This is a genomic window from Stenotrophomonas sp. YJH_SMC_123 (assembly GCF_059368215.1).
Genome location: NZ_JCAFRM010000002.1, coordinates 114,487 through 343,547, shown reverse-complemented (window position 1 = coordinate 343,547; position 229,061 = coordinate 114,487). Strand labels below are relative to the sequence as shown.

The window sequence follows — 229,061 nt, the reverse complement described above, 5'->3', positions numbered from 1 at the left end:
AGACCTGATCGTCCGCAAGCTGCGCTTCCTCGACGGCGCGCTGGACAGGCTGGACGGCACGGACCAGGACGGCCGACGCGCCGAGTTCGACGCCCGATTCGCGCTGCAGAGCGCCGAGATTCGTCGCCTGTTTCTGGTGCTGGAAGAAGCCTTCCGCATCTCCAGCGCCAACTGACCCCGCAAGGACGCACCCGCCCGCCCGGCGGCGGCTCCGAGAGCCGGGCACCTATTCAACCTACCAGCAGAGCAGCCATGAGCAACCTCGTTCTCTCGCAAACCAAGAGCCTCGCCACGTCCCTGAACATGGGCGCCGCCGACGCGCAGGAGCTTGTCGCCGTACTGAAGGCCACCGCCTTCCGGGGCCAGGTATCCGATGCGCAGATGACCGCGCTGCTGGTGGTGGCGAACCAGTACGGCCTGAATCCCTGGACGAAGGAGATCTACGCCTTCCCCGACAAGAACAACGGCATCGTGCCGGTGGTAGGCGTCGACGGCTGGTCGCGGATCATCAACTCGCACGCTCAGTTCGACGGGATGGACTTCGAACAGGACGAGCAGAGCTGCACCTGTTCGATCTACCGCAAGGACCGAAGCCGGCCGGTGCGTGTGACCGAGTACATGGCCGAATGCCGCCGCTCGAATGCTGGCCCGTGGCAGTCTCACCCGCGCCGCATGCTGCGCCACAAGGCGATGATCCAGTGCGCCCGCTTGGCGTTCGGCTTCGTTGGGATCTACGAGCAGGACGAGGCCGAGCGCATCATCGAGGGCGAGGTGGTCCGCGCCGAGCGAGCTCCGGCCAGCAGTACCCGCCAGCTGCCGGCCGAGCCGGAAGATTCGCCCGAGCGCCAGGCGCTGTATGCCAGCCTTCAGGAGATTGCGAGTGCCGGTCTGGACGCCTATGCGGAGGCGTGGGGCAAGCTGACGCCCGAACAGCGCAAGATGATCGGCCAGTCCGGCCATGAAACCCTGAAGTCGGAGGCGGAGCGCGCAGAGGCTGAGGAGGTCGAGCCATGAGCCTAGCAAGACCGATCGCCGCTTTACTGGACAAGGCCAATGCCCTCTTCTCCTACAACCCTGAAACAGGGTTCATCGTCCGTCGAGTTACTTGCGGAGGCCGGTGCGCTGGAACGGTGGTTGGCACTCGCAGAGATGACGGATACCTGGAAGCGAGAGTGGCCGGCCGCGCAGTGCTTGCGCATCGACTTGCATGGCTACTAATCACGCAAGAAGAACCGCCTGCGGAAATAGACCACATCAACGGGCGCAAAGACGACAACAGGTTCAAAAACCTACGCGCAGCAAGCAGGGCGGAGAACAACCAAAACCGCGTTGTTCCACACGCCAATAACCGGACTGGCCGGCTCGGGGTCTACCGCAATAGGTCGGGGCGATTCGTCGCCCGGATTCGAGTTGATGGGAGGCTCCAACACATCGGCGTCTACGCCACACCAGATGAGGCGTCTGACGCCTACCTAAGAACAAAGCGACAGCTTCACAGGGGGAACACCCTTTGATTATCTACAAGCACCCGCAGGGGAGTACTGAGTGGCTGCAGAGTCGTTGCGGCGTGGTTACGGCCAGCATGTTCAAGGTTGCCCGTGAGCGGCTGAAGACTGGACCCAACAAGGGCGATTTCACCGAGGCAGCGAAGGACTACGCCTTCCGAATCGCCTTCGAGCGCATCAGTGGAGAGCTGATGGATGAGGGCTACCAGACTTGGCAAATGGAGCGTGGACACGAACTTGAGCCGGCAGCCAGATACACCCACGAGATGGAAACTGGCTGCCTGGTCGAGCAGGTCGGATTCATTACCGACGACGCTGGCGAGTTTGGCGCGTCAGCTGATGGGTTCATTGGATCCGATACCGGACTGGAAATTAAGTGTCTCGTTTCTGCCAAGGGAATCCGCAAGCTGTGGTTTGCCGATGATCTGAGCGAGTTCATGGACCAGGTTCAGGGCGGTATGTGGATCACCGGGCGCTCGCAATGGCACTTCGCGCTCTATTGCCCGGCGCTTTCCGCTGTCGGGAAAGAGCTGTTTCTGCGCGTAGTGGCCCGCGATGAAGCCTACATCGAAGCGATGGAGAAGGATCTCCGGGAGTTTGTGGCCCTCGTCGCGCGCTATGAATCTGAGCTACGCGCTGGCGACCACCAGGAGGCCGCCTGATGGACGTGACGATCTACCCCAGCCACGCCAAATGCCTGCGCCGTGCCGGCCTCGCCCGCGCCCAGCTGTTCGCGCAGGTGATCGAGGGCAAGCGCTACACCACCAGGCAGGTGGCCGAGATTCTGGACGTCTCGCGCAGCACGGCCTACGACCGGATCAAGCGCGGCCCCTACCCGCTCACCTGGGCCAACCTAATGAAGGCTCGCCTGCCATGAAGACCTGCACGAAGTGCGCTGCCCGGCTGCCGCTGCGGTTCTTCCCCCTGATCAACGGCAAGCACACCGCCGCGTGTGCGCCCTGCCGGAACACCGAGCGCCGCCTGCACGACCCGCTGCGCCCCTGCGCCGCGATCCGCTGCAAGTCGAACTGAACCACCTCACCCAAAGCTGGCAGCGCCGCACTCGTTGGCCGCTGCTGGCAAATCAGGAGACCCATTCGTGACCAGCATCCACGTACAGCCGACCTTCGACCTGGCCACGCAGGCCGAGAAGGACCGCCAGCGGGCCGAGATCGCCGACGACGTGGCGCAGTTCCTGCGCTCGGGCGGCAAGGTCCAGATCCTCGGCAACAGCCCGATCGATCGATCCACCATCAGCCGCCGCCAGGTGGTCGAGGGTGGCCACGACAGCCGCACGAAGAAGGGGGCATCCGCATGACCACCGACAACAAGCCCCTGGCGGACGTGCAGCCCGGTGGGAGGGTGAGGCTGGGGGATCAGGCCGAGCGGGCGCGGTTTGAGGAATTCCTGAGCCGGAATCCGCTCACAGCGCTGCGCGCTGGTACTGCATGGGAAGTATGGCAAGCCGCCGTCTCCGCCCAGCCCTCCCCGGGTGGTCAAGCGGCGCACTGCCCTGTGAAGCACTGCGGCATGACTTACGCCCGTGTTCCTTCTGATGGTCGGTGCCATGCGTGTGGCGCACCGGTTCAGCCCTCCCCGGGTGGTCAGGGTCCCGATACGTTCCGGGAATACTATCTAGCCCGCGTTGAATTTGATGAGGCTGATTTGGCTCAGTCGCATGCGTGGTCGGATAGCGCAAGGGGCTTCATCAACCCGGAAAATGTGCTGGATGTAGCTCGACGCCCGGAAGTCGAAGCAGAAAATGCTCGTCTTGCCAAAGCATCGCGTGAGGCCACGGCTCGTTTTGAAGCCGCCGAAGCAAGGCTGAATTCGGCAGAATCTGCCGCCGCCCTCGCCGCCCGCCAGCCGGTGGGGGAGCAGGGGCACCTTCGTCAGGCTATCGCTACAGTCTGTGAAGGTTGGACGCTGCCAACGGACGCCAGAAAGATTCTGGAAAAAGCCATGTGGGAACACGTACCGCCCGCGCAGGCCGTGGACCTGGGGCAGTTCCGGGAGTTGGCCGAGTTCGCGCTGAGTAACGCCAAGCTCCACAACTGCTGGGAGAAGCGTGAAGCGCTGGCGCGTGACCTGCTGGCCCTGATCGACAGCCAGGCGGTGGGCAATGGCCCGTCGGGGGTGCCGGCGTGATCGGTGCATGCGAAGTCCTGAGCCACGAGCCGTCGATTCCCACGCGCTCGCGGGAGCACCACCCGGCCGAGCACGCCTACCGGGACCAGTGGCACCTCCTGGTGCGCGCCCAGTGCGAAGACCACTGGGATCTGGACGATGAGGAGCAGCTCGCCGGCCCGTTGGGGCATATCTTGCACAACATGCCGGTGCTGCTGACCGATCGCTATTCGCGGATCGCGGCTACCTTCGTCACCTGGCTGGGCACCAACGTGGGCGGGTCCATCATCTGGCACCTGCGGGCGAAGGGCCCTACGGCCAACGACCCACTCTTCGACAGCAGCGTGCTCAGGAAGTGGCACGAGCAGAATCACCGCCATTCGTTCTGCAACCGCGGATTCCGGTCATCTGACTACCTGACCAGCGCGGACTGGGAAAAGCCGACGGTGTGTCGGGATGCGCTGGAAATCGAGGTGTTCGATCACTTGGCCAACTGGCTCGGCTCTGCCGACGGTCGGCGGTTCGTCGCGGCTGCTGAGGCGCGAGCAGTGGCGTACCGCAAGGAGCTGTCGATCGATGAAGTTCTGACGATCCAGGCTGGCGGGCGGGAGGCGGCAGCAAATGGCTGACCAGCTGCTTACCGCTGCAATGGTCCACGTGCTCGCCCTGGCCGGGTTTGCGGCAGGCATCGCCACCCTGTGGGCGATCAGCCGCGTATGTCGCGCCGCGCGCGCAGGGCTGCGCTGGTGCTGGCGGAGGTGCGCACATGGGTGACCAACTCTTCCCCCGCGAACCGCGCCGCATGAAGCAGCCGGCCAAGGACGTGCTGCGCGAGCAGCTGGTGGTCGCGGCGAACCGAATCATCGAGCAGGCGGAGGAAATCCAGCGCCTGCGCGAGGCAGCAACCCAGGCCACCGAGCAGCTGCGCGCTGCGCTGGCCACGAACTGAAGGAGACCAGCATGCAACTGATGACCCCCGAGCGGTGGCTGGACCGCTACTTCGAGGAAGGCAGCCGCCCATCCATGCAGGTACTGCAGCGGCTGATGCGCGAGGGCAAGCTGCCGGGCCGCAAGGTCGGAGGCACCTGGTTCATCGACGAACACGAATGGCTCGCCGGCGGCGATGATCTTGTCGCGCGAGTATTGGGTGAGGCAGCCTGACGATGGCACCGAGGCAACGAAGCAAGAGCCGCCAGGGATGGCCGGCCAACCTGTACCCCAACCGGGACGGGTTCAAGTATCGGCACCCGGTCACGAAGAAGGAAACGTGGATGGGCACCGACCAGGCGCGCGCGTTCGCCGCGGCCAAGAAGCTCAACACGCTGCTGGTGCCGACGAATGACCTGGTCGCACGCGTGGTCGGCGGTGGCCACACAGTGAATGACGCTGTCGACGTGTTCGAGCGTGACGACATGCCGCACCGGAAATGGGGCGCCAAGAACATCGAGAACGCCCGTTCCCTCATCAACCGCATCCGCAAGCATATCGGCGATCGGAACCTGGACAGTTTCAGCGTGAAGGACTGCGCCACGTTCATTCGTGAAGTCACCGAAAGCGACCGGTCCCGGCAGCTGTTCCGGTCCATGCTGACGTGGGTCTTTGCCTGTGCAGTCGAAGAAGGCTGGATCGACCGCAACCCTGCGGAGGTCGTGCGCAAGTTCCAAGCGACTCGCCAGCGTGCGCGGCTGACCGTGGACGTTTACAAGAAGATCCACGCCAAGGCGCCGCCCTGGCTGCAGCTGGCCATGGATATCAGCCTGATGACACTGTTGCGCCGCGAGGACGTAGTGAATCTGAAGTTCACCGACTATCACGACGGCCACCTATGGGTGGTCCCCGGCAAAACCAAAACCACTACCGGCGTCCGCATGAAGATCGTGGTCAACGAGGAGCTGGCCGCTCTGCTGGCAAAGGCTCGCGACGACGTGGCCTCGCCCTACTTCGTGCACCGGCTGCCGTTGAAGGCCCGGCCGAGCAACAAGCGTGCGAAGGCGCGAGTACACCATACGCAGCTCCTGCCTGAGCAGTTGAGCCGCGAGTTCCAGGACGTCCGCGAGTCAATCGGCTTGGTCGGCAAGCATCAGGTTTCATTCCACGAGATTCGCAGCCTTGGCGGCGCTCTACTGCACAACCAACAAGGTTGGTCGGAAGAACAAGTGCAGCACCTTCTCACACACAGTTCGCCGGCGATGACCGAGGTGTATCTGGAAGGCCACGAAAGGCCGTGGACCGAGATCAACACCGGCATCCTCGCCATTCGGTAGGGTGGCGATAGGGTGGTAATAGGGTGTACTACGAAAAAGGGCCTGCACCGCATGGTGCAAGCCCTTGATCTATCACTGCTTTTGGTCGGGACGGCCGGATTCGAACCGACGACCCTCTGCCCCCCAGGCAGATGCGCTACCAGGCTGCGCTACGCCCCGACTGATGCTGCGATGTGCCCGCCACTGCGGCGGGCCGTGAAGTATAGCGGATTACGATGGAAATGGGATCAGCGGCGCAGCAACTGCAGCACTTCTTCCAGCTCCATGCGCACCTGCTTGATGATCTGGTTGCTCAGCGCCGATTCCTCGCGGGCATCGGGGCCGTCCAGACGCAGGCGTGCACCACCGATCGTGTAGCCCTGTTCGTACAGCAGGCTGCGGATCTGCCGCACCATCAGCACGTCGTGGCGCTGGTAGTAGCGGCGGTTGCCTCGGCGCTTGGCCGGCTCAAGGCTGGGAAACTCGGTTTCCCAGTAGCGCAGGACATGCGGCTTGACGTCGCACAACTCACTGACTTCACCAATGGTGAAGTAGCGCTTGGCCGGGATCGGCGGTAGTTCGCGGTTACTGCCCGGATCCAGCATAAGCTTCCACCCTCTCCTTGAGCTTCTGGCCCGGACGGAAGGTGACCACCGTACGGGCGGAAATCGGAATTTCCTCGCCGGTCTTGGGGTTGCGACCCGGGCGCTGGTTCTTGCGCCGCAGATCGAAATTGCCGAAGCCCGACAGCTTCACCTGACGTCCCTGTTCCAATGCTTCACGCAGCACATCGAAAAACGCGTCGACGAATTCCTTGGCTTCCCGCTTGTTCAGACCGACTTCGTCGAACAGCTTTTCCGCCATCTCCGCCTTGGTCAATGCCATTGCCTGCTACCCCCGAGTGCTGCCCGCTCAGCCGCGGATCCGGGCGTGGTGTTCACGCTCGATGGCAGTGACCGCCTCGGCCACCACCGCATCCACGTCGCGGTCCGTCAGAGTGCGCGACTTGTCCTGCAAAATCAAGCCCATAGCGAGACTCTTGAATCCCGGCTCGACGCCCTGGCCGACGTAACGGTCGAACAGGTTCAGGTCGCGCAGCAGCGGGCCGGCGGCCTGGCGGACGGTGGCCGCCAGATCGGCCCAGGCCACCTGTTCAGGCACCAGGAATGCCAGGTCGCGACGCACCGCCGGGAAGCGCGACAGTTCGCCGGCGCGCGGCAGTCGGCGGGCGGTCAGCGGCTCCAGGTCCAGCTCGAAGGCGTAGACGTCGGCTTCGATATCCATCGCCCGGGTCAGGCGCGGGTGGATCTGGCCGATCCAGCCGATCGCCACGCCATCGCGGAACACCTCGGCCGAACGCGCCGGGTGGCCGTAGGCGCGGACGGACGGGCGGAACTCCAGTTGCGCGCCACTGGCGGCCGCCAGCGATTCCAGGTCGCCCTTCAGGTCATGGAAGTCGACCTTGCGGGTCGGCAGGCCCCACTGCACCGCCTGCGCCTCACCGCAGACCGCAGCGGCCACGCGCGGGGTTTCCAGCGGTGCCGGCTGGCCGTCTCCGGCCTGTTGGGCGAACACGCGGCCGAGCTCGAACAGGCGCACGCGGCCCAACTGGCGGGCGGCGTTGCGGCCCAACGTGGCGACCAGGCCCGGCAGCAGCGACGGGCGCATCACCGCCAGTTCGGCCGACAGCGGGTTGGCCAGCGGCACCAGGCCGTCGCGCAGCTGCCACTGGGTCAGCAGCGCGTCGTCGACGAAGGCGAAATTGACGGTTTCCTGCTGGTCACGGGCGATCAGCTGGCGGCGCACGCTCAGCGCGTCCAGCTGGGTCTCGCTCGGCATCGCCACGCGCGAGGCACCGCCCGGCAGCGTGGTCGGGATCTGCTCGTAACCGTGGATGCGGGCCAGCTCTTCGATCAGGTCTTCCTCGATGGCGATGTCGAAGCGGCGGCTCGGCGCGACCACCTGCCAGCCGTCGGCGGCGGCGACCACGTCCATGCCCAGCGCGCGCAGGATGCGCTCGACTTCCGCATCGTCGATGGTGATGCCGAGCACGCGGGTGATGCGGGCGCGGCGCAGCACGATGGTCGCTGGCTGCGGCAGATCGGCTTCACGCACGGCCTCGGTGACCGGTGCCGGGGTACCGCCGGCCAGGTCCAGCACCAGGCGGGTGGCGTACTCGATCGCGGTGCGCGGCAGCGCCGGATCGACGCCGCGCTCGAAGCGATGGCCGGCATCGGTGTGCAGGCCAAGCTTGCGGCCACGACCCATGATCGCGGCCGGCGCGAAGTGCGCGGCTTCCAGGAACACGGCGGTGGTCGCGTCGGTGACGCGGGTGTCGAAGCCGCCCATCAGGCCGGCCAGGCCGACCGCGCGGTCAGCATCGGTGACCACCAGGAAGCTGTCGTCCAGCGCAGCATCGCGGCCGTCCAGCAGCTTCAGCGTCTCGCCCGCGCGCGAACGGCGCACGGCGATGCTGCCCTGCAGGGTGCCCAGGTCGTAGGCGTGCATCGGCTGGCCCAGCTCCAGCATCACATACTGGGTGATGTCGACCAGCAGCGAGACTGGACGCACGCCACTGCGGCGCAGGCGCTCGGCCATCCACAACGGGGTCTTGGCGGCAGCATTGACGCCTTCGATGACACGGCCCAGGTAACGCGGCGCTTCGGCGCCGGCGTCGAGCTGGATGCCCAGCTCACGGCTGCCGACTGCCGGAATGGCGTCGGCAGCGAAGTCCAGCACTTCACTGCGGGTGGCGGCGGCGACGTCGTAGGCGATGCCGCGCAGGCTGAAGCAGTCGGCGCGGTTCGGGGTCAGCTTGATCTCGATGCTGGCATCCGGCAGGCCCAGGTACTCGACCAGGGTCTGGCCGACCGGTGCGTCGTCGGGCAGTTCCAGCAGGCCGGAAGCATCGTTGTCCAGGCCCAGTTCCTTGGCCGAGCACAGCATGCCGTTGGACTCGACGCCACGCAGCTTGGCCGGCTTGATTTTCAGCTCGCCGATCTGCGCACCGACCATCGCCAGCGGCGCGACCAGGCCCGGGCGCGCGTTCGGGGCGCCGCACACGATCTGCAGCAGTTCGCCCTGCCCGGCATCAACCCTGCACACCTGCAGGCGATCTGCTTCCGGATGGCGCACCGCATCGACGATGCGTGCCACGACCACGTGGTCGAGGCCTTCGCCCAGCGCGGTCACGTCTTCCACTTCCAGGCCGATGGCGGTCAGCACTGCACTCAGTTCATCGCGCGAAGCGCCGGTCGGGACGTGGCTGCGCAGCCAGTTTTCGGAGAATTTCATGGTGTCATCCTGGTGGGCCCGGCGCATGCGCCTGGGCCTGCGAATTTGGGAGCAGCCGAGCATGGCTCGGCCCTACACGGTTGCGGCTTACGCGAACTGTTTCAGGAACCGCACGTCGTTCTCGAAGAACGCACGCAGGTCGTTGACGCCGTAGCGCAGCATTGCAAAGCGCTCCACGCCCATGCCGAAGGCGAAGCCGGTGTAGCGCTCCGGATCGATGCCGACGTTGCGCAGCACGTTCGGATGGACCATGCCGCAGCCCAGCACTTCCAGCCAGCGGGTGCTGCCATCGGGCTGCTGCCAGGCGATGTCCACTTCCGCGCCCGGCTCAACGAACGGGAAATAGCTGGGGCGGAAGCGCATTTCGAAATCGCGCTCGAAGAAGGCGCGCACGAACTCGGCCAGCGTGCCCTTCAGGTCGGCGAAGGTCGAATGCTCGTCCACCAGCAGGCCTTCCACCTGATGGAACATCGGCGAATGGGTCTGGTCGCTGTCGCTGCGGTACACCTTGCCGGCGGCGATCATGCGCAGCGGCGGTGCGTGGTCACCCATGTAGCGCACCTGCACGCCGGAGGTGTGCGTGCGCAGCAGGCGGCCGTCGCCGAAGTAGAAGGTGTCGTGCATGGCGCGCGCCGGATGGTGCGGCGAGAAGTTCAGCGCCTCGAAGTTGTGCCAGTCGTCCTCGATCTCCGGCCCTTCCGACAGCTCGTAGCCCAGCCGGCCGAAGATGCCGGTGATGCGCTCCAGGGTGCGGGTGATCGGATGCAGGCCGGCGCGGTCGCCGTTGCGACCCGGCAGGGTGATGTCGATGGCTTCGGCGGCCAGGCGTGCATCCAGTGCCGCGTCCTCCAGCAGCGCCTTGCGCTCGCCGAGCGCGCGGGTCAGCGCGTCGCGGGCCTGGTTGATCGCTTCACCGGCGGCCTTGCGCTCGTCGGCCGGCAGGGCGCCGAGCTGCTTGAGCTGCGAGGTGATGCTGCCACTCTTGCCAAGCAGGGCCACGCGCAGCTGTTCCAGCACGTCGGGGCTCTGTGCGGCGGCCACATCGGCCAGCGCCTGGGTGGTGAGGGATTGGATGTCGCTCATGGGGGGCCGGAACTCCAGTCGATCTGCCATCGCGATGCGCGAAGGGCCGACCCCTGTCGCCACCGCCGTCCCCGCGCTGCCGCCATGGCCTCGCCGGGACCCAAAAAAGAATGGGGAAGGACTTGCGCCCTTCCCCATGCATTGCCTTGACCTGACACCGTTCCGGATGAACGGTTACGGCATCGGGAAGGACTTATGCCGCCAGCGCGCCCTTGGCCTTTTCGGCCAGCGCAGCAAAACCGGCTGCGTCGTGCACGGCGATGTCAGCCAGGACCTTGCGGTCCAGGGTGATGCCGGCCTTCAGCAGACCGTTCATGAAGCGGCTGTAGCTCAGGCCGTTGATGCGGGCAGCCGCATTGATACGGGTGATCCACAGCGAACGGAAGTTGCGCTTCTTCTGCTTACGGCCGATGTAGGCGTACTGCTGTGCCTTGATGACCGCCTGCTTGGCGACGCGGAAGACCTTGCGGCGGGCGTTGTAATAGCCCTTGGCGAGATCCAGAATCTTCTTGTGGCGGCGACGCGCCTGTACGCCACGCTTAACTCGTGCCATTTTTCAGTTCCTCAGAGGTAAGGGAGCATGCGGTCCAGACGGCCTGCGTCTTCTGCACGGACATGGCCCGTCTGACGCAGATTACGCTTACGCTTGGTCGCTTTCTTCGTGAGGATGTGGCTACGGTTGGCGTGGCCGCACTTGTACTTGCCCGAGGCGGTCTTGCGGAAACGCTTGGCCGCTGCCCGGTTGGTCTTGATCTTGGGCATTGCAATGTCCTTGATGGGATTTGACCCTGGTTTCTGACTGATCTGGCGGCGGCCTGGGCCGCTCTTTCCGTCCTGCCATGATCGGCGTACGACCCGTCCTGGGTGGGTCGAGCCGGGCATGATACAGGCAAAACCGCCCTGCCACCAGCCCCAGCACCTCTTGCGCCGGCATTTCACCGGCATCCTGCAAAAGCAAAGGGACGCCAGTGGCGTCCCCTTATCCTGAACCATTCAGCCAGGCGCCCCGGAAGGCGGCCCGTCAGGCCTCAGGTCTTCTTCTTCGGCGCGATCATCATGACCATCTGACGCCCTTCCAGGCGCGGACGGGATTCAATGACGATGTCCTCGCCCAGATCGGTCTCGATCCGGTTGGCCATTTCGCGACCCAGTTCCTGGTGGCTCATTTCACGGCCACGGAAACGGATGTTGACCTTGATCTTGTCGCCTTCTTCAAGGAACCCGCGCATCTTGCGCAGCTTGATCTGGTAGTCGCCCTCGTCCGTGACCGGACGGAACTTCACTTCCTTGATCTCGACCTGCTTGGTCTTCTTCTTGGCCTCGCTGGCCTTCTTCTGCGCTTCGAACTTGAACTTGCCGAAGTCCATGATCTTGCAGACCGGCGGATCGGCCTGCGGCTGGATTTCGACCAGGTCCAGGCCTTCATCTTCGGCCATGGACAGCGCTTCGTCGCGCGACAACACGCCGATCATTTCTCCGTCACTGCCGATCACGCGGACGCGCGGCACACGGATTTCCTGATTCTTGCGGTTCTGTTTGTTGTCAGGGGTGCTGATATTACGTTCTCCCAAGGGTATCGAACCGGTCCGGGTGCCTGTGCCCCCGGACCGGACCTTTGCTTACGCGCCCTCGGCCTGGAGCCGCTCGATGAAGGCCTGCAGGCTCATGCTGCCCAGGTCTTCGCCAGAACGCGTACGCACCGCCACAGCCCCATTTTCCTTCTCGCGGTCACCAATGACCAGCAGGTAGGGCACGCGCTGCAACGTATGCTCGCGGATTTTATAGCCGATCTTCTCGTTACGCAAATCCGAGCTGACGCGGAAGCCTTGCTCCGCAAGGGTTTTGGTCACGCCCGAGACGTAGTCGGCCTGGGCGTCGGTGATGTTGGCCACCACCACCTGGGTCGGCGCCAGCCAGGCCGGGAACTGGCCGGCGTGGTGCTCGATCAGGATGCCCAGGAAGCGCTCCATCGAGCCGACGATGGCGCGGTGCAGCATGACCGGATGCTTCTTCTGGCTGTTCTCGTCCACGTACTCGGCGCCCAGGCGACCCGGCATCATGAAGTCGACCTGCATGGTGCCCAGCTGCCAGGTACGGCCGATGGCATCCTTCAGGTGGTACTCGATCTTCGGGCCGTAGAAGGCGCCCTCGCCCGGCAGCTCCTGCCATTCCACGCCACAGGCGGACAGCGCCGAACGCAGTGCGCCCTCGGCCTTGTCCCAGGTGGCGTCGTCGCCCAGGCGCGATTCCGGACGCAGCGCGATCTTGATCTGGATCTCGTCGAAGCCGAAGTGCTGGTAGACCGCCAGCGCCTGCTGGTGGAACGCGGTCACTTCCGATTCGATCTGGCTCTCGGTGCAGAACACGTGGCCGTCGTCCTGGGTGAAACCACGCACGCGCAGGATGCCGTGCAGCGCGCCGGACGGCTCGTTGCGGTGGCAGGAACCGAACTCACCGTAGCGGATCGGCAGGTCGCGGTAGCTGTGCAGGCCCTGGTTGAACACCTGGATGTGGCCCGGGCAGTTCATCGGCTTGACCGCGTAGGTGCGCTTCTCCGACTCGGTGAAGAACATGTTGTCCTGGTAGTTGTCCCAGTGGCCGGACTTCTTCCACAGGCTCACGTCCAGGATCTGCGGGCAGCGCACTTCGCCGTAGCCGCTGCTGCGGTAGACCTTGCGCATGTACTGCTCGACCACCTGCCACAACGCCCAGCCCTTCGGGTGCCAGAACACCAGGCCCGGCGCCTCTTCCTGCAGGTGGAACAGGTCCTGCTGCTTGCCGATGCGGCGGTGGTCGCGCATCTCGGCTTCCTCGATGCGCTTGATGTACGCCTCGAGCTGCTTCTTGTCGGCCCAGGCGGTGCCGTAGATGCGCTGCAGCTGTTCGTTCTGCGCATCGCCGCGCCAGTAGGCGCCGGAGATGCGGGTCAGCTTGAAGGCCTTCAGGAAGCGCGTGTTCGGCACGTGCGGGCCGCGGCACATGTCCACGTATTCCTGGTGGTAGTACATGCCCATCGCCTGGATGTCGTCGGACATGTCCTCGATCAGGCGCAGCTTGTAGTCCTCGCCACGGGCCTTGAAGATCTCGATCACTTCGGCGCGCGGCGTCATCTTCTTGATGACGTCGTAATCCTGGGCGATCAGCTCACCCATGCGCTTCTCGATCGCGGCCATGTCGTCCGGGGTGAACGGGCGCTCGGAATAGATGTCGTAATAGAAGCCCTCGGCGATCACCGGGCCGATCACCATCTTCACGTCCGGGTACAGCTGCTTGACGGCGTGGCCGACCAGATGGGCGCAGGAGTGGCGGATGATCTCCACGCCCTCCTCGTCCTTGGCGGTGATGATGCGCAGGCTGGCATCGTGGTCGATGACGTCACTGGCATCGACCAGCACGCCATCGACCGAACCGGCGATGGTGGCCTTGGCCAGGCCGGCACCGATCGACTGGGCGACGTCCATGACGCTGACGGGGTTTTCGAACTCGCGGCGGCTGCCGTCGGGAAGGGTAATGTTGATCATCGCATTGGCTTCGTGCGGGGCCCGCTGGGCGGGCTGGAAAGCGTTCCCGGGCCATTGCCCGGGCAATAAAAAAGCGCCGCGAGGGCGCCTGGAACACAGGGCCTTCGGGGGCAGGTCAACAGTGGGCGGTGGTAGTGCTCATGTCGCACGCTCGGCCGGCGCTGGGCGCGGGCCACCTTGTTCCAGTCAGGGTTCTGCGACGATCTTAAACCAGCACACCGGAAAGCCCAAGGCCTACCGTACGGTCCGCTGAATGGTCCTCGCTGGCGGCGTGAAAACGCAATGATTACCATGTCCGCGCAGCCCGCCCCGTGCCAGCCTGCCCGCTTCCCCCCAGGACCTCGTGATGCGCCACCCGCTCCGACCGGCTCCCGCCGGCCCCGCCCGTGCCCCGCGTTCGCTGGCCCGCTGCCATGGCGGCCGCCCGCAATGATCACCGTCGGCCTTTCCACGCTGGGCTTCTGCAGCCTGGGCATGCTGGCAGCGATGTTCTCGGCACTGGCCTTCTATGCCGCCTCGCCGCACTGCCGCTGGCCCCGCCTGCGCCGCGCCGGCCGCCTCGGCCGCCAGATCGGCCTGGTCGCCGCGGCTGCCGCATTGTGGCTGTGGATGGCCGAACTCGGCTTTGCCGCTGGCCTGGTGGCGATGCTGTGCACCTGGATGCTGGCCGCGATGCTGCTGCCGGCACTGGCCGCCTGGCATCGCCCGGGCACGGAGTCGCCCTGATGTGGCCGCGCGCCTTCGCCGGCATCGTGGCCGGCTCCTTGCTGGCCGCGGCCGCGACCGGGCTGGTGACGTGGTTGCCGCCGGGCCCCTGGCAGAACGCGCTGGTGCCCAGCCTGATCACGTTCATCCCGCTGTGGATGCTGGCTGCCCTGTGGGCGTTCAGCTTCCGCAGCGCGCTGCGCGCCTGGGTGACACTGGCCGGCAGCGCTGCGGCCGGCTTCGCCGTGCTGACGCTGCTGCGCCTGACCGGCGCGGTGCAATGAGACTCCGCCCATGAAGTTCAGCTCGCAGACCCTGCGTACGTTCACCACCCTGCACACCTGGGTCGGCCTGGTTGCCGGCTTCGGCCTGTTCGTGGCCTTCTACGCGGGTGCGCTGACCCTGTTCCACCACGACCTGCCGCTGTGGCAGACGCCCGGTGCAGCCACCGCGTTGCCGGCGGGCCTGGACGATGCGCAGTACCTGCTGGAAGACGTGCTGGCGGCACACCCGGAAGCCCGCCGCCACGTCGGCATGACGTTCCCCGGCGCCGAACATCCGCAACCCCTGGCCTACTGGCAGGCCGACGACGGCAGCTGGCGCTATGCCTGGCCGGGCCAGATCGCCGGCAGCCCGACGCCGCCACAGACCGGGCTGGCCGAACTGGTCAACGAACTGCATTACAGCCTCGGACTGCCGGTGGCCGGCATCTACGTGATGGGCATCGTCAGCCTGCTGTATGGCATGGCGCTGCTGAGCGGCCTGGTGATCCACCTGCCGAAGCTGTTCGGCGACCTGTTCGCGCTGCGTCCGGGCCGCAACCTGAAACAACTGTGGCAGGACGCGCACAACGTGATCGGCGTGCTCAGCCTGCCCTTCCACCTGATGTTCGCGGTCACTGGCGCCCTGCTCTGCCTGGTGTTCGTGCAGATGGCCCTGCTCAATCCACTGATCTACGACGGCAAGGCCCTGCAGGCGGTACCGACTGCAATGGACACCGCGCCGGTGCGCGACGCCAGTGGCATCTCGGCACCGCCGGGCAGCCTGCGCCTGCTGCATGCGCGCGCGCTTGAAGTAGCCCGCGCACAGGGCGTGGCCAACTTCGAGCCGGCCTACCTGAAGCTGGCCAACGCCGGCGATGCCAGCGCCACGATCGAGATCACGGGCGAATCCACCGGCACACTCGGGCCGCTCGGTTCGGTGGCCCTGGACGTGGCCACCGGCAACGTCCTGGCCTCCCAGCTGCCGGGCCAGCGCGATGCCAACCACGCCACGCTCAGCGCCGCCTATGCCCTGCACTTCGGCGAGTTCGGCAACGGCGTGGTGGTCTGGCTGTACTTCCTGCTCGGCCTCGGCGGTGCGTTCCTGTTCTACTCCGGCAACCTGTTGTGGATCGAGTCGCGGCGCAAGCGTCGCCAGCCGCAACAGCCGCGTGCCGGGGTGAACATGGCACGGGCCACGGTTGGCGTGTGCATCGGCCTGTGCGTGGCGATCTCGGTCGCTTTCATCACCGCGCTGGTGCTGGAGCGGTTGGCACCGTCGGCGGTCGACCATGGCATCCGCTGGGCCTGCTTCGGCAGCTGGGCAGCCTGTGCGCTGTGGGCTGCACTGCGCCGCCCCGCGCAGGCGGCGCGCGAGCTGCTGTGGGCCGCAGCGCTCAGCACTGCACTGGTGCCGGTCCTGCACGGCGCACTCAATGGTGACTGGCTGTGGCGCGCCGCCGCGCGTGGCCATTGGCCGCTGTTCTGGGTCGATGCCATCGCGCTGGCCATGGCCTTCGGCTTCGCTCGCCTGGCCGTCGCCAGCCAGCGCCGCGCCCGCAACGGCGACCCCAACAGCGTCTGGGCCAACTAAGCCTTCACCGGGCATGGCCCGGCGCTACCGCTGCGGGTGTTCTTCGCCCGGGTAACGACTCACTTCGATCAGGTTGCCATCCGGGTCGCGGAAGTACACCGATTCGATCGGTCCCAGCGCACCGGTACGTGTGGCCGGCCCCTCCTCCACCGCGATGGCCTGCGCCTGCAGGTGCGCCAGCACATCGACCATTGCCGTATGCGTGACCAGGCACAGATCGGCACTGCCCGGCGTGGGTCGCAGCGCATGCGGCTGCAGTGGCGCGCTGGCCGGATGCAGGTTGATCTTCTGCTGGCCGAACTGCAGCGCGGTACGGCCAGCGCCGAAGCGCACGACCTGCATGCCGAGCACGCGCTGGTAGAAGTCACAGCTGCGTTCGATGTCGGCGACGGTGAGGACCAGGTGGTCCAGGCGTTCGAGATGGATCATGCCCAAAGCGTAGCGCCGCCGGCGTCGTCGCAACGTGCGGTGTCGGGTCGATGGCGTTGCCGCCTGGCGCCGGGCATGGCCCGGCGCCACCAGTGACTCAATCGCCGATGCGCACCTTCTGCCACGGGCCGAGCATCGCGTTGAGCAGGCTGGCCTGCTCGTCGTCGCCGGTCAGCTCCCACATGAACACCCCGGCCAGGCCCTGCTCACGGGCGAACCGGGCACGCAGGTCGATCGAGCGCGGGTCTTCATAGCTGATGAAGATCTTCTGCACGGCGTTGTACAGCCACGGGCTCTGCGCCTGCGGCTGCCAGTGCTTCACCCAACCCGGCTGGTCGAGATAGCGCGCCTTGATCACCCGCCAGTCGCCGGCGTCGGCCGGTGCGCTGTAGGGCTGATACAGGCCATCCGGCGCATCGCCGGTGACCTTGAAGCCGCGCCCATAGAACGGCACGCCCAGCACCAGCTTGTCGGCCGGCACACCGTGCTCGCGGTAGTACTGCACCGCGCCGGCCACGTTGTTCCAGCGCCGCAGCTCCGGCGCCAGCGGATCGGCCGGCACTTCATGCAGGGGCGCATTGAAGGTCGACACCGATGAGAAGCCGGTGCCCATGTCATAGCTCATCAGGTTGATGAAATCGAACACCTTGGCCAGCGCCGGCAGGTCGTAGCTCGCCGCCGGATCATAGGGGCCATCGGTCTGCAGGCGACCGGCGGCCAGCGCGGCGCTCAGCAGCATCGGCTGCCCCACCTTGCGCCCGTGCGCGTCGAGTGCCACGCGGAACGCCTGCGCGAGCCTGGTCAGGTTGGCGCGATCCTGCGGGCGATGCGCCAGCTCCTTCGGCCCGCCACTGACCGGGAACTCCCAGTCGATATCCACGCCATCGAAGCTGCCGGCATGGTGATCGAAGAACAGTGCCATGCATGAGTCCACCAGGCGCTTGCGGCTGGCCTCGGTCAACGCTGCATCGGAGAACCCACCCGCACCCCAGCCACCGATCGAAATCAGCGTGCGCAGGTGCGGATGCGCCTTCTTGAGCTCGGCCAGCGCGGCGAAGTTCTTCGGCGCTTCCGCGCCGACCGCGCAGCGGCCGTCCTCGATGGTGGAGAACGCATAGAACAGATGGGTCAGGCGCTCGGCGGGAATGCTCGACACCGGATAGCGCTCGGCCGAGCCGCCGGGGTAGTAGGCACCGAAGATCGGCGGCGGCGCCGGCGCGGCGCGCGCAGCGATGGGCACGGCACCGGCAATCAGCACGGCAAGGACGGCCACGGTCTGGCGGAACATGGGATCTCCCGGTTCGAAGGCGCCGCCACGTTAGCAAACCGATGTGGCTGTGGGACGGTTGTCGCGGCATGTCGTCCCGTGGACAGGCGTGATCCGCGCAACCGTGACAGAACGATGGCCACGTGGCGGCGCTCACGCACTGCAGCAGGACATGCAGCGACCTGGATGAGCGGCACTGCATGACATCAAGGCAAAGAAAAAGCGGGCCGAAGCCCGCTCTTTCATTTGCGGAAGCGTGAGGACCAACGGTCCTCACCCACCGCACAATCAGCAGTACCGATTATTCGGCGCTGACGGCGTCGCCTTCTTCCACGGCCTTCATCGACAGGCGGATACGGCCCTGCTTGTCGACTTCCAGCACCTTGACCTTGACCACATCGCCTTCCTTCAGCACGTCGCCGACCTTCTCGACGCGATCGCTGGAGATCTGCGACACGTGGACCAGACCGTCCTTGCCCGGCAGGATCGTGACGAACGCACCGAAGTCCATGATCTTGGCGACCTTGCCTTCGTAGATGCGGCCCGGCTCGACGTCCGAGGTGATCTGCTCGATGCGGGCCTTGGCGGCCTGGGCAGCGATGGCATTGACCGAAGCGATGACGATGGTGCCGTCATCCTGGATGTCGATCTGGGTGCCGGTTTCCTTGGTGATGGCCTGGATGGTCGAGCCACCCTTGCCGATCACTTCGCGGATCTTGTCCGGGTGGATCTTGATGGTCAGCAGGCGCGGCGCGTAGTCGGACAGCTCTTCACGCGGAGCGGTCAGGCCGTGGGCCATTTCGCCCAGGATGTGCAGACGACCAGCCTTGGCCTGCTGCAGAGCCTGCTTCATGATCTCTTCGGTGATGCCTTCGATCTTGATGTCCATCTGCAGGGCGGAAATGCCCTCAGCGGTACCGGCCACCTTGAAGTCCATGTCGCCCAGGTGATCTTCGTCACCCAGGATGTCGGACAGGACGACGAAGCGCTCGCCTTCCTTGACCAGGCCCATGGCGATACCGGCCACCGGCGCCTTCACCGGCACGCCGGCGTCCATCAGGGCCAGCGACGAGCCGCAGACCGATGCCATCGACGAGGAACCGTTCGACTCGGTGATTTCCGAGACGACGCGGATGGTGTACGGGAAGGACTCCAGCGACGGCATGACAGCCAGCACGCCGCGCTTGGCCAGGCGACCGTGGCCGATTTCGCGGCGCTTCGGGCCCATCATGCGGCCGCACTCACCCACCGAGAACGGAGGGAAGTTGTAGTGGAACAGGAAGTTTTCCTTGTACTCACCGGCAACGGCGTCAATGACCTGGCCGTCACGGGCGGTGCCCAGGGTGATGGTCACGATGGCCTGGGTTTCGCCACGGGTGAACAGCGAGGAACCGTGGGTACGCGGCAGCACGCCGGTCTTCACGGTGATCGGGCGGACGGTGTCCAGCGCACGGCCGTCGATACGGACCTTGGTGTCCAGCACCGAGTCACGCATGGTGCGGTATTCCAGTTCGCCGAATTCCTTCGACAGCTCGGCCGGGTTCCAGCCTTCAGCGGCCACGCGACCAGCCAGGGCTTCGAACACGTCCTTCTTGATCGCCGAGATGGCGTCGCGGCGCTGCAGCTTGTCACGCACCTGGAAGGCTTCGCCCAGGCGCGGGCCGATGGCTTCCTTCAGGGCGGAGATCAGCGCTTCGTTCTTGGCCGGGGCTTCCCAGGTCGACGGCTTGGTGCCGGCTTCGACGGTCAGCTCGTTGATCGCGTTGATGACCTTCTGCATTTCGCGGTGACCGAAGGTCACGGCGCCCAGCATCACTTCTTCGGACAGCAGCGCGGCTTCGGATTCAACCATCAGCACAGCGTTGGAGGTACCGGCGACGACCAGCTCCAGCTGCGAGTCAGCCAGTTCGCTGACGGTCGGGTTCAGGATGTACTCGCCGTTCTTGTAACCGACCTTGGCCGCGCCGATCGGACCCATGAACGGGGTGCCAGCCAGGGCCAGGGCAGCCGAAGCACCGATCAGGGCCGGGATGTCACCGTCCACGTCCGGGTTCAGCGACATCACCGTGGCGATGATCTGCACTTCGTTCTTGTAGTCTTCCGGGAACAGCGGGCGGATCGGACGGTCGATCAGACGCGAGATCAGGGTTTCCTTCTCGGTCGCACGGCCTTCGCGCTTGAAGAAACCACCCGGGATACGGCCGCCGGCGTAGAACTTTTCCTGATAATCGACGGTCAGCGGGAAGAAGTCCTGGCCTTCGCGCGCGCTCTTGGCGGCGACGGCGGTGACCAGCAGTACGGTGTCGTCCATCTTGACGATGACGGCGCCGCTGGCCTGACGGGCGACTTCGCCGGTCTCAAGCGTGACGGTGTGCTTGCCGTACTGGAAGGTTTTGGTGATTTTTGCCACGGAGGGTGTCCTTGGGGATGCTGTCTGCGAATTTGGACCGTCGGCGACCCTTGCCGCCAGCGGGTGGCCGGATCGTTCCGGCCTGAATCGGGGATTGCGGTACTACAAAACAAAACCGCGGCGCATCGCTGCGCCGCGGGGGATTCGTTGCTTAGCGACGCAGGCCAAGCTTCTCGATCAGGGCCTTGTAGCGCTCGACGTCCTTCTTCTTCAGGTAGTCGAGCAGGCTGCGACGGCGGTTGACCATCTGCAGCAGGCCGCGGCGGCTGTGGTGGTCCTTCTTGTGGGTCTTGAAGTGGCCGGTCAGCAGTTCGATGCGGGCGGTCAGCAGTGCAACCTGGACTTCCGGGGAGCCGGTGTCAGCCGCGCTGCGCTTGTTGTCTTCAATGACCTTCTGGGTGTCGATCGACATTTCTTTTTTCTCTGTGATGCGTGGCCGGCAGGAACGCGCTTCGCGCACCGCCAGGCTCGCCGTGGACTACGAGGATGAAACCTGCGCGAGGCAGGTTGCCGGAAAACGGCCGCGAAATTGTAACGGCCGGGGGCGTCCGGGACAAGGACCGGGGCTGAACCGGCAGGCCCCGGTCAGAGGTTGAAACGGCGCTGCGGGGCCAGCAGGCCACTCTCGTCGACCTGGCCCAGGCCCTGGACAGCATCGTCCGGACCGAACACGGCCACCAGGCCGCGCGGCCAGGACAGGTCGCGCTGGCGCTGGCCCACGCAGAACCGGTGGGCCTGGTCGGCGTCCAGGTCGACCCTCGGGTATTCAGCCAGGCCGGCCGCCAGCGGCAGCAGCAACGCGTCCATGCCAGCCTCGTCACCGGCCTCGACCATCGCCCGCAGCTGGTCCAGGGTGACCATGGCAGGCTCGCGGAACGGCTCGACCCAGAGCCGGCGCAGCGCGCTGATGTGAGCGCCACAGCCCAGGCGTTCGCCGAGGTCGCGGGCCAGGCTGCGGATATAGGTGCCGGAACCACAGGTCACGCGCAGCCGCAGCCGTTCCGGCTGCTGCTCCAGCACCTCGATGGCGTGTACCTGCACCTCGCGCTCGGGCGCTTCGATGACGTCACCGCGGCGGGCCTTCACATACAGCGGTTCACCGCCCTGCTTCAGCGCCGAATAGATCGGGGCACGCTGGCGGATGGTGCCGGTCAGCGGCGCCAGCGCAGCCTGCAGCGCCTCGGCACTGATCGCCGGCACCGGGCGCTGCAGCAGCACCTGGCCTTCGGCGTCGTCGGTATCGGTGGTCTGGCCGAGCACGATCTCGGCGTCGTAGGCCTTGGCCGAACCCAGCAGCAGGCCAGCGATCTTGGTCGCCTCGCCGAAACACAGCGGCAGCAGGCCGGTGGCCAGCGGGTCGAGGCTGCCGGTATGCCCCCCCTTCTCGGCGCGGAACAGGCGGCGCGCCACCTGCAGGGCGGCGTTGGAGCTCATGCCGGTCGACTTGTCGAGCAGCAGGATGCCATCCAGGCGACGGAACTGAATTCGGGTCATGACAGGAAAGTGTTGAGACGGGCCATGCTCGGCTGCCGCAGCGCGGCCTGCATCAGACATCGCGCAGCCGGAATGCAGCAACGCCGGGCATGCCCGGCGTCGCGCGGTTATTCTTCGTCGCTCTCGCGACGCTTCTCGGCGGCCAGCGTATCGGGCAGGTCGCGCAGGATGTTGTCGATGTGCTCACCACGGTCGACCGAGTCGTCGTAGTGGAAATGCAGCTCCGGCACGTGGCGCAGCTTCATCGCGCGGGCCAGGTCCATGCGCAGGCGGTAGCCCAGTTCCTTCAGGCCGGCCACGGCTTCAGCCGAACGTTCCGGCATCAGCGCGGTGACGAACACCTTGGCATGGGCCATGTCGCGGGTGATTTCCACGTCGGACACGCTCACCGAGGGCAACCCGTGCTCGCGCACGGCGTTGTGCACCAGGGTGCCGAGTTCACGGCGCAGCTGGGCGGAGACACGGTCGGTTCGATGGAAAGTCTTGGGCACGAGGAACTCTTGGTTCAGTTGTCGCCCGACCAACGGTCGGGCACTACCTTTGATTCGATTGTCGCCCGACCAACGGTCGGGCGCTACGGGTACATGGTGGGGCCCGACCGTTGGCCGGGCCACCTTGCAGCATTACAGGGTGCGCGGCACTTCGATACGTTCGAAGCACTCGATCTGGTCACCCGGCTTGACGTCGTTGTAGGCCTTCACCGCGATACCGCATTCGGTACCGTTGCGGACTTCCTCGACGTTCTCCTTGAAGCGACGCAGCGATTCCAGCTCGCCCTCGAAGATCACCACGCTGTCGCGCAGGACGCGGATCGGCTTGTTGCGCTTGACCACACCCTCGATGACCATGCAGCCGGCGACGGCACCCAGCTTCGAGCTGCGGAAGACGTCGCGGACCTCGGCGATACCGATGATCTCTTCGCGGATCTCCACGCCCAGCAGACCGGAGGCCACCTGCTTCACCTGGTCGATCACGTCATAGATGATCGAGAAGTAACGCAGGTCGACACCATTGGATTCGATGATGCGACGGGCCGAAGCGTCCGCACGCACGTTGAAGCCGATGACGGTGGCCTTCGAAGCGGCGGCCGAGTTGGCGTCCGACTCGGTGATGCCACCCACGCCGGAGTGGATCACGTTGATGCGGATGTCTTCGTTGGACAGCGCGACCAGTGCCTGGCTCAGCGCCTGCACCGAACCCTGCACGTCGGCCTTGATGACCAGGTTGAGGACCTGCTGGCCCTCGCCCTTGCCCAGGGTCGCCATGATGTCTTCCATGCGGCTGCCAGCGGTGGCCACCAGGCGCGATTCACGGCGCTTGGTCTCGCGCTGCAGGGCAACGTCCTTGGCCAGGCGCTCGTCCTCGACGACCACGAAGTCGTCACCAGCTTCCGGCACGCCGGACAGGCCCAGGACCTGCACCGGGATGGACGGGCCGGCGAACTCCGGCTGCTTGCCGGTTTCGTCGAACAGCGCACGCACGCGGCCGTACTGGATGCCGCACACCAGGTAGTCGCCCTTCTTCAGGCGGCCCTGCTGCACCAGCACCGTCGCGACCGGGCCGCGGCCCTTGTCCAGCGACGATTCGATCACCACGCCCGAGGCGCGGCCTTCATCGACCGCCTTCAGTTCCAGCAGTTCGGCCTGGATCGAGATGGCGTCCAGCAGGTCGTCGATGCCTAGGCCGGTCTTGGCCGAGATCTCCACCATCTGGGTGTCACCACCGAAGTCTTCGGCCACGACCTGCTCGGACAGCAGTTCGTTCTTGACCCGCATCGGATCCGCGTCGGACTTGTCGATCTTGTTGATCGCCACGATCAGCGGCACACCCGCCGAACGGGCGTGCTGGATCGCTTCCTTGGTCTGCGGCATGACGCCGTCATCGGCGGCCACGACCAGCACCACGATGTCGGTCAGCTTGGCGCCGCGCGCACGCATCGAGGTGAAGGCGGCGTGGCCCGGGGTGTCCAGGAAGCTGATCACGCCCTTCGGCGTATCGACGTGGTAAGCGCCGATGTGCTGGGTGATGCCACCCGCTTCGCCGGTGGCGACCTTGGTGCGGCGGATGTAATCCAGCAGCGAGGTCTTGCCGTGGTCGACGTGGCCCATGATGGTGACCACCGGCGGACGCTGGGTGGCTTCGCCCTGGTTTTCACCGGTCGAGGCCAGCAGTGCGTCTTCGGCGTCGTTGTCGTTGGCGCGGATCGCCTTGTGGCCGAGTTCTTCGGTCACCAGCGCGGCGGTGTCGTGGTCGATGGACTGGGTGATGGTCGCCATCACGCCCATCTTGAACAGCGCCTTGACCACCTCGCCGCCCTTCAGCGCCAGCTTCTGCGCCAGGTCGGCCACGGTGATGGTGTCGCCGATCGCCACTTCACGCACCACCGGTGCAGTCGGACGCTCGAAGGCGTGCGGGCCGGCATTGTTGCCACCGCGCGACATGTCGCGACGGCCACCGGCCTGGTTGCGCCCGCCCGGACGACCCCGGGTGTTGCTGTTGTTGCTGTTGCCACGACGCGCACGGTCGGCGGCCGACAGGTGCATCTGGCCAGCGAAACGGTCACCCGGGCCACGCTCGTTGCGCGGCGCGCTGCGGTTGTTGCGGTCGTCGTTGCGCGGCGGCGGCGGTGCACCACGCGGCGCAGCCGGGGCTGCGGCCGGGGTGCGCGGCGGGCGCGGCGCGGTTTCGTCGATCGGAGCACGCTTGGGCTTGCTGGCAGCCAGCGTCTCGGCCGCCTTGGCGGCAGCCGCAGCTTCCTCGGCAGCCTTCTTCTCGGCCTCGGCGCGTTCCTTGGCGGCGGCCTCTTCCTCACGGGCACGGACGATGGCTTCGTCGCGCAGACGATCCTTCTCGGCCAGGGCCTGCTGTTCGGCAAGGTTGCGGGCACGCGACTCTTCCAGCTTGCGCAGGATGTCGGCGCGCTCTTCGTCCGGGGTCATGGCGCGAGCACCATCCTTGACGTAGGTACGCTTCTGGCGCACCTCGACATTCACGGTCGTCTTGCTGCGACCGGAATTGACCGTCACTTCCTGCTGCTTCCGGCGGTTGAGCGTGATCTTCTTCGCAGACTGATCGGTCTCTTCCGGGGCCTGCTCGGGCTTGCCGTGCGAACGACGAAGGAAGCCCAGGAGCTTCACCTTCTCGGAGCTGGTCACGACCTGGTCGGGACCGCTGAACTTCATGCCGGCACCGGCCAGCTGTTCCAGCAGTTTTTCGACCGGCGTGTTGACCAGTTCGGCAAGCTTGCGGATGGTGGTTTGCTGCGACATTCGGATCCTATGATCTTGTGGGCGCCCCCCCGCATGTGGAGGTGGCGCGGATTCTACGCCCTGAGCGGCTCAGGGCCCTGTTCATTGCCGGCTCATTCGCCGCGTTCCAGTCGGGCGATCTCCTCGGCACGGGCGGCCAGGATCAGCGCAGCGGCGCGCGCCTGATCCAGTCCTTCGATGCCGAAGTCCATGACCTCGTCGGCGGCCAGGTCGGACAGATCCTCGCTGGTACGCACGCCGTGGCCGGCCAGCGCGTATGCGGTGGCTTCGTCCATGCCCTTCAGGGACAGCAGGTCCTGCGCCGGCTGGCCGTCTTCAAGGCCTTCCTCGACTGCCAGGGCCTCATTGAGCAGCGCATCGCGGGCACGAGCGCGCAGCTCTTCGACGATGTCCTCGTCGAAACCTTCCACGGCCAGCAGTTCGCCGACCGGAACATATGCGATTTCCTCGACGGTGCCGAAGCCTTCGCTGACCAGGATGCCGGCGATTTCCTCGTCCACTTCCAGCTTGTCCATGAACAGCTGGCGGGCCGCAGCCTGCTCGGCTTCCGACTTGGCGGTGACCTGGTCCTGGGTCATCACGTTGAGCTGCCAGCCGGTCAGGCGGCTGGCCAGGCGCACGTTCTGGCCGCCCTTGCCGATCGCCTGGGCCAGGCGGTCTTCGGCAACGGCCAGGTCCATGGAGTGCTTGTCTTCATCGACGATGATCGACTGCACTTCGGCCGGCGCCATCGCGTTGATGACGAAGTTGGCCGGGTTGTCGTTCCACAGCACGATGTCCACGCGCTCGCCATTGAGCTCGTTGGACACGGCCTGCACGCGCGAACCGCGCATGCCGATGCAGGCGCCGATCGGATCGGTGCGCTGGTCGTGGGCCAGCACGGCGATCTTGGCGCGGTCGCCCGGGTCACGTGCACAGGCCTTGATTTCCACCAGGCCCTGGCCGACTTCCGGCACTTCCAGCTTGAACAGCTCGATCATGAATTCCGGGGCGGCACGGCTGATGAACAGCTGCGGGCCACGCGGCTCCGAGCGCACTTCGGCCAGGTAGCCGCGCACGCGGTCACCGGCGCGCAGCACGTCGCGCGGGATGCCCTTGTCCTTCGGGATGAAGCCTTCGGCGTTGCCACCGAGGTCGACATAGATGTTGCCGCGCTCGGCGCGCTTGACCACGCCGGTGATCAGCTCACCCACGCGATCCTTCCACGCATCCACGACCTGCTGGCGCTCGGCTTCGCGCACGCGCTGGACGATGACCTGCTTGGCGGCCTGGGCAGCGATGCGGCCGAAATCCGGGTTCTCGATCTGCTCTTCGATGTAGTCGCCGACCTCGACGCCTTCGGCTTCATCGACGGCATCCATCAGGCGGATCTGGCGGTCCGGCGATTCCATGACCACGTCATCGGCCACCACTTCCCAGCGGCGGAAGGTTTCGTAGCTGCCGTCCTTGTGGTCGATGACCACGCGGGTCAGCACTTCCTCGTCGGGATAGCGCTTCTTCGCTGCCGAGGCCAGGGCGGCCTCGATGGCATCGAAGATCACTTCACGCGGCACGCCCTTCTCGTTGGCGACTGCGTCGACTACCAGCAACAGTTCCTTGCTCATTGGCTCACTCCGCGCGCGGCTTCTTTGCCGCCGGCTCGTTGGAAGAAGAATTCGTGTTCGGCTTCGGACGCTTCGGCGCCGGACCGGTCGGCTTGCTCGGGGCCAGCCCCAGCGCCACCCAGTCGGGCATGATCCGTGCCTTGTCGATGTTGTCGGCCGACACGACCACTTCGGCCTTGTCGACGATGAAAGTGATGGTCCCCGCCGCCTCGTCGGTCGCCTCGATACGACCCTGCAGGCGACGACGGTTGTCCTGCGGCAGCTTCAGCGTGACCTTGGCCGATTCGCCGAGGTGACGGCCGAACTGCTCCAGGCTGAACAGCGGACGGTCGACGCCCGGCGAGGACACTTCCAGCGTGTAATTGCCGCTGATCGGGTCCTCGACGTCCAGCTGCGCCGACACTTCGCGGCTGACCCGCTCGCAGTCGTCGACATTGATGATGCGCTCGGGCTGTTCAGCCAGCGGCACGTCGATGTAAAGGCGCAGGGTCGCACCGCCGGGGGCCGGCAGATACTCAACGCCCAGCAGCTCCAGGCCCAGCGACACAACGGTCGGGGCGAGCAGATTCGCGATGTCGGTTGCCTTGTCGCTCACAGCCTGCCTTGATCTCTATGGTTGGGTGCCGGCCTTGGCCGGCGTGGAAACGTGACGCCCCGGAAACGACAAAGGGCCCGTTGGGCCCCTTTTCCGGAAAGACTCCGGTGACTGGATTCCGGTTGCAACCTGCATTGCCTGCCGGTTGCGGCCCTCCTTCCGGGTCCGGACTCCCGCTGGGAGGCCGCCTTCAGGGGTACTGCTAGGCCGCTGATGATAGCGACTGCACCGCGCTGGTGCAAGGTGCGGACCCGGGTCAGATCCCTTTTCCCGTGGATAAGGGATCTGACCCCGATCACGCAGAAACAACGCAGACCCCAAAGAAAAACGCCCCCGAAGCAGGACTTCGAAGGCGATCTCTTTACTTGGTAGCGGGGGCAGGATTTGAACCTGCGACCTTCGGGTTATGAGCCCGACGAGCTGCCAGACTGCTCCACCCCGCATCAGAAGCGGAATCATGAGGCATTGCTGCGACAAATGCAAGCTTTCCCTCATTCATCGAACCGGTTGGCGCCGATCCGACGTTGGTAGCGGGGGCAGGATTTGAACCTGCGACCTTCGGGTTATGAGCCCGACGAGCTGCCAGACTGCTCCACCCCGCACCGGAAGTGTTTGAACTGCTGCCCTGCTCTTTCGAGGAGGGCTACCGCAACGATGTTCTGGCTGAACCGCTGCAGTGACAACTCAGGCTGCGCATATTACACGAATCGCGCAGCTTTGTGTCAACTTTTATGCAAGATGCGCAAATGCCTGCTGGCACCAGACCATGATCGGGTTCCAGGCCAGGCCCAGCGCGAGCAGCGCCAGGGCATTCACGCCCAGCACCACGCCCAGCACGCGGTCGTTGCTGCGCGGCATGGCCTCGCCCACCGGCTCATCGAAGTACATGACCTTGATGACGCGCAGGTAGTAGAAGCAGCCGACCACGGCGCACAGCACGCCGAGGATGGCCAGCCACAGCAGGCCGCCGTTGACGGCCGCGCCCAGCACCGCCAGCTTGGTCCAGAAGCCCAGGAACGGCGGGATGCCGGCCAGCGACGCCATGATGCACAGCACCAGGCCGGCCATCCACGGATTGCGGGCGTTCAGGCCCTTGAAGTCCTCGATGTTCTCGGCTTCAAAGCCGGCACGCGACAGCGCGATGATCGCGCCGAAGGCGGCGGTGGACATGATCGCGTAGGCCAGTGCGTAGAACAGCGCGGCGGCGTAGCCCTGCGAACCGCCACCGGCGATGCCCATCAGCAGGAAGCCGATGTGCGAGACGGTGGAGAACGCCAGCATGCGCTTGAGGTTGCTCTGCGCGATGGCCATCAGGTTGCCGATGACCAGCGATACCGCGGCCAGGCCGGCGATCAGCAGCTGCAGTTCGGTCGACAGCGGACCCACGCCCATTTCCAGCAGGCGGTAGGCCATGCCGAACGCGGCCAGCTTCGGCGCCGAGCTGATGAACAGTGCGATCGGTGCCGGGGCACCCTGGTACACGTCCGGCAGCCACATGTGGAACGGCGCGGCACCCAGCTTGAAGGCGACGCCGGCGATCATGAACACCGCACCGGTGATCAGCAGCACGCGCTCTTCCGAGTGCGGGATGGCCTCGCGGATCACATCCAGGTGCAGGCTGCCGGTGGCGCCGTAGATCAGCGACATGCCGTAGAGCAGCAGGCCCGAGGCCAGCGAACCCAGCACGATGTACTTCATCGCCGCTTCCGACGCCAGGCCGCTTTCGCGGTTGCTGGCGACCAGGGCGTAGGAGCACAGCGCCAGCAGTTCCAGGCCCAGGTAGACCATCAGCAGGCTGCCGGCCGAGACCAGGATCATCATGCCGGCGGTGCCGAACAGGATCAGCACCGGGATCTCGCCCTGGAACAGGTCGCGATCACGCAGGTAGCGCCAGCCGTAGACCAGGGTCAGGCCGCTGAGCAGCACGATTCCGGTCTTCATCACGTCCGCGGCGGTATCGCGCACGAACATGCCATGGAAGACCTCCCCCTGCCCGCCCACGCCGGTGGCCAGCATGAACAGCACCACGGCCAGCGCAGCGAGCGAGAACAGGTGGGTGACGATCTTGTTCCGGTTGCTGACGAACAGGTCGAGGATCATCAGGGCGAAGGCGCTGCCGATCAGCACCAGCTCGGGAGCGAGCGGTGGCAGGTCAGCGGCGGTCAATGGCAGCAGCGGCGAGGTGGTCATCATCAAATCCTGGAATTACAGCAGCTTGCTGGATGCGATCTGCATCGCCAGCTTCGCGATCGAGGGCTCCATCAGGTCGGTCAGCGGCTTGGGGTAGATGCCCAGGGCCAGCACGCCGATGGCGAACACGCCCAGCACCAGCCATTCGCGGCCGTTGATGTCCTTCAGTTCGGCAACATGGCTGTTGGCCACTTCACCGAAGAAGATGCGCTTGTACAGCCACAGGGTGTAGGCGGCGCCGATGATCAGGGTGGTGGCCGCGCCCAGGGCGATCCACGGATTACGCTGGAAGGCCGAGAGGATGACCATGAACTCGCCAACGAAACCGCTGGTACCCGGCAGGCCCGCGTTGGCCATGAAGAACAGCATCGCGAAGGTGGCGAACCACGGCATCACGTTGACCACGCCGCCGTAATCGGCGATGCGGCGGCTGTGCATGCGGTCGTACAGCACGCCGACGCAGGAGAACATCGCGCCGGACACGAAGCCGTGCGAGATCATCTGCACCATGGCGCCCTGCAGGCCCAGGCGCGCGGCGTCGGCGTTGCCGGCTTCGCGCACCAGCCACAGGGCGATGAAGGTGCCCAGGGTGACAAAGCCCATGTGCGCGATCGACGAATAGGCGATCAGCTTCTTCATGTCGTCCTGCACCAGGGCGACCAGGCCGACGTAGATCACCGCGATCAGCGACAGTGCGATCACCAGCCAGGCCCACTCCTGCGACGCGTCCGGGACGATCGGCAGGTTGAAGCGCAGGAAGCCGTAGCCACCGATCTTCAGGGCGATCGCGGCCAGGATCACCGAACCGGCGGTCGGCGCTTCCACGTGGGCGTCCGGCAGCCAGGTGTGGACCGGGAACATCGGCACCTTGACCGCGAAGGCGATCAGGAAGGCGAAGAAGATCCAGGTCTGCTCCTTGGCCGACAGCGGCAGCGCGTACAGGTCGGCCAGCTGGAAGCTGCCGCCCTTCATGTACAGGTAGATCAGCGCCACCAGCATCAGCACCGAGCCGAGGAAGGTGTACAGGAAGAACTTCAGCGCGGCGTAGATGCGGCGCGGACCGCCCCAGACACCGATGATCAGGAACATCGGGATCAGCATCGCTTCGAAGAACACGTAGAACAGCATCGCGTCCGTCGCGGCGAAGATGCCGACGGTGACACCTTCCAGGATCAGGAAGGCCGCCACGTACTGGTTCACGCGCTTGTCGATGGCGCTCCAGGCGCCGATCAGGGCAAGCACGCTGACCAGGGTGGTCAGCAGGATCAGCGCCACGGCAATGCCGTCCACGCCCAGGTTGTAGCCGATCTTGTACGCCGGGATCCAGGCATGGGTCTCGACGAACTGCAGACCATCGACGCCTGCGTTGTAGCCGCTCAGCAGCGAGAGGCTCGCCACGAAGGTCAGCACCGCTACGCCCAGCGACGCCCAGCGGGCGGTCTGCGCATCACGGATCGCAAGGATCAGGGCACCACCGATGATCGGCAGCCAGATGAGGACACTGAGTAGAGGCCAGTTCGACACGTCTTCTTATTCCGTACAGGTCATCAACGCAGGTAATGCATCAGCACGCCCAGCAGGGCAATCAGGCCGATGATCATCGCGAAGGCGTAGTGATAGAGGAAACCGGATTGGGTACGACGCAGCACGCCGGCTGCGACGTCCACAACACGTGCCGAGAGATTGACCACGCCGTCGACGATGTTGCTGTCGATCCAGCGCGAGACCTTGCCCAGCTTGACGCTGCCACCGGCAAAGCCATCGATCCACAGCTTGTCGAAGCCGTACTTGTTTTCAAGCACCGACACCAGCGGAGCAAAGGTCTTGCGGGCCTTGCCCGGCAGGTCCGGCTTCCACAGGTAGAACAGTGCGGCCAGCAGGAAGCCCGCAACGGTCAGCATGAACGCCGGAGCCATCATGCCATGCAGCGCGAAGGCGACCGGGCCATGGAACTCCTCACCCAGGAAGCCGATGGTGTTCTTGGCCGGATCGTAGAAGTCGACGATGCCGGTGAAGAACGTGTGCGACTGGCCCTTGATGGCATCGTGCGCGTGGTTGCCGGCCCAGTCGGTGCCGTACAGCATCGGGCCGATGCTGAAGAAACCGATGGCGATCGACGGGATGGCCAGCAGGATCAGCGGCAGGGTCACCACCCACGGGGTTTCGTGCGGCTCGTGCGGACCGTGGCCATGGCCGTGGTCGTCGTGGCCATCACCATGGTGTGCATCGCAGTGGTGGGCGTCGGCGGCGTGGTGATCGTCATGGCCGTGGCCGTGATCGTCATGCGCGTCGCGGAAACGCTCCTTGCCGTGGAAGGTCAGGAACAGCAGGCGGAAGCTGTAGAAGCTGGTGACGATCACGCCACCCAGCACCGCCCAGTAGCCATAGGTGGCCACCCAGCTGTTGGACAGGTGCGCGTGCAGCTCGGCCGCCTCGATGATGGTGTCCTTCGAGTAGAAGCCGGAGAAGAACGGCGTGCCGACCAGCGCCAGGGTACCGATCCACATGGTGATGAAGGTGATCGGCATGTACTTGCGCAGGCCGCCCATCTTGCGCATGTCCTGCTCGTGGTGCATCGCGATGATGACCGAGCCGGCGCCCAGGAACAGCAGGGCCTTGAAGAAGGCGTGGGTCATCAGGTGGAACACGGCAGCCGAATAGGCCGACACGCCCAGCGCAACCGTCATGTAGCCCAGCTGCGACAGGGTCGAGTACGCGACCACGCGCTTGATGTCGTTCTGCACGATGCCGATCAGGCCGGTGAAGAACGCGGTGGTGGCACCGATGAACAGCACGAAGTTCAGCGCGGTCTGCGACAGCTCGAACAGCGGCGACATGCGGGTGACCATGAAGATACCGGCGGTCACCATCGTCGCGGCGTGGATCAGTGCCGAGATCGGGGTCGGGCCTTCCATCGAGTCCGGCAGCCACACGTGCAGCGGGACCTGGGCCGACTTGCCCATGGCACCGATGAACAGGCAGATGCAGATGACGGTGGCGATCGACCAGATAACCGGCTCGTTCAGCAGCTGCATGCCCAGCAGCGTGCCGTCCCAGATCTGCAGCTGGGCGCGCGGGTCGGCCAGCATGCCGGCCTGCGAGAACACCTGCGAGTAGTCCAGGGTGCCGAACACCCACAGCACGCCGGCGATGCCCAGCAGGAAGCCGAAGTCACCGACGCGGTTGACCAGGAACGCCTTCATGTTGGCGAAGATCGCGGTCGGGCGCTTGAACCAGAAGCCGATCAGCAGGTACGACACCAGGCCCACCGCTTCCCAGCCGAAGAACAGCTGCAGGAAGTTGTTGCTCATCACCAGGGTGAGCATCGAGAAGGTGAACAGCGAGATGTAGCTGAAGAACCGCTGGTAGCCCGGATCGTCCTGCATGTAGCCGATCGTGTAGATGTGGACCAGCAGCGACACGAAGGTCACCACCACCATCATCATCGCGGTCAGCTTGTCGACCATGAAACCGACGTGGGCCGAGTACTGGCCGACTTCGAAGAACGTGTAGATGTTCTGGTTGAACGGCTGCGCCCCGCCCCACAGCAGCTGGTAGAGCGTGTACATCGACAGGCCGCAGGCCACCGCGACGCCGAGGATGGTGATGGTCTGCGCGCCAAAGCGCTTGACCTGGCGACCGAACAGGCCGGCGATGATGCTGCCGAACAGCGGTGCGAGCACCACTGCGATCAACAGACTCTTGGAGAGAGTGATTTCCATCTGTGGATCAGCCCTTCAACGAATCGACTTCGCCGACATTGATCGTGCGGCGTGTACGGAACAGGGTCACCAGGATCGCCAGGCCGATGGCGGCTTCCGCGGCGGCGACGGTCAGGATGAAGAACACGAACAGCTGGCCGGACGGATCGCCCAGCTGACGCGAGAAGCCGACGAAATTGATGTTCACCGACAGCAGCATCAGCTCGATCGACATCAGCAGGACGATGACGTTCTTCCGGTTGAGGAAGATACCGGCCAGGCTGATGGCGAACAGCACCGCGCCCAGCGCGAGGATATGGCCAAGGGTGATCACGGCTGGGTCTCCTCGCCGGCGACCGGCTTGCTGTTGCTGTGCACGACCGGTGCTTCGGCACCCATCTTGACCATGCGCAGGCGCTGGCCGGCCTTGACCATGGTCTGCTGGCCCGGGTTCTGGCTCTTCACGCCGGTACGGCGACGCAGGGTCAGCATCACGGCGGCAACCACGGCCACGGTCAGGATGACGGCGGCGAACTCGAACGGCAGCAGGTACTCGGTGAACAGCGTGCGTGCCAGCCAGGTGATGTTGGAGCTGTCGGCGGCGACCGCAGCGGCGTTGTCGGCCGGGAACGGCGTGACCGAACGCGCCTTGACCCCGATCAGGATCAGCATCTGCGCCAGCATCGCGACCGCGACAATCAGGCCGACCGGCAGGTAGCGCACCCAGCCCTCACGCAGCTTGGTGGGGTCGATGTCCAGCATCATCACCACGAACAGGAACAGCACCATCACCGCACCGACGTAGACCAGCACCAGCGCCACACCGAGGAACTCGGCGCCCACCAGCAGCCACACGCAGGCGATGGAGAAGAAGGTCAGCACCAGGCAGAGCACGGCGTGAACCGGGTTGCGCACGCTGATCACCGCACCGGCCGAAACCGTTGCCGCGATGGCGAACACCCAGAAAGCGATATTTACCCAATCCATCTCTCGACCTCAGCGGTAAGCGGCATCGGCGGCGCGACGCTCGGCGATCTCGTTTTCGAGACGGTCGCCCAGGGCCAGCAGCTGCGGCTTGGTAACGATGTTTTCGCCACGATTCTCGAAGTGGTACTCGAGGATGTGGGTTTCGACGATCGAGTCCACCGGGCAGCTTTCCTCACAGAAGCCACAGAAGATGCACTTGAACAGGTCGATGTCATAACGCGTCGTGCGGCGGGTGCCGTCCTCGCGCTTGGCCGAGTCGATGGTGATGGCCAGCGCCGGGCACACCGCTTCGCACAGCTTGCAGGCGATGCAGCGCTCTTCGCCGTTGGGATAACGGCGCAGCGCATGCAGGCCACGGAAGCGCGGCGACTGCGGGAACTTCTCCATCGGGTACATCATCGTGTACTTCGGCTTGAAGCTGTACTTCAGCGTCAGCCAGAGGCCCGCCAGCAGTTCGAGCAGCAGCAGGCTCTTGAAGTAATGGGTAATCCTGTTCATCACTTTAGACGCCCTTTTGAATCACGCCGAAGAACACCATGACGGCGGTAACCGCGATCCACAGAATGGCCAGCGGGATGAAGACCTTCCAGCCCAGGCGCATGATCTGGTCGTAGCGGAAGCGCGGGAAGCTGGCACGGAACCAGATGTAGGCACTGGCGAAGAAGAACACCTTGACGAACAGCCACGGCGCGCCCCCCTTCCAGATCCAGTCGACCAGCGGCGAGACATCGCCGAAGTTGACCCAGCCCTGGACCGGGCTCAGCCAGCCGCCGAGGAAGAAGATCGAGATCAGGAAGCTGATCAGGATCATGTTCGCGTATTCGGCCAGGAAGAACAGGGCGAAGGCACCGCCGGAGTATTCGACCATGTGGCCGGCGACGATTTCCGATTCGCCTTCCACCACGTCGAACGGCGCGCGGTTGGTTTCAGCCACGCCCGAGACCCAGTAGATGACGAACAGCGGGAACAGCGGCAGCAGGAACCAGTCGAAGAAGCCGGAACTGCCGGCCTGCGCCATCACGATGTTGCTCAGGTTCAGGCTGCCCGAGGCGATCATCACGCCGACCAGGGCGAAGCCCATGGCGATTTCGTAGCTGATCATCTGCGCCGAGGCGCGCATCGCACCCAGGAACGCATACTTCGAGTTGGACGCCCAACCGGCCAGGATGATGCCGTAGATGCCCAGCGAGGTCATCGCCAGCAGGTACAGCAGGCCGGCATTGGCGTTGGACAGCACGATCTGCGAATCGAAGGGCACCACCGACCAGGCCGCGAAGGCCGGGGCAAGGGTGATCAGCGGGGCCAGCAGGTAGATCGCCTTGTTGGCGCTGCTCGGCTGGACCACTTCCTTGAACAGCAGCTTGAAGACGTCGGCGAAGGCCTGGAAGATGCCCATGCCCACGTACATCGGGCCGTGGCGGACATGCATCCAACCGATCAGCTTGCGTTCCCAGACCACGTAGAAGGCCACCGAGATGATCACCGGAACGGCGATCACCAGGATCTTCAGGATGATCCAGATCAGCGCGCCGATGTCACCGAGGCCCAGCAGCCACTGGTGCAGCGGGTCGACCGCGTTCAACAGCAATTCGTTCATGCAGCCACCACCGATACGCGAGCGGCACCCAGCGGCGCGGTCGCGCCGTGGCCCGATTCAATCCAGACCGAACCCGCAGCGACGCGGGCGTCGACCACCACCGGCAGGGTGGCCTTGCCGGCATCGGTGCCGACCTTGGCCATCTGCCCTTCCTGCAGCTGCAGGCGAGCGGCATCTTCAGCGTTCAGCACGATGCGCGGGGCGTTGTTGAGCGGATGCGACTGCAGCGCCGGGGCGCGACGGACCACCGCATCGGTGCGGTAGATCGCGGCGGTCGAAGCCACTTCCAGGCCTTCGCCGGCAACCACCGGCTGCGCCGAAGCTGCAACGGTGACCGGTACCGGGGCCAGGCTGGCGCGCAGGCCGGCCAGGTCGGTGAAGTCGAAACCGGCCACGGCCAGCTCGCCGCCCAGGGCGCGCAGCACGCGCCAGCCTTCACGGGCCTCGCCCGGCAGCTTGCCGCCGGCACGGGCCGACTGCTCGCGACCATCGAGGTTGGTCAGGGTGGCGTCGATTTCCGGCAGCGCACCGATCGGCAGGATCACGTCGGCGACGTCGCGGGTCGAGGCACAGGCGAACTGGCTGAAAGCCACCACCTGGGCACCGGCCAGCGCCTTGCGCGCGGCAGGGGCATCGGCGAAGTCCAGGCCCGGCTCAAGGCCGTACACCACATAGGCCTGGCGCGGCTGCGCCAGCATCGCGGCGACGTCCTTGCCAGCCGGCAGCACACCGGCGCGGGTCAGGCCAACGGCGTTGGCGCCCTGCGGGATGCGGCACAGCTTGGCACCGGTGGCGGCGGCGAACTCACGCGCAGCAGCGCGGATCGCGGCAGCCTGCGGGTGGTTTTCGGCGATGCCACCGACGATCAGCACGGTGTTGTTGCCGCCCTGCACTGCCGAACGCAGCTCGGCGTTGGCCAGCGCGTCGACGAACTTCGACGGTGCGACGATCTGCTTGCCGGCGATGCTGAAGGCGAAGTCGAAGTCCACCGGGTTGACGACATGGATCTTCGCGCCCTTGGTGGTCTGCGCCTTGCGCAGGCGGGCGTGCAGCAGCGGCAGTTCGTGGCGGATGTTGCTGCCCAGAACGACGATGCGGTCAGCGCCTTCGATTTCGGCCAGCGGCAGGCCGAACACTTCGGCGGTTGCGGCGTCGGAGAAATCGCGGTTGTTGATGCGGTGGTCGATGTTGCCCGTGCCCAGGCCCTTGGCCAGGCGGGCCAGCAACGCGCCTTCCTCGTTGGAGGTGGACGGGTGCACCAGCACGCCCAGGTTGTCGCCCTGGTTGGCCTTGAGGATCTCGGCGGCCGCGGCCAGGCCTTCGGCCCAGCTCACTTCCTTCCACTCGCCATTGACCTTGCGCAGCGGCTTGACCGCACGGTCTTCGCTGTACAGGCCCTGGTGCGAGTAGCGGTCACGGTCGGACAGCCAGCACTCGTTCACGGCTTCGTTGTCGCGCGGCACGGTGCGCAGCACTTCACCGCGACGCACGTGCAGGAACAGGTTCGAACCCATCGCGTCGTGGTAGCCCAGCGATTCGCGCGCGGTCAGTTCCCACGGACGGGCGCGGAACTGGAACACCTTGTTGGTCAGCGCGCCGACCGGGCAGACGTCGACGACGTTGCCGGACAGCTCGGTGGTCAGCGGCTTGCCGTCGAAGGTGCCGATCTGCAGGTTCTCACCGCGGTACATGCCACCCAGTTCGTAGGTACCGGCAACGTCGGCGGTAAAGCGGACGCAGCGGGTGCACTGGATGCAGCGGGTCATCTCGGTGGCGACCAGCGGGCCCATGTCCTCGTCCGGCACCACGCGCTTGCGCTCGTTGAAGCGGCTGACCGAACGGCCATAGCCCAACGACACGTCCTGCAGCTCGCACTCGCCGCCCTGATCGCAGATCGGGCAGTCCAGCGGGTGGTTGATGAGCAGGAACTCCATCACCGAGCGCTGGAACTTCAGTGCCTTCTCGCTGCGGGTGGCGACCTTCATGCCGTCCATCACCGGGGTGGCGCAGGCCGGCGCCGGCTTCGGCGACTTCTCCACGTCCACCAGGCACATGCGGCAGTTGGCGGCGATCGGCAGCTTCTCGTGGTAGCAGAAGCGCGGAATCGGAATACCGGCCTTGTCGGCCGCCTGGATGATCATCGAACCCTTGGGCACGACCAGCGACTTGCCATCGATCTCGATGGTCACGTGATCCGGTGGCACGTTCGGGTTTACGGGTTGCGCGCTCATGCGGCGGCTGCCTCCACCTTCTTGCCGTCAACCATCGAATGACCGTTGACGATGTAGTACTCGAATTCGTCCCAGAACTGGCGCAGGAAGCCCTGGATGGGCCATGCAGCCGCTTCACCGAACGCACAGATGGTGTGGCCTTCGATCTGCCCCGCCACCGCCTTCAGCTGGTGCAGGTCTTCCATCGTGGCCTTGCCGGCGACGATGCGCTCCAGCACGCGGTGCATCCAGCCGGTACCTTCACGGCACGGGGTGCACTGGCCGCAGGATTCCTTGTGGAAGAACTGGCTGATGCGGCAGGCGAACTTGACGCAGCAGACGCTGTCGTCGAGCACCACGATCGCGCCCGAACCCAGGCCGGAGCCCAGTGCACGGATGGTGTCGTAGTCCATCGGCAGGTCCTCCAGCTCGGCCGCGGTCAGCACCGGCATCGACACGCCGCCCGGGATCGCGCCCTTCAGCGTGCGGCCCGGTCGCAGGCCACCTGCCATTTCCAGCAGGTCGTGGAATTTGGTGCCGAGCGGCACTTCGAAGTTGCCGCCGTTCTGCACGCAGCCGGACACCGAGAAGCACTTCGGACCGCCGTTGGCGGTCAGGCTCAGGCCCTTGAACCACTCCGGACCGTTGCGGATGATCGCCGGCACCGAACCGTAGGTTTCGGTGTTGTTGATCGTCGACGGCTTGCCATACAGGCCGAAATTGGCCGGGAACGGCGGCTTGTAGCGCGGCTGGCCCTTCTTGCCTTCCAGCGATTCCATCAGCGCGGTTTCTTCGCCGCAGATGTAGGCGCCGGCGCCCAGCGCACCGTAGATGTCGATGTCCACGCCGCTGCCGAGGATGTTCTTGCCCAGCCAGCCGTTCGCATAGGCGTCGGCCAGGGCCTGCTCGAAGTGCTCGAACGGCTCGTGGTGGAACTCACCGCGCAGGTAGTTGTAACCCACGGTCGAACCGGTGGCGTAGCAGGCGATCGCCATGCCTTCCACCACCGAATGCGGGTTGTAGCGCAGGATGTCGCGGTCCTTGCAGGTGCCCGGCTCGGATTCGTCCGAGTTGCAGAGGATGTACTTCTGCATGTTGCCCTTGGGCATGAAGGACCACTTCAGGCCGGTCGGGAAGCCTGCGCCACCGCGGCCGCGCAGGCCCGAGGCCTTGACCATCTCGATGACCTGCTCCGGCGGGATCTTCTCTTCGAGGATCTTGCGCAGGGCGGCGTAGCCACCGGTCTTCAGGTAGCTTTCGTACGACCACGGGGTGTCGTAATGCAGGGTGGTGTAGACCACCTGGTGCGGCAGCGGCGCGGGGCCGACCGGACCCTTGGATTCGTGGTGATGTGCCATGCCCTTACTCCAGCCCGTCCAGCAGCTCGTCGACCTTTTCCAGGGTCAGACGCTCATGGTAGTGACCGTTGATGACCATCATCGGCGCGCCGCCACAACCTGCCAGGCACTCTTCCTCGCGCTTGAGGTAGACGCGGCCGTCCGGGGTCGATTCACCGTGCTTGATGCCCAGCTTCTTCTCGCAATGGCGGACGATGTCCTCGGCGCCATTGAGCCAGCAGCTGATGTTGGTGCAGATGGCCACGTTGTTGCGGCCCACCTTCTCGGTCTCGAACATCGAGTAGAAGCTGGCGACCTCGTAGGCCCACACCGGCGGCAGGTCGAGGTACTTGGCGACGGCGGCGATCAGCTCGTCGGTCAGCCAGCCCTGGTTCTGCTCCTGGGCCGCATGCAGGCCCTGCAGCACGGCAGAGCGCTTGCGGTCCGGCGGGAACTTGGACAGCCAGTGATCGATGTGAGCGCGGGTCTTGTCGCTCAGCACCACCATCGGGTCGACGTCGCGCGCCGCCTCGAAATTACCTGTCGCCTTCATCGGCCGACCTCAGCGAAATGCATAACGTGAAATTCCAGAAACTGCGGCGCCGGCTTGCGCCGGCTGCCTGCAGCGGGCGTTGGCGTGGCGGACGGCATTACCGGTCAACCTCGCCGAACACCAGGTCATAGGTACCGATCATCGCCACCACGTCGGCCAGCATGTGGCCGCGCACGATCGAATCGATCGAGGACAGGTGGGCGAAGCCCGGTGCGCGCAGGTGCACGCGGAAGGGCTTGTTGGCGCCATCGGAGACCAGGTAGCAGCCGAATTCGCCCTTGGGCGCTTCCACGGCCGCATAGGTTTCACCCGCCGGTACGCAATAGCCTTCGCTGAACAGCTTGAAGTGGTGGATCAGCGCTTCCATGTCGTCCTTCATGTCCTCGCGCTTGGGCGGAGCGACCTTGAAGTTCTTGACCATGACCGGGCCGGGGTTGGCCTTCAGCCACGCCACGCACTGCTTGATGATGCGGTTGGATTCGCGCATTTCGGCGACGCGGACCAGGTAGCGGTCGTAGCAGTCGCCTTCCTTGCCCAGCGGGATGTCGAAATCGACAGCATCGTACTTGGCGTACGGGCGCTTCTTGCGCAGGTCCCAGGCCACGCCCGAGCCACGCAGCATCACGCCGGTCATGCCCCACTGGTGCGCCAGTTCCGGAGTGACCACGCCGATGCCGACGGTACGCTGCTTCCAGATGCGGTTGTCGGTCAGCAGGGTTTCGTATTCGTCGACGCGCTTGGGGAACTCGACGGTGAAGTTCTCCAGGAAGTCCAGCAGCGAGCCTTCGCGCGAAGCATTGAGCTGCTTCAGCGCCTTGCCTTTGTGCCAGCGCGATTCCTTGTACTTCGGCATGTGGTCCGGCAGGTCGCGGTAGACACCGCCCGGGCGGTAGTACGCCGCGTGCATGCGCGCGCCGGAGACCGCTTCATAGCAGTCCATCAGCTCTTCGCGCTCACGGAAGGCATACAGCATCACGGCCATCGCACCCAAGTCGAGCGCGTTGGAGCCCAGCCACATCAGGTGGTTGAGGATGCGGGTGATCTCGTCGTACATGGTGCGGATGTACTGCGCACGCTCCGGCGCCTCGATGCCCATCAGGGTCTCGATCGCGCGCACGTAGGCGTGCTCGTTGCACATCATCGACACGTAGTCGAGGCGATCCATGTAGCCGATCGACTGGTTGAACGGCTTGGACTCGGCCAGCTTCTCGGTGCCACGGTGCAGCAGACCCACGTGCGGGTCGGCACGCATGATGGTTTCGCCGTCCATTTCCAGGATCAGGCGCAGCACACCGTGAGCGGCCGGATGCTGCGGGCCGAAGTTCATGGTGTAGTTGCGGATTTCCTGCCGGCTTTCGGCGGCGTTGCTGGCGAACGCTTCGCCGGCCTGGTGTACGTGGCTCACTTCACTGCCTCCTGCGCGCGCTCACCGGCTGCGGTCTGCAGACGGGCGTCGTCACGGATCACGCGCGGCACGCCGACACGCGGCTCCACCGAGGTGACCGGTTCGTAGATCACGCGCTTCTTTTCTTCGTCGTAGCGGACTTCGACATTGCCGATCAGCGGGAAGTCCTTGCGGAACGGATGGCCGACGAAACCGTAGTCGGTCAGGATCCGGCGCAGGTCCGGGTGGCCTTCGAAGATCACGCCGTACAGGTCGAACGCTTCGCGCTCGAACCAGTTCAGGCCCGGCCACACGCTGGTCAGCGAGGACACCACCGGCAGCGCTTCGTCAGGGGCGAAGCAGCGCAGGTGCATCATCAGGTTGTGCTGGTACGAGCGCAGCTGGGCGACCACGGCGAAACGCTGGATCGGCATGTGCTGCGGGCGGGCACCGTCGGCACCGTTTTCCTCGGTGGGGAACTCGCCCCACGCGAAGCGGCCCTGGGCCTTGCCTTCGACGCCACGGCTGAAGCCCTGCGAGGACACGTCGGCGGTGTCCCATTCGTCGGAGCCATAACCGAGGTAGTCGACGCCGCACAGATCCACGGCCTGCTCGAAACCAAACTCGTCACGCAGCGCCAGGGCGGTGGCGTGCCACTCGGCGGCAGGCACTTCCAGCGTCACTTCGCCGCGGGGTTCGACCACGATGACCTTCGCACCAGCGAAACGTGCGGAGAGTCGGTCGATGAAGGATGCTTGCTCTGCCATGGGGGCTTGGCGCGCTCTTGTCAGGTGAAGGGGTCAGCGGGCGATGGTCTGTGTACGCCAGATCTTCTTCTGCAGCTGCAGGATCCCGTACACCAGCGCCTCGGCGGTCGGCGGGCAGCCCGGGACGTAGACGTCCACCGGCACCACGCGATCACAGCCGCGCACGACAGAATAGGAGTAGTGGTAATAGCCACCGCCGTTGGCGCAGCTACCCATCGAGATGACCCACTTCGGGTCCGGCATCTGGTCGTAGACCTTGCGCAGCGCCGGGGCCATCTTGTTGACCAGGGTACCGGCCACGATCATCACGTCGGACTGACGCGGCGACGGGCGGAACACCACGCCGTAACGGTCAAGGTCCAGGCGCGCGGCGCCGGCGTGCATCATCTCGACCGCGCAGCAGGCCAGGCCGAAGGTCATCGGCCACATCGAGCCGGTGCGCGCCCAGTTCAGCAGTGCGTCGACGCTGGTGGTGACGAAGCCCTTTTCCAGCAGCGGGTTGTCGCCTTCCGGCCGCAGGATGTCATCAACCCGGCCTTCCGGCGACGGGTTGTTCATGAGGCCATCGAGAGTCTGAATCACTCCCATTCCAGCGCTCCCTTCTTCCAGACGTAAATGAAACCGAGGAACAGCATGCCGACGAACAGGCCCATGGTGATGAGCGAACGGGCGCCCAGCTCCATGAAGACCTGGGTCCACGGCACGATGAAGATGATTTCCAGGTCGAAGACGATGAACTGGATCGCGATCAGGTAGTAGCGCACGTCGAACTTCATGCGCGCGTCTTCGAAGGCCTCGAAGCCGCACTCGTACGGCGACAGCTTTTCCAGATCGGGGCGGCGGGGACCGAGGAATCGACCAACCAGCATCAGCGTAATGCCGATACCGGTGGCAACGATCAGAAACAGCAGAGAAGGCAAATATTCGGCCAGCACAGCGATTCTCTCTTGCCTCTGCCGCCGCGCCTGCAGGCGCTTTGGCATGGGGGAGTGGACGGGAACCTGCCTGGCGCCTTGCGCGCCAGACGAACCCGCTTTACTTACAAATGGTGCCCAAGAGGGGACTCGAACCCCTACGACTTGCGTCGCTACCACCTCAAGGTAGTGCGTCTACCAATTCCGCCACCTGGGCAAACGATCACATCAGACTATCTTCCCGATGCGCCGCGTATTGTAACCGGCTTCAGTGTTTCTGGGAGCCTTCCGAAGGCTTTTCTTCACCAGAAACCGAAGATTCCGCCTGAGCCGGCACATTCGCCGCCGGAACCGGGGCGGCCGGGACCGGATCGGCCTTCGGAACGGGCGGCAGTTCGCCCGCCGGAGCCGCCGGCGCGCTGGCCGCCGGGGCGGACATCAGGCCCAGGTCCTGGTCGGCCGCCGGACGGGTGCCGTGACCGGCATACCAGGCCATGAAGAGACTGATGCCGAAGAACACGACGGCCAGCCACTTGGTCGACTTGGACAGGAAGTTCGAGGCGCCACGCGCACCGAACACCGTACCCGAGGCGCCGGCGCCAAAGCCCGAACCCGCCGCCGCACCCGAGCCACGCTGCATCAGGATCAGCGCGATCATGGCCACAGCGACCAGCACGTAGACGACATTGAGGATCAACATCAGCATTGGAAACCGCCCTCGGACAATACTTCTAGGATTAGTTCGCGGCCGCCGCCCGTGCGATGGCCAGGAAGTCCGCGGCCACCAGGGAGGCGCCGCCGACCAGCCCACCATCGACATCCGGCTGCGCGAACAGTTCCCCGGCATTGTCGGGCTTCACGCTACCGCCGTAAACAATGGGCAGTGAATCAGCAATTCTAGCATCGAAGCGCGCAACTTCGCCACGGATGAACGCGTGCACCTGCTGTGCCTGCTCCTTTGTAGCAGTACGGCCGGTACCGATGGCCCAGACCGGCTCGTAGGCGACCACGGCCTTGGCAAAGCCGGCCGCGCCGACCAGTTCCAGCACCGGCGCCAGCTGGCTGGCGATGACCGCTTCGGTCTGTCCGGCCTCGCGCTGCTCCAGGGTCTCGCCCACGCACAGCACCGGCACCAGGCCGGCATGCTGGGCGGCGGCGAACTTGCGCGCGACCAGCTCGCTGCTTTCATGGTGATACTGGCGGCGCTCGGAATGGCCGACCAGGCCATAGCGGGCCCCGACCTCGACCAGCATGGCCGCGCAGACCTCGCCGGTATAGGCGCCCTTCTCGTTGCTGCTCACGTCCTGCGCGCCGAAGGCCAGGCTGGTCTCGCCGAAGTCCTCGACCAGCTCGCCCAGGTACGGCAGCGGCGGCAGGATCACCACGTCCACCCCCTCCAGCGGAAGCCCGGCGGCCACCTGCCCCAGCAGTTCATTGGCGAATTGACGGCTGCCATGCAGCTTCCAGTTTCCGGCGACGATCTTGCGGCGCATGAGCGGGTGGCTCCTGTGTGAAGTCAGCCGGTCATGATACCCGTTGCGGCAAAATCCGTTTCATTGTAAGCGGTTACATGGATTTTCAGCCAACGGCGCAGCCCCTCGTGGCGGGAGTTTGTTTGGGTTGGTCGCGGAAAGCCCGGTTGGATTGGTGGGCTTGGCCGGGCGGGTGGGGATGGCGGGGGACGCCGTAAACCCGTCCGTGGGGGCTTGGCCGCGGCATCCATGCCGCGGACACCCCCGTCATCCCCACCCGCCCGGCCTCCGACACATTCCGGCGGTTCCGCCCGCCACGGAAAGAAAAAAGAAGAGCAAGAGCAAAAGCGGCATACCACGTGCCCTGCCCCACTTCGATCTAACAGATCTCATCCACGCATGGCGTGGATCTACCGTGTCGAGCAAGGTCGACACCCACCAACCGTCACCGGGAAACTGTCGAAGGCGGGGAGGTGTCGGATGGCGGGGTGTCCGCGGCATGGATGCCGCGGCCAAGCCCCCAGGGATGGGTTTACGGCGTCCCCGCCATCCGACACCTTCCCGCCTCCCCACGGAACACCCCAGAGCCGCTTTGGCTTTGGACTTGCCGGCCAGCGGCCGGCACTACCGCGGGTGCAGGGTGCAACCCTGCAAAGAAAAAGGCCGCCTTTCGGCGGCCTCACTTTTCTTTACTTCAGCTTGATCTCGCGCAGGCGTTCCTCGAGGAAGCCGTGGGCGGTGATCGCCTCCGGATACCGGCTCGGGTTCTCCGGAGTGATGCACGAGGGCAGCACGTCGATCAGAAAGTCCGGGTTCGGGTGCAGGAAGAACGGCACCGAGTAGCGCGGCTGGCGCGCCAGGTCACCCGGGGGGTTGACCACGCGGTGGATGGTCGACGGATACACGTGGTTGGTCAGGCGCTGCAGCATGTCGCCGATGTTGACCACGATCGTGTCCGCATCTGACGTAAATGGCACCCACTCGCCGTCATGCGACTGCACTTCCAGGCCTGCGGCACTGGCGCCGACCAGCAGGGTGATGAAGTTGATGTCGCCATGGGCACCGGCACGCACGTTCGGGATGTCGTCAGTGGTGATCGGCGGGTAGTGGATCGGGCGCAGGATCGAGTTGCCGAAGTTGGTCTTGTCGGCGAAGAAGTCTTCCGGCAGGCCAATGTGCAGGGCCAACGCGGACAACACGCGCGACCCCAGGTTGTCCAGCGCCTGATACAGGCCGTAACCGCGCTCGCGGAAACCTTCGACCTCGGCCGGCCACAGGTTCGGCGCCATCACGTCCCGGTACTTGGAATCGTCGGCGATCTCGCGGCCGATGTGCCAGAACTCCTTCAGGTCGAAATGCTTGGAGCCCTTGGCGGTTTCCACGCCGAACGGGGTGTAGCCGCGGGCGCCGCCGCTGCCGGCCACGTGGTACTTGCGCTTGACCTCTTCCGGCAGGGCGAAGAAAGCCTTGAAGGCATCGTAGGCCGCGTCGATGTCGGCCTGCGGGATGCCGTGGTTACGGATGCCCGCGAATCCCCATTGGCGGTAGGCCGCGCCCAGCTCGGCCACGAAGGCCTCGCGGTCGCTGTCGAAACGGGTGATGTCGAGGGTGGGGATCTGGCTCACAGCGGTTCCTGGCTTGTCGTTGGGTCTGAGGGGGCCAACGCATTCATGGCCCGCCTGAACATTGTGACAGATCGCCCGGGGGACGCCACTCGATACACGGAAACAAACCGATACAATGCGCGACCCGCGCGCGGAGCAACGCTTCCGTCACGTTGGCCCCGCCCCTCTCCTGCACCCCCTGAACCTGCCCCACCATGCCCGCAGCTGCCCCTGCCGCCCCTGCCATTGAAGGTTCCGCCCGGCGCTGGCGGCGGCTGGCCTGGTGGTCGCTGTTCATCGCCGGCAATGCGGTACTGGCCGCGGCGATTGCGCTGGGCAATGTACCGCTGCGTGACAATCCGGGCGGCGGCGCCGGCCTGGCCTATCTGGCGGTCGCCCTGCCCGGCCACCTGCTCGCATTCGGTGTGCTGGCCGGCCTGCTGCCGCTGCTGCTGGGCCTGTGGCCACGCAGCGCGCGTACGCTGAGCATCAGCGCGGCCGTGCTGCAGGGCCTGTGGCTGTGCCTGCTGCTGGTCGACGCCAAGGTCTTCACCCTGTACCGCTTCCACCTCAATGCCATGGTCGTGAACATGGTGTTCGGCGGCGCCCTGCAGGACCAGGTTGCCCTGTCCTGGAAGACCTGGCTGCAGGTCGGCCTGCTGGTTGCCGCGGTCTTCACCGCCGAGGGCCTGCTGGCCTGGGCGTGCTGGAAACTGCTGCCGGCCGCGCCGCGCCGTCGACGGGTGCTGCAGGCCTGGGCGGTGGTCGCGCTGCTGATGGCCGGCGGCCAGGTCGCCACGGCCTACTACGACGCCCGCGGCGACCGTGATGTGATCGCGCAGTGGAACTACCTGCCGTGGGCGCAGCCGATCACGGCCAAGAGCTTCATGCGGCGCCTGGGCGTGGTCAGCCAACAGCACGCCGGCCTGCCCGACCCGCGCCATGCGCAGCTGCTATACCCGCTGCATCCGCTGCGCTGCCAGAGCCCACATCGTCCCAACGTACTGATGGTGGTACTGGAGTCGCTGCGCCACGATGTGCTGACACCGCAGCTGATGCCCAACACGTCGACGCTGGCGCAGGATGCGCGCGTCTTCGACCACCATTTCAGCACCGGCAATGCCACCCGCTACGGCCTGTTCGGGCTGCTCTACGGCCTGCCCGGCGGCTATTGGCCGAGCATGCTTGACGAGCAGCGTGGCTCGCAGCTGTTCCAGGTGCTGGGCCAGCAGGGCTACGACCTGCACCTGTACGGCAGTGCGCCGTTGTACAGCCCGGAGTTCGATCGCACGGTGTTCGCCGATGTCCGCGACCAGCTGCACCAAGGGCCGGCAGCGCTGAAGTCAGACGGCCGCGACCGCGCGATCATCAGTGCGCTGCAGCAGGACATCCGCGCCAGCCAGGCCGCGCAGCGCCCGTGGTTCGGCTTCGTGTTCCTCGACTCCACCCATGCGCCCTACCACATGCCCGAGGGCTATCCGGCGGTGGCCACACCGATGGCCGCCGATATCGATTTCCTCAAATTCGGCCCGGAGCATGACCCGACGCCGGAACTCAACCGCTACCGCACCGCCGTGCACTATGCCGACAGCCTGATCGGCTCGCTGCTGGACGACCTGCGCGCACAGGGCCTGGCCGAGGACACCATCGTGCTGGTCACCGGCGACCATGCCGAAGAGTTCAACGACCTCAAGCTGAACTACTGGGGCCACAACGGCAACTTCTCCGACTATCAGCTGCAGGTCCCGTTCGTGCTGCATTGGCCGGGCAAGGCCGCTGGCCACGACGCACGCACCAGCTCGCACGAAGACTGGGTGCCGACACTGATGCGCCACGCACTGGGTTGCGAGAACGCACTGGCCGATTACAGCACCGGCCAGGACCTGCTGGCCGAGCCGCAGGGCACGCGTGCGCTGGTGGTCGAAAGCTGGTCGCAGCGCGCGGTGCGCCATGGCGATGCCATCTATGTGTTCGACAAGTTCGGCAACGCCACCGCCCTGGACCTGCGCTACCGGCCGCTGCCACAGCAGGCGCCCGATGCGGCCGCCGTACGCACTGCATGGGAAGCGCTGACTCGCTTCCGCAACCGCTGACCCTCAAGGATCGATCCTGCATGAACCGTCCGCTGCGCATCCTGCACACTGAAGCCGCCAAGGGAATGGGCGGGCAGGAGATCTACATCTTCCGCCACATGCAGGTGATGCGCGCGCGTGGCCACGAGGTGGCGCTGCTGTGCCAGCCCGAAGCGCGACTGGCCCAGCTGGCACGCGATGATGGTTTCACCGTGCATACCCTGCGCATGGGTGGCCTGCTGCGCCTGCTGCGCGGCATCTGGTCGGTCTCGCGCCTGGTGCGCCGCGAACGCTATGACGTGGTCAACACCACCAGCCGCCGTGACGCACTGATCGCCGCCGCCGGTGCACGCCTGGGCGGCACGCCGCTGGTGGTGCGCTCGCGCCACCTGATGAGCCCGGTCAACTCGCTGCTGACCTATACCGGCCTGCCGCACCGGGTGCTGACCGTCAGCAGCTTCGTGAAGCAGTTGCTGGCCGCGCGCGGCATTCCGGCCGAACACATCGGTATCGTGCCGCCCATCGCGGTCCCGCCGCGCTGGAGCGAAATCCGCAAGGACGACCCCTGGCAATGCCTGCAGGAGGTACGCGCGGACGTGCGCGCCGAACTCGGCTTCGGCGAACAGGACATCGTGGTCGGTTGCGTGGCGGTGCTGCGCGAACCCAAGGGTCATGCCGACCTGCTGCAGGCGATGGTACCGCTGTGCAAGACGCACCCGAACCTGCACCTGGTGGTGGTCGGCGATGGCCAGCCGGTCATGGACCGGCTGCAGGCGCTGCGCGACGAGCACGGGCTGCAGCAGCAGGTCCATCTGCTCGGCTATCGCGATGGCGCATGCCGGCTGATGGCTGGCTTCGACATCTTCGCGCTGGCATCGCACAAGGAAGCGGCCGGTACCGTCTTCCTGGAGGCCGCCTATGTCGGGGTGCCGATCGTGGCCACGCGGGTGGGTGGCGTGCCGGAGATGGTGGTGGATGGCAGCAATGCGATCCTCACCCGGCTGGGCGACAATGCAGCCCTGACAGGCGCCCTGCGCCTGCTGGTGGACGATCCGGAACGGCGGCGGCAGATGGGCCGCGCCGGGTGGGACTGGATGCGCAGCGCGCACCGGTTCACTCCCGACGGCCACGGTGAGACCACCGAACACTATTACCACCAGTGGCTGAAGGAGCTGGGACATGGCTGATGCCCGAACCGTACCGGTGCTGATGCACCACCACGTCAGTCCGTCGCCGGGCATGATCACCGTGTCACCGGAGAATTTCGAAAGCCAGATCGCGTGGCTGGCCGGCAACGGCTGGACGTCGCTGACACTGGACCAGTACGCCGGCTTCCTGGCCGGCAAGCCGGTGCCGCGCAAGTCGATCGTGATCACCTTCGACGATGGCTACCTGGACAACTGGGTGTATGCGCACCCGATCCTGCAGAAGTACGGCTTGCACGCGGTGGTGTTCGTGGTCACCGGCTGGATGGGCGAAGGCCCGGAGCGGCCCCACGCCGGGCTTGCCGGGGCAACGTTGCCTGCCACGCCGGACCATCGCGGCTGCGAAGCGGCGATCTACGAGCAGAACCGCAGCGACGACGTGATGATGCGCTGGAGCGAAGCGCGCGCGGCCATCGCCGCCGGCACCTTCGAAGTGCATTGCCACACCCATACCCACACCCGCTGGCTGCGCCGCGACGACCTGGACCGCGCACAGCGCCGTGCCGGCCTGAGCCACGACCTGGCAGTCTCGCGCGACGTCCTGCAGGACAAGCTTGGCGAGGTGTCCGATACGCTGTGCTGGCCCTACGGCGATTTCGACCAGGACCACATCGAGGTGGCGCGCGAGCACGGCTTCCGCTACCTGCATACCACCCACCCGTTCGGACGCAATGTGGTGGGCGGCGACCCGGAGCGCATCTATCGTTTCGCGATCCGCAACCGCCCGGCCAGCTGGCTGCGAAAACGCATCGCACAGAGCTACAACCCGCTGATCGCACCGCTGTTCAATGGCTTCAAGGCACGCCAGAAGAAGATGGTGCCGGGGCCGTAGGCAACCCACCGCCCTGCCCCTTCAACGAAAACGCCCCGGCATTCCGGGGCGTTTTCGTTGGGCGGATGTGCAGCGGCCTCAGGCGGCGGCTTCACGTACCGCCGCGGACAGTCGATCCAGCGTGTCCTGCATCAGCGTCGCATCATCGGCCTCGACCGTGACCCGCACCACCGGCTCGGTACCGGACGGGCGCAGGAACGCACGGCCACGGCCGGCCACCGACTGCTGCGCGACAGCCAGCGCGGCCTGCACGCTGCCGGCCTGCACCGTGGCCTTGGCCGAGGCATTGCCCAGCCGCACGTTGACCGTCTTCTGCGGCACCCGCACCAGTCCTTCCAGCGCCTGGCGCAGGGTCTGCCCGCTGTTGCGCAATGCCACCAGCACCTGCAGCGCGCTGACGATGCCGTCGCCGGTGGTGGCCCGATCCAGGCACAGCAGGTGGCCGGAGGCTTCACCGCCGAGCACGCCGCCGCCTTCCATCAGCGCCTGGTGCACGTAGCGATCGCCGACATTGCTGCGCACGAACGGAATCTGCAGGTCGGCAAATGCCTTCTCGATGCCGTAGTTGCTCATCAGCGTACCGACCACCGGGCCGCGCAGGCGGCCTTCGGCTTTCCATGCACGGGCCAGGATATACAGCAGGTCATCGCCGTCGACCGGGTTGCCCTGGTCGTCGGCCATCAGCACGCGGTCGCCATCCCCATCGAAGGCGATGCCGAGATCGGCGCGGGTTTCGCGGACCTTGGCCGCCAGGTTGTCGATGTGGGTGGAACCCACGCCGGCGTTGATGTTGACGCCGTTGGGCTCGGCACCAATGCCGATCACCTCGGCGCCCAGTTCACGGAACAGCAGCGGCGCGATCTGGTAGGTGGCGCCGTGCGCGCAGTCCAGCACCAGGCGCACGCCACGCAGGTCGAACGCGCGCGGCACGCTGGCCTTGCAGAACTCGATGTAGCGGCCGACCGCTTCGCGCGCACGCGACGCCTTGCCCAGCTTTTCCGATTCGGCGGTGGTGAACGGGATGTCCAGCGCCGCTTCCAGGGCCAGCTCGGTCGCATCGTCGAGCTTCTCGCCCTGGGCGGAGAAGAACTTGATGCCGTTGTCGTAGTGCGGGTTGTGCGAGGCGCTGATGACGATGCCAGCGTCCACGCCAAGCGTACGGGTCAGGAACGCCACCGCCGGGGTCGGCATCGGCCCCAGCAGCTGCACGTCCGCACCGGCGGCGACCAGGCCGGCTTCCAGTGCCGCTTCGAACATGTAACCGGAGATGCGGGTGTCCTTGCCGATCACCACGATCGGCCGGCGCCCGTCCTGGCCGCGCTGGTCGACCAGGACACGGCCCAGGGCGTTGCCCAGGCGCAGCACGAAGTCGGCCGAGATCACGCCCTGGCCGACCCGTCCACGGATGCCATCAGTACCGAAGTACTTGCGGCCTCCCATCAAGCCACCTCCGGCGCCGGCTGACGGCCCAGCATTGCCAGCAGATCGGACAGGCGGTCGCGCATTTCGCGACGGTCGCAGATCTGGTCGATGGCGCCGTGCTCCAGCAGGAATTCCGAGCGCTGGAAGCCTTCCGGCAGCTTCTCGCGCACGGTCTGCTCGATCACGCGCGGGCCGGCGAAGCCGATCAGCGCCTGCGGCTCGGCGATGTTGATGTCACCCAGCATCGCGAAGGAAGCCGACACGCCGCCGGTGGTCGGATGGGTCAGCACCGAGATGTACGGCAGGCCGGCTTCACGCAGCTTGCCCAGCGCGGCCGAGGTCTTGGCCATCTGCATCAGCGAGAACAGGCCTTCCTGCATGCGGGCGCCACCGCTCTGCGAGAAGCACACGTAGGGCGCACCGATCTCGACCGCGGTTTCCGCGGCCAGTGCGAAACGCTCGCCGACCACCGAGCCCATCGAGCCGCCCATGAAGGCGAAGTCGAACGACGATGCCACCAGCGCACGGCCCTTGAGCAGGCCGCGCATGGCGATCAGCGCGTCGTACTCGCCGGTGTTCTTCTGCGCGATCTTGATGCGCTCGCTGTACTTCTTCTGGTCCTTGAACTTGAGCAGGTCGGTCGGCCCCAGGCGCGCACCGATCTCGGTGGTGCTGTCGGCATCGAACAGGGCGGCCAGGCGCGCACGCGCACGGATCGCCATGTGATGGCCGCACTTCGGGCAGACTTCCAGGTTCTCTTCCAGTTCCGGACGGTACAACGCGCTGCCGCAGTTGCTGCACTTTTCCCACAGGCCCTCGGGGACACTGCGCTTCTTGCTGGGGGTGTTGTCGGTGCGGATGCCGGACGGCATCAACTTGCTGAGCCAACTCATGCGGGAGGACACTTCCGTTCAGGGCGGCCCGGGGGCCGCAAAGGCGGACAGTCTAGCTCCGCTTTCCCCGCCCGTGCACCCCCTTGCCAGCCACGGGGCAGCCGGAAAAAACCATGCTGGGACGTACGTTTAGGTGCTGGGCGGTGCCCGCCGCTGGCCGGCAGCCCTTGCGTGCAGACCGATGGGTAGTGCCGGCCGCTGGCCGGCAGCCCTTGCACGCGAGCCCTCAGGAGGATGCCGGCCAGCGGCCGGCACTACCGTTACGCGTCCAGCGCCTGCCGCAGCGGGGCGAGGAAGGTCCGGGCGTGCTGCGCGGCCTCTTCCGCCGAGCCCGCTTCGGCCAGCGCCGCCACCAGCGCGCTGCCCACCACCACGCCGTCGGCCTGCCGGGCCATGGCCGCGGCACTGGCGGCATCCTTGATGCCGAAGCCCGCCACCACCGGCACCGACGCACGCGCGCGCAACGCCTGCAGGCGGGCACTGGCGGCATCGCTGTCCAGGCGCTCGGACGCGCCGGTGACACCGGCAAAGCTGACGTAGTAGAGATAGCCACGGGCCAGCGCCAGCAGCTTGTCGGCTCGCGCCTCGCTGGTGGTCGGCGACGCCAGCAGTACCAGCGCAAGGCCGGCTGCGTCGAACGCCTGCTGGGCGTCGCCCGCTTCTTCCGGCGGCAGGTCGACCAGCAGCACGCCGTCCACGCCGGCGTCGACGGCGGCCTTGGCGAAGGCCGCGTAACCGTGGATCTCCACCGGGTTCAGGTAGCCCATCAGCACCACGGGGGTCTGCGCATCGCGCTCGCGGAACTGCGCCACGGCCTGCAGGACGTAGCGGCTGCCGGCGCCGCGCGCCAGCGCGCGCTCGGAGCTGCGCTGGATGGTCGGGCCATCGGCCATCGGGTCGGAGAACGGCACGCCCAGTTCAATCACGTCGGCGCCGGCGTCGACCAGTGCGTGCATGACCGGCACGGTGGCCTCCAGCGAGGGATCACCGGCCGTGACGAAGGGGATCAGCGCCTTGCGCTGCTGTTCGCGCAGACGCTGGAAACAGGCATCGAGTCGGGATACGGACATTTCAGGCACATCCTTCAATCAGTTCAATCGCATCGCTGGTTCCCCAGTACATCTGGGTGACCCGCCCTTCAAACAGTTCCACGCGGATACCCAGGTCCGAACCCGGGTCCTGCCAGGTGAGGTACTCGCCCTGGTCACCGTCGTAGGCATGCGGGCTGGATACCGGCGGCTTCGGGAACTGGGCCATGGCCTGGGCGCGGGTCATGCCGACACGCAGGCCGAACGGACCGGGCTGCTGGGTCGGCGCCCCGCTGTCCGGATCCAGGCCGAGATCGAAACGGACGACGCGATCTTCATCGGTCATCATCGACACGCCGGGCGGCAGCCCCTTGCCGTCGTAGTACTCGCAACTGCCGCCGATGGCTTCGACCGCCCCTTGCGCGGTCCACGGCCCGAGTGCCTTCAGATCGCTCATGTGCTGGCCGATCAGCACCTCGCCGGCATGGTCCAGCGCCACCGAGACCACCGCAGGCGCGCCATCGCTGTCCATATCTTCCGTGGACGGCGGATCGACGATCGGCGCACGTGCCATCGGGTCGAGGTCATCATTCGCGGCCGCCTGTTGTGCCGGCTGCGTGGTGGCCTTGGCGGCCGGTGCCAGCAGCGGCGGCTCCGGCGGCTGGCACGCGGCCAACCCCAGCGCCAGCAGCAGCACGCCACTGTTGCGCAGCAGCGCGCTCACAGCACCAGCCCTTCGCGCGCGGCGATGGTATGCACATCCTTGTCGCCACGGCCGGACAGATTGCACAGCACGATCTGGTCACGCGGACGCTCACGCGCCAGCTTGATCGCCTGCGCCAGCGCATGGCTGGACTCCAGCGCCGGCAGGATGCCCTCGGTATGCGCCAGCAGGTGGAAGGCCTGCAGTGCTTCGTCATCGGTGATGCCGAGGTAGCGCGCGCGGCCGGTATCGGCCAGGAATGCGTGTTCGGGGCCGACGCCCGGATAGTCCAGGCCGGCCGACACCGAATGGGTCTCGATGATCTGGCCGTCGTCGTCGCACAGTACATAGGTGCGGTTGCCATGCAGCACGCCCGGGCGACCGGCGGCGATCGATGCAGCATGGCGACCGGTGCTGATGCCATCACCTGCGGCCTCGGCGCCGACGATCTCGACCTGGCGGTCGTTGAGGAAGGCATGGAACAGGCCGATGGCATTGCTGCCGCCGCCGACGCAGGCAGTGATCGCATCGGGCAGGCGGCCGTACTCGGCCAGCATCTGCTCGCGTGCCTCGCGGCCGACGATGGCGTTGAAGTCGCGCACCATGCGCGGATAGGGATCCGGACCGGCGACCGTACCGATGATGTAGAAGGTGTCCTGGACATTGGTCACCCAGTCGCGCATCGCTTCGTTGAGCGCGTCCTTCAAGGTGGCCGAACCGGAGGTGACCGGCACCACCGTCGCGCCGAGCAGCTTCATGCGGTAGACGTTGATCTTCTGCCGCTCGATGTCGGTGGCGCCCATGTACACCACGCATTCCAGGCCCAGCCGCGCGGCAACCGTGGCGCTGGCCACGCCGTGCTGGCCGGCACCGGTCTCGGCGATGATGCGCTTCTTGCCCATCCGCGCCGCCAGCAGCGCCTGGCCGATGGTGTTGTTGATCTTGTGCGCGCCGGTGTGGTTCAGGTCTTCGCGCTTGAGCAGGATCTGCGCGCCGCCGACATGGTCGCTCAGCCGCTGGGCGTGGTAGATCGGGCTCGGCCGGCCCACGTAGTGGGCCAGGTCGCGGTCGTAGGCGGCCTGGAAGGCCGGATCCTGGCGGGCCTGGTCATAGGCCTGGGCGAGTTCCTGCAGCGGGCCGACCAGGGTTTCGGCAACGAAGCTGCCACCGTAGCGGCCGAAATGGCCCTGGGCATCCGGGAAGGCGTGGTAGTCGGCAATGGGGGAGGCAGACATGGAAGCGACCGCTGGTTCGAGACAGATGGATACTCTAGCGCACGGGTCGTGACCGGAAAATGGATATTATCTGGCATATACCGTCAGGAAATCTCACATGAGCCGTTCGCTGTTGCCACCGCTCAATGCGCTGCGCGCGTTCGAGGCCACCGCCCGCCTGGGCGGGGTTGGCCGCGCCGCGCAGGACCTGCACGTGACCCACGGCGCGGTCAGCCGCCAGCTGAAGCTGCTGGAAGACCACCTCGGCCTGGCGCTGTTCCAGCGGGCCGGTCGCGGCCTGCGCCTGACCGCTGCGGGCACGCGCCTGCAGGCAGCGTGCAGCGAGGCCTTCAGCGGCATCGAAGACTGCGTGCGCGAACTGCGCCGGCCGACCGCGGCCCCGGCGCTGGTGCTGGGCTGCAGCGGCAGCGTGCTGGCGCGCTGGATGATTCCGCGCCTGCCCGCACTGCAGGCCGCCCTGCCCGGCGTACGCCTGCAGTGGTCGGCGCTGGATGGCAGCTTCACCGAGGCGCAGGCCGCACTGGACGCGGTGCTGCTGCTGGCGCAGGGGCCGTGGCCCCGGGGCTGGCAGGTGCGTGAGCTGGCGCCGGAACGGGTCGGCGTGGTGGTGGCCCCCTCGCATCCGGCCGCGCAGCGCCTGCGGCATGTGCCGCCCTCGGCGCTGCTGCAGGAGACGCTGCTGCACACCAGCTCACGGCCGCAGGCATGGCCGGCGTGGGCGCAAGCGCACGATCTGGACACCTCGAAGCTGCAGCTGGGTACTGCCTTCGAACACCTGTACTACCTGCTGGAGGCAGCGGTGGCCGGGCTGGGCCCGGCGATCGCACCCGAGCCACTGGTGGCCGAGGACCTGGCCGCCGGGCGACTGGTCGCGCCGTGGGGATTTGCCGCCACCGGTGGCTTCTGGGTGCTGGCGCGACCGGATGGACCGGCAGATGGGCGCGTGGATGCGCTGGCCGACTGGCTGGGCCAGCAACTGCGCTGACAACAAAAAGGGGACGGAGGGAATTAAGTCGCAAGTGGCACAAACGACTTAATCCCCTCCGTCCCCTTTTTTCAGCTGGCAGTCGGGGTGGCCAGTCGCTGCTGCAGGTCTTCGCGCAGGCGCGACAGCTCGACTTCGGCCTGCTGCCGCTGCTGCATTCCTTCGCGATGGATGCTGCGCACTTCCTCGACCGTGGCGATCAACTGGTCGTGCACGTGGCGCAGCGTGGCCACGTCGATCACGCCGCGCTGGTTGCTGCGCGCGGTATCCACCGAGGCCTGGCGCAGCAGGTCGGCGTTGCGGCGCATCAGCTCGTTGGTGGCATCGTCGATGGCGGTGGACAGCTCGACCGCGGCCTTCTGCTCACCCAGCGAAAGCTGGATGGCGAACTGGCGCTTCCACGACGGGATGGTGATCTCGCGCACCGTGTTGAACTTCTCGATCAGCTGCAGCGCGTTGGCCTGGATCAGGCGGATCATCGGCAGCGACTGGTCGGCCGCATGCTGCATCAGCTGCAGGTCGGACACGCGCTTTTCGAGGAGGCGGATCGCGTTGTCGACTTCGCTCTGGCGGATGCGCTGCTGCGGATCCTCACTGCCCTGCCCGGCCTGCTGCTCGGCCTGCAGTTCGGCCAGGCGCTGCTTGCCGGCCGCAGCATACAGGCCCAGCGCATGGCGTTCTTCGCGGACGATGTCATGCATGCGGTCGAACTCGCCCACGCGCTTGCCCATCAACGCCTGCTGCACACCGACATCACCCAGCAGCTGCTCGATCTGCGCATTGGTGTCGCTGAACTTCTGCACCAGCTCGCCCTTGGATACGCGCAGGCGGTCGATCAGGCCACCGATCACCGGCACCTTCGACCGCTGCGCGAAGCCGTCCAGCTTCAGGCTGCGTGCGATGCGCACCACTTCGCCCAGTTTCTCGCCGCTGGCATCGAGGTCACGATTGCGCACCTGGTCCAGCAACTGGCTGGAAAACGCTGCGGTGCGCGTGGCCGCTTCGCGACCGAAGACCTGCAGGTTGCCCGGGCGCAGGTCATCCAGCTCCAGACGGATCTCGGCGATGCGCGGCAGATCCTCGCGGACCAGGCCAAGCGCCTGCAATGCGCCTTCATCGAGCGGAACGGCGGTAGTCGTGCCGGGCACGAGGGCACCGGGGGTCTGGCTGTCCTGGGTCATCGGGCAGTCTCCTTGCAGTTGGGTAAGCGGCAGCGGCGGCCGGCTCAAGGCAGTCTAGCCTGAGCCGCCGCGACCTCGTCATCGATCTGTGCGTGCAGCGTGGCGGCCTTCGCCGCCAATGTGGCGCCGGCCGCGGCCTGGCCCGCCGCGGCGGCCTGCCGCCAGGCTGGCAACAGGACGTCATGGATGCGCGCGAAGCGTTGCAGCAGCACGTTGTCCTGGTCCTGCAGGAGCTGCCACTGGCCGGCCTCGAGACGGCGCAGCGTGGCCAGCCGGCGCAGGTGATCGAGCCGTTGCGACAGCGCGGCCTGGCCGGCGGTATCCAGCGACGCCAGCCGCACCGCTGCCAGCTCGACCCAGGCGTCCAGCGCTGCGGCCGCCGCTGAATGTCCGGCGATGGCCATGGCCCGCAGCTGCAGCTGCTGCTGCAGCTGCTGGGCCTGCTCGCGCGCCTGCAGGGCCAGCACGCCCAGCTGCGACTGCAGCGCACGTCCTTCCGCCTCGCGATCGACATCGCGCCCCAGCAGGCGGCCCCACCAGCCCGCCTGCTGCCGGATCTGCGCCGGGTTATCGGCCTGCAGGGCCAGCGCGATGCGTGCCAGTGCGGCCACCAGCCCTGCGCCCGCGCCCGGCGGCAACGGTGTTTCGCGCCGCGCCAGCGCCTGCAGCAACGGCGCACCATAGTCGGCCAGCGCGGCGACATCGGCCGTGTCCGGCAAGCTCGGTGGCGGCAGTGGCGCCTGCATGGTCACGGCAGCGGCGGCGGCTTCGGTGTCGTCGCTGGAATCTCCTCACCGTCGTCCGGCGGCAACGACTCGCCGTAGAAGTGACGCATCAGCGCCTCATCCAGCGCGCGCTCCTCCGGCGTCGTGGCACGGCGCACACGCGCACGCTGCGCCACCGCACTGTTCGGCACCCCACGCTCGACCTGCTGCCGCGCCCAGCCGGCGAACGCGGCCAGGGTCTGGGACACCTGTGCCTGCTGCGCCTGCGATGCCGCCAACAGTTCCACCAACGGTGCCAGGCCAGCCTGCAGGTCGTCGGCCAGGACCGTCGTCGGCACACTGGCGGCTGCCGCGACCGGCACCGGCGCGGCGGGCGGACGTGTTTCAGAAAGACGATGCAGGGCCTCCAGCAACGCCGGCCACGGTGCCGGGTCGGCAACGGCAATCGCTTCCGGCGCCGGCGGTGGAAGCTGCAGGGCGGTGGCGATGTCGGCCAGCTGCGCGACCACGCGCCCGCCGACATCGCTGTCGTCGGCCCCCATGGCCTTGTTGCGCAGGAAGTCGCGCTTGATCTGCGTCCAGCGTTGCGCCTGCGTGTCGTCCAGCACGCCGCGCAGCTCGGCCAGCTTCAACAGGTTTTCTTCGGCGCCGGTGGTCAGCAGCTGTGCCTCGCCCAGGTAGTGGTCGGAGATCAACTGCTGCAGCTCGTCCTCGTTCATCACCGGCGAGATTTTCTCGGCCAGCTTGTTCATGTTGCGGTAGCTACCCTGCAGCCGGAACGGCGGCTCGGTGCGGTAGCGATCGTCCTGCGCGGCACTGGCGATGTACTGCTGGTTGACGCGGTAGACCACGTCGCGCACGCGCAGCATGCGCTGCAGGGTGGCGGTGATTTCGTTGATCTCCGCGCTGCTGTAGGCGTGGCTCAGGCCGTTGGTCGAGACCTCCTTGCCCATCGCCCGGTCGACCAGCGTGTACAGGTCAGCCATGTCGCGCGTAGCCAGCGGCGCCAGCACCGGGTTGGAAGTCAGGCTGTTCTCGATGTAGCTGAGGGTAAAGGCCGCCTCCATGCCACCGAGCACATCACCCAGGTTGTAGATGTCGGCACGGTTGGCCAGCATGTCCGGAATCTTGAACACCTCGCCAGACTCGGTGTACGGATTGCCGGCCATCACCACGCAGAATTTCTTGCCGCGCATGTCGTAGGTGCGGGTGCGACCGCGCCACACACCCTCGATACGGCGGGTGCCATCGCACAGCGAGATGAACTTCTGCAGGAACTCCGGATGGGTGTGCTGGATGTCGTCCACATACAGCATGGTGTTGTTGCCCATTTCCAGCGCCAGGTTGAGCTTCTCCAGCTCCTGCCGCGAGGTCGCGTCCGGTGCCTGGGCCGGGTCCAGCGACCGCACCTCGTGACCCAGCGCCGGGCCGTTGATCTTCATGAAGACCAGGCCCAGGCGGTGCGCCACGTATTCCATCAGCGTGGTCTTGCCGTAGCCGGGCGGCGAAATCATCATCAGCAGGCCCATCAGGTCGCTGCGCTTGTTCTCGCCGACCGTGCCCATCTGCTTGGCCAGGTTGTCACCGATCACGCCCAGGTAGACATCATTGATCAGCTTGTTGCGTACGAACGAGGACAGCGGCCGCGCCTTGAACTCGGAAAGCCGCAGGGTCTCGCGCTCGCGGCCGATGATGCCCTGGCGCAGCGCCTGGTAGGCATGGAACGCTGGCACGAAATGACGCAGGTGCTGCTTCAGGCGCGCCAGGAAATCATCCAGCGATACCACCAGCGTGCCGTTGCTGATGCGTGCGTGTTCACCCAGCAGGCCACTGACCTCCGCCTGCAGCGCGGCGTCGCTGGCACGGGTACGCAGCTGGCGCTGCACCAGCAGCAGTGCTGCAGCCTCGTCGACGTAGCCGGCATGCGGGGCATGCGCCGGCATCCGCGCCAGCGCCCGCAGCCACTGACCGGCCAGCGCCCAGCGCGTGGCCAGCGGATCCTGGCTGCGCTGCAGGGCGCGTTCGACCGCCTCGCGTTGCCCGGCCTGTTCCAGCTGCCGAGCCAGTGCCTCCAGCAGCGCTACCGCATGGCGGCTGCTGCTGAACACCGGTTCGCCGGCCGCCAGTTCCTCGCCCAGATAAGCGGCCGCGGCCTCTGCGGCATCGGCATCGAACGGCAACGCGTGGGATTGCGCATACGCCAGCAGTGCCTCGGCCATTTCCGCACGCAACGCCAGGCGCCCTTCGTCGGACCCCAGCAGGCGTGCCAGCGCTTCAGCACCCATCTGGCGGGCCGGCCATTGCGCCACCGCTTCGCGCCGCTGCTCGGCAGCCCAGAACAGCACCGCCAGCGCACGCACCCGCGGTGCATGCCGCAGGCTGCCGGCCGCCTGCTGCAAGGGCAGCAACGCACGCAGGATCAGCGCGGCATCATGGTCATGGATGCCGCGCTCGTAGCCTTCGCGGTAGCGCGGTGCGGCAAACGCACGCACGCGCTGGTCCAGTGCTTCGGGCGTGGCGACGTCGTGCTGCAGCGTGGCCAGGTCAAGCCCGTCGCTCCCCTCCTGCGCGGCCATCAACAGGCTGCCGGCAAGATACTCGCCGCGATACAGTGCAGGTGATTCGGAGTCCAGGGTGACCGGCCAGAACGGCTTCAGCGCATCCAGCTCCGGATCGTGCAGGGTCTCCAGGAAGTCGGTGCCGGTCAGATGGATCGCCAGCGTGTCACCACGCGGCAGCAGGGTCAGGTCCAGCGCCTGGGTGTTGACGCTGAAGCGATGGCGCGGCCCCAGCCGCACCACGTTGCCGCCCGCCTCGTACAGATCACTGCGGTCACGCAGCTGGCGCACCGCCTGGTCACGCACGCCCTTCAGGCGCGCTTCGATGTCGTCGGCCTTGACGTTGTCATGCAACGCGCGCAGGCGTTCGGCCAGCTCACGCAGCTTGAGGATCAGCGGATCGCCGGCAAAGAACGCATTGAGCTCATCGGCGGTGGCGAAGCGCTCGGTGCGCTTGGCCAGGCCATCGAGGATGCGGCTGGCCGCATCCAGCACCGAACGTGCCTTGCGCTGGCGGTCATCCAGCAGCGCCTGCTTGTGCGTTTCGAAGGCTTCAACCAGCTCTTCGCGCTTGCTCAGGATGTCGCCGAGGAACTGCTCGTGTTCGCCGAACTGGCTCTCCAGCTCCTCCAGCTGCACCAGCAGGCGCGACAGCTGCTCGTCGGCACGCTCCGGGTCCGTGGCCAGCGCCAGCGCGCTGGTGATCGACTGCGAGAACAGCGCGAACTGCGCGGCGAACTGCGCCACGGCCTCGGCTGAGCCGAGCGACCTGCGGCGCTGATCGGCACGCGCGCGGGCCTGGTTGAGGCGGCCGTACAGCACCGAAATGGACTCGACCACGCGGGTGCGGGCGGTGGCATCGTCCACCTTCAGGCCGGCCATCAGTTCAGACAGCATATCCAGATCGGCCGCCATCCCGCGCAGCCCCTCCAGCTGCTCATCCAGCTGGCGGGCACTCTGCGCCTGCTGCGCAGCTTCATCCAGCGCCTGCAGGCGCGTGGTCAGCGGCACCAGCGCGGCATCGCCGGCGAGGAAGTCACCCGTGGCGGCGCCGACATGATCCTGCGCCTCCACCAGCTCGGCCGTCATCGTCTCGATGCGCGCGGTGTCGATGTAGCGCAGCTCGCGGATGGTCAGCAGCCGTCCGCGCAATGCGGTGATCGCATTGAGGGCCTCGACGAAGGCCTGCACCTCGCTCCAGTTCTGCGGCTGCAGCCGGCCCAGCAGCGCCTTGTGCGCGGCCTCTGCCTCGACCATCGCCTGCGCCGACTGCTGGCGGATCGACTGCACCTTCTCGTACTCGTCCAGCACCGATTCGCCGGTGGCGCTGATCTGCCGCAGCAGCGCCTCGGCGCCATCGCAGGCCGCGTCGCCCAGCCAGTGGTGGGCATCGAACAGGCGCCGGGTGTCGGCCACCAGGCGCTGGTAGCGCTGCACCGACACGTCCTGGCCATCGATCTCGCGCGCCAGGTTGAACAGGTTGGAGATGCCCCGCACCAGTTCGGCGTTGCCGATGCGTCCCATGAAGGTGTTGCCGGGTGGCCGGCTTGCAGCAAACTCGTCACTGCTGAACGGGGTCTGCCAGACCTGCATCGGATGGATGCGGGTCGGTTCGCTGCCTTCGGCATGGAACAGCACCATGCGCCCGTCCTGCATCAAGGCGTAGCCATGGCCGAACACCGGGTTCTGCAACACGCGCTGGATGGTGTTGTAGACGAACAGCGCCGAGCGCCCACCTTCGCGCTCATAGAAGATGTACAGCACGTCCTCACCATTCGGTGAACGGATGCTGCGCTTGAACTGCATGCCGGCCATCGAGGCGTCGAACGCCTTGTGCTCGCCGCCCTGCAGGTAATAGCCACCCGGGAAGATCACGCCGTGGTCTTCGGGCAGCTGCACGCAGGCCTGCACGATCGCATCGTTGCGCACGATGCCGCCGGTCAGCGTGTTGTAGATCAGCCCGCGCCACTCCGTCTCGCGGTACGGCAGCACCTTCAGCAGCACCAGCGAGCCGACCCGGGCGAACTCGAACTGGGCGTCGTCCAGCGACTGCGTGCTGTCCTCCACCGGTTCGCTGTAGATGCCCTGCCCGGTCTCGGTGTTGTTCTCGACCTTGATCGTGAGGTCGCCGCCGGTGGTCTCCACGAACAGGGTATCGAGGATGTTCAGGTGCGAATGGCGGCCATTGACCGCCAGGTCGCGGGTCGCCCGGGTCCATTCGAAGTCGAACGGCGGCGGCAGTGCGATATCGCGCTCACCGCGCGCATCCAGATAGGTCAGTTCGCCATCGCGCGACAGCGCCCAGCGGAACACGCGCACGTCGCTGCTGCGCTCACCGATCTGGAACGACGCCAGCAGCTTGCCCCCCACCACGATCAGCTGCAGCAAGCGCGCGTGCTTGTAGTAGGCGTACAGCTCGTTGAAGTCGTGCACGAAGCCGGGCTGGTCGAGGAAGCTGCCCTTCAGCTCCAGCGCCGCCACATCGTAGCCGTCGCTGCCCTGCACCAGCCGGTACAGGCCGAACACGTCCTCGATGCGGGTCTGGGTCTTCAGCCCGATGAATACGTTGTAGCCGAACAGCAGGCGGTCCGGCCCGACCTGCACGATGTCACGGCCGACGCAGTTGTTTTCGCTGCGGATGCGGAAGCGACCGACCACCTCCAGGCGGCTGTCGCCGAACTCGGCCAGGCGCTGGCGGTTGAGCGTTTCGGCCAGGCCCTGCAGGCGCTGGCCCTGCTCGGCCAGGCGGCGGCGCAGGACTTCATAGGCACCGCCCTGGGCAACGGCCTGGTCGACGGTAGTGCCGCCGGCCTCCGGTGCAGTGGATTCGGCGGACGGATGGGTATCAGACATCAGCAGGCTTCCGGCTCACGGGCGGACGGCCGCGGTTGCGGCCGGCGCGGGCGGGCGATGGCCGCAGCAGCCATCGCCCGATGCATCAACGGGCGCTGTCGACCACGGTGGCCGACACGGTCGGCACCGCTTCGGCATCCTCGGCGATCTGGCGCGGCGCCGGTTCGGCCACGGCCACGCCCAGGTAGCGCTGCATCAGCTCCTGCACGATCGGGCTCTTGCCGGCAAAGCCTTCGATCGACTTGCCCAGCGACACCGCCTTGACCAGGTTCTCGAACATGCCGCCGTCGCCACCGACCAGATCGATATCGGCGTTGCGCAGCGCGCTGGCGATGACGTTGGCATTCTCGCGCGAGACTTCCTTGCCGGCTTCGATCGAGGCCAGCGCCTGCTTCAGGCTGTTGTCCAGCATCATGCGGAACTCTTCGTGGCCACGTGCCTGGTCGCTCAGCGAAGCGATCGCTTCGAACTTGCGCACCAGGCCTTCGGCCTCGGCCAGCAGCTTCTTCTGCACCACGCCGGCTTCGGCGTTGCCCAGCGATTCGGTGGCGGTGGCACGGGCCAGGCCCATCTTCTCCTCACCCTGCGCCTGCGCCTGCAGGGTCTCGGCCAGCACGCGGGCTTCGTTGCTGCCCTGCTTCAGGCTGGCTTCGGCCTTGGCTTCGATCACGCGGGCCTCGGCGATGCCGACCTTCTCGATGGCCAGTGCCGAAGCTTCACGCACCTGCGCTTCGGCCAGGCCCGGTGCGGCCTGCTCGGCGCGCAGCGCGTCGGCCAGCAGGCGCTTGGCTTCGGCCTGCTTGCCGGCTGCTTCGTGTTCGGCCTGGGCCAGCGTGGTCAGTTCCACTGCGCGGTGCTTGGAAGCGGTCTCGCGTGCCTGCGCTTCCTTTACCTCGCGCACCAGCGATTCCTGTGCCTTGGCCTCGGCTTCCAGGATCAGCACCTGCTTCTGGCGGTCGGCCTCGGAGACCTCGCGCACTTCCTTGATGCGCTCTTCCTCCTGCGCCACGGTCTTGTCGATGGAGATGCGTTCGCGGGTGATGTTGGCCACGTCCATCTTGCCCTGCTCGACCACCTTGTCGCGCTCCACGCCCTGCAGCTGCACTTCGCGGTCGGTGGTGACCTGCTCAAGCTGGCGTGCGCGCTCGACGCGCTCGGCCTCGATGGCCACGGCGCGCTGGCGGTTCTGCTCGGCCACTTCCACTTCGCGCAGGCGGTTCTGGTCGCGGATCTCGATCAGCTGCTGTGCTTCGATGCGGGCGTTCTCGGACAGCTGGCGCTGCTCTTCCTGCACCTTGGCGGTCTCGGCCTCCTCGCGCGCGCGGATGGTCTCGATCTCGCGCTTCTGGCGTGCTTCGGCTTCGGCCTGCTGGCGTTCCAGCGCCAGCAGCGCTTCACGCGCTTCCACGTTCTTCTTGGTGATGGCGAGCTTCTCGTTCTGCTCCAGCTCGTTGGTCACCACGTTCTGCGCGGCGGTCAGCTCGGTGATCTTGCGGATACCCTGCGCGTCAAGGATGTTGAACTGGTCCAGCAGCGCCTTCGGGGTCTGCTCCAGGTAATCGATCGCCACGTCTTCCAGCACATAGCCGTTGAGGTCGTTGCCGATCACCGCGATGATCTCGTCGCGGAACTCCTGGCGCTTCTCGAACAGTTCGGTGAAGTCGAACTTCTTGCCGACCGTCTTCAACGCTTCGGAGAACTTGGCGTTGAACAGCTCATCGACGGCATGCTTGTCCGACGCACGGTCGGCACCGATGGCCTTGGCCACGCGCAGCACGTCGGCCTGGGTCTCGTTCACCCGCAGGTAGAAGGCCACGGCGATGTCGGCACGCATGTTGTCGCGGCAGATCAGGCCTTCCTTGCCACGGCGGTCGATCTGCAGGGTGATCAGGCTGATCCGCATCAGCTCGGCGCGGTACAGCACCGGGATGATCAGCGCACCGGTGAAGTGCACCTTGGGCGTGGAGCTCATGTCGTTGACGATCAGGGCCACGCCCTGGTCGACCTTGCGGTAGAAGGCCTTGAACAGCCCGGCCACGCCCAGCAGCAGGACGAGCAGGCCGCCGGCGACGGCCAGGAACGGTAAGAGGGATGCCAACGTCATTGATGAGTCTCCTTGTTGCCCGGAAGCAGGTTGTCCTGGAAATCGAGGGCGATCGCATCGGCGCGGACCACCCGGTAATAGTGTTGTTCGGCCATGTGCTCGACCAGCACGATGCGCTCGCCACGCTGCAGTTCGATGTCGCTGCGGATCTGCAGCACCAGCCCGGCGCCGCCATCATCGACCGTGGCATGACCGCTGCGTGCGTCCACCTTCGGCGATGCGACCACGCCGGCCCGGCCGAGCAGCGATGCCTGCGGCACCGGCCGCAGGCGCAGCAGGAAGCGCCGGACCGGGCGCAGGATCAGTGCGATGAGCGGTACCGCTGGCAGCGGTGCCAGCACCGCCACGAGCGTACCCAGGCCCCAGCGCAGCAGGTCCGGCAGCGGCAGCAGTACGAACAGATGGATGAAATAGGTGATGAGCCAGCCGAACAGGCTCAGCAGGGTGACCACCACCATGATCGGGACGCCACCCAGGCCCCAGCGCGCCAGCATGGCTGACAGGCCACTGAGGTCGGTCCCCGCCTCGATCGCGCCATCGGCGCCGAGATTGCCAAAACCGTCATCGACCAGGCCGAACGCCGCAACCGCCCAATACATCACCGACACCAACAGCAGAATGCTGTACGGCAGCGTCGGGTAACCGAGTACGACGGTGAGAAACTCCTGCATCGCTTGCCTTCCTGGGCTGTGGGCGGCGGCCGCCCGTTCGGGGCGCGCCGCGCGCGTCCCGTCGATCCCCGCGCCAGCCCTCATGGCAGGCGCGCTTGGGACCATCCTATGTGAAGAATGCGTGCAGGCTCAAATCCAGGTCCAAATCACGGCAAATAATGACGCCAATCACTCGAGAACCGTGCAATCGGCGCGGCGCACTTCCTCGACGAAGGTGCGCATCTTGTAGCCGTCCTTGATGCCCGGCTCCAGTTCGATGCCACTGGAGACATCCACGCCCCACGGCAGGGTACCCAGCACCGCGTCGTAGACGTTTTCCGGGTTCAGGCCGCCGGCCAGCAGGAACGGGCGATGCAGGCCGGTCGGGATCCGGCCCCAGTCAAAGGCCACGCCGGTGCCGCCACCGCCGCCCGGCGCGTGGCTGTCGAACAGGAAGCCGGCGGCGCTGGGATAGCGCAGCTGCAGGGTGCGGGCGTTGATCTCTTCACGGCCGCCCATGGCAATCGCCTTCAGGTACGGCATGTTGAAGCTGCGGCAGAAGCTCTCGTCTTCCTCGCCGTGGAACTGCAGCAGGGTCGGTCGTACCGTGCGCAGCACCTCGCGCACTTCTTCCTTGCTGTTGTTGCGGAACAGCGCCACCACGTCGACCATCGGCGCGATCGCCTGGCGCATCGCGCGTGCCTCGGCCGGAGCGACCCGGCGGCTGCTTTCACGGGCGAAGATGAAACCCACCGCGTCCACGCCCAGCTCACCGGCCAGGCGGACGTCGCCGGCCCGGGTCATGCCACAGAACTTGATGCGCGTGCGGTAGTAGGAGCGGCTCATAGCGTGACCTCGGCGGGCAGATGCCAGTTGTCGGGGTACAGGGGCCCAAGGAACACCAGGCCCTGCGGCGGTGCGGTGGGACCGGCTACGGTGCGATCGCGCCCGGCCAGCAGTTCGGCGATCCATTCCACCGGCTTCTCGCCACTGCCCACCAGGATCAGCGATCCGACGATATTGCGGACCATGTGATGAAGGAATGCATTGCCCTGCACGGCGACCTCGATCACCTCGCCCTGGCGGCTGACCTGCAGTGACTGCAGTTCACGCCGTGCATGCAGCGCCTGGCACTGCACCGAGCGGAACGCGCTGAAGTCGTTCTCGCCTAGCAGGGCCTGGCCGGCGGCATGCATCAGGCCCGCGTCCAGCGCACGGCGCTCCCAGCTGAGGGTCTGCCGCTGCAGCGCCGGCCGCACTTCGCGGTTGAGCAGGCGATAACGGTAACGGCGTGCCCGCGCCGAGAAGCGGGCGTGGAAATCATCGGCCACGGGCACGCACCAGCGCACCGCGATCGAGCGCGGCAGGCGGGTGGTGGTGCCCAGCATCCAGGCGCGCGGATCGCGCACCACGTCGGTGTCGAAATGCACGACCTGGCACTGGCCGTGCACGCCGGCATCGGTGCGGCCGGCACAGACCACCTGCAGCGGCGCATCGGCCACCGACGACAGGGCCTGCTCAAGGTTGGCCTGCACGCTGGGACCACCCTCGCCCAGGTTCTGCCAGCCCCTGAAATCGCTGCCGTCGTACTCGACGCCAAGCGCGTAACGCATGTGCTACCTCGATGTTGCGGGAGGGGGGCGCTCAGGCCGGATCGCGTTCGGACCAGACCGCCAGTTCGTTGCCACCGGGCTCGACGAACTGGAAGCGGCTGCCACCGGGGAAAGAAAACACCGGCCGTACGATCTCACCGCCAGCGTCGCGCACCGCTGCCTCGATGGGCGCCAGCTGGTCGGCATACAGCACCAGCAGCGGCGCGCCGCTGTCACTGGCCCGTTGCGGCTGGCCGCGGAAGAAGCCGCCCTGCAGGCGGCCATCGTCGAAGGCGGTGTAATCGCTGCCATAGTCGACGAACGACCACCCGAACACCTTTTCGAAGAAGGCGCGGCTGTCGGCCGGGTCACTGGAGGCGAATTCAACGTAGTCGATACGGCGCTCGCGGCTCATGGCACGGTCCTTGTCGGCGGGTTCGGTCACGGCAGGCGGGCCAGCAGTTCGCGAGCCTGGGCCTGGCAGTGCAGGTCGCCGCCCTCGGCCACTTCCAGCAGCAACGTCCGTGCGGTCTGCGCATCGCCCAGGTCGAGGTAGGCGATGGCCAGTTCCAGGCGTTCCTGCCCGGCGCGCGGCGCCCAGCCGGCATCGCTGGCCGGCGCGGCAGTACCGTCTTCATGCGCGGCCGCGGCCAGCGCGTCGTGCGGCGCCGCGCTCGAATCCCCGCCGTCATGATGCTCGGCCGGCAGGTCGAACACGCCGCGGAACTGCGGCTGCTGTTCGGCGTGCAGCGCGTAGTCCGGTACTGCGATCTCGTCAGGGACCGCCTGCGCGGGCGGCTCATCCTGCACGGGGGTGTCCTGCATGGCCACCGGCTCGTCCCAGCGCGGCAGGTCGGTCACGGCCCCGGGCAGCTCCACCACTTCGTCATCGCGCAGCGTCTGCGCCTGCCAGTCAGTCTGGGCGGCGACGTCGGCGACCGCTTCGGCAGCCACGTCATCCTGCACCTCGGCTTCGGTCGCCCAGGCAGGCATCGCCGGTTCCTGGCGGCCACTGTCGGACACCGCCGTCGACCACGAAGACTGCTCGGCCAGCGTATCCAGCGCCGCGCCGGCCGGTACCGCAGCGGCCAGGCCGGCGGCGTCGCCTTCCTCGCGCAGCGGCGGCAGTGGCGACGGCTTGCGACGACGCAGCAGCCAGGCCGCGCCGGCCGCCAGCAACAGCACCGGCAGACCCAGCCAGTACCACGGCGTTGCCGCATCGCGGGCAGCCGGTGCCTGCGCCAGGCGCTGCTGCGCCGCGGCCAGGTCGTTGTCCTTCATCGCGATCAGCGACTGCTGCTGTTCCTTGAGTTTTTCCAGGTCGGCCACCCGCTGCTTCAGCTCGCCGATCTCGGCATCGCGGGTCGCGATGTCCTCGCGTGCCTGGCGCAGTTGTTCGTTGCCCAGCATGTCACCCTCGCTGCCGGCTGCAGTGCCGGTGGTTGTGCCCGCGTGCGCGGCGTCGGAGGCCAGCGCCGGAGCGATTTCAAGTCGTGCCCCAGTGGCCGCAGCCGGGGAAGAAGCGTTCGTGGTTCCCGCCGTGGCGACCGGGGCGACAGTACCCGCCGGTTGCGGCACGGTGCGCGCCTGACGCCACTGTGCGGCATGCTCGCGCACCAGCGCGGCGGCCTCGGCGGCATCGACCGCCGCCAGTGCATCGCTGCCGGGCATGCGCAGCACGGCGCCCTGCCTGAGCAGGTTGACGTTGCCACGGATGAAGGCCTCCGGGTTGGCCCGCAGCAGCGCAATCATTGCGCGGTCGCGGCTGACCTGGTTGCCGCGGGCCACCACGCTGGCGATCTGCGACAAGGTCTGCCCACGCTGGACGGTAACGCTGCCATCGGCTGCCGGTGCGGCAGCGGGTGCAGCCACTGCACGCGGGCGAGCCGGTGCGGGTGCCGGCGTGGTGGCGGTGGACGGCGCAGGCGCGCTCACGCTCTCCGCGGCGGCGGGCGCCGGGGCGGCCTCACGGGCGATGGTGTTGGAGAGCGTACCTGCGGGTGCAACGATTTCCGGCTCGGCCACGGCCAGTGCGCTGGACGGTGCATCGACCAGCGCCGAGTACTCGCGCACCAGGCGGCCCTGGCCCCAGTCCGCCTCGATCAGGAAGCTCAGCGACGGGGTCTCAACCGGCGTCTGCGAGGTCACCCGCACCACTGCCCTGCCCTGCGCATTGCGGGTCAGTTCGAACTGCAGTTCGCCGACTAGCCCGGTCGGCCGCTGCAGGCCGACGCGCTCGAAGGTGACCGGTGAGGCCAACGCGACACGCAGGTTCTCCAGCTCGGACGGATCGGCCGAGACCACCGGGATTTCGGCCAGCAGGGGCTGGCCCGGCTTGGACAGGACACGGATGTCGCCCAAGCCCAGGGCAAGCGCCGAACTGCTGGCCAGGGCCAGCAGCGCGGTGGAAAGATAGAGGAGGGGGCGCTTTGCGCCCCTGGCCCGTTTATTCATGGCGACACTATAAAGCGTGCGGACCGCGGTCCGCACCCACCCATGGGGACCTTCGGTAGTGCCGGCCGCTGGCCGGCAGACACGCACGTGCCATCACGGCAATGCCGGCCAGCGGCCGGCACTACCGGTGAGGCAACCGCTGTGATCAGCGCTGCTCGGCGGCGACCAGCTCGGCCAGCTGCACGGCATTCAGGGCGGCGCCCTTGCGCACGTTGTCCGATACGATCCACAGGTTCAGGCCGCGCGGGTGCGACAGGTCCTCACGGATGCGGCCGACGTACACCGCGTCGGTGCCCGAGGCGTGGGTGACAGGGGTCGGGTAGCCACCGGCCTCGTGACGGTCCACCACTTCGATGCCCGGCGACTGCTCCAGCAGCGCACGTGCTTCGGCCACGGTGACCTTGTCGCGGGTTTCGATCGCCACCGACTCGGAATGGCCGTAGAACACCGGCACGCGCACTGCAGTCGGGTTCACCAGGATGCTGTCGTCGCCGAGGATCTTGCGGGTCTCCCAGATCAGCTTCATTTCTTCCTTGGTGAAGCCGTTGTCCTGGAAGTCGTCGATGTGCGGGATCAGGTTGAAGGCGATCTGCACCGGGAAGCGCTGCGGATCGATCTCCTGGAAGCTCAGCAGCTGGCCGGTCTGCTTGCCCAGCTCCTCGGTGGCCGAACGACCACCGCCGGACACCGACTGGTAGGTGGAGACGTTGATGCGCTCGATGCCGTACTTGCGGTGCAGCGGCGCCAGCGCCACCAGCATCTGCATGGTCGAGCAGTTCGGATTGGCGATGATGCCGCGCGGACGGTTGGCGACCTGTTCCGGGTTGACTTCGGACACCACCAGCGGCACGTCATCGTCGTAACGGAAGGCCGAGGAGTTGTCGATCACCACCGCACCTGCGGCGGCGAACTTCGGTGCGTATTCCTTGGACACGCTGCCACCGGCCGAGAACAGCGCGATCTCGACGCCGGCCGGATCGAAGGTGGCCAGGTCCTGGACCGTGACCTTCTGGCCGTTGAACTCGATCTCGCCACCGGCCGAACGCTCGGAGGCCAGGACGCTCAGGGTACCGACCGGGAAATCACGCTCGGCCAGGATCGACAACATGGTCTCGCCGACGGCGCCGGTGGCACCGACGACGGCGACGTGGAAACTGCGCTGTGCATTGCTCATGGGGGAACTCTCACGAAAACGGGAATGGGGAAAAACACGCACGACAGCTGGGTTCGGGGAACCTCCTCAAGCGGGGCGCGCGGAGGTTCCCTATCGTTTCCCGGTTTTTTTGCCCAGCGTCACGCGCGCGGCCATCGCCGCGTCAGCGTTGATCGCGCTCGGCATCCGCGACGGGCCGCCGTCCAGGCCGAGCCCGGCAAGCAGATTATCCACGGCCAGCTGTACCATCGCCGTGCGCGTGGCCAGCGAGGCGCTGCCGATATGCGGAGTGAGCACGACGTTGCGCAGCGCCAGCAGTTCCGGGCGTACCGTTGGCTCGCCTTCGTACACATCCAGACCCGCCGCAGCCAGGCGACCGTTGGCCAGCGCATCGGCCAGCGCGATCTCATCGACCAGGCCACCGCGGGCGATATTCACCAGCGTCGCCGACGGCTTCATCTTCGCCAGTGCGGCGGCATCGATCAGATGATGCGAGGCCGGCGTGTACGGCAGCACCAGCAGCAGGTGGTCGGACTGTGCCAGCAGCGTATCCAGGTCCACATAGGTCGCGCCCACTTCCGCCTCGGTCGCCGCCGGCAGCTGCGACCGGTTGTGGTACAGCACCTTCATGCCGAAACCGTGCGCGCCGCGACGGGCGATGCCCTGGCCGATGCGGCCCATGCCAAGGATGCCCAGCGTGCTGCCGTGGATATCGGCACCGAGCATGGTCTGGAACGACCACTGCTGCCACTGCCCTTCGCGCAGCCAGCGCTCGGACTCGGTGATGCGGCGCGCGGTGGCCATCAGCAGGGCGAAACCGAGATCGGCGGTGGTTTCGGTCAGGACGTCCGGTGTGTTGCTGGCCAGGATGCCGGCCGCGCTGAGCGCGTCGACGTCCAGGTTGTTGTAGCCCACCCCGACATTGGCGATCACCTGCAGCTGCGCGGCGCCGGCCACCTGGGCCGCGCCGATGCGCTCGTTGAGCGTGATGATCGCGCCGTCGGCGCTGGCCAGTTGTCCGGCGATCTGGTCCGGCGCCCAGGCGGTGACGGTGTCGGTGCAGCGCAGCTGCACGCGATCGCGCAGCGGCGCGATGGCCGCGTCGATCAGCGGCTGGCTCACCCACACGGTCGGCCGCGTGTCAGCCATCGATCTGCCCGGGAATGCGCGGGGTGATCGTGCCGACATCGCCGCACTGCGCGCGGTGGCGCAGCGCCTGGTCCATCAGCACCATCGCTACCATCGCCTCGGCGATCGGGGTGGCGCGGATGCCGACGCAGGGGTCGTGGCGGCCGGTGGTGACCACCTCGACCACGTTGCCGGACGTATCCAGCGACGGGCCCGGCAGGCGCAGGCTGGAGGTCGGCTTCAACGCGATCGAGGCGACCACCGGCTGGCCGGTGGAAATGCCACCGAGGATGCCACCCGCGTGATTGCTGGCGAAGCCCTGCGGGGTCAGCAGGTCGCGGTGTTCGGTGCCCTTCTGCGCGGCGCTGGCGAAACCGTCGCCGATCTCCACGCCCTTCACCGCGTTGATGCTCATCAGCGCGGCAGCCAGTTCACCGTCGAGTTTGCCGTAGATCGGCTCACCCCAGCCCGGCGGCACATTGTCGGCGACCACGTCCACGCGCGCACCGACCGAATCTCCGGACTTGCGCAGCGCGTCCATGTACGCCTCCAGTTCGGGCACCTGTGCAGCGTGCGGCCAGAAGAACGGGTTGTCTTCCACCGCCGACCAGTCGAAACCGGCCGGGGTGATGTCGCCCAGCTGCGACAGGTAGCCACGCACGGTGACGCCGAAGCGCTCGGCCAGCCACTTCTTGGCGACCACGCCAGCGGCCACGCGCATGGTGGTCTCGCGTGCCGAGGAACGGCCGCCACCGCGCGGGTCGCGGATGCCGTACTTGTGCCAGTAGCTGTAGTCGGCATGGCCCGGCCGGAACTGCTGGCCGATGTTGGCGTAATCCTTGCTGCGCTGGTCGGTGTTGCGGATCAGCAGCGCGATCGGGGTGCCGGTGGTCAGGCCCTCGTACACGCCGGACAGGATCTCGACCTCGTCGGCCTCGCGCCGCGCCGAAGTATGCCGGCTCTTGCCGGTGGCGCGGCGCTGCAGGTCGTGGGCGAATTCGGCCGCGTCCAGCGCCAGCCCCGGCGGGCAGCCATCGATCACGCAGCCGATGGCCGGCCCGTGCGACTCGCCGAACGTGGTGACGGTGAACAGCTTGCCGAACGAATTGGAGCTCACGGGCGCTGCGCCGCCAGTTCGGTGATGCGTGCGCTGTGGGCGATCAGCTCGCGGCATTCAACCGCGAAGATACCCATCTGGCCGACCTTGAATTCGATCCAGGCGAAATCGACTTCCGGCAGCAGCTTGACCAGATGCTGCTCGGACTCGCCCACTTCACAGATCAGCAGGCCGTCCTCGCTCAGGTGCAGCGGGGCATCGCGCAGGATCTTCAGCACCAGGTCCAGGCCGTCGTCGCCGGCACGCAGGCCCATCTCCGGCTCGTAGGAGTATTCCTGCGGCAGGGCATCGGTCTCGTCGTTGGTGACGTATGGCGGATTGGTGACGATCAGGTCGTAGTGGCGGCCGGACAGGCCGTTGAACAGGTCCGACTTGATCAGGGTGACGTTGTGCGCCTGCAGGCGCTCCTTGTTTTCTTCGGCCAGCGACAGTGCATCGTCGCTCAGGTCGACGCCGTCCACCTGCCAGTTCGGGTAGTAGTGGCCCATGGCGATGGCGATGCAGCCCGAACCGGTGCACAGATCCAGTGCACGGTACACGTCGCGGCCGGCCAGCCACGGCTCGAAGCCGCATTCGATCAGTTCGGCGATCGGCGAGCGCGGTACCAGGGCGCGCTTGTCGCTCTTGAAGCTCAATCCTGCAAACCAGGCCTCACCGGTCAGGTAGGCGGCCGGGATGCGTTCATCGATGCGGCGCTGGAACAGCTCCAGCACGCGCAGCTTTTCGGCCTGCAGCAGGCGCGCCTGGCCGTAGGCCGGGCCGAGGTCGTGCGGCAGGTGCAGGCTGTGCAGCACCAGCTGGGTGGCCTCGTCCAGCGCGTTGTCGTAGCTGTGCCCGAAGGTCAGCCCGGCTTCGTTGAAACGGCTGGTGCCGTAGCGGATCAGATCGATGATCGTGTGGAGTTCGGCGGCCGTTTCAGCGGTCATGGCGGTACTGCGGGCAAAGTGGCCCCCGATTATAGGGGCTGGCGCCCGTGGCGGCATCCGTTGCGGCGGAAACGATTCGGGCCACAGCCGGTATGATGGGGCCCACTTCGCGCGGGAGCCCCCATGTTCAATCGCAACGCCGGCATCATCCTGCTGATCGCCCTGGCGGCGGGTCTCGGCCTGCTGGCCGCCCAGCAGGTGTTCGCGCCGAAGCCGCCGGCCAATGCCCCGGCCACCGAAGCGATCACGCTGTACCCGCAGCCGCGCGAACTGCCTGACTTCAACCTGGCCCAGTCCGACGGCACCCGCCTGATCCCGGGCGAACTGAAGGGCCACTGGACCCTGGTGTTCCTGGGCTTCACCTTCTGCCCGGACGTCTGCCCGACCACGCTGGCCGCGCTGGCCGGCGCGCAGAACCAGTGGGAAGCCCTGCCCGACAGCCTGCGCCCACGCGTGCTGTTCATCTCGGTCGACCCCGACCGCGACAGCGCCACCCGCCTGGGCGAGTACGTGCACGGCTTCCACAAGGACACCCTGGCCGCCACCGCTGACGTTCCCTCGCTGGAGCGCTTCGCCACCTCGTTGGGCTTCGTGTTCCAGAAGGTGCCGGGCAAGCATTTCGACGAGAACCCCGAGGATTACACCGTCGAGCATTCGGCCAGCCTGGCCGTGCTCGACCCGCAGGGCCGCCTCGCCGGCCTGGTACGCCCCCCGTTCAACGCGCCGGCGATCGCCCGCGACCTGCAGAAGCTGACCGAGAAAACCGCCCCATGAGCCTCACCACCGCCCTGACGTATGCCCTGCCCCACCGCCTGCTGTCCTCGATGGCGCGTTCGCTGGCGTACTCGGACGATCCGCGCGTGTCGCGCTGGCTGATCGACACGGTCACCCGCAAGTTCAACGTCAACCTGGACGAAGCGGCCAACCCGGACCCGCGCAGCTATTCGACCTTCAACCAGTTCTTCACCCGTGCGCTGAAGCCGGGCGCACGCGTGGCCGATGCCGATCCGCGCAGCCTGGTGATGCCGGCCGACGGCCGCATCAGCCAGCTCGGCAGGATCGAGGCCGGCCGCATTTTCCAGGCCAAGGGCCAGTCATTCACCGCTGCCGAACTGCTGGGCAGTGACGAGGACGCCAAGCCATACAACGATGGCCTCTACGCCACGGTGTACCTGTCGCCGCGCGATTACCACCGCGTGCACATGCCGTGGACCGGCACCCTGCGTGAGACCGTGCACGTGCCGGGGCGCCTGTTCAGCGTTGGTCCGGCGGCAGTGAACGGCGTACCGCGCCTGTTCGCCCGCAACGAGCGCCTGGTCTGCCACTTCGACACCAGCTTCGGCCCGATGGTCAGCGTGATGGTCGGTGCACTGCTGGTGTCCGGCGTGGAAACCGTGTGGAGCGGCGAGGAGATTCCGCACTACGGCGACCGCATCACCCGCAAGGACTACCGCGGCCAGGGCATCAGGCTGGAGCGCTTCGCCGAGATGGCACGCTTCAACTATGGCTCGACCGTGATCGTGCTGCTGCCGCCGGGCGTGGCCGAATTCGCCCCGCAGCTGGGCGCCGAAAGCCCGGTACAGCTGGGCCAGGCCCTGGCGAAGCTGCGCTGATAAAAAGGGGACGGAGGGGATTAAGTCGTTTATGCATAAACGACTTAATCCCCTCCGTCCCCTTTTCCACAACGGGATGCCGGCCAGCGGCCGGCACTACCGGTACGCGCGTTACTGCAGGGCCGGGGCCGGGCCGACGTCCATGCCGTCGTAGTCTTCCACGCCCTTCTCCGCGGCCAGCGCTGCGAATTCCTGGTTGCGACGGTCCAGCGAGGCTTCGTCGTGGATCTCCACGCGCTCCACATGCAGCACGTGGAACGGCGCGTCACCCTCTTCCGGATCTTGTTCGAACAGTTCCACGAAGGTGTAGCCCTGCGCCTGCAGGTGCTCTGCCAGTGCCTGCAACGGCTCAGCAGTGGAGTGCACGAAGAAGTACCCCCACAGCAACGGGCCGTTGATGTCCCAGTCGGTGTTTTCGCGGAGGTTGGCGAACAGGTTGCGGGTGTCTTCGAGATCCATGCGGGTTCCAGGGGTCGGGGGAATTACTTGTCGCAGCCCTGGAGCTTCAGCGTCTGGCCGTGGCGCAGGCTGTAGGCCGGGGCCTTCAGGCCGTTGGCGCGGGCCAGGGTCGGCACGTCGCACTGGAACTTCGCCGCGATGGCGCCCAGGGTCTCGCCCTTGCCCACCTTGTGGCTGCGCACCGGCTTCGGGCGCGCGGCCGGCGCCGGGCGAGGCGTCGCCACCGCCGCCACCGGCGTGGTCGGCACACTGGTGGAGGCCGCAGCGTCGGCCACCGGCACCACGCCGCCCACGGCGACGCTGCCGGTGTAGCTGGCCGCGGTCGGGCGCTTGATCGCCGCGTTCAGATCGGCGGTGATCAGCGTGCGGGCCAGGTCGGCACGCGGGCCACTGACGCAGTTGCGCTGGTACAGCCCGGCGATGCGGGTGGTGGCGTTGATCAGGGTGCCGGCCGGAATCCAGCCATCGGCTTCATAGCGCGGGTTGAGGTTGCGCAGCGCGCGCATGTAGCCATCACGGGTGCCGTGGCTGCCCAGGCAGATGGTCAGTTCATAGATGGTGGTGGACTTGGCCAGGCGCAGCGTGGCCGGCTGCGCGCTGATCTTCGGGAACTCCACGCCATACTGCTGCGGGTGCAGGAAGATCCAGGCCGCGGCAATCACCATCGGCACATAGTCCTTGGTCTCGCCCGGGAACTGGTTGTAGACACTGTCGGTCCAGAAGCTCTGGCCGGCGCTCTGCTTGAACACGCGTGCGGCACGGCCTTCGCCACCGTTGTAGGCGGCCACCGACATTTCCACGTTGTTGTTCAGTTCGCGCAGGCGTTCGTTGAGGTAGCTGGCGCTGGCCTCGGCGGCGCTGCGCGCATCGAAGCGCGTGTCGAAGCCGGTGCCATCCGGGCCGAGGCCGAAGCGACGGCCAGTGGCCGGCATGAACTGCATCAGGCCGGCGGCGCCGGCACGCGAGGAGGCGTGCACGCGGCCGTTGGATTCCTTGGCCATGATGCCGAACAGCAGCGCCTCGGGCAGGCCACGCTTCTCCCACTCCGGCCACATCACCGCGCGCAGGTTCTGGTAGTTCTCGTAGCTGGTCAGCAGCGCAGGACGCATGTCGGTCAGCCAGCGACGGATGCCGGCCTGCACCGCCGGGTTGTACTCGACCATGCTGTCGAAGGCGTGCCGCTTGTCGTTCAGCAGCGCGGCAGCGCGCGCGGCCTCGGGCACATCCGCGGTCAGCGGGCCGATGTGATCCGGGTCGGCTTCCAGGCGGTCACCCCCCTCGTCGGCCACGTCATCGCTGGCAGCCGCATCGGCGTCGTGCTTGAGCAGGCGCTTGTAGCTGGCCAGCAGGGTGCCCATCTGGCAGCCCTTCTGCTTCACGCAGTCGTTGAGGACATCTTCCATGTCCTCCAGCGCGGCGTCGGCCTCGTTGCTGCCCTTGGGGTCGGCATTGGCGACCAGCAGCAGGGCGTCGCTGTAGCGCTTTTCGGCGACGGTCATGCGCTGCTGCAGCGCATCCACCTTCACCTTGTCCCGGGCCGAAACCCGCTGCGCATGGGCGTCGGGCGCCAGGGAAACCAGGCCGGCCAGGGCCAGCAGCGGCCAACCGCGGGAAATCAGGACAGGAACGGGCATTGATGGCACTGTGTGCGAAACAGGCAGGCAGAGTAGCGGCGCCGCCAAGGTCCGGGCAAGCCGACCTTCGGACCGTCACTGCCGGCGGTTAACATTGGGCTATTCATCACAAGGGCTGGACCATGGATCCGATTCTGCTCGGCAAAGGCATTACCGACGATATTGCCGTCACCCTGCTGCCGAAACTCGGCAACCGCCACGGCCTGGTGGCCGGCGCCACCGGTACCGGCAAGACCGTGACCCTGATGACGCTGGCCGAGGGCTTCTCGCGACTGGGCGTGCCGGTGTTCCTGGCCGATGTGAAGGGCGATGTCTCCGGCCTGGCCGTGCCCGGCAGCGGCGCCGAGAACCTGCTCCAGCGTGCCGCCGAGATCGGCGTGGCCGACTATGCGCCGGCCGCCAGCCCCACCCTCTTCTGGGACCTGTACGGCAAGCTCGGCCATCCGGTGCGCACCACCGTCAGCGAAATGGGCCCGACCCTGCTGGCGCGCATCCTCGAGTTGAACGACACCCAGTCCGGCGTGCTCGACATCGTGTTCAAGCTGGCCGACGACCGCGGCCTGCTGCTGCTGGACATGGACGACCTGCGCGCCCTGCTCGGCCTCGTCGCCGAGGAGCGCAAGGACATCTCCACCGAGTACGGCCTGGTCAGCGCGCAGTCGATCGCCGCGATCCAGCGTTCGGTGCTGCGCCTGGCGCAGGACGGTGGCGAGCACTTCTTCGGCGAACCTGCGCTGGAGCTGGCCGACATCATGCGCGTCAACCACGACGGCCGCGGCATGATCGGCATCCTCGCCGCCGACCAGCTGGTACTCAAGCCCAAGCTGTACTCCACCTTCCTGCTGTGGCTGCTGTCGGAGCTGTTCGAGCAGCTGCCGGAAGTGGGCGACCTGGACAAGCCGAAGCTGGTCTTCATCTTCGACGAGGCGCACCTGCTGTTCGACGATGCGCCGCCATCGCTGGTGCAGCGCATCGAGCAGGTGGTGCGCCTGATCCGCTCCAAGGGCGTGGGCGTGTATTTCTGCTCGCAGTTCCCCGACGACGTGCCAGGCAACATCCTCGGCCAGCTCGGCAACCGCGTGCAGCACGCACTGCGCGCGTTCACCCCGCGCGACCAGAAGGCGGTGAAGACCGCGGCCGAAACCTTCGTGCCGAACCCGAAGCTGGACGTGGCCAAGGTACTGAGCCAGCTCGGCACTGGTGAGGCCCTGGTCTCCACGCTGCAGGACAAGGGCATCCCGATGCCGGTGCAGCAGACCATGATCGCGCCGCCACGCTGCCGGATGGGGCCGATCACCGAAGCCGAGCGCGCCCAGGTGCGTGCCGGCAGCCCGGTCGGCAGTCGCTACGACACCGCGATCAACCGCGAATCGGCCGCCGAACTGCTGGCCCAGCGTGCACAGAAGACTGTCGAACAGGCGCAGGCGCCGGCCGCGCGCAGCCGCGAACAGGACGAAGCGCAGGAGGGCGGTTTCGGCCAGGCGATCAAGGATGCGATCTTCGGCACCAAGCGCCGCCAGGGCATGATCGAGACGATGGCCAAGCAGACCACGCGCACCGTCGGCACCAAGCTGGGCAACCAGATCGTGCGCGGCATCCTGGGTGGCATCTTCGGCGGAAAGCGTTGATCTGCCACGGCCGGGGTCAGAGCCCTTTCCGCTGGAAAGGGATCTGACCCCAGGGTCGGATCCCCCCCGCCAGGGAGGGCTCCGACCCCGCTCCCCATTCGTCATCCAGAAAAGAAGTCGTATTGCATGTCGCGTTGGCGTCCCCCCGCAGAAAAAAGCACGGCCCTGATCACCGCCTCCGGGCATGCCCGGCTGAAGGCCGAACTGGATGAGCTGTGGCGCGTGCGCCGCCCGGAGGTGGTGAAGGCACTGGCCGCGGCCGCCGCGGAAGGTGACCGCTCCGAGAACGCTGAATACACCTATCGCAAGAAGCAGCTGGGCGAGATCGACCGTCGCGTGCGCTACCTGACCAAGCGGCTGGAATCACTGCGCGTGGTCGACACCACGCCGACCGATCCGCTGGCGGTGTTCTTCGGCGCATGGGTGGAACTGGAGAATGTGGACAGTGGCGAGACCAGCCGCTATCGCATTGTCGGGCCGGATGAGACCGATGCCGGGCTGGGCTGGATCAGCATCGATTCGCCGTTGGCGCGGGCGCTGCTGAAGAAGCGACTGGATGATGAATTCTCGGTGGAGCTGCCCGGCGGGCAATTCACCTTTACGGTGATCGGGGTGGAGTACGCGCCGTTGTAGAGCCGAGCCCATGCTCGGCTGATGGGCAAACGCAGCCGAGCATGGGCTCGGCTCTACAACGGCGGCGGGTATGTGCGCCCTGCACGCAACGGGCGGAAATAATCGGCATTGCGATAGAAGGCGGAATCCTGCACGCCGTGCCAGCCAGGAATACCCGCCAACGGCAGGGGCCGCAGCTGCAGCGGATCGGTCACTGCCCTGCCTTCGGCAATGGCCGCAGTCACCGCGTCAACGCAGGCAGCATCGGCATCACCCTGCACCACCACGCACTTGCCCACCAGCAATCGCCCCGGCAGCAGTGCCTGTTCCATCAACGCGTGCCCGAATACCGTGGCAATGGCGATGTCACCGCTCTGCCAGCGCGTTGGCTCGAACAACGCAGGCCAGTCATGCCCATCCCACGCGCGCAGCAACGTGACATCCCCCACACGCACGATCACGCCGGTTTCGTCGAACTGGGTCAAGGCGGCCTGCGCGCGGTTGCGCTGGCCGGGTGGCATGGCTTCGATATGCCGGCACTGCTGCACGTTGAGTGCCCGCTTGAGCTGCGGGTGGGAGGCCCACACCAGCGCGTTGAACAGGTCGTGCCAGTTGTCGGCACGGGTGGCGATGCGCCCCTGCGCGATGCGGGCCTCGTAGTGCAGGCCATCGGCCAGCAACGCGGCATCCTGTTCGACCAGCTGCCAACCCGGCAGGGACAGGCGTGCGTCAAGCGCCGCGATGGACGGCCAGTGGGGGCCATCCAGCAGATCACGGAAATCCTGCAGCCCGGCAAACAGCGGCTGCGCGAACACCTGCGGATCGATCGCCGCACGTGGCGGCGGTACGAAGCGCCGGACGCCGCCCCCGTCATTGGCGGCGGTCGTCGCTGCGGTCACAGCATCTTGAGATCGAATGCCGGGCGGGTAGCGGCGGGCAGCGCGTCACCGTACAGGTCGTGCTCGTCGCTCTCGGTGATTTCCACGTCGACGAAGTCGCCCACGCGCAGCGGCACCTGGTCGGCGTTCTGGATGTGCACCAGTCCGTCGATCTCCGGCGCATCGGCCCTGGAACGGGCCACGGCGATATCGCCTTCGATGGCGTCGACCAGGCACTGCTGCACGGTGCCGATCTTGGCCTCCAGGCGTGCGGCGGAGATCTGCGCCTGCTTCTCCATGAAGCGGGCCAGACGCTCCTGCTTCACTTCCTCCGGCACAGCATCGGGCAGATCGTTGGCGGTGGCCCCCTCGACCGGCGAATAGGCGAACGCGCCCACGCGATCCAGCTGCGCTTCGTCGAGGAACGACAGCAGTTCTTCGAACTCGGACTCGGTCTCGCCCGGGAAGCCGACGATGAAGGTCGAACGCACGGTGATGTCCGGCGCGATACGGCGCCAGTTCTGCACGCGCTCCAGGGTCTTCTCGACCGCACCGGGGCGCTTCATCAGGCGCAGGATGCGCGGACTCGCATGCTGGAACGGGATGTCCAGGTACGGCAGGATGCGGTTCTCGGCCATCAGCGGCACCACTTCGTCCACGTGCGGATACGGGTAGACGTAGTGCATGCGCACCCACGCATCCAGCTCGGACAGGCCTTCGCACAGCGCCTTCAGGCGGGTCTGGTAGGCCTTGTCGCGCCACATCTTCTCGGCGTACTTCACGTCCACGCCGTAGGCAGAGGTGTCCTGCGAAACCACCAGCAGCTCACGCACGCCACCACGCACCAGGCGCTCGGCTTCGCGCAGCACCTCATCCACCGGGCGCGAGACCAGCTTGCCGCGCATCGACGGAATGATGCAGAAGCTGCACTTGTGGTTGCAGCCTTCGGAAATCTTCAGGTAGGCGTAATGGCGCGGGGTCAGCTTGATGCCGTAGTCGGGCACCAGGTCCACGAACGGATCGTGCTTGGGCGGCAGTGCTTCATGCACCGCTTCCATCACGCTCTGATAATCCTGCGGGCCGGACACCGCCAGCACGTTGGGGTACGCCTCGCGGATCTGCTCAGGGCGCTTGCCCAGGCAGCCGGTGACGATGACCTTGCCGTTCTGGTTCATCGCCTCGCCAATGGCATCCAGCGACTCGGTCACCGCCGAATCGATGAAGCCACAGGTGTTGACCACCACCACGTCGGCCGAATCGTAGGACGGGACGATGTCGTAGCCTTCCGAGCGGAGCTGGGTGAGGATGCGCTCGGAATCGACGAGGGCCTTCGGGCAGCCAAGGCTGACGAAGCCGACTTTGGGGTTCAGCTGGGACATGGAATCGCGGGACTCTGGGGGCCTGGGCCCCTGCCGGCATGGCAGGGGTACCTGGGGGCCGGGGCCTGAAAGGGCGCCAGTATACCGGGCTTCGGGCCAGCGCCCTGAATCGCCGCTGCCGCCTGCGGCGCCTGGCCCGTGAAGGGTCAGTACCCGGTCATATCCAGCACCACTGCAACCGCCCGGTCTCAGCCAGCGGCTGCTTCAATGGGCAACGCTTCTTCCACCTCGATCGCCTCGAACCGGTACAGTGCCCCGAACTTCAAGGCATACGCATCCAGCGGCGATACCGGGATCACCATCTGCGGAAGAAGGTTCTCGCCCTCCGGCCGGAAATGCAGATTGACCACCCCCGACTGCTCCACTGCGCGGGTCAGCAGGACAAGACGTGCGTTGAACTTCATGTTGGATCTCCAAAAAAAGGGCCGCATCCACCGGCGGCCCGAACGGTTTTCATGCAGGGCACCCACCGCGACGGGCAGGTGCACGGGTCACCACACGCCCATGCGCACGCGCAGGCGTCCGGCTTCGTCATAGACCCGCCAGTTGCCATCGCTGTACTCGGTACGACGCCCGCCACCGGGGGCACTGACACTGAACGCGTCGGCCACCACATCGAAACGCGAGACCTGGCCGCTGGACGCCAGTTGCACGCCCCCTACCCGGCCATCTGCACGGACGTTGACCGACCACTGCGCGGAAGACTCGGTGCCTCCGGCCGACCAGGTGGGCGGGGCGGTTGCTGCCGCGTCCACCTGGCTGAGCATCGGGCGGAACATCCAGAAATAGGGCGTGTTTCCACCGGTGCCGATCACGATCACGCGAAAGCGAGCGAAGGTCGCCGTGGCGGGCGCCTTGGTGATCAGGAACGTGCGCGTCAAGCGGTCGAGCGTGATCGGGGTTCCGGTATCGCTCCTCACGCCCGGGCTGTGCACCAGCCCCAGGTGATTGCCGGCCGCATCGAAGAACGTCATCTCCAGCTTGGCTTCCACGCGATGGGTATTGATCCAGGCGGACGCGCAATAGGTCTTGCCGCCTTCGATGGCGATGTCGTACTCGGTTCCCCACCATGCCATTTCGCCTGCTGCGACGACGCCGGGCGTCACCGCGCCCAGCCCGAAGATCCCCTGCGGATGCCAGCTGTCATCGCCGGTGGGGTTGCCCAGTTCGGTCCACCGCCCGTTCGGATTACTGCCCCAGCCCCACCCCGAGCGCTGCCAGAAGGGGAACGTGGTGTTCATCAGCAGGTTGCCACCGGCGCCCAGATTCTTGACCTGCGCCTGCATGCTGGTGACCACGGCTGCATCCGCCTTGCCACCCAGTGAGGCCTGCACGCCATCGATCCGCCCGGACAGTGCAGTCAGTTGCGTACCCTGCTGGCTGACCTGGCTGTTCAGCTGCGAGAAGCCGCTGGCCGATACATCGCCCACCTGGGTCTTGAGCTGGGTCAGGTCACGCGCGGTGGTGTCCAGCTTGGTGCCCTGCTGGCTTACCGAGGTGCTCAGCCCCGTGATGGCCGAGGCATTGGCATCGTTGGCCACCTGGTCGGTGATGTCATAGACCTGGACGCTGTCCACCCGCACCTGACCGTTGTCGGGATGAACATAGAGGTTCAAGCGCCAGGCATCGATGCCGCTGTTGAAGGCATCGAAGTCGAACGATCGGGTCTCGAACGCCTCCACCGCGAACACGGCACGCAGATCCTGGTAGGACTGCTGGCCTGCCGCATTCTTGCGATACATCCGCACCAGCAGATTGTTGGCGCCGCCAGCACCGCAGGCGCGGACGATCACCCGCAGGCGGCGCGCGCCGTTGATCGGCACCCATTTGCCACCGTTGGCCTGCAGGGTCGGATTCACGTTCGTGTAGCGGTTGAGCAGCACACCTGGGCGTCCGTCGCCGTTGACCGTACTCCACACCGCCCCATTGGCCGCCGCCGATGCCGTCCACCCCCCCAGCCCTTCGGCGAAGTCGGGATTGGGCAGCAGGCCGCTTCCGGTGTTGAGCACGCCCTTCAGCCCGCTGGACAGGTCGGTGAGCTGCTGCGCCTGCGCGTCGACCTTCGTGCCCTGCTGATCGACTTTGGTGGTCAGCGCGGTCACCGCGGTGGCCGTGGCAGCGGCGCTCTGCTGCGCGGCGTAGGCGTCGGTGACATCGATCATGCGGATGTCGTCCACCTGCACGCGCACGCCCACTTCGCGCGCACCACTTCCTCCCGGAATGCTGACCAGCATCCGCCACTTCGCCGCAGACGCGGCGGTGTCCAGGTAACCGCTGACCTTGGTCCAGCCATCCTTGCGCAGCGAGGCCAGTGCGTAAGCCTGCAAGGGCCACGAATTCTCCGCGTTGGCTTCGTTGGTGGTCTGCCAGCCCACCCGGATGGAACCACCGGTCGGCTGGATACTGTCCGGATGCAGGCGGGCGTAGTACTCCACATAGATGCGGCGATTGCCGGTGATGGGGGTCCACTGCCCGAAGTACAGGTCCGCATTGGTGTTCGGGCTGGTGTTGGCCGCAACGTTCACGTCCAGACCGCGCTCACCGGTCCGGCGAGCATCGGCGCGGACGGTGTAGATCGTGCCCGCCGCACTGCCCAGCAGCTGGCCATCCTGGAACGTTTCGAACGTACCCAGCGGGAACAGGCTGTCGCTGCCATTGAGGACCGACTGCACGTCCGACTGCAGCTTGAGCACACTGGACGCACTGCTGGTGACACGATCGCCCAGCTGCACCACGTCGCTGCGCAGGTTGGCGATGGCCGTCGCGTTGCCGGCGATGTCCTGCGCATCGGTGATGTCGTAGAACTCGATCCGGTCGAACAGCACCTTGCCGCCGGCGTTGGTCAGATGCACCTGCGGCATGATCTCGTTGCGATCCTGCGCGGCAGACCATTCGGCCGTGTAGGTTTTCCAGGACGCATCGGACAGGTTCAGCGTCACGTCGGCATGGCTTTCGCCTGTACCCGTGGTTCGCACGCGCAACCGGCAGACCAGGGTCGCCGTGGCTTCATCAAAGGCGCGAGCCACCATCACCAGTCGGTACCGGCGCGACCGCCCCGCAACCACCGGCAACCACCGCGCGTCGTTGGCCGTGATGGAGGGGTTCTGCCCGGCCTGCGGCCCATGCGTCATCAGCAACGCATCACCACTCTGGCCCGATGCCTTCACCCACTCCACGGTGTTGGCCGACACGGTACGGGTCAGCGTCCACCAGGCGGCACTGCCAGCAAAGTTACTGTTGCGCAGCACGTTGTCGCTGCTGGTCACCGAGGTGTCGACCCGCGCGGCCAGGCTGGTCAGGCTGTCGGCGGCGGACACCAGGTCGGTACCGAGCTTGCTGACGTCGGTGCGCAGCCCGGTCAAGGCGTCCGCATTGCTCCGCGCCGTACGATCGAGCATCGACGAATCCTGCGATCCGGTCGGCACGCCATTGAGCACGGTGACGGTCATTTCCACCCACATGCCAGTACGGCCGGTCTCCGGCAAGGGCGACAGGATCTGCCTGCCACCGCCGGCACCACTCCTGCGCCGCCCGATCATCACCAGCATCCGCGACCCCGACAGGGCCGCCAGGTTTTCCTGTGACAGGCCCGCGTCCAGCAGGCGGGTGCGCAGGCCACTGGTGTCGCTGTTGCTGGCACTACTGATCGCCCCCACTGCATCGGACGTATAGGCAATGAAGTACTGGTTGTCCTTCAGCGTCTGGTCGTACCAGGTGTTGAAGCGGGCCGACTCGCTCTGCAGATTGCCATGGGTATCGAACACCGCCGTATCGGTGATGCTGTTGTCCGCATTGATGATGCCCACCCGCAGCCCCCGGTTGGCGCCCATGCCCGGCACGATGCTGCCATTGGCACGGTACACACCCGATGCACGGGGGCCACCGGTGGGCCAGGCGAGGATATGTGCGTTGGCGATGATGTTGTAGGCCACCATGTTGCCGATGCCCGAGGCCAGCCGGGTGACGTCCTCGGCGGCACTGCTCAGCTTGCCATCGATCTGTTCCACCCTGGTCGACAGGCCACTGACCGCCGCAGCGTTCGCGTCGACATCGGTCACATCCTCCACCCACAGATCGTCCAGCCACAACGTGCCGGCCGTGCCATTGCGGTTGATCGTGACCTTGATGCCCTGCACCGTGCCGGTAGGCGACAACGTCACGAAGGTCTCGGTCTTGACCCAGTCCGCCGATTTCGGGAACGACTGCGTGGCGCCGCCCATCAGGTTGCCGTTGTGGTCGGCGACGCGCAGCTTGGTATTGTCGGCGGTGCCGTCGAAGTCCTCGCTGGTCCGCGTCCAGCACGACACTCGATAGCGACGGCCGGCGGTCAGGGTGATGACGCGCCCCTCATTGACCGCGGCGCTGACCACCGTATTGCTTCCGCCCGCATAGGGCTCCGCCTTCCAGCACAGGCTGTTGCCGCGGCCCTCGCGCACCACCGATGCTGCGGTGGTGTTGAAGAACGTCCAGCCGGTGCCAGCGCCCAGGTTGAAGTCGCCATTGAGCGCGAGGTTGCTGCCCGCGCCCATCACCGCTTCCATGCGACTCTTCAGCTGCACCAGGTCCTGGCTGCTGCTGGTAACCCGGCCATCGAGCTGCCCGACTTCGGTCTTCAACGCATTGAAGGCGCTGGATCCGATCTTGTCCCCCATCGTGGCATCGAGGCTGTCCACGCGCCGCCCCAGCGCGGTGTCAGCGGTCACCATCGCCTGCTGCAGGCTGCTGACACTGGCACTGGTGGCCAGCGCGCCGGTGCCTGCCGGCATCCGTGCCTGGAGTGCCTGGATCGACTGCGCGTTGACCTGGTCGCCACTCAGCCGTGCGGTCTTCTCGGCCGCGATCAGGCCCTGGCTGACCCCTGCCAGGTCACCGCCCTCGTAGCTGCCGCGCAACTGCACGGCCAGCGACTCGCGCCGGCCCGCTTCGCTGCTGTCTGCTGCGACGCGTGCAGTGGCTTCGTCCTGCAACATGGCCACCGACGCACCCGGCGTCGGGCGGCCGATCGCCACCCAGTCCAGCAGGAAGTAGTCGGCATCGGTCTGCGCCTTGGACAGATCCAGGCGGATCTGGTCGACGATGGTCCCGTTCCATGGAATGTTGTCCACGTCCAGCGTCGCGATGCCGTTGCTGTCATAGCTTGGCTCCGCGAACTGCACCATGCGTGCGTTGTCCCACGACTGGCCGGGACCATTCCACAGCAGGCGCCCGTCCCAGGCAGGACTGCCCACCTTGCGGATGCGCAGCTTGACGAAGCGGTGCGCCGCGCCCTGGACATCCTGGCCGCGCGGGCTCGTCACGAAGGCGTCGCTGGCATGGTTGGCCGGGCGCAGCCAGCCCTCCACCAGCGTTGGACTGCCGTCATTCGCGCCCCAACCTTCCACGCTGCTGTCGAAGTACCAGATGCGCTTGCTGTCGAACTGCACGCCACTGCCTGCCGACAGCTGGCTCACCATGCGGGTCAGGTTCTCCACATCCGACCGGCGCTCGCTGGTTTCGCGGGTCACCGCCGTGGTCAGCTCGGTGCGGGTATTCAGATCGCCGGCAGCACGGTCCAGCACTTCGCGCGCCAGGCCATCGGTGTTCGCCTTGAGCGCCTGCGCCTGCTGGTCCAGCCGTTCGGCCTGGCCGGCAAGTCGTTGGGCGCTGGCGGTGATCTGGTCCTGCAGGCGCAGCGATTCGCTACGCAGCGCCTCGGCTGCACGGGTGGCGGCGGCCAGGTCGCTGTCGATGCGGGCGTCGATTTCCTTGCCCAGGTCCTGCTTGACCGATTCGACCACACCGCCGATTCCCTCCAGCGTCTGCCCGGTATTGCGCCCCAGCGAGCGTCGCAGGTAGCGGGCACCGACGGACAGCACGCCAGCGGTGTTGCGACTGCGGCACGCAAACGTCCAGCTGCCCGCCTCTGGCAATACGGCTTCGATTGCGGAGGTGAAGAAGCCACCGGCATCGCCCAGCGGGGTCATGTGCTCCCACAGCGGGTTGTCGATACTGCCGGCGGTATAGCGGATTTCCACGCCGGCGAAATCAGCCGACTGCACGGTGTCGCCGGAGAAGCCCCACACATACCGGCGCACGCCACCGCTGAGCTCTTCGATGTCGAACAGATCGACCAGGACCGGCGGCGCATCGGCACCCAGCGTGGTGTACTGGGTGGACACGGCAACGCCGGCACGGCCATCGGGGCTGTACGGACGAACGACCACCGGATAGGTACCCGCTCCGGGAATCGCCCAGCTCGCTGATCGCGTGGTGGTGCGTGCCACTTCCTCCAGCGCGGCATTGCCGTCTGGATCGGACAGGACCCGCGTTTCGCCGGTGGGTCCACTGATATCGAAGCTGGCCTGCAGTTCGGTATGCACGCTGCCACCCCGGCTGACCTGGCGCTCGACCACCTTCAGATTGCTGGCCACCGGCCGGGTCTGCAGCGAGGATTCATTCGACGGCGGCACATACTGCCCGGTCCGCACGTAGTGCCAGAACTCGGGCCCCTCCTGCACCACCTCCACCGCGGCGCCCTTCAGGTCACCTTCCGGGCGGATGCCGGTCACGCGCACGCGGGTACCCGGCGTCTGCTTGAAGTCGTAGATCCAGATCGTGTCGTGTGCAGGATTGCCGTCGTTGTGGCCCGGCAGCGGTGCATCTGCCGGCCACGGATCGGCCAGCACCAGCCTGTCACTTGGCTCAGCGCCCGGAACCACGCGCAGTACGCGGTAGACACGCTCGCCTGGAATACGCAGGCCGATGAACGCACTGCCCAGCGAAGGTGCCGGGACCGTCTCGTCCAGTTGCAGCGTGGCAACGCCTGCAGCGTCGACGGCGGCATCGATCAGGCGGCCACCGAAGCCCCACTGGGTAAGGTCGTGCTGCAACGCCAGCACCGACAACCGCGAGTAGGCCAGGTGCTCGATGTCGGTGCTGTAGCTGATCGACTTGTATTGATAGACGCTCTGCGCCAGATGCCAACGCGCCAGCATCGCGGCATGGGCTTCGGAGCTGACGCCCTCACCGGTGATCTTGGCCGGATTGAGCATCACCTCCACGCCCGGCGCCGGCACGCGCAGCGTCGCCGCCTTCCAGGTGCGGCGGTCCAGGTAGCTGTACTCGATGCCGTCGGCAGCGTTGGCCAGGGTGTAATCGACCTGGAACTGGCCCTTCTTGATCGTGGCCATGTTGACCACGCCGGACAGGGGCTGCTCATCGGCCGCCCAGGCCACGCCCAGCCGGCCCTTGGCCCAGGTCACCTGGCCGAAGCCGGCCAGCGCGATGGCGTCGAGCACTGCCTGGTGGCTGCGCACCTCGGTCAGCCAGTAGTCGTAGCCCAGCGCGTTGTCCGCGCAGTGCAGCATGAAGGCTTTCAGGCTTTCGATATCGATGCGCCGGTCGGCCATGCCCAGGCCGGCGATGCGCTTGCCGTTCTCATCATGGATGCCACGCGCGTAGGCCAGGATCTGTGCGCCCGGGTTGCTGGTTTCCTCGGTCACCCAGCCGGCCGCTTCACCCTTCCACACCGGAATCGGTCGCGCATGAGCCACGCAGCGGATCTCATCCGGGGTGCCATTGAGCTGGCCGGACGCCTTCATCTGCAGGCCGATGGCAGGAATGCCGGCATGGCTGGCGTCGTCGCGCTGCACGCTGACCAGCGTGGTCCAGGTGAAATTCGCCTGCGCGCCACTGCCATCGGTGTTCTGCCCGGCCACGCGTACGCGCACGTCGTACTGGCCCAGCTCCACGTCGCGGCCGTAGCTGACGCGGCGCGCCTTCTGCGTGCGTCCCACGACGCTGTAATTGCCGAACGACTGCCAGGCATCGGAGCCGACCGGCCGGTACTGGATCTGGATCTGCTCGCGGTTGTCCTTGTCCTTGCCCTTGGACGTGGTATCCCACAGCCGGAACTCGATGTTCACCTGCAGGCGCAGAGAGTCAGCGGAGCTGGTGCGCTCCACCCACGGGCTGGCCACGTGCTTGGCATCGCTGCCGGTATCGAGCAGCTGCGCGCCTTCAATCACATCAGCGTTGCTGTACAGCGGAATCGCTTCGTCGGGCATCTGCGGGAAGCCGCGGAACCAGGTGCGCACGCCTTCGTAGCTGGACAGCGCCGAATCACCGTTCTGCAGGGCCTCCACCCGGCCAACGTTGATGCCCGGGCTGAGGGTCAGGCCGACGTACTGCTCATCGCCCTCGAACCAGGTATAGGGGCGGCTGATCAGGTCCGGAGCGAGGCGCGTGGAACCGAACAGCAGGCCCAGCGGTTCATAGGCGCGCACACGGTTGCGCGGCGCTGCCAGGGAATACGCCGTGTCGGCGACACCGCCGCCACCGGGCTTGGGCGGCTTCGGCGTGAGAACCTTGTTGATCAGCACGCTGCCGGCCACGTAGACCGCGGATGCGGCCAGCGTGCCGTACGTGCCTGCGATGGCGCCTGCGCCCCAGGCGGAACCGGCCACCAGCGTGCCGATGCCGAAGGTGAAATAGGTCAGCGCGATCATCGCCACCAGCGGAATCACCGCCTTGCCCACCACGCTGCGCACTTCGATCAACTGGCCATGGCGCGGTCGCGTGTGCATCCACTGCTCGCGCGGCACCTCCAGCCCGTCAACGCAGACCTGCCATGCGCGGCCATCGAGCCCGTCTACATGGCGCATGAGGAATGCGTACAGGCTTTCACCCGGGCGCAGTTCGACCGGCACGTTGCGCTGGCCATCCAGCAGCACCGGGTGCGGGGTGATGATGAGGCGGCCGTCGACCGCCGGTTGTGGTGTCAGTTCCATGCGTAGTATCCCTCGATCCTCAGCCCAAATCCGGGCAGGTCACGAACGCGGTGCAGCACGCTGCAGCCGTTCGTTTCGTTGCTGTGCAAGACCCAGCCCTCATGAGCCAGGAAAAAGAAAACCCCGGCGTGGCCGGGGTTGTGTTGTCCGCGTTCGATCATCAGTACCAGGTCGCCGTCCTGTGGAGGGCCCTCGCGAGGTACCGCCTGCGCGCGCGACAATGCGCCCAGCTCGGCCGAGCCGCGCCGCCCGCGCGGCCGGCGTCCGGGCAGTGCCACTTCACGGTCGAACAGCGCCCGCTGCACCTGCATCACCAGGTCGGCGCAGTCGCACGCTGCTTCGTCATAGGGGATGCCCACCCATCGCTCTACGTCGACCAGGCGCATCAGAAGATTCCCGGCAGCGTGAACGGATTGGCATGCAGCAGCACGGCCTGCTGGCGCATCAGGAAGTCGACACCACACTGGGCACTGACCGTGCGCGTGTTGACCGACACCTGGGTCATCGGCAGGTCGTACTCGGCCTCGATGGCATCCGGATCGGCGCGATCGGTCAGCATCAACCGTGCGGTCACCATCTCTCCGGGGGCAAGCCCTTCCAGGTCCTCGGTGAGTGCGCGGCCGATGTTGTCGATCACCAGCTGCGCGCGCGGTGCCTGTCCACTGACATCGTCGGGAAGCTGGAAGCCGAACGGTGCGGCAATGAACTCCTTGCCGTTGCTGGTCCAGTTGACGTTGTCGTTGACGATCCGCAACACCTCCGGCATCGACGGCGCCGACACTTCCAACAGCATCAGCGGTCCCTGGGTGTCGGCCAGGCGCTGGCGGCGCTCATGGAAGGAACTCATCGCATGTACTCCAGTACAAGATCGCGCTTGGAGAAGCGGAACCGGGTGTTCAGTGGCACCAGGCGGCCGATGCCCTGCGGGAAGCGGGCGCTGATCGGCTGCCCGGTCCGCGGGTGCTCCATCGTGAACCAGCCGACGCGACCGACATCGTGCAGGTACCACGCTTCGAATGCCTCGGCGTCAGCCGCGGTGCGGAACTGCACCGAGGCGTACACGTTCTTCATCACCCGGCTGTTGAGCGCGCGCATCTTGCTGGGGCCGCGCTCCATCTCGGTCCGCTCTTCCGAAGCGACGATCTCCTCGCCGTAATCCGCAAAGCGGATTTCTGCATATTCTGGCCAACTGCTCATCCCACTGCCTCCGTCCATCCGTATCGGGCCCGTCCAATGGCGCCCAGCTCACCACCGTTGAGGCTGTCGCCCACGATGTCGATCACCAGCCGCCGTACTTCGCTGCCATCGGGCATGCGCTGCCGCTCTTCCCGGGTGTTGACCCGGCTTTCGCCGTAGTTGTTGATTTCCACATTCATCCCACCCTCGCCGGCACGGGCGATCGGTACCTGCACATAACCCCCGCTATCACCACCGGACAGGCCATTGCCGGTTCGCAGCGAAGTGCGCAGGGCGAAGAATGCCGATGGGCCGCCGAGCGCAGCCATGTCTTCCTGGCTGAGCACGCCCTCGCCCTTGTGGACGATGCCGGCCGGCTCGTACTTGCCCCCTGGGCCCGTGTACCCGCCGATGGAAAAGCCGGTGATCTTCGGCCCGAACATCTGCCCGATCGAACTGATCAGCCCACTGACCATCTGTTTGGCTGCCACGCGCGCCAGATCGGCGATGATCGAGTCGGCGAGGTCGGAGAAGGACAGCTTTCCGGTCTGGGCAAACTTGACCAGACTGTCTTCCAACCCGCCCAATGCATTACTGAAGACGCCGTGGCTCAACTCGGCGGCATTGGCCGCGGCATCGGCATAGTCCTCGAACGCCCGCATTGCGCCTTTCTTCCAATCGGACTGGTATGCCTTCTTGTTCTCCTGGAACTCTGCCTCGCGTTGCAGTGACTGTTCATGGAATGCATCGAGCTCGGCCAGCCGGGCTCTGTAGCGCTCCGACTCGATGACCTTACCGTCCTCACCACGCGACTCGTCGTCCAGCGCGCGCTTTCGATTGTCCCGATCCTCATCCAGAGCGGAACGGCGTTGCATGCGATCCACGCTCGCTGCGCCATGGCCGATGCCGAACAGCGCCTGGTCGTTGCCGCGCTGCTGTGCATGCGCCGCCTGCTGGAGCTCCCGCTGCAGCTTCAGCAGATCCTGCTGGGCCTTCTTCGACGCTTCAGCGGCTGCCGCTTCCTTGGCCAGGGCCACCGCGGCGTCCAGCGAGGCCTTCACCCGCAGTTGCTTCTGCTCGCTGAGCTTCTTCTCGGCATGCTCCATCTCGTCAAGGAGGGTGACCTGCAGCTTTTCCGCCTCTGTCATCCCCTCCTTCAGCTTCTGCCGCACCCGGTCCTGGGCGATCTGCTTCTCGATGCGATCCATCAGCCCGGCGTACGCATCAGCCTGCTCGTGCACGCCCCTGACCGACTGCTGGGCGGCCTGCTGCTGTTCGCGGAACTGGGCCTTGCGTTCGATGTCGGCCTTCTTGCGCGCGGCATCCCTGTTGAACTCTGCGCGCTGGGCCGGGTCCATCTTGTCCGGGCCGCCCCTTGCGTTGATCTCCGCGCCGCGTTCAGCCATCCAGGCCGCGTACTCGCCACGGGTCAGCCGGATCCACTCGACCTCGTCCCGCCACGCCTCTCCGCGCATGGCGCCCAGCATGCCGTTGAAGGCATCGGTCGCCTTCAATGCGTTCCATTGCGTCGCACCCAGAGACGCGATGAGCTGGTCAAGCGTCTGGTTGTCCACGTTCTGGATGGCCGCGGCAATCGCATTGAACAGCTTCTCGTCGAGGGCGCCCCTGATCGTTTCTTTCAGGCCACGGAACTTCTCCTGGACCGGCGCGACCTCCGCCTGGAACGCTTCCAGGTTCGCCCTGGCCTTCTCCAGCTCGGCGTAGTCCGAGGCTGCACTCAGGCCCGCCCCTTCCCGTCCCGATCGCTGGCCATGACTCACTCGGCCTTCCCAATGGACGACCGAGCCCTGCAGCGCCTTCTCGCGTGCCTCCAGCTCGCGCAGCGCCCTGGCCTGCTCATGCAGCGTGGCGACCGCCTGCTCCAGGGGCAGCGTGCCCGCGCCCATGCCCAGGCCGGCCTGGTCCATCGAGAACGACATCTGCTGCAGCGACTGCATCTGCTCCTTGTACTCGCTGCGCGCACGTTCGGACGCCTTGACCATGTCCAGGTACGCTTCGCCCAGCTTCTGCACCGACGCGATGGCGATGCCCCATGTGCCACCGGCGGCCGTCAGCAGGCCGCTACCAAGCTCCTTCAAGCCGCTGCCGAGCACATCGCCGCCGACGTTGGCCTTTGCCTTTGTCGCGGCCTTGCCCGTTGCGCCCTCCGGTGCCGCATGCACGCGCGCCAGCGCGGCGGCCGTCCGCTCGGCCTCCGCGCGCAGTGTCTTGAGATTCTGCGTTGCCAGGCGGCTGGCCTCCGCCATTGCGGTACGGAAGCCCGTCGTGTTGACCCGCAGTACTACGTCTAGATTCTGGTTAGTGGACGCCATACGCGTTCCTCCAAGAATGATGAGGGGCCCCGCAGGGCCCCAGGTTCGATTGCATGCCACGCATCGGAGAAGCAATGCCCTGCCCCGCCCGGAATCACGCCGCAGCGTTGCGCCGCGATGCGCTGCCGAACAGTTCCAGCAGCTGCTGCGAGCGCTCCTTTGCCGCCCTCTCCGGCGACGCACGCGGTCGCACCAGCAGGAAGTCGTCGGCAGTGGTCGTATTGCCGTGCACCTGCGCCAGCACACTGGTCAGCTGGGCGAGCATCCCCTGCAGGGGCTGGTCCAACGGCTCCAGGCGTGCGAACGCATACATCTCCGAGAGCTGGCGGGAGGTCACTCCCGCCAGCAGGTGGTCCGGATGCGGGAGGCCCAGCCTCCACGCGATCCGGAACTGAAGCCGGCGCTCAGGCCGGCGGATCAGTTTTTTTCCAGCTCTCCCACGGCCGCATCGCCGAGCGCATTGAGCGTCTGCGCGACACGGAACACGCGATCCAGCGCCGCGGCCGATTTCGTGCCCAGCTGGGCCACCTCGTGGTCGGAGAACAGGCGCTCGCCCATTTCATCGACCAGGCACAGGCCGACGAATCGCGCGCGGAAGTCATCCACCTTGGGCGTGTCACCGCCATAGGTCTCCTGCTCCCAGCGATCACGGTCACGCGCCGACATCATCGCCACGCGCACGCTGCCGCCCCATTCGGGTACGGCGACGTCCTCGTGCCGGCGATCCTGCGCGTCCAGGATCTGCTGCTTGCCCAGCAGCATCACGGGGTGCCGCCAGCGGCCACGGTTACCAGCGCGAACTCACGCGGCAGCAGGTCCGCAGTGAACGTCAGCACCTGGTTGGTGCCCGGGGCCACGTTGAAGGCGGCGACCTTGGCGACGAAGGTAGCGGCATCGCCGGTGGGCAGCACCATCAGGAAGTGCAGGTCGGCATCCGGATCGGCGTCGCGCAGGATCTCCTGGCCTGCCGAGCTGCCGACCGGCCAGCGGTGGCCGGACACCTGCACGGCCTGGCCGCCGGACAGACCCGCGATGTTCTCCATCTGCTTGGAACGCAGGTTGGTGGCATCAAGGGTGTTGGCCTGGCCGCGGCCGAACGGGAAGGCGGTCAGGCCGTCGATTTCGGTATAGCCGGCCGGATTGTTCGGCGCGGTCGGGGCGGTACCGGCCTTCACGTACAGCGCGGAGTCCTGGGCGGAAATGGCTTGATTGATGGACATGGTGTTGAATCTCCTGGAAATGAAAAAGCCGCCTTGCGGCGGCTGGGGTTCGGGGTGATCAGGCTCGGGGCTGCCTGCAGTGGGTCATCGTGGCTGGCCCGTCACAGCCACCGGTTGCGCGTTGCGACCCGCAACACGCGGACAACAAAAAAGCCCCCGGCTCGCGCCGGAGGCTTGTATGTCATCGTGGCTGAAAGCTTAGGCTGCGGGTGTGCACCGGTCAATGCAGAAACAGCTCTCTGCACCGCCTTGGGAACGCACTGCCGCAAACCCGCAGCCGCCCGATCCGGCACAGCCGCTGACGCCGCGCTAACCGGCGCAGCGCCGACAATGCAGCTCTGTTCCCAGCAACGAGGAAGATGACGATGGCCGAGTGGATCACCCTGGATACGCATCACGGCCCGGTACGGGCCTGGCAGGCCCTGCCGGAAGGCACCGCGCGCGGCGGACTGGTGGTGGTGCAGGAAATCTTCGGCGCCAACCCGCACATCCGCAGCGTGGCCGAGCGCTTCGCAGCCGAAGGCTATGCGGTGCTGGCGCCCTCGTTCTTCGACCTGGTCGACGGCCCCGACGCCGACCCGGATGCGCTGCCCTACGACGCCGAGGGCGTGAAGCAGGGCCTGGAACGGGTCGGCGCGCTGGGCATGGAACGGGCGCTGGAGGTCGTGCGCGCGGCGGCCACCCGACTGGCGCCCTACGGCAAGGTCGGCACCGTCGGCTACTGCTGGGGCGGCACGGTGGCGATGCTGTCCGCACTGCGCCTGGGGCTGCCGTCGGTCAGCTACTACGGTGCGCGCAACGTGCAGTTCCTCGACGAGGCGCCCAAGGCCCCGGTGATCTTCCACTTCGGCGCCCAGGACCGCAGCATCCCGCCGGAAGCGGTCCAGGCCCACCGCGAGAAGCTGCCACAGATGGCGACCTACGTCTATCCGGCCGATCACGCCTTCAACCGGGAGGTCGGACATGCGTATGATCCAGACAGCGCCGCCCTGGCGCTGCAACGCACCCTGGACTTCTTCTCGGAGCATCTTGGATGAGCGAATTCGAACTCGATTCACGCCTGGCCACCGATAGCGTGCTGGTGGCGGAAGGACCGTTGTCGCAAGTGCGGCTGATGAACGACGAACGATTCCCCTGGCTGGTGCTGGTACCGCGCCTGGCCGGGGTGACCGAGTGGATCGAGCTGGACGGCGAGCAGCAGGACAAGCTGCGCACCGAGCTCAACCGCGCCTGCAAGGCCCTGAAGGGTGCCGACGGGGTGGAGAAGATCAACATCGGGGCGCTGGGCAACATCGTGCGCCAGCTGCACTTCCATGTCATCGGCCGCCATGACGGTGATCCGGCCTGGCCGGGCCCGGTCTGGGGCAGTGGCCCGGCACACCGCTACGAGCCGGCGGCGCTGGACCAGCATGTCGCCTACTGGAAGGAACGGCTAGGATATCCGGCCCAGTCCTGAGCCTTCGCCGACCCGATGCGATTCAACCTCGTTGCCGCCGTCCTGCTGATCCTGATCGGCCTGTTCATGCTCGCCAGCAATCTCGGCTGGACGCACCTGAACCTGTCCAAGCTGCTGTTGACCTGGTGGCCGGTGGCCCTGGTTGGTGTCGGCATCGCGATGCTGTTCGGTCGCGGCAAATAAGGAAGGCGGCGCATTGCGCCGCCTTCCTTCATGTAGAGCCGAGCCATGCTCGGCTTCAATGCAGGGCAGCCGAGCATGGCTCGGCTCTACAAATCGCCTGCAATCGTCAGGTCCGCGGCAGGGTCACGCCGGTCTGGCCCTGGTACTTGCCGCCACGGTCGCGGTAGGACGTCTCGCAGACGTCATCGGCGGCCGCCTGGAAGAACAGCATCTGTGCCACGCCTTCGTTGGCGTAGATGCGCGCCGGCAGCGGCGTGGTGTTGCTGAATTCCAGGGTGACGTGGCCTTCCCATTCCGGCTCCAGCGGCGTCACGTTGACGATGATGCCGCAGCGCGCGTAGGTGCTCTTGCCCAGGCACACCACCAGGGTATCGCGCGGGATGCGGAAGTACTCGACGGTACGCGCCAGCGCGAAGCTGTTCGGCGGGATGATGCATTCGTCGGCGGTGATGTCGACGAAGCTGCCCGAGTCGAAGTGCTTGGGATCGACGATCGTCGAGTTGATGTTGGTGAACACCTTGAACTCGCGCGAGCAGCGCACGTCGTAGCCATAGCTGGACGTGCCATAGCTGACGATGCGCTGGCCGTTGGCCTGCTTCACCTGCCCGGCCTCGAACGGCTCGATCATGCCGTGCTGCTCGGACATGCGGCGGATCCAACGGTCACTCTTGATGCTCATGCTTTGTCCTGGGGTACGAGGGGGCGCGAGGATTCTAGCAGGGGCCCGGCCTCGGCCGGCGGCCCCTGCCCCGGCCCTTACAGCAGCGACGACAGGATCGGGATCGAAGCCCGCGGGCGCCTGCCTACTTCCTCGATCAGGCGCTGTGCGGCATGTCGGTAGGCCTGGGCCGGCGCCGAATCCGGCTGGGCGACGGTGATCGGGGTGCCTGCATCGCCCTGTTCACGGATGCCGATCTGCAGGGGCAGAGAGCCCAGCAGCGGCACGCCGTACTGCGCGGCCATGCGCTCGCCGCCGCCCTCGCCGAACAGGTGCTCGATGTGCCCGCAACTGCTGCAGGTGTGCACCGCCATGTTCTCGACGATGCCCAGCACCGGCACCTCGACCTTCTCGAACATCTTCAGCGCTTTCTTCGCGTCCAGCGTGGCGATGTCCTGCGGCGTGGTGACGATCACCGCACCGGCCAGCGGAATCTTCTGGGTCAGGGTCAGCTGGATGTCACCGGTGCCCGGCGGCAGGTCGATCAGCAGGAAATCCAGGTCGTCCCACAGGGTGTCGTTGAACAGCTGGGTCATCGCCGAGGTGGCCATCGGGCCCCGCCAGATCATCGGCGTGTCCTCTTCGATCAGGTAGCCGATCGACATGGTGTCCACGCCAAAGGCACGCAACGGCTCGATGCTCTTGTTGTCCGGGCTTTCCGGGCGACCGGACAGGCCCAGCATGGCCGGCACGCTCGGCCCGTAGATGTCCGCATCGAGCACGCCCACGCGCGCACCGAGCTGCTGCAGCGCCACGGCCAGGTTCACCGAGGTGGTGGACTTGCCGACGCCGCCCTTGCCCGAACCGACCGCGATCACGTTGCGGATGCGGGCATGCGGCGTAAGTCCCTTCTGGACCTGGCTGACATGGGGACGGCGGGGAGAACTGTTCACAACGGGCACCGGCGGGGTCAGGGGGATAACCCGACATCATACAAGCTGGATGCAAGCTGACTGAAATTCAGGAATGCGACAGATTCGTGCACAGATTGTTAAGTTCATGTTACGTTCGATGAGCACTGTTTTGAGCTGCGGAGCCGGATATTCCAGCCCGCGCGATGGCGCATGCGCAGTGCCGTTTTTGTTTTTGCTCTCCAATGGAATTACATGAAACACGTCAGCAATACCGCACGTCGCAACACGCTCGCCGTCGCCCTGATGTCCGCTCTGATGGCCGCCGCCCCGGCAATGGCCCAGGACAAGGCGACCAACCTGGACAAGATCACCGTCACCGGTTCGCTGATCCCGCAGACCCAGGTCGAAACCCAGACCCCGGTGATGTCCATCACCGCCGAAGACATCCAGACCCGCGGCTTCAGCAGCGTTGCTGAAGTTCTGCAGCAGTCGTCGCTGACCACCGGCGGCCTGCAGGGTGGACAGACCTCGGGTGCGTTCACCCAGGGCGCCGAAGCCGCCGGCATGTTCGGCCTGAACCCGGGCTACACCAAGTACCTGATCAACGGCCGCCCGATGCTCTCGTATCCGGCGCTGTACAACGGCAGCGAGTCGTTCAACAACATCAGCGGCATTCCGATCGACATCGTCGAGCGCATCGAGGTCCTGCCGGGCGGCCAGTCGTCGCTGTACGGCTCGGACGCGATCGCCGGCGTGGTCAACATCATCCTGAAGGAACGCATGGACGGCGGCACGATGTCGATCCGTGGCGGCACCTACACCGAAGGTGGTGGCAGCAACATCCGCTTCAGCGCCGCCAAGGGCTTCAATGCATTCGACGACCGCTTCCACGCGCTGGTCAACGTGCAGATCGAAAACGGCAGCCCGATCTGGGGCTACCAGCGTGACATCACCAAGCAGAACAACCCGGTCGGTTACACCGCACAGCTGCCGTCGAACGACTTTGCCGTCATCGGCAACGCCGACAACAAGCTGTACATGATGGACCCGACCCGCTGCGCCAACGTCGCAGGCCTGTACGACGGCACCACCACCGTCGGCAAGCGTGCATCGGGCGAATCGTGCGGCTCGGTGTACAGCGCCGGCTACAAGACCCTGAAGAACGGCAAGAACAGCGGCCAGTTCTACTCGTCGATGACCTTCGACGTGAACGACAACTTCCAGCTGTTCGCCGATGTGCTGTACAGCAAGGAGAAGACCGAGTTCACCTCCGGCTCCAGCGCCCTGTGGTGGGGCACCAAGTCGGTGATGGGCGGTTTCTACGACCAGGGCCTGGGCAAGGTCGTGAACCTGCAGCGCGCCTTCGCACCGGAAGAAATCGGCCCGGGCCACTACAACAACATCCTGAACTCCGATGAGAGCCGTTCCTACCAGGTCACCCTGGGTGGCAAGGGCATGGTCGGCGACTGGGACTACAGCGCCAGCTTCACCCGCGGCGAATACCGCCTGGACCAGAACCGCTTCGCGCGCTGGAAGGACAAGATCGAAGGCTTCTTCGGCGACACCGTGCTGGGCCCGCGCCTGGGTACCACCGCTGATGGCTTCGGCATCTACAACCCGGACTACGCTGCGTTCTACTCGCCGATCACCCCGGACCAGTTCGCCAGCTTCACCGGCTATGGCACCCACCGCAGCAAGACCTGGCAGAACCTGGGTCGCGTGCAGGTGACCAACGGGTCGCTGTTCTCCCTGCCGGGCGGCGACGCCGGCCTGGCCGTGGTGCTGGAAGGTGGCAGCGAAGGTTGGGATTACTCGCCCGACCAGGCCTTCGTCGATGGCAACGCCTGGGGCGCCACCGCCGTGGCCGGTGCCGGCCACCGCAGCAACTACGCGGTGACCAGCGAACTGCGCATGCCGGTGTTCGAGTCGCTGACCATCAGCGCCTCGGGCCGCTACGACGCCTTCAAGATCGCCGACAAGACCGTTGACAAGGCCACCTACAGCATCGGCCTGGAATACCGCCCGGTTGAGAGCCTGCTGCTGCGCGGCAAGTACGGCACCGCATTCCGTGCGCCGACCCTGTCCGATGCCTTCCAGGGCATGAGCGGCTCGTTCGCCTCCGGCCAGAACGACTACTACCGCTGCAGCCAGATGGGCTACGCGCTGCGTGACGAAGCCTGCTCGTTCTACAAGACCACCTCGGTGTACAGCGAAAAGTCCGGCAACCCGGACCTGAAGCCGATCACCGCCGACGTGTGGAGCGCGGGCGTGGTGTGGGCCCCGGTGAGCAACTTCTCGCTGTCGGTCGACTACTACAACTGGAAGATCAAGAACGAGGTCAAGACCCTGAGCACCGACCAGCTGCTGCTGGCCGAGTACCAGTGCCGCAACGGCCTGCCGAACAACACCTCGGCCAGCTGCCAGAACGTGACCGACTGGGTGTCCCGCGACGCCGGTGGCAACCTGGCCCGCGTGTACACCCCGAAGCTCAACGTGGCCAGCCAGAACCTGGAAGCGGTGACCGTCGGCGCCAAGTACCAGCAGGACCTGGGCCGCTTCGGTTCGCTGATGTTCTCGGGCAACTACACCAACATGCTGAAGCGTGAAGTGGTGCCGCTGCCGGGCGCACAGAAGCTGGATCTGCTGAGCGATCCGTACAACATGTGGTACTACGACAACTTCGCCAAGGTGCGCGGCGATGTGTCGGTGGGCTGGGCCATCTCCAAGTTCACCACCACCCTGTACGCCAACTACGTCGGCAGCACCCCGAACTACCTGGCCTACACCGGCCGCAGCTATGACTACGTCCACTCCTCCGGCGCCAAGGCCGGCAAGTGGGGCTCGTACACCACCTACAACATGAGCCTGAACTACCAGGCGCAGGACGATCTGACCCTGTCGCTGATGGTCAACAACGTGTTCAACAAGCTGCCGGAAGGCCAGCGCTACAACTACCCGGGCAACGAATCGACCCCGTTCAACGACGGCTTCTACAGCGTCTACGGCCGTCAGATCTCGGCCCAGGTCAAGTACGACTTCTGATCCCGTCGTATTCCGGACTGCGTGTCTGGACCAGGCCCCGCTTCGGCGGGGCCTTTTTTTGTCCGTCGCACAGCACGGCCACATCCCGTTCACGGTTCAGACACGTTTGACATGAACCGAAACAAATCAATACATATCAATGAGATGAAGGAGAAATGGGCGCTCCTGTCACTGCAAGGCGCGCCCATCACCCACAGCTTCATGACTCCCTCGTGAACGTTTGACAGGCTCGGTTAATGTCGTGTTAATCTCGGGTCATCGGCACGTGAAGCCGGTACCAGCGCCGGGTGGCAGCACGCTGCCGACCCCGGGCAAGGGGCACACGGAGACGCCGACAAGGACCTGTCCCGGTGTACGACGCAATCATTCGATTCAAGGGGATTTCAGATGATCAATCGCAAGTCGCTCAGCAAGCACCCGCTGAGCTTCGCCCTCGCCTCCGCCGTGCTGCTCGCTGCGGCTGCCCCGGCGATCGCACAGGACGCCTCGGGCTCGACGCAGACCACCGAAGAGGCATCCAAGTCCAAGGCCACCAATCTGGATACGGTGACCGTCACCGGCTCGCGCATCAGCCGCGACGTGTTCAACTCGGTCTCGCCGGTGCAGGTCGTCACCCGTGAAGAAACCACCCTGGCCGGCTTCAACTCGACCACGGCGGCCCTGCAGAGCACCGCGGTCACCGCCGGTGCGGCGCAGATCAACAACGCCTATGGCGGCTACGTCACCGACGGTGGCCCGGGCGCCAACACCCTGGGCCTGCGCGGCCTCGGCCCGACCCGCACCCTGATCCTGCTCAATGGCCGCCGCGTGTCGCCGGCCGGTACCCGCGGCTCGGTGGGCTCGACCGACCTGAACGTGCTGCCGAACTCGATCGTCGACCGCGTCGAAATCCTGAAGGACGGTGCGTCCTCGATCTACGGCTCCGACGCCGTTGCCGGCGTAATCAACATCATCACCAAGAAGAAGGTCGATGGCGTCAGCTTCGAAGCACAGCACAACGCCACCGATGGCGGCGGCGGTGAAGAGCGCCGTTACTCCATCATGTTCGGTGCCACCGGCGAGCGCTCGCACTTCTCCGGCTCCTATGAGTACTACACCCGCAACGAGCTGACCCTGGCCGACCGCAGCTGGGCCGGTGGCTGCCCGACCGACATGTACCGCGACATCGACGCGGGCGACTATTGGGGCAGCGGCGACTTCATCGACCCGCTGACCGGCAAGCCGAAGTGCTGGTCGCTCGATGCCGGCGGCACCACGCTGAACACCATCGGCACCAACACCCGTACCGGTGTTGCGGCCCCGGGCGGCGCCGGCACCCGCTTCAACCGCTGGCGCCCGAATGCGGCCATCACCACCGGCTTGGTGGGCTACGAAGGCGTGGACCTGAACACCCGCGACACCTTCGATCCGGCCATGCGCAACCAGTCGCTGATCTCGCCGACCAAGACCCACACCCTGTACCTGCAGGGTGGCTTCGACCTCAACGCACTGGGCGATGCCGAGCTGTACTACGAGTTCCTGGGCAACAAGCGCAAGTCGACCCAGACCGGCTATCGCCAGCTGACCCTGGACTATGCCGTGGGCAGCCCGCTGATCCCGGCCAACCTGCGTGACAGCGTTGCCGGTGCTCCGACCGACCAGACCAGCGGCAAGAACCTGGGCGTGCGTGCGTTCATCGGTTTCGGCAACGACACCAACAAGCAGAACGTCGACTTCCTGCGCTTCAATGCCGGCCTGCGTGGCCACCTGAGCTCGGAGTGGAACTATGACTTCAACGTCATGCACTCGCGCAGCGACGCCGACTACACCTTCGAGAGCTTCCTGACCAGCCGCCTGCGCCAGAGCCTGGACGTGGTCTCCAACGGTGCCGGTGGCTATGTCTGCCGGGACGGTTCCAACGGCTGCATCGCCGCGCCGGCGCTGAACACCAACACCATCGGTGGCAAGCTGCCGCAGGACTGGAAGGACTGGGTGTTCGTGCCGGTCACCGGCAACACGCTGTACAAGGAAACGACGGTCAACTTCAACGTCAACGGCCCGCTGTTCGACATGCCGTACGGTTCGGCCGGTGGTGCATTCGGCGTCGAGTACCGCAAGGCACGCATCGACGACACCCCGTCGCCGTACTCGATCAATGCCGACCTGTACAACCTGACCAACGCCACTCCGACCCGCGGTTCGGACTCGGTGTTCGAAGCCTACGGCGAACTGGAACTGCCGCTGCTGTCCGGCGTCACCGCTGCCGAGGAACTGACGGTCAACCTGTCCGGCCGCTACACCGACTACAAGTCCTACGGCTCGGATGAGACCTACAAGATCGGCGCGCTGTGGACCCCGGTGAAGTGGCTGTCGTTCCGTGCGTCGTACGGCACCTCCTACCGCGCACCGGCGCTGTTCGAACAGTTCCTGGGCGGCACCACCGGCTTCCTGAGCAGCAGTGCCGACCCCTGCAACGAGTATGGTGATCGCAACCCGAGCTCGCCGCGTTACCAGAACTGCGCATCGCTGGGCCTGGCACCGGACTACCTGGCCACCCAGGGCGTGACCGTGGTCACCCAGGGTGGTGCCGAGGCCGGCCTGGAAGCCGAAACCTCCAAGGCCAAGACCCTGGGCGTGGTGATCCAGCCGGAATTCGGCAGCGGCTTCGGTGACCTGTCCTTCGCCGCCGACTACTTCGACATCGAAGTGAAGAACGGCGTCGACAGCGCGGGCGGCGCGAACATCCTGTCGCGCTGCTACGACAGCGGCAGTGCCGACTTCTCCTCCGGTTCGGGTCTGTGCCGCCTGGTGGCCCGCAACCCGGTCAACAACCAACTGGTGGTGACCAACGGCTTCATCAACCTGTCCACCGACAAGGTCCGTGGCCTGGACTTCACCACCCGCTATGTCCGCGAAATCGGCCCGGGCACCCTGCGCACCACGCTGCAGTTCACCCACTACCTGGAACAGGCCAGCAAGGTCTTCTCCGACGATCCGCTGGTGGACTACAACGGCATGCTGTCGCGTCCGGAAAACACCGCCTCGCTGGACCTGAGCTACAAGTGGAAGAACTGGCAGGTGCGTTACGGCCTGGACTGGATCGACAAGATGGACAGCTACGCGTACTACGAGGAGCGCAACCCGGGTGACTTCGATCCGGCCACCTCGGCGTACAAGCTGTACACCCCGAACTACTTCCTGCAGGCCATCTCGGTGAAGTATGAAGCGGACAAGTGGTCGGTCACCGGTGGCGTGCGCAACTTCGCCGACCGCAAGCCGCCGACCATCTCGCAGGGTGTCTACAGCACCGTCGGCAACGCGCTGCTGTACAGCGGCTTCGACTACTTCGGTCGCAGCTACTTCCTGAACATCACGCGTTCGTTCTGATCCTGCTCCCTGCAACCGCCGCCCTTCGGGGCGGCGGTTCCATTTCAGGCACCGGATTCTCCGCAGGCCGGTGCCAACGCATTCCGAGGTTGCAATGAAGCGAGCCCTGCTGCTGGCGGCCCTGGCCAGCCTTTCACCGTTGCTGCACGCCAAGCCTGTGGCGCCCACCATCGAACAGATGGCCGCCTTCCCGGCCATCTCCAGCCTGTCGTTGTCACCAGACGGAAAACACATCGCCGGCCTTCGCGCCGATGGCGAGGAGCGCGTGATCGTGGTTTGGCGGACCGATGCACTGGACAAGCCACCCACGGTGATCGGCGCCAACCGCATGAAGTTCCAGAGCGTGTCGTTCATCAAGAACGGACAGCTGGCCGTCGTGCTGTGGCAACCCTACGACCTGCGCGCCGACCGGGTGACCAAGACCTTCGTCAGCAAGTTCTTCATCACCGACATCGAAGGCAAGCAGTGGAAGGAGCCGATCACGCCGCCGCGCGCCTCCAGTCGCAATGAAGAGCTCGAGCAGGCACTGGCCAACGCCACGGTGCTCGACACCCTGCCCAACGATCCCGACCACATCCTGGTGGTCAACGGTTCGGGCAGCAGTTCCGGTGACGTCTACAAGGTCGACCTGCGCAACTTCACCTCCCAGCGCATCCAGAAGACCGAAGAGCGCGTGGCGGGCTATATCACCGACCTGGACAGTGAACTGCGGGCACGCCTGCGGCAGGACGTCGACGGTACCGGCGCCTACGTCGCCACCGAGTTCCGCTCGCCTGCCAACGGTGCCTGGGAGGAGCATTTCCGCTCCTACGTGAAGAACCGCGACGTCAACCAGGTGATCGGCTTTGCCGATGATCCGAACATCGCGTTCGTACTCAGCAATGTCGGCCGCGACAAATCAATCGTCTACGAGTACGACATCACGGCCCGCAAGCAGAAGGAAGTGCTGTTCGAGCACAAACTGTTCAACGCCGGCTCGATGCTGATCAACCGCCACCGGAGCGGTGCGGTACCCTTCGGCGAGATCATGGGAATCGGCTACGCCGGTCCGCGCGGCGACGACATCCAGTGGACCTCTCCGCGCATGAAGGCCCTGGACCAGGGGCTGCGCCAGGCGCTTGGCATCCGCCAGGAGCCGCTGGCGATGGTCGATACCGCGAACGGCCAGCGCTACACCGCCAACTACGATACAGGCCTGAGCTACCGCATCGTCGACTACACCGCCGATCTTTCCAATGTGCTGGTGGCTACCTCCGGCCCTTCCAACCCGCCCGAGTATCACCTGCTGCACGACGGCAAGCTGACCCTGCTGGCCAAGACCTATCCGCAGATCCAGCCAGCCGCGCTGGGCACCACCCGGCTGGTCTACTACAAGGCACGCGACGGGCTGGACATTCCGGCATTCCTGACCACGCCCAGCACCGAGCTGTGCGGTGCCGGCCCGTGGAAAGCCGTGGTGCATCCGCACGGCGGCCCGTGGGCACGCGATGGCATGGACTTCGACGGCTCGATGTGGGTACCGCTGATGGCATCACGCTGCATGGCGGTCCTGCGCCCGCAGTTCCGCGGCTCGGCCGACTGGGGCCGCAAGCTGTGGATGGCCGGTGATGCCGAATGGGGCCAGAAGATGCAGGACGACAAGGACGATGGCGCGCAGTGGATGATCGACCAGAAGATCGCCCAGCCCGGCCACATCGCCATGTTCGGCTTCTCCTATGGCGGCTACTCGGCGTTCGCGGCTTCGGTGCGTCCCAATGGCCTGTACAAGTGCGCCATCGCCGGTGCCGGCGTTTCGGACATCAAGAAGATCTGGTCGCGCTTCTATACCAACCCCTTCTTCCGCCAGGCCCAGGCGCCGACCGTGGCCGGCCTCAACCCGGTCGACAAGGCCGGTGAAATGAAGATTCCATTGATGGTCTACCACGGTGACCGCGACCGCACGGTGCCGATCGAGCAGTCGGAGTGGTTCGTGAACAAGGCCAGGGGTTCGGGGCAGCCGGTCGAGTTCCACGCCATCGCCGACTACGCGCATGGTCCCGCCTGGACCCGCGCGATCATGGGTGACCAGCTCAGGCTGATCGACGACTACCTGGGCAAGGGCTGCGGCGGCGGCGGCCTGTAAGCCGCACCGCTTCCTGCGAGGGCGCCCACGGGGCGCCCTTGCACGTTCTGGCCCTTGCGCCCGGACATGACCTTCGACACCCTTGCAGGCCAGGCCGGCGGCGTATCGTTCGGCCCACGGCCGTACCTGCGGCTTCTCCCTGACTCACTCGGCCTGGAGGCCAAGAATAGTGATGACGCGCACTCCCAAGATCGTCCTGCTCAGCCTGGCCGTGTCGGCCGTGCTGGCCGGCTGCGGCAAGAACGAAACCCCGGCCAAGGATGCCGCGACCCCCGCCCCGGCCACCGCCGAAGCCACCGCCTACAAGCTGGACGACAGCAAGCTGCCGGCCTACAACGCCTTCCAGCCGAGCGACCTGGACACCACCAAGGACGCGTGCACCGCCTTCGGCGACTACGTCAACAGCAAGTGGCTGGCCGCCAATGAAATCCCGGGCGACCGCACCAGCTGGGGCGCGTTCACCATCCTCGACGAGCGTTCGGTGGCCGTGCAGCACCAGCTGGCCGAACAGGTTGCGCAGGTCAAGAACCCGAACCACATCGAGAAGATCGTCGGCGACCTGTGGGCCACCGGCATGGACGAAGCCAAGATCAACGCCCAGGGCATCGAGCCGCTGAAGGCCGACCTGGCTGCGATCGACGGCCTGCAGGACAAGGCGGCCATCGCCAACTACCTGCGCACCAGCGCCGCCAAGGGTGACAACCTCCTGTTCGGCTTCGGCGCTGAAGCCGACTTCAAGAACTCCGGGGTGAACATGGCCTATGCCAGCCAGGGCGGCCTGGGCCTGCCGGATACCACCTACTACACCGATGCCAAGAACGCCGACAAGCTGAAGGCCTATCAGGCGCATGTCGCCAAGGTGCTGGAGCTGTCCGGCGTGGCCGCGGCCGATGCAGCCAAGCAGGCCGAGGACGTGGTCAAGTTCGAAACCCGCCTGGCCAAGGCCTCCAAGTCGCGCGTGGAGCTGTCGCGCAACGTCGAGCTGTACTACAACCCGGTCACCCTGGCCGACGCCGACAAGCTGACCCCGAACTTCAGCTGGACCGAGTTCTTCAAGTCGCAGGGCGTGGCCGCGCCGGAGAAGTTCTCGCTGGCCATGCCGGCCTTCCATGAGGAAGTGAGCAAGTCGCTGGCCGACACCGATCCGTCGGTGTGGCGCGCCTACCTGCGCTTCCACACCGTGGACAGCGCCTCGCCGTACCTGGCCGATGCCTTCGTGCAGGAGAACTACGAGTTCTACGGCAAGACCCTCAACGGCCAGAAGGAGCAGAAGCCGCGCTGGAAGCGTGTGCTGGGCACCATCGAAAACGATGCCGGTGAAGCCTTCGGCCAGCTGTACGTGAAGGTTGCCTTCTCGCCGGAAGCCAAGGCGAAGATGGAAGAGCTGGTGAAGAACCTGGCCGCCTCGCTGAAGGACCGCATCCAGGGCCTTAGCTGGATGAGCGAGGAAACCAAGGCCAAGGCCATCGCCAAGTGGGAAACCTTCACCCCGAAGATCGGTTACCCGGACAAGTGGCGCGACTGGTCGGGCCTGCAGACCCAGCGCGACAGCTACCTGGGCAACGTGCGCGCGGCCAACGAGTTCAACTACAAGTTCAACCTGTCCAAGATCGGCAAGCCGGTGGACAAGACCGAGTGGGGCATGACCCCGCAGACCGTCAACGCCTACTACAACCCGCTGCAGAACGAGATCGTGTTCCCGGCCGCCATCCTGCAGCCGCCGTTCTTCGATCCGAAGGCCGACGACGCGCTGAACTACGGCGGCATCGGTGCGGTGATCGGCCATGAGATGACCCACGGTTACGACGACCAGGGCGCACGCTTCGGGCCGACCGGCAACATGGAAGACTGGTGGACCCCGGCCGACAAGAAGAACTTCGAAGGCCTCACCGGCAAGCTGGTCAAGCAGTTCGACCAGTACAAGGTCGACGGCCAGGCAGTGAACGGCCACCTGACCCTGGGCGAGAACATCGCCGACCTGGGCGGCCTGGCCACCGCCTACGACGCCCTGCAGAAGGCGACCGCCGGCAAGGAAGATGCGAAGGTCGACGGCTTCACCCGCGACCAGCGCTTCTTCTTCAACTGGGCCACCGTGTGGCGCACCAAGTACACCCCGGAAAACGCCAAGGTCCGCCTGGCCACCGACCCGCACGCCCCGGCGCAGTTCCGTGCCATGGGTGCGCCGTCGAACCTGCCGACCTTCGCTGCCGCGTTCCAGTGCAAGGCCGGTTCGCCGATGGCCCGCACCGGCGAGCAGCAGGTGGTGATCTGGTAAGCCACGGCTGACGCTGCGGCAGACCTGCAAAGGCCCGGGAATCCCGGGCCTTTGTTTTTCACAGCGCCCGTCATCCACGCATGGCTCAGGCCGTTGGTAGATGCCGACCCTGGTCGGCGCACGGCCCAGCGGCGCCACCGTGACGCGTGCATGCCGCGCCCATGCACAGCTTGCTATAGTGCGCGCGCCCTCAATCCATCACGGATTCGTTCCACATGCCCAATTTCCGTCCGCTTGCCATCGCCCTGGGCATCAGCCTGGCGACCCTGGTCCCGACCCACGATGCGTTCGCCGCCAAGAAGAAGGCCGCGCGCGCCCCGGCCGTCAGCGCCCAGTGCAGCGACTTCTACGACGCCACCAATGCAGGCTGGCTGAAGGCCAACCCGGTGCCGCAGACCGGTGCCACCACCGCGCTCGGCCAGCTGGTCGAGCGCAGCCGCCAGCAGCAGCGTGAACTGCTCGACGCAGCGATGAAGTCGCCGCAGGGCAACGTGCAGAAGCTGCTGGGCGACTTCTGGGCCAGCGGCCTGGACGAAGCCGCCGTGGAAGCGGACGGCTCCAACCCGATCGCGCCGCTGCTGACCCGCATCAACGCCATCAAGAAGGCCAAGGATGTGCCGGCCTCGATCGCCGCGCTGCACCAGGTGGGCATCCCGGTGGCCTTCAACTTCGGCCCGGACGTCGACCTGAAGGCACTGGACCGCCACATCGGTTACTTCATGCAGGGCGGCATGGGCCTGCCGGACCCGGCGTTCTATACCCGCACCGACGCCGATACCGTGGCGCTGATGGGGCGCTACCGCAACTACGTCAAGCAGATCCTGGCGCTGACCGGCACCCCGGCGGCCAGGCTCGATGCCGAATCGCAGTCGGTGATCGCGCTGGAGACCGAGCTGGCGCGCAATGCGCAATCGCTGGCCGGCATCAACAACCCGTTCAACAACTACGCGCCGATCTCCACCAAGGAGCTCAACAGCCGTTACCGCAACCTGCAGCTGGACGCGTTCCTGAAGGCACAGGGCGTGGACGACGACCTGGTCTCGCTGGCCGACCCGGGCCTGTTCAAGCAGCTCGATGGCATGGTCACCAAGCTCAAGCCGGACCAGTGGAAGGCCTACCTGCGCTGGCGCGTGGGCGACTCGATGGCACCGTACCTGTCCAAGGCCTACCGCGACGCGGAGTTTGAATTCCGTGGCCGCGTGCTGCGTGGCGAAACGCTGCCGCCGCAGCGCTGGGAAGACGTGCTGGAGGCGATCAACGTGGCCGCCGGCCCGATGGTCGGCCGCGAATACGCGGCCCGTTACCTGTCGGCCGAAGACCGTCGCCAGGCGGCGTGGATCGTCGACAAGCTGCGCGAAGTGCAGATCGAGGCGGTCAAGAACAACAGCTGGATGAGCGCCGAAGCCAAGACCGAAGCGCAGGCCAAGCTGGCTGCGCTGAAGATCGAGATCGGCACCCCGTTGCGCGACCTCGACTACAGCGTGCAGCCGATGGGCCGCGGTTCGTTCGGCGGCAACATGCTGATCGCGTCGACCTGGCGCCACCGCGAGGAAATGAAGCGCATCGGCAAGGGCAACGCCGACCGCCGCTGGGACGTGCTGCCGCAGCAGCCGTCGCTGGCCTACGACCTGGCACAGAACCGCCTGATCGTTACCGCGGCGATCCTGCAGGGCCCGGTGTTCAATGCCAAGGCCGACGCCGCCGACAAGTTCGGCAGCTTCGGTGGCCTGGTCGGCCATGAGCTGACCCGTGCGATCGACGCCAAGGGTGCACTGGTCGACGCCAAGGGCGAACTGCGCAGCTGGTGGACCCCGGCCGACAAGACCGCCTGGACCCTGCTTGGCAACCGCGTGGCCGCGCAGTACAGCGCCTACGATTTCCCGGGCGTGAAGGGTGCCAAGGTCAACGGCACGCTCACCCAGGAAGAGAACCTGGCCGACATCGCCGGTCTGGAACTGGCCTGGGCGGCCTATACCGCGCAGGAGCCGAAGGCCAAGCCGGCACAGCAGCAGGGCTTCTTCCGCGCCTGGTCGGCGTTGTGGGCACAGCAGCTGTCGCCGAACGAGGCCGTGCGCCGCCTGACCGCCGACATCCGCGCGCCGGGCCTGTGGCGCAGCAACGGCACGCTGGCCAACCTGCCGGCATTCGGTGCCACCTTCAGCTGCAAGGCCGGCCAGCCGATGCAGCGCAGCGAAGCCGACCAGATCAAGGTCTGGCGCTGAGCCACGCGCACTACCCGTAGTACAGGGGGCGCCTTCGGGCGCCCTTTTTTTTTTGCGGGTGCAGCACGATCCCGGGTTAACACCGCGCGTGCTATCGCTGCGGCTTCGTCCATCGCGGAGCCCCGACATGGCACACAAGAACACGATCTGCCTCTGGTACGACAACGGCGCGCTCGAGGCCGCCACCTTCTACGCCAGCATCCTGCCCGACAGCGCGGTGATCGCCGTGCATCACGCCCCCGGCGACTTTCCGGATGGCAAGGAAGGCAACGTGCTGACGGTCGAGTTCACCGTCTGCGGCATTCCCTGCGTCGGCCTCAACGGCGGCACCGCGTTCAAGCACAGTGAAGCGTTTTCCTTCCAGATCCAGACCGAGGACCAGGCCGAGACCGACCGCCTGTGGGATGCGATCGTCGGCAACGGTGGACAGGAAAGCCAATGAGGCTGGTGCAAGGATCGCTGGGGCATCTCCTGGCAGATCAGCCCGCGCATGTTGATCGAAGCCGTGACCAGCAAGGACAAGGCATTGGCCAAGCGCGCCTTCAACGCGATGATGCCGATGAAGAAGATCGACATCGCCACCATCGAAGCGGCAATCAAAAAAGGGGACGGAGGGGATTAAGTCGTTTCTCCCCATGCCCCGTGTGCAGATGCAGATTGCGACTTAATCCCCTCCGTCCCCTTTTTGCGAGGTGTTGATGTCCTGGGATGCGATCGTCGTTGGTGGCGGCCACAACGGCCTGGTCTGCGCGGCCTATCTGGCGCGCGCTGGAAAGAAGGTGCTGGTGCTGGAACGTCGTGGCGTTCTCGGCGGTGCCGCAGTCACCGAGGAATTCCATCCCGGCTTCCGCAACTCGGTGGCGTCGTACACGGTGTCCCTGCTGCAGCCGAAGGTGATCGACGACCTGCAACTGCATGCGCATGGGCTGCGCATCATCAATCGCCCGGTCAACAACTTCCTGCCGATGGAGGATGGTCGTTATCTGCTGTCGGCACCGGGCCGCACCCAGGCAGAGGTCGCGAAGTTCTCCGAGCGGGATGCGCAGCGGCTACCCGAATACGAAGCGCGCCTGGAGATCTTCGCCGATGTGCTGCGCGCGTGGGCCCTGCGCGCGCCACCGGATGCCGGCGTTGCCGGTGGTTGGCGCGCGTTGCCTGCGCTGTGGCAGATGGGTCGTCTTGGTCGTGAACTGGCCACGCTGGATGCCTCGCTGCGGCAGGAGCTGCTGGACCTGTTCACGCTGTCGGCAGCCGAGTATCTGGATCGCTGGTTCGAAAGCGAACCGATCAAGGCGCTGTTCGGCTTCGATGGCATCGTCGGCAACTACGCAAGCCCCTATACACCGGGCAGTGCCTACGTACTGCTGCACCACGTATTCGGCCAGTGCAATGGCGTGAAGGGTGCGTGGGGCCATGCGATCGGCGGCATGGGCGCGATCAGCCAGGCGATTGCAGCCTCGGCACGCGAGGCCGGGGCGGAACTGCGCGTGGAGGCCGGCGTGCAGCGCGTGCGAATCGAACAGGGCCGCGCGGTGGGCGTCGAACTGGCCAACGGCGAGATCCTGCGCGCACGCACGGTGGTCGCCAACGTCAATCCGAAACTGCTGTACGAACAATTGCTGGAACCGGCACAGGTACCCAACGCGACACGCGAACGCATGGCGAACTGGCGCTGCGGTTCCGGCACGTTCCGGATGAACGTGGCGCTGTCGCGGCTGCCGGAGTTCCGCGCCCTGCCCGGGCCCGGCGATCACCTCAGCGCCGGCATCATCATGGCACCCAGCCTGGATTACATGGACCGCGCCTGGCTGGATGCGCGCCGCGACGGTTGGGCGCGCGAACCGATCGTGGAAATGCTGATTCCGAGCACGCTGGACGATTCGCTGGCGCCGCCCGGGCAGCACGTGGCCAGCCTGTTCTGCCAGCATGTGGCGCCGGTGTTGCCTGAAGGCCGCCATTGGGACGATCACCGGGAGACCGTGGCCGACCTGATGATCGCCACCGTCGAACGGCATGCGCCCGGCTTCACCGCCAGCGTGCTCGGTCGGCAGGTGCTGTCGCCGCTGGATCTGGAACGCACCTTCGGCCTGGTCGGCGGCGACATCTTCCACGGCGCACTGAGCGCCAACCAGCTGTTCTCGGCACGGCCGATGGTCGGCCAGGCCGGCTATCGTGGCGCCCTGCCCGGGCTGTACCTGTGCGGTTCGGGCACACACCCCGGCGGCGGCGTCACCGGTGCACCGGGGCACAACGCGGCGCAGGTGGTGTTGCAGGATCTGTAGAGGCGTGCCGACCAACGGTCGGCACCTGCAGCGTCAAATGATCCCATTCAAAGCGTGCCAGCCAGGGTTGGCACCTGCCCGCGTGGGAGAAGGCGTGCCGACCAACGGTCGGCACCTGCAGCGTCAAATGATCCTTCGGATCATTTGACGCTGCGCAGATGGTTCGGGCGCTTCGGTGGGCCGGGCGGGCGGCGCTTGAACGGCGGCTGCCCGCGCCAGTAGCGGATCAGCAACCAGCCGAACAGCATGCCGCCGAGGTGCGCGAAGTGGGCCACGCCCGGCTGCCAGCCGGTCATGCCCAGCACCAGCTCGCCCACACCGAACAGGATCACGAAAGTGCGCGCCTTCATCGGGATCGGCGGGAACAGCAGCATCACCCGCTGGTTCGGGAACAGCATGCCGTAGGCCAGCAGCAGGCCGAACACGCCGCCGGAGGCGCCCAGCACCGTGGCAGGGTTTTCCAGCAGCGTACCCACCAGCAGCTGGCAGACACCGGCACCGGCCACGCACACCAGGTAGTACAGCAGGAAGCGCTTCTCGCCCCAGGTCTGCTCCAGCGGCGCGCCGAACATGAAGACCGCCAGCATGTTGAAGAACAGATGGCCGAAGCTGCCATGCAGGAAACCGTAGGTCAGCAGCTGCCAAGGCTGGAAGTTGCCACCCGGCGAGAACGCGTCGAAGCCCTGCTGCAACGGTTGCAGCATGAACGGCTCGAAGGTCTGCATGCCGAGCAGGAACGGCTGCTGCAGCAGGAACAGGATCGCGTTGGCGATCAGCAGGGCCTTGGTGACGGTTGGCAGTCGCGGGAACATGGGAGCACCGGCATGGAACGGCCTCCATCATAGCCGCAGCATCGTGTCTTGTTGGCGACCCGCAGGTCCGGCCTGTTCAGTCGCCAGCGGTGCTCAGCCCGGGCCCCACACCGCTGCGTCCAGCGCCGCCGCCGGATCGGTCGCCGGCATCCGCACCCGGCCGTTCTCCACCCGCACACCCTCGGCACGCAACCGTTGTGACTGCTCGCGCCAGCCGGCCGACCCTTCTTCCATGGCAATGCGCCCGTCCGAGCGCAGCACGCGGTGCCAGGGCAGGTCCGGGTCGTCGTTCTGGCCCAGGATGCGTGCGGTCAGGCGTGCACGCCCGGGCAGGCCCGCGCGCATCGCCACCTGGCCGTAGCCCATCACCTGCCCCGCCGGGATTGCGCGGATCACCGCCAGGATGCGCGCACGCGCCTGCTCCGGCGTCAGCGCCGCAGGCGGGTCACCAGCAGAACGCCGATCAGCACCAGCACGGTGCCGGCGATCTGCGCCGGCCCCATCGGTTCGTCGAGCAGCCATAGGCTCATCACGATGGTGGAAACAGGGCCCAGCATACCGACCTGCGCGGCCAGCGACGAACCCACGCGCTGCACCGCCAGCATGATCGCCAGCACCGGCAGCACCGTGCACACGGTGGCATTGACCAACGACAGCCACTGCACCGGCGCCGGTGCCTGCCACAGCAGCGGCAGCGGATGGGTCACCGCGAAATGCAGCAGCACCAGCACGCTGGCCACGCAGCTGGCATAGGCGGTCAGCCGCACCGCACCGATGCGCGCGACCACCTGCCCACTGCCGAACAGGTACAGCGCATAGCTGAGGGCACTGCCCAGCACCAGCAGGCTGCCGACGATGATCTGCCCACCCTCGCGCTGCAGATCGTGGCCGAAGGCCAGCAGCACGCCGAGGTAGCTCAGCACCAGCGCACCGATCTGCCAGCGGCCCGGCCGCTGGCGCGCCAGCAGCACGTTGATCAGCAGTACCAGGGTCGGGTTCAAGTACAGGATCAGCCGCTCCAGGGTCACGCTGATGTACTGCAGTCCCTGGAAGTCGAGCAGGCTGGACAGGTAGTAGCCGGTGAAACCCAGCCACAGCACGCGGGCACGGTCGGCCCAGGACAACGGCTCGGCCCGGCGCGCGGCCCACGCTGCCATCAACGCGAACAGGGGCAGCGCCATCAGCATGCGCAGGGCGAGCAGCGTGGTGGCATCGACGCCGTGGCGCAGGCCGAGCTTGACGATGATCGCCTTGCCCGACGCGGCGATGGCGCCGATCGCGGCCAGGCCGATGCCGCCCAGCGCAATGCGTGGGGAAGCAGTGGCAATGCGGGAAGCGGGAGTGGACATCAGGACGACGGCGGGCCGCGCAGAGCGGCCCGGCAAGGCGTGGGGGTCGCTCATTGTCGCATGGGGGCGCCCGCTGCCCTGTAGAGCCGAGCCTGCGCTCGGCGTCGCCAGGCCGGTGCGAAAGGCTGCCGAGCAGGGCTCGGCCCTACAACATCCCGGCTCAGCGCATCAGCACCACTTCTTCGGCCGAGGTCGGGTGGATCGCCACGGTGTCGTCGAACTGGGCCTTGGTCGCGCCCATCTTCACCGCCACCGCAAAGCCCTGCAGGATCTCGTCGGCCGCTTCGCCCAGCAGGTGGATGCCTACCACGCGTTCTTCCGGGCCGGCACAGACCATCTTGAACAGGCTGCGCTGGGTACCATTGGCCAGCGCCTGCAGCATCGGGCGGAAGCGGCTGTGGTAGACGCTCACCTGGTCGAAACGCCGGCGCGCTTCTTCCTCGCTCATGCCCACCGCGCCCAGCGGCGGATGCGAGAACACCACGCTGGCCACGTTCTCGTAATCCATTTTGGACTGCGGGCGCCCCCCGAACAGGCGGTCCATCAGCCGCCGCGAAGCGGCCACCGCCACCGGGGTCAGGCCGACCTTGCCGGCGATGTCACCGACCGCGTGCACGCTCGGCACGCGGGTGGTCTGCCACTCGTCCACCTGCACCTGATCGTGCTCGCCGATGTCGATGCCGAGCGCTTCCAGACCCAGGCCACGGCTGTTGCCGCGGCGGCCGGCAGCGAAGAACACCGCATCGAACACACTGTCGATCGGGCCGTCATGGCCGAACGCCCGCACGCGCTCGCCATCGCGCTGCAGTTCGCGCAGGCGATAGTCGAAATGGATCCGCACGCCCTGCTGTTTCAGGTTCTCGGCCAGCTGATCGGTCAGCTCGTAATCGAAGCGCTCCAGCAGGCGCTTGCCGCGCACCAGCAGGCTCACGCGGCTGCCGAGCGCCTGCAGCAGGCCAGCCAGCTCCACCGCGATGTAACCACCACCGATGATCGCCACCTCGGCCGGCGCCGCACGCAGGTCGAAGAAATCGTCGGAGACCAGGCCCAGCTCCGCGCCGGGAATATCCGGACGCAGTGGATGCGCGCCAGTGGCGATCAGGATGTGTTCGGCGCTGTAGTGCACGCCATCACTGCAGGCCACGGTGTGCGCATCAAGCAGATGGCCACGTGCCGGAATGCGCACCACGCCGGTTTCGTCCAGGCGCTTGTGGTAGCTGGTGTGGATGTTGCTGATGTAGGCCTGGCGATGGATCACCAGTTCCTTCCACGACAGCGCCGGGCGTGCCTCGACATCGAAGCCCATCGCATTGGCCAGGCCGATGCGCTCGTGCAGGTCGGCCGCCAGCCACATCGCCTTCTTCGGCACGCAGCCGACATTGACACAGGTTCCGCCCAGTTCGCCGGGTTCCAGCATTGCCACGCGCTTGCCGTGCTGCGCGGCGCGGATCGCGCCGGCCAGGCCGGCGGAGCCGCCGCCAAGGACGATCAGGTCGTAATCATAGGATGCAGTGCTCATCGGAATCGCTCGGGTCGGTAAGGGGCAGGATCGATCGCTGGCGTGTGGCCGCAGACGAGATCGGCGATCCGCTGGCCGATGCCGGCGCTCATGCTGACGCCGAGCATGCCATGCCCCGCTGCAGGCCAGACGTGAGGATGCGCGGGCGCGCGGCCGATCGGCACAGCGCGTGCGCGCTCATCGCTCACCCCTGCTTCGTCCTGCGCCGCATCGGTGGCCACTGCCGGTAGGTCATTGCACGCCACAGCCATTCCATCGGACCAAAGCGGAAGCGCGCCAGCCACGCGTGCGAAACAGCCACCTGCACGGCAAACAACAGCAGCGCGAACAGCAGCTGCACGCTGCGCGGCATCATCTCGAACCTGCCCAGCCCGTAGTGGTAGAAGGTCCAGGTACACAGCAGCGACTGGCCAAGATAGTGGGTCAACGCCATGCGCCCCACCGGCGCCAGCCACGCCAGCCGCGTGCGCCAGTGCACGATCCACGCCAGGTAGCCCAGGCACATCGGCAGCCCGCCAACCGTGACCAGGGCCATCGCCGCGGTCACCGGCAGGTTGTAGGCGCCGGGTGCAAGGTAGGGTTTCCAGGCAACCCCCAGCAGCGTGACCAGCAGCCCCAGCGGCAGTGCGATCCAGCGCAGCGACGCGTACAGCCGCGGGAAGCGCTCCGGCGTCGCCAGCGCGCCACTGCCGGCGAACCAGCTGCCGAGCAGGAACATGCCCAGCACTTCCGGGCCGCTGATCAGCAACGCGCCCATCGAGGTGCCGAACTCGCTCAGGCGCTGCACAGTGGCCTGCGCCCAGCTGCCCTGCCCGTACACCTGCCGCTGCAGGTCGATGCTCTGCTGCGCCTCGGCAAGCATGCCCTGCACCTCTTCGGCCGACGCCATCGACACCATCGCACCCACCAGCAGCATCATCGCTACACCGCCGAGGTAGACGATCACGCCCATCCACGGCAGCCAGCTGCGCGGCGCCTCGCGGCAGGCCAGCAAGGGCAACGAGACCAGCGCATACATCACCAGGATGTCGCCGGACCAGACCAGCAGTGCATGGCACAGGCCGATCAGCAGCAGGCCGGCGCTGCGGCGCAGGTAGAACGGGGTGAAGTCGCGCCCGGCCACCTCGGCGCGTTGTGCCATCACCGCAAAGCCGGCACCGAACAGCAGCGAGAACAGGGTGAAGAACTTGCCCTGCACGAACACATAGACGAAGGCGTCGGCCCAGTAATCGATGCCCCGCCAGTGCACGTCAATGCCGGTGAAGGCCAGGTCCAGCGGGCCGCTGAAAGCCTCGATGTTCATCAGCAGGATGCCCAGCAGCGCAGCACCACGCAGCACGTCCAGCACGGCGATGCGTTCGCCGGAAGCCACCGGCTGCAGGGAAGGAGAAGCGGCGTTCACGGGGCGTCCGTCAGGCAGGTCCGCCATTATGCCGCCGGCCCGTGCACCATGGATGGCCGCGGCGTGTTCCAGAAACGCAACGGCCCGCCGAAGCGGGCCATTGCTGCCATCATGATCGCGCTGCGATCAGTGCTGGTGACCGCCGTCGCCGTGGACGTGGCCGTGGTCCAGCTCTTCCTTGCCGGCTTCGCGCACGTCGACGATTTCGACGTCGAAGTGCAGGTCCTTGCCAGCCATCGGGTGGTTCAGGTCAACGTCGACGACGCTCATGCCGACCTTCTGCACGGTCACCGCACGCGGGCCGAAGTTGGTCTGCAGCACGACCTGCTGGCCCGGCGTCAGCTTGGTATTGCCGAAGTGCTTCTTCGGCACGCGCTGGGACAGGCCCTCACGACGCTCGCCGTAGGCATCGGCCGCCTTGACGTCGACGTTGAAGGTCGCGCCGGCTTCCTTGTCCATCATGGCGTTTTCCAGGCCCGGGATGATGTTGCCGTGACCGATCAGGATCGCCAGCGGCTCGCCGCGGTCCTTGGACGATTCGATCGGCTCCTGGCCGACTTCGGAAACGGTGTAGTGGAAGCGGACAACGCGGTCTTTTTCGATCTTCATGCGCAACTCTGTCTGGATCTGCCGGAGGCAGGCGGGTTGGGGCGGGTTGTCGCCCGGCGGGGACGCCGCCATCATGACGGCCAATCCAAGGTGGCGCATTATCCGGAGATCATGCACATCACGCCAGTTTCGTCCGGCCAGCGCCGGTTTCTCGCCCCGGCCCTGCTGCTGGCCCTGCCCCTGTTGATGACCGCCTGTGGCGGTGGCAAGGCCACCCGCCCGGCCCCGCCCCCGCCCACGGCGAACTGGCCAAAGACCGTGCCGGACAACCCCGAGGCTGCCAACTCGGTGCTGATGCGCGCCATCAGCCTGGTCGGCACGCCCTACCGCTATGGCGGCAACACCCCGGATTCGGGCTTCGACTGCAGCGGCCTGGTCGCTTATGTCTATCGCGAGATGCTGGACCTGCGGCTGCCGCGCACCTCCCGCGACCTGGCGGCGGTGCAGGGCCCGAAGATCGACCCGCAGCGCTTGGCCACCGGCGACCTGGTGTTCTTCGGCAGCCGCGGCAGCGTCACCCACGTCGGTATTTATGTAGGTGAAGGGCGTTTCGTGCATGCGCCGAGCACCGGCGGCACCGTGCGCCTGGACTCGCTCAGCGGTCCCTACTGGAAGGACCACTACACAGGGGCGAAACGCGTCCTTCGCTAAAATGAACAGGCGATATATTCAAAACTGTGACGGACATCACTGTGCAACTAACGAATTACTAACGGAATTTTTAACTTATCCGCGCTTTTACAGGGCATGATGCCCCATCGTTTTTTTCCTGTGACCGACGCGTGACGACTGACGACCTGAAAAGCGAAGGCCAGACTTCCGTATCTTCACGTAGTGCCCGCCCGCTGTTGCTTGGCCTGGCACTGTGTCTGACCAGCCTTCCGGCCTGGTCGCAGACTGCTCCGAACCGTTCCGATGTGACCCCGGCCCCGGTGGCCGAGAGCACCGCCCGACCGGCCGCCAAGGCCGAGGCTGCCGCTCCGCAGCGCAGCCGCGTCGATGCCGCCGCCAGTGCCACGCTGGCCGCCCTGCTGCCGCACCTGGCCGCCAACGACACCATTCCGCTGATGGACCGCTCGGCCGTGGTGGCCGGCGACCTCAGCCGCCTGCTCGCCAACTACGACACCAGCAGCGCCGCCAATGGCAGCGTCATCGGCACCGCCGCCGACAACGGCAAGGTGCAGTCGCTGCTGCGCCGCGCGATGACCCTGCTGGGCACCCCGTACCGTTGGGGTGGCAGCAACCCGGACAGCGGTTTCGACTGCAGCGGTCTGGTCGGTTATGTGTTCCGTTCGGCCCTGGGCATCGAACTTCCGCGCGTCTCGCGCGAGATGGCCCACGATGACAATGCCGAACTGATCAACGACCGCACCGCGCTGGCCGCGGGTGATCTGGTGTTCTTCGGCCGCAAGGGCCGCGTCGACCACGTCGGCATCTACGTCGGCGATGGCCGTTTCCTGCATGCGCCGAGCTCGGGCAAGGACGTCCGCGTGGACACCCTGCTCAGTGGCTACTGGGGCAACAAGTTCATGCAGGCCCGCCGGGTCGACCTCTGACCGGCTGGCGTCACAGCGCCGCCTGATACGCAAAGCAAAGCCGCTGCCCTGCAGCGGCTTTTTTGTTGGGCCCGCGTAATGGTGGGTAGCTGCCGACCTTGGTCGGCACCGCCTCCATCCACGCATGGCGTGGATCTACCACGGCCGGCAGCGCGTCAGCCATCTCCCAAACGAAAGGCCCGCCGGTCAGGGCGGGCCTTTCATCTCCACGCAACCTCAGCTGCGTGGCGGTGTCGGGTCAGGATCGTCCACGCCCACATTGCTGGACGGATTGTCATACACCGCCTGGTCCAGCAGCCCGGTTTCCTTGGCCACGATCACCGGCACCAGCATCTGGCCGGTCACATTCGTCATCGTGCGCATCATGTCGAGGATGCGGTCGATGGCATACAGATAGCCGATGGTCTCCAGCGGCAGGTTGGCTGCGCTCAGCACCACCGTGGCCATGATCACCGCGGTACCCGGCACGCCGGCCGTACCGAAGCTGCCCAGCACCGAGGCGATCAGCACCACCACGTACTGCTCCGGGGTCAGCGGCACATCGCTGTACTGCGCGATGAACACCGCGCACAGCGCCGGATAGATCGCGCCGCAGCCATCCATCTTGATGCTGGCGCCCAGCGGCACCGCGAATGAACCGTAGTCCTTGTTCACGCCCAGGTTGTGGGTGATCGAACGCAGCGCCACCGGCATCGCGGCGAAGCTGGACGAGCTGACGAAGGCCACCTGCATGCCCGGCGCCGCGCCGCGGAAGAACTTCAGCGGGTTCAGGCCGTGCGCCAGCAGCAGCGCGCTGTAGACCACCACGATGTGCAGGGCGCAGGCCACGTACAGGGCCAGCACGAAATGGCCCAGCGGCAGCAGCTTCTCGAAGCCATAGCTGCCGACCAGGCCGGCGATCAGGCCGAAGGTACCGATCGGGGTGACTTCCAGCACGAAGCGGGTCACCTGGATCATGATGTCGCTCATCTGGCCGACCAGCTTGCGCGCCTCGGTCACCTTCTCGCCCAGCTTGACGATGGCAAAGCCCACCAGGCCAGCGAAGAAGATCACCGGCAGGATCGAGCCGCGACCGGCCGCCAGCACGGTCTCACCGGCCGCATTGACCTTGGTACCGATGCCGGACAGCGCGTAGAAGACATTGGCCGGCACCACGTCCAGCAGCACCTGCACCACACTGGGCACTTCGCGCGGCACGTAGTTGCTGGCCATTGTCAGCTGCAGCCCGCCGGCACCGGGCTGCAGCACGGTCCCCACGCCCAGCCCAACGCATACCGCCAGCGCCGCGGTGATCACGAACCACAGGAAGGTGCGGCCACTGAGCGCGGCGACCGACTTCTGCCCGTGCAGCGACGAGATTGCGTTGATGACCGCGAAGAACACCAGCGGCACGGCGATCATCTTGATCAGGGTGACGTACAGCTCACCGAGCGGGCCGAACCACGTTTCCGCGGCCGGGCCAAGCGCCCAGCCGGCCAGCGCGCCGAGCACGAAGCCACCGACCACGCGCTGCCAGAATGGAATCCGCAGCCAGGCAGAGACCAGCTTCATAGGCAATCCAGAGGGGAAGGAAGGGATGCTGGCACGATAGCCCAAGGCGGCCCGCAGAACGACCGCCCGGCCGGCAAATCAGTGTGTCATCGGCGTGCCTTGCAGGGGCGGGCATAATGAACGTCCCGTTACAGTTTGTGAGATCCCAGCGTCCATGCGCCGTTCCGTCTCCCTGTTGGCCGCCTGCGCCACCACCCTGCTGCTGGGCGCCTGCGCCAGCACCCCCCCCGCCTCTGCCCCGGCCGGCCTGAAGGTCGCCGTCGACCCGGTCGCCCATCCGGCCGGCGAGACCCCGCAATGGTGGTACCGCAGTGGCGCCGCCCAGGCCGCCGCCAACGGCGCGATGTCCGGCAAGGCGAAGAACGTCATCCTGTTCCTCGGCGACGGCATGAGCCTGACCACCGTGGCCGCCGCGCGCATCTACGAAGGCCAGCAGAAGGGTGGCTCGGGCGAGGAGAACCTGCTGTCCTGGGAGCGCTTCCCGGCCACGGCGTTCAGCAAGACCTACAACACCGATTCGCAGACGCCGGACTCGGCCGGCACCATGACCGCCATCACCACCGGCGTGAAGACCCACATGGGCGCGATCGGTGTCAGCGCCGGCAGCCGCACCGACTGCGCCGACAGCCTGTCCAAGGGCCTGCTGACCTGGCTGCAGCTGGCCGACAGCGCCGGCCTGGCCACCGGTGTGGTGTCCACCGCGCGCCTGACCCATGCCACCCCTGCTGCCACCTATGCGCACTCGCCCGAGCGCAACTGGGAAAACGACACCGACCTGACTGAAGCGGCCAAGGCTGCAGGCTGCAAGGACATCGCACAGCAGCTGCTGTCGACCTCGCGTTATGGGCGCGGCCCGCTGGTCGCTCTCGGCGGCGGTCGCGGTGAATTCACCACCGTGGAAGAGCGCGATCCGGAATACGACGACAAGGTCGGCCAGCGCCTGGATGGCCGCAGCCTGGTGCAGGAATGGCAGCAGGCGCACCCGCAGGGTGCCTACGTGTGGAACAGCAAGCAGCTGGCGGCGGCCGCCAATGCGCCGGCCATCCTCGGCCTGTTCGAACCGGACCACATGCGCTACGAATACGAGCGCCCGCAGGATCCGGGCGGTGAGCCGAGCCTGGCCGAACTGACGGCTGCAGCGATCAGGAATCTGGCCAGGCACCAGGAAGGCTACGTGCTGATGATCGAAGGCGCGCGCATCGACCACGCCAACCACAGCGGCAACGCCTACCGTGCACTGACCGAGACCGTGGCGCTGTCCGACGCGGTGCGCGTGGCCAACGAGCTGACCTCGGCCGACGACACCCTGATCATCGTCACCGCCGACCACTCGCATACGCTGAACTTCGTCGGCTACCCGGCACGTGGCAATCCGATCCTGGGCAAGGTGAAGGACAAGGGCGGCGAAGATGGTGCCGGCAAGCTGGACTACGCGCTGGACGGCACCGGCCAGCCGTACACCACGCTGAGCTATGCCAACGGCCCGGGCCATACCGGCAGCAGCAACCAGCAGCCGGCCGGCCCGAAGCGTTACCCGCACAACCCGAGCAGCTTCGAACCGGCCAACGGCCGCCCGAACCTGCGCGAGGTCGACACCGAGCATCCGGACTACATGCAGGAAGCACTGGTGCCGATGAAGTCTGAATCGCACGGTGGTGAGGATGTCGGCATCTGGGCGCGTGGCCCGGGCAGCAAGGCGATCCGCGGCACGCTGGAACAGAACGCGATCTACCACATGATCGTGCAGGCCACCCCGGCCCTGCGCGAGCGCCTGTGCCAGGCCGGCACCTGCGATGACAAGGGCGTGCCGGTGCAGCTGCCGGCACCGACGGCCTTCGAGCGCAAGGCCGAGGCCAAGTGATCGTGCGGCAGGCCCGCCTCGACCGCGGCCGCTTCGCGCGGTCGCTGGTCCTGCTCGGCGTACTGGCCGGTTCCAGCGCGCTGGCGCAGGCGCCGACCTGCCAGCTGCTGACCGACGAACACGGGTTGTGGCCGCTGCCCAACTGCGAGGTGGTCGATCACCGGCCGAAGATCAGCGCCGATGCGCTGAAGAACCTGAACTACGACGACCACGGCCTGGCCGTGGTGTATGCCGACCAGGGCTTCCACTACGTCGACCGCAAGGGCCGCAGCCTGCCTGTGCTGACCTGGGACAACGGCCCGGAAACACCGCAGGAAGGCCTGCTGCGCGGCCGCGTCGGCAACCGCGTCGGCTACTTCGACCTGACGTTCCGCCAGGTGGTGCCCGGCACCTACGATTTCGGGTGGCCGTTCCAGGATGGCGTGGCCGAGGTCTGCAACGGCTGTCGGCGCGGCACGCCGGATGCCGATGGCCACACGCCGATGGAAGGCGGGGAGTGGTTCCGCATCGACCGCGCGGGCCGTCGGGTGAAGTAGGTTTTTCGGCAGGGCTGCGCCCTGCACCTGCCGATGCAACGGCAACGGCCGAAGCAACAGCAACAGCAACAGCAACAGCGCGCATTCCGTGGGATGGCGGGGCGGCCGGCAACCACGGCGGTTGCTGTTGCTCCTGGTAGGTGTCGACCTTGGTCGACACGATTTTTCTCTCAGATATCGAATTGAATCCGGGGTCAGATCCGTTTTCCGCAGGAAAACGGATCTGACCCCAAGAGCAATTCCGACAGTTCGCAGGAAACTGTCAAAGGCGGGATGGGTCCGGTTGCGGGAGTGTCCGCGGCATGGATGCCGCGGCCAAGCCCCCATGGGTGAGGGCGCTTTGCTTGCGAAGCACTGCTTCGCAAGCGCCCGAACGCACAGCCGCCAGCGGCTGGGCCGGCCTGCGGGTTGACGGCGTCTCCCGCAACCGGACCCACCCCGCCCACCCTCAGGAAACCAGCTTCTGCTGTTGCTGTTGCTGTTGCTGTTGCTGTTGCTGTTGCTGTTGCCGTTGCTGTTGCCGTTGCTCTGGATCGTAGCGGGTGCAGGGCGCAGCCCTGCCGAGCAACCCTATACTTGCCGCCGTGACTGCCTTCCCTGCCCTCGTTCTGCTGGATGCGCCACTGCTGGTGGGCTACAGCGGCGGTGTCGACTCGACCGTGCTGCTGCACTGGCTGTGGCGCAGCGCCAAGGCCTCCGGCACGGCGCTGCGCGCGGTGCACGTGCACCATGGCCTGCACCCCGATGCGGACGACTGGGTGCTGCATTGCCAGCAGCAATGCGCAGCGCTGGGCATCGAACTGGCCGTGCATCGCGTGCAGATCGACCCCACATCGGGCCTGGGCCTGGAAGGCGCAGCACGGCAGGCGCGACGCGCCGCGTTCGCCACCGAACTGCGCGACGGCGAAACACTGGCGCTGGCGCAGCACCTGGACGACCAGGCCGAGACCTTCCTGCTGCGTGCCCTGCGTGGCTCCGGCGTCGATGGTCTTGCCGCGATGTCCGCAGACAGCCGCGTAGGCGAACACCGTGTGTGGCGACCGCTGCTGGCGGTGCCGCGCCGTGCGCTGCTCGATTACGCGCACCAGCACGCGCTGCGCTGGGTTGAAGACCCCAGCAACGCCGACGACCACGCCGATCGCAATTTCCTGCGCCTGCAGGTGCTGCCGTTGCTGCGCCAGCGCTGGCCGCACGCCGCCGCGGCATTGGCGGGCAGCGCCCTGCATTGCCGGCAGACCCGCGAGCTGCTGGACGAGGAGGACGCCGAGCTGATCGCGCATCTGGAGGTGGCACCGCGTGTGCTGTCGCTGCAGCTGCTGCGCCAGGTGTCACCGGGCCGCGCCGCGCGCGTGCTGCGTGCCTGGGTGATCGGCCATGGGGCCGCCCCACTGCCGGCCACGGTGCTGCAGCAGGCGCTGGACGAGCTGCTGCCAGCCAGCAACGATCGCCAGGCGCGGGTGCGCTGGCACGATCATGCCATCCAGCAATGGCGCGATCATGCCTATCTCCTGCCCGCGCAACTGCCGGCGCTTCCCCATGATTGGCAGGCCGGATGGGATGGACGCGCGCCATTGGCGCTGCCCGATGGCGGTCAGCTGCACCTGCACGGCGCCGAGGCCTTCGAACGGCCGCTCCAGGTCCGTGCGCGTGTGGGCGGCGAACGCATCCTGCTGCCCGGTCGCCAGCATTCGCATGCGCTGAAGGACTGCCTGCAACGCGAACACCTTGCCCCCTGGCGACGCGCCCAGCTGCCGCTGGTCTTCGATGGAGCGCAGCTGCTTGCCGCCGCCGACGTGGTCATCGCAGCTCCCCTGCAGGCCTGGTTGCAGGCCCACGACGCGCAGCTGCAGTGGCGTCCGGGCGGCTGGTGAATTGACCCCCGCGCGCAGCCCGTCCACACTTGCCGCATGGCCAAGAAGTCCCCCGAAAACGCCTCCCCGGTCGCCCAGTTCGAGCAGTCGCTCGAATCGCTGGAACAGCTGGTGGAGCAGATGGAAACCGGCGAGCTGAGCCTGGAAGCGTCGCTCAGTGCTTACGAACGCGGTGTCGGTCTGTACCGTCAGTGCCAGCAGGCGCTGGAGCAGGCCGAATTGCGCGTGCGCCTGCTCAGCGATCCGGCCCAGCCGGAAACGGCCGAGCCTTTCGATCCGCCCAACCATGACGGCTGAAGCCCTGTTCGCGCGCTGGCGCGACCGTATCGAAAGCCAGCTCGATGCCGCCCTGCCCTCGCCTGCCGAAGCACCGCAGCGCCTGCACCAGGCCATGCGCTATTCGGTGCTGGGCGGTGGCAAACGCATGCGCCCGCTGCTGGTGTATGCCAGTGGACACCTGTTCGGCGCGCAGCCGGAACAGCTGGACGCGGCGGCGATGGCTGTCGAGCTGATCCACGCCTATTCGCTGGTGCATGACGACCTGCCGGCGATGGACGACGACGCCCTGCGCCGCGGCAAGCCGACCGCCCACATCGCCTTCGACGAAGCCACCGCGATCCTGGCCGGCGACGCCCTGCAGACGCGTGCCTTCGGCCTGCTGGCCGATGCGCCGCTGCCGGCCACGCTGCGCGTGGCCTGCCTGCAGACCCTCGCTCACGCGTCCGGCGCCTCCGGCATGTGCGGTGGCCAGGCGCTGGACATCGATGCCACCGGCCAGCAGCAGACCCTGGCGGCACTGACCCGCATGCATGCGCTGAAGACCGGCGCGCTGATCCGTGCAGCGGTGCGCATGGGGGCGCTGTGCGGCCAGGCCCACGAGCCGCAGCTGGCCCAGCTCGACAGTTTCGCCGATGCACTCGGCCTGGCCTTCCAGGTCCGCGATGACATCCTCGATGTCGAAGCCAGTTCCGAACAGCTGGGCAAGACCGCCGGCAAGGACCAGGCGCAGGACAAGAGCACCTTCCCCGCGCTGCTCGGCATGGACGGCGCGAAGGCGCAGCTGCGCGAACTGGCCGCACGCATGCAGGCCACGTTGGCCGGCCATGGCGAAGAGGCCGATGCGCTGCGCGCGCTGGCAACGCTGGCGGTGGAACGCGATCACTGATCGCCGCCGGTGGCGCTGCCCTCAAACAGGAACGCCCGGCAATGCCGGGCGTTCCTGCTTGCGCATGCGGCCGGTATTACTTGATCAGGCGCAGGGTGAACGGGTAGCGATAGGCTTCGCCGTTGTTGGCCTTGACTGCGGCAATGATGCAGAACACCAGGTTGATGATGCCCACGATCGGCGCCAGGATGCCGCCGATGATCACCACCATCAGGATGATGCTGATGACCATGGCGATGGTCACGGTGATCTGGAAGTTCAGCGCTTCCTTGGCCTGGTCGGTCACGAAGGCCTTGCTGGCGTCATCCTTGTTGATCAGCCAGATGATCAGGGCGCCGATGAACCAGGTGAAGATGCCCAGCAGGTGCGCAGCCAGCGCCATGGTGCGCTGGTCGGCCGGGGCATCGGTGGTTGCCGGCGGCGGCGGGACGTTATCGAATTCGCTCACGACAAAACTCCTTTTCATTGGGTGGTCTTGACCCACCAGCACCAAGCTGGTTGCGTCAGGCGCGCATAGCTTACGTCATCAATGCCATCAATCATTACCGGCGACGGTCATCCGCCCCAGCAGGATCGAACCGGTCCGGATGTGCGAGCGCGGGTCGACGTCGCTGCCGACCGCCTCGATGCTGCTGAACATCTCGCGCAGGTTGCCGGCGATGGTGACGCCGTCCACCGGGTACTGGATCTCGCCGTTCTCGACACGGAAGCCGCCCGCGCCTCGTGAGTAATCGCCGGTCACCCCGTTCACGCCCTGCCCCATCAGCTCGGTCACCAGCAGGCCGTCACCCATCTGCCGGGCGATCTCTTCCAGCGGGCCGGCATTGGCCGCCAGCTGCAGGTTGTGCACGCCGCCAGCATTGGCGGTGGTCTGCAGGCCTAGCTTGCGCGCCGAATAGCTGCCCAGCACGTAGCGCTGCAGTACGCCGTCTCGGACCAGCGCCGAACTACGGGTGGCCACGCCGTCGCCGTCGAAGGCGGCCGAGCGCAGGCCACGGCGCAGGTGCGGCAGCTCGTCGATCTGCATCCATTCCGGGAACAGGCGTTGGCCGACGCTGTCCAGCAGGAAGCTGGCCTGGCGGTACAAGGCGCCGCCGGACACCGCCGACAGCAGGTGGCCGACCAGGCTGCGCGCCACTTCCGGGGCGAACAGCACCGGCATGCTGCCAGTAGCCAGTGAACGCGGCTGCAGGCGGGCCACGGTGCGCTCGGCGGCACGACGGCCGACCAGGCCCACGTCTTCCAGGTCCTCCCGGGCAAGCGCGCTGGTGTACCAGCCATCGCGCTGCATGCCATCGCCCTGCCCGGCGATCAGCGCGCAGCCGACCGAATGGTGGGTGCCGCGCTCACGACCAAAGAAACCATGCGAATTGGCATACACCGACAGGCTCTGCATGCTCGACACCGATGCGCCGTCGGAATTGCGGATCTGCGCGTCGGCCTCGCGACCGGCCGCCTCGCAGGCCAGGGCCAGGTCCACCGCCTCATCGGCCTGCAGCGCCCACGGGTGCCAACCGTCCAGCTCCGGGAAGTCGGTGGCCATCAGTGCGGCCTCGGCCAGGCCGGCAGCCGGGTCATCCTCGGTATGCCGGGCAATCGCGCAGGCCTGCTCGACCGTAGCGGCCAGGCTGGCCTCGTTCAGGTCACCGGTGCTGGCACTGCCCTTGCGCTGGCCGAAATAGACGGTCACGGCGATGCCGCGGTCACGCGTGGACTGCACGGTCTCGACCTCACCGAGGCGGACATTGACCTCCAGTCCGCGGTCCTCGCTGCAACTGACCTCGGCCTGGCTGGCGCCCAGCGCGCGGGCGCGGTCGAGCAGCTGCTGGGAGAGGTCGGCCAGCCGTTCCAGCCGGGCCGGGCTGTCGTCGCCGACGGCCACTTCAGGGGCGATCACGTTCAATGCTTTATCCTGTACAGGTTGGGCCCGGCATCACGCCGGGCGACTTTTTTTGAGATCAGGTAGGGACGATGCGCGGACGCGACGAAGAAACCGGTGAATTCCACGACAAGAGCCGCAGCCAGAACCGGCGCGACGCGCTCGACGTCCTGGCCCTGGGCGAGAAGCTGGTGTCGTTGACCCCGGCCCAGCTGGCGCGCCTGCCGATCCCGGAAGACCTGCTGCCGCATATCGCCGAGTGCAAGCGCATCACCGCCCACATCGCCCACAAGCGCCAGCTGGCGTTCCTGGCCAAGCACATGCGCCGCGAGGACGAGGCAACGCTGGACGCGATCCGCGATGCGCTGGACGCCAACAGCGAGACTGGCCGCCGCGAAGTGGCGATGATGCACCGCGTGGAAGACTGGCGCGACCGCCTGTTGGCCGACGGTGACAAGGCGCTGGCCGCCCTGCTTGACGACTACCCGCAGGCCGACCGCCAGCAGCTGCGCACCCTGGTACGCAACGCGCAGGCCGAAAAGGCGAAGAACAAGCCGCCGCGCGCCTACCGCGAGATCTTCCAGGTGCTGCGTACGCTGATGCTGCCGGCGGCGCTGGGCTTGAAGACGGCGGGCGACGAACACGCCGGCGATCCGGTCGACGAGGCCGACGAGGACTGAGTCCGCGCCGGCCCGGGCGGTGGCCGCGGCCATCGCCACGCTCAGGCCTGCGTACCGCCGACGGTGATGCCCTCGATCAACAGCGAGGGCTGGCCGACACCCACGGGCACACTCTGCCCGTCCTTGCCGCAGATGCCCACGCCCTCGTCCAGGGCCAGATCGTTGCCGACCATGCGCACCTTCTGCATGGTCTCCGGGCCGTTGCCGATCAGGGTCGCGCCCTTCACCGGGGTGGTGATGCGGCCATCCTCGATCAGGTAGGCCTCGGTGGCCGAGAACACGTACTTGCCGCTGGTGATGTCGACCTGGCCACCGCCGAAGTTCACCGCGTACAGGCCCTTCTTCACCGAACGGATCATCTCCTGCGGGTCGTGCTCGCCGGCGCGCATGTAGGTGTTGGTCATGCGTGGCATGGTCAGGTGCGCGAACGATTCGCGGCGCCCGTTGCCGGTCGGGGCCATGCCCATCAGCCGCGCGTTGAGGCTGTCCTGCATGTAGCCGACCAGGATGCCGTCCTCGATCAGCGGGGTGCACTGGCTCGGGTGGCCTTCGTCGTCGATGTTCAACGAACCGCGGCGACCGTCGAGGGTGCCGTCGTCGACGATGGTCACCCCCGGTGCGGCGACGCGCTCGCCGATGCGGCCGGCGTAGACGCTGGTGCCCTTGCGGTTGAAGTCGCCTTCCAGGCCGTGGCCGACCGCTTCGTGCAGCAACACGCCCGGCCAACCCGGGCCGAGCACCACCGGCATCATGCCGGCCGGCGCCGGCACCGCGTCCAGGTTCACCAGCGCCTGGCGCAGCGCTTCCTGGGCCAGGGCTTCGGGGCGGCCGCTGGCGAACAGCGCTTCGTAGCCATAACGGCCACCACCACCGGCGTAGCCGGACTCGCGACGGCCGTTGTGTTCGACGATGACCTGCACGTTCAGGCGTACCAGCGGGCGCACGTCGGCCGCCAGCACGCCGTCGCTGCGGGCGATCAGCACCGTATCGACGCCGCCGGACAGGCTCACCATCACCTGCTTCACGCGCGGGTCGGCGGCACGCAGGTAGCCATCCAGGCGCTTGAGCACCTCGACCTTGGCCTCGTTGCCGATGCCGTCGATCGGGTCCAGCGCCGGGTACAGCGCGCGCGCATTGCCGCGCAGCAGCGAACGTCCGGTCTGCGCACCGCCCTCGCGCGAGATCGCGCGCGCCGACTGCGCCGCCGCCAGCAGCGCATCGGCATGGATGTCATCGGAGTAGGCGAAGCCGGTCTTCTCGCCGGAAATCGCCCGCACGCCCACGCCCTGCTCGATGGAATGGGCGCCGTCCTTGACGATGCCGTCTTCCACGCTCCAGCTCTCGCGGCGGGCGTGCTGGAAATATAGGTCGCCGAAGTCGACACCAGGGCCGAGCAGCTGCCCGAAGGTGCGCTCCAGGCCGGCGGTATCCAGGCCGCCGGGGCGCAGCAGGCGGTCTTGGGCAAGCGTCAGGGCGATATCAGTCATGGTTTCGATCTGGGGGTGCGGGGGCGCTCAGGCAAGCCCCGTGAACGGGAAGCCGTGCTCAGCGCGAGCGCGGCAGGTCGGTGACGGTCGGCGGAATGGCCGGTGCAGGTGCCGGCACGGGCGGTGATGGGGTCTTGTCGCGGCTGCGCTCGATCACTTCCACCTTCGGCTCCTTCCATGGACCGGTCACCTTGTAGGTACGGGCGCCAATCTCGCCCAGCGGCTTGGACAATACCGCATTGGTGGCCGCGCCCAGCGCCGCCCCCACCGGGCCGCCGGCCACCGCACCGACCACGGTCAGCAGGTTGCCCGCGCGCGGGTTGACGTCGATGGTCTGGTCGAACTGCTGGTTGCGCAGGTCGGCCTGGCCACGGATGGTGATGTTGGCCGCCGGGCCTTCGATCAGCACCTTGTCGGTGCGCGCCATGCCCTGACCGAACTGCATGCTGCCCTCGATCTGGTTGAACGCGAAGCCCTTGGAGAAGAAGTCGCGGAAATCGAACATCATCCGCCGCGGCAGCTGCGCGACGCTGAGCAGGCCCAGCACGCGGCCGGCGCCCGGCTCCAGCTCCAGCAGCTGGCCATTGCGCGCATGCAGGTCGAGGCTGCCCTGCAGGTTGCCCAGCTGGAAGTCCGACGGCCCCCCGCTCCAGGCCGCCTGCAGCTGCGCCTGGCCGGAACCGCCGCGCAGCTGGCCGCCGTAATCAAGGTTCTGCATCAGCCCGCCCAGGTCCTCGCTGCGCACCTGCGCGGTCAGTTCGGTACGGGCGCCGCCCGTACGGCCGAGCCAGCGGCCGGTGATGTCGATTTCCTGGTCCGGCGCGCGGAAGCGCAACGCGTCCACGTTCAGGCCGTTGGCCAGCGGGCGCGTGCGCAGCACCGCCTGGCCCAGCACCACCTTGCCGAACTTCAGGTCGGCGATGTCCAGCGCGAACGGCGGCAGCTTGGCCGGGTCCATGTCATTGGCACCGGCCTGTACCCGCGCCGGCGCGGCGGCCGCACCCGGTGCCGTCGGCAGTGACTGCCAGTGCACGCGGTCAAGCTGGCCGCTGATGGTGCCGCCGTCGGCGTTGGGTACGGTCAGGCGGCCGGCCAGCGACGGCCCGTCCAGGCGCACGTCCAGTGCCTGCGGGCCCGGGTGCAGCTGCAGCCGGGTCTGCTCGAACACTCCGCCGATCAGCTTGAGCTGGCCGACCTGCACGTCGACCGCGCGCAGCGGCATCGCGTCGTCGTCACTTCCACCGCGCGCCAGGCTGATCCACTCCAGCGCATCCAGGGTCGGGCTGCGGCCATTGACCGTCAGTCCGCTCGCCGGCGGCTCGCGGTCGACATGGTCGCTGCCCAGCGTGACCTGCACACCGGTCTGGTTGTTGTGGCTGCGCGCGGCCAGGGCCAGGCGCTGGCCGAACGCTACGTCGATGCGGCCGGCGCCCATCGGCAGCTGCGCGGCCACCGTGGTCGCCAGCGGCTCGGCGGCCGGCTTGTCCAGCGGCGCCGGCAGGTCGAGCCGGGTGCCGACCAGGTCCGAACTCAGTCGCAGCTCGCTCGGCGGCGCAGGCGCGCCGGGCGCCACCTTGGGCAGGTTGACGCCGATGGTCCAGGCCGAATTGCCGTTGATGTAAGGCTTGAGCCAGGCCATCTCGGGAGCACGGTCGATCAGCACGCTGGCATCGAGGCGGGCGGTCAGCTGCGACTCGAAGGCGCGCGTGCTGTCATGCACGTAACCGCCGGCACGCAGGCTCAGCCGTCCTTCCTGGCCGAGGTGGCGCACCGCCAGGTCCTCGGCGCCGAAACCGCCATTGCTGTAGCGCGCCTGCCCGTGCATGTTGTCAAAGGTCAGCTGGAAGCGCTTGTCGACCAGCTTCACGCCGGCCAGATCGACCGTGCCCTGCAGGTGGCCCTCGCCTTCATCCTGATGCAGCGGCTGCAGCAGATCGAAGGTCACATGGGCCGGACCGCTGGCGACCAGATTGTCCAGCGTATCGCCGTAATCCTTGTGCAACGGGCTCAGGCGCAGCATCGCCAGCAGCTTGCCGGCCTCGCTCGGCGCATCGGCACGTACGTACAACGGCTGGTGCCCGAAGTCCGGAATGCCCGCTTCGAATTTCTGTACCGCCACGCCGGCAAGATCACCCCGTCCACGCATGTCGAAGCCAGGGCCGATGAAGGCGATGTCGGCGTCGACCTGGCTCATCAGCGGCCAGTCGTGCTGGAAGCGGATGTCGCCATTGGTGATGTGGCCGGTGGCCTCGAAGCGGCCATCATTGTTGTCGAACGGCCAGTCGTCCAGGTCACCGGTGACCAGGCCGACGCCATTGCGTACCTGGCCGCCAGCCAGCGCCATGTCCAGCCAGTCGGTGGCGCCCTTGCTCATCTTGGAGTGGATCCAGAAGCGCTTGGCCGCCGTCATCGGCACGTCGTCCAGCTTCGCGGCCAGCTGCAGCCACGGCCGCGTGCCGTCGCCCTGGAACCAGACCCCGCCGCGCACGTCGGCCGCGTAGTCGGTGCCTTCCACACGCATCGCCGGCGTCCCGATCCGCCAACCACCGCCCTCGTCGCGCCAGCCCACGATCTGTCCGGCCAGGTGCAGGTCATGGCGCACGCCGAAGCCGGTCGGCCAATCGAACTGCAGCTGCCGTTGCGGTTGCAGCTGCAGGCTGAAGCCGTCGGCGTCGCCTTCAAAGCGCCCGCCCAGGCCGCGCAGGCCGGGCGAGTTGCCCACGCTGGCGAAACCCAGCGACTGCAGTTCACCCTGCGCCCACAGGGGGCCATCGCGTTCGCCCGACAGCTGCAACGCGCGCACGTCCAGCTGCGGCCTGGACAGGAACAGCCAGCGACGCAGGCCCGGCTCAAGGCGATCACTCAGGGCCAGCGCACGCAGTGCGATGCCGGCCTGCACTTCACCGGAACGGACCTGCAGCTGTTTGCCGACCTGCAGCTGCAGGCCATCGAGGCGCTGCTCGCCGTCTTCATTCTTCAGCCGCAGCTGCGGTACCTGCAGCGCCCAGCCCTCGGCCTGGCGCTGCCAGCGCAGGCGGGCCTGCAGTCGCTGCAGCTGCAGCTGCGGCGCCGCCATGCCGGGTATCGGTGCGCCATCAATGCGCACGTCGCGCAGGTCCGAATCCGTGGTCAGCGCCACCGGCGCGAAATCGCGCAAGGTCAACCACAGGTTCAACTCGCCCTTGCCCTCGCGCAGGCGCACGCCGCCAGCCGCCAGCAAGGGCGCCCAGGCGTGGAAATCGACCGGGTCGGCGCCCAGCCAGGCCTCGCCGTTGCCGCGCGCACGGTCCACGTCCAGCACCGCGGTCAGCGGCAGCGCTTCGGGCTGCGCCCAGGCGCGTACGCCCACGCGCAGGCGATCGCCATTGACCCGCATGCGCAGGTCGATGCGCGGCAGCGTGGTGTCGATGCCCAACGTCGGCGCGTGCACGCCCAGGCGCCCTCCGATCACCTGCAGCTCGCCCAGCCGGCGCAGCGCATCCAGCGGATCGCCGCCGTTGTCCGATTGCGGCAGCCCGCGCACCGTCCAGCGTCCGTCCTCGCCCTGCTGCAGATCCAGCGCCAAGCCACGCAGGCGCAGCTCGGTCAGCGAGCGCCCGGGCAGCAGCCCGCTGTACATCGATACCAGCACCTCGGCCTCGCCGATCGCCAGGCCCTGCCCGGCGCCGATGCGCAGGCCTTTCAGCTGCAGCAGCGGGCCACGACGGGTCCAGGCTGTCTGCAGCTGGTCGAAACGCACCGGCTGGCCGGCACGCTCGCTCAGCCAAGCGGCGATCCTGTCAGGATGACGCTCGGCCAGCGGCAGCAGCTGGCTGAGCGTGCCCACCAGCAGTGCAAGCCCGACCAGGCCCACCGCACAGGCGGCAATGAAATGACGGCGGATCCTTCGCAGTCGCAGGCGCGGCGGCGCGCTCATCGGCCACCGCCGGCCTGCAGCCGGCGAGGATCAGAGCAGAACGACATCGAATTGCTCCTGCAGGTACTGCTCGTCCGCCTGGAAGCGGATGCTCTTGCCGAGGAACTCTTCCAGCTCGGCCACCGCCGAGGATTCCTCATCGGTAATTCGCGCGACCACCTTGGTCGAGGCGATCACCAGCAGGCGCGCAGCATCGAACTGGCGCACGGCACGGGTGATCTCGCGGAAGATCTCATAGGTCACCGTCTCGGTGGTCTTGATGCTGCCGCGGCCGCTGCACTGCGGGCAGGTCTCCGACAGCTGGCGCTCCAGGCTTTCCACCGTACGCTTGCGGGTCATCTCCACCAGGCCCAGCGGCGAGAAATCATAGACCGTGGTCTTGGCATGGTCGCGGGCCAGCGCCTTTTCCAGCGTGCGCAGCACCTGGCGACGATGCTCCGCATCATCCATGTCGATGAAGTCGATGATGATGATGCCGCCCAGGTTGCGCAGCCGCAGCTGCCGCGCCACCGCCTGCGCCGCTTCCAGGTTGGTGCGGAACACCGTTTCTTCCAGGTTGCGCTGGCCGAGGAACGAGCCGGTGTTGACGTCGATGGTGGTCATCGCCTCGGTCTGGTCGATCACCAGGTAGCCACCGGATTTCAGCGGCACCTGCTTGTCCAGCGCGCGGCCGATCTCGTCCTCCACGCCGAACATGTCGAAGATCGGGCGGTCACCGGAGTACAGCTCCAGCTTCTCGGCCAGCACCGGCATGTACTTGGCGACGAAGGCCTGCAGTTGGCCGAAGGTCTCCTTCGAGTCCACCTTCACCTTGTCCACGTCCTTGCGGATCAGGTCGCGCACCGACCGCAGCGGCAGGCTCAGGTCTTCATAGATGATGCTGCACGACGGCGCTTCGCGGCCGCGGCGCTCGACCACGTTCCACACGCGCGACAGGTAGGCGATGTCCTCGGCGATGGCCTCGGCCGGCTGCCCTTCGGCGTTGGTGCGCACGATGTAGCCGTAGCCGCCGTGCTGCGCCGACAACTCGGTCACCAGCGCCTTCAGGCGGGCGCGCTCGGTTTCATCCTCGATGCGCGCGGACACCCCCACCACCTTGGACTGCGGCAGCAGCACCATGTAGCGCGAGGGAATGCTGATCTGCGTGGTCAGGCGTGCACCCTTGGTGCCGATCGGGTCCTTCACCACCTGCACCACGATGTCCTGGCCGTCACGCAGCAGCTCGACGATCGGCACGCTGGCCGGCGGCGGCAGGGTCGTGTTCTCGGTGTCGGCACTGGCCACCGGGGCCGGGCGCACCACGTCGTTGGCGTGCAGGAACGCGGCGCGCTCCAGGCCGACCTCGACGAACGCGGCCTGCATGCCGGGCATGACCCGCTGCACCTTGCCCTTGTAGATGTTGCCGACCACACCCCGGCGCCAGCCGCGCTCGATGTGCAGTTCCTGCAGCATGCCGTTCTCGATCACCGCGACCCGGGTTTCGCGGGGGGTCACATTGACCAGGATTTCCTCAGACATCGGCAGCCTCCCTGGCGGCATCGGCAGTGGGGGCCGGCACGCCACAGCGCGCCAGCAGACGATCGGTATGCAGCAATGGCAGCCCCATGACGCCGGAGTAGCTGCCGGAAAGATGTTCGATCCAGCGCTCGGCCCCGCCCTGGATGGCGTAGGCCCCGGCCTTGTCCAACGGCTCGCCGGTGGCGACATAGGCGGCGATGTCGGCGGCGGCGATCGGGGCGAAGGTCACTTCGGAAATGACCAGTTCGCTGTCCAGCCCGTCGGCGCCGACCACCACCACCGCAGTCATCACCTGGTGGGTGCGCCCGGCCAGGCGCGCCAGCATCGCGCGCGCGCCGGCGGCGTCGGCCGGCTTGCCGAACACTTCACCGTCCAGCACCACCTCGGTGTCCGAGCCGAGCACCCGCGCCTGCGGGTCTTCGGCCAGCACCCGGGCCAGCCCGGCGCGCGCCTTGTCGGCGGCGACCCGGCACACATACTGTTCGGCACTCTCGGTCGCGGCGCGCTGCTCGACGACCTCCAGGTCCAGGGCCTGGAAGGGGCGTCCGAGTCGGGCCAGCAACTGGTTGCGTCGGGGGGAGCGGGAAGCAAGATAGAGCATCGGCACAGCATAACCTGAGCCCGTCACCTGAATCGTCGGCAACCCGTTACGGAACGCGTACAACCCCTTACAGGCTCACAGCGCGTTCATCGCTACGACACCACCCTCACCGCACAACAAGGAGATCCCATGCGCCTGACCGCCACCCCGCTGCTGCTCGCCCTGTCCCTCGCCCTTGGAACCTCGATGACTGCCCATGCTGCTCCGTCGTCGCCGTCGATCGCCGCCGCGGCCGAAGGCACCCTGCTGAACATTTCGGCCAACGCCGAGGCCACCCGCGTGCCGGACGTCGCCACCCTGTCGGCCGGCGTGGTCACCCAGGCCGCCGACGGCAACAGCGCCATGCGCCAGAACGCCCAGCAGATGGACAAGGTGCTGGCCGCGATCAAGGCCGCCGGCATCGCCGAGCGCGACGTGCAGACCAGCGGCGTCAGCCTCAACCCGCAGTACCGCTATGCCGACAACGAGGCGCCGAAGATCACCGGCTACCAGGCCAGCAACACGGTCAGCCTGAAGGTCCGTGACATCGCCAAGCTCGGCAAGGTGCTCGATGCGCTGGCCGCTCAGGGCGCCAACCAGATCAACGGCCCCAGCTTCGAGATCGACCAGCCGGAACCGGTCTATGACGAAGCCCGCTTGGCCGCGCTGAAGAAGGCCCAGGCCCGCGCCCAGACCTATGCCAAGTCGCTGGGCCTGCAGGTGCGCCGCATCGTCAGCATCTCCGAGAACAGCAGCGGCGGTTTCCGCCCGATGCAGATGATGCGCACCATGGCGGCCGGTGCGGCGATGGACAAGGCCACCCCGGTCGCACCGGGCGAATCGACCGTCTCGGTCAACCTGGACGTGGTGTTCGAACTGGGCCGCTGATCGCGTCCGCCGCGGTCGACGACACAGGCGGGTCCCGCAGGGGGCCCGCCTTTTTCGTGCCCTCCGCCGACACTGGCTGAAGGCCAGCCCAACGATCATGCCCCTGCCTCTAGGCAGTAGCCGTCGTGCCGCGCTACTGATGGACTGCCAGCCGCGTGCGGCAACCCCGCCACGGGCCCCTGGTGCGTTGAGGACTTCGTCACTGGCATGGAGGTGGATCATGGTTCGTACGTACCCCGTTGCATCCCTGCATTTCGACCCCGCCCGGGTGGCCGCCTGGAGCGCGGCGATCGCCCTGCACCTGCTGGCCTTCCTGTTGCTGCTCATCCCTGCGACCTACCAGGCCGTGCAGGTCCCGCGTGAAAAGACGCCGGTCCGGCTGATCGAGAAGATCCCGCCACCGCCAACGCCGCCGGTTCCGGTCACGCCCAAGGAGATCGTCCAGGTGGTGCCGAAACCGCGAACGCAGCCGGTGGTGCCGCCACTGCCCGCGCCCACCGCGACCGTGGAGGAGACCCAGGGCATCGCGTTGCCGGCCACCGAACCGGCTCCGCCGCAGCTGGCGCCCAGCATCGACACGTCCACCCCTCTGGCCGGCGCCCAGCTGCAGTACCGCAGCGCCCCGCCGCCGACCTACCCCATCCAGTCCCTGCGCAACCACGAACAGGGCACGGTGCTGTTGCGGGTGGAAGTGGACAGCCATGGCCAACCGGTCGCGGTCAGCGTCGAGCGCAGCAGCGGCTCGCGCAACCTGGACCAGGCCGCCCGCCAGCAGGTGCTCCGGCACTGGCGCTTCGAGCCTGCCCAGCGTGACGGCGTGGCAGTTCCGGCCATCGGCCTGGTACCGGTACAGTTCTCGCTGCCCGACTGAGCCCCACCACCGGCCCGGCCTCGCGCCGGGCCGGTCCCTGCCGCTGCCCGGGAAATGCGGAGAGGCCAGGGACCAAGCGTTACCGATTAAGCAAAATTTCACGACTTCGTCACCTGCAGGAAACCTAGATTGGCGCGTCCCGGTATCGATCCGGCGACAGCCCTCAACGCTACGGTTTTCCAGTTAGGAGAGAAGCTGTGAAACACCCGATCCAACGGCCCGCCAGCCGCCGCCGCAGCACCCTGGCATCGTCCATCACCCACATCCTCACCGGCGGCGCCCTGCTGCTGGCCGGCGCCGTCGCTTCCTCCTCCGCCTTCGCGCAGGAAAAGGCCACCAACCTCGACCGCATCACGGTCACCGGCTCCAACATCCCGCGCACCAACACCGAGACACCGTCGCCGGTGCAGGTGGTGACCCGCCAGGAAATCGACCGCACCGGCAAGACCTCGCTGGCCGAGTACCTGCAGACCATCACCGCCGATGGCGCCGGCTCGATTCCCAAGACCTTCGGCAACGGTTTCGCCGGCGGTGGTGCCGGCATCTCGCTGCGCGGCCTGGGCGCCGGCTCGACGCTGGTACTGTTGAACGGCCGCCGCATGGCCACCTATGGCCTGGCCGATGACGGACAGAAGGTCTTCACCGACCTCAGCACCATTCCGCTCGATGCCGTCGAGCGCGTGGAAGTCCTGAAGGACGGCGCTTCGGCGATCTACGGCTCCGATGCCATCGCTGGCGTGGTCAACATCATCCTGCGCAGCGACTTCCAGGGCGCCATCCTGCGTGGCTCCTACGGCCTGTCCGGTGACAGCGATGGCGACGCCCGGAAGGCAACCCTGACCGCCGGTACCGGCGACCTGGCCACCGATGGCTGGAACGCCTTCTTCAGCCTGGACGTTGGCAAGACCGACGCGATCAAGATCAGCGACCGCAAGAACCGCAAGTGGATCGGTACCGGTGACACCCGCCCGTGGGGCTATGACAAGACCGCCCAGTTCCTCGGCGGTGCCTACACCCGTGGTGGCACCTCCGGCGGTTCCGGCCCGAATGGCTCCTACCTCGACGCCACCGGCCATCTGGTGCCGCTGCCGGGTTGCGCCGGCCTGACCACCATCGGTGGGCAGACCCCGGCCAGCATCGCCGCCGATGGCTGCCTGTGGGATCCGGCGCAGCAGTACCGCGACCTGATTCCGGAAGAGAAGTACGTCAACGTGTTCGGTCGCGCCAGCTTCGCCTTCGGTGAAGGCGGCGAGATCTACACCGAGATCGGCTACTCGAAGAAGGAAACCATCTTCAGCAACACCCCGTCCGGCGTGTCGGGCGGCTGGGGCTATCCGGGCGGCCCGGTCAACGCCAACAGTGGCCCCGGTGCCACCGTGCTGGGCCCGAACCATCCCGACAACCCGACCCCGGGCACGGCGCGCCGCGTGCGTTACTCGGCCTGGGATGTCGGCCCGCGCGTGACCGACAACACCAATGAGTTCAACCGCTTCCTGGTCGGCATCAAGGGCAACTGGGGCGACTGGAGCTACGACACCGCCTACCTGCACTCGGGCACCGACCTGACCAACAAGCGCACCGGCTTCCTGCGCTACAGCGCCGTCCAGTGTGCACTGGGCAATGCCAACTGCGCCGGTGGCGTGTGGCGTATCGGTGATGATGCCGGCAAGAACTCGCAGGCGCTGTACGACTACATCTCGCCCACGATCAGCGCCCGCGCCAAGTCCAGCCTGGACATGTTCGACTTCACCGTCTCGCGCAGCCTGATGGACCTGAAGGGTGGTCCGCTGGGCCTGGCGATCGGTACCGAGTGGCGCAAGACCAGCAACAGCCTGACCCCGCAGACCTACACCGACCAGGGCGACATCATCGGCCTGGGCTACTCGGCCTATGACGGCACCCAGAACGTCTACGCCGGCTACGTCGAACTGTCGGCACCGGTGCTGGAACAGCTGGAACTGTCCGGCGCCCTGCGTTACGACAAGTACGAAAGCGGCGAAGGCAAGGCTACGCCGAAGCTGGGCGTGAAGTGGACCCCGGCCGACTGGATCGCCCTGCGCGCCAGCTACGCCGAAGGTTTCCGCGCGCCGAACCCGGCCGAGAACGGTGACGGTGGCCTGGCCGCCTTCTCCACTGCGGTCGACCCGGTGCGTTGCCAGATCAGCGGCGGCGCTGCCAGCGAATGTGGCGCCAATTCGGTGGCGATCATCACCAAGCCGAACAAGCTGCTGAAGCCGGAAGAGTCCAAGAGCTACTCGGTCGGCATCGTGCTGCAGCCGACTTCGACCACCTCGATGACCGTCGATGCCTGGCAGATCAAGCGTACCAACGAGATCGTGCAGGGCAGCACGGCGGCGGCGATCCTGGCCGGCAACGTGCTGCGCGACAGCAACAATCTCAATGGCGTGGCCAACAGCGGCACCATCCTGGCGGTCAACACCGGCTACGTGAATGCCAGCTCGTCGCGCGTGCGCGGTATCGATACCGATATCCGCCAGACCTTCGAGATCGGCCCGGGCCAGCTGGAGCTGGACCTGCAGTGGAGCCACATCCTGAAGTTCGAGCGCACCGAAGGCGGCGACACGGTTGATTACGTGGGTACCCACGGCAACTGCGACGTCACCAACTGCATCGGTACGCCGAAGGACAAGGTCAACTTCGGCACCACCTGGAAGCAGGGCCCGTGGAGCGTCAGCGGCATCGTCAACTACATCAGCAAGATGGACAACATCGACAGCCGTGGTGGCAGCTACCTGGCCTTCTACGCTGACGGTACGCCGGTGAAGAAGATCTCTTCGTTCACCACGATGGACCTGTCCGGTCGCTGGAGCATCAACGACTCGTTCGAACTCAACGCCTCGGTGGCCAACGTGTTCGACCGCATCGCCCCGCTCGATCCGACCACCTACGGCGCGGTGAACTACAACCCGATGCACTTCTCCGGTGCGCTGGGCCGTTACTACACCGTCGGCTTCAAGTACACGTTCAAGTAAGACCGGTTGCAGCGTCACCTTCGAAGGCCCGGGCCGTTGCCCGGGCCTTCGTCGTTTTCACGCGGGCCGGTTCCTGCAGGCTGGCGCTTGCCTGCTGACTCTTGCGGACATGTTCACGAGGACATGGCTACCGTATGCTCGCGGCATTCGCGCCGCAGGGGATCTCCATGGCCGCGACATCGCAACGGCTGGGCCTGCCCGCGTTGACTGCACTGGTAGTCGGCTCGATGGTCGGCGCCGGCATCTTTTCACTGCCGCAGAACGTCGCGCGCAGCGCCGGCCCGGCCGCCGCCTTGATCGGCTGGGCGGTCAGTGGCGCCGGCATGCTGATGCTGGCCTTCGTGTTTCAGGCCCTGGCCAATCGTCGCCCCGACCTGGATACCGGCATCTACGCCTATGCGCGCGAAGGCTTCGGCAACTACATCGGCTTCTCCGCGGCGTGGGGCTACTGGGTGGCGTCGGTGCTCGGCAACGCCAGCTTCTTCGTACTGATCTTCAGTGGCCTCGGCCACTTCGTGCCGGTCTTCGGTGAAGGCAATACACCCGCCGCCGTGGCCGCTTCATCACTGCTGCTGTGGACCGTGCACCTGCTGGTGCTGCGCGGCCTGCGCACGGCCGCCATCGTCAACGGCCTGGTGACGGTGGCCAAGCTGCTGCCCATCGCGTTGTTCCTGATCCTGGCGGCGGGCGCGTTCCGCATGGACGTGTTCCGCGCCGATTTCCTCGGTACGCCCGCACTCGGCGACCTCGGCCAGCAGCTGCGCGGCATGATGCTGGTGACCGTGTGGGTGTTCATCGGCATCGAAGGGGCCAGCATCTATTCGCGACGTGCCGCGCGCCGTGCCGACGTCGGCCGTGCCACGGTGATCGGTTTCCTCGGGGTCTGGCTGCTGCTGGTACTGGTCAGCCTGCTGTCGATGGGCGTGCTGTCGCAGGCCGAACTGGCCGGGCTGCCCAACCCGTCGATGGCCTACGTGCTGCGCGCCATCGTCGGCGAATGGGGCGCGACGGTGATCATCATCGGTTCGATCGTCTCCGTACTCGGCGCATTGCTGGCCTGGGTGCTGCTGTGCGCCGAAGTGCTGTATGCCGCCGCCGGTGATGGCACCATGCCGGCCTTCCTCGGCCGCGAGAACGCGCGTGGCGTGCCGGCCAATGCACTGTGGTTGAGCAATGGCCTGATCCAGTTGTTCCTGCTGATGGTGCTGGTCAGTTCGGGCAGCTACACCGGGCTGGTGCTGCTCGCTGCGTCGATGAGCCTGGTGCCCTACTTCCTGTCCACCGCGTTCGGCGTGCAGCTGGCCTGGCGCGGGCAGGCCTACGCCGGCGAACCAGGCGTGCGCTGGCGCGATTTCGGGGTCGCACTGCTGGCCAGCGCCTATGCGCTGTGGCTGGTGTATGCCGGCGGCCTGGACAACCTGCTGCTGTCGGTACTGCTGTACGTGCCCGGCGTGGTGTTGTTCGCTTTGACCCGGCGCCAGCGCGGCGAGCGGGTATTCACGCGCTGGGAGTGGGTACTGTTCGGCGCGATCCTGGCGGTGGCGATCGCCACGCTGGTGGCCTTCTGCAGAGGTGAGCTGGCACTGTAGAGCCGAGCCCGCGCTCGGCTTCACACATGCAGCCGAGCATGGCTCGGCTCTACAACTGGCGTTCCGCCAGCATGCCGATATCCTGCATCCAGCGCTCGGCCAGCTGCGGCCACGCCGCGACCGGTGCATCCTTAATGCGCAGCCCGAATGCGTGGCCGCCGCGTGCAAACAGATGCATTTCCACCGGCGCGCCCGCGTCCGCCAGGGCACGGTAATAGGCCAGCGATTCACGCACGTCATCGGTGCGATCGTCGGTGGCCTGCGCGATGAACGTCGGCGGCACCTTGTCATCCACGGTGATGTCCCTGACCAGCGACAATCCCTTCCCGTGCCCTGCCCACAGGTGCCCGGAATACATCACCATCGCGAAATCGGGACGGCTGGGTTGCTCATCCGCAGCATCGACCGGCGCGTAGCTGCGCAGCGCGTGCGTGCTCAGCCCCGCCACCACGTGACCACCGGCGGAAAAGCCGATCACCCCGACCCGCTTCGGATTGATGGACCAGCGCTCGGCCTGCGCGCGCAGCAGGCCCATTGCACGCTGTGCATCCTGCAGGGCCATCGGCACTTTCGGAATGTCGCGGCAGTTGCACTCGGGGTCCCAGTTCGGGCCAGAGGCTGGCACCCGGTACTTCAGCAATGCACAGGTGATGCCCTGTGCGGTCAGCCAGCCGCAGATCTCGCTGCCTTCCAGGTCCATCGCCAGCACCCGATAGCCTCCGCCAGGCACCACCATCACCGCGGTGCCGGTGGCCGGTCCCTTCGGTGGAAACACGGTGAGGGTCGGCGCAGCGACGTTCTGCAGCATCATCCAGTGTTCGCCACTGGCTTCGGAGATCACTTCGCTGACCTGCTCGGGCCCCTTCAACTTCGGCGGCGCGCTCACCGTGCCCTGCGGCCACAACGGAAGCTCGGTGGTGCCCTGTGGCGGATGCCAGGTGGAAGGCGCGGCCTTCGTTGTGGCGAACGGCACCATCGCCAGCAGCAGGAAGCTCGAGGACAGCAGCACGCGCATGATCGGCATCCATGGTTGCAGCAGCAGAGTGTAGCGACAAAAAAAAACCTGCATCTTGCGATGCAGGTTTCTCAAGGTGGCGCCCGAAGTTGGACTCGAACCAACGACCCCCTGATTAACAGTCAAGTGCTCTAACCGGCTGAGCTATTCGGGCAGACGACTAGTATAACCACTCTTCACGCGCGATGGTAGGGGTGATTGGCAATCATTGCGGCGGCCCGATACAGCTGCTCGGCCACCACCAGGCGCACCAGCATGTGCGGCAGCGTCAGCGGTCCGATCGACCACTTCTCATCGGCCAGCGCGGACACCTCCGGCGAATGCCCTTCCGGGCCACCAATCAGGAACGCCAGGTCGCGGCCCTGCCCGCGCCAATGCTCCAGGCGCTGTGCCAGCTGTTCGGAACTCAGCTGTCGTCCTGGCACATCCAGTGCCACCACATAGGCGTTCTTCGGCAGCGCGGCGATGACCCGCTTGCCTTCATCTTCAGTGGCGCGGCGCGGATCACGCCCCTTGCCGCGCAAGCCGGGCTCGATTTCCACCAGCTCGAACGGCAGCCAGTGCGACAGCCGCTTCTGGTACTCGGCGAAGCCCTGCGCGACCCAGCTGGGCGCGCGTTCACCGGTGGCGATCAGGCGGGCTTTCATCTACACGGTCCTCCAAAACGTCGACGGCGCCATCGGCGCCGTCGAAGGGATGCATCAACGTGCGGCTCAGGCCACTTCGTCGTCGCTGGACGGCGGCTGGTCGCCAACGGTCCACAGGCGCTCGAGGGCGTAGAACTCACGCACGCGCGGCAGCATCACGTGGACGATCACGTCGCCCAGATCGACCAGCACCCACTCGGCTTCGCGCTCGCCTTCAACACCCAGCGGCATCACGTCGATGTTCTTGGCGAAGCGCACGACTTCATCGGCGATCGACTTGACGTGGCGGGTCGAGGTGCCCGAAACGACGATCATGTAGTCGGCAACGCTGGACCGGCCGCGCACGTCGATCTCGACCAGGTCCTTGGCCTTCAGGTCTTCGGTGGCTTGGCGGACGCTGGCCAGCAGTTCCGGCACGGACGGCGGCGGGCTGGGCAGATCGACCTTGATGGTCTGGGGCTGGGTCTGGTTGCTCAAAGTGGATCGACTCGATAAACGTGGGGGCGATTATACGGGGATGGCACGGCGGCGCCATTCACGCCGTGGCCGGGCGGTACAGCCCGTGTGCAGCGACGTAGTCCGCGACGGCCGGCGGCAGCAGGGCGCGCCAGGGGCCACCGGCGGCGATCTGCGAGCGCACGGCGCTGGCCGATTCCTCGCGCAGCGGGTGGTGCAGGCGCAGGATGCGCCCGGCCGGGCTGGCGAACAGGGCCTGTTCGTTGTCGGCCCAGCGCCCCTGCAGGGCACGCCCCAGTTCACCGTCGATCGACGCCTGCAGCGGGCTGCCCGGCCGCTCGGCCACCACGAAGTGGGCCAGCCCGAACAGGGCCTCCCATTCGTGCCAGCCGGACAGGCCCAGCAGGCTGTCGGCGCCCACCAGCCAGGCCAGGGGCCGGCTTGGGCCCAGCTCGCCACGCAGCTCGCGCAGGGTATCGACGGTGTAGGACGGACGACCGGGATAGCGCGTGGCACGGTCCAGTTCACGACGGTCCAGCAGCAGGCCCGGCTCGTCGCCGATGGCCAGCGACAACATGGTGCAGCGCTGCTCGGCGGTGGCGCCGGGCACCGCACGGTGCGGAGGATCGCCTGCCGGCAACATGCGCACGGCCACCTGCAGTTCGTCCCGGGCGGCTCGCGCGATTGCCAGATGCCCCAGGTGCACCGGATCGAAGGTGCCCCCGTAATAGATCCGCAGGCTCATCGCTCAGGCCCGCGCCAGCAGGCGCACGGCACGCGGTTCGGCCACGGCCACCAGCAGGCGCTCCAGCGCCAGCCAGGCATCGCCGTCGGCCCGCCCCTTGGCGATGCGGTCGACCAGCCCGGCTTCGGCCACGAAGCGTTCCCAGCGCTTGCCTTCCGGGTGCCGCTGCAGCGCGCGCTTGTAGGGCGCCTGCCGTGATTCCCAGATGCCACGCGATTTCATTTCGGCGGCCAGGTTGCCGCCACGGGCCTGCACACGGGCCAGGCCGGCACCGGCCAGCAGTTCTCGGATCACGATCGGCATCAGTGCGGCCACCGCTTCGCCTTCGCCGCGCAGGCCAGCCAGCATGCGCAGTACGGCCGGCGGCTGGCCGGAGAACGTCGCCTCCACCAGCCGGAACACGTCGTAGCGGGCAGCGTCAGCCACCAGCGATTCCATCCGCTCCACATCCAGCGGCTGGCCATCGGCCAACAGCGCCAGCTTGTCGATTTCCTGGGCGGCGGCCAGCAGGTTGCCCTCCACCCGCTCGGCCAGGCGCTGCACGGCGGCCGGGTCGGCACGCAGGCCCTTGCCGCGCAGGCGGCGCTCGATCCAGTCCGGCAGTTCGTGCGGCTTGATCGCCCAGGCCACCGACAGCACGCCGATGCGGCTGACCGCCTCGGCCCACTTGCCCTGATGGGCCTTGCTCCATTCATTGGCGGTGATCATCAGCACCACGTCCGGCGCCGGATTGGCGCAGAACTGGCTGATCACTTCCGCGCCGTCCTTGCCGGGCTTGCCGCTGGGCAGGCGCACCTCGACCAGGCGGCGGGCGCTGAACAGGCTGGGCGCATTGAAGCTGGCGTCGAGCTGGTTCCAGTCGAAATCCCGCCCGTCGGCGTCGAACACTTCGCGTTCGCCGATGCCGGAAGCGCGCGCGCGCGCGCGGACGGCATCTGCCGCCTCCAGCACGCGCAGGGTTTCCGGGCCTGCGATCAGGTACACCGGCGCCAACGGGGTGTCAGCGCCCTGGCTGGCCAGCTGCTCCGGACGCAGTTCCATCGTCGCTGCCGCTCAGTGCTTGGCGTCGGCGGCCGGCACCGCACCCTCGATCGGCTTGGCCTTCGGCGCGGACAGGCTGCCGCCCTTCTCGATCTCGGCGCGGACCACGCTGTCGATACGGCGGATGATCGAGGCGGACATTTCCCGGCGCAGCTCCGTGGCCAGGATTTCGCGTTCGGTGGTGGTACCGGTGGCGTCGGTCGGCGGCGACACATAGTCGCGCGACAGTTCGATCACCTGCTGCGGCACCAGTTCGCTGCCATCCTCGCGACGGAAGATGAAGATCACCGCGTAGCGCAGGCTGTATTCCTGTGCGCGGCCCTGCGAGTCGATGGCGATCGGCAGGTCACCCCAGCGCTCGGACAGCACCTGCAACTGGGCGTTGGGTCCCTTGCTGTCCTCATCGGCCAGCTTGGCACCGGAGGCCAGCAGGCTGCGGTTGAGCAGCTTGACCAGTTCACTGTACGGGGCGGTGGAGACCACCTTCACCGGGGCAGTGTCGGTCGGCAGCATCAGCTTGTTGCGCAGATGGAAACCGCAGCCGGCGAGGCCGAGGACAAGAACGAGGGCAAGCAGGATTCGGGTCATGGAGACAGTCTGGCGGAGCCGGGCGATCACGGCAACACACAGCGTGCCCGAAGCCGCGTGAATGCAGGGCCATCAGGCGCCCGGCCCTGCTCATGGAATGGCACCGGCCACCGCGCGGGTGACCGGTGCCGGGGACATCAGGCAGCGACGATGTTCACGATCTTGCCCGGGACGATGATGATCTTGCGCACCGTCAGGCCTTCCATGAACCTGGCCGCGTTGGGCTCGGCCAGGGCCAGCGCCTCGACCTGCTCGCGCGCGGCATCGGCCGCCACCTCGATGGTGCCACGCAGCTTGCCGTTGACCTGCACCGCCAGGGTCAGCGCATCGCGCACCAGCGCGCTGCTGTCGGCCTGCGGGAACGGCTGGTCTTCCAGCAGCGTCTCGCCATGACCCAGCACCTGCCACAGGGCGTGGCTGGCATGCGGGGTGATCGGGTTGAGCAGCAGCACGATCGCCTGCAGCGCTTCCTGGCGCACCGCGCGGCCCTGCTCGCTGCCATCCTCGAACTTGGCCAGCGCGTTCATCAGCTCCATCACCGCAGCGATCGCGGTATTGAAGCTGTGGCGGCGGCCATAGTCGTCACCGACCTTGCCGATGGTTTCATGGGTCTTGCGGCGCAGCGCCTTCTGGTTGGCATCCAGCGCCGCGATATCCAGTGCCGGGGCGGCACCGTCGGCAGCGTGCTTCTGCACCTGGGCCCAGAGGCGGCGCAGGAAGCGGGCCATGCCGTCCACGCCGGCTTCGTTCCACTCCAGCGACTGTTCCGGCGGTGCGGCGAACATCGAGAACAGGCGCACGGTATCGGCGCCGTACTTGCCGACCATCGCCTGCGGGTCCACGCCGTTGTTCTTCGACTTGGACATCTTCTCGGTACCACCGACCACCACCGGCTGGCCGTCGGCGATCAGGGTGGCGCCGGTGATGCGGCCGCGCTCGTCGCGCTGCACTTCCACGTCGGCCGGGTTGATCCAGTCCTTCGAGCCGTCCGGGTTCGGGCGGTAATAGGTTTCGGCGATCACCATGCCCTGGCACAGCAGGTTGCGCGCCGGTTCGTTGCTGTCCACCATCCGCGCGTCGCGCAGCAGCTTGTGGTAGAAGCGGAAATACATCAGGTGCAGGATCGCGTGCTCGATGCCACCGATGTACTGGTCCACCGGCAGCCAGTAGTTGCCGCGCTTGTCGACCGCATCACGGGCACCCGGCGAGGTGTAGCGGGCGTAGTACCAGCTCGACTCCATGAAGGTGTCGAAGGTGTCGGTCTCGCGCTCGGCCGCGCCGCCGCAATCCGGGCAGGTGGTCTTGCGCCATTCCGGATCGGTCTTGATCGGCGAGCCGGTACCGGCGAAGGCCACGTCTTCCGGCAGCACCACCGGCAGCTGCTCTTCCGGCACCGGCACCGCGCCGCACTTGGCGCAGTAGATCACCGGAATCGGGCAACCCCAGTAGCGCTGGCGGCTCACGCCCCAGTCGCGCAGGCGGTAGTTGACGCGGCGCTGACCCTGGGCCTTGCGCTCGAAACGTTCGGCCAGGGCTTCAAAGGCGCCCTGGAAATCCAGGCCGTCGAACTCGGCCGAGTTCACCAGCTCGAACGCACGGTTCTTGTCGCTGTACCAGTCCTGCCAGCGGCTACCGTCCCAGTTGCGCTCCTCTTCGGTGCGCGCATCCTTCAGCGCGATCACCTGCTTGATCGGCAGGCCGTACTTGTTGGCCACTTCGTTGTCGCGCTGGTCATGGCCCGGAACGGCCATCACCGCGCCGGTGCCGTAGCCCATCAGCACGAAGTTGGCGACCCACACCGGCACCGGCTCGCCGGTGACCGGATGCAGCGCGCGCAGGCCGGTGTCCATGCCGCGCTTTTCCTGGGTTTCCAGTTCAGCCTCGGACACGCCACCCTGCTTCAGGTCGGCCAGCATCGCCGCCAGCTCCGGGTTGTTCTTCGCCGCATGCAGCGCCAGCGGGTGCTCGGCGGCGATCGACACGAAGGTCACGCCCATCACCGTGTCCGGGCGGGTGGTGAACACGCGCAGCGGGTCCAGCGCGCTGCCATCGACATCGCGCACATCGAACTGGATCTCCAGGCCCTCGGAACGGCCGATCCAGTTGCGCTGCATGGTCTTGACCGATTCCGGCCAGCCGTCCAGCTCGTCCAGGCCGTCCAGCAGTTCCTGGGCGTAGTCGGTGATGCGCAGGAACCATTGCGGGATCTCGCGCTTCTCCACCAGCGCACCGGAGCGCCAGCCGCGGCCGTCGATGACCTGCTCGTTGGCCAGCACGGTCTGGTCGACCGGGTCCCAGTTCACCACCGCGTTGCGGCGGTAGGCCAGGCCCTTGCGCATCAGGCGGGTGAACATGCGCTGCTCGTGGACGTAATAGTCCGGACGGCAGGTGGCGAACTCGCGCGACCAGTCGATGGCATAGCCCAGCGACTTCAGCTGGCTGCGCATGTGGTCGATGTTCTTGTAGGTCCACGCCGCCGGCGCGGTCTTGTTCTTGATCGCAGCGTTTTCCGCCGGCAGGCCGAACGCGTCCCAGCCCATCGGCTGCAGCACGTTGTGGCCGGTCATGCGCTTGTAGCGGCTGATCACGTCGCCGATCGTGTAATTGCGCACGTGGCCCATGTGCAGCGCACCGGACGGGTACGGAAGCATCGACAGGCAGTAGTACTTCGGCTTGTCCGAAGTCTCGTCGACCTCGAAGGCACGGGTGGCGTCCCAGTACTGCTGGGCGGCGGATTCAACCTGCTGCGGGTCGTAGGCGTTGGTTTCAGCGCTGGTCATGGAACACGCGGATGCGGCGGCAAAGCGGTACAGCGTACCGCAGTGCGGCAAATGGCTCCAATCCTGCCTGCCGGACGCCGGCGCCGCGGCGCTCGGGGAGGCGTCTCAGCGCGGGCGCGACAGCGGCAGGGCCGCCGCCAGCCAGACCAGCCAGCAGGCGAACGCGAGCCGTTGTGCCATCGGCGCCGGCAGTGTGCCCTGCAGGGCGAACGCCGCCAGCGCGGCCAGCACGCCGCAGCCCAGGGCCACTGCGCCCGAGGCCCGGCCATGCGCCTGGCGCAGATGGGACACGCCCAGCAGCACGGTGCCGGCGACGAAACCCAGCACCCAGATCATCCAGGCGCTGGCATGCAGCTGGCTGGCGGGCCCATGCAGGTCATCCACGTCCAGTGGCAGCAGCCCCATCGCGGCAAAGGCCAGACCGGCCAGCAGCAGCATCTGGCTGCCGACCCGTGGCGCCCAGCCAGCAGTGGCCGGCAGACTGCGGCGCAGGCGCTCAGCCACCGCCACCGCCAGCACGCCGGGCAGCACGAAACCCAGCAGATTGAAGGCCAGCGCATGCGGTACACCGCGCGCACCCAGCAGCGCCACCGGGTGGCGAGCCTGGGCATAGCCGTCCAGGCCGGCACCGAAGCCGGCCACGGCCAGGACGAATACGACTGCCGCAAGCAGCCCCAACCAACGATCAAGCCGGACCACGGACATTGCGCGCAATCACCCGGAAAGGAATGGACCACGGCATTGTCGCGGCAGCGGCGCGATGCGCCAAGCGCGGCGCATTCCAGAGCACTTCAATATCCGCCTGCTGCGCCTACCGTGATGCTCGAGGCATGGCAGTTCCGCCCTGTCGCAAGCGCGCCTCCCCATCGAAGCCTGTCGCCTCCGGCTAGTGGGTGATCCACTCGCTGCACTGCGCCCCTGCCGGCCCGCCAGCACCACTCGAGGGCGTACTCCGTGATCGCAGGGTTGAGACCGACATCGATCGTCACCATAGAATCGGTCTCCAGATGCCAAGCGATGCCTCCCCCATGACCGAGACGACCTACGTATTCGACGCCACCACTGCGACCTTCGAGGCCGAAGTCCTGCAGAAGTCGCTGCAGACGCCGGTGCTGGTCGACTTCTGGGCCACCTGGTGCGGGCCGTGCAAGACCCTGGGCCCGATGCTGGAAAAGCTGGCTGCCGAGTACAACGGCGCTTTCGAGCTGGCCAAGGTCGATGTCGACAAGGAACAGCAGATCGCGGCGGCCTTCCAGATCCGCTCGGTGCCCACCGTGTTCCTGGTCAAGGGCGGCCAGCTGGTGGACGGCTTCCCCGGCGCCATTCCGGAAGGCCAGCTGCGTGAATTCCTGGCCCAGCACGGCATCGTGCCGGCCGATGTCGGCGATGCCGCCCCTGAAGATGACGCCCCGCTGGACCCGCAGGCGCAGGTCGACGTACTGCGCGCGCAGATCGCCGCCGAGCCGGACAAGGATGAGCTGAAGCTCGACCTGGCCCTGGCCCTGCTGCAGATCGGCGGCGTGGACGAGGCCGGTACCCTGATCGACGGCCTGCCGGCCAATCTGGCCACCGACGACCGCGCCGTGCGCGCCCGTGCCCGCCTGGCCTTCGCCGCTGCGCTGAAGGATGCCCCGGCGGCCGAGGTGCTGGAGGCCCGCATCGCCGCTGATGGCAAGGATCTCAAGGCCCGCCACCTGCGCGGCGTGCAGCTGCTGCTGGGCGGGCATGACGAGGCCGCCCTGGCGCAGTTCCTGGAAATGCTGCGGATCGACCGTGGATTCGAGGAGGGCCTGCCACGCAAAGCCTTGATCGACGCCTTCAATGTGATCTCCGACGAGGACCTGGTGGGCCAGTACCGCCGCAGGATGGCGTCGCTGCTGTTCTGAACGGAAGCCCGCTCCGTTCAGAATCCCTGCACTGAACGCGGGCAATAATGCGCGCGCTGGCGGCCTTGCGGTCGCCACGATCCGTTCGGGGGGATGAGGTCGGGGCCATGGGGTCTTGCAGCTGCACCCCCGCATTGCCGGGATTGCAAACTGTGACCGTCGTCCGCTCTCTGTCGTTCGCCATGCGTTTAACGGGCGCCCTGCTCTGCGCCCTCCTCCTGCCGCCTGCCATCGCCGGCGCCCAGGACTGGAACTACCGGGTCCGGCCCGGCGACACCCTGTGGGACCTGGGGGGGCTGTACCTAAAACCCTCGGTACGCTGGCAGCAGCTGCAGCAGCACAACCGCATCGACAACCCCTACCAGTTGCCGCCGGGCCAGCTGCTGCGCTTCCCGATCAGCTGGCTGCGCACCGAACCGGCGCCGGCCCGGGTGCTGTCGGTGCGCGGCAAGGTCGAGCTGTCCGGTGCCGATGGCACGGCGACCCGTGCGCTCCAGGCCGGCGAGCAGCTGCATATCGGTGACACCGTGGAAACCGAGGGCGATTCCAGCATCACGCTGGAATTTGCCGATGCCTCGCGCCTGCAGCTGCGCGAATACTCGCGCCTGCGCCTGGACCAGCTCAGCCGCTATGGCCACACCGGCATGGTCGACACCCGCCTGCGCCTGCAGCAGGGGCGCGCCAGCAACCGGGTGACGCCGGCGCGCGGCCCGGCCTCGCGCTACATCATCGATGCGCCCACCGCGACCAGCAGCGTGCGCGGCACGGTGTTCCGGGTCAGCGCCGGGGATACCGGGCACGTCGGCGCCACCGAGGTCCTGCAGGGCAAGGTGCAGGTCGGCAACCCCCATGGCCAGCGCTTGGTACGGCCGGGGCAGTCCACCCGCAGCAGCAGCGCCGATGCGGCCCCCGCCGCGGTCTCGGCCCTGCTGCCGGCGCCGGCGCTGCGCAATGACGCGCTGCGCCTGGCGCCGCTGCCGACCCTGCTTGCCTGGGAACCGGTCACTGGCGCCGATCACTACCGGGTGGAAGTGGTGCAGGCGGCAACGCCGGAGATCCTGCTGTTCGCCACCACCACCGCCGACACCCGGTTGGCGATCGGCGACCTGCCGCCCGGCCAGCTGCGCCTGCTGTTGCGCGCGGTCGACGCACAGGGCGTCGAAGGCCTGGATGCGAGCGCCGATTTCGAGCTCAGTGACCAGCCACCGCCGCCGCTGACCGTATCGCCGCTGCATGGGCAGACGATCAACAGCGACCGCCCGCGCTTCCGCTGGAGCCGGGCCCCCGGTGCACGCAGCAGCGTGCTGCAGATCGCCGCCGAACCCAGCTTCCGGCAGCCACTGCAGGAGCAGGCTACCCATGCGACCGACCTGCGCCTGGCGCAACCGCTGCCGCCCGGACAGTACTACTGGCGCGTGGCCTCGCGCGATGCTGAAGGCCACCAGGGCCGCTATGGCCAGGCGCTGCCGCTGCAGCTGAGCAACGAGCCGGTGGACCCGGCACTGCAACCGCCCGAGGCCGCGCACGGCGAGCTCACCCTGCGCTGGCAGGCCGGCAGCGAAGGCCAGCGCTACCGGGTGCAGGTGGATCGCCGCGGTGACTTCAAGGCCCCACTGATCGATGAAACCGTGGCCCAGCCGCAGGTGAGCTTCAAGCGCCCGTGGAGCGGCACGCTGCACGTGCGCGTGCAGTACATCGACGATGACGGCCACGCCGGCGAGTTCTCTCCTGCCCAGCAGATCCCGTTGCCATGCCGCCTGTGCTACGGCGCCGGTGGCGGTGCACTGCTGCTCTGGTTGTTGTTGTGAGGCGCTCGCCGCTGCCATGGTCGAAGCGGATCCTGCTGGCCCTGCTGGCCGGCGTGCTGACCATCGTGGCCAGCCAGGGCCAATGGCTGTGGCGCCAGGACGAGGCAGCCTATGACGCACTGATCGGCAACTGGGACTACCGCCCCGACCCCAGCGTGCTGATCGTGGCCATCGACGAAGGCAGCCTGCAGCGTATCGGCCAGTGGCCCTGGCCGCGCTCGGTGCATGCCCGCCTGCTGGACCGCCTGACCGATGCCGGCGCCGAACGCGTTGCGCTGGACCTGATGCTGTCCGAACCCGACCGTCGCGACAGCCGCCAGGATGATGAGCTGGCGGCCGCGATCCGACGCAACGGCCGGGTGGTGCTGCCGGTGCTGGCGGCACCGGCGGCCGGCGACCGCATGGCCGAGGAAATGCTGCCGATCCCGCAGATCGCCGCCAGTGCCGCCGCGATCGGCCACACCGATGTCGAGGTGGATGGGGACGGCGTCGCCCGCGGCGTCTATCTGCACGCCGGTATCGGACGGCCGCACTGGCCGGCACTGGGCCTGGCACTGGCCGACCTGCCGGCGGGTGCGGTACGCGGCCTGCCCGACCCCGACCCGGCGCTGGGCTCGCCCTATCAATGGCGTCGCGATGATTACGTGCGCGTGCGCTACGCCGGCCCGCCCGAGCGGCTGCCGCAGGTGTCCTATGCGGACGTGCTCGATGGGCACGTGGATGGAGCGATGCTGCATGGCCGCCGCATCGTGGTCGGCATGACGGCCAGCGGCATCGCGCCTCGCCTGCTGACCCCGACCACCCGCGAGTTCTGGATGAGCGGCAGCGAGTACCAGGCCAACATCACCTCGATGCTGCTGCAGCACAAGCAGATCGACGTGCTGCCGCACGCCTGGCAGCACGCCATCAGTGGCGTGCTGGTGGCGCTGTGCGTGATCCTGCTCGGCCTGCGCCTGCCGTGGCTGGTCGCGCTGTGTTCGCTGCCGATGCCGCCGCTGCTGAGCTGGCTGCTGCTGCGCACCGGTGACCTGTGGTGGGCACCGGCCAGCGCGATGCTGGGCGTGGTGCTGGCACTGCTGGTCTGGGCGGTGTGGCGGATCTCGGCCTGGCACCGCCTGGCCAACCGCGATGCCCTCACCGGCCTGGGCAACCGCCTTCGCTTCGAGCAGTCACTGCAGCAGGAATGCGACGCCGCGCGGCGCAGTGGCAAGCCATTGAGCCTGGCGCTGATCGACGTCGACCACTTCAAGCGCCACAACGACCGCCATGGCCACCAGGTCGGTGACCGCGTGCTGCGTGATGTCGCCCGCCTGATCGGCGCGCATGCCCGTCGCCCGCGCGACATGGCGGCGCGCTACGGTGGCGACGAATTCGCACTGGTGCTGCCGGATACGCCGGCCGAGGGCGCGCGCCGGGTGATCGAGGACCTGATTGCCTGCGTGCGTGCACTGCCGGCGCCGGGCGATGGCAGCGATGACGGCGTCACGCTCACCATCGGGGTATTCACCCGCGTGCCCGACGGTGACCTGCAACCGCACCATTTCGTGGAAGGCGCCGACACCGCCCTTTACCAGGCCAAGGCCAACGGCCGCGACGGGTTCATGATCGACGGCGGGACGTGACTCCCGGGGTGCAACATACGCATGCGAATGGTTAGACTGGGCACCTCGCCCCGCGCCCCGGACCCGCATGAACGCCCGCCTGTTCCGCTTCGGCATCAACCTCTGGCCGCCGTTCCTGTTCACCGGCATCCACGTCACCCGGATCACGCCCGATTACCGGCAGATCGACGTGGCACTGCGACTGCGGCCGTGGAACCGCAATTACGTGGGCACGCATTTCGGCGGCAGCCTGTTCGCGATGACCGATCCATTCTGGATGCTGGGCCTGCTGCACATCCTCGGCCGTGACTATTACGTGTGGGACCGGGCCGGTGCGATCGATTTCCTCAAGCCTGGCCGGGGCACGGTGCGCACTTCGTTCCGCATCGATGATGCACTGCTGGCCGAACTGCGTGCCGAAGCGGCCGGCGGCGAAAAGGTGCTGCGCTGGTTCAGCAACGATGTCGTCGACGAAAGCGGCGAAGTGGTCGCCCAGGTACGCAAGCAGGTGTACCTGCGGTTGAAGCCGCACGCACGCTGATCCAGCACGCGCGCGCTATCCTCGGCCTCCCTGCCATGGAGGCTCCGATGCGCTCGTATGCGCTTGCCACACTGCTGACCCTGCTGTCCTTCACCGCCCACGCCCTCGACCTGCCACCGGTGCAATATCCGACGCTGCCGGCCCAGGCGGCCAATGCCGCCGGTTTCGTCCCCCAGGGCTGGGCACTTGAATCGAGTGTCGAAGGCGATCTCGACCAGGATGGCCGCGCGGACCTGGTGCTGGTGCTGCGTCAGCAGGCGCCACGCAACGTCATCGAGCACGATGGCTTGGGTCCCTCGCCGTACGACAGCAACCCGCGCATTCTCGCCGTGGCGTGGTCGCGCCCGTCCGGCTATGTGCTGGCGGTGCAGGACCACCAGCTGATACCACGCCCCTACAATCCGGTGATGAGCGACCCGCTCGAAGACGGCGGCGTCAGCATCCAGCGGGGCACCCTGAAGGTCGCACTGTTTTCATTCGCCAGCGCGGGCAGCTGGTCAATGGGCACGACCGCCTTTACCTTCCGTTGGCAGGACGATGCCTTTGCGCTGATCGGCTACGACCAGAATTCGGTGATGCGCAATTCCGGGCAGACCGAGTCGGTGAGCGTGAACTTCTCCACTGGCAGGGTAAAGCGGAGCGAAGGCAGCATCGAGGACGACAAGGACAGCGTGCACTGGGAGCCCCTGCACAGCCGCCGCCGCTGGACGCTGCAGACCATCGGTGATGGCTGGGCATTCGATCCGCTGGCGGGCAGCGACTGAGACGCTGCTCAATCGCGCGCAGCAGCGGCCGGGGCGTTCTCCATCACCAGCGGCACCGACAGCCATGGGCTCTCGTCGGTGCTGCGCGACGGTGAACGCCGCGGCACCTGCAGACGGCGGCCATCGGCCGACAGCTGCGGTGCCCGCACCGGCGAGCGGAACTGCGCAGGCAGGCGCTGCAGCGCATCCACCGGATCCTGCGCCTGCTGCCTCAGCCAGCGCTGCGCGCCGATCAGCCGCACCATCGCGGCGGCATCCTGGGTCCGTGACGAATAGGCCGGATAGACCGGGCGGGCAATATCGGTCAGCACGCACCCCAGGATGTTCGACAGGCAGCCAAAGTCATGCTGCGGCGGTGCCGGCACCGGCAGCGGGCGATCTGCTTCCAGCGCCGCCATCGCCGCCGCGCCGCAGGCCCAGCCCAGATTGCCCGCCGCGCGCGCCAGGGTACTGCTGCGATCCAGGACCAGCACCCCGCCGAATTCCTGCGCCGAGGTTTCGATCGCAGCCCGGCTCATCGCGTACTCACCCTGCATCGCACGGCACAGGCTCTGTTCGGCGGCCAGCATCGGCTGCATTGCCTGATCGCATTCCGCTGGCAACGGATGGTCGGCCGGCAGTTCGACCAGCATGTCGGCCAGCAGTTGGGCATTGGCCTGCACCAGGCTGGCACCGATGATGCTCTCCACCAGGTAACTGCCGCCCGTCACCAGCCGCCGGCCCAGCTGAAGCCCCCTGCAACTGCCACGCAGCGCACCGTCGATATCGCCCTGCACATAGGCCAGCGCGCGTGCGCTGGTGGCATCGATCATCAGGCCATAGGTCGGCATCGGCACCAGGATGCCGTCGCCCTTGGGCCGGAATGGCGACACGAAGTGGTCCGCATCGGCCAGCTGGTCCAGGCGCGCATGCAGCTGCTGGTGGCCAGCGTGGGCATCGACGAAGCGCTGCGGGTCGGCGCGCACCTGGCCCAGGCAGTCACTGGCGGTCGGCCCGCAGCTGGCCGCCGGTCGTGATCGCAGCGCGTCATGGTCCTCCGCCAGCTGCGGTCCGGCGCCGCCATTGCCGCGCGGATCGGCCTCCCAACGCTGCACGTCGCGGGCCAGGGCCTGTTCGCGCTGGCGCGCGTCCAGATCGTCGAACGCGAGCGTCCACAGCAGCGCAAAACCGTTGTGGCCGTGGACAGGCAGGCGGGCCTGCAGGCGCTGCTGGGCCTGTAGCCGCGATTCCGGCACCGGCCACATGCGCGAGGCGCACCACACCACGATGGCCAGCACCAGAAGGCCTGCCAGGGTCCAACCCAGTCCGCGCAGAATCTTCAACACAGCTTCCCTTCCATGTGCCGTTGCCGCAGTCGATTGCCCAGCGTAATCGAGCGGCCGTGACCGCTACAATGCGCACATGTCGCTCGAAGCCCCCGCCCTGGTCCCCCGCCCCTCCCTGCAGCGCCTGTTCCTGACCGGCCTGCTGACCCTGCTGCCGATCTGGCTGACCTGGGTCGTGGTCAAGTTCGTGTTCGTGCTGCTGTCGGGCATTTCCAGCCCGTTGGTGGTGCCACTTTCCGAGCAGATCGCGACAAGCTTTCCGCACTACCTCGGCTGGGTCCGGGCCGAGTGGATCCAGAACACCATCGCCCTGCTGGCCACCCTGCTGGTGATCCTGGCGGTGGGCGTGGCCAGCCGCCGCGTGCTGGGCCAGCGCCTGCTGCGCTGGGTCGGCGCGGTCATCAAGCGCATTCCGCTGGCCAGCATCATCTACGACAGCGCCAAGAAGCTGCTGGACATGCTGCAGACCGAACCGGGCAGCACCCAGCGCGTGGTGCTGATCGACTTCCCGCACCGCGACATGAAGTCGGTCGGGCTGGTCACCCGCGTGATCAAGGAACACGGCACCGACCGTGAACTGGCCGCGGTGTACGTGCCAACCACGCCGAACCCGACTTCGGGTTACCTGGAAATCGTGCCGGTGGAACTGCTGACCCCGACCGACTGGACCGTCGACCAGGCCATGAGCTTCATCATTTCCGGCGGCGCCGTCGCGCCGTCCAGCGTTCCGTTCACGCGCGCCGGCGATCGCCCCGGCGATCGCAGCGAATGACCGCGGCGCCGATCGAGCGCCCGTTGCAGGACCGCGCGGTCCTGCTGTTCATCGTGCTGGCTGCGTTCTTCTGCGGCAATGCGGTGCTGGCCGAACTGATCGGGGTGAAGATCTTCGCGCTGGAAGACACCCTCGGCATCGATCCGCTGAACTGGAACCTGTTCGGCCAGACCGGTTCGCTCAGCTTCACCGCCGGCACCCTGCTATGGCCGGTGGTGTTCATCATGACCGACACCATCAACGAGTTCTTCGGCAAGCGCGGCGTGCGCTTCATCTCGTGGCTGGCCGTGGTCCTGATCGCCTATGGCTTCCTGTTCGCCTTCGCGGCGATCTCGCTGGCGCCGGCCAGCTGGTGGATCACCTCCATGGACGGGCACGGCGTGCCGGACTACCAGGCCGCATTCGCAGCGGTGTTCGGCCAGGGCATGTGGACCATCGCCGGTTCACTGGTGGCCTTCCTGCTCGGCCAGCTGATCGACGTGGCGGTGTTCCATCGCATCCGCCAGGCCACCGGCGAGCGCCACGTGTGGCTGCGTGCGACCGGGTCCACCGCGATCTCGCAGGTGGTGGACAGCTTCGTGGTGATCTGGATCGCCTTCGTGCTCGGCCCGCAGCACTGGCCGACCTCGCTGTTCCTGGCCGTCAGCAGCGTCAACTACATCTACAAGATGGGCTTTGCAATTGCCCTGATTCCGGTGCTGTACCTGATGCGGCGTGCGATCACCCGCTATCTGGGCGCAGACAGGGCCGCTGCGCTGCGCGCGGCGGCGGCGGCTGACTGAAGCCCCAGCGGCGGCAAGCTGACTGCGCCTTCACGCTGGCCGTACGCGGCCGGATCGTGCAAGCTCCACGGTCTGTGTTCCACGGAAGCTCCTGATGCCGCATCCCACCCGCGCCCTGGCCGCCGCCATCGCCGCGTTGTTCCTGTTCAGTGCCGTGCCGTCGGCCGAAGCAGCGAAAAAGAAAGCCAGCCGCCCTGCCGCCGCGCAGACCCGCCAGGCTGCCAAGCCCAAGGCCAGGCCCGCCCGCGCCACCGCGCCGGCGCGTGGCAGCTCGGCACGCCGCGCCGCGCCGCGTCCGGTCGCGCCGGCCCGTGCCGTACCCAAGCAGGTACAGCTGGAGCGCCTGTACGACGAGTACTGGGATGCCTCGATGCGGTTGAACCCGCTGCAGGCCACCTTCCAGGGCGAATCCCGCTACAACGACCAGCTGCCCAACATCCTGTCCGCCGCCTGGCGCCAGCAGTCGCACGACTTCACCACGCAATGGCTGGGCAAGGTCGAGAAGCTCGGCAGTGATGGCCTGCAGGGCCAGGACCTGCTCAGCTACGAGATCTTCGTGCGCGACGCACGCGCCTCGCTGGCCGCCGAGCGCTGCCCGAGCTGGATGATGCCGATCAGCCAGTACTACAACATCGGCAGCATCATGGCGATCCTCGGTGCCGGTGCCGGCGCGCAGCCATTCAACACCGTGCAGGACTACGACACCTGGTCGCGCCGTTCGCTGGGCATTCCCGAACTGTTCGACCAGGCCATCGACAACATGCGCCAAGGCATGAAGGCCGGCGTGGTACAGCCGCGCGACCTGATGGAAAAAGTGCTGCCGCAACTGGATGCGGTGATCAAGCCGACCGCCGAAGAGAGCATCTTCTGGTCGCCGATCCGCACCATGCCCAACACCATCCCGGCCGAGGACAAGGCGCGCATCAGCGCCGAGTACAAGCGCATGATCGAACTGCGCATCATGCCGGCCTATCGCGCCCTGCGCGGCTTCATCGCCACCGAATACCTGCCGGCCACGCGCGCCAGCAGCGGCCTGGGCGCACTGCCCGATGGCCAGGCCTGGTACGCCAGCCTGATCGTGCAGACCACCGCCAGCGACCAGACCGCCGCGCAGCTGCACGCGCTGGGCGAACAACGCGTGCAGGAACTGCAGGCGCAGATCGCCACGGTGATGAAGGATGCCAAGCTGCGCGGCACCCCCACCAAGCTGCTGCGCAGCATGCGCAACGACCGCCAGTTCCAGTACGGCGATGCCAATGCGCTGATCAACCGTTACCGCCAGGTGCAGCAGCAGGTCAACGCACGCCTGCCGCAGGTGCTGGATACCTTGCCGAAGGCGCCGCTGGACGTACGCGCGGTGGAACCGGAGCGTGCGCTCACCGCCGCTGCCGCTGCCTACCAGCCGGCACTGCCCGGGCAATCCGCGGTGCTGTACGTGAACACCCGCGACCTGCCCGGCCGCAAGCGCTGGAACGTGCCGGTGCAGTACCTGCATGAAGCGATCCCCGGCCACCACGTGCAGCTGGGCCTGCAGCAGGAGCTGGCCAAGCTGCCGCGCTTCCGCCGCCTCGGTGGCGATCTCGCCTTCGTCGAAGGCTGGGGCCTGTACGCCGAAACGCTGGGCGAGGACCTGGGCATCTACACCGATCCCTACGACCGCATCGGCTACCTGTACTCGCGCCTGCTGCGCGCCGCCCGCGTGGTGGCCGATACCGGCGTGAATGCCCAGGGCTGGAGCAAGCAGCAGGCTGTCACCTACCTGCAGAAGACCGTGGACATGAGCAGCGACGATGCCAACGCCGAAGTCGAGCGGGTCATGGCCCAGCCTGGCCAGGCACTGTCGAACGTGGCCGGCCTGACCACCATTGTCGCCCTGCGCGACAAGGCCAGGGCGCGCCAGGGCGCCGCCTTCGACCTGCGCCGCTTCCACGCCGAACTGCTGAAGGACGGCTCGATGCCGCTGGACGTGCTGGACCGCAAGATGGAACGCTGGATGGCCCAGCCGGCCAGCGCCACGCCCGCCCCGTCACCCTGAGCCTTCCGGAGCCGCCATGCGACCTGCCGTCGCCCTGTTCGCCGCCGTGCTGGGCCTGCTGCCGCTGGCCACCGTTGCCGCACCGGTGCTGGCCCCACCGGATGCGGGCATCGACGGCCTGATGCAGGCCTACGACGGCCAGGTGCCCGGCGCCGCCGTACTGGTGCTGCATGACGGCAAACCGGTATTCCGGCGCGGCTATGGCCTGGCGGTGGTGGAGGACGGCACGGCGGTCACCGCGGCCAGCAACTTCCGGCTGGCCTCGGTCAGCAAGCAGTTCACCGCTGCGGCGGTGTTGCTGCTGGTGGAAGATGGCCGGCTCGGGCTGGACCAACCTGCCCGGCAATGGCTGCCCGAACTGCCCCCGGCTGCGGCCGCCATCACCATCCGCCAGCTGCTCTCGCATACCGGTGGCCTGCCCGACTACGAAGACCTGATGGACCCGGCTGATGCTCGGCAGGTGCATGACGCCGATGTGCTGACCCTGCTGTCGCGCCAGGACCGGCTGAACTTCGCGCCCGGCACGCAGTACCACTACAGCAACAGCGGCTATGCGCTGCTGGCACTGATCGTCGGCCGTGCCTCCGGCCAGGATTTCGCAGCCTTCCTGCAACAGCGCATCTTCCGCCCGCTGGGCATGGCCCACACCGTGGCCCATCAGGACGGCATCGATACCATCGCCGCACGCGCCTATGGCTACAGCTGGATCGATGGCCGTTGGCGGCGCACCGACCAGAGCACCACCAGCGCCGTGCTCGGCGATGGCGGCATCTATTCCTCGCTGGACGACCTGGCCCGCTGGGATGCGGCGCTGTACGACGACCGCCTGCTGTCGAAGGCCTCGCGCCGCGCGATGTTCAGCCCCGCCACATCGACGCCCGAACCGGATGTACCGCACTACGGGTTCGGCTGGCGGCTGAATGGCCCCGTGCAATGGCACAGCGGCGAGAGCATCGGCTTCCGCAACGTGATCGTGCGCCACCCGGAAAAACACCTGACCGTGATCGTTCTGACCAACCGCAACGACCCCGAACCCTATCCGCTGGCGCTGAAGATCGCCCAGCGCTGGCTGGACACCCTGCAATGACCGCCGATTCCGGTGCCCTGCTGGGCATCCACCACGCCGCACTGATCTGCAGCGACTACGCACGTTCAAAAGACTTCTACGTGCGCATCCTCGGCCTGCGCGTGCTGGCCGAGAACCACCGCGCCGCGCGCGATTCCTGGAAGCTGGACCTGGCCCTGCCCGACGGCGGCCAGCTGGAACTGTTCTCCTTCCCCTCGCCGCCGCCCCGTCCCAGCCGCCCGGAAGCCCAGGGCCTGCGCCACCTCGCGTTCCGCGTGGCCACGCTGGAACCCTTCATCCAGCGCCTGTCAGCGCACGGCGTAGTGTGCGAACCGATCCGCGTGGACGAGTACACCGGCCGCCGCTTCACCTTCTTCGCCGACCCCGACGACCTGCCGCTGGAGCTGTACGAAGCCGGTTGACGTCCCCGGGGGTCAGATCCCTTTTCCGACGGAAAAGGGATCTGACCCCGCATTCCCACGGTCCGTCTTATCCACGCATGGCATGGATCTGTGTCGAGCAAGGTCGACACCCACCAACCGCACCAGCACCGGCAGATCGCCGGAAACTGTCGAAGGCGGGGCATTGTGGGTTTGCGGGGTGTGAGCCGCATGGATGCGGCGACCAAGCCCCCAGGGACGGGTTTACGGCGGCCCCGCAAACCCACAGTGCCCCGCCATCCCTCAGCAAGTCCGCTTTTGCTGTTGCTCCGGCTGTTGCGGCTGCCTCTGCAGGTGCAGGGCGCAGCCCTGCAAAGCCCCCCCCTTCCCCATACCCCGCCGAATGGGTATACAGTCGACCCATGCCGGCACCGTGCCGGAATGAACCCTGGGAGGGGACCATGCGCAACACCTTCAAGACCCTGCTGCTGGCACTGCCGCTGTGCCTGGCCGCCCTGTCGGCCCAGGCCGCCGACGGCGCCGCCGGCCGCTGGAAGACCATCGACGACAAGACCGGCAAGGTGAAGTCGATCGTCGAGATCAGCCAAGCCGCCAACGGCACCCTGACCGGCAAGGTGGTCGACATCCTGCACTCGGACAAGGGCCCGAACCCGGTCTGCGATGGATGTGAAGGCGCCAACAGGAACAAGCCGGTGAAGGGCATGACCATCCTCTGGAACCTGAAGGCCGATGGCGCCAACAAGTGGTCCGGCGGCACCATCCTCGACCCGGCCAACGGCAAGACCTACAAGTCGAAGATGGAGCTGCAGCCGGGTGGCACCAGGCTGGACGTGTCCGGCTGCATCGCCTTCATCTGCCGCGCGCAGACCTGGCAGCGCGAATAAGCGCCCCGGCCCCCGCTTCATCCCCGTGACCCGGCCCCGGCCGGGTCACGTCCTTGCGGGCATGCGATACTCTGCGGTTCCCCTCGGCTTCACCCCGCGACCATGACCCGTACCGCGCTCGTCACCACCGCCCTGCCCTACGCCAACGGCCCGCTGCACCTGGGCCACCTGGTCGGCTACATCCAGGCCGACATCTGGGTGCGTGCGCGGCGAATGAGCGGCGGCAAGGCCTGGTTCGTCTGCGCCGACGACACCCACGGCACGCCGATCATGCTGGCCGCGGAAAAGGCCGGGGTCACCCCGGAAACCTTCATCGCCAACATCCAGGCCAGCCACGAACGTGACTTCGCCGCCTTCGGCGTGGCCTTCGACCACTACGACTCGACCAACTCGGCGGCCAACAAGGCACTGACCGAGCAGTTCTACCTGAAGCTGGAAGCGGCCGGCCACATCAGCCGCCGTTCGGTCGCCCAGTTCTACGACCCGGCCAAGGGCATGTTCCTGCCCGACCGCTACGTCAAGGGCATCTGCCCGAACTGCGGCAGCCCCGACCAGTACGGCGACAACTGCGAAGTCTGCGGCGCGACCTATGCACCGACCGACCTGAAGGAGCCGCGTTCGGTCATCTCCGGCGCCACGCCGGAAATGCGCGATTCGGAGCACTTCTTCTTCGAGGTGGGCCACTTCGATGCATTCCTGCGCGAATGGCTGGCCGGCGATGTCGCCCTGCCGGGCGTGAAGGCCAAGCTGGGTGAGTGGCTCAACGCCGAAGGTGGCCTGCGCGCGTGGGACATCTCGCGCGATGCGCCGTACTTCGGTTTCCAGATTCCCGGCCAGCCGGGCAAGTACTTCTATGTCTGGCTGGATGCGCCGATCGGCTACCTGTCCAGCTTCCAGACCCTGTGCGGCAAGCTCGGCGAAGACTTCGAAGCGCACCTGCGCGCCGGCACCGCCACCGAACTGCACCACTTCATCGGCAAGGACATCGTCAACTTCCACGGCCTGTTCTGGCCGGCGGTGCTGCACGGTACCGGCCACCGCGCGCCGACCCGCCTGCACGTCAATGGCTACCTGACCGTGGACGGCGCCAAGATGAGCAAGTCGCGCGGCACCTTCGTGATGGCACGTACCTTCCTCGATGCCGGCCTGGAGCCGGAAGCGCTGCGCTACTACTACGCCGCCAAGTCCGGCGGTGGCGTCGACGATCTTGACCTGAACCTGGGTGATTTCATCGCCCGCGTCAACGCCGACCTGGTCGGCAAGTTCGTCAACCTGGCCAGCCGCTGCGCCGGCTTCATCAGCAAGCGCTTCGACGGCCAGCTGGCCGCGCAGCTGCCCGACGCGGCGCAGTACCAGCGCTTCGTCGACGGCCTGGCGCCGATCCGCGAAGCCTACGAGCGCAACGACCCGGCTGCGGCGATCCGCCTGACCATGACCCTGGCCGACGAAGCCAACCGCTACATCGACGACGTCAAGCCGTGGGTCATTGCCAAGCAGGAAGGCGCCGACGCGCAGCTGCAGGCCGTGTGCAGCCAGGGCCTGAACCTGTTCCGCGTGCTGGTCACCGCACTGAAGCCGGTGCTGCCGGCCACCGCCGCGCAGGCCGAGGCCTTCCTGGCCGCGCCGGTCAATGACTGGACCGAACTGGCACAGCCGCTGCTGGGCCACCGCATCACCGACTACACCCCGCTGTTCACCCGTATCGACCCGAAGAAGATTGACGCCATGATCGACGCCTCCAAGGACACCCTGCAGCCGGCCGCCGCTGCCGCCCCCGCCGCCAGGACCGACGCCGCCAAGCCGGCCACACCGGCCCCGGCCAAGGACGACGCGAAGAGCGCCGATGCTCCGGCCTATATCGGCATCGACGATTTCGCCAAGCTCGACCTGCGCATCGGCAAGGTGCTGGTGTGCGAGTTCGTGGAAGGTTCGGACAAGCTGCTGCGCTTCGAACTGGATGCCGGCGAACTGGGCAAGCGCCAGATCTTCTCCGGCATCCGTGGCAGCTACGGCGAGCCGGAAGCCCTGGTCGGTCGCAGCGTGGTGTTCATCGCCAACCTGGCCCCGCGCAAGATGCGCTTCGGCCTGAGCGAAGGCATGATCCTGTCGGCCGGTTTCGACGGCGGCGCGCTGGCGCTGCTGGACGCCGACAGCGGCGCGCAGCCGGGCATGCCGGTCCGCTGATGCCTGCAGCGGGCGCGGCCACCGCCGCGCCTGCCGGCAGCATCGGCCAGCGGAGGCAACGCGATGGGAAGCAATGGAATGGAACTGGCGCTGTTCGACTTCGACCACACCGTGACCACCTGCGATACCTATGGCCGTTTCCTGCGCCGCGTGGCCACCGCCGAACAGCTGGCGCAGGCGTGGTGGAAGGTCGGACCGTGGCTGGCCGCATACAAGCTGAAACTGATCTCGGCCGAACGCATCCGTGCACGCGTCACCCGCCTGACCTTCAGCAACCGCCACAGCGATGACATCTCCACGCTGGCCGCAGGCTTCTCGCGTGAGTTCCTGCCCGAGGTGGTGCGCCCGGAAATGCTGGAGCAGATCCGCTGGCACAGGGAACAGCAGCATACCGTGGTGATCGTGTCCGGCTCGCTGGACCTGTACCTGCGGCCATGGTGCGAGCAGCTGGGCCTGCAGCTGATCTGCAACCGGCTGGAAAGCCAGGACGGCCGCCTGACCGGTCGCTATGCCGGTGGCGACTGCGGCCCGCGCAAGGTCGAGCACATCCGTCGCCAGTTCGATCTGTCGCGCTACGTGCGCATCCATGCCTACGGTGACAGTTCCGAAGACAAGCCGATGCTGGCGCTGGCCCACGAGCGCTGGTTCCGTGGCAAACCCCTGAAGTAACCCCGACGCGCAGCCTTCGCCACGCATGAGCCTGATCCCGCCCCTGACCGAACGCCTCGACCGCCTGCTGCCGCAGACCCAATGCGGGCAGTGCGGCTACGACGGCTGCCGCCCGTATGCGCAGGCGATGGCACGCGGCGAGGTGGGCGTGGACCGCTGCCCGCCGGGCGGCGATGCCGGCGCGCGCGCGCTGGCGCAGGTACTGGGCGTGCCTGCCATTCCGTTTGATCGTTCGCGTGGCGAACACAAGGTGCCGCAGGTGGCGCTGATCGTGGAAGCCGACTGCATCGGCTGCACCAAGTGCATCCAGGCCTGCCCGGTGGACGCCATCGTCGGCGGCGCCAAGTACATGCACACGGTCATTGCCGATCTGTGCACCGGTTGCGAACTGTGCATTCCGCCGTGCCCGGTGGACTGCATCGAGTTGCTGCCCCTGTAACAGGGCGGATCCCTTTCCGCGGGAAAGGGATCCGGCCCCATCCCGCAGTTACGGCACGGCCGCCGTCACCACGATCTCGACCTTCCACTCGGCGTGGGCCAGCTTGGCTTCGAAGGTTGCGCGGGCCGGGGTCGCGCCCTCGACCACCCACTCGTCCCACGCCTTGTTCATGCCGTCGAAGTCGGCGATATCGGCCAGGAACACTTCCGCGCGCAGCACGTGCTGGCGATCACTGGCGACCAGTGCCAGCAGCTTGTCGATCTCCGCCAGCACCTGCCGGGTCTGTCCGGTGATGTCCTGGCTGGTGTCTTCCGGAATCTGGCCGGAGAGGTAGGCGACCTTGTTGTACACGGTCATTTCGGACATGCGCGGTCCGACGTCGTAACGCTCCATCATGGGCGTGGCTCCTGCGGGTGATCAGGCCTGCATTGTCCTCCAATCCGGTCGACGGTGGGTGCACGGGCACCTTCCGCGACACGTCACTACCGGGCTCCGACGGTCCCACTGGTCAAATGACGATGACAGGCGCACGATGCGCCACGCCCGCGTTGACACCGCCCTCGCCCCTCCTGCCGCACCCTTGCGCCGATGACCGTCCCCGTCGATTCCACCACTGCCCCTTCCACGCCTGCCTGGAAGCGGGTTGCCACCATCGTCATCCCGCTGCTGATCCTCGCCCTGGCCCTGCACGGCCTGGCCAACGAGTTCGACGAGCACGGCTACCGGGCCATCCGCCAGGCGTTCCGCCAGCTCAGTGGCATGCAGATCGCGCTCACCGTGGTACTCGGCCTGGCCAGTTACGCCTGCCTGATCGGCTTCGATGCCATCGGCCTGCGTCGCAGCGGCATCCGCGTGCACCCTGCGCGAGTCGGCATCACCGCGTTCCTTGCGCACACGCTGGGCCAGACCGTGGGCTTTGCCGCGTTGACCGGCGGCGCGGTGCGCCTGCGTGGCTACCGCAGCGCCGGCCTGGACCTGGCGCAGATCGGCCAGGTGGTGCTGATGAGCACGCTCGGCTTCGTGTTCGGGGCATGGCTGCTGATCAGCGTGGCACTGTGCATGGAACCTGCAGCGGCAGCGTTGGCATTGCCATTGAATCCCGATGCCGTGCGCATCGTCGGCATCGTCGCCCTGCTCGCATATCTCGGCACCGTGCTGCTGGTCGGCCGCGATGGACGGCAGTTCAGCGTGTTCGGCCATGCGTTGTGGCTGCCCGACCGCCGCACCATGATCGGCGTCACCGTGCTGAGCGTGATCGAACTGGTGCTGGCCAGTGCCGCGTTCTACGTGCTGCTGCCGGACTCCACGCCTACCGGACTGCCCGGCTTCGTCGGCCTGTACCTGGTGGCCGTGCTGGCCGGCCTGGTCTCGACCGTGCCCGCCGGCCTTGGCGTGTTCGAGTGGAGCCTGCTGAAGCTGTTGCCGCAGGTGGCACCGGCGGCGGTGCTGGCAGCGGCGCTGATCTACCGCGTCACCTACTACGTGCTGCCGCTGGTGCTGGCCACCCTGCTCGCCCTTGCGCCCGCCCTGCGCCAACCGCTGCAGGCCAGCGCCGGGGCAACCCGTGCGGGCTGGAACGCGCTGCGCCCGTGGCTGCCGCAGATCATCGCGCTGGCGGTGTTCAGCATCGGCGCCGCACTGGTCATCGACGGCACGCTGCCGACGCCACGCCGTCACCTGGTCAATGCCTCGCTGCCGATCCTGGAGACCTCGCACCTGATCGGCAGCCTCAGCGGCGTCGCACTGCTGCTGATCGGCCAGGGCCTGGCCCGGCGCAGCCACGCCGCGTGGGTGCTGGCGATGGCGGTGTGCGTGATCACCCCGCTGCCGCTGTGGCTGCGGGGTGGCCAACTGTTGATCGCCGTCTCGGCAGTGCTGGTGGCGATGGCACTGTGGGCCGCACGTCGCGAGTTCTACCGCCAGGGCGCGCTGCTGGACGAAGCCTGGTCATGGCCGTGGCTGCGCAACCTCGGCCTGGTGCTGGTCGCGGTCACCTGGCTGCTGTTCTTCACCTACAGCCATGTCGAGTACCAGAACGAGCTGTGGTGGCAGTTTGCGATATCCGGCAACGCACCACGCGCGCTGCGCGCGTTGCTGGTCGTGGCGATCGCGCTGGTGATGTTCGGCCTGGCGCGGCTGCTGCACAGCACGCGCAGCCCGCTGCCAGCCGCCGACGAGGCCACGCTGCAATCACTGGCGCCGGTACTGGCCGGTGCCACCGATACCCAGGCCTGCCTGGTACTGACCGCCGACAAGGCGGTGCTGCGCGACGAGGCGAAACAGGGCTTCGTGATGATGCAGCGCTACGGCGGTTCGCTGATCGCGATGGGCGATCCGGTCGGCCCGCCGGAGGTCGCCCGCGCATTGATCTGGCGCTTCCGCGAGGAAGCCGACCGGCTCGGCCTGCGCCCGGTGTTCTACCAGGTCGGCGAGTCCTACTGGCAGACCTACCTCGACCTGGGCCTGGGCCTGGTCAAGCTGGGCGAAGAAGCGATGGTGCCGCTGCACGATTTCGGCCTGGAAGGCCGCGAACGTGCGGACCTGCGCCAGGCCTGGAACCGGGGCAAGCGCGGCGGCCTGTCCTTCCGTGTGGCACCGGTGGAGGAAATTCCCAGCCTGCTGCCGCGCCTGCACGCGATCTCCAACGCGTGGCTGGAAGACAAGGCCGGCGACGAAAAGGGCTTTTCGCTGGGCAGCTACGACCCGGATTACCTGGTGCGGTTCCCGGTGGCACTGGTCGAGGCCGAAGGCCAGATCGTGGCGTTCGCCAACCTGTGGCAGGCGCCGGCCGGTGCCGAGCTGTCGGTGGACCTGATGCGCCACGTCAACGAGGCGCCGAAGGGCACGATGGACTTCCTCTTCATCGAGCTGTTCCTGTGGGGCCGCGCGCAGGGCTATGCACGCTTCTCGCTGGGCATGGCGCCACTGTCCGGGCTGGCGCAGCATCGCCTGGCCGGCCGCTGGAACCGCCTGGCCGGCCTGCTGGCGCGGCATGGCGAACGCTTCTACGGCTTCAGTGGCCTGCGCCGCTTCAAGTCGAAGTTCGACCCGCAGTGGCGGCCACGCTATCTCGCTGCGCCCGGTGGCATGCACCTGCCGGCCGCACTGCTGGATGCCACGCGCCTGATCTCGCTGGACCCGCGGCGCAATTGACGCCCCGCACCACCAGGCATACCCGGCGCCACCTGCCGCCCGGTAGGTGTCGACTTTGGTCGACACGCTCATCCCCAAGGCGCCCTCAGCCCCAGCGCCGACCAAGGTCGGCGTCTACCAAGCGCTACATACCGCCCTTGAGGATCACCTCGGCCAGCCGATCATAGTCACCACCGAAATGGTGGTCACCCGGCAGCTTCACCTTCTTCACACCGTCATTGGCCGGCAGGTCCGGGCACAGTGCGTCCTCATCCTTGTCGCCGTACACGCACAGCGTTTTCTCCGCCGGCAGTCTGGCCACTTCCGGCGCGATCGGCAGGCCGTCGCCGCCGCCGCCCAGCCAGTTGCTGACGTGGAACTCGAAGTCGGCCTTCTTGCCTACCGACAGCAGCACGATGCGGTCCAGCGCTGCACGGGTATCGGCATCGAGCTGGTTGATGGTCGCCGGCAGCACGTCGGCCCCCTGCGAGAAACCGATCAGCATCACCTTGTCGCGGTGCCACTGCTGGCGGTAGTGATCGATGATCTTCTGCAGGTCAGCAGCGAAACCCTTCGGCGTGCGCTCGCTCCAGAAGTAGCGCAGCGAGTCGATGCCGACCACGGCCACGCCGTGCTCGTTGAGCGACGACGCCACATCCTTGTCCAGGCCGGCCCAGCCACCATCACCGGAGACGAACACGGCCAGCGTGTCGCCGTTGCCGGTCGACGGTACTTCCACCACCGGCAGGCCCTTCAGCGCGGCCGGCGGCGGTGCCAGGCTGACGCCTGCCTGCGCACCCATCACCCGCGCTGCAGCCACCAGGCCCGGTGAGGCATCACCACGCGCCGTGCGCTTGAACTCGCGCGCCATCGCCACCTGCTGCACGAAACCGCTGGCCTCGCCCGCCTTGCAGCCGTGATCACCGGCTGCACTCAACCACGGGAAGTTCAGTTCGGCGGGTTGCAGCGTGTTGCGCTTCACGCCATCGCCGCAGACCATGCGCTCGTGGTTGTGGTCCGGGCAGAAACCAGTGGTGAGCAGGCCGGCGAACACCTGCGTATCGGCCTGCGCAGCCAGCGCATAGGCCATTTCAGCGCCTTCGCCATCGCCGCCGACCAGCGGCAGGTGGTACCCGGGCAGATGCAGCGAGGCCTGCAGCCAGCGCGAGAAATTCTCGACATCGCCGGAACCGAACGAACAGGTCGGGTTGCCTTCGCGCTTGAGCACGCCGCGCAGGTGCGCGATGTCCACGGCGGCGACCATCGCACCGTCGGCACGCAGGGCCTCGATCGGCAGACGGCTGGTATCGCCACCGGGAGTCGGTTCGTGGAACCAGATCACCACCCGCTGCGGGGTACCGGCCGGCATATGCACCGGAATCTGTTCGAACCGCCCGTGGCTGAACTGCTGCACGGTCGCTGCCGCGGTTGCCGGCAGTGCGGCCAGCGCCAGCACCACGCCCATTACCCTGCCCAGCCCTGCACGCTTCATATCGCAGCCCCGATGGAATGCGCACACGATACGCTGCCTCCACGTGCACGGCACGTACCGGTGCAGGCCGTTGGGGTTTCAGCAGGCTGCGGCGCGACGACTGCGCCGATACAGCGCCAGCGCCAGATACAGCAGCCAGCCCACGATCACCACGATCACCACTTTCTGCCCCAGCCCGCGCGGCGGCCCGCCACGCCACAGCACGTGCAGCCACAGCAGCACGAAGGCCAGCCAGGCCCAGCCCCAGAGCAGGCCGGCGGCAGACTGCCAGCCCGGTTCGCGGCGCAGGTACCAGGCCTGCAGCAGCATGCCGACGCTGGCACACAGGAACGCAGTGTTGGCCGCCAACCCGTGGATGAACGGTGCCAGCAGCGGGGTTGCTTCGGGCAGCCAGCTGTCACCGATGGCGACCGTGGCCAGGCCCAGCGCCGAGACCGTGAACAGCAGCGGCGCCGCCGCGCTGCGCCGCGGGCCGATGCTGCCGCGATAAAGGGCGATGCCGAGCAGGGTGATCGCCAGTGCCAGCAGGCAGTACGCCGCACGCAACGCCAGCCCCCACGGCCCGTGCAGGTAGAGGCTCAGCGTGGCCCGCACCCAGTCCAGGTCGGTGCGTGCGAACTGGGTCCACAGCGCGGTAACCAGGAACAGAACCAGGGCTGCCAGCGCCAGCAGCGCCGCCGGACGCGCGCGGCTCATGCGGAGGCCTCCGGGTGCCGCGCCTGCCATTCGGCCAACGCCTTGCGATAGCGCTGCAGCTCGTCGGCATACAGGTCCAGCACGCACAGCGGGCAACCGCTGCCACAGCATTCGTTGGGACCGGGCTCTTCCGGCGGCAGCGGACGGGGATCGGGATCAGGGACGGACACGGTTGGAAGCGGCAATCGGTGGAAACGGGCCCCAGTGTAGCGGGCTGGCTCAGCGACCCAGCTGCCGCCGCAGGTTGTCGCGCGCGGCCGCGTCGAGGCGCTGGTGGAAGAACTCGCTGAGGAAGATGCGCGGTGCGCGCAGCAGGCCCTGCAGGAAACGGCGGCGGCCAGCGCGATACAGGAAGCCCGGCACCACGCCCTTGTACTCTTCGGCCACGCCCCGGTCATAGGCGGTGAACACCGGTTCCGGCGCGGCCAGGATCGCCATGTCGCAGTCCAGGAACAGCGCGGCCTCGGCATCGACATCGTCCGGGCCGAGCGCGCCATGGCGGGCGGTCAGCAGGATCAGCTGCTCGACCCGGGCGGCATCGACAGCGGCGAGTTCCGGCGCCTGCGTGATCGCCTGCAGGGCCATCTGCGCCGAACGTGCTTCGTTGTCCTTTCGCCCCGCCACGTAGATCGCATCGTGGTAGAGCACGGCCAGGTAGACCTCGGCCGGCTGCTGCCAGCCGGGGCCGTCGGCAACCTCCTGGCAGTGCTGCAGCACCGCGCGCACGTGGCCGAAGTGATGGTAGGCGCGTGGTGGCGTTGCATAGCTGTCCTGCAGCGCCTGCCACTGCGCCGGAGCGAGCGTCAGCGGGGAAAAGTCCATGCCCGGATCATCCCGCCTGCGCGGTTGACGGGCAAGCTGTCGCTTTTTTCACCACGTCCTCACAACGCCCTTCGCACTAGGCCGCAACGCGGTTGTCCACAGCTTTCCCGAGCGCTGGTCCACACCGGTTGTGGATGAACGTGCGGACCGACCAACGGTCGCTGCAGCGGTGCGCGCACAGGTCTACACTCGCCTCAGGCGGGAGCGCCCGCCGCTGCCGGGAGCCGTCATGTACCGTCCTGCCGCCCGATTCGTTCTGCTCGCACTGGCCGCATTGGCAGCACCGTCCGCGATCGCACAGGATCATCCGGGAACGGCCGCGCCGCTGGCCGTTGCCAGCACCGCCACTCCGGCGATGCCGACGCCGCAGCAGGTGTTCGCGATTCCACCGGCGATGCGCGACATGCTGCGCACGCAGGTGATCAATCACGGTTACTCCCGCGAGCAGCGCCTGCAGGCGCTGGTGGAGATGATCTTCGACCGCCACGGTCTGGACCTGCAGTACGACGCCGATGCGACCTTCACCGTCAGCGAGATCTGGCAGCAGCGGCGCGCCAACTGCCTGGCCTTTACCCTGATGTTCGTCGCGCTGGCACGCGAAGCCGGCATCCAGGCACGCGTGCAGGAAGTCGGCCAGGTCGTGTCGTGGTACCAGGACCAGGCCCAGGGCCTGGTCTACAGCGTCGGCCACGTCAATGCCGGGGTCGGCTTCGCCGGCCGCTTCGCCACCGTCGATCTGGATCGCAACGTGCTGTACGACCGCCGCGGGCCGCTGCCGATCAGCCAGGCACGGGCATTGGCACACTTCTACAACAACCGCGGCGCCGAACGCATGGCCAGCGGCGATCTGGTGGGTGCACGCACCTTCTTCAATGCCGCGCTGGCACAGGACAACAGCTTCGCCGCCACCTGGAACAACCTGGGCGTGCTGGAAAACCGTACGGGCGATACCGCCGCCGCGCGCCGGGCATTGGAAACGGCGCTGCGACTGGACGGCCGCCAGGACGCTGCACTGACCAACGCCAGCGCGCTGTACCGGAAGCTGGGCATGATCATGCAGGCGCAGGCGCTGGAGCAGCGCCTGCAGTCGGTGCAGCGCGAGGATCCGTTCGCGCAGTACATGCTCGGCGCCGAGGCCGAACGCGCCGGCCGACTGGATCAGGCGATCCGCTATTACCGGCAGGCCGTGCGCCTGTACGACACCGCACACCAGTTCCACTTCGGGCTGGCGCGGGCCTATTTCCTGGCCGGCCAGCTCAAGCGCGCCGATCGTGAACTGCTGCGCGCGCAGGCGCTGGGCGGTGCCCCGCAGCAGGCGCGCTACCAGGCCAAGCTGGACAGCCTGGCCCGCTGGCGCGCACAGCAGCAGGCCAGGCGCTGAAGGCCGGTCAGGCCTTCTTGAGGAAGCAGGTCTTCAGGACCAAGCCCTTGATCTTGTCCGAGTTGCCTTCGATGTGCTCGGCATCGTCCTCGACCAGGCGGATGTTGCGGATCACGGTGCCCTGCTTGAGCGGGATCGAGGAACCCTTCACCTTCAGGTCCTTGATCACGGTGACCGTGTCACCGGCCTGCAGGGTATTGCCGTTGCTGTCACGCACGACCAGGGTCGAACCGGCACTTTCCTCGGCGGTCCATTCGAAGCCGCAGTCGGCGCAGATCCACAGCGCGCCATCGGCATAGGTGTTTTCCAGGGTGCACTGCGGGCAGGCGGGGGCAGAAGACATCAGCAAGTACCTCAAAGTGAATCAACAGCCGCCATTGTAACCGCCCGGCTCGCCTGCCCTTTTCCGGACGGCGCCCGGCTCCCGGCTTGACCCGATCCGGCCTCCCGATACGGAATGGGAGGCCGCAGGAACTTGCAGTCGGCGGCGAACTGCAGCAGAGTGCGCGGCCCCTGATCGCCCCCCGGAACTCCCCATGCGCCTCGGCATCGACTTCGGTACCAGCAACTCCGCCGCCGCCATCGTGCATGAGGGAACACTGCTGCCGATCCGCTTCGGCGACGCCGAGCAGTTCCGCACCAGTGTGTACTTCCCCGGCGTGGTGCCCGACCCGGACGACTTCCAGCTCGACGACGGCCAGGAACACCAGCTGCAGCAGATGATCGACAGCGCCGCGCGCGCGGCGCGCGCCGCCGGCCAGGAACGCACGCCGCAGGCGCTGCGCCGCGAAGCCCTGCGCGCGCTGCGCCGGGAATGGATGGAAGCCCGCGCCGGCAAGGAACGCAGCGCCAACGACCTGCTGCAGAACGCGGTCTACGGCGACGAAGCGCTGGAAGCCTATTTCGAGGAACACGAAGGCAACCTGGTGCAGAGCCCGAAGTCGATGCTCGGCTACAACCTGCACCCGCGCGCGAAGCAGACCATCACCGGCATCGCCGCGCACATCCTCGAACACATCCGCCTGACCGCCAATGCCCAGCTCGGCCGGCCGCTGCGCGCCGCCCTGCTCGGGCGCCCGGTGCAGTTCCGCAGTTCGATCGGCGCAGCCGGCAACGACCAGGCGCTGGACATCCTGCGTGAAGCGGCCACCCAGGCCGGCTTCGACCAGGTTGATTTCCTCGAGGAGCCAGCCGCGGCGGCCATGCATTACCACGCCGAAAGCCGCGAGCGGCACCAGGCGGTGATCGTCGATATCGGCGGCGGCACCACCGACATCGCCCATGCCGAAGTCGGCGGCGACGACGCCCCGCGCATCCACCGCGCCTGGGGTATCGCTCGCGGCGGTACCGACATCGACCTGGCGCTGAGCCTGTCCAGCTACATGCCGCTGTTCGGCCGCGGCATCACCCGCGTACCGGCCCACCACTACGTGGAAGCGGCCACCGTGCAGGACATGACCCGCCAGCGCGAATTCCGCCTGCACAAGTACGACCATGTCGACGCGCCCTGGGGCGAGCGCCTGCAGGCCCTGCAGGACACCGGCAACACCGCCCGCCTGTACCGTGACGTCGAACGCGCCAAGATCGCCCTCAGCGCTGCCAGCGAGCACCGCAGCACGCTGGACTACATCGCCCGCGACCTGCATGCCGACAGCAGCGCCGACGGCCTGGCCGCCGCCGCCCATGGCTACCTGGAGCAGATCCGCGAGCTGCTGGCCCAGGTCCGCAGCGACATCGGCGGCGACCCGGATGCCGTGTTCCTGACCGGTGGCATGTCCCGCGCCGGCTACCTGCGCCAGGCGGTGGCGGCCGCCTTCCCGGGCGCCCGCATGGTCCACGGCGAGCCCTCGCTGGGCGTGGTCCAGGGCCTTGCGCTGGCGGCAGCCAGCCAGGATTAACAAAACGTTACGCGGTCTAAGTTACTCTTGGTCGGCTAGAACCCTGCTGCCCCTTCCACCGGCCATGCCGGTGTGTGTCCACGGTGCAGCCTGGCCCGCCCAGCGGGCCTAGCGGCCATGCCTTCCTGGCTCGTTCATGGTCCGCGCAGCACCTGAGCCGCCATTGAGACCCGCTTTGGGCACCCGCCAGGCCCCTGAGGCCTTACAACCTGACGCAGCACCTGCACCCATCGACTGCCGCCGTTGTGACGCGGTCTGTTGCCGGTTGCCCGTGCTGCTGCAGCCCGGCGACCACGTGCCCGGCCAGTTCCTGTCACGCGACACCCACGGCCGTGCCGTGATGGCGCGCAACGAGGAAGGCTGGTGCGCGGCGATCGATCCCTATCACCTGCGCTGCACGATCTACTCGCAGCGCCCGGCGATCTGCCGCCAGTTCTCGATGGGCGGCGATGACTGCCGCCGCGAGCGGCAGGACTACCTGCGCCAGGCCGATGCCTGGGCGCTTTCCTCCCCTTCCACCTGACAGGAGCAACCATGCCCCGCAAGGCAAAGACCCCCGCGAAGGCCAGCAACAGCATCCGCAGCGAACGCAAGGGCGCGGCCGCCAGCACCGTGGTCAGCAGCGATTCGATCGCTTCGGACCTGGCAGCGTTCCGCAAGGCCGGTGGCAAGATCGAAGTCCTCGGCACTACCTGGGCGCTGAAGAAAGCCAGCTGACCCAGCTCCGACCGCGGCGGCGCTGCCGCCGCGGCCTGCCGGACCGCGCTCAGCGATCCAGGCGTACCCGCACACTGCCCGAATGCGACTGGATGCGGATGTCACCGTCGCCATTCCCGAGCCGAGTATCGAGATGGCTGCCCGGGCCGTAGCGCGGCCGTTCCACCTGGCCGGCGTCGCTGTTGATCGACCCGCTGAAGCTGTTCACCGACAGCTGCGCCGAAACCGTGCGTGGCAGGCGCAGGTTGACCGACGCGCTCACCGATTCGACATTGATACGGCCCCCCGGCGCCAGCCCGGCCGCCGACAGGTCGATGCTGCCCGACACGGTTTCCACCGCCAGCCGCTGCACCCGCCCGGCATCGACCTCGACCCGGCCGGATACCGTCTGTGCACCGATGTCACCGGACGCGCCGCCGCCGGCTTCGATGCGGCCACTGACCGTGTTCACGTCCAGCTTCGGCGTCTGCAGGCGCGCGATGACACCGCCGCTGACCGTATTGAGCTTGCTGTCGCCGCTGCGACCGGAGGCGCTCAGGCTGCCGCTGACCGTGTCGGCCTGCAGGCGGCGCACATCGATGCCGCTGATGTCCTGGCTGGCACTGACCGTACTCAGCAGCAGTTCCACCGAGCGCGGCACGTTCAGCACCAGCGTCGCGCCGCCGTTGTTGTTGCGACGCGGATACTCGATCTCCCAGCGCACGCGGTTGGCACTCTTCTCCTGGCGCAGCTGCAGGCCATCGCTTAGCGTACCGGTGAGCTGCACGTCGTTGCGGTCCCAGCCACGCACGCTCACTTTGCCGGCCACGTTGCTCAGTTCGATGCGGCCGCCGGCGGCCAGGTTGTGGCGCTCGTCGATCCGTGTGTCAGCCAGGGCCACCGCGGGCAGCAGCAACAGCGCGGCGCAGCAGGTCATCAGGGTTCGTGTCATCGGGGGTCTCCTCAGGTCGTCAGGCCGGACTCGGCGGCATAGGCCGCCTGCCGGGTCAATTCCAGCCGCAACGCATAGGTGCGCTTGAGCTGGCCAAGCAGATGCGGCGCGCGTGGATCCTGCGCCAGCGCGGCCCGGATCTGTGCCGCGCTTTCATCGAGTTCGTGCAGCGCCGGCTGCCATTCCGGCGCCCGGCCTGCGGGCAACGAGGCCACTGCCTGCTGGTACTGCTCGGTCATCGCCGCGGCCTGCAGTTGCAGGGTAGACGGCACCGGCGCGTCCGGTTGCGCATGGCGCCACGGCGCCACCGCGTAGAGCGCCAGGCTTGCGGCCAGTGCGGCCCCCACCGGCAACCACCAGCGCCGGCGCGAACGCCCCGGCAGCACCACCACGTTGCCGGTCGGCGCAGGCGCCGCCTGTGGTTCACGCGGCGGCAGCTGCGCCGACAACCGCGCCCAGCCATCGGCGGGCAGGCCGCGTTCGGATGGCAGCGCGCGCAGTCGGGCCACCAGATCGTGGTCGGAATCGTGTTCGTGTGTACTCATGTCATGTCTCCCAGCCGTGCGCGCAACAGGCCGCGCGCACGATGCAACTGTGCCTTGGAGCTGCCGACGGCCATCTGCAGCTGCGCGGCGATCTCCTGGTGTTTCCAGCCCTCGATGTCATGCAGCACCAGTACCGCGCGCGCCCTCGGCGGCAGCGTCGCCAGCGCGCGCTCCAGGTCGCGCTCGGTACCGGCGCAGCGGTCGTGTACGGCCAGTTCCTGCAGTCCTCCGTCCACATCATCAAGACTGTCGTGGTCCTGCCCGGCGGCGCGCCCACGCAGTTCCATCAGCGCAGCGTTGACGCCCAGGCGATGCAGCCAGGTCGACAGGCTGCTCTCGAAACGGAACCCCGGCAGCGCCTTCCACGCCTGCAGGAAGGCTTCCTGCAAGGCGTCTTCGGCACGCGCTTGCTGGCCCCCGCACAGCCGCCACAGCACGGCGAACACGCGCGGTGCATGCCGCCGGTACAGCAGTTCATAGGCCGAGGTATCGCCGGCGGCGGCCGCCCGCACCAGGGCGGCTTCATCGACGGCGTCGTGGGCGGCAGGCGGCGCGGGCATGGTGGTGTCGAGCATATCGCTTGGATGCGGCGGCCCGGGAAAAGGTTTAGAGCCGGACGACGATCACTGCCGTGCAACCTTTTCGACACCTGCTGCATCCATGGAAGGTCCTTCGCGAAATTGCCGTCCAGGAGTCCTGCCATGTCCAGCCCAACCTGCGCCGCCCTGCTGGTGATCGCCGCCTGCGTCGTGCTGCAGGCACTGGGCCTGTCGCTGCAGCTGCACCCCGGTAACGGCCGTGCCTGCCTGCAACAGCACCGCCAGGCGCTGGTGTGCCTGGCCTGGGGCCCGGCGGTCGAATCCCCGGCACGCGCCGGGTAACATCGAAGGTCGTTATTGCCACCTGTTGTCGCCCCATGATGTTGTCGCTGAAGGATCACCTGCCGCCCTGGACCCACCCGTGGTTGAACTACGCCGGCGTCGCCCTGCAGATCGTAGGGGTGCTTCTGGTCGCGTGGCTCCTGCGCGTGCTCGCCCGGCGCCTGATCCGCCGCTTCGCCGAGCACTACACGTTGCCGCCCGAGATGGTGATGGGCGCGCGCCGGATCACCAGTTTCGTGGTCTATTTCAGTGCCCTGCTGTACATCCTCAGCCTGCTCGGCGCGAAGCCCTCGGTGCTGTGGACCGCGTTCACCGGCTTCGCGGCCGTGGGCGCGGTGGCCTTCTTCGCGGCCTGGAGCGTGCTGTCCAACATCTTCTGCACGCTGCTGATCTTCACCACCCGCCCGTTCCGCCTGCACGACTACATCGAGGTGCTGGAGAACGGCGAGAAGCCGGGCCTGAAGGGCCGGGTGATCGACGTGAACCTGATCTACACCACGCTGCAGGAGACCGGCGAGGGCCACGAGGGCACAGTGCTGCAGCTGCCGAACAACCTGTTCTTCCAGCGCACGGTACGGCGCTGGCGCGACCCGGCGCAGGCCCCCGGCGGCATCCAGGGCGACGGTTGAGGGTGGAGTTTTCGGCAGGGCTGCGCCCTGCACCTGCAGAGGCCGAAGCCGAAGCCGAAGCAAGATCAAGAGCGGCATTCCGTGGGATGGCGGGGCGGTGTGGGTGGTCAGGACACGCCGTAAACCCCCCTCCGGGGTCCGGCCCAGCCGCTGGCGGCTGTGCGTTCGGGCGCTTGCGAAGCAGTGCTTCGCAAGCAAAGCGCCCTCACCCCTGGGGGCTCGATGGCGCCATCCATGGCGCCAACGGTCCTGCCCACCCACACCGCCCCACCTCTGACAGATTCCGCGCGCTGTTGGTGGGTGCCGACCGTTGGTCGGCACATCTGTCAGATATCGATAGTCAAAATTGGATCCGACCCCGTGCTGACCAACGGTCGGCACCCACCATCAGCAGCAGGTTCCAACAGATCGCGGAAATCTGTCGAAGGCGGGGTGGGTCCGGTTGAGGGGGGGCCAGATCAGTGAGCGCCATGGATGGCGCCTTTGATGTTGACGTTGCTTCTGCAGGTGCAGGGCGCAGCCCTGCAATAAAACACCCCTTTACCTCAGCTGGCTGTCCTTGCTGCCACGCCGGTTGTACCCGGCATGCGCCTGGTCTTCGTCGTCCCGCGCCTGCTGGCACGCAACGCACAACCGCACACCAGGCACAGCCTGGCGCCGCGCCAACGGGATCGGCGCGTCGCATTCCTCACAGTGGTCCAGACCGGGGCCGTCGCGCAGCTGGCGCCGCGCGCGGGCGATCGCGTCGTCGACGGTGGCGTCGATCTGGTCCTGGACCGCGCCGTCTCCTGCCCAACCGGTGGCCATGGCTATCCTCCGCAGGTGTGTCGCCCGATATGGGGACGATACACCCCGGCAAAAAGGAAGGCCTTCATGTAGAGCCGAGCCATGCTCGGCTGCTCTTCAGGATGCCAAACAGAACGCCGACGGATCCGATCAGGCCGATTGCGGCTTAATCCCCTCCGTCCCCTTTTTGCTTACCAGACCAGGTCGTCGGGCACCTGGAACTGGGCGTAATAGGCGTCGTCTTCTGCGTTGCCGGTGGAGATCTCGGCGGTCGAGCCCGGCTGGCCGTGGTCGACGATGATTGCTTCGGGTGCGCGTTCACGCACCTTTTCGGCGGCGGCGCGGGGCAGCAACGCATAGCCCTCGCCGTGGGCGACGATGACCAGCACGCCCACCGACAGCGCCTTGCGCAGCTTGGGGTCGATCAGCAGGGTACGGATCGCTGCGCCATCGCTGAAGCGGTACTCGTCGTCGCCCTTGTGGGGTACGGCATGGGCCGTGATGATCTGCCTGGCCTGGGCCTTCTGTTCAGCCTGCCTGGCCTGGGCATTGCGTTCGGCGGCCAGTGCGCGGTCGCGCTCGACCTTCTCGGCGCGGGCACGTTCAGCCTCGCGCTGGACCTCGGCCGAGGTCGATTCGGCCTTGCCCTGGCGGGCCTTGGCCTGCTCGCGTGCGGCGGCGCTGGCCTGCGACTTCTTGGCCAGGCCGGCCTTGAGCAATTGTTCCTGCAGCGCGTTGGGCTTTGCCATGGTCGGTGCGTACCGCGTGTAATCTTGGATGCCCCATTCTACCGACGCCCCGCCGCCCCTGCATGGCAGTCCTGAAGTACCTCACCGGTTATCCCGAACCCCTGGTTGCCCAGGTCAGCGAGCTGCTGGCGCAGGGCAGGCTCGGCCCCTGGCTGCAGCAGCGCTACCCCGACCCGCACGAGGTGCGCAGCGACCGCCAGCTGTACGACTACACCCAGGAGCTGAAGGACCGTTACCTGCGCAAGTCGGTGCCGCTCAACAAGGTCTGCTACGACAATACGCTGGAAGTGATCAAGCACGCGCTGGGCACCCACACCGCCATCTCCCGCGTGCACGGCGGCCGCCTCAAGGCCAGCCGCGAGATCCGCATCGCGACCGTGTTCCGCCAGGCACCCGCGGCGTTCCTGCGCATGATCGTGGTGCATGAGCTGGCCCACCTGAAGGAAGCCGACCACAACAAGGCCTTCTACCAGCTGTGCCAGCACATGGAGCCGGACTACCTGCAGCTGGAGTTCGATACCCGCCTGTACCTGACCGAGCTGGCCAACCGCGGCCAGCGCTGACCGGCCGCAGCAGCTACACTGCGCGCCCCCTGCCCGACCTGCCTGCCATGGAACCGATCCGTCTCGACAAACGCCTGTCCGCCCTGCTCGGCATCCCGCGCGGCGAAGCGCGGCGCTACATCGAAGGCGGCTGGGTCACGGTCAACGGCGACGTGGTGGAACAGCCGCAGCGCCCGGTCGATGGCAGCGCGGTGATCGTGGTGGCCGAACAGGCCAGCGATGAAAAGGCCGAGCGGGTCAGCATGCTGCTGCACAAGCCGGCCGGTGTCGCCGCCGAAACCCTGTGTGCCCTGGTCAGCAGTGACAGCCGCAGCGAACTTGATGCCAGCGACATCCGCCCGTTGCAGCGTCACTTCCACGGCCTGCAGCTGGCCGCCTCGCTGCCGGCCAGCGACAGCGGGCTGGTGGTGGTCAGCCAGGATCCGGCCACGCTGGCCCACCTGCAGCGCAACCTGGGCCGTACCGAGCAGGAATACCTGATCGAAGTGGCCGAAGGCGGTCCCGAGCGCGGGCCGTGGCTGATGGCGCGGCTGCAGCAGGAATCGGGCGGCGCCAAGGTCAGCTGGCAGAGCGAGCAGCGCCTGCGCTTCGCCGGCAAGGGCCTGACGGCCAAGGGGCTGCGTGTGGCGGTCAGCGCCGCCGGCCTGCAGGTCACGGCCGTGCGCCGCCTGCGTATCGGACGCGTGGCGCTGGGGCCGCTGCCGCCGGGGCAGTGGCGCTACCTGGGCAGCGACGAGCGGTTCTGAGGTGTGCGGGTCAGGGCCCTTTCCCGTGGAGAGGGATCCGGGGGTCGGATCCCGTGCCGAAGGCAGGGGCTCTGACCCCCTGTCGATCCTGCAGGCATTCCTTCACGCATGGCGTGGCTCTACCATCGGGGCATGAGCCTGCCCAAGCCGCTGTGGCGACGCCTGCTGCGTGTTGCTGCGGTCATCCTCGCCGTGCTGGTGCTGCTGGTCCTGTCCGGGCTGCTGCTGGCCGACCATCTCACGCCGCAGGCGCATGGCGCGCCTTCGCACGTGCTGCCGCTGCAGCCGGCACAGACCCGCATCGACCAGCAGATCGTGCCGCTGCAGGCGGCCCATCCCGGCCAGTCGGGCGTGGCCTTCCTCAGCGATGGCATGGATGCCTTCGCCGCCCGCGCGATGATCACCACCCAGGCCGGCCGCAGCCTGGACCTGCAGTACTACATCTGGCACGACGACCTGATCGGCCACCTGATGGCCAAGGCGCTGTACGACGCCGCCGAGCGCGGCGTGCGCGTGCGCATCCTGCTCGATGACATGAATGCCAAGGACAAGGACGCGCTGATGATGGCGCTCGATGCCCATCCGAACATCGAGATCCGCCTGTACAACCCGTTCCGCAACCGGACCGGCATCCTGCGCATGGTGGAGATGGTGCAGCGCTTCTTCAGCGTGAACCACCGCATGCACAACAAGAGCTGGATCGCCGATGGCCGCGTCGCAATCGTCGGTGGCCGCAACATCGGCGAGGAGTACTTCAGCGCGCGCACCGACGTGAACTTCCAGGATCTGGACCTGCTGGTCGCCGGCCCCGCCGTGGAGCAGGCCAACCGGATCTTCGACGACTACTGGAACAGCGAAACCGCCATCCCGGTATCCGCGCTTGCCTTCCATACCGACGCACAACTGCGCCTGCTGGTGCGCGAATCGGACCACGAGGCGCAGCGGGACGTGGCCCGCCCCTACCTTGCGCGCGTGGCCGAATCACGCCAGCGGCAGCGCCCGAGCCCCGAGCCGTTGCACTGGAGCGGTGCCGTGCGCATCGTGTCGGACCCGCCGATGAAGCACCGCAGGGATGATCGCGCCACCTGGCTGGTGTCGACCCTGATCAGCGAGCTGCAGGCCGCCCGGCACAAGGCCCTGTTGATCTCGCCCTACTTCGTGCCCGGCAACGAGGGCCTCGATGGCTTTTCGGCAATGGCCGGGCGGGGCGTGCAGGTGGGCGTGGTCACCAACTCGCTGGCCGCCAACGACGTCGCCGCCGTGCACGGGGGCTACATGGGCTACCGCGTGCCACTGCTGGAAGCCGGCGTCCACCTGTACGAGCTGAAGGCACAGGGTCAGTCGGGCGATGCCGGCGTGTTCGGCAGCAGCGGCGCGAGCCTGCACACCAAGGCATTCCTGATCGATGACCGCCGCGGTTTCGTCGGCTCCTTCAATCTGGACCCGCGCTCGGCCTACCTGAACACTGAAATGGGTGTGCTGTTCGACGATCCGGTGCTGGGTACACAGCTGCGGGACGAATACCTGCGCCTGGCTGACCCCAGGCACAGCTGGTGGCTGGCACTGGACGACCGCCGCCGGTTGCGCTGGCTGGAGCGCGAACCGCCCCCCCACTGGGTGGAGGCCGAGCCAGGGGCAACGGCGCGCAAGCGCTGGTTGTCGCGGGTGATCAGCTGGCTGCCGGTGGAATCGCAGCTGTAGCGCTCAGGACGCCGGAGCGGCCTCATCCTGTCCGGCCTCATCCAGCGTTTCCACGTTGCGCCCATGCAGGCGCCGCCAGATCCAGCGCAATGCATGCGGCGGTGCCGAGGGCAGCTGCTCCAGCAGGGCCAGCATGCGGCTCTGGCTGGCATGCCCATGGCGGCACAACAGGCTGGCCGCTGCGGCCGCGCTCGCCAGGCGCAGGCTGTCGGCCAACGATCCTTCCGCATCCACCGCCAAGGCCTGGTGAACCGGCTCAGGCAACTCCCATGCGGCAGCGACCCGCTGCGCCAGCGGCAACGACCACTGCTGCAACAGCTGCAGGGCCAACGCCGGCTCCACGGGCTCGCCACGGGCCTGTGCCTCCTGCAGCAGCTGGCGCATCACCAGCGCCGCACCCAGCCCCTGCACCAGGCCCAGCCACTGCGCGGCGAAGGCATCGCCGAAGGTGACCGTGCGTGCGTGGTCGGCCGCTGCACGCGATGCCAGCAGTGCGTGCTCCCAGATGATCGCGCTGAACTGCGGGAACACCTCGCATTGCACCTGCATCACCGGCTGCACCAGTACCGCACTGATGATCTGGCGCACGCCCTCGGTGCCGACCAGGGTCACCGCCCGCTGCAGGCTCTCTACCGGGCGCTCGTGGACCTTGTAGGCCGGGCTGTTGGCGATGCGCAGCAGGTTGCCGGTCAGCACCGGGTCCTGGCCGATGATCGCGGCCATCACCCGGGCCGAGGCGGCATCGTCGTTGACGGTCTGGATCAGCTGCGGCAGCAGCTGCGGCCGGCGGGGCAGCTGCCTGGCCGCCCAGTCGCGGTCCTGCAGCGCGCGCGCCACCGCCTCGCCCAGGCCTGGGTCCTGCACCGGCGTTGGCTCGCCGGCCAGCCGTGGGTACAACGCAAGCGCATGCAGCCCGCGTTGCAGGTGAGCGGCGATCTCCGGCGACGGCAGCGCCTCGCCCTGCAGGCTTGCGGCTGCGGCGGCCACCGCCTGGCGGGATGCGGCAACCAGCCGCGCCGGTGCCGTCCCGGTCGAACGTGTCAGCCAGCCGCGCAGCGATCGCCACCATGCCGCTGTCATCGCCGCCCGCCCTGTCGTTGTGATGCCCTTGCCGTCACTGACCGCCCTGCCTCTTCACGCCCATCCGGCCACCCGCCGTCGTCGCAGCATCGGCCGCACTTTCATCTTCTTTAACCTGACGGCCGCCGACGTCGACGGCAACGGCCGGGCGAATGGACTAGAATGGCGCCGCGCGACCCGTCCCCCAGCCATGACGACGTCGCTTTTTTTGTTTTGGGACCCTACCGTTCACTGGCCGTTCGCTGCAGTTCGCCGCTGTTCGCGCCATCGGAGACGCCATGCTATTCGAAACCCTCGCCACCACCGGCCACGAACAAGTGGTGTTCTGCCACAACCACGATGCCGGCCTGAAGGCGATCATCGCCATTCACAACACCACCCTGGGCCCGGCCCTGGGCGGCGTGCGCATGCGCCCCTACGCCAGCACCGACGAGGCACTGGCCGACGTGCTGCGGCTGAGCCGGACGATGACCTACAAGAATGCGCTGGCCGGCCTCAACGTCGGTGGCGGCAAGGCGGTGATCATCGGCGACCCGAAGGTGGACAAGACCGAGGTGCTGTTCCGCGCCTTCGGCCGTTACGTCGACTCGCTGGGCGGCCGCTACATCACCGCCGAAGACGTCGGCACCGACGTCAACGACATGGAGAACATCTACCTGGAGAGCCAGTTCGTGACCGGCGTGCACCAGGTCCATGGCGGCTCCGGCGATCCGGCCCCGTTCACCGCCTACGGTGCGCTGCAGGCGCTGATGGCGGCGATGCGCTTCAAGTTCGGCCACGAGGAAGTGGGCAAGACCAGCATCGCGGTGCAGGGCCTGGGCCACATCGGCATGGAGCTGGTGAAACTGCTGCGCGACCGCGGTGCCAAGCTGTATGTCACCGACCTGGACAGCGCACTGGTTGATCGCGCGGTCAGCGATTTCGGCGCCGAAGCGGTCAAGCCCGACGAGATCCACGAAGTGAACGCCGACGTGTTCGCACCGTGCGCGCTGGAAGGCGCCATCAACGCCGACACCCTGCCGCGGATCAAGGCCAAGATCATCTGCGGTACCGCCAACAACCAGCTGTCGAGCCTGGAAATCGGCGATGAACTGCACGCGCGCGGCATCCTGTATGCGCCGGACTATGCGGTCAACGCTGGCGGCGTGATGAACGTGTCGCTGGAGATCGATGGCTACAACCGCGAACGCGCGATGCGCCTGATCCGCAGCATCTATCACAACCTCACCCGCATCTTCGAACTGTCGCAGCGCGAGAACATCGCGCCGCAGCGTGCGGCCGACCGCATCGCCGAAAGCCGCATCCTGTCGATCGGCAAGCTGAAGATGCCGCTGGGCCGCAGCACCCCGCGCCTGGGCAACCTGCGCGGCGGCTGAGCCTGCCGATGTCGCGCCGGAGCTGACGTCCCGGCGCGACCTCCCGCTCAGAACCCGGTGCTGTAGCGCAGCGCCGCCTGGCGCGCGCCCTCGCCACCGACGCGCTGGTCGAAGCCCAGGCTCAGGCGGCCATTGCGGCCCCACCACGACTCCAGCGCCACGCCGAACAGCGCACTGCCACGCGGTGCGTCCCATCCCGCCAGGGGTGCCCAGGCATCGACACCAACGAAGCTGGCCTGCCAGTCCGCATCGGCACCGTCGAGCCGTTGCTGCCACTCGGCGTGCCCGCGCAGCGTCCAGCGCCCCCAGCCGCGCTCGCCGCGGATACCGGCCAGCATCTGGCTGCGCTGCACGCGGTTGGCGTCGCCACGCAGGCCGAAGCCGAAACCACCCAGCTCATTGAAGGCATCGGTATCCACGCGCGTGGTGCTGGCACCCAGATACGGTGTCAACGACGCGCCCGCGCGGCCAAAACGATAGCCGCCTTCGACGCTGGCACTGCTGAAGCGTCCGCCGTAACGTGCGGAAACACCATAGGCACCGGCGCCCAGCAGCAACTGGCGATCCAGCGCACGGGTGAACTGGCCGCTGCCGACCTGCGCCAGCGCATAGCCCCGGCCCAGGTTCCAACCGGCGTACAACTGTGCCTGCGCCTGGCGATCACGCCCACGATCGCCGCCGAAGCTGCTGCCACCATTGCTGCGGGTCTCGCCAAAGGCCACGCCCATCAGCCCATTGCTGCCCAGCGGCAGGTCCTGGCCGGCCATCCAGCCACGGCTGTCGGCGGCATTGCCGGCAAAACTGCCCTGCCCGGCCTCACCGAGCGCGCTCTGCCAGGCCCCGCGCAGGCGCGGCGCCGCCTGCACGCGATCGAAGCGCTCGGCGATCGCACGGCGCGACATGTCGATGCTGTCGAAGGTGGCCGACTCGGCCCGCGCATGCGCCTGCCCGGACAGGCTCTGCAGGCTGGCTGCCAGGCCCTCGCTGCCACCGCCGGTCCACTGCAGCGCACCGGCCGCCGTGCCGAAGGCCGAGCCCTGCAGCGCAGGACTGCCATCGAGTGCGCTGAACGCACCTTCCAGTCGTTGCGCCGCGGACTGCGCCGAGGCCGCGAGCCCGGTCGCCGCCGCCGTCACGCTCACCTGGGTCAGGTTCAACCAGGCAGTGTTGCTGTCATAGCCATAGCTGCTCTGCAGCAGCGACAGGCCCTGCAGGCCGCTGGAGGAGGCCGGGCTGCTGAAGGTGCCGCTCAGGCCACCGGCCGCATGGACCAGGTCCTGGCGGCTGCCGTTCTGCGGCACGTAGCCGGAGACGAAGCCATGCACGCGCACGCCACCATTGATCGAGGCCGTGCCGGTCACCTGCAGCGCATTGGCACCGAGCGCGATCATCAACTGGCCACCCGCCTGCTGCGTGTAGTTGCCCTCGATGGTGCCGGTGGTGCTGCCGGTGGTCAGGAACACGCTGCTGCCGTTGACCACGTTGCCGATCACGCGCGGCGTGCCGCCATTGAACTGCAGGCCGGTCGAATCCGGGTCGGGCTGGCCGAGGATGGTCACGTTGGAACGGATGACACCGCCGTTCTGCAGCGACAGGATGCCGCGTTCGATGCGGGTGGCGCCGCTGTAGCTGTTGTTGCCTGCGAGCACCAGGGTGCCCCCGCCCTGCTTGACCAGGCCGCCGCTGCCGACGATGTCGTTGCTCCACAGCGAGCCGCTCGATGGCGCATCGACATTGGCCACTACATCACCCCAGTCGAAGCGGCCCGGGCCCTTGATCGCCCGCGAGATGTCGAGCAGGCCGTAGCCGAACACCGCATCCACGCCGGGCGCGCCGATGTCCTTGGCCGTGCCCAGCAGGGTCTGCCGCACCAGGTTGTTGTCGAAGTACGGGTAGCGCTGCCAGACCAGCGCGGCGGCGCCGGAGATCAACGGGGCGGCGAAGGACGTCCCGTAGTTCCAGTAGTAGGTGCTGCCATTGGCATCGGGATAGACCGCGCTGCCCGGCGCCGCCAGGCAATAGCGCGCCGCCTGCCCGCAGGCATTGGCGTAGCTGGCCAGCGTGCCCGGTGCATAGGGATCCACTGCGGTCGCCACCAGCCAACCGCGCTCCAGGTCGGCCGCCGGCAGCGAGCCGGCAACGCCCAGCTGGCTGGGCAGGGCGGCCAGGCTGCTCGGTTCGGTGCGCGCATCGTTGCCGGCCGCGAACACCACCAGGCCGCCATGGTTGATGACGAACGGACGGTACTCGGCCGCCACCTGCGCGGTGGTCGGCAGGTCGGTCCAGTACAGGCCGCCCCACGAGTTGTTCATCACCTTCACGTTGTAGCTGATCAGGTCCTGGTGGACCTGCGCCACGCCCAGCGGACCGCTGAAGGAATTGCCCTTGCCGCTGCCGTCATCGACCGGCGGCTTGTCGGCGATGATCCGCGCCGAAACGATCTGCGCACCGGGGGCGATGCCGCCCGGCCAGGTTCCCACCGGCGCGCCGGCGGCCAGGCTGGCTACCGCCGTGCCGTGGCCCACCACGTCGTCCACCAGCAGGTTGTTGCGCGCCGGATCAATGTAGTTGAGGTTGCCCACCACCCGCCCGTTCAATGCCGCTGCGTTGCGCTGCACGCCCGAGTCGACGATGCCGATGCGCACGCCCTGCCCGGTCAGGCCGACGGCCTGTGCGGCACGCGCATTGGTCACTGACAGGTGCGCGTCGAAGGCCGGTTCCTGCGGCTTGGCCGGAGGCGGTGCCGTCGGAGGGGGCGTCGTTGGGGGTGTGGGGGTGGTCGGAGGGGGATCGATGCGGACGTTGCCGCCGCCTCCGCCGCCGCCACATGCCGTCATTGCCATCGCCAGCGCCGTTGCCAGCGCGGACCTAACCATCGTCGTGCGTTCCATCGATTCCTTCCCATGAACGTTGACCTGCCTACATCCCGGCAGGCGTGCGGTGCCGCCCAGCGGCGGCCCTCCCCGACCCTCTATACTTGGGCCGACCCCCACGCAGTCTGCCGGGAAACCGGGGCGCTTCCAACGTCCGCGGTCTCCTTTCCGAACATTGCTTACGCATCAACGAGATTGCCATGTCCAACATCGTCATCGCCGCCGCCAAGCGCACCGCCATCGGCTCCTTCCTCGGCCAGTTCAACGGCGTGCCGACCCCCACCCTCGGCGCGGCCGCCATCGCTGCCGCCCTGGAACAGTCGGGCGTACCGGCCAGCGACGTCTCCGAGGTCCTCATGGGCTGCGTGCTGCCGGCCAACCTCGGCCAGGCGCCCGCCCGCCAGGCGGCGATCGCCGCCGGCATTCCGCTGTCGACCGGCGCCACCACCCTCAACAAGGTGTGCGGCTCGGGCATGAAGACCATCATGCTCGGCCATGACCTGATCAAGGCCGGTTCGGCCAGCATCGTGGTCGCCGGTGGCATGGAATCGATGTCCAACGCCCCGCACCTGCTGCCGAACTCGCGTACCGGCAACCGCTTCGGCAACTTCCAGGCGGTCGACCACATGGCCCACGACGGCCTGGTCAACGCCTATGACGGCAAGGCCATGGGCGAATTCGCCGAATGCGCCGTGGACAAGTACCAGTTCAGCCGCGAGGAGCAGGACGCCTACGCGATCGAATCGGTCAAGCGCGCGCAGGCCGCACAGGCCAACGGTGCGTTCGCCGACGAGATCGTCGCGGTGAAGGTAGCCACCCGCAAGGGTGACGTCGAGGTCGCCACCGACGAGCAGCCGGGGCGCTCGGATATCGCCAAGATCCCGACCCTGCGTCCGGCCTTCAAGAAGGACGGCAGCGTCACCGCCGCCAGTTCCTCCAGCATCTCCGACGGCGCCGCCGCGGTGGTCCTGCTGACCGAGGAAGACGCGGCCGCCCGTGGCATCACTCCGCTGGCCCGCATCGTCGGCCACGCCACCCATTCGCAGGAACCGGAGTGGTTCACCACCGCCCCGATCGGCGCGATCCACACGCTGCTGGCCAAGACCGGCTGGTCGCTGGACCAGATCGACCTGTTCGAGATCAACGAGGCCTTTGCCGTGGTGGCAATGGCGCCGATGCGTGAGCTGGGCATCCCGCACGACAAGCTGAACGTGAATGGCGGTGCCTGCGCGCTGGGTCATCCCATCGGTGCCTCCGGTGCACGCCTGGTGGTGACCCTGGTCAACGCCCTGCGCACGCGCGGTGGCAAGCGCGGCATTGCCACCCTGTGCATCGGTGGCGGCGAAGCAACGGCAATCGCCATCGAATTGATTTAAAAAGATTTAACGATGATTTCGCAAAAATGAATGCGGGATCGCTTGACACCCAATCTTGGCTTGTCATCATGTTGTCGGCGCGCAGCATGCGCGTTGCCTAATTCTAACGACGAGGATTTACACAATGAGCATCAACAAGCTGCTGGTCGCGATGTCCCTGGCTCTGGCCCTGGCCGCCTGCTCGAAGCAGGAAGCTGCCCAGGACGCCGCTGCTTCGGCCAACGAAGCCGCCACCGAAGCCCAGGCTGCTGCCGACCAGGCCGCCGCTGCCGGCGCCCAGACCGCCGACGCTGCCCAGCAGGCTGCCAACACCGCCGCCACCGCTGCTGACGCTGCGACCGACGCTGCTGCCAACACCGCTGCTGCCGCGACCGACGCTGCTGCTGGCGAAGCCAAGGACGCTGCCAAGGCTGCCGAAGCTACCGCTGAGCAGGCCAAGGACGCTGCTGAAGAAGCCAAGAAGTAATAACTTCTTTCTTCACGCTGTTCCGAAAAAGCCGCTGGTTCGCCAGCGGCTTTTTCTTTGCGCCACTGCCACCTCGCGGCGCGGGCATCGCGACCCCGCCTTCACAACGGCATGAATAGGCTGGCGTCCCCATCCATTGCAGTACCGGAGACCGCCATGAAGATTCGCCCGATCACCACCACCCTGCTGGCCGCCTCCCTGCTGCTGGCCCTGGCCGCCTGCAAGGGCCCGGAAGCCGAACAGGCCAAGCAGGACGCGCAGCAGGCCGCTGACAGCGCCGGCGCGGCTGCCCGCGATGCCGTCGACAAGGCGGCAGAAGCTACCCGTGACGCCGCCGACAAGACCGCTGCAGCCTCCGAGCAGGCCGCCGCCGATACCCAGCAGGCGCTGGACAAGGCGGCAGACGCCACCGCCAACGCTGCCGACAAGGCCAAGGACGCCGCAACCGACGCCGCCGCACACGCCAGCGACGCGACTGCCAACGCCGCACAGAAGGTGGCCGACAAGGCCCGCGATGTTGCCAATGACGCGAAGGCGAACGCCGCCAAGGAAGAAGCCAAGCACTGAGGCGTACCGGCAGCCAGGCATGGGCCCGGCGCTACAGGAAAAGCCGCGGCACTGCCGCGGCTTTTCTGCTTTTCGCTTTGCGTTTTTTCCGTTGATTCCGTGGTGGGCGCTCCTACGGCAGCGCGCGCACCAGCATCGCCGACAGATCCACGCCCGTCGGCAGGGTCCCGAACACCAGCCCATGCTCCGCTTGCAGCCGGCTGCGCACGAACGCCTCTGCCATCGGACTTTGCGCACGCAACAGCAGCGCGGCCTGCAACAACAGCACTGTGCGCTCGCAGAACAGCCGCGCCTGCGACTCATCCGGTGGCGGTGCTGCTGCCCACCGCTGCAAAGCCGCTGCGTAGCGCGCATCACGATCGGCCACCGCCGCCAGTTCAGCGCGCAGCGCCGCCAGCGCCTCCGGTTCGCGCGCCAGCGCGCGCAGCACGTCCAGACACTGGATGTTGCCGCTTCCTTCCCAGATCGAATTCAACGGTGCCTGCCGGTACAGCCGCGGCAGCATCGATTCCTCCACATAGCCCGCTCCGCCCAGGCATTCCTGTGCTTCATTGACGAAGGCCGGCGCGCGCTTGCACAACCAGTACTTGCCCAGCGCCGTCCCCACACGCGCCAATGCGGCTTCGTTGGCATCCACGCCGGCCCGGTCCACCGCACGCGCGATGCGCATCGACAGCACTGTGGCCGCTTCCGACTCCAGTGCCAGGTCGGCCAGCACATTGGTCATCAACGGGTGCTCGACCAGCAGCTTGCCGAACGTGCGGCGATGACGTGCGTGATGCAGCGCCTGCGCCAGCGCCATGCGCATTTCCGCCGCCGCGCCCAGCATGCAGTCCAGGCGGGTCATCATCACCATGCCGATGATGGTGGCCACGCCCCGCCCCTCCTCGCCCACGCGCCACGCCTGTGCCCCGCAGAACTCGACTTCGCTGGAGGCATTGGCCCAATCGCCAAGCTTGTCCTTCAAGCGCATCAACCGGAATGCGTTGCGGTCGCCGTCGGCCAGCCGGCGCGGCATCAGCAGGCAGGTCAGTCCTCCCGGCGCCTGCGCCAGCACCAGGAAGCCATCGCACATCGGTGCGGAAAAGAACCACTTGTGACCGACCAGGCGATAGCGCTGGCCATCGATCGGTTCAGCGCGCGTGCTGTTGGCGCGCACATCCGAGCCTCCCTGCTTCTCGGTCATGCCCATGCCCAGCGTGATGCCGGCCTTGTCCGCCACCGGTACATCGCGCGGGTCATAGACCGGCGCTGCGGCCTTGCGCGCCCACTCGGCCAGGTGCGGCTGCGTGTGCAGCACTGCAACTGCCGCATGGGTCATCGTCAACGGGCAACTGGTGCCAGCCTCGGCCTGGTGGTGCAGGTAGCTCAACACCGCGCGCGCGACGTGCCCGCCCGGTTGCGGCTCGTGCCAGGACAACCCGGCGACCCCGTGCGATTTCGCTGTGCCCATCAACTGGTGATAGGCCGGATGGAACTCCACCGTATCGATGCGATGGCCCTGCGCATCATGCGTGCGCAGGCGCGGCCGATCGCGGTTGGCATCGAAGCCGAGCCGGTACAGTTCGTCACCCGCCAGCGCGCCATAGACCGCCAGCCGCGGCGCAAAGCCGCCAGCGCCTTCGCGCTGCACCGCCTCCATCAGCGCCACGTCATCGGTCCACAACTGGCGCCCCGCGAACGACGGCGGCTGGTTCAGCACCACATGGGTTTCGTAGGGCGCATTGCTGCTGAAGCTGGGTCCACTCATCCGGTCCGTCCTGGCGGCAAGAGATCTGCGGTTCGATTGTGCCGCATCGCCTGCCAAGCCCGTGTTCAGGCCGATTCTCACCCTGTGCACGAGCGGCCGGCCACAGTGACCGCATGGCAGTCAATGACGATCTGGTGGTCCTGCGCCCCGAAGGGCTGTACTGCGCCGCCGGTGATTTCCACATCGATCCCTGGCGACCGGTCCCGCGCGCGGTCATCACCCATGGCCACGGCGATCACGCACGCCCGGGCATGGGCGAATACCACTGCAGCGACGGCAGCCTGCCGATCCTGCGCTGGCGCCTGGGCGATGTGCCGGTGCAGGCGCATGCCGAGGGCGTGCCGTTCCGCCTGGGCCGGGTGCAGGTATCGCTGCATCCCGCCGGCCATGTACTGGGGTCTTCGCAGGTGCGCATCGACGACGGGCAGCAGGTCTGGGTGGCGTCCGGCGACTACAAGCGCCAGCCTGATCCAACCTGTGCGCCGTTCGAAGTGGTGCCCTGCGATACCTTCATCACCGAGGCCACCTTTGCCCTGCCGATCTATCGTTGGCCGGACACGCCCACCGTCGCTGCGGAGATCGTGGCGTGGCGCCGCGAATGCGAACAGCGCGGCGAAGCTGCCATCCTGCTGTGCTATGCACTGGGCAAGGCGCAGCGGGTACTGGCCGAACTGCTGCCGCTGGACGATCGCCCGGCCTGGCTGCACGGTGCCATCGCCAATGGTGTGGAGGTGTATCGGCAGGCCAACGTGCCAATGCTGGAGACGCTGGCGGTGGCCGAGCAGGGTCGCCAGCCGGATGCCGCCGGCCAGTTGATCCTCGCCCCGCCCTCGGCCGCCGGCACGCCGTGGATGCGCCGCTTCGGCCGCTACCAGCTGGGCTTCGCCTCGGGCTGGATGCAGCTGCGCGGCAACCGGCGTCGCCGCAACGTCGATCGTGGCTTCGTCATTTCCGATCACGCCGATTGGCCCGCACTGCTGCAGACCATCGAACAGACCGGCGCGCAGCGGGTGATCGCCACCCATGGCAATACCGATGCGTTGATTCCCTTCCTGCGCGAGCGCGGCGTAGCGGCTGAAGCCTTCCGTACCGATTTCGGGAGCGAGGAATGAAGGCCTTCGCGGCGCTCTACCAGCGCCTGGACCGCAGCACCGCCACGCTGGACAAGCGTGCGGCATTGATCGATTACTTCCGCCAGGCAGGCGCGCACGATGCGGCGTGGGCGCTGTACCTGCTCAGCGGTGGCAAGGTGGGCGGCGCACGCCGCAAGATCGCCGCCAGTGGCGAACTGCGCGCCTGGATTGCCGAAGAATCCGGCTTGCCGCCATGGCTGGTGGAAGATAGCTATGCGCAGGTCGGTGACCTGGCCGAAACGTTGACCCTGCTGCTGGATGATCCATCCCAGCCGGCCGCTGACCGTGCGTTGGCGGATTGGATCGAACAGCATCTGCTGGCGGTGGCCAACCAGCCCGAAGCGGTACGCCGTGCGGCGGTCGTCGCGGGCTGGCAGCAGCTGTGCAGCAGCGAACGCCTGGTGTTCAACAAGCTGCTGACCGGCGCCCTGCGCGTTGGCGTCTCGCAGCGGCTGGTGCAGCAGGCACTGGCGGAGTGGTCCGGCCTGGACATCGCGCGCATCGCCCAGCGCATGCTGGGCGAGTGGGTGCCCTCGCCCGCACTGCTGGGCCAGCTGCTGTCGCCGGATGAGCTGCCACTGGACCGGCAGCAACCCTACCCGTTCTTCCTCGCCTCGCCACTGGAAGGCGATCCTGCCGAACGCCTCGGCCCCATCGAAGATTGGCTGCTGGAATGGAAGTGGGATGGCATCCGCCTGCAGCTGCTGCGCCGGCGCGGCGAGGTCGCATTGTGGTCACGCGGCGAAGAGCGGCTGGATGGTCGCTTCCCCGAAATCGAACAGGCGGCGATGGCGCTTCCCGATGGCTGCGTGCTGGACGGAGAGCTGCTGGCCTGGGACGAAGCCACGGACCTGCCGCGTGCATTCACCGCGCTGCAGACCCGCATCCAGCGCCGCAAGCCCGGTGCGGCTACCCTGCGCAACACGCCGGTGCGCGTGCTCGCCTATGACCTGCTGGAACACGATGGCGCGGACCTGCGTGAGTTGCCGTTGCGGGAACGGCGTGCACGGCTTGCCGACGTCGTCGGTGCCCTGGGTGATGCACGGATCCAGCTCTCACCCGACGTTGCCGCCGAAGACTGGCTGCAGGCGGCGGCGATGCGCGATGTGGCACGCGAACGTGGCGTGGAAGGGCTGATGCTGAAACGTCGTGCCTCGCCCTACCAGGCCGGGCGACGCCGCGGTGACTGGTGGAAATGGAAGGTCGATCCGCTCACCATCGATGCAGTGCTCCTGTACGCGCAGGCTGGCCATGGGCGGCGCAGCACGTTGTACACCGACTACACCTTCGGCGTCTGGGACGGCGACACGCTGGTACCGGTGGCCAAGGCCTATTCGGGCCTGGATGACAAGGAGATCCTCGCGCTTGATCGCTGGATCCGCGCCAATACCCGCGAGCGCTTTGGCCCGGTGCGCAGCGTACGCCCCGAACACGTCTTCGAACTGGGCTTCGAGGCGGTCAACCGCAGCAGCCGGCACAAGTCCGGTATCGCCGTACGCTTTCCACGCATCCTGCGCTGGCGCCACGACAAGCCAGCCAGCGAGGCCGATCAGCTGGCTACCCTGCAGGCGCTGGCGCGATGAACCGCAGCCAGGCACTACGCCGGCTGGAAGACTGGTTCGCGTCGAAAGGCTGGCGCTCGTTGCCGTTCCAGCGCGCGATGTGGCGGCACTATCTCGCCGGCGGATCCGGGTTGCTGCACACGCCCACAGGCAGCGGCAAGACACTGGCGATGTTCGGGGGACCGCTGCTGCAGGCCATGATCGACCCACCGCCTTCGCCCCGCCGCGCCAGTGCGGTACGCCCGCTGCAGGTGCTGTGGGTGACGCCCTTGCGCGCGTTGGCCAGCGACACCGCGCGTGCGCTGCAGGCCGTGGTCGATGGGTTGCAGCTTGGATGGCGTGTCGGCCTGCGCAGCGGTGACGCCAGCAACCGCGAACGACGACAGGCACGCGAGGGCCGCATCGACGTACTGGTCACGACGCCGGAATCGCTGGCGCTGCTGTTGAGCTATCCGGATACGCTGCCGCGCATGCGCCAGCTGCGCTGCGTGGTGGTGGACGAATGGCACGAACTGCTGGGCAACAAGCGCGGTGTCCTGCTGCAGTTGAATCTGGCCGTGCTGCGCGATGCCGCGCCTGCATTGCAGCTGTGGGGGCTGTCGGCCACGCTGGGCAATCTGGATGAGGCGCGCGACGTGCTGCTGCCCGGACAGCCCGACGCGCCGATCGTGCAGGGCGTGCGCCCGCGTGCGACCACGGTGCGCAGCCTGCTGCCCGAACCCGGTGAACGCTTTCCCTGGGCCGGGCACCTGGGCCTGGCCCAACTGCCGCGGGTGCTGGACGCATTGATGCAGGCACGCAGCAGCCTGCTCTTCACCAACACCCGTGCACAGGCAGAACTGTGGCATCAGGCGCTGGCGTCGGTTTGGCCCGAGGAACACGACACGCTTGCGCTGCACCACGGTTCGCTGGATCCGGCGCTGCGCCAGCAGGTGGAGGACGGGCTGCGTGCAGGAACGCTGCGCTGCGTGGTCGCCACCTCCAGCCTCGACCTCGGCGTGGACTTTCCCGAGGTCGAACAGGTACTGCAGCTGGGCAGCCCGAAGGGCGTCGCCCGCCTGCGCCAGCGCGCCGGACGTGCGCGCCATCGTCCCGGTGCCAGTGGCGCGATCCTCTGCGTGCCGAGCCATGCGCTGGAACTGGCCGAGTACGCAGCCGTGCGTCGCGCACTGGCCGAAGGCGTGGTCGAAGCACGCAGGCCGCCGATGCTGTCGCTGGACGTTCTGGCCCAGCATGCGGTCAGCCGTGCCCTGGCCGGTGGCTTCCACGGTGATGCGCTGCTGGCGCAGGTCCGGCGCACCCATGCGTTCGCATCCCTGGCCGAGGACCAGTGGCAGGCCGTGCTGACTTTCATCGTGCAGGGGGGCCAGGCCCTGGCCCAGTACCCTGACTTCCACAAGGTCGTGCAGGACGCCGATGGCCGCTACCGGATGCACGACCGGCGCCAGGCACTACGCCACCGGCTGTCGATCGGCACCATCAGCAGCGATGGCAGCGTGCGCGTGCAGTTCCTGCGCGGGGCCGGCCTCGGCGCCGTGGAGGAACAGTTCGCCAGCCGCCTGCGCCGCGGAGACCGCTTCCAGTTCGCCGGGCGCCTGCTGGAGCTGGTGCAGCTGCGCGACATGACCGCCTTCGTGCGGCTGGCACGAGGGCGCGGTGAAGGTGTCGTGCCCCGCTGGCAGGGAGGCCAGCTGCCGCTGTCGATGGCACTCGGCGGCGAACTGGAGTCGGTGCTGTCAGGCGCCGACGACAGTGCGGAAGCGCGCTGGCTGGCACCGCTGCTGGCACTTCAGCAGCAGGTGTCGGCGCTTCCCGGCCCGGACCACGTGCTGCTGGAGGACGTACGCCGCCGCGAAGGCCAGTTCCTCTTCGTCTATCCCTTCGCCGGACGCCACGTGCACGAGGCGCTGGCCGCCCTGTTGGCACTGCGCTGCACCCGCCAGCAACGCAACAGCATCGGCTATGCCGTGAATGATCACGGCCTGGTGCTGGCACCGGCGCAGGCGATCGACCTGGACGCGGCGCAATGGCATGCGTTGTTCACCACCGATCAACTGCTGGACGATCTGCGTGCGGCGGTGAACCTGGGCGAGCTTGCGCGGCGCCAGTTCCGTGGCATCGCGCGCGTCGCAGGCCTGCTGGTACCCAGCCTGCCGGGGGGTATGCCGCGATCGCTGCGCCAGCTGCAGGCCTCGGCGGGCCTGCTGTATGACGTATTGCGCGAGCATGACCCCGAGCACCTGCTGCTGGCGCTGGCCGAACGCGAAGTGCTGCATGACAGCCTTGACCTGCCGGGGCTACGCCAGGTGCTGGTCCGGATCGGCGCGCGACGCATGTCGATGCAGCGCCCTGCATCGCTGACGCCCCTGGGCTTTCCACTGTGGGCCGAACGCCTGCGCGGACAGTTCAGCAACGAGGACTGGCGTACCCGCGTGCAACGCGCGGCCCAGCAGCTGGAACGTCGCCATGGCCGATGAAATACCGCTGCTGCTTGCCGGCGAACCGGTGACCCTGGCGGGGGCACGCGCACTCTACTGGCCGGCGCGGCAGGCGCTGCTGATCGCGGACCTGCACCTGGGCAAGGCCGATGTGTTCCGCCGCGCCGGCATCGCGCTGCCCAGCGGCGGAACCGGCGAAGACCTGCAACGCCTGCAGGGTCTGCTGGACAGGCACGCCTGCCGCGAACTGTGGATCCTGGGCGACATCCTGCATGGGCCGGCGCATCGCGCCGCCTGGTACCAGCAATGGCTCGGCTGGCGCGAACGCAACACCGCACTGGACGTGCATGTCCTGCGCGGAAATCATGACCGGCAGCTACCGCATGCCCAGCTGCAGGTGCATATCCACGAGGAGGTGCGGCTGGCGCCCTTCCTGCTGCGCCATGAACCGTGCGCAGACCCGGCGTGGCACGTGGTCGCAGGCCACCTGCATCCGCAGGTCGCACTGCCCGCATTGCGCCGGCGCTTCCCGGCCTTCTGGCTGCGCGAGCGGATGACGGTCCTGCCGGCCTTTTCCGCGTTCACCGCCGGAATCGTGCCTGCTCCCGCCAGCGGCGAACAGATGATCGCCTGCGTGGAAAACGGCCTGGTGGAACTGCCAGTGGCTTGAATCAGGCCGGACGAATGTCCAGCTGCGGCATCAACTGGAACTCAGGCGTGTCAACTTCACGTCGCCGCGGCAAGGCCTGGATTGCCGCCAGCATCTCCTGTGCGCAGGCGCGGATGCGTCCGTGGTGCTCCGGCGATGCATGACTGATCAAGCTGCCCACATGGAATTCGAACACGTCCTCCAGTACGTCGGGCTGGTCCTCGTGCAGCATCTGCAACAGTCCGCGCAGCTTGCAGATTTCCGATTCCAGCTCCTCGACCGCGAACCACATGGCGTCCTCCTCTTCAACAACAGGCGGCACGTCCGGGCCGCGACAGGCCGCAACGGCAACGCCGCCCGGGCCACGCGCGATGTCAATCACGGAAAGGAAAACGGGCGACGCGCAATCGCGTGCAACCTACTTCTCGCATATACACGGTGAGGCAACCGTTAATTCGCGTGACAGCGCGCTTCACGCGTTCGCAGTGATCGCGCTGATGCCAGGCATCTGCGCCCCTGCAGCCAACGCGTCGACAAATGCCGGATCCAGCGCAAGCGAACCGAACCAGCCATGCTGCGTACCGCTGAGCACGCGTAGCATGTGGCCACGCCCACCCGGCAGGCGCCCCATCGGCCCGAGCAGCACGTCGCGCGCCTTTGCCCAGGCATCGCGATCAGACTGGAACAGCGGCGTCAGCCAACGGCTCCAGCGCTGGTAGACCGCAACGTGCGCCCTGCGCTGCGCCTGGTAGGCCTGCAATGCAGCGCCTCCCCCGCCATGTGCGCGCACGGCATCGCGCAATGCCAGCGCATCGAGCAGCGCCATGTTCACGCCCTGCCCCAGCTGCGGGCTCATCGCATGTGCGGCATCGCCGGCCAGCACCATGCGGCCGCAATGCCAGCGCGTCATCACGGCGTCACGGTAGACCGCGCGCGCCAGCTGGCCTGCATCATGCAGATGCGCAAAGCGCGCGCTGGCCTGCGGCCACAGCGCGTGCAGCTCGTCCAGCCAGGGCGTCATGCCATCGGCCTGCCATCGTTCGAAGTCGGCGCGTGGCAGGCTCCAGAAGAAGCTCAGGCGCGGCGTGTCATCACCGGGCCGCGTACCGACCGGCAGCAGCCCGATCATCTTGCGCGCGGCCACGTAGCGCTGCCGCAGCTCCTGCAGGTGCGGCCAGTCCTCGGCCGGCAGCAGGCACCACAGTGCGCCCCAGGGATACACGCGGTCCAGCCCGGTGCCGCCTTCGATCGAGCCGCGCAGCGTCGAAGCCGCACCATCGGCGGCCACCACCAGGTCGAACGGCCCATGCATGCGGCCCTCACTGTCATGCAGGCGGCCCTGTGCGGCATCCACTGCGGCGATGGTGACGCCGGCATGCAGCTGGCCCGCACCCGCACGCGCCCCGTCCAGCAGCGAGAACAGCGCCCCACGCTGCATGCCGAGGCCGTGCAGGCGCGCGTCCAGGCCGTCATAGCGCATGTCCATCACCGTGCGCTCGCACGGTGTATCGCCATAAAGACGGTGCACCGGCGCCGCATGCGCGCGCACGGCATCAAGCAGGCCCATCTGCCACAGCACCTGCAGGCCGCTGGGCTGCAGCAGGAAGCCGGCGCCAACCGGCCCCGGCGAGGGCACGCGTTCGAAGATCTCCACCTCGTGGCCATCACGAGAGAGCAGGATGGACAATGCCTGTCCAGCGGTGCCGTAGCCGATCACGGCGATGCGCAGTCGTTCCTTCATCGGCGCATTGTGCCCGAGCGCAAATCCGGATGGCCACCTGGAACCCTGTCCACAGCGCCGCAATGCCCGTCGCGACGCAAAAAAAACCCCGCCGAAGCGGGGTTTTCAACGCACTGTCGAGTGGATCACTCGGCCGGCGTGATGTTCGAAGCCTGGGCACCCTTCGGGCCCTGGGTCACGTCATAGGTGACACGCTGGCCTTCCTGCAGGCTGCGGAAGCCCTTGGAGTTGATGGCGGAGAAGTGCGCGAACACGTCGGCGCTGCCATCCTCCGGCGAGATGAAGCCAAATCCCTTGGCGTCGTTGAACCACTTGACGGTACCGTTCGGCATGGTGATGCGAGACCTTATGCAATGAATGGGTGGTGTACGCTGAACCCGCGCACAAGCTGAGTATGCAAAGCTTGCTCGGGGAAGACAATCACCCCCGCGCCAATTCGCCCACCAGTTCCGGAAGTCCGTTGCTGGCCGCCTGCACGTTCGCCAGTACTTCGGCCATCGTAATCTCCTCGCCATCACCGCAGCCGGCGGCCCAGTTGGCGATGATTGCCAGGCAGGCGTAATCCAGCCCCAGCTCGCGTGCCAGCGCGGCCTCCGGCATGCCGGTCATGCCTACCAGGTCGCAGCCGTCACGGCGCATGCGGGCGATCTCGGCGATGGTCTCCAGGCGCGGGCCCTGCGTCGCGCCGTAGCAGCCACCGTCATGGACCGTGACGCCGGTCACTTTCGCTGCCGCCAGGATCTTGCTGCGCAGCATCGGCGTATAGGGGTGGCCGAAATCGACATGGACCACGTCCGTGCCTTCTTCTTCACAGATCGTGCTGATGCGGCCCCAGGTGTAGTCGATGATCTGGTCCGGGCAGGCCAGCACGCGCGGGCCGAAGTCTTCGGTGATGCCACCCACCGTGTTCAATGCCAGCACGCGCTGCGCGCCCAGCTGCTGCAGTGCGGCCAGGTTGGCGCGGTAGTTGATCTTGTGCGGCGGCAGTGAGTGCCCCTCGCCATGCCGCGCCAGGAACGCCACGCGATGACCGAGCAGCGTGCCCACGCGCACCGGGCCGGACGGGCGGCCAAAGCGGGTGTCGACCTCGTGGGTCTGCACGTCGTCGAGCTTGGCCAGGTTGTAGACACCGGTACCGCCGATCACGGCCAGGGCGATCTGTTGCATTCAAAGCACTCCATGGAAAGACGAACGCCGGCACCCGAGGATGCCGGCGGTGGAAGAAGACGCGCCGCAGGCAGCTGCGCCGTTACTCCTTCATTGCGTAGATCGCCGGCACGCAGCGCAGGGTCTCGTTGACGTCCATGCCGAAGCCGAACACGTAGCGGTCCGGCAGCTCGATGCCGGCGTAGTCGGCGGTCACGTCCGGCAGTGCGCGGTCGTGCTTCTTCACGGTCATCGCGGCGATGCGCACGTCGGTCGCGCCCTGCTCCAGGCACCAGGTGCGGACGCCCTGCAGGGTGTAGCCCTCGTCGAGGATGTCGTCGATCAGCAGCACGCGGCGGCCGAACAGCGAGGTGGCCGGCTTGTGCTTCCAGACCAGGTCACCGCCGGTGGTTTCACCGCGGTAGCGGGTCGCGTGCAGGTAATCGAACTGCACGTCCTGGCCGCGCGCGCCCAGTTCCAGCGCCAGCTGGCCGGCGAACGGCAGCGCACCATGCATGATGGACAGGAACAGCGGCACCTCGCCCTTGTAATCGCGCGCGATGGCGTCGGCGATACCGGCGATGGCCTTGTCGATGGTGGGGCGGTCGACCAGCAGGTCAGCCTGGGCCAGGGCCTGGGAAATGGTGAGGTTGGGCATCAGACGGTTCTTCCAAGGGTTTCAAGCAGACGGGATTGGGTGTCGCCATGGCGGGCGTCGGCCAGCAGGCCGTCCCAGCCGAGCGCGCCGCGGCCAAGCAGGCCCAGCAGCGCAGCAGTATTGAGGGAGCGTCCCTGCACCGCGTGCAGGGCTTCATCGACCAGTTCCGGGTGGCAGACCAGCACCACGTCGCAGCCGGCATCCAGGTGCGCGTGCACGCGTGCCGGCACGCCACCGGCACTGTGCGAGGCGGCCATGCCGATGTCATCGGAGAACACCACGCCACGGAAGCCGAGCTCGCCACGCAGGATGTCCTGGATCCAGCGCGGGGAATAGCCGGCCGGCTCCGGCGCCACCTGCGGATAGATCACGTGCGCCATCATCACCGCATCGGCACCGGCGGCGATGCCGGCCTGGAACGGCACCAGGTCCTGGGCGCGCAGTTCGTCCAGCGCGCGCGGGTCGATCGCGGTATCGACGTGGGTGTCTTCCAGCACGGTGCCGTGGCCGGGGAAATGCTTGAGCGTGGCGGCCATGCCGACCGCATGCATGCCGCGCACATAGGCGGCGGTGAACGCGGCCACCACCTGCGGGTCTTCACTGAAGGCACGGTTGCCGATGGCGCGGTTGCCGCGGCCAAGGTCGACCACCGGCGCGAAACTCAGGTCGAGGCCGCTGGCACGTACTTCGCTGGCCATCAGCCAGGCATGCTGCTCGGCCAGGGCCAGCGCCTGCTGCGGGTCGGCGGCGTACAGCGCGCCGATGTCCTGCAGCGGCGGCAGCGCGCTGTAGCCCTCGCGGAAACGCTGCACACGGCCGCCTTCCTGGTCCACGCAGATCAGCTGCGGGCGCGGGGCGGCGGCACGGATCGCCGCACTCAGATCGGTCACCTGCTGGCGCGAGGCGAAGTTGCGCTTGAACAGCACCACCCCGGCCACGGCGTCGTGCTGCAGCCAGTCACGTTCCTGGGCGGTCAGTTCGGTGCCGGCAACGCCGATCAGCAGCATGGTCGATCTCCACAACGCGCGCCCGCATGGCGCAGTGCCGCATTGTCGCAGAACCGGCCGACAGGCGCAGGGGTCAGACGAAGGGGAGTGTGGGGTCAGAGCCCCTGCGGGGATCTGACCCCGGGGTCGGATCCCCGCAGGGGCTCTGACCCCGATCTGCTCAGACCTTGCAGCCGTCCGGGCCGCAGGCCTCGTCGCCGTCAGCCGAAGCTGCCGGGGCGCCCTGTTCGGCTGCGATCTGCCGAAGGGCGTTGGCGAAGGCCTCTGGCGGCTGGGCCCCGGAAATGGCCCACTTCCCATCGATGACGAAAGTCGGCACCGAGGAAATGCCCAGTGCATGGGCCTGCGCCAGCCTGGCTTCGACCTCGGCCAGGCCGCGGTCGGAGCCCAGCATCTGCGCGATTTCAGCACCGTCCAGGCCGCCAGCCACGCCGGCCTTCACCAGCACTGCAGTATCGGCCAGATTCTGGCCATGCTCGAAGTGGGCACGGAAAAGTGCTTCGCCGACCGCATCCTGCACGCCGTGCTGGCCGGCCAGCCACAACACCCGATGGGCCGGCAGCGTGGTCACCCGCACCTGGCCCTGGCTGAAATCCATCGGCAGGCCCTCGGCCCGCGCGGTGGTCTGGGTCTGGCCGAGGATCTGCTCGGTGCGCTCGACGCCACCGAACTTGCGCACATAGGCCTCGCGCAGCGGCACCGGGGTGGCGTCCGCGTCCGGGTCCAGCTGGAACGGCTGCCAGTGGATATCGAGTTCAGGCGCATTGGCGCCGAGCAACTGCACACCCTGCTGGAAGCGATGCTTGCCGATCCAGCACCAGGGGCAGACCACGTCGGAGTAGATGTCGATTCTCATCCCCACCACATGGGGCCCGCCTCCCTCGAAAAAAGGGGACGGAGGGGATTAAGTCGTTTCCAGCACAGCTGGGGTAAAGACGACTTAATCCCCTCCGTCCCCTTTTTGGGGGCTTCACCACTGTGAATAGGGGTGACTGGCCAGTGCGACGTTGTAGTAGCGCGCGTCGTCGGTGACTTCGGCACCCACCCAGTCCGGCAGGTCGATCGCCTGGTCGGCGCTGTCCAGCTCGACTTCGGCCACGACCAGGCCGGCGTTGTCGCCGAGGAACTCGTCCACCTCCCAGGTCAGGCCGGCGTGTTCGACCAGGTGGCGGCGCTTGTCGATCAGGCCACCGACGCACAGCGCCAACAGGGCGCGCGCATCCTCCACCGGGATCGGGTAGTCGAACTCCTGGCGGGTATGGCCGATGGTGCGCGACTTCAGGTTCAGCGCGGCGTGGTCGCCTTCGATGCGCACGCGCACCGAGGCGTTCTGGGTGCCGCGGTCGAGCGCGCCCATGTCGTTGATGTAGCCCTGCGCCATCGGGATCACCCGATGCGCGGCGGTGCGCCAGCCATCACTGCTGACGAGGAATTTGCGTTCGATTTCGATGCCCATCGCGCCATTATGCGCGATGGGTGATGACAACCTGTCAGCGCTTCTCGAACACCGCGATGCTTTCCACGTGCGCGGTATGCGGGAACATGTCCATGGCACCGGCGCTGACCAGGGTGAAGCCCTGTTCGTTGACCAGATAGCCGGCATCGCGCGCCAGCGAGCCCGGGTGGCAGCTGACGTAGACAATGCGCTTGAACTGCTTCAGCGGCAGCTGCTGCAGCACTTCGATCGCACCCGAGCGCGGCGGGTCCAGCAGCAGCTTGTCAAAGCCCTGGCGCATCCACGGGGTGCTGCGCTGGTCCTGGGTCAGGTCGGCGCTGAAGAACTGCGCGTTGGCCAGGCCGTTGCGCTCGGCGTTCTCACGCGCACGCGCCACCAGGCCGGCATCGCCTTCCACGCCAACCACCTCGCGCACGCGGCGCGCCAGCGGCAGGGTGAAGTTGCCCAGGCCGCAGAACAGGTCCAGTACACGCTCGTCCTCACCCGGTTCCAGCAGGTCCAGGGCGTGGGCGATCATCTTCTCGTTGAGCTTGGCATTGACCTGGATGAAGTCCAGCGGGCGGAACGCCAGCTCGACATCCCACGGCGCCAGACGGAACGACAGCGGCACACCCTGCCCGTCCAGCGGCTGCACGGTATCCACGCCGCCGGACTGCAGGTAGATCACGAAGCCATGCTGCTGGCCGAAGGCCGCCCAGGCCGCGCGGTCGGCATCGCTGAGCGGCTGCAGATGGCGAACGGTCAGGACCACGGCCTGGTCACCGGCGATGAATTCGATCTGCGGGATGTCACGCTTGCCATCGAGTGACTCGATGAAGGTGGACAGCGCCTCGACCTTGGTACCAATCTCGGGGATCACGGTCAGGCACTGGCTGAGGTCGGCAACGAAGCGCGGATCCTGTTCACGGAAGCCGACCAGGGTCTTGTCCTTCTTTTCGACCCGGCGCACCGAGAAACGGCCCTTGCGGCGATAGCCCCAGCTCTCACCGACCAGCGGCGCCAGCACGGTGCCCGGCTTCACATGGCCGATCCGCTCCAGGTTGTCCATCAGCACGCGCTGCTTGGCCACGATCTGCTGGTCTTCGTCCAGGTGCTGCAGCACGCAGCCGGCGCAGGTGCCGAAATGCGGGCACTTGGGGGTCACCCGCTGCGGCGAGGCCTGCAGCACCTCCAGGGTGCGCGCCTCGTCGAAATGGCGGCTGCGGGCAGTCTGTTCAGCCATCACCACCTCGCCGGGCAGCGCGCCGCTGACGAAGGTGACCTTGCCGCCCTCGCCTTCACGGCGGGCGACACCGCGACCATCATGGCTGAGGTCGAGGATCTCGGTCTGGAATGGGGTACGGTCAGTGCGGGAACGGGATCGGGCCACGTGGCAACAGGCTGCGGGCAAAAATGGGGGCGTATTGTCGCAGATCCTGACCGACGGGGCCTGGACCCGCTTGCGCCCGTGGCCGTCGTGCTTGATGATTGGGCCAGCTGACATGGAGGCAGCCCTGATGCAGATGACCCCGCGGGCCGCACGGCCCCGCTTCCTGCTTGTCGAGGACGACATCATCAGCCGCGGTTTTTTCAAGGCGGCGTTGGAAACGTTACCGGCGGATGTGGATACCGCAGATTCGCTGGCCAGTGCCCTGGCCAGTGCCGAACCCGGCGCGCATGATCTGTGGCTGATCGACGTCAACCTGCCGGATGGCAATGGCGCGCAACTGCTGCGTGAGCTACGCCGCTCACATCCCGACACACCGGCGCTGGCACATACGGCCGACGGCGATACCTCCATCCACGCCCGCCTGCGCGAAGCCGGTTTCAGCGACACCCTGGTCAAGCCGCTGGGCCGCGACCAGCTGCTGAAGGCCGTGCGCCGTGCGCTGGTCAACAGCCCGGCGGGAATCTTCGTGGCACAGGCCCCGGCCGCGGTCGAGCTGGCCGTGCAGGACTGGGACGAGACTGCGGCATTGGCCGCGCTCAATGGCCAGCGCAACCACCTGATCGCACTGCGCGAGCTGTTCCTGGCCGAGTTGCCCGGTGTGCGCGACGCGGTCGAGCAGGCGGTGGACCAGCACGACGAGCGCCAGCTGCGCAGCCAGCTGCACCGGTTGCAGGCGAGCTGTGGCTTCGTGGGGGCGGCACGGTTGGGCCGGGCGGTGCGCCAGCTGCATCATGCACCCGAGTCCGGGCAGGCCCAGGACGGGTTCCGCGCCGCGGTAGCTGCCCTGCTGCATTGAGGGTTTTTCGGCAGGGCTGCGCCCTGCACCCGCAGAGGCTTCAAGCCAAGGCAACAGCAACAGCAACGGCATGCATTCCGTGGGTTGGCGGTGCGGTATCGGAGGGCGGGGACGCCGTAAACCCGTCCTTGGGGGCTTGGCAGCCGCATCCATGCGGCTGACACCCCGCCCTCCGATACCGCCCCACCTCTTACAGTTTTCCGCGATCGGGTAGATCCACGCCATGCGTGGATGAATTTCTGTCAGATATCGAAATCAATCTGGGGTCGGATCCGTTTTTCTGCGGAAAACGGATCTGACCCCAAGAGCAATCCCGACAGCTCGCGGGAAACTGTCGAAGGCGGGGTGGGTCCGGTTGCGGGAGTGTCCGCGGCATGGATGCCGCGGCCAAGCCCCCAGGGACGGGTTTACGGCGTCTCCCGCAACCGGCCCCCCCCCCTACCCACGGATAGCCAGCTTTTGCTGTTGACGTTGACCTTGATTCGGCTTCGGCTTCGGCAGGTGCAGGGCTGCAAGCCCTGCCGCCCCACCTACCTGCGCGGCGCAAGCTGCTCGAGCATTTCCCAGGACTTCAGCCCGCGCGCGCCCAGGTGATGGGCCAGCACCCGCCGCATCGGCAGGCGCAGGCTGGCCAGATCGGCGGCATCCGGTTCTTCGTCGGCCGCAAGGGCCAGCAGCGCCGAGCCAGTGGCCGCCGCCCGGCGCTCCCCGCCACGCTCGCTCAGCAGGCGCTGCGCCCCTTCCTGCGGGTCCAGCTCGTAGCGCGCCGCCGGGTCGATCGGCTGGCCATCACTGGCACTGTCCAGCTCGAGACCCAGGCCCAGCGCGGACAGCAGTTCGCGCTCGAAACGGCGCAGGGTCCAGGCCAGGCCGGCACCGACCGCCAGCCGCGCGCGTGCCTCACCGTAGGCAAGGTACAGCTCCGGCAGCGGGTCCTGGCGCGGGGCCAGGCGCAGGGTCAGTTCACTCAGGTAGAAGCCGGCCAACATCGCCTGGCCGACCAAGCGTGGCGCGGCATCCAGCGCCTCGGCACCCCGCAGCTGGGCCAGTTCACCCCGCTGCTGGGCACTGAAGCGGATCCACTGCAACGGCTGCAGGGCGGCGCGCAGCACCTGGCCCTTGGCGGTGGACACGCCACGCGCCAGCAGGCCGATACGGCCATGCTGCGCGCTCAACACTTCGACCAGCAGGCTGGTCTCGCGGTAGGCCCGTGCGTGCAGCACGAAGCCGGTGTCGTCCTCGATCATCATCGAAGCGACCGTCGCGGCTTATTCGTAGCCGAAGGCCTTCAGCGCGGCCTCGTCGTCGGACCAGCCTTCACGCACGCGCACCCAGGTTTCCAGGAACACCTTGGCCCCGAACAGACGCTCCATCTGCAGGCGGGACTTGGCGCCGATCTCCTTCAGGCGGGCGCCGCCCTTGCCGATCACGATGGCCTTCTGGCCCTCGCGCTCGACCCAGATCACCGCACCGATGCGCAGCAGGTTGCCATCCTCGGTGAAGCGCTCGATCTCGACGGTGGTTGCGTACGGCAGTTCCTCGCCGAGCTGGCGCATCAACTGCTCGCGCACCAGTTCACCGGCCAGGAAACGCTGGCTGCGATCGGTGATCTCGTCCTCGCCGAACATCGGCGGGGCTTCCGGCAGCAGCTTCAGCACGTCGCGCACCAGTGCTTCCAGGCCGTTGCGCTTCTGCGCCGAGATCGGGTGCACGGCGGCGAAATCACGCCCTTCGGTCACCTGCTGCAGGAACGGCAGCAGCGCGCCCTTTTCCTTCAGGCGATCGATCTTGTTGACCACCAGCACCACCGGGATGCCGGCGTCGCGCAGCACGTTGAACGCCAGGCTGTCCTCTTCATCCCAGCGACCGGCTTCGATCACCAGCAGGCCGGCATCGACGCCTTCCAGCGAGCCACGCGCGGCGCGGTTCATCACCCGGTTCATCGCCCGCTTCTGCACCTTGTGCAGGCCAGGGGTGTCGACCAGGACCAGCTGGCCTTCCGGATAGGTGGCGATGCCCAGCAGGCGATGGCGCGTGGTCTGCGGACGGTTGGAGACGATGCTGACCTTGGCGCCGACCAGGGCATTGGTCAGGGTCGACTTGCCCACGTTCGGGCGGCCGATGACGGCCACGCTGCCGCAATGATGGGGAGTTTGTTCGCTCACTTGGAATCCAGTTGTTCTAGGACGGCCGCAGCCGCCTGTTGTTCGGCAAGCCGCCGCGAGGCGCCTTCGCCCTCGGTGCTGGCGGCCGGGTCGGCTACGTTGCAGCGTACCCGGAAGTGCTTGGCGTGGTCGTCACCGGATTCTGACACCAGTTCATACTGCGGCAACGCCTTCTGTCGGGCCTGCAGCCATTCCTGCAGGCGGGTCTTGGGGTCCTTCTCGGGCCGGCCGGAGGCCGGCAGTGCCTCGATCGAAGCGCTGAACCAGGGCAGTACCACCGCCCGGCAGGCCTCGAAGCCGGCATCCAGGTAGATCGCAGCCACCACGGCTTCCACCGCGTCGGCCAGGATCGAATCACGACGGTGGCCGCCGGACTTCATTTCTCCCGGGCCCAGGATCAGTCGATCGCCCAGTTCCAGGGTGCGCCCGATCACCGCCAGCGCGCCTTCACGCACCAGCTCGGCGCGGGCACGGGTCATCGCGCCTTCGTCAGCCTTGGGCCAGCGCTGGTACAACGCCTCGGCCGCCATCATGTTGACGATGCTGTCGCCCAGGAACTCCAGGCGCTCGTTGTGTGGCGCACCGGCACTGCGATGCGTCAGCGCCTGCTTCAGCAGCGCCGGGTCGCGGAAGGGATGACCGATCAGGTCACCACGTTGGAAAGGTTTATTCGGCACCGCTTCGGGTCAGGTCCTGGGATGAATCGAATTTGCCAACCACGTCCAGGTTGCCGACCAGCGGACGGCGCACTTCGTAGTTGACCTTGAGGGTCCAGCCATTGTCGCGGCGGTCGAACTTCACGTTGGCCGGCTTCACGTTTTCCGAGTAGTTGATGTACAGCCGCTTGAAGAACAGATCCTGGATCCGGGCCGGTTCCATGCTGCCCACACCCGGCTCGTTGGCCAGGCTCTTCATCGCCGAGCGCACCGCGTAATACTCCTGGTACATCGGGAACAGCTTCATGCCGATGTAAAGGAAGAAACCGACCACGATCAGGACCGCCAGGAACGAGGTCAGGGTCATGCCACGCTGCGTGTTCATCGTCTTCATTGCGTTCTCCCCAGATACGCGTTGGATGTGAAAATACTCGGTTGATGCCCGATCAGTTGATGCTCGAGCCGATCCGCGACGGCTCGAAGCCATCCTTGCAGAACCAGCCCTGGCAGTTCAGCCAGATCAGGAAGGCCTTGCCGCGCAGGTTTTCTTCCGGCAGCAGGCCCCAGAAACGGCCATCGTCGCTGTTGTCACGGTTGTCGCCCATCACAAGGTACTTGCCGGCCGGCACGGTCCACTGGCCCTGGCCACGCGGATAGTCGGTCTCCAGCACGGTGTGGGTTCGACCCGGCAGGTGTTCGACCAGCAGGTTGGCACCCTCGCCCTGGCCCTTGTGGCCTGCATAGATGCCCTTGTTGTCGTACTTCAGCGGTTCGCCGTTGAGGATCACGCCGTCGCCTTCGAAGACCACGGTGTCGCCCGGCACGCCGATGACGCGCTTGATGAAGTTCTCACCCTTGGCCGGATCGTTGTCGCTGTGGCCGGGGAAGTGGAACACCACCACGTCGCCGCGCGACGGCTCGCCAAACGGCACGATCTTGGTGTTGCTGATCGGCAGGCGCAGGCCGTAGGAGAACTTGTTGACCAGGATGAAGTCGCCGATCAGCAGGTTCGGCATCATCGAGCTGGACGGGATCTTGTACGGCTCGGCGATGAAACTGCGCACGATCAGCACGATCGCCAGCACCGGGAAGAACGCACGCGAGTAATCCACCAGCACCGGCTCGGAGTCGAGCAGGCCCGCGCGCTGGGCGCGACGCTTGGCGAGGTACAGCTTGTCCGCGAGCAGGATCAGGCCCGAGGCCAGGGTCAGCACGACCAGGAGGATCTCAAACAGTTTCATTCAGGGTCCTTTGCAACGTCACCAGACGACCGGCCCCGCAGGGCCGGTGCGGGCCTTACTTGTTGTCCATCTGCAGGACGGCCAGGAACGCTTCCTGCGGAATCTCCACGCGTCCGACCTGCTTCATGCGCTTCTTGCCTTCCTTCTGCTTTTCCAGAAGCTTCTTCTTGCGCGAAACGTCGCCACCATAGCACTTGGCCAGCACGTTCTTGCGCATGGCCTTGACCGTGGTGCGGGCGATGATCTGCGAGCCGACGGCGGCCTGGATGGCCACGTCGAACATCTGGCGCGGGATCAGGTCCTTCATCTTCTCGCACAGCTCGCGGCCACGTCGGTCAGCGTGGCTGCGGTGCACGATCAACGACAGCGCATCGACCTTGTCACCATTGATCAGCACGTCCACGCGCACGAACGGGCCTGCGTCGAAGCGCACGAAGTGGTAATCGAGCGAGGCGTAGCCGCGGCTGACCGACTTCAGCTTGTCGAAGAAGTCCAGCACCACCTCGGCCATCGGCAGCTCGTAGCTGATCTGCACCTGGCTGCCCAGGTAGTTGATGCCGATCTGGCTGCCGCGCTTTTCTTCGCACAGCTTGATGATGTTGCCGATGTACTCCTCGGGGGTGAGCACGTTGGCGCGGATGATCGGTTCGCGGATTTCCTCGACCTGGTTCACCGCCGGCAGCTTGGCCGGGTTGTCCATGTTGATGATCGAGCCATCGGTCTTCAGGACCTCATACACCACCGTCGGCGCGGTGCTGATCAGGTCCAGGTTGTATTCGCGCTCCAGGCGCTCCTGCACGATTTCCATGTGCAGCATGCCCAGGAAGCCGCAGCGGAAGCCGAAGCCCATCGCCTCGGAGCTTTCCGGCTCGAAACGCAGCGCGGCATCGTTCAGGCGCAGCTTGTCCAGCGCTTCGCGCAGGTCCGGGTAGTCTTCGGCATCGACCGGGAACAGGCCGGCGAACACGCGCGGCTGCATTTCCTGGAAGCCCGGCAGCGGCTTCGGCGCCGGGTCGCCGGCCAGGGTGAGGGTGTCGCCGACCGGCGCGCCATGCACGTCCTTGATGCTGGCGGTGACCCAGCCCACTTCACCGGCACGCAGCGCCGGCAGCACCTTGCGCTTCGGCGTGAACACGCCGACGTTGTCGACCTGGTGGTTGCGGCCGGTCGACATCACCTGCAGCTTGTCACCGGCCTTGATCTCGCCCTGCATCACGCGCACCAGCGACACCACGCCGAGGTAGTTGTCGAACCACGAGTCGATGATCAGCGCCTGCAGCTTGTCGGTGTCGCGCGGCGCCGGCGGCGGAATGCGGTGCACGATCGCTTCCAGCACGTCCTGCACGTTGAGGCCGGTCTTGGCACTGACCGGCACGGCGTCGGAGGCATCGATGCCGATCACGGCCTCGATCTCGGCCTTGGCGCGCTCGATGTCGGCGGTGGGCAGGTCGATCTTGTTGATCACCGGCACCACTTCCAGGCCCTGCTCCACGGCGGTGTAGCAGTTGGCCACCGACTGGGCTTCCACGCCCTGCGCCGCATCGACCACCAGCAGCGCGCCTTCGCAGGCGGCCAGCGAGCGGCTGACTTCATAGGAGAAGTCGACGTGGCCGGGGGTGTCGATGAAGTTCAGGTGGTAGGTCTGCCCGTCCTTGGCCAGGTACGGCAGTGACACCGACTGCGCCTTGATCGTGATGCCACGCTCGCGCTCGATCGGATTGGAATCGAGCACCTGCGCTTCCATCTCGCGGGCCTGCAGGCCACCGCAGAGCTGGATGATGCGGTCGGCCAGCGTGGACTTGCCGTGGTCGACATGGGCGATGATGGAGAAGTTGCGGATGTTCCGCATCGAATCAGAAGACATAGGTGGCGGCGGCGCGCGGCGTCGTCAGGGTAACGGTCGATTATCGCACGCCCAGCGCCCGGCCGCGAAAACCGGCTGCCGGGCACCGGCCCGGAACGACCGAAGCCCCGCCGGGGCGGGGCTTCGGGGGAGGCCCAGGGGCCGCCGGAGCGGCCCCGGCAGGCCCTACTGGCCGGCCTTGACCGCCACGAAGGCGCTGTTGCCATTGGCCGTGCGGACCAGCAGCATGACCACGTCGTCCTTCTTGAAGCTGGACAGCGCCCGGTTCAGGGCATCCACGCTGCCGACCGCGACGCGGCCGACCTGCAGGATCACCATGCCCGGCGACAGGCCGGCATCACGCGCCGCCTGGCCCTTGACCCCGGTGATGCGCACGCCTTCGTTGCCGTTGAGCCCGAACTGCTTGCGCTGAGCTGCGCTCAGGTCGCTCACGTCCAGCCCCAGCAGGGCATTGGCCCCGGTCTGCGGCGCCGCCTCGGCACCGCCGGCCGACGGCCCGCGGGCACTGGCCTGCCCGTCTTCACTCAGGGCGGTCAACGTGGCACTGAGGTCATGCGGCTTGCCGTCGCGGTACACCACCAGGTTCACCTTGCTGCCCGGCGCCATCGCACCGATCAGCGGCGGCAGGTCGGACCAGCTGTTGACCGGGCTGCCGTTGACCGAGCGGATGACGTCGCCCACCTGCACGCCGGCCTTGGCGGCCGCACTGCCGGCCACGATCTGGTTGACCAGGGCGCCACGGCTGTCCGGCAGGCCCAGGCCCTGCGCCTTCAGCGAATCGATCGGCTCCACGACCGCGCCGAGCTGGCCGCGGGTGACCTTGCCGCTCTTCTTGATCTGCTCGACCGCGCTCATCGCCAGGTCGATCGGGATCGCGAAGCTGATGCCCATGTAGCCGCCGGACGCGGAGAAGATCTGCGAGTTGATGCCGACCACTTCGCCGCGGGTGTTCAGAAGAGGGCCACCGGAATTGCCCTGGTTGATCGCCACGTCGGTCTGGATGAACGGCACATAGCGCTGGTCGGGGCCGCCCGTACTGCGGCCGACGGCGCTGACCACGCCGGCGGTGACAGAATGGTCGAGGCCGAACGGCGAGCCGATCGCGACAACCCACTGCCCCGGCTTCAGGCTGTTGGAGTCACCCACGCGCACGGTTGGCAGGTTCTTCCCGTCGATCTTCAGCAGGGCGACGTCGTACTGCTGGTCGCTGCCCACCACCTTGGCGGTGAACTCACGGCTGTCGCCCAGCTTGACCTTCACGTCACTGGCGTCGGCCACCACGTGGTAATTGGTCAGCACATAGCCATCGGGCGAGATGATGAAGCCCGAACCCATGCCACGGCCCTTGATGCTGGGGCCACCGTCTGGCCCACCCGGCCCCTGCCCCGGCATCGGGAAGTCGGGACCAAAGAAGCGGCGGAAGAACTCCGGCATGTCATCGTCGCCCATCGGGCCGCGCGCGGCCTGGCGGTTGTTGCGGACGATGGTGGTATCGACGTTGACCACGCCCGGGCCGACCTGTTCGACCAGGTTGGTGAAGTCGGGCAGGCCACTGACCAGCGGCTGCGCCGGTGCCCGCGCGGCCGCGGCTGGCGCGGGCTGGGTCTGCGCGACGGGCGCCGGCGCCTGTGCGCAGGCCACCAGGGGAAGGGTCAGGGCCAGCAGGCCAATGGCCTGCGTGCGGAGTCGGGGAGTCATCGGACGGCAACCTCCGGGTCGGGTGGAAAGAGGAATACGGGCCCCGCCGACGGCGGGGCGTGAAGGCGCCCGGCTCAGTCGCGCGGGCGCGGCGGCACCGGCAGGTCATCCTGCAGGCGCGGCTCGAACGGATAGAACGCGGCACTACCGGCGTGGGCCGGGAAGCTGGCATTGAGCGCGCCGCCAGCGGCGGGCGCCAGGCTGGAGCGCGGCCATGGCCGGGCCTGCAGCCCGCTGACCTCGCCGAACGGCAGGTTGCGGTTGGCGTTGGCCGGCACGGTCGGGGTCAACGGTGCCTGCACGGCCGCGATGGCGCGCTGCGAAGTGTCGTCGCGCTGGGCGGCACGCGCGGCCTGCTGGCTGCGCGTAGCGCTGGCACGGCGGGCGTCCTGGCGGCGGCCCGCCGCGGCCATCGCTACGGCCGGCGCAGCAGCCACGGCCACCGCGGCCGTGTCCACCGAAGCCTCGGTGACTGGGGTGGGCGCGGCCGGTGCCAGTTCCGCCTGGCTGGCGATCACCTGCGGCGCCAGCGGTTCACCCGGCGTCGCCTCCTTCAATTTCTCGCCGCCGATGAACAGGGCGACCGCGGCGACCGATGCGGCCAGCGCAGCACCGCCGCCCCAGGCGCGCCAGCCACTGCGACGCACCTGGCGACGCGGCTCGGCCTGCGGCGTCGGCTCTGCCGCAATGGCGGCCGCAACGGCGGCACTGAAGCCGGCCGGTGCCAACGCCGGGGCCTGCCCGCGCATCACGTCGCCCAGCAGCTGCCAGCGCTCCTGGCAGCCGGCCAGTTCGGGGTCGTGTTCCATCCGGCGCAGCAGGAAGCGCGCTTCATCGGCACCCAGCTCGCCATCGACCAGGGCCGACAGCTGCTCGCGATGGCGCTGGTCCAGGCGCTGCCCGGCGGGCGATTGATGGTTCTGCGATTCGTTGAACGGGTTACTGGTCATACGCGGCTCTTCTCACGGGTGGCGCTGCCGATGTCCAACAGCGGCCGGAGTTCGGTGTCGATCGCCTCGCGCGCCCGGAAGATCCGGGAACGCACGGTGCCGATCGGGCACCCCATCTTCTGCGCGATATCCTCGTAGCTCAGGCCTTCCACCTCGCGCAGGGTGATCGCCGACCGGAGTTCCTCCGGCAGCGCGTTGACGGCCTTCATGACCGTCTGTTCCAGCTCCTGGCGCATCAACTCGCGCTCGGGCGTGTCGGTGTCCCGCAGGCGGGTACCGCTGTCGAACTGCTCGGCGTCACCGATGTCGATGTCATCGGTCGGCGGACGACGATTGTGTGAAGCCAGGTAGTTTTTGGCGGTATTCACGGCGATTCGATGCAACCAGGTTGAGAACTGGGCATCGCCACGGAAACTCCCGATCGCGCGGTAGGCACGGATGAAAGTGTCCTGGGCGACGTCCTGACATTCGCTCCAGTCGGCGATGTAGCGACCGACCAGGGCCACGACCCGATGCTGGTACTTGCGCACCAGGACATCGAACGCGGCACTCTCGCCGTGCTGCACGCGCCGGACCAGCTCCAGATCCAGCTCCTGAGGTGTATCAACATCGGCCATGAGGGGCCGCACTCCTGTCAGCCCAACCGACGTCGGGCAATGAGACTGCCAATCCCGGGAAAAGTTCAGTCGCCGATCACCTGGCGCCGCACCAGCTTTTAACCACCATTCGGTTAGCGTCCCGGTCCACGGCCATGGATCCGGGGGCGCCACTCCCCTGCTATTGGGATTTGACGCGGGGGAAACAACCTCTGGATCATAGCCGCTTCTCCATACACAACCGGATGGAACGTCCATGCTCTCAGGCTTCGATGGTCTCCGCTTCAGCCACTGGCACCCCGAGATCCGCGACGACGGCGTGGTGGTTCTCTCCCTGGATCGCCAGGACAGCAGCGTCAATGCGATGTCGCAGGACGTGCTGCTGGAACTGGGCGACCTGCTTGAGCGCATTGCCCTGGACCCGCCCAAGGGCGTGGTCATCCAGTCGCTGAAGAAGGCCGGCTTCATTGCCGGTGCCGACCTGAAGGAGTTCCAGGAATTCGACCGTCGCGGCACCGTCAACGACGCGATCCGGCGTGGCCAGGCCACCTACCAGAAGCTGGCCGAGCTGCCCTGCCCGACCGTGGCGGCCATCCACGGCCACTGCCTCGGCGGTGGCACCGAGCTTGCCCTGGCCTGCCGCTATCGCGTGGCCTCCAATGACAGCAGCACCCGCATCGGCCTGCCGGAAACCCAGCTGGGCATCTTCCCGGGGTGGGGTGGCAGCGCCCGCCTGCCGCACCTGGTGGGCGCCCCGGCAGCGATGGACATGATGCTGACCGGCCGCACCCTGTCGGCCTCGGCCGCGCGTGGCATCGGCCTGGTCGACAAGGTGGTGGCACCGGCGGTGGTGCTCGACGCGGCCGTTGCACTGGCGCTGTCCGGCACCACCCGCCCGTTCAAGCAGCGCGCCACGGCTTGGGCCACCAACACCTGGCTGGCACGCACGCTGCTGGCACCGCAGATGGTCAAGCAGGTCGCCCGCAAGGCGAAGAAGGACCAGTACCCGGCGCCGTACGCACTGATCAGCACCTGGCAGCGCAGTGGCGGCAAGCCGATCCAGGCCCGCCTGGACGCCGAGCGGCGTGCCGTGGTGAAGCTGGCCAGTACTCCGACCGCGCGCAACCTGATCCGTATCTTCTTCCTCACCGAACGCCTGAAGGGCCTCGGTGGCGGTGATTCCGGCATCCGCCACGTGCACGTGGTCGGCGCCGGCGTGATGGGCGGCGACATCGCCGCGTGGGCCGCCTACAAGGGCTTCGAAGTGACCCTGCAGGACCGCGAGCAGCGCTTCATCGACCCGGCCATGGAACGCGCGCAGGCGCTGTTCGCCAAGAAGGTGCGCGACGAGAGCAAGCGCCCGGCCGTGGCCGCGCGCCTGCGTGCCGACCTGGAAGGCAACGGCGTGGCCGAGGCCGACCTGGTGATCGAGGCAATCATCGAGAACCCCGAAGCCAAGCGTGCGCTGTACCAGACGCTTGAGCCGAAGATGAAGCAGGACGCCCTGCTGACCACCAACACCTCGTCGATTCCGCTGGTGGAACTGCGCGACCACATCCAGCGCCCTGCGCAGTTCGCGGGCCTGCACTACTTCAACCCGGTAGCGCAGATGCCGTTGGTGGAGATCATCCATCACGACGGCATGGCGCCGGAGACCGAGCGCCGCCTGGCCGCGTTCTGCAAGGCGCTGGGCAAGTTCCCGGTGCCGGTAGCCGGCAGCCCGGGCTTCCTGGTCAACCGCGTGCTGTTCCCGTACATGCTGGAAGCGGCCACCGCGTATGCCGAGGGCATTCCGGGCCCGGTGATCGACAAGGCCGCGGTGAAGTTCGGCATGCCGATGGGCCCGATCGAACTGATCGATACCGTGGGCCTGGACGTGGCCGCCGGCGTCGGCCGCGAACTGGCGCCGTTCCTGGGCCTGCAGATCCCGGCCGCACTGCAGACGGTGGAACCGGACAAGCGCGGCAAGAAGGATGGCCAGGGCATCTACACCTGGGAGAACGGCAAGCCGAAGAAGCCGGACGTGGCCAGCGACTACCAGGCCCCGGCCGATCTGGAGGACCGCCTGATCCTGCCGCTGTTGAACGAGGCGGTGGCCTGCCTTCACGAGGGCGTGGTGGCCGACGCGGACCTGCTGGATGCCGGCGTGATCTTCGGCACCGGTTTCGCACCGTTCCGCGGCGGTCCGATCCAGCACATCCGTGCGGTCGGTGCCGATGCGATCGTCGAGCGGTTGAAGGCGCTGCAGCAGCGCCATGGCGACCGTTTCGCGCCGCGCCCCGGCTGGGACAACCCCGTCCTGCGCGAACCGGTGGTCTGAGTTCATCGGCCGGGCCTGCGGCCCGGCACCCGCAGAGGCAACCGCCGAAGCCAGAGCCGGAGCAACAGCCGGCTCTGGCTTTTCTGTTAGGCGGGCGGGGCGGTGTGGGCTTGCAGGACACGCCGTAAACCCATCCATGGGGGCTCGATGGCGCCATCCATGGCGCCAACGGTCCTGCAAGCCCACACCGCCCCACCCAGACAGTTTCCCGGTGACGGTTGCTGAACTGCGATGGCTGGTAGGTGTCGACCTTGGTCGACACCAGGAGCGAAGCGACCGGCGTTTGATTTTGATTTTCTTTTTTCTTCTCCGTGGCTGGACGCACACGGAAACTGTCAGAGGCCGGGCGGGTGGGTGGCGCAGGACCGTTGGCGCCATGGATGGCGCCATCGAGCCCCCATGGGTGAGGGCGCTTTGCTTGCGAAGCACTGCTTTGCAAGCGCCCGAACGCCCAGCCGCCGGCGGCTGGGCCGGACCGCGGAGCGGGGTTTACGGCGTGTCCTGCGCCACCCACCCGCCCGGCCAAGCGCGGCTTCTGCTTTTGCTTCTGCCTTCAGCGACCAAGCAACCAGCCACGAGGGGCTGCGCCGTTGGCTGGAACACCCTGTTACCCATACGGGGCATGTGCCCGTCACAGCTGCATGCGATGCTCACCACCTGATCCCTGCCAGCGAGAACGCCCGCATGACCACCATCATCGCCCCGCGCGTGCACGACATCGGCGGCCTGGAAGTCCGTCGCGCCGTCCCCACCCTGCAGGCGCGCAGCATCGGCTCGTTCGTGTTCGTCGACCAGATGGGCCCGGCACTCATGCACCCCGGCACCGCCATCGACGTGCGCCCGCATCCGCATATCGGCCTGGCCACCGTCACCTACCTGTGGTCGGGCGCGATCGGCCACCGCGACACGCTGGGTTCGGATCAGGTGATCCGTCCCGGTGACGTCAACTGGATGACCGCCGGCCGCGGTATCGCCCATTCCGAGCGCACGCCGCAGCCGGACCGCGATCACGACAACCCGATCCACGGCATGCAGACCTGGGTCGCGCTGCCGAAGTCGCATGAAGAGATCGAGCCGGCGTTCTACCACCATGCCGCTGCCACCCTGCCCGAGCAGCGTCGCAACGGCGCGTGGCTGCGGGTCATCGCCGGCCGTGCGTACGGCGAGGAATCGCCGGTGAAGGTGTTCGCCGACACCCTCAACGTGGCAATCGATCTCGACCCCGATGCGGAAATCGATATCGACGACGGCCACCGAGAGCGCGCGTTGTACATCCTCGAGGGCGACGCGCAGCTGGATGGCGTGGATATTCCCGCGCAGCACCTGGTGATCCCCGAAGCCGGTGCACGCGGCCGCCTGCGCGCGAAGACGCCGGTGAAGGCGATGCTGTTCGGTGGCGAGCCGCTGGATGGCCCGCGCCACCTGTGGTGGAACTTCGTGTCGAGCTCGAAGGAGCGCATCGAGCAGGCCAAGCACGACTGGGAAGCCGGCCGCTTCGGCACCATTCCGGGCGACGACAAGGAATTCATCCCACTTCCGCAGTACTGAACATCGCGTGTTGCACACATCTGAAGGTGTATCCCTGCACCCGGCGTTGACGCTACAGTCACCCGCTGATCATTGAAATGTGACATAAATCACACTTTCGGCCGTCAAAGGAGTGCAACACATGAGCATGGGTAAACGCTTGTCCGCCGAGTTCCTCGGCACGTTCTGGCTGGTTCTGGGTGGCTGTGGCAGTGCGGTGCTGGCCGCCAAGTTCGGTGGCGACGGCAATCCGCTGGGTATCGGTTTCCTCGGCGTGGCGCTGGCCTTCGGCCTGACCGTGGTGACCGGCGCCTATGCGTTCGGCCATATCTCCGGCGCGCACTTCAACCCGGCAGTCAGCGTCGGGCTGTGGGCCGGTGGTCGTTTCCCGACCAGGGATCTGGTGCCCTACATCATCGCCCAGGTTGCCGGCGGCCTGCTGGCCGGCTTCATCCTGCTGCAGATCGCCTCCGGCGCCAGTGGCTTCGCCATCGATGGCAGCCAGGCGGGTGCGTTCGCCAGCAATGGCTATGGCGCGCTGTCGCCCGGCGGCTACAGCGTGGCAGCCGCCTTCCTGTGCGAAGTGGTGCTGACGGCGGTGTTCCTGATCGTGATCATGGGTTCCACCCACGGCAAGGCACCGGCCGGTTTCGCCCCGCTGGCGATCGGCCTGTCGCTGACCCTGATCCACCTGATCAGCATTCCGGTCACCAACACCTCGGTGAACCCGGCCCGCTCCACCGCCGTGGCCTTCTTTGCCGGCAGCGGCGCAGTCAGCCAGCTGTGGCTGTTCTGGGTCGCTCCCCTGCTGGGCGGCGCGATCGGCGGCCTGATCTACAAGTGGATCGGCAGCGACCGCTGATCCACGCGGCTCCCATTGCGGCCCACCCTCGGCCGCAATGGTTACGTCTGCAACCGCGAATTGTGCGATTGCTCACGTTCCGTTAAGGTTGAGTTGACCGTCCGTGCACATGCCGGATGGGGCGGCATCCGGGGATGGGATGCCACGGCCGCCGGCCCTGCTGGCGGAGCCAAACAACTCATCACCTTGGGGGATGCATGAAGTTCGTGCCTGTCATCTTGTCGAGCCTGCTGTTCGCTGCGGCCCAGGCCGCCGCGCAGGCGCCGTCCGAATGTCCTTCGCTGCCAGCCAGCAGCGGCCTGCAGTGGCAGCAGCAGGTGCAGGCCGATTTCCTGGTCTGCCGCGCCAGCACCCCTGATGGCCGCGAAGTACTGAGCCTGATGCTCAGCGCGCGTGACCCCGCCATTCCGCTGAGCCGCTCGCTGCGCCAGGAAAAAGGCAGCTTCGGCGGTGAATCGCTGTACTGGTACCAGCCCGACCTGGGCGGCCAGCAACCGCCGGGTTACGCCGAACGGCGCATCAGCGTGGTCAAGATCGACAAAGGGCGTTACGCGCAGATTGCGCTGTATCCGGACAGCGCGCAGGAGCTGAGCTCACTGCAGCAGCTGGCGCAGGGCATGAGCCTGACCCCTTCGGCCGTGGCCGCCGGGCGCTGAAGGTGACGGGGATGACTGCCTGGCAGCATCCCCGCAATGCACCTCGATCGGCAGGTAGTGCCGGCCGCCGGCCGGCAAACCCTTCGGTCCTGATCAAAAGCAGGTGCCGGCCGGCGGCCGGCACTACCTCAGAACCTGCCTTCCTGGAAATCGACGAAGGCCTGCATCAGTTCCTGCCGCGTGTTCATCACGAACGGGCCGTGCCGCATCACCGGCTCGCGCAACGGACGGCCGGCCACCAGGATCAGCCGCGCGCCTTCGCTGCCAGCCGAAACATGCAGCTGTTCGCCGCCGCCCAGCACCGCCAGCTCCTGGCGCGCAACATCACGGGCGGCGTCCTGTTCACCCACCGTCAGTCCGCCTTCAAATACATAGGCAAAGGCGTTGTGGCCTTCCGGCAGCGTGTAAGTCCAGGCCCGGTCGGGCGCCAACGTGATGTCGAGATACAGCGGCTCGGTAGCCGGCTGCACGATCGGGCCGCGGGTGCCGTCGACCGAGCCGGCGATCACCTTCACTTCCACGCCGGCTGCCGGCTGCACCACGGGAATGCGCTCGGGCGCGAACTCCTGGTACTTCGGCTCGGTCATCTTCTCCTTCGCCGGCAGGTTCACCCACAGCTGGAATCCACGCATCTGCCCGCTTTCCTGCTCGGGCATCTCCGAGTGCACCAGGCCGCGGCCAGCGGTCATCCACTGCACGCTGCCCGGGGTCAACAGGCCTTCGTTGCCATGGTTGTCGCGATGCCGCATGCGTCCGTCGAGCATGTAGGTGACGGTCTCGAAACCGCGGTGCGGGTGTTCCGGGAAGCCGGCGATGTAGTCCTCGGCCCGGTCGGTGCCGAATTCATCGAGCAGCAGGAACGGGTCCAGGTCCGGCAGCGTCGGGCCGCCGATGACGCGGGTCAGGCGCACGCCGGCACCGTCGGAGGTGGGCATGCCACGGATGGTGCGCAGCACGCGGACCGGTTCGGGAAGGCTCATGGCGACTCCTGTGGGATGGATGCCCCTGAAGATGGACGCCACATGGCCGTACGCCAATGGATGGCACCGCAACCAATTGTTCCATCCCTGATGTTGGCTGCACGTCAGCGCCACCGTCGTACGACCAAAGTACTACCGCCGATTCGTCCTGTGCCAATTGACCCTGTCGTGGGCAAGCAGGACTCTTTGACTGTCTTTCCGGGAGAGAGCACCTCATGAAAGGGTTTTCCAAACTGGGCTGGGCGGCACTCGCCCTGCTCGGCGCATTCTGTCTGGGCACCGTCGCCCTGCGCCGCGGCGAGCACATCAACGCACTGTGGATCGTGGTGGCCGCGGTCTCGCTGTACCTGGTCGCCTACCGCTTCTACAGCCTGTTCATCGCCAACAAGGTGATGCAGCTGGATCCGACCCGGGCCACCCCGGCGGTGATCAACAACGATGGCCTGGACTACGTGCCGACCAACAAGCACGTGCTGTTCGGCCACCACTTCGCCGCCATTGCCGGCGCCGGCCCGCTGGTCGGCCCGGTGCTGGCCGCGCAGATGGGCTACCTGCCCGGCCTGCTGTGGCTGGTGGTGGGCGTGGTACTGGCCGGCGCAGTGCAGGACTTCATGGTGCTGTTCCTGTCCAGCCGTCGCAACGGCCGCTCGCTGGGTGACCTGGTGCGCGAGGAGATGGGCCAGGTACCCGGCACCATCGCCCTGTTCGGTGCGTTCCTGATCATGATCATCATCCTGGCGGTGCTGGCGATGGTGGTGGTCAAGGCGCTGGCCGAAAGCCCGTGGGGCATGTTCACGGTGATCGCGACGATGCCCATCGCGATCCTGATGGGCGTGTACATGCGCTACATCCGCCCCGGCAGGATCGGCGAGATTTCGGTGGTTGGCCTGATCCTGCTGCTGGCCGCGATCTGGTACGGCGGCAAGGTCGCCGCCGACCCGGTGTGGGGGCCGGCGTTCACCTTCACCGGCACCCAGATCACCTGGATGCTGATCGGCTACGGCTTCGTCGCCTCGGTGCTGCCGGTGTGGCTGCTGCTGGCCCCGCGCGACTACCTGTCGACCTTCCTCAAGATCGGCACCATCATCGCGCTGGCCATCGGCATCCTGGTGGTGATGCCGGAACTGAAGATGCCGGCGCTGACCCAGTTCGCCGCCAGCGGTGATGGCCCGGTGTGGAAGGGCGGCATGTTCCCCTTCCTGTTCATCACCATCGCCTGCGGTGCGGTCTCCGGTTTCCACGCACTGATCTCCTCCGGCACCACGCCGAAGCTGCTGGCCAATGAAGCGCACATGCGCTACATCGGCTACGGCGGCATGCTGATGGAATCGTTCGTGGCGGTGATGGCGCTGGTGGCGGCCTCGATCATCGATCCGGGCATCTACTTCGCGATGAACAGCCCGGCCGCCGTGATCGGTGCCGATGCAGCCTCGGCGGCGCACTACATCACCAACACCTGGGGCTTCACCATTACCCCCGAGCAGTTGACCGCGACCGCGGCCGCCATTGGTGAACCGACCATCCTGCACCGCGCCGGTGGTGCACCGACGCTGGCGGTAGGCATCGCGCAGATCCTGCACGAAGCGATTCCCAGTGGCAGCGACGCGATGATGGCGTTCTGGTACCACTTCGCGATCCTGTTCGAAGCCTTGTTCATCCTGACCGCGGTGGACGCCGGTACCCGCGCCGGGCGCTTCATGCTGCAGGACCTGCTGGGCAACTTCGTGCCGGCCCTGAAGAAGACCGAGTCGTGGACCGCCAACATCATCGGTACCGCCGGCTGCGTGGCGCTGTGGGGCTACCTGCTCTACACCGGCGTGGTCGATCCGTTCGGCGGCATCCAGACGCTGTGGCCGCTGTTCGGCATCTCCAACCAGATGCTGGCTGGCATCGCGCTGATGCTGGGCACGGTGGTGCTGTTCAAGATGAAGCGTGACCGCTATGCGTGGGTCACTGCGGTACCGGCGGTGTGGCTGCTGATCTGCACCACCTACGCCGGCTTCATCAAGATCTTCGACAGCAACCCGGCGCAGGGTTTCCTGGCGCAGGCACACAAGTTCCAGGCCGCGCTCGCCAGCGATACGATCACTGCACCGGCCAAGTCGGTGGCGCAGATGAAGCAGATCGTGGTCAACGCCTACGTCAACACCGGCCTGACCGC

The 229,061-nt window shown here is 67.2% G+C and carries 204 protein-coding genes, 5 tRNA genes and 2 pseudogenes (2 of these 211 only partly in view); 83 read left to right on the top strand and 128 right to left on the bottom strand.

Annotated features, from left to right (window positions below; translation table 11 throughout):
• The 12 genes from AC5P5W_RS06430 to AC5P5W_RS06375 all read left to right on the top strand — a co-directional run.
• Positions 1-175: the 3' end of a recombination-associated protein RdgC gene (locus AC5P5W_RS06430; RefSeq protein WP_495220945.1), read on the top strand. Its footprint begins 731 nt before the window's first position; the window shows 175 of its 906 coding nt (coding positions 732-906); its start codon lies beyond the left edge, outside the window; it ends in the stop codon at positions 173-175.
• A 77-nt stretch (positions 176-252) separates the two neighbouring features.
• Entirely contained in the window at positions 253-1,014 is a 762-nt protein-coding gene (bet, locus tag AC5P5W_RS06425) for a phage recombination protein Bet (RefSeq protein WP_495220944.1), read from the top strand.
• A complete protein-coding gene (locus AC5P5W_RS06420; RefSeq protein ID WP_495220943.1) occupies positions 1,011-1,514 on the top strand; it encodes an HNH endonuclease in 504 nt (167 codons plus the stop codon). Before bet ends, AC5P5W_RS06420 begins: the two co-directional genes overlap by 4 nt.
• Positions 1,511-2,167 (top strand): lambda exonuclease family protein, encoded by a 657-nt coding sequence (locus AC5P5W_RS06415; protein WP_495220942.1) that lies wholly within the window; start codon positions 1,511-1,513, stop codon positions 2,165-2,167. The genes AC5P5W_RS06420 and AC5P5W_RS06415 overlap by 4 nt, the downstream gene beginning before the upstream one ends.
• Positions 2,167-2,382, top strand: a complete 216-nt coding sequence (locus AC5P5W_RS06410) for a helix-turn-helix domain-containing protein (protein WP_087786640.1) — start codon at positions 2,167-2,169, stop codon at positions 2,380-2,382. Before AC5P5W_RS06415 ends, AC5P5W_RS06410 begins: the two co-directional genes overlap by 1 nt.
• Complete coding sequence (locus AC5P5W_RS06405; protein ID WP_495220941.1) at positions 2,379-2,537, top strand: hypothetical protein; 159 nt, start codon at positions 2,379-2,381, stop codon at positions 2,535-2,537. The genes AC5P5W_RS06410 and AC5P5W_RS06405 overlap by 4 nt, the downstream gene beginning before the upstream one ends.
• A gap of 67 nt (positions 2,538-2,604) precedes the next feature.
• The gene (locus AC5P5W_RS06400) at positions 2,605-2,823 is read left to right on the top strand and encodes a hypothetical protein (protein WP_164178419.1); all 219 of its coding nucleotides are present in this window, start codon (positions 2,605-2,607) and stop codon (positions 2,821-2,823) included.
• A complete protein-coding gene (locus tag AC5P5W_RS06395; protein ID WP_495220940.1) occupies positions 2,820-3,653 on the top strand; it encodes a hypothetical protein in 834 nt (277 codons plus the stop codon). Before AC5P5W_RS06400 ends, AC5P5W_RS06395 begins: the two co-directional genes overlap by 4 nt.
• A complete protein-coding gene (locus tag AC5P5W_RS06390) occupies positions 3,650-4,261 on the top strand; it encodes a hypothetical protein (protein ID WP_495220938.1) in 612 nt (203 codons plus the stop codon). Before AC5P5W_RS06395 ends, AC5P5W_RS06390 begins: the two co-directional genes overlap by 4 nt.
• Positions 4,262-4,398: 137 nt before the next feature.
• Entirely contained in the window at positions 4,399-4,581 is a 183-nt protein-coding gene (locus tag AC5P5W_RS06385; RefSeq protein ID WP_346601468.1) for a hypothetical protein, read from the top strand.
• 11 nt (positions 4,582-4,592) lie between these two features.
• Entirely contained in the window at positions 4,593-4,793 is a 201-nt protein-coding gene (locus AC5P5W_RS06380) for a helix-turn-helix domain-containing protein (protein WP_495220936.1), read from the top strand.
• Between the two features lie 2 nt (positions 4,794-4,795).
• Complete coding sequence (locus AC5P5W_RS06375) at positions 4,796-5,896, top strand: tyrosine-type recombinase/integrase (RefSeq protein WP_495220935.1); 1,101 nt, start codon at positions 4,796-4,798, stop codon at positions 5,894-5,896.
• Between the two features lie 82 nt (positions 5,897-5,978).
• Here AC5P5W_RS06375 and AC5P5W_RS06370 read toward each other — a convergent pair.
• From AC5P5W_RS06370 to thrS, 9 genes are all read right to left on the bottom strand, one after another.
• Positions 5,979-6,055 (bottom strand) — tRNA-Pro (locus tag AC5P5W_RS06370).
• Positions 6,056-6,123: 68 nt separating this feature from the next.
• Complete coding sequence (locus AC5P5W_RS06365; RefSeq protein WP_005410431.1) at positions 6,124-6,480, bottom strand: MerR family transcriptional regulator; 357 nt, start codon at positions 6,478-6,480, stop codon at positions 6,124-6,126.
• The gene (locus AC5P5W_RS06360) at positions 6,461-6,760 is read right to left on the bottom strand and encodes an integration host factor subunit alpha (RefSeq protein WP_005410432.1); all 300 of its coding nucleotides are present in this window, start codon (positions 6,758-6,760) and stop codon (positions 6,461-6,463) included. Before AC5P5W_RS06360 ends, AC5P5W_RS06365 begins: the two co-directional genes overlap by 20 nt.
• Positions 6,761-6,787: 27 nt before the next feature.
• Positions 6,788-9,169 (bottom strand): phenylalanine--tRNA ligase subunit beta, encoded by a 2,382-nt coding sequence (gene pheT / locus AC5P5W_RS06355; RefSeq protein WP_046431787.1) that lies wholly within the window; start codon positions 9,167-9,169, stop codon positions 6,788-6,790.
• An 87-nt stretch (positions 9,170-9,256) separates the two neighbouring features.
• On the bottom strand, positions 9,257-10,252 hold the full coding sequence (locus AC5P5W_RS06350; RefSeq protein ID WP_197574285.1) for a tRNA ligase subunit PheS family protein: 996 nt from the start codon (positions 10,250-10,252) through the stop codon (positions 9,257-9,259).
• Between the two features lie 193 nt (positions 10,253-10,445).
• Complete coding sequence (gene rplT, locus AC5P5W_RS06345; protein WP_005410435.1) at positions 10,446-10,805, bottom strand: 50S ribosomal protein L20; 360 nt, start codon at positions 10,803-10,805, stop codon at positions 10,446-10,448.
• Between the two features lie 11 nt (positions 10,806-10,816).
• On the bottom strand, positions 10,817-11,014 hold the full coding sequence (gene rpmI / locus AC5P5W_RS06340) for a 50S ribosomal protein L35 (protein WP_005410436.1): 198 nt from the start codon (positions 11,012-11,014) through the stop codon (positions 10,817-10,819).
• Between the two features lie 266 nt (positions 11,015-11,280).
• Positions 11,281-11,823 (bottom strand): translation initiation factor IF-3, encoded by a 543-nt coding sequence (infC, locus tag AC5P5W_RS06335; protein ID WP_079222586.1) that lies wholly within the window; start codon positions 11,821-11,823, stop codon positions 11,281-11,283.
• A 48-nt stretch (positions 11,824-11,871) separates the two neighbouring features.
• Positions 11,872-13,773 (bottom strand): threonine--tRNA ligase, encoded by a 1,902-nt coding sequence (gene thrS, locus AC5P5W_RS06330; protein WP_032957627.1) that lies wholly within the window; start codon positions 13,771-13,773, stop codon positions 11,872-11,874.
• A 429-nt stretch (positions 13,774-14,202) separates the two neighbouring features.
• On the opposite strand from thrS, the gene AC5P5W_RS06325 reads away from it, so the two are divergent.
• The 3 genes from AC5P5W_RS06325 to AC5P5W_RS06315 are packed head-to-tail and all read left to right on the top strand — an operon-like array spanning position 14,203 to position 16,332.
• Positions 14,203-14,499, top strand: a complete 297-nt coding sequence (locus tag AC5P5W_RS06325) for a hypothetical protein (RefSeq protein WP_005410439.1) — start codon at positions 14,203-14,205, stop codon at positions 14,497-14,499.
• A complete protein-coding gene (locus AC5P5W_RS06320) occupies positions 14,499-14,762 on the top strand; it encodes a hypothetical protein (RefSeq protein WP_197574284.1) in 264 nt (87 codons plus the stop codon). The genes AC5P5W_RS06325 and AC5P5W_RS06320 overlap by 1 nt, the downstream gene beginning before the upstream one ends.
• Positions 14,763-14,772: 10 nt before the next feature.
• Entirely contained in the window at positions 14,773-16,332 is a 1,560-nt protein-coding gene (locus AC5P5W_RS06315; RefSeq protein ID WP_197574283.1) for a PepSY domain-containing protein, read from the top strand.
• A gap of 24 nt (positions 16,333-16,356) precedes the next feature.
• On the opposite strand, the gene AC5P5W_RS06310 is transcribed toward AC5P5W_RS06315, so the two are convergent.
• From AC5P5W_RS06310 to AC5P5W_RS06170, 29 genes are all read right to left on the bottom strand, one after another.
• The gene (locus AC5P5W_RS06310; protein ID WP_041863657.1) at positions 16,357-16,761 is read right to left on the bottom strand and encodes a VOC family protein; all 405 of its coding nucleotides are present in this window, start codon (positions 16,759-16,761) and stop codon (positions 16,357-16,359) included.
• 97 nt (positions 16,762-16,858) lie between these two features.
• A complete protein-coding gene (locus AC5P5W_RS06305; RefSeq protein ID WP_197574282.1) occupies positions 16,859-18,049 on the bottom strand; it encodes a glycosyl hydrolase family 18 protein in 1,191 nt (396 codons plus the stop codon).
• A gap of 280 nt (positions 18,050-18,329) precedes the next feature.
• Positions 18,330-20,438 (bottom strand): polyribonucleotide nucleotidyltransferase, encoded by a 2,109-nt coding sequence (gene pnp, locus AC5P5W_RS06300; RefSeq protein WP_046431803.1) that lies wholly within the window; start codon positions 20,436-20,438, stop codon positions 18,330-18,332.
• Positions 20,439-20,589: 151 nt separating this feature from the next.
• Complete coding sequence (gene rpsO, locus AC5P5W_RS06295; RefSeq protein ID WP_005417886.1) at positions 20,590-20,850, bottom strand: 30S ribosomal protein S15; 261 nt, start codon at positions 20,848-20,850, stop codon at positions 20,590-20,592.
• 173 nt (positions 20,851-21,023) lie between these two features.
• Positions 21,024-21,932, bottom strand: a complete 909-nt coding sequence (gene truB / locus AC5P5W_RS06290) for a tRNA pseudouridine(55) synthase TruB (protein ID WP_164165691.1) — start codon at positions 21,930-21,932, stop codon at positions 21,024-21,026.
• A 107-nt stretch (positions 21,933-22,039) separates the two neighbouring features.
• Positions 22,040-22,423 (bottom strand): 30S ribosome-binding factor RbfA, encoded by a 384-nt coding sequence (gene rbfA, locus AC5P5W_RS06285; protein ID WP_005410447.1) that lies wholly within the window; start codon positions 22,421-22,423, stop codon positions 22,040-22,042.
• 132 nt (positions 22,424-22,555) lie between these two features.
• The gene (gene infB, locus AC5P5W_RS06280) at positions 22,556-25,201 is read right to left on the bottom strand and encodes a translation initiation factor IF-2 (RefSeq protein ID WP_495220933.1); all 2,646 of its coding nucleotides are present in this window, start codon (positions 25,199-25,201) and stop codon (positions 22,556-22,558) included.
• Positions 25,202-25,293: 92 nt separating this feature from the next.
• Positions 25,294-26,805 carry a transcription termination factor NusA gene (gene nusA / locus AC5P5W_RS06275; RefSeq protein WP_014647859.1) on the bottom strand — a complete coding sequence of 504 codons (1,512 nt, stop codon included), beginning with the start codon at positions 26,803-26,805 and terminating at the stop codon, positions 25,294-25,296.
• Positions 26,806-26,809: 4 nt separating this feature from the next.
• Positions 26,810-27,400 carry a ribosome maturation factor RimP gene (gene rimP / locus AC5P5W_RS06270; protein ID WP_014647860.1) on the bottom strand — a complete coding sequence of 197 codons (591 nt, stop codon included), beginning with the start codon at positions 27,398-27,400 and terminating at the stop codon, positions 26,810-26,812.
• Between the two features lie 366 nt (positions 27,401-27,766).
• A tRNA-Met gene (locus AC5P5W_RS06265) sits at positions 27,767-27,843 on the bottom strand.
• Positions 27,844-27,925: 82 nt separating this feature from the next.
• Positions 27,926-28,002 (bottom strand) — tRNA-Met (locus AC5P5W_RS06260).
• 127 nt (positions 28,003-28,129) lie between these two features.
• Positions 28,130-29,590, bottom strand: a complete 1,461-nt coding sequence (nuoN, locus tag AC5P5W_RS06255; RefSeq protein ID WP_032957446.1) for an NADH-quinone oxidoreductase subunit NuoN — start codon at positions 29,588-29,590, stop codon at positions 28,130-28,132.
• Between the two features lie 15 nt (positions 29,591-29,605).
• Positions 29,606-31,114, bottom strand: a complete 1,509-nt coding sequence (locus tag AC5P5W_RS06250; RefSeq protein ID WP_019660580.1) for an NADH-quinone oxidoreductase subunit M — start codon at positions 31,112-31,114, stop codon at positions 29,606-29,608.
• 23 nt (positions 31,115-31,137) lie between these two features.
• Positions 31,138-33,312: an NADH-quinone oxidoreductase subunit L gene (gene nuoL, locus AC5P5W_RS06245; protein ID WP_495220931.1), complete on the bottom strand. Its 2,175-nt coding sequence runs from the start codon at positions 33,310-33,312 to the stop codon at positions 31,138-31,140.
• Between the two features lie 7 nt (positions 33,313-33,319).
• Positions 33,320-33,625 carry an NADH-quinone oxidoreductase subunit NuoK gene (nuoK, locus tag AC5P5W_RS06240; protein WP_005417921.1) on the bottom strand — a complete coding sequence of 102 codons (306 nt, stop codon included), beginning with the start codon at positions 33,623-33,625 and terminating at the stop codon, positions 33,320-33,322.
• On the bottom strand, positions 33,622-34,278 hold the full coding sequence (locus AC5P5W_RS06235) for an NADH-quinone oxidoreductase subunit J (RefSeq protein WP_014647864.1): 657 nt from the start codon (positions 34,276-34,278) through the stop codon (positions 33,622-33,624). Before AC5P5W_RS06235 ends, nuoK begins: the two co-directional genes overlap by 4 nt.
• A 9-nt stretch (positions 34,279-34,287) precedes the next feature.
• The gene (nuoI, locus tag AC5P5W_RS06230) at positions 34,288-34,776 is read right to left on the bottom strand and encodes an NADH-quinone oxidoreductase subunit NuoI (protein ID WP_005410456.1); all 489 of its coding nucleotides are present in this window, start codon (positions 34,774-34,776) and stop codon (positions 34,288-34,290) included.
• 4 nt (positions 34,777-34,780) lie between these two features.
• Positions 34,781-35,875, bottom strand: coding sequence for an NADH-quinone oxidoreductase subunit NuoH (gene nuoH, locus AC5P5W_RS06225; RefSeq protein ID WP_014037948.1), 1,095 nt, complete (start codon positions 35,873-35,875; stop codon positions 34,781-34,783).
• The gene (gene nuoG / locus AC5P5W_RS06220) at positions 35,872-38,106 is read right to left on the bottom strand and encodes an NADH-quinone oxidoreductase subunit NuoG (RefSeq protein ID WP_049442381.1); all 2,235 of its coding nucleotides are present in this window, start codon (positions 38,104-38,106) and stop codon (positions 35,872-35,874) included. The genes nuoH and nuoG overlap by 4 nt, the downstream gene beginning before the upstream one ends.
• Positions 38,103-39,443: an NADH-quinone oxidoreductase subunit NuoF gene (gene nuoF / locus AC5P5W_RS06215; RefSeq protein WP_014647866.1), complete on the bottom strand. Its 1,341-nt coding sequence runs from the start codon at positions 39,441-39,443 to the stop codon at positions 38,103-38,105. The genes nuoG and nuoF overlap by 4 nt, the downstream gene beginning before the upstream one ends.
• 4 nt (positions 39,444-39,447) lie before the next feature.
• Entirely contained in the window at positions 39,448-39,975 is a 528-nt protein-coding gene (gene nuoE / locus AC5P5W_RS06210) for an NADH-quinone oxidoreductase subunit NuoE (protein ID WP_014647867.1), read from the bottom strand.
• Positions 39,976-40,072: 97 nt separating this feature from the next.
• A complete protein-coding gene (locus AC5P5W_RS06205; RefSeq protein ID WP_014647868.1) occupies positions 40,073-41,380 on the bottom strand; it encodes an NADH-quinone oxidoreductase subunit D in 1,308 nt (435 codons plus the stop codon).
• Positions 41,377-42,126: an NADH-quinone oxidoreductase subunit C gene (locus tag AC5P5W_RS06200; RefSeq protein WP_197574279.1), complete on the bottom strand. Its 750-nt coding sequence runs from the start codon at positions 42,124-42,126 to the stop codon at positions 41,377-41,379. The genes AC5P5W_RS06205 and AC5P5W_RS06200 overlap by 4 nt, the downstream gene beginning before the upstream one ends.
• Before the next feature lie 33 nt (positions 42,127-42,159).
• Positions 42,160-42,714 (bottom strand): NuoB/complex I 20 kDa subunit family protein, encoded by a 555-nt coding sequence (locus tag AC5P5W_RS06195; protein WP_005417936.1) that lies wholly within the window; start codon positions 42,712-42,714, stop codon positions 42,160-42,162.
• A complete protein-coding gene (locus tag AC5P5W_RS06190) occupies positions 42,705-43,061 on the bottom strand; it encodes an NADH-quinone oxidoreductase subunit A (protein WP_008265012.1) in 357 nt (118 codons plus the stop codon). The genes AC5P5W_RS06195 and AC5P5W_RS06190 overlap by 10 nt, the downstream gene beginning before the upstream one ends.
• A gap of 111 nt (positions 43,062-43,172) precedes the next feature.
• Positions 43,173-43,257: transfer RNA gene (locus AC5P5W_RS06185), tRNA-Leu, on the bottom strand.
• Positions 43,258-43,308: 51 nt separating this feature from the next.
• Positions 43,309-43,746 carry a preprotein translocase subunit SecG gene (secG, locus tag AC5P5W_RS06180; RefSeq protein WP_164077540.1) on the bottom strand — a complete coding sequence of 146 codons (438 nt, stop codon included), beginning with the start codon at positions 43,744-43,746 and terminating at the stop codon, positions 43,309-43,311.
• Between the two features lie 31 nt (positions 43,747-43,777).
• Entirely contained in the window at positions 43,778-44,533 is a 756-nt protein-coding gene (gene tpiA, locus AC5P5W_RS06175) for a triose-phosphate isomerase (protein ID WP_014647872.1), read from the bottom strand.
• Between the two features lie 668 nt (positions 44,534-45,201).
• Entirely contained in the window at positions 45,202-46,137 is a 936-nt protein-coding gene (locus AC5P5W_RS06170) for an isopenicillin N synthase family dioxygenase (RefSeq protein ID WP_032956201.1), read from the bottom strand.
• A 194-nt stretch (positions 46,138-46,331) separates the two neighbouring features.
• Between AC5P5W_RS06170 and AC5P5W_RS06165 the strand changes: the two genes are divergently transcribed.
• The 3 genes from AC5P5W_RS06165 to AC5P5W_RS06155 are packed head-to-tail and all read left to right on the top strand — an operon-like array spanning position 46,332 to position 50,225.
• Positions 46,332-48,209 (top strand): DUF3413 domain-containing protein, encoded by a 1,878-nt coding sequence (locus AC5P5W_RS06165; protein ID WP_197575503.1) that lies wholly within the window; start codon positions 46,332-46,334, stop codon positions 48,207-48,209.
• A gap of 20 nt (positions 48,210-48,229) precedes the next feature.
• Positions 48,230-49,375 carry a glycosyltransferase family 4 protein gene (locus AC5P5W_RS06160; protein WP_014647875.1) on the top strand — a complete coding sequence of 382 codons (1,146 nt, stop codon included), beginning with the start codon at positions 48,230-48,232 and terminating at the stop codon, positions 49,373-49,375.
• Positions 49,368-50,225, top strand: coding sequence for a polysaccharide deacetylase family protein (locus AC5P5W_RS06155; RefSeq protein WP_046431824.1), 858 nt, complete (start codon positions 49,368-49,370; stop codon positions 50,223-50,225). Before AC5P5W_RS06160 ends, AC5P5W_RS06155 begins: the two co-directional genes overlap by 8 nt.
• A gap of 78 nt (positions 50,226-50,303) precedes the next feature.
• Here the strand turns inward: AC5P5W_RS06155 and glmM are convergent, their stop codons facing one another.
• The 5 genes from glmM to trpB all read right to left on the bottom strand — a co-directional run bounded on the left by glmM (position 50,304) and on the right by trpB (position 55,506).
• Positions 50,304-51,665 (bottom strand): phosphoglucosamine mutase, encoded by a 1,362-nt coding sequence (gene glmM, locus AC5P5W_RS06150; protein ID WP_197575505.1) that lies wholly within the window; start codon positions 51,663-51,665, stop codon positions 50,304-50,306.
• Positions 51,665-52,540, bottom strand: a complete 876-nt coding sequence (gene accD / locus AC5P5W_RS06145; RefSeq protein ID WP_005410473.1) for an acetyl-CoA carboxylase, carboxyltransferase subunit beta — start codon at positions 52,538-52,540, stop codon at positions 51,665-51,667. The genes glmM and accD overlap by 1 nt, the downstream gene beginning before the upstream one ends.
• Positions 52,541-52,800: 260 nt before the next feature.
• Positions 52,801-53,610 carry a tryptophan synthase subunit alpha gene (trpA, locus tag AC5P5W_RS06140; protein ID WP_046431828.1) on the bottom strand — a complete coding sequence of 270 codons (810 nt, stop codon included), beginning with the start codon at positions 53,608-53,610 and terminating at the stop codon, positions 52,801-52,803.
• A 1-nt stretch (position 53,611) separates the two neighbouring features.
• On the bottom strand, positions 53,612-54,292 hold the full coding sequence (locus AC5P5W_RS06135; protein WP_014647879.1) for a hypothetical protein: 681 nt from the start codon (positions 54,290-54,292) through the stop codon (positions 53,612-53,614).
• Positions 54,289-55,506 carry a tryptophan synthase subunit beta gene (gene trpB / locus AC5P5W_RS06130; RefSeq protein ID WP_032957499.1) on the bottom strand — a complete coding sequence of 406 codons (1,218 nt, stop codon included), beginning with the start codon at positions 55,504-55,506 and terminating at the stop codon, positions 54,289-54,291. The genes AC5P5W_RS06135 and trpB overlap by 4 nt, the downstream gene beginning before the upstream one ends.
• A 97-nt stretch (positions 55,507-55,603) precedes the next feature.
• Between trpB and AC5P5W_RS06125 the strand changes: the two genes are divergently transcribed.
• Complete coding sequence (locus tag AC5P5W_RS06125; protein ID WP_032957497.1) at positions 55,604-56,491, top strand: LysR family transcriptional regulator; 888 nt, start codon at positions 55,604-55,606, stop codon at positions 56,489-56,491.
• A 71-nt stretch (positions 56,492-56,562) separates the two neighbouring features.
• Here the strand turns inward: AC5P5W_RS06125 and AC5P5W_RS06120 are convergent, their stop codons facing one another.
• The 13 genes from AC5P5W_RS06120 to prmB form a co-directional block, all read right to left on the bottom strand.
• Positions 56,563-57,672, bottom strand: a complete 1,110-nt coding sequence (locus tag AC5P5W_RS06120) for a toxic anion resistance protein (RefSeq protein ID WP_014647882.1) — start codon at positions 57,670-57,672, stop codon at positions 56,563-56,565.
• Between the two features lie 44 nt (positions 57,673-57,716).
• Positions 57,717-58,418, bottom strand: coding sequence for a hypothetical protein (locus AC5P5W_RS06115; protein ID WP_014647883.1), 702 nt, complete (start codon positions 58,416-58,418; stop codon positions 57,717-57,719).
• 2 nt (positions 58,419-58,420) lie between these two features.
• Positions 58,421-63,808, bottom strand: coding sequence for a DNA repair ATPase (locus AC5P5W_RS06110; RefSeq protein ID WP_495220928.1), 5,388 nt, complete (start codon positions 63,806-63,808; stop codon positions 58,421-58,423).
• Positions 63,809-63,893: 85 nt separating this feature from the next.
• Entirely contained in the window at positions 63,894-65,912 is a 2,019-nt protein-coding gene (locus AC5P5W_RS06105) for a hypothetical protein (protein WP_014647885.1), read from the bottom strand.
• The gene (locus AC5P5W_RS06100) at positions 65,909-66,583 is read right to left on the bottom strand and encodes a DUF1449 family protein (protein WP_164077423.1); all 675 of its coding nucleotides are present in this window, start codon (positions 66,581-66,583) and stop codon (positions 65,909-65,911) included. The genes AC5P5W_RS06105 and AC5P5W_RS06100 overlap by 4 nt, the downstream gene beginning before the upstream one ends.
• 168 nt (positions 66,584-66,751) lie before the next feature.
• Positions 66,752-67,408, bottom strand: coding sequence for a phosphoribosylanthranilate isomerase (locus AC5P5W_RS06095; RefSeq protein ID WP_014647887.1), 657 nt, complete (start codon positions 67,406-67,408; stop codon positions 66,752-66,754).
• Positions 67,405-68,175 (bottom strand): tRNA pseudouridine(38-40) synthase TruA, encoded by a 771-nt coding sequence (gene truA / locus AC5P5W_RS06090; protein ID WP_197575198.1) that lies wholly within the window; start codon positions 68,173-68,175, stop codon positions 67,405-67,407. The genes AC5P5W_RS06095 and truA overlap by 4 nt, the downstream gene beginning before the upstream one ends.
• A 31-nt stretch (positions 68,176-68,206) precedes the next feature.
• Complete coding sequence (locus AC5P5W_RS06085) at positions 68,207-68,569, bottom strand: VOC family protein (RefSeq protein WP_014647889.1); 363 nt, start codon at positions 68,567-68,569, stop codon at positions 68,207-68,209.
• Between the two features lie 26 nt (positions 68,570-68,595).
• A complete protein-coding gene (locus AC5P5W_RS06080) occupies positions 68,596-70,608 on the bottom strand; it encodes a FimV/HubP family polar landmark protein (RefSeq protein WP_197576181.1) in 2,013 nt (670 codons plus the stop codon).
• Positions 70,609-70,753: 145 nt separating this feature from the next.
• Entirely contained in the window at positions 70,754-71,782 is a 1,029-nt protein-coding gene (locus AC5P5W_RS06075) for an aspartate-semialdehyde dehydrogenase (protein ID WP_014647891.1), read from the bottom strand.
• 90 nt (positions 71,783-71,872) lie between these two features.
• Positions 71,873-72,910: a 2-hydroxyacid dehydrogenase gene (locus tag AC5P5W_RS06070; RefSeq protein WP_046431836.1), complete on the bottom strand. Its 1,038-nt coding sequence runs from the start codon at positions 72,908-72,910 to the stop codon at positions 71,873-71,875.
• On the bottom strand, positions 72,903-74,006 hold the full coding sequence (gene aroC / locus AC5P5W_RS06065; protein WP_014647893.1) for a chorismate synthase: 1,104 nt from the start codon (positions 74,004-74,006) through the stop codon (positions 72,903-72,905). The genes AC5P5W_RS06070 and aroC overlap by 8 nt, the downstream gene beginning before the upstream one ends.
• The gene (prmB, locus tag AC5P5W_RS06060; protein WP_014647894.1) at positions 74,003-74,932 is read right to left on the bottom strand and encodes a 50S ribosomal protein L3 N(5)-glutamine methyltransferase; all 930 of its coding nucleotides are present in this window, start codon (positions 74,930-74,932) and stop codon (positions 74,003-74,005) included. The genes aroC and prmB overlap by 4 nt, the downstream gene beginning before the upstream one ends.
• 123 nt (positions 74,933-75,055) lie before the next feature.
• Between prmB and AC5P5W_RS06055 the strand changes: the two genes are divergently transcribed.
• The gene (locus AC5P5W_RS06055; protein ID WP_014647895.1) at positions 75,056-75,706 is read left to right on the top strand and encodes an SCO family protein; all 651 of its coding nucleotides are present in this window, start codon (positions 75,056-75,058) and stop codon (positions 75,704-75,706) included.
• Positions 75,703-76,545, top strand: a complete 843-nt coding sequence (asd, locus tag AC5P5W_RS06050) for an archaetidylserine decarboxylase (protein WP_075076287.1) — start codon at positions 75,703-75,705, stop codon at positions 76,543-76,545. The genes AC5P5W_RS06055 and asd overlap by 4 nt, the downstream gene beginning before the upstream one ends.
• Before the next feature lie 111 nt (positions 76,546-76,656).
• Here the strand turns inward: asd and AC5P5W_RS06045 are convergent, their stop codons facing one another.
• Both AC5P5W_RS06045 and AC5P5W_RS06040 read right to left on the bottom strand, forming a co-directional pair.
• Positions 76,657-77,004 carry a ribonuclease E inhibitor RraB gene (locus AC5P5W_RS06045; RefSeq protein WP_046431838.1) on the bottom strand — a complete coding sequence of 116 codons (348 nt, stop codon included), beginning with the start codon at positions 77,002-77,004 and terminating at the stop codon, positions 76,657-76,659.
• A gap of 23 nt (positions 77,005-77,027) precedes the next feature.
• Entirely contained in the window at positions 77,028-78,638 is a 1,611-nt protein-coding gene (locus tag AC5P5W_RS06040; RefSeq protein ID WP_014647898.1) for a transglycosylase SLT domain-containing protein, read from the bottom strand.
• A 122-nt stretch (positions 78,639-78,760) separates the two neighbouring features.
• Between AC5P5W_RS06040 and AC5P5W_RS06035 the strand changes: the two genes are divergently transcribed.
• Positions 78,761-80,266, top strand: a complete 1,506-nt coding sequence (locus AC5P5W_RS06035; protein WP_046431840.1) for a helicase HerA-like domain-containing protein — start codon at positions 78,761-78,763, stop codon at positions 80,264-80,266.
• A gap of 126 nt (positions 80,267-80,392) precedes the next feature.
• Positions 80,393-80,899, top strand: coding sequence for a transcription elongation factor GreB (gene greB, locus AC5P5W_RS06030; RefSeq protein WP_100450414.1), 507 nt, complete (start codon positions 80,393-80,395; stop codon positions 80,897-80,899).
• 53 nt (positions 80,900-80,952) lie between these two features.
• On the opposite strand, the gene AC5P5W_RS06025 is transcribed toward greB, so the two are convergent.
• The 11 genes from AC5P5W_RS06025 to AC5P5W_RS05975 form a co-directional block, all read right to left on the bottom strand.
• Entirely contained in the window at positions 80,953-81,777 is an 825-nt protein-coding gene (locus AC5P5W_RS06025; RefSeq protein ID WP_075075888.1) for a DUF3025 domain-containing protein, read from the bottom strand.
• Positions 81,774-83,135, bottom strand: a complete 1,362-nt coding sequence (gene rimO / locus AC5P5W_RS06020) for a 30S ribosomal protein S12 methylthiotransferase RimO (protein ID WP_046431844.1) — start codon at positions 83,133-83,135, stop codon at positions 81,774-81,776. The genes AC5P5W_RS06025 and rimO overlap by 4 nt, the downstream gene beginning before the upstream one ends.
• Positions 83,136-83,323: 188 nt before the next feature.
• Positions 83,324-83,539, bottom strand: coding sequence for a hypothetical protein (locus tag AC5P5W_RS06015; RefSeq protein WP_041863666.1), 216 nt, complete (start codon positions 83,537-83,539; stop codon positions 83,324-83,326).
• Between the two features lie 87 nt (positions 83,540-83,626).
• Positions 83,627-91,903 carry a host specificity factor TipJ family phage tail protein gene (locus tag AC5P5W_RS06010; protein WP_197575226.1) on the bottom strand — a complete coding sequence of 2,759 codons (8,277 nt, stop codon included), beginning with the start codon at positions 91,901-91,903 and terminating at the stop codon, positions 83,627-83,629.
• Positions 91,894-92,289, bottom strand: a complete 396-nt coding sequence (locus AC5P5W_RS06005; RefSeq protein WP_197575228.1) for a peptidoglycan endopeptidase — start codon at positions 92,287-92,289, stop codon at positions 91,894-91,896. The genes AC5P5W_RS06010 and AC5P5W_RS06005 overlap by 10 nt, the downstream gene beginning before the upstream one ends.
• On the bottom strand, positions 92,289-92,750 hold the full coding sequence (locus tag AC5P5W_RS06000; RefSeq protein WP_014647905.1) for a DUF1833 family protein: 462 nt from the start codon (positions 92,748-92,750) through the stop codon (positions 92,289-92,291). The genes AC5P5W_RS06005 and AC5P5W_RS06000 overlap by 1 nt, the downstream gene beginning before the upstream one ends.
• The gene (locus AC5P5W_RS05995) at positions 92,747-93,100 is read right to left on the bottom strand and encodes a hypothetical protein (RefSeq protein WP_014647906.1); all 354 of its coding nucleotides are present in this window, start codon (positions 93,098-93,100) and stop codon (positions 92,747-92,749) included. The genes AC5P5W_RS06000 and AC5P5W_RS05995 overlap by 4 nt, the downstream gene beginning before the upstream one ends.
• The gene (locus AC5P5W_RS05990) at positions 93,097-95,412 is read right to left on the bottom strand and encodes a phage tail tape measure protein (RefSeq protein WP_495220922.1); all 2,316 of its coding nucleotides are present in this window, start codon (positions 95,410-95,412) and stop codon (positions 93,097-93,099) included. The genes AC5P5W_RS05995 and AC5P5W_RS05990 overlap by 4 nt, the downstream gene beginning before the upstream one ends.
• A 94-nt stretch (positions 95,413-95,506) precedes the next feature.
• Positions 95,507-95,749 (bottom strand): phage tail assembly protein T, encoded by a 243-nt coding sequence (locus AC5P5W_RS05985; protein ID WP_227864145.1) that lies wholly within the window; start codon positions 95,747-95,749, stop codon positions 95,507-95,509.
• Positions 95,750-95,829: 80 nt separating this feature from the next.
• Complete coding sequence (locus AC5P5W_RS05980) at positions 95,830-96,174, bottom strand: hypothetical protein (RefSeq protein ID WP_014647908.1); 345 nt, start codon at positions 96,172-96,174, stop codon at positions 95,830-95,832.
• Positions 96,174-96,632, bottom strand: coding sequence for a hypothetical protein (locus tag AC5P5W_RS05975; RefSeq protein ID WP_014037992.1), 459 nt, complete (start codon positions 96,630-96,632; stop codon positions 96,174-96,176). The genes AC5P5W_RS05980 and AC5P5W_RS05975 overlap by 1 nt, the downstream gene beginning before the upstream one ends.
• Positions 96,633-96,997: 365 nt before the next feature.
• Between AC5P5W_RS05975 and AC5P5W_RS05970 the strand changes: the two genes are divergently transcribed.
• From AC5P5W_RS05970 to AC5P5W_RS05960, 3 genes are read left to right on the top strand one after another with little or no spacing between them, the layout of a single operon-like run.
• Complete coding sequence (locus AC5P5W_RS05970; protein ID WP_014647909.1) at positions 96,998-97,669, top strand: dienelactone hydrolase family protein; 672 nt, start codon at positions 96,998-97,000, stop codon at positions 97,667-97,669.
• Complete coding sequence (locus AC5P5W_RS05965; protein ID WP_014647910.1) at positions 97,666-98,088, top strand: HIT domain-containing protein; 423 nt, start codon at positions 97,666-97,668, stop codon at positions 98,086-98,088. The genes AC5P5W_RS05970 and AC5P5W_RS05965 overlap by 4 nt, the downstream gene beginning before the upstream one ends.
• Positions 98,089-98,103: 15 nt before the next feature.
• On the top strand, positions 98,104-98,271 hold the full coding sequence (locus AC5P5W_RS05960; protein WP_005418011.1) for a LiaI-LiaF-like domain-containing protein: 168 nt from the start codon (positions 98,104-98,106) through the stop codon (positions 98,269-98,271).
• Between the two features lie 106 nt (positions 98,272-98,377).
• On the opposite strand, the gene dcd is transcribed toward AC5P5W_RS05960, so the two are convergent.
• Both dcd and apbC read right to left on the bottom strand, forming a co-directional pair.
• Positions 98,378-98,950 carry a dCTP deaminase gene (gene dcd / locus AC5P5W_RS05955; protein WP_014037995.1) on the bottom strand — a complete coding sequence of 191 codons (573 nt, stop codon included), beginning with the start codon at positions 98,948-98,950 and terminating at the stop codon, positions 98,378-98,380.
• A 77-nt stretch (positions 98,951-99,027) separates the two neighbouring features.
• On the bottom strand, positions 99,028-99,882 hold the full coding sequence (gene apbC, locus AC5P5W_RS05950; RefSeq protein WP_014647911.1) for an iron-sulfur cluster carrier protein ApbC: 855 nt from the start codon (positions 99,880-99,882) through the stop codon (positions 99,028-99,030).
• Positions 99,883-100,095: 213 nt separating this feature from the next.
• Between apbC and AC5P5W_RS05945 the strand changes: the two genes are divergently transcribed.
• The 7 genes and pseudogenes from AC5P5W_RS05945 (at position 100,096) to AC5P5W_RS05915 (ending at position 115,152) form a co-directional block, all read left to right on the top strand.
• Positions 100,096-102,885: a TonB-dependent receptor plug domain-containing protein gene (locus AC5P5W_RS05945; RefSeq protein ID WP_014647912.1), complete on the top strand. Its 2,790-nt coding sequence runs from the start codon at positions 100,096-100,098 to the stop codon at positions 102,883-102,885.
• 387 nt (positions 102,886-103,272) lie between these two features.
• On the top strand, positions 103,273-106,251 hold the full coding sequence (locus AC5P5W_RS05940) for a TonB-dependent receptor plug domain-containing protein (protein WP_014647913.1): 2,979 nt from the start codon (positions 103,273-103,275) through the stop codon (positions 106,249-106,251).
• Between the two features lie 94 nt (positions 106,252-106,345).
• Complete coding sequence (locus AC5P5W_RS05935) at positions 106,346-108,373, top strand: alpha/beta hydrolase family protein (RefSeq protein ID WP_014647914.1); 2,028 nt, start codon at positions 106,346-106,348, stop codon at positions 108,371-108,373.
• A 172-nt stretch (positions 108,374-108,545) separates the two neighbouring features.
• A complete protein-coding gene (locus tag AC5P5W_RS05930) occupies positions 108,546-110,648 on the top strand; it encodes a M13 family metallopeptidase (RefSeq protein WP_049442363.1) in 2,103 nt (700 codons plus the stop codon).
• Positions 110,649-110,863: 215 nt separating this feature from the next.
• Complete coding sequence (locus tag AC5P5W_RS05925; RefSeq protein WP_069116157.1) at positions 110,864-112,870, top strand: M13 family metallopeptidase; 2,007 nt, start codon at positions 110,864-110,866, stop codon at positions 112,868-112,870.
• Between the two features lie 127 nt (positions 112,871-112,997).
• Positions 112,998-113,492 (top strand): annotated as a pseudogene (locus AC5P5W_RS05920) (VOC family protein).
• A gap of 76 nt (positions 113,493-113,568) precedes the next feature.
• The gene (locus AC5P5W_RS05915; protein WP_014647918.1) at positions 113,569-115,152 is read left to right on the top strand and encodes a phytoene desaturase family protein; all 1,584 of its coding nucleotides are present in this window, start codon (positions 113,569-113,571) and stop codon (positions 115,150-115,152) included.
• Between the two features lie 140 nt (positions 115,153-115,292).
• On the opposite strand, the gene AC5P5W_RS05910 is transcribed toward AC5P5W_RS05915, so the two are convergent.
• The 7 genes and pseudogenes from AC5P5W_RS05910 to AC5P5W_RS05880 form a co-directional block, all read right to left on the bottom strand.
• Positions 115,293-115,964, bottom strand: a complete 672-nt coding sequence (locus tag AC5P5W_RS05910) for a rhomboid family intramembrane serine protease (RefSeq protein ID WP_014647919.1) — start codon at positions 115,962-115,964, stop codon at positions 115,293-115,295.
• Between the two features lie 93 nt (positions 115,965-116,057).
• Positions 116,058-116,486, bottom strand: coding sequence for an MGMT family protein (locus AC5P5W_RS05905; RefSeq protein ID WP_401730001.1), 429 nt, complete (start codon positions 116,484-116,486; stop codon positions 116,058-116,060).
• Complete coding sequence (locus tag AC5P5W_RS05900; protein ID WP_014647921.1) at positions 116,393-117,313, bottom strand: DMT family transporter; 921 nt, start codon at positions 117,311-117,313, stop codon at positions 116,393-116,395. The genes AC5P5W_RS05905 and AC5P5W_RS05900 overlap by 94 nt, the downstream gene beginning before the upstream one ends.
• Positions 117,314-117,473: 160 nt before the next feature.
• The gene (gene gorA / locus AC5P5W_RS05895) at positions 117,474-118,832 is read right to left on the bottom strand and encodes a glutathione-disulfide reductase (RefSeq protein WP_049442360.1); all 1,359 of its coding nucleotides are present in this window, start codon (positions 118,830-118,832) and stop codon (positions 117,474-117,476) included.
• Positions 118,829-118,990 (bottom strand): annotated as a pseudogene (locus AC5P5W_RS05890) (amino acid dehydrogenase); the annotation flags it as partial. The gene gorA and the pseudogene AC5P5W_RS05890, both read right to left, overlap by 4 nt.
• A gap of 26 nt (positions 118,991-119,016) precedes the next feature.
• On the bottom strand, positions 119,017-120,261 hold the full coding sequence (locus tag AC5P5W_RS05885) for a DUF418 domain-containing protein (RefSeq protein ID WP_041863671.1): 1,245 nt from the start codon (positions 120,259-120,261) through the stop codon (positions 119,017-119,019).
• A gap of 99 nt (positions 120,262-120,360) precedes the next feature.
• A complete protein-coding gene (locus AC5P5W_RS05880; protein WP_197575399.1) occupies positions 120,361-120,843 on the bottom strand; it encodes an FKBP-type peptidyl-prolyl cis-trans isomerase in 483 nt (160 codons plus the stop codon).
• 111 nt (positions 120,844-120,954) lie between these two features.
• Here AC5P5W_RS05880 and AC5P5W_RS05875 point away from each other — a divergent pair, with 111 nt between their 5' ends.
• Together AC5P5W_RS05875 and AC5P5W_RS05870 are read left to right on the top strand one after the other, a co-directional pair.
• Positions 120,955-121,494 (top strand): C40 family peptidase, encoded by a 540-nt coding sequence (locus tag AC5P5W_RS05875; protein WP_026347086.1) that lies wholly within the window; start codon positions 120,955-120,957, stop codon positions 121,492-121,494.
• A gap of 131 nt (positions 121,495-121,625) precedes the next feature.
• Complete coding sequence (locus AC5P5W_RS05870) at positions 121,626-122,399, top strand: C40 family peptidase (protein ID WP_197575401.1); 774 nt, start codon at positions 121,626-121,628, stop codon at positions 122,397-122,399.
• Positions 122,400-122,615: 216 nt separating this feature from the next.
• Here the strand turns inward: AC5P5W_RS05870 and AC5P5W_RS05865 are convergent, their stop codons facing one another.
• On the bottom strand, positions 122,616-123,950 hold the full coding sequence (locus AC5P5W_RS05865; RefSeq protein WP_495220915.1) for a dicarboxylate/amino acid:cation symporter: 1,335 nt from the start codon (positions 123,948-123,950) through the stop codon (positions 122,616-122,618).
• A gap of 154 nt (positions 123,951-124,104) precedes the next feature.
• Between AC5P5W_RS05865 and AC5P5W_RS05860 the strand changes: the two genes are divergently transcribed.
• The 5 genes from AC5P5W_RS05860 (at position 124,105) to AC5P5W_RS05840 (ending at position 129,383) form a co-directional block, all read left to right on the top strand.
• On the top strand, positions 124,105-125,811 hold the full coding sequence (locus AC5P5W_RS05860; RefSeq protein WP_197575403.1) for an alkaline phosphatase: 1,707 nt from the start codon (positions 124,105-124,107) through the stop codon (positions 125,809-125,811).
• Positions 125,808-126,347, top strand: a complete 540-nt coding sequence (locus AC5P5W_RS05855; protein ID WP_197575405.1) for a WG repeat-containing protein — start codon at positions 125,808-125,810, stop codon at positions 126,345-126,347. The genes AC5P5W_RS05860 and AC5P5W_RS05855 overlap by 4 nt, the downstream gene beginning before the upstream one ends.
• Positions 126,348-126,931: 584 nt before the next feature.
• Positions 126,932-128,218, top strand: a complete 1,287-nt coding sequence (gene tilS, locus AC5P5W_RS05850; protein ID WP_197574840.1) for a tRNA lysidine(34) synthetase TilS — start codon at positions 126,932-126,934, stop codon at positions 128,216-128,218.
• A gap of 36 nt (positions 128,219-128,254) precedes the next feature.
• A complete protein-coding gene (locus tag AC5P5W_RS05845; protein ID WP_014647931.1) occupies positions 128,255-128,515 on the top strand; it encodes an exodeoxyribonuclease VII small subunit in 261 nt (86 codons plus the stop codon).
• Entirely contained in the window at positions 128,505-129,383 is an 879-nt protein-coding gene (locus AC5P5W_RS05840; RefSeq protein ID WP_197574842.1) for a polyprenyl synthetase family protein, read from the top strand. Before AC5P5W_RS05845 ends, AC5P5W_RS05840 begins: the two co-directional genes overlap by 11 nt.
• 76 nt (positions 129,384-129,459) lie before the next feature.
• Here the strand turns inward: AC5P5W_RS05840 and AC5P5W_RS05835 are convergent, their stop codons facing one another.
• Together AC5P5W_RS05835 and pmbA are read right to left on the bottom strand one after the other, a co-directional pair.
• A complete protein-coding gene (locus AC5P5W_RS05835; RefSeq protein WP_014647933.1) occupies positions 129,460-129,831 on the bottom strand; it encodes a DUF4870 domain-containing protein in 372 nt (123 codons plus the stop codon).
• Positions 129,832-129,918: 87 nt separating this feature from the next.
• Positions 129,919-131,286 carry a metalloprotease PmbA gene (pmbA, locus tag AC5P5W_RS05830; RefSeq protein ID WP_014647934.1) on the bottom strand — a complete coding sequence of 456 codons (1,368 nt, stop codon included), beginning with the start codon at positions 131,284-131,286 and terminating at the stop codon, positions 129,919-129,921.
• Positions 131,287-131,354: 68 nt separating this feature from the next.
• On the opposite strand from pmbA, the gene yjgA reads away from it, so the two are divergent.
• Positions 131,355-131,942: a ribosome biogenesis factor YjgA gene (gene yjgA / locus AC5P5W_RS05825; protein WP_014647935.1), complete on the top strand. Its 588-nt coding sequence runs from the start codon at positions 131,355-131,357 to the stop codon at positions 131,940-131,942.
• A gap of 41 nt (positions 131,943-131,983) precedes the next feature.
• On the opposite strand, the gene tldD is transcribed toward yjgA, so the two are convergent.
• The 4 genes from tldD to AC5P5W_RS05805 are packed head-to-tail and all read right to left on the bottom strand — an operon-like array spanning position 131,984 to position 139,464.
• Entirely contained in the window at positions 131,984-133,429 is a 1,446-nt protein-coding gene (gene tldD, locus AC5P5W_RS05820; protein WP_014647936.1) for a metalloprotease TldD, read from the bottom strand.
• 58 nt (positions 133,430-133,487) lie between these two features.
• Positions 133,488-137,345, bottom strand: coding sequence for a YhdP family protein (locus AC5P5W_RS05815; protein WP_197574844.1), 3,858 nt, complete (start codon positions 137,343-137,345; stop codon positions 133,488-133,490).
• A gap of 30 nt (positions 137,346-137,375) precedes the next feature.
• On the bottom strand, positions 137,376-138,863 hold the full coding sequence (gene rng / locus AC5P5W_RS05810; protein WP_005418079.1) for a ribonuclease G: 1,488 nt from the start codon (positions 138,861-138,863) through the stop codon (positions 137,376-137,378).
• A complete protein-coding gene (locus tag AC5P5W_RS05805) occupies positions 138,856-139,464 on the bottom strand; it encodes a Maf family nucleotide pyrophosphatase (RefSeq protein WP_032961948.1) in 609 nt (202 codons plus the stop codon). The genes rng and AC5P5W_RS05805 overlap by 8 nt, the downstream gene beginning before the upstream one ends.
• A 129-nt stretch (positions 139,465-139,593) precedes the next feature.
• Here AC5P5W_RS05805 and AC5P5W_RS05800 point away from each other — a divergent pair, with 129 nt between their 5' ends.
• From AC5P5W_RS05800 to AC5P5W_RS05785, 4 genes are all read left to right on the top strand, one after another.
• On the top strand, positions 139,594-140,331 hold the full coding sequence (locus AC5P5W_RS05800) for an SIMPL domain-containing protein (RefSeq protein WP_049442355.1): 738 nt from the start codon (positions 139,594-139,596) through the stop codon (positions 140,329-140,331).
• Positions 140,332-140,551: 220 nt separating this feature from the next.
• Positions 140,552-141,202 (top strand): energy transducer TonB, encoded by a 651-nt coding sequence (locus AC5P5W_RS05795; RefSeq protein ID WP_197574846.1) that lies wholly within the window; start codon positions 140,552-140,554, stop codon positions 141,200-141,202.
• Between the two features lie 197 nt (positions 141,203-141,399).
• The gene (locus tag AC5P5W_RS05790) at positions 141,400-144,195 is read left to right on the top strand and encodes a TonB-dependent receptor (RefSeq protein ID WP_014647941.1); all 2,796 of its coding nucleotides are present in this window, start codon (positions 141,400-141,402) and stop codon (positions 144,193-144,195) included.
• A 167-nt stretch (positions 144,196-144,362) separates the two neighbouring features.
• Entirely contained in the window at positions 144,363-145,784 is a 1,422-nt protein-coding gene (locus AC5P5W_RS05785; RefSeq protein ID WP_046431885.1) for a basic amino acid/polyamine antiporter, read from the top strand.
• A 49-nt stretch (positions 145,785-145,833) separates the two neighbouring features.
• Here AC5P5W_RS05785 and AC5P5W_RS05780 read toward each other — a convergent pair whose 3' ends face one another.
• From AC5P5W_RS05780 to AC5P5W_RS05740, 9 genes are all read right to left on the bottom strand, one after another.
• Complete coding sequence (locus AC5P5W_RS05780) at positions 145,834-146,799, bottom strand: alpha/beta hydrolase fold domain-containing protein (RefSeq protein WP_197574848.1); 966 nt, start codon at positions 146,797-146,799, stop codon at positions 145,834-145,836.
• Between the two features lie 77 nt (positions 146,800-146,876).
• Positions 146,877-146,953, bottom strand: a tRNA-Asn gene (locus tag AC5P5W_RS05775).
• Positions 146,954-146,975: 22 nt separating this feature from the next.
• Positions 146,976-147,446 carry a 23S rRNA (pseudouridine(1915)-N(3))-methyltransferase RlmH gene (rlmH, locus tag AC5P5W_RS05770; protein WP_005418108.1) on the bottom strand — a complete coding sequence of 157 codons (471 nt, stop codon included), beginning with the start codon at positions 147,444-147,446 and terminating at the stop codon, positions 146,976-146,978.
• A gap of 66 nt (positions 147,447-147,512) precedes the next feature.
• Positions 147,513-147,923, bottom strand: a complete 411-nt coding sequence (gene rsfS, locus AC5P5W_RS05765) for a ribosome silencing factor (protein ID WP_005418109.1) — start codon at positions 147,921-147,923, stop codon at positions 147,513-147,515.
• A 58-nt stretch (positions 147,924-147,981) separates the two neighbouring features.
• Entirely contained in the window at positions 147,982-148,647 is a 666-nt protein-coding gene (gene nadD / locus AC5P5W_RS05760) for a nicotinate-nucleotide adenylyltransferase (protein ID WP_014647945.1), read from the bottom strand.
• Between the two features lie 3 nt (positions 148,648-148,650).
• Complete coding sequence (gene holA / locus AC5P5W_RS05755) at positions 148,651-149,688, bottom strand: DNA polymerase III subunit delta (protein WP_032961944.1); 1,038 nt, start codon at positions 149,686-149,688, stop codon at positions 148,651-148,653.
• A gap of 12 nt (positions 149,689-149,700) precedes the next feature.
• Entirely contained in the window at positions 149,701-150,276 is a 576-nt protein-coding gene (locus AC5P5W_RS05750; protein ID WP_041863673.1) for an LPS-assembly lipoprotein LptE, read from the bottom strand.
• 137 nt (positions 150,277-150,413) lie between these two features.
• Positions 150,414-153,056 carry a leucine--tRNA ligase gene (gene leuS / locus AC5P5W_RS05745; protein ID WP_197574318.1) on the bottom strand — a complete coding sequence of 881 codons (2,643 nt, stop codon included), beginning with the start codon at positions 153,054-153,056 and terminating at the stop codon, positions 150,414-150,416.
• Positions 153,057-153,161: 105 nt separating this feature from the next.
• On the bottom strand, positions 153,162-153,761 hold the full coding sequence (locus AC5P5W_RS05740) for a DUF998 domain-containing protein (protein ID WP_046431876.1): 600 nt from the start codon (positions 153,759-153,761) through the stop codon (positions 153,162-153,164).
• A gap of 323 nt (positions 153,762-154,084) precedes the next feature.
• Here AC5P5W_RS05740 and trxA point away from each other — a divergent pair, with 323 nt between their 5' ends.
• The 5 genes from trxA (at position 154,085) to AC5P5W_RS05715 (ending at position 159,656) form a co-directional block, all read left to right on the top strand.
• A complete protein-coding gene (gene trxA, locus AC5P5W_RS05735; protein WP_014038035.1) occupies positions 154,085-154,942 on the top strand; it encodes a thioredoxin in 858 nt (285 codons plus the stop codon).
• Positions 154,943-155,049: 107 nt separating this feature from the next.
• Complete coding sequence (locus AC5P5W_RS05730; RefSeq protein ID WP_142235315.1) at positions 155,050-156,750, top strand: FecR family protein; 1,701 nt, start codon at positions 155,050-155,052, stop codon at positions 156,748-156,750.
• A complete protein-coding gene (locus AC5P5W_RS05725) occupies positions 156,747-158,372 on the top strand; it encodes a CHASE2 domain-containing protein (RefSeq protein WP_049406215.1) in 1,626 nt (541 codons plus the stop codon). Before AC5P5W_RS05730 ends, AC5P5W_RS05725 begins: the two co-directional genes overlap by 4 nt.
• Positions 158,373-158,439: 67 nt before the next feature.
• Complete coding sequence (locus AC5P5W_RS05720; RefSeq protein ID WP_014647953.1) at positions 158,440-158,892, top strand: DUF4442 domain-containing protein; 453 nt, start codon at positions 158,440-158,442, stop codon at positions 158,890-158,892.
• Positions 158,893-158,939: 47 nt separating this feature from the next.
• Entirely contained in the window at positions 158,940-159,656 is a 717-nt protein-coding gene (locus tag AC5P5W_RS05715; protein ID WP_180834828.1) for a hypothetical protein, read from the top strand.
• An 8-nt stretch (positions 159,657-159,664) separates the two neighbouring features.
• On the opposite strand, the gene AC5P5W_RS05710 is transcribed toward AC5P5W_RS05715, so the two are convergent.
• The gene (locus AC5P5W_RS05710; protein ID WP_014647955.1) at positions 159,665-160,981 is read right to left on the bottom strand and encodes a hypothetical protein; all 1,317 of its coding nucleotides are present in this window, start codon (positions 160,979-160,981) and stop codon (positions 159,665-159,667) included.
• Positions 160,982-161,057: 76 nt separating this feature from the next.
• Here AC5P5W_RS05710 and AC5P5W_RS05705 point away from each other — a divergent pair, with 76 nt between their 5' ends.
• The 9 genes from AC5P5W_RS05705 to rnfB all read left to right on the top strand — a co-directional run bounded on the left by AC5P5W_RS05705 (position 161,058) and on the right by rnfB (position 170,213).
• Positions 161,058-161,753, top strand: coding sequence for a DUF502 domain-containing protein (locus tag AC5P5W_RS05705; RefSeq protein WP_049404662.1), 696 nt, complete (start codon positions 161,058-161,060; stop codon positions 161,751-161,753).
• Entirely contained in the window at positions 161,750-162,535 is a 786-nt protein-coding gene (locus tag AC5P5W_RS05700) for a queuosine precursor transporter (RefSeq protein WP_049442351.1), read from the top strand. The genes AC5P5W_RS05705 and AC5P5W_RS05700 overlap by 4 nt, the downstream gene beginning before the upstream one ends.
• A 94-nt stretch (positions 162,536-162,629) precedes the next feature.
• Positions 162,630-164,570 (top strand): DUF885 domain-containing protein, encoded by a 1,941-nt coding sequence (locus tag AC5P5W_RS05695; protein WP_495220909.1) that lies wholly within the window; start codon positions 162,630-162,632, stop codon positions 164,568-164,570.
• 16 nt (positions 164,571-164,586) lie between these two features.
• Complete coding sequence (locus tag AC5P5W_RS05690) at positions 164,587-165,657, top strand: serine hydrolase domain-containing protein (RefSeq protein WP_046431895.1); 1,071 nt, start codon at positions 164,587-164,589, stop codon at positions 165,655-165,657.
• Positions 165,654-166,058: an SMU1112c/YaeR family gloxylase I-like metalloprotein gene (gene gloA2 / locus AC5P5W_RS05685; RefSeq protein ID WP_014647959.1), complete on the top strand. Its 405-nt coding sequence runs from the start codon at positions 165,654-165,656 to the stop codon at positions 166,056-166,058. The genes AC5P5W_RS05690 and gloA2 overlap by 4 nt, the downstream gene beginning before the upstream one ends.
• 419 nt (positions 166,059-166,477) lie before the next feature.
• Positions 166,478-166,921, top strand: coding sequence for a DUF2147 domain-containing protein (locus tag AC5P5W_RS05680; protein ID WP_032958676.1), 444 nt, complete (start codon positions 166,478-166,480; stop codon positions 166,919-166,921).
• Positions 166,922-167,023: 102 nt separating this feature from the next.
• Positions 167,024-169,105, top strand: a complete 2,082-nt coding sequence (gene metG, locus AC5P5W_RS05675) for a methionine--tRNA ligase (protein WP_014647960.1) — start codon at positions 167,024-167,026, stop codon at positions 169,103-169,105.
• Between the two features lie 78 nt (positions 169,106-169,183).
• On the top strand, positions 169,184-169,774 hold the full coding sequence (locus AC5P5W_RS05670) for an HAD-IB family hydrolase (protein ID WP_197575361.1): 591 nt from the start codon (positions 169,184-169,186) through the stop codon (positions 169,772-169,774).
• Between the two features lie 25 nt (positions 169,775-169,799).
• On the top strand, positions 169,800-170,213 hold the full coding sequence (rnfB, locus tag AC5P5W_RS05665) for an Rnf electron transport complex subunit RnfB (protein WP_014647962.1): 414 nt from the start codon (positions 169,800-169,802) through the stop codon (positions 170,211-170,213).
• 48 nt (positions 170,214-170,261) lie between these two features.
• On the opposite strand, the gene AC5P5W_RS05660 is transcribed toward rnfB, so the two are convergent.
• On the bottom strand, positions 170,262-170,609 hold the full coding sequence (locus tag AC5P5W_RS05660) for a RidA family protein (protein ID WP_005418155.1): 348 nt from the start codon (positions 170,607-170,609) through the stop codon (positions 170,262-170,264).
• A gap of 192 nt (positions 170,610-170,801) precedes the next feature.
• Between AC5P5W_RS05660 and mprF the strand changes: the two genes are divergently transcribed.
• Positions 170,802-173,366, top strand: coding sequence for a bifunctional lysylphosphatidylglycerol flippase/synthetase MprF (gene mprF, locus AC5P5W_RS05655; RefSeq protein ID WP_014647963.1), 2,565 nt, complete (start codon positions 170,802-170,804; stop codon positions 173,364-173,366).
• A gap of 124 nt (positions 173,367-173,490) precedes the next feature.
• Here mprF and AC5P5W_RS05650 read toward each other — a convergent pair whose 3' ends face one another.
• From AC5P5W_RS05650 to AC5P5W_RS05635, 4 genes are all read right to left on the bottom strand, one after another.
• Positions 173,491-174,837, bottom strand: a complete 1,347-nt coding sequence (locus AC5P5W_RS05650; RefSeq protein WP_032958666.1) for a virulence factor family protein — start codon at positions 174,835-174,837, stop codon at positions 173,491-173,493.
• Positions 174,838-174,915: 78 nt separating this feature from the next.
• Positions 174,916-175,533 carry a DUF998 domain-containing protein gene (locus AC5P5W_RS05645; RefSeq protein WP_014647965.1) on the bottom strand — a complete coding sequence of 206 codons (618 nt, stop codon included), beginning with the start codon at positions 175,531-175,533 and terminating at the stop codon, positions 174,916-174,918.
• Positions 175,530-175,703, bottom strand: coding sequence for an oxidoreductase-like domain-containing protein (locus AC5P5W_RS05640; RefSeq protein WP_032958663.1), 174 nt, complete (start codon positions 175,701-175,703; stop codon positions 175,530-175,532). Before AC5P5W_RS05640 ends, AC5P5W_RS05645 begins: the two co-directional genes overlap by 4 nt.
• A 49-nt stretch (positions 175,704-175,752) precedes the next feature.
• Positions 175,753-176,355: an HD domain-containing protein gene (locus AC5P5W_RS05635; protein WP_014647966.1), complete on the bottom strand. Its 603-nt coding sequence runs from the start codon at positions 176,353-176,355 to the stop codon at positions 175,753-175,755.
• A 229-nt stretch (positions 176,356-176,584) separates the two neighbouring features.
• Between AC5P5W_RS05635 and AC5P5W_RS05630 the strand changes: the two genes are divergently transcribed.
• On the top strand, positions 176,585-177,736 hold the full coding sequence (locus AC5P5W_RS05630; RefSeq protein ID WP_053494994.1) for a tetratricopeptide repeat protein: 1,152 nt from the start codon (positions 176,585-176,587) through the stop codon (positions 177,734-177,736).
• A gap of 7 nt (positions 177,737-177,743) precedes the next feature.
• On the opposite strand, the gene AC5P5W_RS05625 is transcribed toward AC5P5W_RS05630, so the two are convergent.
• Positions 177,744-178,079: a zinc ribbon domain-containing protein YjdM gene (locus AC5P5W_RS05625; protein WP_010482882.1), complete on the bottom strand. Its 336-nt coding sequence runs from the start codon at positions 178,077-178,079 to the stop codon at positions 177,744-177,746.
• A 193-nt stretch (positions 178,080-178,272) separates the two neighbouring features.
• Here AC5P5W_RS05625 and AC5P5W_RS05620 point away from each other — a divergent pair, with 193 nt between their 5' ends.
• From AC5P5W_RS05620 to AC5P5W_RS05610, 3 genes are all read left to right on the top strand, one after another.
• A complete protein-coding gene (locus AC5P5W_RS05620) occupies positions 178,273-179,634 on the top strand; it encodes an Hsp70 family protein (protein ID WP_495220904.1) in 1,362 nt (453 codons plus the stop codon).
• A gap of 229 nt (positions 179,635-179,863) precedes the next feature.
• Positions 179,864-180,157 (top strand): YkgJ family cysteine cluster protein, encoded by a 294-nt coding sequence (locus tag AC5P5W_RS05615; protein ID WP_053462562.1) that lies wholly within the window; start codon positions 179,864-179,866, stop codon positions 180,155-180,157.
• An 11-nt stretch (positions 180,158-180,168) separates the two neighbouring features.
• Entirely contained in the window at positions 180,169-180,351 is a 183-nt protein-coding gene (locus tag AC5P5W_RS05610) for a hypothetical protein (protein WP_005410566.1), read from the top strand.
• A gap of 49 nt (positions 180,352-180,400) precedes the next feature.
• On the opposite strand, the gene AC5P5W_RS05605 is transcribed toward AC5P5W_RS05610, so the two are convergent.
• Genes AC5P5W_RS05605 through AC5P5W_RS05595 form a run of 3 tightly spaced genes read right to left on the bottom strand, consistent with a single transcriptional unit; the run spans position 180,401 to position 182,402 of the window.
• Positions 180,401-181,282, bottom strand: coding sequence for a DUF4097 family beta strand repeat-containing protein (locus AC5P5W_RS05605; RefSeq protein WP_069116188.1), 882 nt, complete (start codon positions 181,280-181,282; stop codon positions 180,401-180,403).
• A gap of 11 nt (positions 181,283-181,293) precedes the next feature.
• On the bottom strand, positions 181,294-181,827 hold the full coding sequence (locus AC5P5W_RS05600) for a hypothetical protein (RefSeq protein WP_046431913.1): 534 nt from the start codon (positions 181,825-181,827) through the stop codon (positions 181,294-181,296).
• Positions 181,824-182,402, bottom strand: coding sequence for a sigma-70 family RNA polymerase sigma factor (locus AC5P5W_RS05595; RefSeq protein ID WP_197575440.1), 579 nt, complete (start codon positions 182,400-182,402; stop codon positions 181,824-181,826). The genes AC5P5W_RS05600 and AC5P5W_RS05595 overlap by 4 nt, the downstream gene beginning before the upstream one ends.
• Positions 182,403-182,528: 126 nt before the next feature.
• On the opposite strand from AC5P5W_RS05595, the gene AC5P5W_RS05590 reads away from it, so the two are divergent.
• Together AC5P5W_RS05590 and AC5P5W_RS05585 are read left to right on the top strand one after the other, a co-directional pair.
• Positions 182,529-182,708, top strand: a complete 180-nt coding sequence (locus tag AC5P5W_RS05590; protein ID WP_197575442.1) for a hypothetical protein — start codon at positions 182,529-182,531, stop codon at positions 182,706-182,708.
• A 35-nt stretch (positions 182,709-182,743) separates the two neighbouring features.
• Positions 182,744-183,337, top strand: a complete 594-nt coding sequence (locus AC5P5W_RS05585; protein ID WP_014647973.1) for a mechanosensitive ion channel family protein — start codon at positions 182,744-182,746, stop codon at positions 183,335-183,337.
• A gap of 540 nt (positions 183,338-183,877) precedes the next feature.
• Here the strand turns inward: AC5P5W_RS05585 and AC5P5W_RS05580 are convergent.
• Positions 183,878-184,144 (bottom strand): DksA/TraR family C4-type zinc finger protein, encoded by a 267-nt coding sequence (locus tag AC5P5W_RS05580; protein WP_075077037.1) that lies wholly within the window; start codon positions 184,142-184,144, stop codon positions 183,878-183,880.
• A 170-nt stretch (positions 184,145-184,314) separates the two neighbouring features.
• Complete coding sequence (locus AC5P5W_RS05575; RefSeq protein ID WP_014647975.1) at positions 184,315-184,872, bottom strand: DUF2058 domain-containing protein; 558 nt, start codon at positions 184,870-184,872, stop codon at positions 184,315-184,317.
• A 62-nt stretch (positions 184,873-184,934) separates the two neighbouring features.
• Here AC5P5W_RS05575 and AC5P5W_RS05570 point away from each other — a divergent pair, with 62 nt between their 5' ends.
• From AC5P5W_RS05570 to AC5P5W_RS05560, 3 genes are all read left to right on the top strand, one after another.
• A complete protein-coding gene (locus AC5P5W_RS05570; protein ID WP_014647976.1) occupies positions 184,935-185,435 on the top strand; it encodes a M48 metallopeptidase family protein in 501 nt (166 codons plus the stop codon).
• Positions 185,436-185,482: 47 nt separating this feature from the next.
• Complete coding sequence (locus AC5P5W_RS05565; RefSeq protein ID WP_046431915.1) at positions 185,483-186,181, top strand: RNA pseudouridine synthase; 699 nt, start codon at positions 185,483-185,485, stop codon at positions 186,179-186,181.
• 108 nt (positions 186,182-186,289) lie between these two features.
• A complete protein-coding gene (locus tag AC5P5W_RS05560) occupies positions 186,290-187,882 on the top strand; it encodes a phospholipase D-like domain-containing protein (protein WP_197575445.1) in 1,593 nt (530 codons plus the stop codon).
• A gap of 3 nt (positions 187,883-187,885) precedes the next feature.
• Here the strand turns inward: AC5P5W_RS05560 and AC5P5W_RS05555 are convergent, their stop codons facing one another.
• Positions 187,886-188,962 (bottom strand): HDOD domain-containing protein, encoded by a 1,077-nt coding sequence (locus AC5P5W_RS05555; RefSeq protein ID WP_053496355.1) that lies wholly within the window; start codon positions 188,960-188,962, stop codon positions 187,886-187,888.
• 278 nt (positions 188,963-189,240) lie between these two features.
• Between AC5P5W_RS05555 and AC5P5W_RS05550 the strand changes: the two genes are divergently transcribed.
• On the top strand, positions 189,241-190,338 hold the full coding sequence (locus AC5P5W_RS05550; RefSeq protein WP_008264553.1) for a Glu/Leu/Phe/Val dehydrogenase dimerization domain-containing protein: 1,098 nt from the start codon (positions 189,241-189,243) through the stop codon (positions 190,336-190,338).
• Between the two features lie 47 nt (positions 190,339-190,385).
• On the opposite strand, the gene AC5P5W_RS05545 is transcribed toward AC5P5W_RS05550, so the two are convergent.
• Positions 190,386-193,229, bottom strand: a complete 2,844-nt coding sequence (locus tag AC5P5W_RS05545; protein WP_049404702.1) for an autotransporter serine protease — start codon at positions 193,227-193,229, stop codon at positions 190,386-190,388.
• A gap of 182 nt (positions 193,230-193,411) precedes the next feature.
• Here AC5P5W_RS05545 and AC5P5W_RS05540 point away from each other — a divergent pair, with 182 nt between their 5' ends.
• The 3 genes from AC5P5W_RS05540 (at position 193,412) to AC5P5W_RS05530 (ending at position 195,620) form a co-directional block, all read left to right on the top strand.
• Positions 193,412-194,587, top strand: a complete 1,176-nt coding sequence (locus AC5P5W_RS05540; protein WP_014647981.1) for a thiolase family protein — start codon at positions 193,412-193,414, stop codon at positions 194,585-194,587.
• Between the two features lie 124 nt (positions 194,588-194,711).
• Positions 194,712-195,053, top strand: coding sequence for a hypothetical protein (locus tag AC5P5W_RS05535; RefSeq protein WP_005418203.1), 342 nt, complete (start codon positions 194,712-194,714; stop codon positions 195,051-195,053).
• A gap of 156 nt (positions 195,054-195,209) precedes the next feature.
• Positions 195,210-195,620, top strand: coding sequence for a hypothetical protein (locus tag AC5P5W_RS05530; RefSeq protein WP_014647982.1), 411 nt, complete (start codon positions 195,210-195,212; stop codon positions 195,618-195,620).
• A gap of 112 nt (positions 195,621-195,732) precedes the next feature.
• Here AC5P5W_RS05530 and AC5P5W_RS05525 read toward each other — a convergent pair whose 3' ends face one another.
• The gene (locus AC5P5W_RS05525) at positions 195,733-197,370 is read right to left on the bottom strand and encodes an acyl-CoA dehydrogenase family protein (protein ID WP_197574748.1); all 1,638 of its coding nucleotides are present in this window, start codon (positions 197,368-197,370) and stop codon (positions 195,733-195,735) included.
• Positions 197,371-197,483: 113 nt separating this feature from the next.
• Between AC5P5W_RS05525 and AC5P5W_RS05520 the strand changes: the two genes are divergently transcribed.
• The 4 genes from AC5P5W_RS05520 to pdeM are packed head-to-tail and all read left to right on the top strand — an operon-like array spanning position 197,484 to position 203,173.
• Entirely contained in the window at positions 197,484-198,482 is a 999-nt protein-coding gene (locus tag AC5P5W_RS05520) for a ligase-associated DNA damage response exonuclease (RefSeq protein ID WP_046431930.1), read from the top strand.
• A complete protein-coding gene (locus tag AC5P5W_RS05515) occupies positions 198,479-200,086 on the top strand; it encodes an ATP-dependent DNA ligase (protein WP_142235304.1) in 1,608 nt (535 codons plus the stop codon). The genes AC5P5W_RS05520 and AC5P5W_RS05515 overlap by 4 nt, the downstream gene beginning before the upstream one ends.
• On the top strand, positions 200,083-202,542 hold the full coding sequence (locus AC5P5W_RS05510) for a ligase-associated DNA damage response DEXH box helicase (RefSeq protein ID WP_075077045.1): 2,460 nt from the start codon (positions 200,083-200,085) through the stop codon (positions 202,540-202,542). Before AC5P5W_RS05515 ends, AC5P5W_RS05510 begins: the two co-directional genes overlap by 4 nt.
• Positions 202,532-203,173, top strand: a complete 642-nt coding sequence (pdeM, locus tag AC5P5W_RS05505; protein WP_069116204.1) for a ligase-associated DNA damage response endonuclease PdeM — start codon at positions 202,532-202,534, stop codon at positions 203,171-203,173. Before AC5P5W_RS05510 ends, pdeM begins: the two co-directional genes overlap by 11 nt.
• 1 nt (position 203,174) lies before the next feature.
• Here pdeM and AC5P5W_RS05500 read toward each other — a convergent pair whose 3' ends face one another.
• The 9 genes from AC5P5W_RS05500 to rlmD form a co-directional block, all read right to left on the bottom strand.
• On the bottom strand, positions 203,175-203,444 hold the full coding sequence (locus AC5P5W_RS05500; protein ID WP_014647988.1) for a hypothetical protein: 270 nt from the start codon (positions 203,442-203,444) through the stop codon (positions 203,175-203,177).
• 180 nt (positions 203,445-203,624) lie between these two features.
• A complete protein-coding gene (locus tag AC5P5W_RS05495) occupies positions 203,625-204,893 on the bottom strand; it encodes an FAD-dependent oxidoreductase (RefSeq protein ID WP_014647989.1) in 1,269 nt (422 codons plus the stop codon).
• Between the two features lie 125 nt (positions 204,894-205,018).
• Positions 205,019-205,225 carry a cold-shock protein gene (locus AC5P5W_RS05490; RefSeq protein ID WP_005410590.1) on the bottom strand — a complete coding sequence of 69 codons (207 nt, stop codon included), beginning with the start codon at positions 205,223-205,225 and terminating at the stop codon, positions 205,019-205,021.
• 88 nt (positions 205,226-205,313) lie between these two features.
• Positions 205,314-206,060, bottom strand: a complete 747-nt coding sequence (locus AC5P5W_RS05485; RefSeq protein WP_006461208.1) for an S-methyl-5'-thioinosine phosphorylase — start codon at positions 206,058-206,060, stop codon at positions 205,314-205,316.
• Positions 206,061-206,142: 82 nt separating this feature from the next.
• Complete coding sequence (locus AC5P5W_RS05480; protein ID WP_014038078.1) at positions 206,143-206,697, bottom strand: hypoxanthine-guanine phosphoribosyltransferase; 555 nt, start codon at positions 206,695-206,697, stop codon at positions 206,143-206,145.
• Positions 206,697-207,704 (bottom strand): beta-N-acetylhexosaminidase, encoded by a 1,008-nt coding sequence (gene nagZ / locus AC5P5W_RS05475; RefSeq protein ID WP_014647990.1) that lies wholly within the window; start codon positions 207,702-207,704, stop codon positions 206,697-206,699. Before nagZ ends, AC5P5W_RS05480 begins: the two co-directional genes overlap by 1 nt.
• A gap of 160 nt (positions 207,705-207,864) precedes the next feature.
• Positions 207,865-208,560, bottom strand: a complete 696-nt coding sequence (locus AC5P5W_RS05470; RefSeq protein WP_014647991.1) for a DsbA family oxidoreductase — start codon at positions 208,558-208,560, stop codon at positions 207,865-207,867.
• Between the two features lie 114 nt (positions 208,561-208,674).
• A complete protein-coding gene (locus AC5P5W_RS05465; RefSeq protein WP_042359274.1) occupies positions 208,675-209,160 on the bottom strand; it encodes a CYTH domain-containing protein in 486 nt (161 codons plus the stop codon).
• A gap of 34 nt (positions 209,161-209,194) precedes the next feature.
• Positions 209,195-210,529, bottom strand: a complete 1,335-nt coding sequence (rlmD, locus tag AC5P5W_RS05460; protein ID WP_032959001.1) for a 23S rRNA (uracil(1939)-C(5))-methyltransferase RlmD — start codon at positions 210,527-210,529, stop codon at positions 209,195-209,197.
• A gap of 127 nt (positions 210,530-210,656) precedes the next feature.
• Between rlmD and AC5P5W_RS05455 the strand changes: the two genes are divergently transcribed.
• A complete protein-coding gene (locus AC5P5W_RS05455) occupies positions 210,657-211,385 on the top strand; it encodes a response regulator (RefSeq protein WP_014647994.1) in 729 nt (242 codons plus the stop codon).
• A gap of 530 nt (positions 211,386-211,915) precedes the next feature.
• Here AC5P5W_RS05455 and recO read toward each other — a convergent pair.
• The 9 genes from recO to rpoE all read right to left on the bottom strand — a co-directional run bounded on the left by recO (position 211,916) and on the right by rpoE (position 220,576).
• Entirely contained in the window at positions 211,916-212,635 is a 720-nt protein-coding gene (gene recO, locus AC5P5W_RS05450) for a DNA repair protein RecO (protein ID WP_197575409.1), read from the bottom strand.
• A gap of 18 nt (positions 212,636-212,653) precedes the next feature.
• Positions 212,654-213,550: a GTPase Era gene (gene era / locus AC5P5W_RS05445; protein WP_005410599.1), complete on the bottom strand. Its 897-nt coding sequence runs from the start codon at positions 213,548-213,550 to the stop codon at positions 212,654-212,656.
• Positions 213,547-214,227: a ribonuclease III gene (gene rnc, locus AC5P5W_RS05440; RefSeq protein ID WP_046431951.1), complete on the bottom strand. Its 681-nt coding sequence runs from the start codon at positions 214,225-214,227 to the stop codon at positions 213,547-213,549. The genes era and rnc overlap by 4 nt, the downstream gene beginning before the upstream one ends.
• On the bottom strand, positions 214,217-214,600 hold the full coding sequence (locus AC5P5W_RS05435; protein WP_014647998.1) for a DUF4845 domain-containing protein: 384 nt from the start codon (positions 214,598-214,600) through the stop codon (positions 214,217-214,219). The genes rnc and AC5P5W_RS05435 overlap by 11 nt, the downstream gene beginning before the upstream one ends.
• A gap of 52 nt (positions 214,601-214,652) precedes the next feature.
• Positions 214,653-215,447: a signal peptidase I gene (lepB, locus tag AC5P5W_RS05430; protein WP_014038087.1), complete on the bottom strand. Its 795-nt coding sequence runs from the start codon at positions 215,445-215,447 to the stop codon at positions 214,653-214,655.
• Between the two features lie 55 nt (positions 215,448-215,502).
• A complete protein-coding gene (gene lepA, locus AC5P5W_RS05425; RefSeq protein ID WP_032958997.1) occupies positions 215,503-217,296 on the bottom strand; it encodes a translation elongation factor 4 in 1,794 nt (597 codons plus the stop codon).
• 180 nt (positions 217,297-217,476) lie between these two features.
• Positions 217,477-219,009: a DegQ family serine endoprotease gene (locus AC5P5W_RS05420; RefSeq protein WP_014648000.1), complete on the bottom strand. Its 1,533-nt coding sequence runs from the start codon at positions 219,007-219,009 to the stop codon at positions 217,477-217,479.
• Between the two features lie 74 nt (positions 219,010-219,083).
• Positions 219,084-219,959 carry a sigma-E factor negative regulatory protein gene (locus tag AC5P5W_RS05415; protein ID WP_126411249.1) on the bottom strand — a complete coding sequence of 292 codons (876 nt, stop codon included), beginning with the start codon at positions 219,957-219,959 and terminating at the stop codon, positions 219,084-219,086.
• Positions 219,956-220,576 carry an RNA polymerase sigma factor RpoE gene (gene rpoE, locus AC5P5W_RS05410; protein WP_014038091.1) on the bottom strand — a complete coding sequence of 207 codons (621 nt, stop codon included), beginning with the start codon at positions 220,574-220,576 and terminating at the stop codon, positions 219,956-219,958. Before rpoE ends, AC5P5W_RS05415 begins: the two co-directional genes overlap by 4 nt.
• Positions 220,577-220,811: 235 nt before the next feature.
• Between rpoE and AC5P5W_RS05405 the strand changes: the two genes are divergently transcribed.
• The 4 genes from AC5P5W_RS05405 (at position 220,812) to AC5P5W_RS05390 (ending at position 225,920) form a co-directional block, all read left to right on the top strand.
• Entirely contained in the window at positions 220,812-222,875 is a 2,064-nt protein-coding gene (locus AC5P5W_RS05405; protein WP_197575407.1) for a 3-hydroxyacyl-CoA dehydrogenase NAD-binding domain-containing protein, read from the top strand.
• A gap of 684 nt (positions 222,876-223,559) precedes the next feature.
• Positions 223,560-224,423 carry a pirin family protein gene (locus AC5P5W_RS05400; protein WP_005410608.1) on the top strand — a complete coding sequence of 288 codons (864 nt, stop codon included), beginning with the start codon at positions 223,560-223,562 and terminating at the stop codon, positions 224,421-224,423.
• Positions 224,424-224,544: 121 nt separating this feature from the next.
• Complete coding sequence (aqpZ, locus tag AC5P5W_RS05395) at positions 224,545-225,264, top strand: aquaporin Z (protein ID WP_053496518.1); 720 nt, start codon at positions 224,545-224,547, stop codon at positions 225,262-225,264.
• Between the two features lie 197 nt (positions 225,265-225,461).
• A complete protein-coding gene (locus AC5P5W_RS05390) occupies positions 225,462-225,920 on the top strand; it encodes a hypothetical protein (protein WP_014648004.1) in 459 nt (152 codons plus the stop codon).
• A gap of 128 nt (positions 225,921-226,048) precedes the next feature.
• On the opposite strand, the gene AC5P5W_RS05385 is transcribed toward AC5P5W_RS05390, so the two are convergent.
• Positions 226,049-226,900: a pirin family protein gene (locus tag AC5P5W_RS05385; RefSeq protein WP_014648005.1), complete on the bottom strand. Its 852-nt coding sequence runs from the start codon at positions 226,898-226,900 to the stop codon at positions 226,049-226,051.
• A 215-nt stretch (positions 226,901-227,115) separates the two neighbouring features.
• On the opposite strand from AC5P5W_RS05385, the gene AC5P5W_RS05380 reads away from it, so the two are divergent.
• On the top strand, positions 227,116-229,061 hold the 5' portion of the coding sequence (locus AC5P5W_RS05380; RefSeq protein WP_014648006.1) for a carbon starvation CstA family protein. It continues 136 nt past the right edge of the window; the window shows 1,946 of its 2,082 coding nt (coding positions 1-1,946); its start codon is at positions 227,116-227,118; its stop codon lies beyond the right edge, outside the window.

Excerpts from the sequence above, each read along its gene's own strand:
- AC5P5W_RS05520 (WP_046431930.1), top strand. The coding sequence starts at position 197,484 with ATGGCAGTCAATGACGATCTGGTGGTCCTGCGCCCCGAAGGGCTGTAC.
- nagZ (WP_014647990.1), bottom strand. The coding sequence starts at position 207,704 with ATGCTGCTGATCGGCGTTGCCGGCACCGAACTGACCGCCCAGGAACGT.
- asd (WP_075076287.1), top strand. The coding sequence starts at position 75,703 with ATGAGCCTCACCACCGCCCTGACGTATGCCCTGCCCCACCGCCTGCTG.
- AC5P5W_RS05610 (WP_005410566.1), top strand. The coding sequence starts at position 180,169 with ATGCCCCGCAAGGCAAAGACCCCCGCGAAGGCCAGCAACAGCATCCGC.
- AC5P5W_RS05555 (WP_053496355.1), bottom strand. The coding sequence starts at position 188,962 with ATGACAGCGGCATGGTGGCGATCGCTGCGCGGCTGGCTGACACGTTCG.
- AC5P5W_RS05470 (WP_014647991.1), bottom strand. The coding sequence starts at position 208,560 with ATGAGAATCGACATCTACTCCGACGTGGTCTGCCCCTGGTGCTGGATC.
- AC5P5W_RS06365 (WP_005410431.1), bottom strand. The coding sequence starts at position 6,480 with ATGCTGGATCCGGGCAGTAACCGCGAACTACCGCCGATCCCGGCCAAG.
- pheT (WP_046431787.1), bottom strand. The coding sequence starts at position 9,169 with ATGAAATTCTCCGAAAACTGGCTGCGCAGCCACGTCCCGACCGGCGCT.
- truB (WP_164165691.1), bottom strand. The coding sequence starts at position 21,932 with ATGACCCGAATTCAGTTCCGTCGCCTGGATGGCATCCTGCTGCTCGAC.
- AC5P5W_RS05910 (WP_014647919.1), bottom strand. The coding sequence starts at position 115,964 with ATGTTCCCGCGACTGCCAACCGTCACCAAGGCCCTGCTGATCGCCAAC.
- AC5P5W_RS05415 (WP_126411249.1), bottom strand. The coding sequence starts at position 219,959 with ATGACCAGTAACCCGTTCAACGAATCGCAGAACCATCAATCGCCCGCC.
- AC5P5W_RS06040 (WP_014647898.1), bottom strand. The coding sequence starts at position 78,638 with ATGCCCGTTCCTGTCCTGATTTCCCGCGGTTGGCCGCTGCTGGCCCTG.
- tldD (WP_014647936.1), bottom strand. The coding sequence starts at position 133,429 with ATGACTGATATCGCCCTGACGCTTGCCCAAGACCGCCTGCTGCGCCCC.
- AC5P5W_RS05390 (WP_014648004.1), top strand. The coding sequence starts at position 225,462 with ATGAAGTTCGTGCCTGTCATCTTGTCGAGCCTGCTGTTCGCTGCGGCC.
- AC5P5W_RS06095 (WP_014647887.1), bottom strand. The coding sequence starts at position 67,408 with ATGAGCCGCTCCTACTACCGCACGCGCATCAAGTTCTGTGGCATGACC.
- AC5P5W_RS05875 (WP_026347086.1), top strand. The coding sequence starts at position 120,955 with ATGCACATCACGCCAGTTTCGTCCGGCCAGCGCCGGTTTCTCGCCCCG.
- AC5P5W_RS06420 (WP_495220943.1), top strand. The coding sequence starts at position 1,011 with ATGAGCCTAGCAAGACCGATCGCCGCTTTACTGGACAAGGCCAATGCC.
- AC5P5W_RS05650 (WP_032958666.1), bottom strand. The coding sequence starts at position 174,837 with ATGAAGCGTGCAGGGCTGGGCAGGGTAATGGGCGTGGTGCTGGCGCTG.
- AC5P5W_RS05930 (WP_049442363.1), top strand. The coding sequence starts at position 108,546 with ATGACGCGCACTCCCAAGATCGTCCTGCTCAGCCTGGCCGTGTCGGCC.
- AC5P5W_RS05575 (WP_014647975.1), bottom strand. The coding sequence starts at position 184,872 with ATGGCAAAGCCCAACGCGCTGCAGGAACAATTGCTCAAGGCCGGCCTG.
- AC5P5W_RS05525 (WP_197574748.1), bottom strand. The coding sequence starts at position 197,370 with ATGAGTGGACCCAGCTTCAGCAGCAATGCGCCCTACGAAACCCATGTG.
- rpmI (WP_005410436.1), bottom strand. The coding sequence starts at position 11,014 with ATGCCCAAGATCAAGACCAACCGGGCAGCGGCCAAGCGTTTCCGCAAG.
- AC5P5W_RS05545 (WP_049404702.1), bottom strand. The coding sequence starts at position 193,229 with ATGGAACGCACGACGATGGTTAGGTCCGCGCTGGCAACGGCGCTGGCG.
- secG (WP_164077540.1), bottom strand. The coding sequence starts at position 43,746 with ATGCTGATGTTGATCCTCAATGTCGTCTACGTGCTGGTCGCTGTGGCC.
- AC5P5W_RS06165 (WP_197575503.1), top strand. The coding sequence starts at position 46,332 with ATGCCCGCAGCTGCCCCTGCCGCCCCTGCCATTGAAGGTTCCGCCCGG.
- thrS (WP_032957627.1), bottom strand. The coding sequence starts at position 13,773 with ATGATCAACATTACCCTTCCCGACGGCAGCCGCCGCGAGTTCGAAAAC.
- AC5P5W_RS05945 (WP_014647912.1), top strand. The coding sequence starts at position 100,096 with ATGAAACACGTCAGCAATACCGCACGTCGCAACACGCTCGCCGTCGCC.
- AC5P5W_RS05680 (WP_032958676.1), top strand. The coding sequence starts at position 166,478 with ATGCGCAACACCTTCAAGACCCTGCTGCTGGCACTGCCGCTGTGCCTG.
- nusA (WP_014647859.1), bottom strand. The coding sequence starts at position 26,805 with ATGAGCAAGGAACTGTTGCTGGTAGTCGACGCAGTCGCCAACGAGAAG.
- rpoE (WP_014038091.1), bottom strand. The coding sequence starts at position 220,576 with ATGGCCGATGTTGATACACCTCAGGAGCTGGATCTGGAGCTGGTCCGG.
- AC5P5W_RS06315 (WP_197574283.1), top strand. The coding sequence starts at position 14,773 with ATGAAGTTCAGCTCGCAGACCCTGCGTACGTTCACCACCCTGCACACC.
- nuoF (WP_014647866.1), bottom strand. The coding sequence starts at position 39,443 with ATGGCACATCACCACGAATCCAAGGGTCCGGTCGGCCCCGCGCCGCTG.
- AC5P5W_RS05705 (WP_049404662.1), top strand. The coding sequence starts at position 161,058 with ATGTCGCTCGAAGCCCCCGCCCTGGTCCCCCGCCCCTCCCTGCAGCGC.
- AC5P5W_RS05690 (WP_046431895.1), top strand. The coding sequence starts at position 164,587 with ATGCGACCTGCCGTCGCCCTGTTCGCCGCCGTGCTGGGCCTGCTGCCG.
- AC5P5W_RS06195 (WP_005417936.1), bottom strand. The coding sequence starts at position 42,714 with ATGGGAGTGATTCAGACTCTCGATGGCCTCATGAACAACCCGTCGCCG.
- truA (WP_197575198.1), bottom strand. The coding sequence starts at position 68,175 with ATGCGTTACGCGCTTGGCGTCGAGTACGACGGCAGCGATTTCAGGGGC.
- AC5P5W_RS06375 (WP_495220935.1), top strand. The coding sequence starts at position 4,796 with ATGGCACCGAGGCAACGAAGCAAGAGCCGCCAGGGATGGCCGGCCAAC.
- AC5P5W_RS05730 (WP_142235315.1), top strand. The coding sequence starts at position 155,050 with ATGGGGTCTTGCAGCTGCACCCCCGCATTGCCGGGATTGCAAACTGTG.
- AC5P5W_RS05405 (WP_197575407.1), top strand. The coding sequence starts at position 220,812 with ATGCTCTCAGGCTTCGATGGTCTCCGCTTCAGCCACTGGCACCCCGAG.
- AC5P5W_RS05715 (WP_180834828.1), top strand. The coding sequence starts at position 158,940 with ATGCGCTCGTATGCGCTTGCCACACTGCTGACCCTGCTGTCCTTCACC.
- AC5P5W_RS06350 (WP_197574285.1), bottom strand. The coding sequence starts at position 10,252 with ATGAGCGACATCCAATCCCTCACCACCCAGGCGCTGGCCGATGTGGCC.
- AC5P5W_RS05960 (WP_005418011.1), top strand. The coding sequence starts at position 98,104 with ATGCGATTCAACCTCGTTGCCGCCGTCCTGCTGATCCTGATCGGCCTG.
- AC5P5W_RS05510 (WP_075077045.1), top strand. The coding sequence starts at position 200,083 with ATGAACCGCAGCCAGGCACTACGCCGGCTGGAAGACTGGTTCGCGTCG.
- AC5P5W_RS05540 (WP_014647981.1), top strand. The coding sequence starts at position 193,412 with ATGTCCAACATCGTCATCGCCGCCGCCAAGCGCACCGCCATCGGCTCC.
- AC5P5W_RS06160 (WP_014647875.1), top strand. The coding sequence starts at position 48,230 with ATGAACCGTCCGCTGCGCATCCTGCACACTGAAGCCGCCAAGGGAATG.
- AC5P5W_RS05915 (WP_014647918.1), top strand. The coding sequence starts at position 113,569 with ATGTCCTGGGATGCGATCGTCGTTGGTGGCGGCCACAACGGCCTGGTC.
- AC5P5W_RS05965 (WP_014647910.1), top strand. The coding sequence starts at position 97,666 with ATGAGCGAATTCGAACTCGATTCACGCCTGGCCACCGATAGCGTGCTG.
- metG (WP_014647960.1), top strand. The coding sequence starts at position 167,024 with ATGACCCGTACCGCGCTCGTCACCACCGCCCTGCCCTACGCCAACGGC.
- AC5P5W_RS05495 (WP_014647989.1), bottom strand. The coding sequence starts at position 204,893 with ATGAAGGAACGACTGCGCATCGCCGTGATCGGCTACGGCACCGCTGGA.
- AC5P5W_RS06380 (WP_495220936.1), top strand. The coding sequence starts at position 4,593 with ATGCAACTGATGACCCCCGAGCGGTGGCTGGACCGCTACTTCGAGGAA.
- AC5P5W_RS05700 (WP_049442351.1), top strand. The coding sequence starts at position 161,750 with ATGACCGCGGCGCCGATCGAGCGCCCGTTGCAGGACCGCGCGGTCCTG.
- AC5P5W_RS05585 (WP_014647973.1), top strand. The coding sequence starts at position 182,744 with ATGATGTTGTCGCTGAAGGATCACCTGCCGCCCTGGACCCACCCGTGG.
- AC5P5W_RS05500 (WP_014647988.1), bottom strand. The coding sequence starts at position 203,444 with ATGTGGTTCGCGGTCGAGGAGCTGGAATCGGAAATCTGCAAGCTGCGC.
- AC5P5W_RS06045 (WP_046431838.1), bottom strand. The coding sequence starts at position 77,004 with ATGGATCTCGAAGACACCCGCAACCTGTTCGCCAACCTCCGCGAAAAC.
- AC5P5W_RS05565 (WP_046431915.1), top strand. The coding sequence starts at position 185,483 with ATGGAACCGATCCGTCTCGACAAACGCCTGTCCGCCCTGCTCGGCATC.
- AC5P5W_RS05465 (WP_042359274.1), bottom strand. The coding sequence starts at position 209,160 with ATGGGCATCGAAATCGAACGCAAATTCCTCGTCAGCAGTGATGGCTGG.
- AC5P5W_RS05590 (WP_197575442.1), top strand. The coding sequence starts at position 182,529 with ATGTCCAGCCCAACCTGCGCCGCCCTGCTGGTGATCGCCGCCTGCGTC.
- AC5P5W_RS06015 (WP_041863666.1), bottom strand. The coding sequence starts at position 83,539 with ATGAAGTTCAACGCACGTCTTGTCCTGCTGACCCGCGCAGTGGAGCAG.
- AC5P5W_RS05515 (WP_142235304.1), top strand. The coding sequence starts at position 198,479 with ATGAAGGCCTTCGCGGCGCTCTACCAGCGCCTGGACCGCAGCACCGCC.
- bet (WP_495220944.1), top strand. The coding sequence starts at position 253 with ATGAGCAACCTCGTTCTCTCGCAAACCAAGAGCCTCGCCACGTCCCTG.
- greB (WP_100450414.1), top strand. The coding sequence starts at position 80,393 with ATGTCGCGTTGGCGTCCCCCCGCAGAAAAAAGCACGGCCCTGATCACC.
- rimO (WP_046431844.1), bottom strand. The coding sequence starts at position 83,135 with ATGTCCCAGCTGAACCCCAAAGTCGGCTTCGTCAGCCTTGGCTGCCCG.
- AC5P5W_RS05900 (WP_014647921.1), bottom strand. The coding sequence starts at position 117,313 with ATGTCCACTCCCGCTTCCCGCATTGCCACTGCTTCCCCACGCATTGCG.
- AC5P5W_RS05800 (WP_049442355.1), top strand. The coding sequence starts at position 139,594 with ATGCGCCTGACCGCCACCCCGCTGCTGCTCGCCCTGTCCCTCGCCCTT.
- AC5P5W_RS06075 (WP_014647891.1), bottom strand. The coding sequence starts at position 71,782 with ATGAGCAATGCACAGCGCAGTTTCCACGTCGCCGTCGTCGGTGCCACC.
- AC5P5W_RS05660 (WP_005418155.1), bottom strand. The coding sequence starts at position 170,609 with ATGATGGAGCGTTACGACGTCGGACCGCGCATGTCCGAAATGACCGTG.
- aqpZ (WP_053496518.1), top strand. The coding sequence starts at position 224,545 with ATGAGCATGGGTAAACGCTTGTCCGCCGAGTTCCTCGGCACGTTCTGG.
- AC5P5W_RS05990 (WP_495220922.1), bottom strand. The coding sequence starts at position 95,412 with ATGGCGTCCACTAACCAGAATCTAGACGTAGTACTGCGGGTCAACACG.
- AC5P5W_RS06085 (WP_014647889.1), bottom strand. The coding sequence starts at position 68,569 with ATGAGCCGCGAGCGCCGTATCGACTACGTTGAATTCGCCTCCAGTGAC.
- AC5P5W_RS05625 (WP_010482882.1), bottom strand. The coding sequence starts at position 178,079 with ATGTCTTCTGCCCCCGCCTGCCCGCAGTGCACCCTGGAAAACACCTAT.
- AC5P5W_RS05980 (WP_014647908.1), bottom strand. The coding sequence starts at position 96,174 with ATGCTGCTGGGCAAGCAGCAGATCCTGGACGCGCAGGATCGCCGGCAC.
- nuoL (WP_495220931.1), bottom strand. The coding sequence starts at position 33,312 with ATGGAAATCACTCTCTCCAAGAGTCTGTTGATCGCAGTGGTGCTCGCA.
- AC5P5W_RS06200 (WP_197574279.1), bottom strand. The coding sequence starts at position 42,126 with ATGGCAGAGCAAGCATCCTTCATCGACCGACTCTCCGCACGTTTCGCT.
- AC5P5W_RS06100 (WP_164077423.1), bottom strand. The coding sequence starts at position 66,583 with ATGCAGGAGTTTCTCACCGTCGTACTCGGTTACCCGACGCTGCCGTAC.
- AC5P5W_RS05995 (WP_014647906.1), bottom strand. The coding sequence starts at position 93,100 with ATGAGCAGTTGGCCAGAATATGCAGAAATCCGCTTTGCGGATTACGGC.
- AC5P5W_RS05670 (WP_197575361.1), top strand. The coding sequence starts at position 169,184 with ATGGAACTGGCGCTGTTCGACTTCGACCACACCGTGACCACCTGCGAT.
- accD (WP_005410473.1), bottom strand. The coding sequence starts at position 52,540 with ATGAGTTGGCTCAGCAAGTTGATGCCGTCCGGCATCCGCACCGACAAC.
- AC5P5W_RS06360 (WP_005410432.1), bottom strand. The coding sequence starts at position 6,760 with ATGGCATTGACCAAGGCGGAGATGGCGGAAAAGCTGTTCGACGAAGTC.
- AC5P5W_RS05845 (WP_014647931.1), top strand. The coding sequence starts at position 128,255 with ATGGCCAAGAAGTCCCCCGAAAACGCCTCCCCGGTCGCCCAGTTCGAG.
- trpA (WP_046431828.1), bottom strand. The coding sequence starts at position 53,610 with ATGTCCGTATCCCGACTCGATGCCTGTTTCCAGCGTCTGCGCGAACAG.
- rlmH (WP_005418108.1), bottom strand. The coding sequence starts at position 147,446 with ATGAAAGCCCGCCTGATCGCCACCGGTGAACGCGCGCCCAGCTGGGTC.
- yjgA (WP_014647935.1), top strand. The coding sequence starts at position 131,355 with ATGCGCGGACGCGACGAAGAAACCGGTGAATTCCACGACAAGAGCCGC.
- rnfB (WP_014647962.1), top strand. The coding sequence starts at position 169,800 with ATGAGCCTGATCCCGCCCCTGACCGAACGCCTCGACCGCCTGCTGCCG.
- AC5P5W_RS06070 (WP_046431836.1), bottom strand. The coding sequence starts at position 72,910 with ATGGCTGACACGCGGCCGACCGTGTGGGTGAGCCAGCCGCTGATCGAC.
- AC5P5W_RS05940 (WP_014647913.1), top strand. The coding sequence starts at position 103,273 with ATGATCAATCGCAAGTCGCTCAGCAAGCACCCGCTGAGCTTCGCCCTC.
- AC5P5W_RS06010 (WP_197575226.1), bottom strand. The coding sequence starts at position 91,903 with ATGGAACTGACACCACAACCGGCGGTCGACGGCCGCCTCATCATCACC.
- AC5P5W_RS05480 (WP_014038078.1), bottom strand. The coding sequence starts at position 206,697 with ATGCCCAACCTCACCATTTCCCAGGCCCTGGCCCAGGCTGACCTGCTG.
- trxA (WP_014038035.1), top strand. The coding sequence starts at position 154,085 with ATGACCGAGACGACCTACGTATTCGACGCCACCACTGCGACCTTCGAG.
- rng (WP_005418079.1), bottom strand. The coding sequence starts at position 138,863 with ATGTCTGAGGAAATCCTGGTCAATGTGACCCCCCGCGAAACCCGGGTC.
- tpiA (WP_014647872.1), bottom strand. The coding sequence starts at position 44,533 with ATGCGCCGCAAGATCGTCGCCGGAAACTGGAAGCTGCATGGCAGCCGT.
- AC5P5W_RS05645 (WP_014647965.1), bottom strand. The coding sequence starts at position 175,533 with ATGAGCCGCGCGCGTCCGGCGGCGCTGCTGGCGCTGGCAGCCCTGGTT.
- AC5P5W_RS06035 (WP_046431840.1), top strand. The coding sequence starts at position 78,761 with ATGGATCCGATTCTGCTCGGCAAAGGCATTACCGACGATATTGCCGTC.
- AC5P5W_RS05485 (WP_006461208.1), bottom strand. The coding sequence starts at position 206,060 with ATGCAACAGATCGCCCTGGCCGTGATCGGCGGTACCGGTGTCTACAAC.
- nuoN (WP_032957446.1), bottom strand. The coding sequence starts at position 29,590 with ATGACCACCTCGCCGCTGCTGCCATTGACCGCCGCTGACCTGCCACCG.
- AC5P5W_RS06005 (WP_197575228.1), bottom strand. The coding sequence starts at position 92,289 with ATGCGCCTGGTCGACGTAGAGCGATGGGTGGGCATCCCCTATGACGAA.
- AC5P5W_RS06320 (WP_197574284.1), top strand. The coding sequence starts at position 14,499 with ATGTGGCCGCGCGCCTTCGCCGGCATCGTGGCCGGCTCCTTGCTGGCC.
- AC5P5W_RS05795 (WP_197574846.1), top strand. The coding sequence starts at position 140,552 with ATGGTTCGTACGTACCCCGTTGCATCCCTGCATTTCGACCCCGCCCGG.
- AC5P5W_RS05400 (WP_005410608.1), top strand. The coding sequence starts at position 223,560 with ATGACCACCATCATCGCCCCGCGCGTGCACGACATCGGCGGCCTGGAA.
- AC5P5W_RS05815 (WP_197574844.1), bottom strand. The coding sequence starts at position 137,345 with ATGAGCGCGCCGCCGCGCCTGCGACTGCGAAGGATCCGCCGTCATTTC.
- lepB (WP_014038087.1), bottom strand. The coding sequence starts at position 215,447 with ATGAAACTGTTTGAGATCCTCCTGGTCGTGCTGACCCTGGCCTCGGGC.
- AC5P5W_RS06305 (WP_197574282.1), bottom strand. The coding sequence starts at position 18,049 with ATGTTCCGCCAGACCGTGGCCGTCCTTGCCGTGCTGATTGCCGGTGCC.
- gloA2 (WP_014647959.1), top strand. The coding sequence starts at position 165,654 with ATGACCGCCGATTCCGGTGCCCTGCTGGGCATCCACCACGCCGCACTG.
- AC5P5W_RS06410 (WP_087786640.1), top strand. The coding sequence starts at position 2,167 with ATGGACGTGACGATCTACCCCAGCCACGCCAAATGCCTGCGCCGTGCC.
- AC5P5W_RS05530 (WP_014647982.1), top strand. The coding sequence starts at position 195,210 with ATGAAGATTCGCCCGATCACCACCACCCTGCTGGCCGCCTCCCTGCTG.
- nadD (WP_014647945.1), bottom strand. The coding sequence starts at position 148,647 with ATGAGCCTGCGGATCTATTACGGGGGCACCTTCGATCCGGTGCACCTG.
- pdeM (WP_069116204.1), top strand. The coding sequence starts at position 202,532 with ATGGCCGATGAAATACCGCTGCTGCTTGCCGGCGAACCGGTGACCCTG.
- AC5P5W_RS06385 (WP_346601468.1), top strand. The coding sequence starts at position 4,399 with ATGGGTGACCAACTCTTCCCCCGCGAACCGCGCCGCATGAAGCAGCCG.
- AC5P5W_RS05780 (WP_197574848.1), bottom strand. The coding sequence starts at position 146,799 with ATGCGCGTGCTGCTGTCCTCGAGCTTCCTGCTGCTGGCGATGGTGCCG.
- AC5P5W_RS05720 (WP_014647953.1), top strand. The coding sequence starts at position 158,440 with ATGAACGCCCGCCTGTTCCGCTTCGGCATCAACCTCTGGCCGCCGTTC.
- AC5P5W_RS05740 (WP_046431876.1), bottom strand. The coding sequence starts at position 153,761 with ATGTCCGTGGTCCGGCTTGATCGTTGGTTGGGGCTGCTTGCGGCAGTC.
- AC5P5W_RS05605 (WP_069116188.1), bottom strand. The coding sequence starts at position 181,282 with ATGACACGAACCCTGATGACCTGCTGCGCCGCGCTGTTGCTGCTGCCC.
- nuoI (WP_005410456.1), bottom strand. The coding sequence starts at position 34,776 with ATGAACAGGATTACCCATTACTTCAAGAGCCTGCTGCTGCTCGAACTG.
- AC5P5W_RS05880 (WP_197575399.1), bottom strand. The coding sequence starts at position 120,843 with ATGAAGATCGAAAAAGACCGCGTTGTCCGCTTCCACTACACCGTTTCC.
- AC5P5W_RS06125 (WP_032957497.1), top strand. The coding sequence starts at position 55,604 with ATGAGCCGTTCGCTGTTGCCACCGCTCAATGCGCTGCGCGCGTTCGAG.
- AC5P5W_RS05535 (WP_005418203.1), top strand. The coding sequence starts at position 194,712 with ATGAGCATCAACAAGCTGCTGGTCGCGATGTCCCTGGCTCTGGCCCTG.
- AC5P5W_RS05805 (WP_032961948.1), bottom strand. The coding sequence starts at position 139,464 with ATGCTCTATCTTGCTTCCCGCTCCCCCCGACGCAACCAGTTGCTGGCC.
- AC5P5W_RS05975 (WP_014037992.1), bottom strand. The coding sequence starts at position 96,632 with ATGTCCATCAATCAAGCCATTTCCGCCCAGGACTCCGCGCTGTACGTG.
- AC5P5W_RS06080 (WP_197576181.1), bottom strand. The coding sequence starts at position 70,608 with ATGAATAAACGGGCCAGGGGCGCAAAGCGCCCCCTCCTCTATCTTTCC.
- AC5P5W_RS05435 (WP_014647998.1), bottom strand. The coding sequence starts at position 214,600 with ATGAAGACGATGAACACGCAGCGTGGCATGACCCTGACCTCGTTCCTG.
- AC5P5W_RS05560 (WP_197575445.1), top strand. The coding sequence starts at position 186,290 with ATGGCGTGGCTCTACCATCGGGGCATGAGCCTGCCCAAGCCGCTGTGG.
- AC5P5W_RS06405 (WP_495220941.1), top strand. The coding sequence starts at position 2,379 with ATGAAGACCTGCACGAAGTGCGCTGCCCGGCTGCCGCTGCGGTTCTTC.
- AC5P5W_RS05420 (WP_014648000.1), bottom strand. The coding sequence starts at position 219,009 with ATGACTCCCCGACTCCGCACGCAGGCCATTGGCCTGCTGGCCCTGACC.
- AC5P5W_RS05635 (WP_014647966.1), bottom strand. The coding sequence starts at position 176,355 with ATGGACTTTTCCCCGCTGACGCTCGCTCCGGCGCAGTGGCAGGCGCTG.
- AC5P5W_RS05490 (WP_005410590.1), bottom strand. The coding sequence starts at position 205,225 with ATGCCGAACGGTACCGTCAAGTGGTTCAACGACGCCAAGGGATTTGGC.
- AC5P5W_RS06325 (WP_005410439.1), top strand. The coding sequence starts at position 14,203 with ATGATCACCGTCGGCCTTTCCACGCTGGGCTTCTGCAGCCTGGGCATG.
- mprF (WP_014647963.1), top strand. The coding sequence starts at position 170,802 with ATGACCGTCCCCGTCGATTCCACCACTGCCCCTTCCACGCCTGCCTGG.
- dcd (WP_014037995.1), bottom strand. The coding sequence starts at position 98,950 with ATGAGCATCAAGAGTGACCGTTGGATCCGCCGCATGTCCGAGCAGCAC.
- AC5P5W_RS05860 (WP_197575403.1), top strand. The coding sequence starts at position 124,105 with ATGCGCCGTTCCGTCTCCCTGTTGGCCGCCTGCGCCACCACCCTGCTG.
- trpB (WP_032957499.1), bottom strand. The coding sequence starts at position 55,506 with ATGTCTGCCTCCCCCATTGCCGACTACCACGCCTTCCCGGATGCCCAG.
- glmM (WP_197575505.1), bottom strand. The coding sequence starts at position 51,665 with ATGGGAGGCCGCAAGTACTTCGGTACTGATGGCATCCGTGGACGGGTC.
- lepA (WP_032958997.1), bottom strand. The coding sequence starts at position 217,296 with ATGCGGAACATCCGCAACTTCTCCATCATCGCCCATGTCGACCACGGC.
- AC5P5W_RS06115 (WP_014647883.1), bottom strand. The coding sequence starts at position 58,418 with ATGCAGGCGCCACTGCCGCCACCGAGCTTGCCGGACACGGCCGATGTC.
- AC5P5W_RS06155 (WP_046431824.1), top strand. The coding sequence starts at position 49,368 with ATGGCTGATGCCCGAACCGTACCGGTGCTGATGCACCACCACGTCAGT.
- AC5P5W_RS06395 (WP_495220940.1), top strand. The coding sequence starts at position 2,820 with ATGACCACCGACAACAAGCCCCTGGCGGACGTGCAGCCCGGTGGGAGG.
- AC5P5W_RS05580 (WP_075077037.1), bottom strand. The coding sequence starts at position 184,144 with ATGGCCACCGGTTGGGCAGGAGACGGCGCGGTCCAGGACCAGATCGAC.
- holA (WP_032961944.1), bottom strand. The coding sequence starts at position 149,688 with ATGGAACTGCGTCCGGAGCAGCTGGCCAGCCAGGGCGCTGACACCCCG.
- AC5P5W_RS05905 (WP_401730001.1), bottom strand. The coding sequence starts at position 116,486 with ATGGCTGCTCGACGAACCGATGGGGCCGGCGCAGATCGCCGGCACCGT.
- AC5P5W_RS05970 (WP_014647909.1), top strand. The coding sequence starts at position 96,998 with ATGGCCGAGTGGATCACCCTGGATACGCATCACGGCCCGGTACGGGCC.
- AC5P5W_RS05455 (WP_014647994.1), top strand. The coding sequence starts at position 210,657 with ATGCAGATGACCCCGCGGGCCGCACGGCCCCGCTTCCTGCTTGTCGAG.
- nuoE (WP_014647867.1), bottom strand. The coding sequence starts at position 39,975 with ATGAAGGCGACAGGTAATTTCGAGGCGGCGCGCGACGTCGACCCGATG.
- AC5P5W_RS06105 (WP_014647885.1), bottom strand. The coding sequence starts at position 65,912 with ATGACGTTGGCATCCCTCTTACCGTTCCTGGCCGTCGCCGGCGGCCTG.
- AC5P5W_RS05695 (WP_495220909.1), top strand. The coding sequence starts at position 162,630 with ATGCCGCATCCCACCCGCGCCCTGGCCGCCGCCATCGCCGCGTTGTTC.
- AC5P5W_RS05840 (WP_197574842.1), top strand. The coding sequence starts at position 128,505 with ATGACGGCTGAAGCCCTGTTCGCGCGCTGGCGCGACCGTATCGAAAGC.
- AC5P5W_RS06310 (WP_041863657.1), bottom strand. The coding sequence starts at position 16,761 with ATGATCCATCTCGAACGCCTGGACCACCTGGTCCTCACCGTCGCCGAC.
- AC5P5W_RS05570 (WP_014647976.1), top strand. The coding sequence starts at position 184,935 with ATGGCAGTCCTGAAGTACCTCACCGGTTATCCCGAACCCCTGGTTGCC.
- infB (WP_495220933.1), bottom strand. The coding sequence starts at position 25,201 with ATGTCGCAGCAAACCACCATCCGCAAGCTTGCCGAACTGGTCAACACG.
- AC5P5W_RS05550 (WP_008264553.1), top strand. The coding sequence starts at position 189,241 with ATGCTATTCGAAACCCTCGCCACCACCGGCCACGAACAAGTGGTGTTC.
- rplT (WP_005410435.1), bottom strand. The coding sequence starts at position 10,805 with ATGGCACGAGTTAAGCGTGGCGTACAGGCGCGTCGCCGCCACAAGAAG.
- AC5P5W_RS06235 (WP_014647864.1), bottom strand. The coding sequence starts at position 34,278 with ATGGATTGGGTAAATATCGCTTTCTGGGTGTTCGCCATCGCGGCAACG.
- gorA (WP_049442360.1), bottom strand. The coding sequence starts at position 118,832 with ATGAGCACTGCATCCTATGATTACGACCTGATCGTCCTTGGCGGCGGC.
- prmB (WP_014647894.1), bottom strand. The coding sequence starts at position 74,932 with ATGACCGCTGAAACGGCCGCCGAACTCCACACGATCATCGATCTGATC.
- AC5P5W_RS06110 (WP_495220928.1), bottom strand. The coding sequence starts at position 63,808 with ATGTCTGATACCCATCCGTCCGCCGAATCCACTGCACCGGAGGCCGGC.
- AC5P5W_RS05785 (WP_046431885.1), top strand. The coding sequence starts at position 144,363 with ATGGCCGCGACATCGCAACGGCTGGGCCTGCCCGCGTTGACTGCACTG.
- AC5P5W_RS06055 (WP_014647895.1), top strand. The coding sequence starts at position 75,056 with ATGTTCAATCGCAACGCCGGCATCATCCTGCTGATCGCCCTGGCGGCG.
- nuoG (WP_049442381.1), bottom strand. The coding sequence starts at position 38,106 with ATGAGCGCGCAACCCGTAAACCCGAACGTGCCACCGGATCACGTGACC.
- recO (WP_197575409.1), bottom strand. The coding sequence starts at position 212,635 with ATGATGATCGAGGACGACACCGGCTTCGTGCTGCACGCACGGGCCTAC.
- AC5P5W_RS05865 (WP_495220915.1), bottom strand. The coding sequence starts at position 123,950 with ATGAAGCTGGTCTCTGCCTGGCTGCGGATTCCATTCTGGCAGCGCGTG.
- nuoH (WP_014037948.1), bottom strand. The coding sequence starts at position 35,875 with ATGAACGAATTGCTGTTGAACGCGGTCGACCCGCTGCACCAGTGGCTG.
- rpsO (WP_005417886.1), bottom strand. The coding sequence starts at position 20,850 with ATGTCGATCGACACCCAGAAGGTCATTGAAGACAACAAGCGCAGCGCG.
- AC5P5W_RS05385 (WP_014648005.1), bottom strand. The coding sequence starts at position 226,900 with ATGAGCCTTCCCGAACCGGTCCGCGTGCTGCGCACCATCCGTGGCATG.
- AC5P5W_RS05600 (WP_046431913.1), bottom strand. The coding sequence starts at position 181,827 with ATGAGTACACACGAACACGATTCCGACCACGATCTGGTGGCCCGACTG.
- AC5P5W_RS06000 (WP_014647905.1), bottom strand. The coding sequence starts at position 92,750 with ATGAGTTCCTTCCATGAGCGCCGCCAGCGCCTGGCCGACACCCAGGGA.
- AC5P5W_RS05595 (WP_197575440.1), bottom strand. The coding sequence starts at position 182,402 with ATGCTCGACACCACCATGCCCGCGCCGCCTGCCGCCCACGACGCCGTC.
- AC5P5W_RS05925 (WP_069116157.1), top strand. The coding sequence starts at position 110,864 with ATGCCCAATTTCCGTCCGCTTGCCATCGCCCTGGGCATCAGCCTGGCG.
- AC5P5W_RS05750 (WP_041863673.1), bottom strand. The coding sequence starts at position 150,276 with ATGACCCGAATCCTGCTTGCCCTCGTTCTTGTCCTCGGCCTCGCCGGC.
- AC5P5W_RS05630 (WP_053494994.1), top strand. The coding sequence starts at position 176,585 with ATGTACCGTCCTGCCGCCCGATTCGTTCTGCTCGCACTGGCCGCATTG.
- AC5P5W_RS06120 (WP_014647882.1), bottom strand. The coding sequence starts at position 57,672 with ATGACCCAGGACAGCCAGACCCCCGGTGCCCTCGTGCCCGGCACGACT.
- leuS (WP_197574318.1), bottom strand. The coding sequence starts at position 153,056 with ATGACCAGCGCTGAAACCAACGCCTACGACCCGCAGCAGGTTGAATCC.
- AC5P5W_RS05620 (WP_495220904.1), top strand. The coding sequence starts at position 178,273 with ATGCGCCTCGGCATCGACTTCGGTACCAGCAACTCCGCCGCCGCCATC.
- AC5P5W_RS05885 (WP_041863671.1), bottom strand. The coding sequence starts at position 120,261 with ATGGCGGACCTGCCTGACGGACGCCCCGTGAACGCCGCTTCTCCTTCC.
- AC5P5W_RS05935 (WP_014647914.1), top strand. The coding sequence starts at position 106,346 with ATGAAGCGAGCCCTGCTGCTGGCGGCCCTGGCCAGCCTTTCACCGTTG.